At 41.3% G+C, this 230,686-nt stretch carries 222 protein-coding genes, 3 tRNA genes, 6 pseudogenes and 1 other annotated feature (1 of these 232 cut by a window edge); of the genes and pseudogenes, 41 read left to right on the top strand and 190 right to left on the bottom strand.

The features are described from left to right. The 3 genes in view from ACVC7S_RS03540 to ACVC7S_RS03530 are tightly spaced (each overlapping or abutting the next) and all read right to left on the bottom strand, a layout consistent with a single transcriptional unit that may run on beyond the window. Window positions 1-559, bottom strand: partial view of an RluA family pseudouridine synthase gene (locus tag ACVC7S_RS03540; RefSeq protein ID WP_447266202.1) — the 5' portion only. Its footprint begins 338 nt before the window's first position; only the first 559 of its 897 coding nucleotides appear in the window; its start codon is at window positions 557-559; its stop codon lies beyond the left edge, outside the window. Continuing rightward, window positions 556-1,374, bottom strand: coding sequence for an NAD kinase (locus ACVC7S_RS03535; protein WP_061407136.1), 819 nt, complete (start codon window positions 1,372-1,374; stop codon window positions 556-558). Before ACVC7S_RS03535 ends, ACVC7S_RS03540 begins: the two co-directional genes overlap by 4 nt. Further along, window positions 1,358-2,029 carry a GTP pyrophosphokinase gene (locus ACVC7S_RS03530; protein WP_000151560.1) on the bottom strand — a complete coding sequence of 224 codons (672 nt, stop codon included), beginning with the start codon at window positions 2,027-2,029 and terminating at the stop codon, window positions 1,358-1,360. The genes ACVC7S_RS03535 and ACVC7S_RS03530 overlap by 17 nt, the downstream gene beginning before the upstream one ends. Window positions 2,030-2,158: 129 nt before the next feature. Here ACVC7S_RS03530 and ACVC7S_RS03525 point away from each other — a divergent pair, with 129 nt between their 5' ends. The 7 genes from ACVC7S_RS03525 (at window position 2,159) to ACVC7S_RS03495 (ending at window position 6,926) form a co-directional block, all read left to right on the top strand. Beyond that, a complete protein-coding gene (locus tag ACVC7S_RS03525; RefSeq protein WP_447266201.1) occupies window positions 2,159-2,728 on the top strand; it encodes a CYTH domain-containing protein in 570 nt (189 codons plus the stop codon). A gap of 110 nt (window positions 2,729-2,838) precedes the next feature. Beyond that, window positions 2,839-3,798, top strand: coding sequence for a ribose-phosphate diphosphokinase (locus ACVC7S_RS03520; RefSeq protein WP_001283848.1), 960 nt, complete (start codon window positions 2,839-2,841; stop codon window positions 3,796-3,798). 9 nt (window positions 3,799-3,807) lie between these two features. Beyond that, on the top strand, window positions 3,808-4,923 hold the full coding sequence (locus ACVC7S_RS03515) for a cysteine desulfurase family protein (protein ID WP_447266200.1): 1,116 nt from the start codon (window positions 3,808-3,810) through the stop codon (window positions 4,921-4,923). Between the two features lie 4 nt (window positions 4,924-4,927). Beyond that, complete coding sequence (locus tag ACVC7S_RS03510) at window positions 4,928-5,275, top strand: DUF1831 domain-containing protein (RefSeq protein WP_096407060.1); 348 nt, start codon at window positions 4,928-4,930, stop codon at window positions 5,273-5,275. Window positions 5,276-5,281: 6 nt separating this feature from the next. Continuing rightward, a complete protein-coding gene (locus ACVC7S_RS03505; protein WP_447266199.1) occupies window positions 5,282-5,497 on the top strand; it encodes a DUF4649 family protein in 216 nt (71 codons plus the stop codon). Between the two features lie 82 nt (window positions 5,498-5,579). Continuing rightward, on the top strand, window positions 5,580-6,221 hold the full coding sequence (locus ACVC7S_RS03500; RefSeq protein ID WP_000660646.1) for a redox-sensing transcriptional repressor Rex: 642 nt from the start codon (window positions 5,580-5,582) through the stop codon (window positions 6,219-6,221). Between the two features lie 15 nt (window positions 6,222-6,236). Next, the gene (locus ACVC7S_RS03495) at window positions 6,237-6,926 is read left to right on the top strand and encodes a gamma-glutamyl-gamma-aminobutyrate hydrolase family protein (protein ID WP_447266198.1); all 690 of its coding nucleotides are present in this window, start codon (window positions 6,237-6,239) and stop codon (window positions 6,924-6,926) included. On the opposite strand, the gene radC is transcribed toward ACVC7S_RS03495, so the two are convergent. The 3 genes from radC to ACVC7S_RS03480 form a co-directional block, all read right to left on the bottom strand. Next, window positions 6,923-7,603: a RadC family protein gene (radC, locus tag ACVC7S_RS03490; protein ID WP_070838528.1), complete on the bottom strand. Its 681-nt coding sequence runs from the start codon at window positions 7,601-7,603 to the stop codon at window positions 6,923-6,925. The two genes, ACVC7S_RS03495 and radC, sit on opposite strands and share 4 nt — an antisense overlap. 42 nt (window positions 7,604-7,645) lie before the next feature. After that, window positions 7,646-9,937, bottom strand: coding sequence for a DNA helicase PcrA (pcrA, locus tag ACVC7S_RS03485; RefSeq protein ID WP_447266197.1), 2,292 nt, complete (start codon window positions 9,935-9,937; stop codon window positions 7,646-7,648). A gap of 181 nt (window positions 9,938-10,118) precedes the next feature. Then, the gene (locus tag ACVC7S_RS03480; RefSeq protein WP_447266196.1) at window positions 10,119-11,789 is read right to left on the bottom strand and encodes a formate--tetrahydrofolate ligase; all 1,671 of its coding nucleotides are present in this window, start codon (window positions 11,787-11,789) and stop codon (window positions 10,119-10,121) included. 231 nt (window positions 11,790-12,020) lie between these two features. On the opposite strand from ACVC7S_RS03480, the gene coaB reads away from it, so the two are divergent. The 3 genes from coaB to ACVC7S_RS03465 are packed head-to-tail and all read left to right on the top strand — an operon-like array spanning window position 12,021 to window position 13,820. Next, complete coding sequence (gene coaB / locus ACVC7S_RS03475; RefSeq protein WP_096407044.1) at window positions 12,021-12,710, top strand: phosphopantothenate--cysteine ligase; 690 nt, start codon at window positions 12,021-12,023, stop codon at window positions 12,708-12,710. Window positions 12,711-12,721: 11 nt separating this feature from the next. Continuing rightward, window positions 12,722-13,273, top strand: coding sequence for a phosphopantothenoylcysteine decarboxylase (coaC, locus tag ACVC7S_RS03470; RefSeq protein WP_096407041.1), 552 nt, complete (start codon window positions 12,722-12,724; stop codon window positions 13,271-13,273). Then, the gene (locus ACVC7S_RS03465; RefSeq protein WP_096407038.1) at window positions 13,257-13,820 is read left to right on the top strand and encodes an ECF transporter S component; all 564 of its coding nucleotides are present in this window, start codon (window positions 13,257-13,259) and stop codon (window positions 13,818-13,820) included. Before coaC ends, ACVC7S_RS03465 begins: the two co-directional genes overlap by 17 nt. A 39-nt stretch (window positions 13,821-13,859) precedes the next feature. On the opposite strand, the gene ACVC7S_RS03460 is transcribed toward ACVC7S_RS03465, so the two are convergent. Beyond that, window positions 13,860-14,228, bottom strand: a complete 369-nt coding sequence (locus ACVC7S_RS03460; protein ID WP_096407036.1) for a hypothetical protein — start codon at window positions 14,226-14,228, stop codon at window positions 13,860-13,862. 135 nt (window positions 14,229-14,363) lie between these two features. On the opposite strand from ACVC7S_RS03460, the gene ACVC7S_RS03455 reads away from it, so the two are divergent. After that, window positions 14,364-14,891 (top strand): ECF transporter S component, encoded by a 528-nt coding sequence (locus tag ACVC7S_RS03455; RefSeq protein WP_447266195.1) that lies wholly within the window; start codon window positions 14,364-14,366, stop codon window positions 14,889-14,891. 11 nt (window positions 14,892-14,902) lie between these two features. Next, window positions 14,903-15,418, top strand: a complete 516-nt coding sequence (locus tag ACVC7S_RS03450) for a 3H domain-containing protein (protein WP_447266194.1) — start codon at window positions 14,903-14,905, stop codon at window positions 15,416-15,418. Here ACVC7S_RS03450 and ACVC7S_RS03445 read toward each other — a convergent pair. From ACVC7S_RS03445 to uvrB, 8 genes and pseudogenes are all read right to left on the bottom strand, one after another. Further along, window positions 15,415-15,564 (bottom strand): annotated as a pseudogene (locus ACVC7S_RS03445) (8-oxo-dGTP diphosphatase); the annotation flags it as partial. The gene ACVC7S_RS03450 and the pseudogene ACVC7S_RS03445 overlap by 4 nt on opposite strands. A gap of 123 nt (window positions 15,565-15,687) precedes the next feature. Continuing rightward, window positions 15,688-16,455 (bottom strand): class I SAM-dependent methyltransferase, encoded by a 768-nt coding sequence (locus ACVC7S_RS03440; protein ID WP_447266193.1) that lies wholly within the window; start codon window positions 16,453-16,455, stop codon window positions 15,688-15,690. Between the two features lie 206 nt (window positions 16,456-16,661). Further along, on the bottom strand, window positions 16,662-17,129 hold the full coding sequence (locus ACVC7S_RS03435) for an NUDIX domain-containing protein (protein WP_447266192.1): 468 nt from the start codon (window positions 17,127-17,129) through the stop codon (window positions 16,662-16,664). Between the two features lie 23 nt (window positions 17,130-17,152). Beyond that, window positions 17,153-17,593, bottom strand: a complete 441-nt coding sequence (locus ACVC7S_RS03430) for a hypothetical protein (protein ID WP_447266191.1) — start codon at window positions 17,591-17,593, stop codon at window positions 17,153-17,155. Then, the gene (locus tag ACVC7S_RS03425) at window positions 17,571-18,128 is read right to left on the bottom strand and encodes a hypothetical protein (RefSeq protein ID WP_447266190.1); all 558 of its coding nucleotides are present in this window, start codon (window positions 18,126-18,128) and stop codon (window positions 17,571-17,573) included. The genes ACVC7S_RS03430 and ACVC7S_RS03425 overlap by 23 nt, the downstream gene beginning before the upstream one ends. 515 nt (window positions 18,129-18,643) lie before the next feature. Further along, window positions 18,644-19,126 carry a hypothetical protein gene (locus tag ACVC7S_RS03420; RefSeq protein WP_447266189.1) on the bottom strand — a complete coding sequence of 161 codons (483 nt, stop codon included), beginning with the start codon at window positions 19,124-19,126 and terminating at the stop codon, window positions 18,644-18,646. 89 nt (window positions 19,127-19,215) lie between these two features. Further along, window positions 19,216-19,719, bottom strand: a complete 504-nt coding sequence (locus tag ACVC7S_RS03415; protein ID WP_061407106.1) for a GNAT family N-acetyltransferase — start codon at window positions 19,717-19,719, stop codon at window positions 19,216-19,218. 16 nt (window positions 19,720-19,735) lie between these two features. Further along, on the bottom strand, window positions 19,736-21,724 hold the full coding sequence (uvrB, locus tag ACVC7S_RS03410) for an excinuclease ABC subunit UvrB (RefSeq protein WP_447266188.1): 1,989 nt from the start codon (window positions 21,722-21,724) through the stop codon (window positions 19,736-19,738). Between the two features lie 180 nt (window positions 21,725-21,904). Here uvrB and ACVC7S_RS03405 point away from each other — a divergent pair, with 180 nt between their 5' ends. From ACVC7S_RS03405 to zwf, 3 genes are all read left to right on the top strand, one after another. Next, entirely contained in the window at window positions 21,905-23,353 is a 1,449-nt protein-coding gene (locus ACVC7S_RS03405; protein WP_447266187.1) for an amino acid ABC transporter substrate-binding protein/permease, read from the top strand. Next, window positions 23,353-24,093 (top strand): amino acid ABC transporter ATP-binding protein, encoded by a 741-nt coding sequence (locus ACVC7S_RS03400; protein WP_061586999.1) that lies wholly within the window; start codon window positions 23,353-23,355, stop codon window positions 24,091-24,093. The genes ACVC7S_RS03405 and ACVC7S_RS03400 overlap by 1 nt, the downstream gene beginning before the upstream one ends. A 149-nt stretch (window positions 24,094-24,242) precedes the next feature. Then, a complete protein-coding gene (gene zwf / locus ACVC7S_RS03395; RefSeq protein ID WP_447266186.1) occupies window positions 24,243-25,730 on the top strand; it encodes a glucose-6-phosphate dehydrogenase in 1,488 nt (495 codons plus the stop codon). Window positions 25,731-25,775: 45 nt separating this feature from the next. On the opposite strand, the gene ftsY is transcribed toward zwf, so the two are convergent. From ftsY to ACVC7S_RS03380, 3 genes are read right to left on the bottom strand one after another with little or no spacing between them, the layout of a single operon-like run. Beyond that, window positions 25,776-27,083, bottom strand: a complete 1,308-nt coding sequence (gene ftsY, locus ACVC7S_RS03390; protein WP_447266185.1) for a signal recognition particle-docking protein FtsY — start codon at window positions 27,081-27,083, stop codon at window positions 25,776-25,778. A 3-nt stretch (window positions 27,084-27,086) separates the two neighbouring features. Further along, window positions 27,087-27,905, bottom strand: coding sequence for a Cof-type HAD-IIB family hydrolase (locus tag ACVC7S_RS03385; protein ID WP_447266184.1), 819 nt, complete (start codon window positions 27,903-27,905; stop codon window positions 27,087-27,089). Further along, window positions 27,905-28,696, bottom strand: a complete 792-nt coding sequence (locus ACVC7S_RS03380; RefSeq protein WP_447266183.1) for a Cof-type HAD-IIB family hydrolase — start codon at window positions 28,694-28,696, stop codon at window positions 27,905-27,907. The genes ACVC7S_RS03385 and ACVC7S_RS03380 overlap by 1 nt, the downstream gene beginning before the upstream one ends. A 217-nt stretch (window positions 28,697-28,913) precedes the next feature. Here ACVC7S_RS03380 and ACVC7S_RS03375 point away from each other — a divergent pair, with 217 nt between their 5' ends. After that, window positions 28,914-29,609 (top strand): VIT1/CCC1 transporter family protein, encoded by a 696-nt coding sequence (locus ACVC7S_RS03375; RefSeq protein WP_447266182.1) that lies wholly within the window; start codon window positions 28,914-28,916, stop codon window positions 29,607-29,609. A gap of 39 nt (window positions 29,610-29,648) precedes the next feature. Here the strand turns inward: ACVC7S_RS03375 and ACVC7S_RS03370 are convergent, their stop codons facing one another. From ACVC7S_RS03370 to ACVC7S_RS03350, 5 genes are all read right to left on the bottom strand, one after another. Then, window positions 29,649-31,637 carry an FtsX-like permease family protein gene (locus ACVC7S_RS03370; RefSeq protein WP_447266181.1) on the bottom strand — a complete coding sequence of 663 codons (1,989 nt, stop codon included), beginning with the start codon at window positions 31,635-31,637 and terminating at the stop codon, window positions 29,649-29,651. Between the two features lies 1 nt (window position 31,638). Then, on the bottom strand, window positions 31,639-32,397 hold the full coding sequence (locus ACVC7S_RS03365) for an ABC transporter ATP-binding protein (protein ID WP_000173369.1): 759 nt from the start codon (window positions 32,395-32,397) through the stop codon (window positions 31,639-31,641). Window positions 32,398-32,777: 380 nt separating this feature from the next. Continuing rightward, entirely contained in the window at window positions 32,778-33,050 is a 273-nt protein-coding gene (locus ACVC7S_RS03360; RefSeq protein WP_001092797.1) for a PspC domain-containing protein, read from the bottom strand. 59 nt (window positions 33,051-33,109) lie between these two features. Beyond that, window positions 33,110-33,559, bottom strand: coding sequence for a SprT family protein (locus ACVC7S_RS03355; RefSeq protein ID WP_447266180.1), 450 nt, complete (start codon window positions 33,557-33,559; stop codon window positions 33,110-33,112). Further along, complete coding sequence (locus tag ACVC7S_RS03350) at window positions 33,546-35,675, bottom strand: Tex family protein (protein WP_447266179.1); 2,130 nt, start codon at window positions 35,673-35,675, stop codon at window positions 33,546-33,548. Before ACVC7S_RS03350 ends, ACVC7S_RS03355 begins: the two co-directional genes overlap by 14 nt. A gap of 136 nt (window positions 35,676-35,811) precedes the next feature. Between ACVC7S_RS03350 and ACVC7S_RS03345 the strand changes: the two genes are divergently transcribed. The 3 genes from ACVC7S_RS03345 to ACVC7S_RS03335 are packed head-to-tail and all read left to right on the top strand — an operon-like array spanning window position 35,812 to window position 37,661. Further along, the gene (locus ACVC7S_RS03345; protein ID WP_000268697.1) at window positions 35,812-35,943 is read left to right on the top strand and encodes an SPJ_0845 family protein; all 132 of its coding nucleotides are present in this window, start codon (window positions 35,812-35,814) and stop codon (window positions 35,941-35,943) included. Further along, window positions 35,944-36,849: a permease gene (locus tag ACVC7S_RS03340; protein WP_447266178.1), complete on the top strand. Its 906-nt coding sequence runs from the start codon at window positions 35,944-35,946 to the stop codon at window positions 36,847-36,849. It abuts the gene before it with no gap. After that, window positions 36,846-37,661 carry a TIGR03943 family putative permease subunit gene (locus ACVC7S_RS03335; RefSeq protein WP_447266177.1) on the top strand — a complete coding sequence of 272 codons (816 nt, stop codon included), beginning with the start codon at window positions 36,846-36,848 and terminating at the stop codon, window positions 37,659-37,661. The genes ACVC7S_RS03340 and ACVC7S_RS03335 overlap by 4 nt, the downstream gene beginning before the upstream one ends. 93 nt (window positions 37,662-37,754) lie before the next feature. Here the strand turns inward: ACVC7S_RS03335 and ACVC7S_RS03330 are convergent. The 35 genes and pseudogenes from ACVC7S_RS03330 to gyrA form a co-directional block, all read right to left on the bottom strand. Further along, window positions 37,755-37,990: pseudogene (locus ACVC7S_RS03330) on the bottom strand (hypothetical protein). After that, window positions 37,987-38,223, bottom strand: a complete 237-nt coding sequence (locus tag ACVC7S_RS03325) for an AbrB family transcriptional regulator (protein WP_235098556.1) — start codon at window positions 38,221-38,223, stop codon at window positions 37,987-37,989. The pseudogene ACVC7S_RS03330 and the gene ACVC7S_RS03325 overlap by 4 nt, the downstream one beginning before the upstream one ends. Window positions 38,224-38,550: 327 nt before the next feature. Beyond that, entirely contained in the window at window positions 38,551-39,486 is a 936-nt protein-coding gene (locus tag ACVC7S_RS03320; protein ID WP_447266176.1) for a bifunctional riboflavin kinase/FAD synthetase, read from the bottom strand. 143 nt (window positions 39,487-39,629) lie between these two features. After that, window positions 39,630-43,169: a chromosome segregation protein SMC gene (smc, locus tag ACVC7S_RS03315; protein ID WP_447266175.1), complete on the bottom strand. Its 3,540-nt coding sequence runs from the start codon at window positions 43,167-43,169 to the stop codon at window positions 39,630-39,632. Continuing rightward, on the bottom strand, window positions 43,160-43,858 hold the full coding sequence (gene rnc / locus ACVC7S_RS03310; RefSeq protein ID WP_447266174.1) for a ribonuclease III: 699 nt from the start codon (window positions 43,856-43,858) through the stop codon (window positions 43,160-43,162). The genes smc and rnc overlap by 10 nt, the downstream gene beginning before the upstream one ends. 184 nt (window positions 43,859-44,042) lie before the next feature. Then, a tRNA-Arg gene (locus tag ACVC7S_RS03305) sits at window positions 44,043-44,114 on the bottom strand. 67 nt (window positions 44,115-44,181) lie between these two features. After that, window positions 44,182-45,168, bottom strand: coding sequence for a GMP reductase (locus ACVC7S_RS03300; protein WP_447266173.1), 987 nt, complete (start codon window positions 45,166-45,168; stop codon window positions 44,182-44,184). A gap of 167 nt (window positions 45,169-45,335) precedes the next feature. Continuing rightward, a complete protein-coding gene (locus ACVC7S_RS03295; RefSeq protein WP_447266172.1) occupies window positions 45,336-46,652 on the bottom strand; it encodes an McrC family protein in 1,317 nt (438 codons plus the stop codon). Beyond that, the gene (locus ACVC7S_RS03290; RefSeq protein ID WP_447266171.1) at window positions 46,639-48,564 is read right to left on the bottom strand and encodes an McrB family protein; all 1,926 of its coding nucleotides are present in this window, start codon (window positions 48,562-48,564) and stop codon (window positions 46,639-46,641) included. The genes ACVC7S_RS03295 and ACVC7S_RS03290 overlap by 14 nt, the downstream gene beginning before the upstream one ends. A 150-nt stretch (window positions 48,565-48,714) precedes the next feature. Next, complete coding sequence (locus ACVC7S_RS03285; RefSeq protein WP_447266170.1) at window positions 48,715-49,494, bottom strand: L-threonylcarbamoyladenylate synthase; 780 nt, start codon at window positions 49,492-49,494, stop codon at window positions 48,715-48,717. 29 nt (window positions 49,495-49,523) lie between these two features. Continuing rightward, window positions 49,524-50,117 (bottom strand): 3-isopropylmalate dehydratase small subunit, encoded by a 594-nt coding sequence (gene leuD, locus ACVC7S_RS03280; protein WP_447266169.1) that lies wholly within the window; start codon window positions 50,115-50,117, stop codon window positions 49,524-49,526. A gap of 9 nt (window positions 50,118-50,126) precedes the next feature. Further along, entirely contained in the window at window positions 50,127-51,509 is a 1,383-nt protein-coding gene (leuC, locus tag ACVC7S_RS03275) for a 3-isopropylmalate dehydratase large subunit (protein ID WP_447266168.1), read from the bottom strand. A 3-nt stretch (window positions 51,510-51,512) separates the two neighbouring features. Continuing rightward, window positions 51,513-51,782 (bottom strand): DUF1294 domain-containing protein, encoded by a 270-nt coding sequence (locus tag ACVC7S_RS03270; protein ID WP_447266167.1) that lies wholly within the window; start codon window positions 51,780-51,782, stop codon window positions 51,513-51,515. Continuing rightward, entirely contained in the window at window positions 51,779-52,816 is a 1,038-nt protein-coding gene (gene leuB, locus ACVC7S_RS03265) for a 3-isopropylmalate dehydrogenase (protein WP_447266166.1), read from the bottom strand. The genes ACVC7S_RS03270 and leuB overlap by 4 nt, the downstream gene beginning before the upstream one ends. An 11-nt stretch (window positions 52,817-52,827) precedes the next feature. Continuing rightward, window positions 52,828-54,390 (bottom strand): 2-isopropylmalate synthase, encoded by a 1,563-nt coding sequence (locus ACVC7S_RS03260; protein WP_447266165.1) that lies wholly within the window; start codon window positions 54,388-54,390, stop codon window positions 52,828-52,830. Between the two features lie 314 nt (window positions 54,391-54,704). Then, window positions 54,705-55,361 (bottom strand): MmcQ/YjbR family DNA-binding protein, encoded by a 657-nt coding sequence (locus ACVC7S_RS03255; protein WP_447266164.1) that lies wholly within the window; start codon window positions 55,359-55,361, stop codon window positions 54,705-54,707. Window positions 55,362-55,404: 43 nt separating this feature from the next. Then, on the bottom strand, window positions 55,405-56,037 hold the full coding sequence (locus ACVC7S_RS03250) for a copper homeostasis protein CutC (protein WP_447266163.1): 633 nt from the start codon (window positions 56,035-56,037) through the stop codon (window positions 55,405-55,407). A 92-nt stretch (window positions 56,038-56,129) separates the two neighbouring features. Further along, window positions 56,130-56,489 (bottom strand): YbaN family protein, encoded by a 360-nt coding sequence (locus ACVC7S_RS03245; protein WP_001220361.1) that lies wholly within the window; start codon window positions 56,487-56,489, stop codon window positions 56,130-56,132. 106 nt (window positions 56,490-56,595) lie between these two features. After that, window positions 56,596-58,683, bottom strand: coding sequence for a type I DNA topoisomerase (gene topA, locus ACVC7S_RS03240; RefSeq protein ID WP_447266162.1), 2,088 nt, complete (start codon window positions 58,681-58,683; stop codon window positions 56,596-56,598). Window positions 58,684-58,800: 117 nt separating this feature from the next. Beyond that, a complete protein-coding gene (gene dprA / locus ACVC7S_RS03235) occupies window positions 58,801-59,649 on the bottom strand; it encodes a DNA-processing protein DprA (RefSeq protein WP_000705343.1) in 849 nt (282 codons plus the stop codon). A 167-nt stretch (window positions 59,650-59,816) separates the two neighbouring features. Then, window positions 59,817-61,640 carry a translation elongation factor 4 gene (gene lepA, locus ACVC7S_RS03230; RefSeq protein ID WP_336314868.1) on the bottom strand — a complete coding sequence of 608 codons (1,824 nt, stop codon included), beginning with the start codon at window positions 61,638-61,640 and terminating at the stop codon, window positions 59,817-59,819. Window positions 61,641-61,718: 78 nt separating this feature from the next. Beyond that, window positions 61,719-62,447: a metallophosphoesterase family protein gene (locus tag ACVC7S_RS03225; protein WP_447266161.1), complete on the bottom strand. Its 729-nt coding sequence runs from the start codon at window positions 62,445-62,447 to the stop codon at window positions 61,719-61,721. Continuing rightward, the gene (recN, locus tag ACVC7S_RS03220) at window positions 62,448-64,115 is read right to left on the bottom strand and encodes a DNA repair protein RecN (protein ID WP_447266160.1); all 1,668 of its coding nucleotides are present in this window, start codon (window positions 64,113-64,115) and stop codon (window positions 62,448-62,450) included. Between the two features lie 6 nt (window positions 64,116-64,121). Further along, window positions 64,122-64,553: an arginine repressor gene (locus tag ACVC7S_RS03215; RefSeq protein ID WP_001034393.1), complete on the bottom strand. Its 432-nt coding sequence runs from the start codon at window positions 64,551-64,553 to the stop codon at window positions 64,122-64,124. Beyond that, the gene (locus tag ACVC7S_RS03210; protein ID WP_447266159.1) at window positions 64,546-65,361 is read right to left on the bottom strand and encodes a TlyA family RNA methyltransferase; all 816 of its coding nucleotides are present in this window, start codon (window positions 65,359-65,361) and stop codon (window positions 64,546-64,548) included. The genes ACVC7S_RS03215 and ACVC7S_RS03210 overlap by 8 nt, the downstream gene beginning before the upstream one ends. Beyond that, window positions 65,354-66,229 (bottom strand): polyprenyl synthetase family protein, encoded by an 876-nt coding sequence (locus ACVC7S_RS03205; protein WP_447266158.1) that lies wholly within the window; start codon window positions 66,227-66,229, stop codon window positions 65,354-65,356. Before ACVC7S_RS03205 ends, ACVC7S_RS03210 begins: the two co-directional genes overlap by 8 nt. Beyond that, window positions 66,226-66,438 (bottom strand): exodeoxyribonuclease VII small subunit, encoded by a 213-nt coding sequence (locus tag ACVC7S_RS03200; protein ID WP_000043226.1) that lies wholly within the window; start codon window positions 66,436-66,438, stop codon window positions 66,226-66,228. The genes ACVC7S_RS03205 and ACVC7S_RS03200 overlap by 4 nt, the downstream gene beginning before the upstream one ends. Continuing rightward, window positions 66,416-67,756 (bottom strand): exodeoxyribonuclease VII large subunit, encoded by a 1,341-nt coding sequence (gene xseA / locus ACVC7S_RS03195; RefSeq protein ID WP_447266157.1) that lies wholly within the window; start codon window positions 67,754-67,756, stop codon window positions 66,416-66,418. The genes ACVC7S_RS03200 and xseA overlap by 23 nt, the downstream gene beginning before the upstream one ends. Before the next feature lie 128 nt (window positions 67,757-67,884). Continuing rightward, complete coding sequence (gene udk, locus ACVC7S_RS03190) at window positions 67,885-68,523, bottom strand: uridine kinase (RefSeq protein ID WP_001181363.1); 639 nt, start codon at window positions 68,521-68,523, stop codon at window positions 67,885-67,887. A gap of 111 nt (window positions 68,524-68,634) precedes the next feature. Further along, window positions 68,635-69,513 (bottom strand): tRNA pseudouridine(55) synthase TruB, encoded by an 879-nt coding sequence (truB, locus tag ACVC7S_RS03185; protein ID WP_447266156.1) that lies wholly within the window; start codon window positions 69,511-69,513, stop codon window positions 68,635-68,637. Between the two features lie 10 nt (window positions 69,514-69,523). Continuing rightward, on the bottom strand, window positions 69,524-70,798 hold the full coding sequence (locus ACVC7S_RS03180) for a DUF2130 domain-containing protein (RefSeq protein WP_447266155.1): 1,275 nt from the start codon (window positions 70,796-70,798) through the stop codon (window positions 69,524-69,526). Between the two features lie 94 nt (window positions 70,799-70,892). Continuing rightward, on the bottom strand, window positions 70,893-72,173 hold the full coding sequence (locus ACVC7S_RS03175) for an O-acetylhomoserine aminocarboxypropyltransferase/cysteine synthase family protein (RefSeq protein ID WP_447266154.1): 1,281 nt from the start codon (window positions 72,171-72,173) through the stop codon (window positions 70,893-70,895). Window positions 72,174-72,323: 150 nt separating this feature from the next. After that, on the bottom strand, window positions 72,324-73,121 hold the full coding sequence (locus tag ACVC7S_RS03170) for a formate/nitrite transporter family protein (RefSeq protein ID WP_447266153.1): 798 nt from the start codon (window positions 73,119-73,121) through the stop codon (window positions 72,324-72,326). Window positions 73,122-73,319: 198 nt separating this feature from the next. After that, window positions 73,320-74,075, bottom strand: a complete 756-nt coding sequence (locus ACVC7S_RS03165; protein ID WP_447266152.1) for a class A sortase — start codon at window positions 74,073-74,075, stop codon at window positions 73,320-73,322. Then, a complete protein-coding gene (gene gyrA / locus ACVC7S_RS03160; protein WP_242747820.1) occupies window positions 74,075-76,543 on the bottom strand; it encodes a DNA gyrase subunit A in 2,469 nt (822 codons plus the stop codon). The genes ACVC7S_RS03165 and gyrA overlap by 1 nt, the downstream gene beginning before the upstream one ends. Window positions 76,544-76,736: 193 nt before the next feature. Between gyrA and ACVC7S_RS03155 the strand changes: the two genes are divergently transcribed. Then, window positions 76,737-77,723, top strand: a complete 987-nt coding sequence (locus ACVC7S_RS03155; protein WP_000204734.1) for an L-lactate dehydrogenase — start codon at window positions 76,737-76,739, stop codon at window positions 77,721-77,723. Between the two features lie 129 nt (window positions 77,724-77,852). Here the strand turns inward: ACVC7S_RS03155 and ACVC7S_RS03150 are convergent, their stop codons facing one another. Further along, on the bottom strand, window positions 77,853-78,128 hold the full coding sequence (locus tag ACVC7S_RS03150; protein ID WP_001284636.1) for an HU family DNA-binding protein: 276 nt from the start codon (window positions 78,126-78,128) through the stop codon (window positions 77,853-77,855). Window positions 78,129-78,235: 107 nt separating this feature from the next. Further along, a complete protein-coding gene (locus tag ACVC7S_RS03145) occupies window positions 78,236-79,072 on the bottom strand; it encodes a DegV family protein (protein WP_061406999.1) in 837 nt (278 codons plus the stop codon). A 144-nt stretch (window positions 79,073-79,216) separates the two neighbouring features. On the opposite strand from ACVC7S_RS03145, the gene ACVC7S_RS03140 reads away from it, so the two are divergent. Continuing rightward, window positions 79,217-80,065, top strand: a complete 849-nt coding sequence (locus ACVC7S_RS03140; RefSeq protein WP_096406913.1) for a YitT family protein — start codon at window positions 79,217-79,219, stop codon at window positions 80,063-80,065. 27 nt (window positions 80,066-80,092) lie between these two features. Here the strand turns inward: ACVC7S_RS03140 and ACVC7S_RS03135 are convergent, their stop codons facing one another. The 19 genes from ACVC7S_RS03135 to parE all read right to left on the bottom strand — a co-directional run bounded on the left by ACVC7S_RS03135 (window position 80,093) and on the right by parE (window position 99,352). Then, window positions 80,093-81,490 carry an APC family permease gene (locus ACVC7S_RS03135; protein WP_447266151.1) on the bottom strand — a complete coding sequence of 466 codons (1,398 nt, stop codon included), beginning with the start codon at window positions 81,488-81,490 and terminating at the stop codon, window positions 80,093-80,095. A gap of 127 nt (window positions 81,491-81,617) precedes the next feature. Continuing rightward, the gene (gene sufB, locus ACVC7S_RS03130; RefSeq protein ID WP_075229090.1) at window positions 81,618-83,030 is read right to left on the bottom strand and encodes a Fe-S cluster assembly protein SufB; all 1,413 of its coding nucleotides are present in this window, start codon (window positions 83,028-83,030) and stop codon (window positions 81,618-81,620) included. Window positions 83,031-83,065: 35 nt separating this feature from the next. Next, window positions 83,066-83,506: a Fe-S cluster assembly sulfur transfer protein SufU gene (gene sufU, locus ACVC7S_RS03125; protein ID WP_447266150.1), complete on the bottom strand. Its 441-nt coding sequence runs from the start codon at window positions 83,504-83,506 to the stop codon at window positions 83,066-83,068. After that, window positions 83,493-84,719 carry a cysteine desulfurase gene (locus ACVC7S_RS03120; protein ID WP_447266149.1) on the bottom strand — a complete coding sequence of 409 codons (1,227 nt, stop codon included), beginning with the start codon at window positions 84,717-84,719 and terminating at the stop codon, window positions 83,493-83,495. The genes sufU and ACVC7S_RS03120 overlap by 14 nt, the downstream gene beginning before the upstream one ends. A 10-nt stretch (window positions 84,720-84,729) precedes the next feature. Next, a complete protein-coding gene (sufD, locus tag ACVC7S_RS03115) occupies window positions 84,730-85,992 on the bottom strand; it encodes a Fe-S cluster assembly protein SufD (RefSeq protein WP_447266148.1) in 1,263 nt (420 codons plus the stop codon). 27 nt (window positions 85,993-86,019) lie between these two features. Beyond that, on the bottom strand, window positions 86,020-86,790 hold the full coding sequence (gene sufC, locus ACVC7S_RS03110; RefSeq protein ID WP_000114489.1) for a Fe-S cluster assembly ATPase SufC: 771 nt from the start codon (window positions 86,788-86,790) through the stop codon (window positions 86,020-86,022). Between the two features lie 149 nt (window positions 86,791-86,939). Further along, on the bottom strand, window positions 86,940-87,134 hold the full coding sequence (locus ACVC7S_RS03105) for a DUF3272 family protein (RefSeq protein WP_447266147.1): 195 nt from the start codon (window positions 87,132-87,134) through the stop codon (window positions 86,940-86,942). A gap of 27 nt (window positions 87,135-87,161) precedes the next feature. Further along, window positions 87,162-88,820, bottom strand: coding sequence for a DNA polymerase III subunit gamma/tau (gene dnaX / locus ACVC7S_RS03100; protein ID WP_447266146.1), 1,659 nt, complete (start codon window positions 88,818-88,820; stop codon window positions 87,162-87,164). Continuing rightward, a complete protein-coding gene (locus tag ACVC7S_RS03095; protein WP_447266145.1) occupies window positions 88,820-89,317 on the bottom strand; it encodes a GAF domain-containing protein in 498 nt (165 codons plus the stop codon). Before ACVC7S_RS03095 ends, dnaX begins: the two co-directional genes overlap by 1 nt. 82 nt (window positions 89,318-89,399) lie before the next feature. Beyond that, window positions 89,400-90,602, bottom strand: a complete 1,203-nt coding sequence (rpsA, locus tag ACVC7S_RS03090) for a 30S ribosomal protein S1 (protein ID WP_001001616.1) — start codon at window positions 90,600-90,602, stop codon at window positions 89,400-89,402. Window positions 90,603-90,764: 162 nt separating this feature from the next. Further along, window positions 90,765-90,836: transfer RNA gene (locus tag ACVC7S_RS03085), tRNA-Gln, on the bottom strand. An 8-nt stretch (window positions 90,837-90,844) separates the two neighbouring features. Further along, a tRNA-Tyr gene (locus ACVC7S_RS03080) sits at window positions 90,845-90,925 on the bottom strand. A gap of 49 nt (window positions 90,926-90,974) precedes the next feature. Then, a complete protein-coding gene (locus tag ACVC7S_RS03075) occupies window positions 90,975-91,205 on the bottom strand; it encodes a DUF2969 domain-containing protein (protein ID WP_049484231.1) in 231 nt (76 codons plus the stop codon). A gap of 112 nt (window positions 91,206-91,317) precedes the next feature. Then, the gene (locus tag ACVC7S_RS03070; protein WP_447266335.1) at window positions 91,318-92,355 is read right to left on the bottom strand and encodes a branched-chain amino acid aminotransferase; all 1,038 of its coding nucleotides are present in this window, start codon (window positions 92,353-92,355) and stop codon (window positions 91,318-91,320) included. Between the two features lie 115 nt (window positions 92,356-92,470). Next, complete coding sequence (parC, locus tag ACVC7S_RS03065) at window positions 92,471-94,951, bottom strand: DNA topoisomerase IV subunit A (protein ID WP_447266144.1); 2,481 nt, start codon at window positions 94,949-94,951, stop codon at window positions 92,471-92,473. A 233-nt stretch (window positions 94,952-95,184) separates the two neighbouring features. Then, window positions 95,185-96,039, bottom strand: a complete 855-nt coding sequence (locus ACVC7S_RS03060) for an aminoglycoside 6-adenylyltransferase (protein WP_447266143.1) — start codon at window positions 96,037-96,039, stop codon at window positions 95,185-95,187. Next, window positions 96,029-96,541 carry a hypothetical protein gene (locus ACVC7S_RS03055; protein WP_447266334.1) on the bottom strand — a complete coding sequence of 171 codons (513 nt, stop codon included), beginning with the start codon at window positions 96,539-96,541 and terminating at the stop codon, window positions 96,029-96,031. Before ACVC7S_RS03055 ends, ACVC7S_RS03060 begins: the two co-directional genes overlap by 11 nt. 417 nt (window positions 96,542-96,958) lie before the next feature. Then, window positions 96,959-97,366: a YkvA family protein gene (locus tag ACVC7S_RS03050; RefSeq protein WP_447266142.1), complete on the bottom strand. Its 408-nt coding sequence runs from the start codon at window positions 97,364-97,366 to the stop codon at window positions 96,959-96,961. 42 nt (window positions 97,367-97,408) lie between these two features. Then, window positions 97,409-99,352, bottom strand: coding sequence for a DNA topoisomerase IV subunit B (gene parE, locus ACVC7S_RS03045; RefSeq protein WP_447266141.1), 1,944 nt, complete (start codon window positions 99,350-99,352; stop codon window positions 97,409-97,411). A 135-nt stretch (window positions 99,353-99,487) separates the two neighbouring features. On the opposite strand from parE, the gene plsY reads away from it, so the two are divergent. Beyond that, on the top strand, window positions 99,488-100,129 hold the full coding sequence (plsY, locus tag ACVC7S_RS03040; RefSeq protein ID WP_268705117.1) for a glycerol-3-phosphate 1-O-acyltransferase PlsY: 642 nt from the start codon (window positions 99,488-99,490) through the stop codon (window positions 100,127-100,129). Window positions 100,130-100,162: 33 nt separating this feature from the next. Here the strand turns inward: plsY and ACVC7S_RS03035 are convergent, their stop codons facing one another. The 8 genes from ACVC7S_RS03035 to ACVC7S_RS03000 form a co-directional block, all read right to left on the bottom strand. After that, window positions 100,163-101,119 (bottom strand): ABC transporter permease, encoded by a 957-nt coding sequence (locus ACVC7S_RS03035; RefSeq protein ID WP_447266140.1) that lies wholly within the window; start codon window positions 101,117-101,119, stop codon window positions 100,163-100,165. Window positions 101,120-101,121: 2 nt separating this feature from the next. After that, window positions 101,122-102,180, bottom strand: coding sequence for an ABC transporter permease (locus tag ACVC7S_RS03030; RefSeq protein WP_049536349.1), 1,059 nt, complete (start codon window positions 102,178-102,180; stop codon window positions 101,122-101,124). Next, window positions 102,173-103,708, bottom strand: coding sequence for an ABC transporter ATP-binding protein (locus tag ACVC7S_RS03025; protein ID WP_447266139.1), 1,536 nt, complete (start codon window positions 103,706-103,708; stop codon window positions 102,173-102,175). The genes ACVC7S_RS03030 and ACVC7S_RS03025 overlap by 8 nt, the downstream gene beginning before the upstream one ends. A gap of 136 nt (window positions 103,709-103,844) precedes the next feature. Continuing rightward, window positions 103,845-104,900: a BMP family lipoprotein gene (locus tag ACVC7S_RS03020; RefSeq protein ID WP_251935657.1), complete on the bottom strand. Its 1,056-nt coding sequence runs from the start codon at window positions 104,898-104,900 to the stop codon at window positions 103,845-103,847. Window positions 104,901-104,990: 90 nt separating this feature from the next. Next, window positions 104,991-105,380, bottom strand: a complete 390-nt coding sequence (locus tag ACVC7S_RS03015) for a cytidine deaminase (RefSeq protein WP_061406959.1) — start codon at window positions 105,378-105,380, stop codon at window positions 104,991-104,993. Further along, window positions 105,367-106,029, bottom strand: coding sequence for a deoxyribose-phosphate aldolase (deoC, locus tag ACVC7S_RS03010; protein ID WP_447266138.1), 663 nt, complete (start codon window positions 106,027-106,029; stop codon window positions 105,367-105,369). Before deoC ends, ACVC7S_RS03015 begins: the two co-directional genes overlap by 14 nt. A 19-nt stretch (window positions 106,030-106,048) precedes the next feature. Further along, a complete protein-coding gene (locus tag ACVC7S_RS03005; protein WP_447266137.1) occupies window positions 106,049-107,326 on the bottom strand; it encodes a pyrimidine-nucleoside phosphorylase in 1,278 nt (425 codons plus the stop codon). Next, window positions 107,323-107,913 (bottom strand): class I SAM-dependent methyltransferase, encoded by a 591-nt coding sequence (locus ACVC7S_RS03000; protein WP_447266136.1) that lies wholly within the window; start codon window positions 107,911-107,913, stop codon window positions 107,323-107,325. The genes ACVC7S_RS03005 and ACVC7S_RS03000 overlap by 4 nt, the downstream gene beginning before the upstream one ends. A gap of 234 nt (window positions 107,914-108,147) precedes the next feature. Between ACVC7S_RS03000 and coaA the strand changes: the two genes are divergently transcribed. The 3 genes from coaA (at window position 108,148) to ACVC7S_RS02985 (ending at window position 109,958) form a co-directional block, all read left to right on the top strand. Next, complete coding sequence (gene coaA / locus ACVC7S_RS02995) at window positions 108,148-109,068, top strand: type I pantothenate kinase (protein ID WP_447266135.1); 921 nt, start codon at window positions 108,148-108,150, stop codon at window positions 109,066-109,068. 67 nt (window positions 109,069-109,135) lie between these two features. Next, on the top strand, window positions 109,136-109,372 hold the full coding sequence (gene rpsT, locus ACVC7S_RS02990) for a 30S ribosomal protein S20 (protein ID WP_001274000.1): 237 nt from the start codon (window positions 109,136-109,138) through the stop codon (window positions 109,370-109,372). A gap of 52 nt (window positions 109,373-109,424) precedes the next feature. Beyond that, the gene (locus ACVC7S_RS02985) at window positions 109,425-109,958 is read left to right on the top strand and encodes a DNA topology modulation protein (RefSeq protein WP_447266134.1); all 534 of its coding nucleotides are present in this window, start codon (window positions 109,425-109,427) and stop codon (window positions 109,956-109,958) included. 15 nt (window positions 109,959-109,973) lie between these two features. On the opposite strand, the gene metG is transcribed toward ACVC7S_RS02985, so the two are convergent. The 4 genes from metG to ACVC7S_RS02965 all read right to left on the bottom strand — a co-directional run bounded on the left by metG (window position 109,974) and on the right by ACVC7S_RS02965 (window position 115,236). Next, window positions 109,974-111,971, bottom strand: a complete 1,998-nt coding sequence (gene metG, locus ACVC7S_RS02980; protein ID WP_447266133.1) for a methionine--tRNA ligase — start codon at window positions 111,969-111,971, stop codon at window positions 109,974-109,976. A 135-nt stretch (window positions 111,972-112,106) separates the two neighbouring features. Further along, window positions 112,107-113,366 (bottom strand): ABC transporter permease, encoded by a 1,260-nt coding sequence (locus ACVC7S_RS02975; RefSeq protein WP_447266132.1) that lies wholly within the window; start codon window positions 113,364-113,366, stop codon window positions 112,107-112,109. Continuing rightward, complete coding sequence (locus tag ACVC7S_RS02970) at window positions 113,367-114,068, bottom strand: ABC transporter ATP-binding protein (protein WP_000733788.1); 702 nt, start codon at window positions 114,066-114,068, stop codon at window positions 113,367-113,369. After that, window positions 114,052-115,236 carry an efflux RND transporter periplasmic adaptor subunit gene (locus ACVC7S_RS02965; protein WP_447266131.1) on the bottom strand — a complete coding sequence of 395 codons (1,185 nt, stop codon included), beginning with the start codon at window positions 115,234-115,236 and terminating at the stop codon, window positions 114,052-114,054. The genes ACVC7S_RS02970 and ACVC7S_RS02965 overlap by 17 nt, the downstream gene beginning before the upstream one ends. Window positions 115,237-115,504: 268 nt before the next feature. Between ACVC7S_RS02965 and gor the strand changes: the two genes are divergently transcribed. Both gor and ACVC7S_RS02955 read left to right on the top strand, forming a co-directional pair. Beyond that, window positions 115,505-116,851 carry a glutathione-disulfide reductase gene (gor, locus tag ACVC7S_RS02960; RefSeq protein ID WP_447266130.1) on the top strand — a complete coding sequence of 449 codons (1,347 nt, stop codon included), beginning with the start codon at window positions 115,505-115,507 and terminating at the stop codon, window positions 116,849-116,851. Window positions 116,852-116,994: 143 nt separating this feature from the next. Further along, window positions 116,995-117,531: a biotin transporter BioY gene (locus ACVC7S_RS02955; RefSeq protein WP_447266129.1), complete on the top strand. Its 537-nt coding sequence runs from the start codon at window positions 116,995-116,997 to the stop codon at window positions 117,529-117,531. Window positions 117,532-117,690: 159 nt separating this feature from the next. Here the strand turns inward: ACVC7S_RS02955 and ACVC7S_RS02950 are convergent, their stop codons facing one another. From ACVC7S_RS02950 to ACVC7S_RS02940, 3 genes are all read right to left on the bottom strand, one after another. Then, the gene (locus ACVC7S_RS02950; protein WP_447266128.1) at window positions 117,691-122,613 is read right to left on the bottom strand and encodes a putative Ig domain-containing protein; all 4,923 of its coding nucleotides are present in this window, start codon (window positions 122,611-122,613) and stop codon (window positions 117,691-117,693) included. Between the two features lie 297 nt (window positions 122,614-122,910). Then, window positions 122,911-123,330 (bottom strand): hypothetical protein, encoded by a 420-nt coding sequence (locus ACVC7S_RS02945; protein ID WP_447266127.1) that lies wholly within the window; start codon window positions 123,328-123,330, stop codon window positions 122,911-122,913. A gap of 12 nt (window positions 123,331-123,342) precedes the next feature. Continuing rightward, the gene (locus ACVC7S_RS02940) at window positions 123,343-123,942 is read right to left on the bottom strand and encodes a hypothetical protein (RefSeq protein WP_447266126.1); all 600 of its coding nucleotides are present in this window, start codon (window positions 123,940-123,942) and stop codon (window positions 123,343-123,345) included. Between the two features lie 668 nt (window positions 123,943-124,610). Here ACVC7S_RS02940 and ACVC7S_RS02935 point away from each other — a divergent pair. After that, window positions 124,611-125,168 (top strand): TetR/AcrR family transcriptional regulator, encoded by a 558-nt coding sequence (locus ACVC7S_RS02935; protein WP_447266125.1) that lies wholly within the window; start codon window positions 124,611-124,613, stop codon window positions 125,166-125,168. Between the two features lie 33 nt (window positions 125,169-125,201). Here the strand turns inward: ACVC7S_RS02935 and ACVC7S_RS02930 are convergent, their stop codons facing one another. After that, window positions 125,202-125,420 (bottom strand): YdbC family protein, encoded by a 219-nt coding sequence (locus ACVC7S_RS02930; protein ID WP_000807432.1) that lies wholly within the window; start codon window positions 125,418-125,420, stop codon window positions 125,202-125,204. 104 nt (window positions 125,421-125,524) lie between these two features. Here ACVC7S_RS02930 and ACVC7S_RS02925 point away from each other — a divergent pair, with 104 nt between their 5' ends. After that, a complete protein-coding gene (locus ACVC7S_RS02925; RefSeq protein ID WP_447266124.1) occupies window positions 125,525-125,845 on the top strand; it encodes a hypothetical protein in 321 nt (106 codons plus the stop codon). Window positions 125,846-125,872: 27 nt separating this feature from the next. Here the strand turns inward: ACVC7S_RS02925 and ACVC7S_RS02920 are convergent, their stop codons facing one another. The 7 genes from ACVC7S_RS02920 to rpsP form a co-directional block, all read right to left on the bottom strand. Beyond that, window positions 125,873-126,211: an ATP cone domain-containing protein gene (locus ACVC7S_RS02920; RefSeq protein ID WP_001196052.1), complete on the bottom strand. Its 339-nt coding sequence runs from the start codon at window positions 126,209-126,211 to the stop codon at window positions 125,873-125,875. 11 nt (window positions 126,212-126,222) lie between these two features. Continuing rightward, window positions 126,223-126,942 (bottom strand): tRNA (guanosine(37)-N1)-methyltransferase TrmD, encoded by a 720-nt coding sequence (gene trmD, locus ACVC7S_RS02915; protein ID WP_447266123.1) that lies wholly within the window; start codon window positions 126,940-126,942, stop codon window positions 126,223-126,225. Beyond that, window positions 126,932-127,450 (bottom strand): ribosome maturation factor RimM, encoded by a 519-nt coding sequence (rimM, locus tag ACVC7S_RS02910; protein ID WP_447266122.1) that lies wholly within the window; start codon window positions 127,448-127,450, stop codon window positions 126,932-126,934. Before rimM ends, trmD begins: the two co-directional genes overlap by 11 nt. A gap of 75 nt (window positions 127,451-127,525) precedes the next feature. Beyond that, window positions 127,526-128,383: an alpha/beta fold hydrolase gene (locus tag ACVC7S_RS02905; protein WP_447266121.1), complete on the bottom strand. Its 858-nt coding sequence runs from the start codon at window positions 128,381-128,383 to the stop codon at window positions 127,526-127,528. A gap of 91 nt (window positions 128,384-128,474) precedes the next feature. Then, window positions 128,475-129,434, bottom strand: coding sequence for a DMT family transporter (locus ACVC7S_RS02900; RefSeq protein WP_447266120.1), 960 nt, complete (start codon window positions 129,432-129,434; stop codon window positions 128,475-128,477). Window positions 129,435-129,561: 127 nt separating this feature from the next. Then, entirely contained in the window at window positions 129,562-129,801 is a 240-nt protein-coding gene (gene kphA / locus ACVC7S_RS02895) for an RNA-binding protein KphA (RefSeq protein WP_000379617.1), read from the bottom strand. A 19-nt stretch (window positions 129,802-129,820) separates the two neighbouring features. After that, complete coding sequence (rpsP, locus tag ACVC7S_RS02890) at window positions 129,821-130,093, bottom strand: 30S ribosomal protein S16 (RefSeq protein WP_000268760.1); 273 nt, start codon at window positions 130,091-130,093, stop codon at window positions 129,821-129,823. A 215-nt stretch (window positions 130,094-130,308) separates the two neighbouring features. On the opposite strand from rpsP, the gene ACVC7S_RS02885 reads away from it, so the two are divergent. Both ACVC7S_RS02885 and ACVC7S_RS02880 read left to right on the top strand, forming a co-directional pair. Continuing rightward, complete coding sequence (locus ACVC7S_RS02885; protein WP_447266119.1) at window positions 130,309-131,115, top strand: peptidylprolyl isomerase; 807 nt, start codon at window positions 130,309-130,311, stop codon at window positions 131,113-131,115. Between the two features lie 27 nt (window positions 131,116-131,142). Next, the gene (locus tag ACVC7S_RS02880; RefSeq protein WP_000600214.1) at window positions 131,143-131,382 is read left to right on the top strand and encodes a zinc-ribbon domain-containing protein; all 240 of its coding nucleotides are present in this window, start codon (window positions 131,143-131,145) and stop codon (window positions 131,380-131,382) included. Between the two features lie 42 nt (window positions 131,383-131,424). Here ACVC7S_RS02880 and ACVC7S_RS02875 read toward each other — a convergent pair whose 3' ends face one another. From ACVC7S_RS02875 to ACVC7S_RS02845, 7 genes are all read right to left on the bottom strand, one after another. Then, window positions 131,425-132,966, bottom strand: a complete 1,542-nt coding sequence (locus tag ACVC7S_RS02875) for an ABC-F family ATP-binding cassette domain-containing protein (protein WP_447266118.1) — start codon at window positions 132,964-132,966, stop codon at window positions 131,425-131,427. Continuing rightward, entirely contained in the window at window positions 132,963-133,451 is a 489-nt protein-coding gene (locus tag ACVC7S_RS02870; protein WP_447266117.1) for a VanZ family protein, read from the bottom strand. Before ACVC7S_RS02870 ends, ACVC7S_RS02875 begins: the two co-directional genes overlap by 4 nt. 1 nt (window position 133,452) lies before the next feature. Continuing rightward, the gene (gene rlmN / locus ACVC7S_RS02865) at window positions 133,453-134,538 is read right to left on the bottom strand and encodes a 23S rRNA (adenine(2503)-C(2))-methyltransferase RlmN (RefSeq protein WP_061599238.1); all 1,086 of its coding nucleotides are present in this window, start codon (window positions 134,536-134,538) and stop codon (window positions 133,453-133,455) included. A gap of 20 nt (window positions 134,539-134,558) precedes the next feature. After that, window positions 134,559-135,089 (bottom strand): YutD family protein, encoded by a 531-nt coding sequence (locus ACVC7S_RS02860; RefSeq protein ID WP_447266116.1) that lies wholly within the window; start codon window positions 135,087-135,089, stop codon window positions 134,559-134,561. Between the two features lie 155 nt (window positions 135,090-135,244). Beyond that, entirely contained in the window at window positions 135,245-135,850 is a 606-nt protein-coding gene (gene sodA / locus ACVC7S_RS02855) for a superoxide dismutase SodA (protein WP_000974733.1), read from the bottom strand. Between the two features lie 69 nt (window positions 135,851-135,919). Beyond that, window positions 135,920-136,957 (bottom strand): DNA polymerase III subunit delta, encoded by a 1,038-nt coding sequence (holA, locus tag ACVC7S_RS02850; protein WP_447266115.1) that lies wholly within the window; start codon window positions 136,955-136,957, stop codon window positions 135,920-135,922. Window positions 136,958-136,990: 33 nt separating this feature from the next. Continuing rightward, window positions 136,991-137,926 (bottom strand): dihydroorotate oxidase, encoded by a 936-nt coding sequence (locus ACVC7S_RS02845; protein ID WP_447266114.1) that lies wholly within the window; start codon window positions 137,924-137,926, stop codon window positions 136,991-136,993. A 206-nt stretch (window positions 137,927-138,132) separates the two neighbouring features. Here ACVC7S_RS02845 and gdhA point away from each other — a divergent pair, with 206 nt between their 5' ends. Then, complete coding sequence (gene gdhA, locus ACVC7S_RS02840) at window positions 138,133-139,479, top strand: NADP-specific glutamate dehydrogenase (protein WP_447266113.1); 1,347 nt, start codon at window positions 138,133-138,135, stop codon at window positions 139,477-139,479. A gap of 31 nt (window positions 139,480-139,510) precedes the next feature. Then, window positions 139,511-139,996 carry a GNAT family N-acetyltransferase gene (locus ACVC7S_RS02835; RefSeq protein WP_447266333.1) on the top strand — a complete coding sequence of 162 codons (486 nt, stop codon included), beginning with the start codon at window positions 139,511-139,513 and terminating at the stop codon, window positions 139,994-139,996. A gap of 223 nt (window positions 139,997-140,219) precedes the next feature. Here the strand turns inward: ACVC7S_RS02835 and ACVC7S_RS02830 are convergent, their stop codons facing one another. From ACVC7S_RS02830 to mecA, 11 genes are all read right to left on the bottom strand, one after another. Further along, window positions 140,220-140,588 carry an EXLDI protein gene (locus ACVC7S_RS02830; RefSeq protein ID WP_447266112.1) on the bottom strand — a complete coding sequence of 123 codons (369 nt, stop codon included), beginning with the start codon at window positions 140,586-140,588 and terminating at the stop codon, window positions 140,220-140,222. Window positions 140,589-140,650: 62 nt separating this feature from the next. Further along, complete coding sequence (locus ACVC7S_RS02825; RefSeq protein WP_447266111.1) at window positions 140,651-141,553, bottom strand: DUF2268 domain-containing protein; 903 nt, start codon at window positions 141,551-141,553, stop codon at window positions 140,651-140,653. Between the two features lie 413 nt (window positions 141,554-141,966). Next, window positions 141,967-142,332, bottom strand: coding sequence for a 50S ribosomal protein L7/L12 (gene rplL, locus ACVC7S_RS02820; RefSeq protein WP_001196967.1), 366 nt, complete (start codon window positions 142,330-142,332; stop codon window positions 141,967-141,969). Window positions 142,333-142,407: 75 nt separating this feature from the next. Beyond that, on the bottom strand, window positions 142,408-142,908 hold the full coding sequence (gene rplJ, locus ACVC7S_RS02815; RefSeq protein WP_001287274.1) for a 50S ribosomal protein L10: 501 nt from the start codon (window positions 142,906-142,908) through the stop codon (window positions 142,408-142,410). Window positions 142,909-142,946: 38 nt separating this feature from the next. Further along, window positions 142,947-143,082, bottom strand: a sequence feature (ribosomal protein L10 leader region). Window positions 143,083-143,147: 65 nt separating this feature from the next. Further along, a complete protein-coding gene (locus tag ACVC7S_RS02810; RefSeq protein WP_447266110.1) occupies window positions 143,148-144,407 on the bottom strand; it encodes a TRZ/ATZ family protein in 1,260 nt (419 codons plus the stop codon). 106 nt (window positions 144,408-144,513) lie between these two features. Continuing rightward, window positions 144,514-146,262, bottom strand: a complete 1,749-nt coding sequence (locus ACVC7S_RS02805) for an ABC transporter ATP-binding protein (RefSeq protein WP_447266109.1) — start codon at window positions 146,260-146,262, stop codon at window positions 144,514-144,516. A 1-nt stretch (window position 146,263) separates the two neighbouring features. Further along, window positions 146,264-147,988, bottom strand: coding sequence for an ABC transporter ATP-binding protein (locus tag ACVC7S_RS02800; RefSeq protein WP_447266108.1), 1,725 nt, complete (start codon window positions 147,986-147,988; stop codon window positions 146,264-146,266). Between the two features lie 60 nt (window positions 147,989-148,048). Beyond that, window positions 148,049-148,987 (bottom strand): peptide-methionine (R)-S-oxide reductase MsrB, encoded by a 939-nt coding sequence (gene msrB / locus ACVC7S_RS02795; RefSeq protein ID WP_447266107.1) that lies wholly within the window; start codon window positions 148,985-148,987, stop codon window positions 148,049-148,051. Between the two features lie 98 nt (window positions 148,988-149,085). Beyond that, entirely contained in the window at window positions 149,086-149,955 is an 870-nt protein-coding gene (gene thrB / locus ACVC7S_RS02790) for a homoserine kinase (RefSeq protein WP_447266106.1), read from the bottom strand. 1 nt (window position 149,956) lies between these two features. Continuing rightward, a complete protein-coding gene (locus ACVC7S_RS02785) occupies window positions 149,957-151,243 on the bottom strand; it encodes a homoserine dehydrogenase (protein ID WP_447266105.1) in 1,287 nt (428 codons plus the stop codon). A gap of 148 nt (window positions 151,244-151,391) precedes the next feature. After that, window positions 151,392-152,132 (bottom strand): adaptor protein MecA, encoded by a 741-nt coding sequence (gene mecA, locus ACVC7S_RS02780; RefSeq protein WP_447266104.1) that lies wholly within the window; start codon window positions 152,130-152,132, stop codon window positions 151,392-151,394. A gap of 122 nt (window positions 152,133-152,254) precedes the next feature. Here mecA and ACVC7S_RS02775 point away from each other — a divergent pair, with 122 nt between their 5' ends. Beyond that, window positions 152,255-153,733, top strand: a complete 1,479-nt coding sequence (locus tag ACVC7S_RS02775) for an oligosaccharide flippase family protein (protein WP_447266103.1) — start codon at window positions 152,255-152,257, stop codon at window positions 153,731-153,733. Between the two features lie 49 nt (window positions 153,734-153,782). On the opposite strand, the pseudogene ACVC7S_RS02770 reads toward ACVC7S_RS02775, so the two are convergent. The 16 genes and pseudogenes from ACVC7S_RS02770 to ACVC7S_RS02695 form a co-directional block, all read right to left on the bottom strand. Further along, window positions 153,783-154,103, bottom strand: a pseudogene (locus tag ACVC7S_RS02770) (MBL fold metallo-hydrolase); the annotation flags it as partial. 196 nt (window positions 154,104-154,299) lie between these two features. Beyond that, window positions 154,300-155,010, bottom strand: a complete 711-nt coding sequence (locus tag ACVC7S_RS02765) for a LicD family protein (RefSeq protein WP_447266102.1) — start codon at window positions 155,008-155,010, stop codon at window positions 154,300-154,302. Window positions 155,011-155,013: 3 nt separating this feature from the next. Beyond that, entirely contained in the window at window positions 155,014-157,167 is a 2,154-nt protein-coding gene (locus ACVC7S_RS02760; protein ID WP_447266101.1) for a LicD family protein, read from the bottom strand. A gap of 8 nt (window positions 157,168-157,175) precedes the next feature. Further along, on the bottom strand, window positions 157,176-158,144 hold the full coding sequence (locus ACVC7S_RS02755) for a glycosyltransferase family 2 protein (protein ID WP_447266100.1): 969 nt from the start codon (window positions 158,142-158,144) through the stop codon (window positions 157,176-157,178). Then, window positions 158,141-158,977 (bottom strand): LicD family protein, encoded by an 837-nt coding sequence (locus tag ACVC7S_RS02750; RefSeq protein WP_447266099.1) that lies wholly within the window; start codon window positions 158,975-158,977, stop codon window positions 158,141-158,143. Before ACVC7S_RS02750 ends, ACVC7S_RS02755 begins: the two co-directional genes overlap by 4 nt. Window positions 158,978-159,120: 143 nt before the next feature. Continuing rightward, the gene (locus ACVC7S_RS02745; RefSeq protein WP_447266098.1) at window positions 159,121-160,416 is read right to left on the bottom strand and encodes an LCP family protein; all 1,296 of its coding nucleotides are present in this window, start codon (window positions 160,414-160,416) and stop codon (window positions 159,121-159,123) included. Continuing rightward, window positions 160,413-161,261, bottom strand: a complete 849-nt coding sequence (gene pheA, locus ACVC7S_RS02740; protein WP_447266097.1) for a prephenate dehydratase — start codon at window positions 161,259-161,261, stop codon at window positions 160,413-160,415. The genes ACVC7S_RS02745 and pheA overlap by 4 nt, the downstream gene beginning before the upstream one ends. Beyond that, window positions 161,258-161,734, bottom strand: coding sequence for a shikimate kinase (locus tag ACVC7S_RS02735; RefSeq protein WP_447266096.1), 477 nt, complete (start codon window positions 161,732-161,734; stop codon window positions 161,258-161,260). Before ACVC7S_RS02735 ends, pheA begins: the two co-directional genes overlap by 4 nt. Further along, window positions 161,727-163,010, bottom strand: a complete 1,284-nt coding sequence (aroA, locus tag ACVC7S_RS02730) for a 3-phosphoshikimate 1-carboxyvinyltransferase (RefSeq protein WP_447266095.1) — start codon at window positions 163,008-163,010, stop codon at window positions 161,727-161,729. The genes ACVC7S_RS02735 and aroA overlap by 8 nt, the downstream gene beginning before the upstream one ends. An 89-nt stretch (window positions 163,011-163,099) precedes the next feature. Next, the gene (locus ACVC7S_RS02725; protein WP_000065973.1) at window positions 163,100-163,438 is read right to left on the bottom strand and encodes a YlbF/YmcA family competence regulator; all 339 of its coding nucleotides are present in this window, start codon (window positions 163,436-163,438) and stop codon (window positions 163,100-163,102) included. Between the two features lie 10 nt (window positions 163,439-163,448). After that, window positions 163,449-164,552: a prephenate dehydrogenase gene (locus tag ACVC7S_RS02720; protein ID WP_447266094.1), complete on the bottom strand. Its 1,104-nt coding sequence runs from the start codon at window positions 164,550-164,552 to the stop codon at window positions 163,449-163,451. 9 nt (window positions 164,553-164,561) lie between these two features. Then, window positions 164,562-165,728 (bottom strand): chorismate synthase, encoded by a 1,167-nt coding sequence (gene aroC / locus ACVC7S_RS02715; protein WP_447266093.1) that lies wholly within the window; start codon window positions 165,726-165,728, stop codon window positions 164,562-164,564. 9 nt (window positions 165,729-165,737) lie between these two features. After that, entirely contained in the window at window positions 165,738-166,805 is a 1,068-nt protein-coding gene (gene aroB, locus ACVC7S_RS02710; protein WP_447266092.1) for a 3-dehydroquinate synthase, read from the bottom strand. Window positions 166,806-166,823: 18 nt separating this feature from the next. Continuing rightward, window positions 166,824-167,678 carry a shikimate dehydrogenase gene (locus ACVC7S_RS02705; protein ID WP_447266091.1) on the bottom strand — a complete coding sequence of 285 codons (855 nt, stop codon included), beginning with the start codon at window positions 167,676-167,678 and terminating at the stop codon, window positions 166,824-166,826. Beyond that, the gene (aroD, locus tag ACVC7S_RS02700; RefSeq protein WP_195216350.1) at window positions 167,668-168,345 is read right to left on the bottom strand and encodes a type I 3-dehydroquinate dehydratase; all 678 of its coding nucleotides are present in this window, start codon (window positions 168,343-168,345) and stop codon (window positions 167,668-167,670) included. The genes ACVC7S_RS02705 and aroD overlap by 11 nt, the downstream gene beginning before the upstream one ends. After that, window positions 168,342-169,505: a class I SAM-dependent rRNA methyltransferase gene (locus ACVC7S_RS02695; protein ID WP_447266090.1), complete on the bottom strand. Its 1,164-nt coding sequence runs from the start codon at window positions 169,503-169,505 to the stop codon at window positions 168,342-168,344. The genes aroD and ACVC7S_RS02695 overlap by 4 nt, the downstream gene beginning before the upstream one ends. Window positions 169,506-169,775: 270 nt before the next feature. Here ACVC7S_RS02695 and ACVC7S_RS02690 point away from each other — a divergent pair, with 270 nt between their 5' ends. Then, window positions 169,776-171,224 (top strand): alpha-amylase, encoded by a 1,449-nt coding sequence (locus ACVC7S_RS02690; RefSeq protein ID WP_447266089.1) that lies wholly within the window; start codon window positions 169,776-169,778, stop codon window positions 171,222-171,224. Between the two features lie 87 nt (window positions 171,225-171,311). Here ACVC7S_RS02690 and alaS read toward each other — a convergent pair whose 3' ends face one another. The 10 genes from alaS to budA all read right to left on the bottom strand — a co-directional run bounded on the left by alaS (window position 171,312) and on the right by budA (window position 181,543). Beyond that, entirely contained in the window at window positions 171,312-173,930 is a 2,619-nt protein-coding gene (gene alaS, locus ACVC7S_RS02685; RefSeq protein ID WP_447266088.1) for an alanine--tRNA ligase, read from the bottom strand. A 20-nt stretch (window positions 173,931-173,950) separates the two neighbouring features. Further along, the gene (locus tag ACVC7S_RS02680) at window positions 173,951-174,436 is read right to left on the bottom strand and encodes an LURP-one-related/scramblase family protein (protein ID WP_447266087.1); all 486 of its coding nucleotides are present in this window, start codon (window positions 174,434-174,436) and stop codon (window positions 173,951-173,953) included. A gap of 274 nt (window positions 174,437-174,710) precedes the next feature. After that, window positions 174,711-174,962: a hypothetical protein gene (locus ACVC7S_RS02675; RefSeq protein WP_139658777.1), complete on the bottom strand. Its 252-nt coding sequence runs from the start codon at window positions 174,960-174,962 to the stop codon at window positions 174,711-174,713. 149 nt (window positions 174,963-175,111) lie between these two features. After that, window positions 175,112-176,182 (bottom strand): ABC transporter substrate-binding protein, encoded by a 1,071-nt coding sequence (locus ACVC7S_RS02670; protein WP_447266086.1) that lies wholly within the window; start codon window positions 176,180-176,182, stop codon window positions 175,112-175,114. Then, window positions 176,179-176,952 carry an ABC transporter permease gene (locus ACVC7S_RS02665; RefSeq protein WP_447266085.1) on the bottom strand — a complete coding sequence of 258 codons (774 nt, stop codon included), beginning with the start codon at window positions 176,950-176,952 and terminating at the stop codon, window positions 176,179-176,181. Before ACVC7S_RS02665 ends, ACVC7S_RS02670 begins: the two co-directional genes overlap by 4 nt. Continuing rightward, entirely contained in the window at window positions 176,949-177,755 is an 807-nt protein-coding gene (locus tag ACVC7S_RS02660) for an ABC transporter permease (RefSeq protein ID WP_169446275.1), read from the bottom strand. Before ACVC7S_RS02660 ends, ACVC7S_RS02665 begins: the two co-directional genes overlap by 4 nt. Beyond that, window positions 177,736-178,893 carry an ABC transporter ATP-binding protein gene (locus ACVC7S_RS02655; protein WP_000742901.1) on the bottom strand — a complete coding sequence of 386 codons (1,158 nt, stop codon included), beginning with the start codon at window positions 178,891-178,893 and terminating at the stop codon, window positions 177,736-177,738. Before ACVC7S_RS02655 ends, ACVC7S_RS02660 begins: the two co-directional genes overlap by 20 nt. A gap of 139 nt (window positions 178,894-179,032) precedes the next feature. Beyond that, complete coding sequence (murB, locus tag ACVC7S_RS02650) at window positions 179,033-179,938, bottom strand: UDP-N-acetylmuramate dehydrogenase (protein ID WP_447266084.1); 906 nt, start codon at window positions 179,936-179,938, stop codon at window positions 179,033-179,035. A gap of 111 nt (window positions 179,939-180,049) precedes the next feature. After that, a complete protein-coding gene (locus ACVC7S_RS02645; protein ID WP_447266083.1) occupies window positions 180,050-180,802 on the bottom strand; it encodes a YhfC family intramembrane metalloprotease in 753 nt (250 codons plus the stop codon). 9 nt (window positions 180,803-180,811) lie between these two features. After that, window positions 180,812-181,543, bottom strand: a complete 732-nt coding sequence (budA, locus tag ACVC7S_RS02640) for an acetolactate decarboxylase (protein WP_447266082.1) — start codon at window positions 181,541-181,543, stop codon at window positions 180,812-180,814. A 144-nt stretch (window positions 181,544-181,687) separates the two neighbouring features. Here budA and ACVC7S_RS02635 point away from each other — a divergent pair, with 144 nt between their 5' ends. Further along, the gene (locus ACVC7S_RS02635) at window positions 181,688-182,959 is read left to right on the top strand and encodes an aminotransferase-like domain-containing protein (protein ID WP_447266081.1); all 1,272 of its coding nucleotides are present in this window, start codon (window positions 181,688-181,690) and stop codon (window positions 182,957-182,959) included. Window positions 182,960-182,979: 20 nt separating this feature from the next. Here ACVC7S_RS02635 and ACVC7S_RS02630 read toward each other — a convergent pair whose 3' ends face one another. The 23 genes from ACVC7S_RS02630 to ACVC7S_RS02520 all read right to left on the bottom strand — a co-directional run bounded on the left by ACVC7S_RS02630 (window position 182,980) and on the right by ACVC7S_RS02520 (window position 200,119). Next, on the bottom strand, window positions 182,980-183,795 hold the full coding sequence (locus tag ACVC7S_RS02630) for an ABC transporter substrate-binding protein (RefSeq protein ID WP_447266080.1): 816 nt from the start codon (window positions 183,793-183,795) through the stop codon (window positions 182,980-182,982). Window positions 183,796-183,913: 118 nt separating this feature from the next. After that, on the bottom strand, window positions 183,914-184,381 hold the full coding sequence (locus ACVC7S_RS02625) for an NUDIX hydrolase (RefSeq protein ID WP_447266079.1): 468 nt from the start codon (window positions 184,379-184,381) through the stop codon (window positions 183,914-183,916). Between the two features lie 89 nt (window positions 184,382-184,470). Next, on the bottom strand, window positions 184,471-185,124 hold the full coding sequence (gene phoU / locus ACVC7S_RS02620) for a phosphate signaling complex protein PhoU (protein ID WP_447266078.1): 654 nt from the start codon (window positions 185,122-185,124) through the stop codon (window positions 184,471-184,473). A gap of 11 nt (window positions 185,125-185,135) precedes the next feature. Next, the gene (gene pstB / locus ACVC7S_RS02615; RefSeq protein ID WP_447266077.1) at window positions 185,136-185,894 is read right to left on the bottom strand and encodes a phosphate ABC transporter ATP-binding protein PstB; all 759 of its coding nucleotides are present in this window, start codon (window positions 185,892-185,894) and stop codon (window positions 185,136-185,138) included. Window positions 185,895-185,906: 12 nt separating this feature from the next. After that, the gene (gene pstB / locus ACVC7S_RS02610; protein WP_447266076.1) at window positions 185,907-186,710 is read right to left on the bottom strand and encodes a phosphate ABC transporter ATP-binding protein PstB; all 804 of its coding nucleotides are present in this window, start codon (window positions 186,708-186,710) and stop codon (window positions 185,907-185,909) included. A gap of 10 nt (window positions 186,711-186,720) precedes the next feature. Continuing rightward, window positions 186,721-187,605 (bottom strand): phosphate ABC transporter permease PstA, encoded by an 885-nt coding sequence (gene pstA / locus ACVC7S_RS02605; RefSeq protein WP_447266075.1) that lies wholly within the window; start codon window positions 187,603-187,605, stop codon window positions 186,721-186,723. After that, window positions 187,595-188,512, bottom strand: a complete 918-nt coding sequence (gene pstC / locus ACVC7S_RS02600; RefSeq protein WP_001070951.1) for a phosphate ABC transporter permease subunit PstC — start codon at window positions 188,510-188,512, stop codon at window positions 187,595-187,597. The genes pstA and pstC overlap by 11 nt, the downstream gene beginning before the upstream one ends. Continuing rightward, window positions 188,512-189,390, bottom strand: a complete 879-nt coding sequence (locus ACVC7S_RS02595; protein ID WP_447266074.1) for a phosphate ABC transporter substrate-binding protein PstS — start codon at window positions 189,388-189,390, stop codon at window positions 188,512-188,514. The genes pstC and ACVC7S_RS02595 overlap by 1 nt, the downstream gene beginning before the upstream one ends. A gap of 212 nt (window positions 189,391-189,602) precedes the next feature. Beyond that, window positions 189,603-190,907, bottom strand: a complete 1,305-nt coding sequence (locus tag ACVC7S_RS02590; RefSeq protein WP_447266073.1) for an RsmF rRNA methyltransferase first C-terminal domain-containing protein — start codon at window positions 190,905-190,907, stop codon at window positions 189,603-189,605. Further along, complete coding sequence (locus tag ACVC7S_RS02585; RefSeq protein ID WP_447266072.1) at window positions 190,908-191,681, bottom strand: inositol monophosphatase family protein; 774 nt, start codon at window positions 191,679-191,681, stop codon at window positions 190,908-190,910. It lies immediately after the preceding gene. After that, window positions 191,671-191,949: a UPF0223 family protein gene (locus tag ACVC7S_RS02580; protein WP_001041968.1), complete on the bottom strand. Its 279-nt coding sequence runs from the start codon at window positions 191,947-191,949 to the stop codon at window positions 191,671-191,673. The genes ACVC7S_RS02585 and ACVC7S_RS02580 overlap by 11 nt, the downstream gene beginning before the upstream one ends. Further along, window positions 191,950-192,351, bottom strand: a complete 402-nt coding sequence (locus tag ACVC7S_RS02575) for a Spx/MgsR family RNA polymerase-binding regulatory protein (protein ID WP_000631261.1) — start codon at window positions 192,349-192,351, stop codon at window positions 191,950-191,952. It abuts the gene before it with no gap. A 220-nt stretch (window positions 192,352-192,571) separates the two neighbouring features. After that, window positions 192,572-193,189 (bottom strand): TIGR01906 family membrane protein, encoded by a 618-nt coding sequence (locus ACVC7S_RS02570; RefSeq protein ID WP_447266071.1) that lies wholly within the window; start codon window positions 193,187-193,189, stop codon window positions 192,572-192,574. Further along, the gene (locus ACVC7S_RS02565; protein WP_447266070.1) at window positions 193,179-193,952 is read right to left on the bottom strand and encodes a TIGR01457 family HAD-type hydrolase; all 774 of its coding nucleotides are present in this window, start codon (window positions 193,950-193,952) and stop codon (window positions 193,179-193,181) included. The genes ACVC7S_RS02570 and ACVC7S_RS02565 overlap by 11 nt, the downstream gene beginning before the upstream one ends. 6 nt (window positions 193,953-193,958) lie before the next feature. After that, window positions 193,959-194,696, bottom strand: a complete 738-nt coding sequence (locus ACVC7S_RS02560; protein ID WP_447266069.1) for an acyl-ACP thioesterase domain-containing protein — start codon at window positions 194,694-194,696, stop codon at window positions 193,959-193,961. Window positions 194,697-194,700: 4 nt separating this feature from the next. Continuing rightward, window positions 194,701-195,831: a radical SAM family heme chaperone HemW gene (gene hemW, locus ACVC7S_RS02555; RefSeq protein WP_447266068.1), complete on the bottom strand. Its 1,131-nt coding sequence runs from the start codon at window positions 195,829-195,831 to the stop codon at window positions 194,701-194,703. Between the two features lie 72 nt (window positions 195,832-195,903). Next, window positions 195,904-196,302: a YtxH domain-containing protein gene (locus ACVC7S_RS02550; RefSeq protein ID WP_084937595.1), complete on the bottom strand. Its 399-nt coding sequence runs from the start codon at window positions 196,300-196,302 to the stop codon at window positions 195,904-195,906. 15 nt (window positions 196,303-196,317) lie between these two features. After that, entirely contained in the window at window positions 196,318-196,701 is a 384-nt protein-coding gene (locus tag ACVC7S_RS02545) for a DUF948 domain-containing protein (RefSeq protein ID WP_049538298.1), read from the bottom strand. Beyond that, on the bottom strand, window positions 196,702-197,490 hold the full coding sequence (gene lgt / locus ACVC7S_RS02540) for a prolipoprotein diacylglyceryl transferase (RefSeq protein ID WP_447266067.1): 789 nt from the start codon (window positions 197,488-197,490) through the stop codon (window positions 196,702-196,704). Next, a complete protein-coding gene (gene hprK, locus ACVC7S_RS02535) occupies window positions 197,483-198,418 on the bottom strand; it encodes an HPr(Ser) kinase/phosphatase (protein ID WP_447266066.1) in 936 nt (311 codons plus the stop codon). The genes lgt and hprK overlap by 8 nt, the downstream gene beginning before the upstream one ends. 130 nt (window positions 198,419-198,548) lie before the next feature. Continuing rightward, a complete protein-coding gene (rpsU, locus tag ACVC7S_RS02530; RefSeq protein ID WP_000048054.1) occupies window positions 198,549-198,725 on the bottom strand; it encodes a 30S ribosomal protein S21 in 177 nt (58 codons plus the stop codon). Window positions 198,726-198,804: 79 nt separating this feature from the next. Then, the gene (locus ACVC7S_RS02525) at window positions 198,805-199,338 is read right to left on the bottom strand and encodes a hypothetical protein (protein WP_447266065.1); all 534 of its coding nucleotides are present in this window, start codon (window positions 199,336-199,338) and stop codon (window positions 198,805-198,807) included. A 73-nt stretch (window positions 199,339-199,411) separates the two neighbouring features. Then, window positions 199,412-200,119: a glucosamine-6-phosphate deaminase gene (locus ACVC7S_RS02520; RefSeq protein ID WP_447266064.1), complete on the bottom strand. Its 708-nt coding sequence runs from the start codon at window positions 200,117-200,119 to the stop codon at window positions 199,412-199,414. Between the two features lie 149 nt (window positions 200,120-200,268). Here ACVC7S_RS02520 and queA point away from each other — a divergent pair, with 149 nt between their 5' ends. Continuing rightward, window positions 200,269-201,297: a tRNA preQ1(34) S-adenosylmethionine ribosyltransferase-isomerase QueA gene (queA, locus tag ACVC7S_RS02515; protein WP_447266063.1), complete on the top strand. Its 1,029-nt coding sequence runs from the start codon at window positions 200,269-200,271 to the stop codon at window positions 201,295-201,297. Between the two features lie 39 nt (window positions 201,298-201,336). Here queA and ACVC7S_RS02510 read toward each other — a convergent pair whose 3' ends face one another. The 5 genes from ACVC7S_RS02510 to ACVC7S_RS02490 are packed head-to-tail and all read right to left on the bottom strand — an operon-like array spanning window position 201,337 to window position 206,043. Next, a complete protein-coding gene (locus ACVC7S_RS02510; RefSeq protein WP_447266062.1) occupies window positions 201,337-202,197 on the bottom strand; it encodes a YihY/virulence factor BrkB family protein in 861 nt (286 codons plus the stop codon). A 35-nt stretch (window positions 202,198-202,232) separates the two neighbouring features. Beyond that, window positions 202,233-204,287: a cation:proton antiporter gene (locus ACVC7S_RS02505; RefSeq protein WP_447266061.1), complete on the bottom strand. Its 2,055-nt coding sequence runs from the start codon at window positions 204,285-204,287 to the stop codon at window positions 202,233-202,235. Between the two features lie 11 nt (window positions 204,288-204,298). Next, complete coding sequence (locus tag ACVC7S_RS02500; protein WP_000361099.1) at window positions 204,299-204,553, bottom strand: hypothetical protein; 255 nt, start codon at window positions 204,551-204,553, stop codon at window positions 204,299-204,301. Beyond that, on the bottom strand, window positions 204,546-205,103 hold the full coding sequence (locus ACVC7S_RS02495) for a tRNA (mnm(5)s(2)U34)-methyltransferase (protein ID WP_447266060.1): 558 nt from the start codon (window positions 205,101-205,103) through the stop codon (window positions 204,546-204,548). Before ACVC7S_RS02495 ends, ACVC7S_RS02500 begins: the two co-directional genes overlap by 8 nt. Beyond that, on the bottom strand, window positions 205,087-206,043 hold the full coding sequence (locus ACVC7S_RS02490) for a TIGR01212 family radical SAM protein (protein ID WP_038805487.1): 957 nt from the start codon (window positions 206,041-206,043) through the stop codon (window positions 205,087-205,089). The genes ACVC7S_RS02495 and ACVC7S_RS02490 overlap by 17 nt, the downstream gene beginning before the upstream one ends. Window positions 206,044-206,134: 91 nt before the next feature. On the opposite strand from ACVC7S_RS02490, the gene ACVC7S_RS02485 reads away from it, so the two are divergent. After that, window positions 206,135-206,494, top strand: a complete 360-nt coding sequence (locus tag ACVC7S_RS02485; RefSeq protein WP_447266059.1) for a DUF3397 domain-containing protein — start codon at window positions 206,135-206,137, stop codon at window positions 206,492-206,494. Window positions 206,495-206,747: 253 nt separating this feature from the next. On the opposite strand, the gene bgaA is transcribed toward ACVC7S_RS02485, so the two are convergent. The 7 genes and pseudogenes from bgaA to ACVC7S_RS02450 form a co-directional block, all read right to left on the bottom strand. Further along, window positions 206,748-213,986 (bottom strand): LPXTG-anchored adhesin/beta-galactosidase BgaA, encoded by a 7,239-nt coding sequence (gene bgaA / locus ACVC7S_RS02480; RefSeq protein ID WP_447266058.1) that lies wholly within the window; start codon window positions 213,984-213,986, stop codon window positions 206,748-206,750. A 273-nt stretch (window positions 213,987-214,259) separates the two neighbouring features. Continuing rightward, window positions 214,260-214,769, bottom strand: a complete 510-nt coding sequence (locus ACVC7S_RS02475; protein ID WP_447266057.1) for a hypothetical protein — start codon at window positions 214,767-214,769, stop codon at window positions 214,260-214,262. Then, window positions 214,747-215,034 carry an autorepressor SdpR family transcription factor gene (locus ACVC7S_RS02470; RefSeq protein WP_002897962.1) on the bottom strand — a complete coding sequence of 96 codons (288 nt, stop codon included), beginning with the start codon at window positions 215,032-215,034 and terminating at the stop codon, window positions 214,747-214,749. The genes ACVC7S_RS02475 and ACVC7S_RS02470 overlap by 23 nt, the downstream gene beginning before the upstream one ends. Window positions 215,035-215,273: 239 nt before the next feature. Next, window positions 215,274-215,674 (bottom strand): annotated as a pseudogene (locus ACVC7S_RS02465) (serine hydrolase domain-containing protein); the annotation flags it as partial. 217 nt (window positions 215,675-215,891) lie between these two features. After that, a complete protein-coding gene (locus ACVC7S_RS02460) occupies window positions 215,892-216,377 on the bottom strand; it encodes a hypothetical protein (RefSeq protein ID WP_447266056.1) in 486 nt (161 codons plus the stop codon). A gap of 14 nt (window positions 216,378-216,391) precedes the next feature. Further along, on the bottom strand, window positions 216,392-217,972 hold the full coding sequence (locus ACVC7S_RS02455; protein WP_447266055.1) for an ATP-binding cassette domain-containing protein: 1,581 nt from the start codon (window positions 217,970-217,972) through the stop codon (window positions 216,392-216,394). A 259-nt stretch (window positions 217,973-218,231) separates the two neighbouring features. Next, window positions 218,232-218,372 (bottom strand): hypothetical protein, encoded by a 141-nt coding sequence (locus ACVC7S_RS02450; protein ID WP_447266054.1) that lies wholly within the window; start codon window positions 218,370-218,372, stop codon window positions 218,232-218,234. Window positions 218,373-218,761: 389 nt separating this feature from the next. Between ACVC7S_RS02450 and ACVC7S_RS02445 the strand changes: the two genes are divergently transcribed. Then, window positions 218,762-219,436 carry a DUF6796 family protein gene (locus ACVC7S_RS02445; protein ID WP_447266053.1) on the top strand — a complete coding sequence of 225 codons (675 nt, stop codon included), beginning with the start codon at window positions 218,762-218,764 and terminating at the stop codon, window positions 219,434-219,436. A gap of 50 nt (window positions 219,437-219,486) precedes the next feature. Here the strand turns inward: ACVC7S_RS02445 and ACVC7S_RS02440 are convergent, their stop codons facing one another. Genes ACVC7S_RS02440 through miaA form a run of 5 tightly spaced genes read right to left on the bottom strand, consistent with a single transcriptional unit; the run spans window position 219,487 to window position 223,939 of the window. After that, window positions 219,487-220,242 (bottom strand): SDR family NAD(P)-dependent oxidoreductase, encoded by a 756-nt coding sequence (locus ACVC7S_RS02440; protein WP_447266052.1) that lies wholly within the window; start codon window positions 220,240-220,242, stop codon window positions 219,487-219,489. 21 nt (window positions 220,243-220,263) lie between these two features. Further along, window positions 220,264-221,193 (bottom strand): ribonuclease Z, encoded by a 930-nt coding sequence (gene rnz / locus ACVC7S_RS02435; RefSeq protein WP_447266051.1) that lies wholly within the window; start codon window positions 221,191-221,193, stop codon window positions 220,264-220,266. A 14-nt stretch (window positions 221,194-221,207) separates the two neighbouring features. Beyond that, window positions 221,208-221,831, bottom strand: a complete 624-nt coding sequence (locus tag ACVC7S_RS02430) for a cystathionine beta-lyase (protein ID WP_447266050.1) — start codon at window positions 221,829-221,831, stop codon at window positions 221,208-221,210. Next, the gene (gene hflX / locus ACVC7S_RS02425) at window positions 221,824-223,062 is read right to left on the bottom strand and encodes a GTPase HflX (RefSeq protein ID WP_447266049.1); all 1,239 of its coding nucleotides are present in this window, start codon (window positions 223,060-223,062) and stop codon (window positions 221,824-221,826) included. Before hflX ends, ACVC7S_RS02430 begins: the two co-directional genes overlap by 8 nt. After that, a complete protein-coding gene (gene miaA, locus ACVC7S_RS02420; protein WP_447266048.1) occupies window positions 223,055-223,939 on the bottom strand; it encodes a tRNA (adenosine(37)-N6)-dimethylallyltransferase MiaA in 885 nt (294 codons plus the stop codon). Before miaA ends, hflX begins: the two co-directional genes overlap by 8 nt. A 120-nt stretch (window positions 223,940-224,059) precedes the next feature. On the opposite strand from miaA, the gene ACVC7S_RS02415 reads away from it, so the two are divergent. Then, the gene (locus ACVC7S_RS02415) at window positions 224,060-224,230 is read left to right on the top strand and encodes a DUF3042 family protein (protein WP_001051782.1); all 171 of its coding nucleotides are present in this window, start codon (window positions 224,060-224,062) and stop codon (window positions 224,228-224,230) included. Between the two features lie 42 nt (window positions 224,231-224,272). Here ACVC7S_RS02415 and ACVC7S_RS02410 read toward each other — a convergent pair whose 3' ends face one another. From ACVC7S_RS02410 to ACVC7S_RS02400, 3 genes are all read right to left on the bottom strand, one after another. Further along, entirely contained in the window at window positions 224,273-225,112 is an 840-nt protein-coding gene (locus tag ACVC7S_RS02410) for a thymidylate synthase (RefSeq protein ID WP_447266047.1), read from the bottom strand. Between the two features lie 98 nt (window positions 225,113-225,210). Beyond that, window positions 225,211-226,170 carry an ROK family glucokinase gene (locus ACVC7S_RS02405; RefSeq protein ID WP_000078552.1) on the bottom strand — a complete coding sequence of 320 codons (960 nt, stop codon included), beginning with the start codon at window positions 226,168-226,170 and terminating at the stop codon, window positions 225,211-225,213. Window positions 226,171-226,295: 125 nt separating this feature from the next. After that, on the bottom strand, window positions 226,296-228,563 hold the full coding sequence (locus ACVC7S_RS02400) for an Ltp family lipoprotein (protein WP_447266046.1): 2,268 nt from the start codon (window positions 228,561-228,563) through the stop codon (window positions 226,296-226,298). A gap of 167 nt (window positions 228,564-228,730) precedes the next feature. On the opposite strand from ACVC7S_RS02400, the pseudogene ACVC7S_RS02395 reads away from it, so the two are divergent. Continuing rightward, window positions 228,731-229,103, top strand: a pseudogene (locus ACVC7S_RS02395) (helix-turn-helix domain-containing protein); the annotation flags it as partial. A gap of 205 nt (window positions 229,104-229,308) precedes the next feature. On the opposite strand, the pseudogene ACVC7S_RS02390 reads toward ACVC7S_RS02395, so the two are convergent. Beyond that, window positions 229,309-230,686: pseudogene (locus ACVC7S_RS02390) on the bottom strand (Ltp family lipoprotein); the annotation flags it as partial.

The raw sequence follows: 230,686 nt of genomic DNA, 5'->3' as shown, positions 1-230,686 counted from the left end.
CATCACGCGCAATCGGAGCAATAATCTCCCCTTCTGGTTCCAAATCCCCATTGCCCTTAACCAAGGCAAAGTAACGTTTTTCGATAGACTTTCGTTGCAGTTGCTTGTCTAATCGTGCATGAGCATAACCGTGCTTGGCAAAGAGCATCAAACCAGATGTATCCCGATCCAGTCTGGTCACGATATGAACCTGCTGGTTTTCGTATTCCTGCTTAACATAGTAGCCTTTGATAAAATTCGCAATGGTATTGGAATGATTGACACTAGGAATGGAGGCAACTCCATAAGGTTTATTCAAAACCAAAAAGTGGTCATCCTCATACAAGATATCTAAAGGACGGTCAATGGCTTCAAGGGTTTCAAAGCCTTCCTCTGCTGGAATATCTATGGTAACCCTATCTCCAATATCTAAGAGATAAGTCGCATTCTGAGGTCGATCATTGACTAGGATAGCCCCACCTCGAAACTTTATCTTAGCCAACAGTCCTTTAGAAACCTCGTGTTTCTTCAGAAAGGTTTTGACCTTGACATGTTCATCTGCGATAAATTCGAACCTCATTCGTCCACCTCGCCGATAAAGGCATCTTTGACACGATTCCAGAAACTAGTGTGACTTGGTGTTGCTACAAAGTGAATCTTGTGATGGTCGATTTGGTACTCAATCCGTTCTATATTTCGGAAAGAATAGGTACTATTGTCAACAGATAGCGTGTGATAGTCATTACGAGTTGGTAAAAGCTCAATTTTGTCTTTCTTCGGAACAATAATTGACGAACCTAGAGTCCGATAAACTCGATTATTGAGACTTGCAATTTCAGTCAGTTGCAAGGCTTCAATGGTCGGATGCAAGACAGCTCCACCCAAGGACTTGTTGTAGGCAGTACTTCCCGTTGGCGTTGAAACAGTCACTCCATCTCCACGAAATCTCTCAAACGGAACATGGTTAATGATGATATCCGCGACCATGGTGCGATCTGATCGACGGATGCTCGCTTCATTTAGAGCACGGAAGGTTTTTACATCACCGTTTTCAAGTGTCACTTTGACATTCAGGACTGGATAAGAAACCTTGGCTCCAGAATCCAGTTGGAGATTGGTAACCAACTGGTCCAACTCAAAGTCACGGTAATCCGTGTAAAATCCCAAGTGTCCTGTATGTACACCTACAAATCGAACCTTGTCTAACTGGTTCTCGTACTTGTGAAAAGCAGACAAAAGCATCCCATCTCCACCAATCGAAATAACGATATCCGGATTTGTGTCATTAATTATAAAATGCTGTTTTTTGAGTTTTTCCCTCAGTTTATGTAAAACTTTCTGACTCTGCGGCTTTCTATTAGCTATGAGGTCAACTCGCTTACCTGTATTCTTCATCTGTATCGTCACTATTTCCTACACCGTCGTTTAGTTTTCTACTCAAAGGATCAAAGAGTGCCTGAGCTTCCTGAATGTCATCTCGAATCTTGCCCATTTCTTCATCTAGCTGATGAGCTATTTTGGCAGTGATTTCCAGTCTTTCTTTTATTTCCTCTGGAAAGTCCCCCTGGTACTTATAATTGAGCGAATGCTCAATGGTAGCCCAAAAGTTCATAGCCAAAGTCCGTATTTGAATCTCGGCGAGAATGGTCTTAGCCCCATTTATCGTATCTACAGTATATTCGACAACAACATGATAAGAACGATAACCCGACGCCTTACGATGGTTGATATAATCTCGTTCCTGAACGACTCTCATATCGTGACGTTTACGTAGAATTGCAACAACTTCTTCCACGTCATCAACAAACTGAACCATGACACGTAGCCCTGCGATATCTTGCAAGTCATTTTCCAGAGTTGCATAAGTAATTCCTCGACGAGCCATTTTTTCTTTGATACTTTCAATCGGTTTTACCCGACCAGTTACAAACTCAATCGGAGAATGCTTGTTTTGCTTACGGTACTGTTTGCGAATCCCACGAAGTTTAATCTTCAATTCACCAACAGCTTGAATGTAAGGATCTAAAAATTCTTCCCATTCTATGGTCATATTTTCTCCCTTTTAGTATGAGATTGTGCTGTTAAAAATTTTTGATTTTTTCACTACAATCTTATACAATAAATACATTGTACATTATACCATAAATCCGCTTTCAAAGATAAAGAAAAGGTTAGAAAAATGAAACAATTAGAAATTGAACTGAAAACACTACTGAAAAAAGATGACTACAATCATTTAAAAAAACAGTTTGCCCATATAGCTCCTGTTCACCAAAAAAACTACTACATTGACACGCCTGATTTCCAGTTGCGCGAAAAAAAGGTTGCCATGCGCATTCGCGCCCTTTCAGATTGCGCTGAATTAACCTTGAAAGTTCCTCAAACTATTGGAAATATGGAATACAATCAAAAAATGACTCTTTCAGAAGCTGAATATTATTTAGAAAAACAGATCCTACCTCAAGGGATTGTTCTGGAGAAACTTACTGAGATTGGTATTGAAAGCCATAACTGGCTTATTCTAGGTTGTCTTGAAACGATTCGTTACGAAATGGAAAACGATATCGGTTTGATGGCCTTAGATCAAAGCCATTACTTTGGTCAAACCGACTACGAACTGGAACTTGAAGTCAGAGATTTTGAACAAGGAAAAGTCGATTTTCAGCAATTTTTAGATGAAAATCACATAACTTACCAGAAGGCTCCATCAAAATTAATTCGATTCATTAAAAACATGAAAAAAAGCTGAAATAATCTCCTTTTTTTGGTAAAATAGAAAAGATAAAAATAATAGAATCTTCATTAAGAAAAGAAACTTTTCCAAAGAAGATTCACAAAGTTTACAGAGGACGGTCTATAATGTCAGATAGAAACAACATGAAACTTTTCACCCTAAACTCTAACCCAGAAATCGCTCAAAAGATTGCTGATACTGTTGGTGTCCCTCTTGGAAAATTATCTTCACGTCAATTTTCTGATGGTGAAATCCAAGTCAATATCGAAGAGAGTGTTCGGGGGTATGACGTCTATATCATTCAATCAACAAGCTACCCAGTTAGCAACCACTTGATGGAATTATTGATTATGGTTGATGCCTGTGTTCGCGCCAGTGCTCATAGTATCAACGTCGTACTTCCTTACTTTGGCTATGCGCGTCAGGATCGCATCGCTTCTTCCCGTGAACCACTGACAGCTAAATTGGTTTCAAATATGTTAGTAAAAGCTGGGGTTGATCGTGTTCTAACTCTCGATCTCCATGCTGTACAGGTACAAGGTTTCTTCGACATTCCTGTGGACAATCTTTATACAATTCCTCTATTTGCTAAACACTACTGTGACAAAGGTCTTCTTGGTTCTGATGTCGTTGTGGTTAGTCCAAAAAACTCTGGTGTTAAACGTGCTCGTAGCTTAGCTGAATACTTGGATGCTCCAATCGCTATCATTGACTATGCTCAAGATGACTCAGAACGAAGTGAGGGCTATATCATTGGGGATGTTGAAGGTAAGAAAGCCATCCTGATTGACGATATCCTAAATACTGGTCGTACTTTCTCTGAAGCAGCAAAAATCGTTGAACGCGAAGGGGCAACTGAAATCTATGCGGTCTCTAGTCACGGCCTCTTTGTAGAAGGTGCTGCTGAACTTCTAGACGCAACTAACATTAAAGAAATCCTTGTAACGGACTCTGTAGCAACAAAAGAAAGAACTCCTAAAAATGTATGTTACATTACTGCTAGCGAATTGCTCGGTGATGCTATCATCCGTATTCATGAAAGAAAACCAGTCAGCCCACTCTTTGCCTACAACAAAAAGAAATAAGGTGATTCTTTGATTTATTTGGACAATGCTGCAACTACACCTATGTCAGCTGTAGCTATCGCAGAAATGACCAAGGTTATGCAAGAAACCCATGGTAATCCTTCAAGTATTCACAGTCATGGTCGTCATGCTGGTAAACTGCTCCGTGAAGCTCGTCAGGACTTGGCTCACTTACTTGAAACCAAACCTCAACATATCTTTTTCACGTCTGGTGGTACAGAAAGTAACAATACAGCCATTATCGGCTATTGTCTCCGTCATCAGGAACGTGGCAAACATATCATCACTACAGCTATTGAACACCATTCTGTACTTGAAACCGTTGATTATCTGGTTCAACATTTTGGCTTTGAAGCGACAATTATCCAACCAGTAAATCAAGAAATCACTGCCCAACAGATTCAAGAAGCCTTACGTGACGATACCATCCTCGTTTCTACCATGTATGCTAATAATGAAACTGGGAGTCTCTTGCCTATTGCTGAGATTGGACATATTTTAAAAGACCATCCTGTTGCTTATCATGTAGATGCTGTACAAGCCATCGGGAAAATTCCTATCCATCCTGAGGAATTAGGAATTGATTTCCTCAGTGCGTCTGCCCATAAATTCCATGGACCAAAAGGAGTTGGTTTCCTCTACGCTTCATCTATGGACTTTGATTCCTACCTTCACGGTGGGGACCAAGAGCAAAAAAAACGGGCTGGAACAGAAAACCTTGCAGCCATTGTAGGCATGGTTGCTGCTCTCAAAGAAGATCTGGTTTATCAAGTTGATCATTACCAAAAACTAAGCACACTTAAAGCTACTTTTTTAGAAGAGATTGCCGATTTAGACTACTATCTCAATGAAAGTCACAACCAACTGCCTTATGTTTTTAATATCGGTTTTCCTGGTCAGAAAAATGATTTGCTTTTACTTCGCTTAGACCTTGAGGGAATTTCAATTTCAACTGGTTCCGCTTGTACTGCTGGTATTGTGCAAACCAGTCATGTACTCGAAGCTTTCTATGGACCCGATTCGCCTCGTTTAAAAGAATCTGTCCGTATCAGTCTCTCTCCTCTCAACACTGAGGAAGAACTGAAACAACTCGCACAAACCTTAAAAAATATTATTGGAGATTAAACTAATGGCATTCGAAAAAACCATTAAACTACAAAACTGTCGCTACAACTATACACTTAGTCCAACTGTTAAAAAGTTCACACTCAAAGACAATACTTTCTTTGAAACAAAAGTAGGAAACTACGAACTGACTCGTCTACTTGAGAAAGTACCTAATAGTGGTGAAGGTTTCAAACTAAAAATCATCATCAATAAAGACCTTACAGGTGTAAAACTCAACATTACTGACAAATCCGGTCTTCGTTTGGTAGATATCTTTAAATCAGATGATCACCATATCCACCAAGAAAAATTCTACTTCCTCATGGATAGTCTTGTGGAACGTGGGATTTTCACTAAAGAGGAAAGATAAGACCTCATGTATCGTCTCACCTACTTAGATAGTTACCAAATTGAGCGCATGCTTGAATATACCGACTACGATGAACTCATGTTATCCTTATCAGGATGTGTGACTCTACCAGATACATTTCTGGTTACCTCATTAACCCTTAACGGTAAAGTGATCTACCAAGGTTTAGTCGGAGATCTCTATCGATTTCTATCACAAGTTCATTTTTTAGATAAAAACTAAGAATTTTCTTAGTTTTTTCTTATTTTTGTTGATTTTTTCACAATGTTTCTATAAAATAGAAGAATAGAAAGGTTGTGATTTTGTGAAAGAAAAACAGTCTGCTATTCCAAAAGCAACAGCAAAAAGACTCTCACTTTACTATCGAATTTTCAAGAGATTTCATGCAGAAAAAATCGAACGTGCCAATTCTAAACAAATTGCAGAGGCTATCGGCATCGATTCTGCGACTGTCCGTCGTGATTTTTCCTACTTTGGTGAACTAGGAAGACGTGGATTTGGTTATGATGTTAAAAAACTCATGACATTTTTTGCTGACCTCCTAAATGATAACTCCATCACCAATGTTATGTTGGTTGGGATTGGTAATATGGGGCATGCCCTTCTCCACTACCGCTTCCACGAGCGCAACAAAATGAAGATTATCATGGCCTTTGACCTGGATGACCATCCTGAAGTCGGTACTGAGACTGCTGACGGGATTCCCATCTATGGTATATCTCAAATCAAGGAAAAGATTAAGGACGCAGACGTTAAAACTGCTATCCTAACTGTTCCAAGTGTCAAATCCCAAGAAGTAGCCAACCTCTTGGTAGATGCTGGTGTAAAAGGCATTCTCAGTTTTTCTCCTGTCCACCTGCACCTTCCAAAAGATGTGGTTGTTCAGTACGTCGATTTGACAAGTGAACTCCAAACCCTCCTCTATTTTATGCGGAAAGAGGATTAGAAAGCGAAAGCATTTATGAATAAACCAGTTATTGGGATTACAGGAAATGAAAAAGCTCATCCAGACGATGACATCATGATGAGCTATGCTGCAAAAGGCTTTGTTGAAGGAGTCAAGGACGCTGGCGGAATTCCCATTATCCTTCCGATTGGTGACCAAGAAATGGCTAGCCACTATATAGGAATGATTGATAAACTCATCCTAACTGGAGGGCAAAATGTCGATCCAAAATTCTATGGTGAGCCAAAAATAATTGACAGCGATGACTACCATTTACAAAGGGATATCTTTGAACTAGCTCTTATCAAAGAAGCTATCCAGCAGAAAAAACCGATTTTTTCTGTTTGTCGTGGGACCCAGCTTTTTAATGTTGCCATGGGAGGCACACTTCACCAAGATATCGAAGACCACTGGCAGGATTGTTCAGCCGAATACACTACCCAGCGACTTCTTACCGAACCAGATACTGTTCTCAGAGAAATTTACGGAGAAATCTCTCATATTAACTCCTTCCACCATCAGAGTATCAAGGATTTGGCTCCAAATTTAAAGGTTGTGGCCTATGATCCCAAGGATAGGATTATCGAGGCAATCGTAACAACAGATGACATCCCATTTCTCGGCGTCCAATGGCATCCAGAATTTCTATTTGAAAATCGCCCCAAGGATAAAACACTATTTGACTATGTTGTAAATGAACTTTAAATCAAATCCGTCTTTTCACGGTAACTAAAATAATCAGAGTGCGAGACAATCAGATGGTCCAAGAACACAATTCCCATCAGTTCGCAGGCTTCCTTGACTAGTTTAGTGACATGGTTGTCGTTTCGACTAGGAGATACAGCACCAGATGGATGATTGTGAACGAGAATCACTGAGGTAGCCATATGCTTCAATGCATAGTGAAGGATTTCCCTCGGTTCAGCAATGCTACGTGTCGCGGATCCAATAAAGATGGTCTGCTGATGAATGATTTGATTTTGAGTATTGAGATAGAGCGCCACTAGGTGCTCTTGTTTTTTGTCGCCAAGTTCCTGTTGCATTTTCTTGGCTAGCTTTTGACTACTGAGAATACTTTCCATCTCAAGGGTTTCATGTTTGTGAATCCGATGTCCCAGTTCAATCACCGCTTGTAGTTCAATGGCTTTTATTCGCCCTATACCAGACAGACTCTGCAATTCCTGCAGGGTCATTTTTTTCAGATCGGTTAGACTGGTCAAACTATTCAAGACTTTCTGAGCGATTTCAAAAACATTGGCCTGACGCGTTCCCGTTCTGAGCAGAATAGCTAGTAATTCTTGATTGCTCAGAGCCTCTACTCCCTCTTTAACTAGTCTTTCTCTAGGCAAGAGTGAATCTTCTTGGAATGAAATACTGTACATAAAAATCCTCCTCACTTTATTATTCGTGAGAAGGATGGAAAATTAGATTTTTTTCTCAATTGGGGCTACACTTGCTAAGAGTTTTTTCAGCCCTACTTCTGGGAAATTGATTTTCAATTCCTGAGTAGCGCCACTACCCGACACTTCAAGGACTGTTCCTTCACCCCACTTCTTGTGAAGTGCAATATCTCCAATAGACCAGTTGGTATCGCTTGAATCTTTTTTATTTCCGGATGTAAACTGTCCAAACGGAAGACCACTTGACTGGATAGAGCTTGGTGCAGCATTGCGTTTCCGTTCTTGAAGGGCCTGAGCTAAGCTCATACCTTGACCGAAAGCAATCCCACCACTGCTATAAGAGGCTTTAAAGCTAGTATTCGCTGGACGGGCCAAACCTTGATACTCGAGCAAGTCCGAACTGATTTCATTGATGAAACGTGTTGGACGGTTATAATTTGTACGACCGAAAAGCAAGCGAGAGTTGGCATTGGTCAGATAGAGGATCTTTTCTGCTCGTGTGATACCGACATAGGCCAAACGGCGTTCTTCTTCCAGTTCATCTGGATCTTCAGCTGCACGGCTAAGGGGAAAGACATTCTCCTCCATCCCGATAATAAAGACAACTGGGAACTCAAGTCCCTTAGCTGCATGGAGGGTCATCAAGGTCACTTCTGATGTCTCCTGACTGCCTGTATCCGTATCTGCAATCAAAGCCAAGTCATTCAAGAAACGACTGAGTCTATCTAAACCTGTTTCCTCTTCTTGACTATCAGGATTGTCGTCAAAATTCTTGGTAACAGATAGGAACTCTTCGATATTTTCAACCCTTGCCTTGCTTTCTAAGGTCGCTTGGGCATTGAGAATATCGATATAACCAGTTTTTTCTAGAACAGCCTCAACCAGCTCGGTGATAGTTAATTGATCCAGTTTTTCTCGCAAATCCAAGATCATATTGGCAAAGTCCCAAATTGACTGGGCTGCTTTTCCTTTGATGCCAGACAACATGATATTGGCTGAAGCATCCAGCATAGACATGTCTTGCATATTGGCAAAGTCACGAATTTTCTCAACGGTTCCTGGGCCAATTCCGCGTTTAGGCTCGTTGATAATGCGCTCAAAACTGATATTATCACTCAAATTGGCAATGAGGTTAAGATAAGCTATAATGTCACGGATTTCTTTACGGCTGTAGAACTTGGTTCCGCCGACCATAGTATAAGGAATATTGGACTTTAGGAGGGCCTCCTCAATAGTACGAGACTGGGCGTTAGTTCGATAGAGAACTGCAAAGTCTTTGTGGAGGAAGTTTTGACTACGACTAAGTTCGTCGATGGTTTTGGCTACAAAAACAGCCTCATCCTGTTCGTCATTTGCACGATAGTAAATAATCTGTTCCCCATCAGCATTCTGGGTCCAGAGATTCTTAGGACGACGATTTTTATTGTTTTTGATGACGTCGTTAGCAGCTTGGAGAATGGTTTTGGTTGAACGGTAATTTTCCTCTAACAAAACGACCTTGGCGTTAGGGTAATCTTTCTCAAAATCCAAGATATTCTGCATATCAGCCCCACGCCAACCGTAAATAGACTGGTCAGCATCACCGACTACGCAGATATTTTTAAAGCGTGAAGCCAAGAGTTTGACCAGTTGGTACTGGGCATGGTTGGTATCTTGGTACTCATCAACATGAATGTACTGGAACTTCTGCTGATAGTAGGTCAAGACATCAGGATTCTGATCAAAGAGACGCAAAGTCAACATAATTAAATCATCAAAGTCAACGGATTCAGACTGACGAAGCTCTTTCTGATAGGCTGTATAACACTGGGCCACGATTTGTGTGTACATATCGCCAGCTTGGGCAGCATAAGCCACATCATCAATCAGGTCATTCTTAGCATTGGAAATGGTTCCCAAAATAGTCCGTTCATTCCATTTTTTAGGATCCAAGTTCAACTGCTTGAGAATGCGTTTCATGAGAGTTCGCTGTTCTCCTGGATCTACAATGGTGAAGTTCCGATTGTAGCCAATATGATCCGCATCACGACGCAAAATACGAACACACATGGAGTGAAAGGTCGCAATTAGGCAGTCCTGTGTTGCTGGATTGAGGCCATAGGCGCGCTCCTTCATCTCACGCGCCGCCTTATTGGTAAAGGTAATGGCCAAGATATTCCAAGGATTGACCATCTTTTCATCAATCAAGTAGGCGATTTTGTGAGTTAAAACACGAGTCTTCCCAGAACCAGCACCAGCCATGATCAACAAGGGCCCTTCTGTCGTTTGCACCGCCTCAGCTTGACGGTCATTCATTCCATTCAATAATGCGTTCATTTTCTCTTCCTTACTCTTGAAGTCAATGTTTCTATTATATCAGAAATTAGGGAAAATATCTTTAGCTAGACTGATTGCGTCTAGAAAGTAACTCTATTATCAGCTGAAGACAACTCCTTAAATCTAGATAAAAAATGAGCTTGGATATTATTTCCAAACTCATTTTAATTCAATTAAACTATTAGAACAATCCTAGAACGGTTCCATCGCTTTCAACATCCATATTAAGAGCAGCTGGACGTTTTGGAAGACCTGGCATGGTCATGACATCACCAGTTAGGGCAACGATGAAGCCTGCACCCAATTTTGGTACCAATTCACGAATGGTAATTTCAAAGTTTTCTGGTGCTCCAAGTGCATTTGGATTATCAGAGAAACTGTACTGAGTTTTCGCCATACAGATTGGCAATTTGTCCCAACCATTCTGAACGATTTGAGCAATTTGCGTTTGAGCTTTCTTCTCAAAGTTCACTTTGCTACCACGGTAGATTTCAATAACAATCTTTTCAATCTTTTCTTGAACAGAAAGATCGTTGTCATAAAGACGAGTATAGTTGGCTGGATTTTCAGAGATTGTCTTGACAAGTGTATCGGCAAGTGCTACACCACCTTCTGCCCCATCAGCCCAGACACTTGCTAGTTCAACTGGCACATCAATAGAAGCACAAAGTTCTTTCAAGGCTGCAATTTCAGCTTCTGTATCAGTGACAAATTCATTAATCGCAACAACTGCTGGAATACCAAACTTACGAATATTTTCAACGTGGCGTTTCAAGTTAGCAAAACCTGCACGAACCGCTTCAACATTTTCCTCTGTCAAAGCATCTTTAGCCACACCACCATTCATCTTAAGGGCACGGAGGGTTGCAACGATAACTACCGCATCTGGAGAAGTTGGCAAGTTTGGTGTCTTGATATCAAGGAATTTCTCAGCGCCAAGGTCTGCACCAAAACCAGCTTCAGTAACAGTGTAATCAGCCAAGCGAAGGGCTGTGCTTGTTGCCAAAACAGAGTTACATCCATGAGCAATGTTGGCAAATGGACCACCATGTACAAAGGCAGGTGTACCATAAATTGTCTGAACCAAGTTCGGTTTAATGGCATCCTTCAAGATCAAAGCCAAGGCACCTTCAACCTTCAAATCACCTACAGAAACAGGGGTACGGTCGTAACGATATCCGATAACGATATTCGCCAAACGGCGTTTCAAGTCCTCGATGTCCGTCGCCAAGCACAAAATCGCCATGATTTCAGAAGCAACTGTAATATCAAAACCATCCTCACGTGGAATACCATTTAGAGGGCCACCAAGTCCAACGGTCACATGACGAAGTGCGCGGTCATTCAAGTCCACTACACGTTTCCAAAGAATACGACGTTGGTCAATTCCAAGATCATTCCCTTGGTGCAAGTGATTGTCAATTAAAGCAGAAAGGGCGTTGTTGGCAGTTGTAATGGCATGCATATCTCCAGTAAAGTGGAGGTTGATGTCTTCCATTGGCAACACTTGGGCATAACCACCACCAGCAGCACCACCTTTAATCCCCATTACTGGACCAAGTGACGGTTCGCGAATGGCAATCATGGTTTTCTTGCCGATTTTGTTTAAGGCATCTGCAAGACCAATAGTAATGGTTGACTTCCCTTCACCAGCAGGTGTTGGGTTGATGGCAGTAACCAAGATCAATTTCCCAACTGGATTGCTCTCAACTGCTCGAATTTTATCAAAGCTGAGCTTAGCCTTGTACTTTCCATACAACTCCAAATCATCGTAAGAAATCCCAAGTTTCTCCACAACATCCACGATTGGCTTCAACTCAATACTCTGTGCGATTTCAATATCTGTTTTCATAGCAAACTCCTCTAACCTCTAATATGATAACTCATTATAACACAAAAAAAGTTTTTTCACATACAAAAAGCTTAGTAAAGTTTATAAACATCAAGTTTTAAGTCCAATTTTAGTCATCTTTTCTACTTTTTATAAGTTTTTATAGCCAAAAACTATAATCTTGCAGGAAAATTAGATAAAAAAACAAACGCTTTCTTTTGATTCTATTTTATTTTTTGGTACAATAGTCCTATGAAAATTTTAGTTACGTCAGGCGGTACAAGTGAAGCAATCGATAGCGTCCGCTCTATCACGAATCACTCGACTGGTCGCTTGGGGAAAATCATCACCGAAACCCTACTTGCTACTGGTCATGAGGTTTGTCTGATTACGACTCCTAGTGCTCTTAAGCCAGAACCTCATCCCCATCTAACCATTCTAGAAATCAAAAATACGAATGATCTTCTTTTAGAAATGAAAGAGTGTGTTCAAGATTATCAGGTCTTGATTCATTCGATGGCAGTTTCTGACTACACTCCTGTTTATATGACTGGACTAGATGAAGTTAAGACGAGTTCTAATCTGGAAGAATTATTAGATAAGAAAAATAAAGAAGCTAAGATTTCTTCAACTGATGAGGTGCAGGTTTTATTTTTGAAAAAAACACCCAAAATCATCTCTCTAGTCAAAGAGTGGAATCCTTCTATTCATTTGATTGGTTTCAAACTGTTGGTTGATGTTACTGAAGATCATCTTATTGAAGTTGCAAGACAGAGTCTTGTCAAGAACCAGGCTAACATAATCATCGCAAATGACCTGACTCAAATCTCAGCATATCAGCATCGGGCAATCTTTGTTGAGAAAGATCGTCTTCAAACCGTTCAAACCAAAGAAGAAATAGCAGAACTTCTCCTTGAGAAAATTCATGCTTACGATTCATAGAAAGGAAAGCCATGGCAAACATTCTAATCGCAGTGACAGGTTCCATTGCCTCCTATAAAGCAGCTGATTTAGTCAGTTCTTTGAAAAAACAAGGCCATGATGTCACTGTCTTAATGACCGAAGCGGCAAGAGAGTTTATCCAGCCTTTGACACTACAGGTACTCTCACAAAATCCAGTTCACCTTGATGTCATGCAGGAACCCTATCCTGATCAAGTCAATCATATCGAAAGAGGAAAAGAAACAGACCTTTTTATCGTTGTCCCTGCTACTGCTAATACCATTGCCAAACTTGCGCACGGTTTTGCGGATAATATGGTGACCAGTACGGCTCTTGCCCTACCGAGTCACATCCCTAAACTCTTAGCTCCAGCCATGAATACAAAGATGTATGACCATCCGGCAACTCAGACAAACCTTAAAACTTTAGAAACATATGGTTACAAGCTTATCTCTCCAAAAGAATCCTTACTTGCTTGTGGAGACTACGGAAGGGGAGCTTTGGCAGACCTGGATATTATTTTAGAAAGAATAAAGGAAACACTCAATGAAAAAACGCTCTAATATTGCCCCGATTGCTATCTTTTTTGCGACCATGTTGGTCATTCACTTTCTGAGCTCACTCTTATTTAATCTATTCCCATTCCCAATTAAACCAACTATCGTGCATATTCCTGTTATTATTGCAAGTATTATTTACGGCCCACGAGTTGGTGTTACACTCGGTTTCTTGATGGGGCTACTCAGCTTGACGGTTAACACGATTACAATCCTTCCAACCAGCTACCTCTTCTCTCCATTCGTACCGAACGGAAACATCTATTCTGCGATTATCGCTATTGTCCCTCGCGTTTTGATTGGTCTGACACCTTATCTAGTTTATAAACTATTGAAAAACAGAACGGGTCTCATCATTGCCGGAGCTCTTGGTTCACTTACAAATACAGTCTTTGTACTTGGGGGAATCTTCTTCCTTTTTGGAAATGTCTTCGATGGAAATATCCAAAAACTCCTTGCAACTGTTATTTCAACCAACTCAATTGCTGAGCTTGTCATCTCTGCAGTTCTAACAGTAGCAATTGTCCCACGTTTACAAACCTTGAAAAAATAAAACAACTCCACTTTCGTAATGAAAGTGGAGTTTTCATATTTAATGCATGAGAATAATCAAAAGAATGTGAACACCGAGTCTCACTACATGATGCGAAAGAGGAGTTGGTTCTTGGTTTCTCTGACTATCCAAGTATATACTTACCGACAATAAAATCAAACCCAAAGTAATCATCATATTGACAAAATGAACAATTTCTAACATGATTCCTATAACTTCCATATAGTAAAATCCTACTAAGGGATTAAAGACAAGTGAAAGAGCCAAAACACCTGCTAATAGAGAGATTAACGAAAGGACCAATAAACTATAAACTAGGAAGCGAGTCCAACCTGAGACTACTTTCCCTTCTTTTTTCTGCTTTGACATCATCACGATTACCACGATTAGGTAAACAAAAAGTATCATCACAATTTCTCCTCAGTTCCTATTATTCTTTACCACATTTTAACCAAATATGTCTTAAAAATCAATATTGAACCTTGACTTGGCTGACTATTTATTGTACTATACTTATGTATATACAGATAAATGGAGGTTCTTATGGATATACGAAAAAAAACGCAGTTTATGACCATGACTGCCCTACTCACTGCAATAGCGATTTTGATTCCAATCATTATGCCTTTTAAAATCGTTATCCCACCAGCTTCTTACACCTTGGGAAGTCATATCCCCATCTTTATCGCCATGTTTCTTTCGCCTTTGATGGCTGCTTTTGTGATTATTGCTTCTAGTCTTGGCTTCCTGATGGCAGGCTATCCCATGGTTATCGTCCTGCGCGCCTTCTCTCACATCGTTTTTGGTACTTTGGGGGCTTTGTACTTAAAGAAATTCCCTGAAACCTTGGATAAACCGAAGACATCTTGGATTTTTAACTTTGTTTTGGGTGTTGTTCATGCTATCGCTGAAGTAATAGCTTGTATCATCTTCTATGCTACTTCAGGGACAAATATTGAAAATATGTTTTATGTTCTCTTTGTCCTAGTTGGTTTTGGTACAATTATCCATAGTATGGTAGACTATACATTAGCACTAGCTGTCTTTAAAGTGCTTCGAAAACGTCGCTAAAAGGAAAAACTATGACAAAGGATCGCAAACAAGCTCTTCTCAAACTCTTAAAAGAGGCACCAAAAGCACTCAATGGCCAAACCTTGGCTGAACACTTTCATGTTACGCGCCAAGTCATTGTACAGGATATCGCTATTCTCCGAGCTGATGGGGCTCCTATCCTATCCACCAATCGAGGCTATATCTACAAAGAAAATGATGCCAGCCCCTACGTTCACAAACTATTTAAGGTCAAACATGAGATGGAAGAAATCGGTCAAGAACTTCTAGCTATTGTAGATAATGGCGGACGTGTTCAGAATACTTTGATTGACCATCCTGTTTATGGAGAAATTGAGACCCTACTCAAACTCACCTGTCGTCGAGATGTCCAACATTTTTTAGAGCAAGTCGAGAACTCTGACTTTAGACCACTTTCTGAATTGACAGATGGCACCCATTACCACCTTGTTGAAGCCGAAACACAACAAGACCTCCACTATATCGAGGAGGCCTTGGATAAACTTGGTTATTTAGTAAAAGACTAGAAGGTTTTCTTCTCCCAGCCGTCCTCTGTACGGTGGCGATAGAAGAACTCAGACTTGTCAGATGCTTCCATCATTTCCATCAAAGGCAACATATCATAGGCCAGTTCCAAGTTTGGAATCTGGTCTTTTTGTACCCAAGATACTTCTTCAAATCAAAAAAGTTGAGACCTTTTTATATAGAAGCAACTGTATCATGCTCTAAAGACTATCCGCTTGATTTTATATCGAAAAGCTTCTCCGTAATTTTTCACACTTTCGTTCCCTTAATTTTACTTTCGAGCGATAAACATACCATATTCTTTAGGAATGATCAACATACCATTATTAAACTCACTTTCCAATCTTTTACGTATTATTTCCTCTTCTAACGAACCTATTTCTGAAATTCCTTTAAAGGATTGGATGTATTTAACTAGGTCATCTATACTAGTTACCTGTAACTCATCATCATAGAGCAATATATCGACAGAGTTAAAGTACCTACTTAGGTAACTTTTGCCATTTTGTAAAGTAAACGTTTTATTTTCCAAATCTTGATTAACCTCATCTTTAAATAAGCCTGCCAAATAATCTACAACTCCATTTTCACCAAATGTAGCACAGTAAAAAATTCCGCCTGTTTTTAAGACTCTATTCACCTCAGAGAGCGCTTTATGAATATCATTTACGTGATGTAGAAGCATATTTGCAATAACAATATCAAACGTTTCATTCTCAAAAGAAATCTTTTGAATATCCATTATTTCATAGTCGACATTGTCTCTATTTCCAATCACTGACTTCGTTGTTTTCACCATATCTTTAGAAAAATCTGTAATAAACAACTGCTTCATTTTATCTATAGAACCACTGTTACTTTTCCACAGTTCTCCTGTACCACATCCCAATTCTAGAACCTTTACTTCATTAGTGATTTGGTAGTTGGAAAATATCCAATTGTTAAATCCTAATTTATTTTTTGAATACTTCTTATGTATGTTTACTCTAATATCAAGATTATCTTGTTTTGCATATTGTTCAATTACTTTATCATCCATTTTCTGGTACTTCCTTTCACATTTTAAGATTATACCATAAAATAAAACAATCTCCGATTTCAGAATGGAAGGTGGAGATTGTTCAAAATATAGATAGAAAAGAATAATAAGAAACTTAGAAGTATTCAGTTGACTTACACCGCCATACTTAGCCTATATTTCAGTACCTACCTTTAAAGAATAACACCTACCAACTAATCATAGAACTAAAAAATTTCTTTCTCCCAGCCGTCCTCTGTACGATGTCGGTAGAAAAATTCAGACTTGTCAGGTGCTTCCATCATTTCCATCAAAGGCAGCATATCATAGGCCAGTTCCAAGTTTGGAATCTGGTCTTTTTGCACCCAAGATACTTCTCCTTCCTCTGAGGATTGGAGACTTCCAGTAAACTCTGTCGCCTTATAACAAAACACGATGTAGCGCCCACCTGTATCTAAGGGCCAGTTTTTAATGCCGACTAGTTGGGGATTCTGAATCGTTAGACCTGTTTCTTCATAAATCTCACGAATGACAGACTCGGCAAAGGCCTCGCCGTTCTCAACATGACCTCCTGGAAAGGCATAGCCAGACCAGCGATTGTTTTCGGGTGAACGATACTGCATCACCACGCGCTGGGTTTCGAGGTCTTCAATCAGACAGATGTTGGTTAAAATGGTTGCTTGCGCACGGGACATAGATTTGCTCGCTTTCTAAGTTGTTATATGCCTTTTTCGAACTTGATATCAGATTTCATGATGAATGGATTAATCAACTCGTGATGTTCATAAGTAGTACGAGCCAAAAAACCTCTAGAAATGATGATTTCTTTATCTTGTATATGATAGTCTATATTGATAGGGATGACTAAATCCGACATAATAGACAAAGCAAAAAATGCTGCAAACCAAAGATAAAGTGCCAACAATCCACTAAATAATTGAAAAATAAGGTGGTACCATTGAAAATCTCTTGTTCTATAAAAGATTCTCCAGGGATGAATTAAGAAGGTCAAACAAAGAATGAAAAACCAACTATTCCACAAAATTGGAGTAAAGGATAGACCAAAAACTAACAACACCAAATGAAGAACCATAAAAGTCAGCAAAGCCAAATAGAGTGTTTTAAATGAAAATAACTTAATTCGATTTTCTTTTGTCATGATTTTTCCTCTTTTTGTCCTTATATTTCAAAATCACCATCAATATCACTGGAATGATGAAAAAGATTAGATAGGTAGCAATTGGAAGCCAGATGTAGCGATAATCAACAGATAATAGGGAAGGAATTTTTTTAACATTTCTCCCTTTCACCCCAACAAGTAAGTGGAGAAGAAAAATAGGTCCATTTATGTATAGAAAAGGTTGTAAAAATCCTTGTACTGAAGTCTTTTCACTAAAACCATCTCTAAAAATACCTTGATAGAGTGTGTACACCAAAAAGACAAAATTCATAATAATTGGCAAGACATAGGACATTTCCTGATATGGTTTCGGGATAAGTGTTGTCCCAAACAACACATACATAATACCAAAAATAGAAAATAATATTATGCCACCATCCATAAAAGAAGCAAGCTTTGGATGCCTTCCCATCCACAATTGGACGTGAGCTATCAAAGAATCCTTTTTATGGATTTTTCTCATTTTGATCTTCTGCTGTTTGATCTTCTTTGGTTTCTTAATCTTTCGTTCCATTTACGCCTCCTTCTTCTCTTTTCTATCCGTATAACCAAAAGCAGAATGCCCAGCCCTAAGAAAAAGAAAAAGAGATAACTTACAATAGGAGCCCAGACATAGGCCGGATCCATAGAAATTATAGGGGGGAAATTCGTTGACTTACGACGTCCTAGCCAATTCAGACCCACCAAGAGATGAAAGGGAAAAAGAAGACCATTGAACCCAATAAATCCCCATGAAAAGTAACGCCATTTCTGAAGTTTATCACTACTAAAACGAAAGACAAGGAAATAGGTTGATAAGAGCAGAAGGAAAAGATTAAAGCTTAAGGGAGAAAGATAGTTTAAGTTTGGGAATGGAGAACCAATGAAAGAGGCAGCAAGAAATGATACAAACAAAGATCCGAATAACACACTCGTATCCAGGAGTTGACCAATCCTTCGGTGCCTTTCCATCCAAAGATAAATCATCTTAGTCCAAGAAGGCTTTTCTTTTGTCTTGTACTTCATTTGTCTACTCATCTTCATTTTCATCTACTCCTTTTTTGAAGCTTTAGAGAGAAAGAAGATTGCCAAAGTTAACATCAAGACCAGAAGGTAGACGACAATAGGAAACCAGATATAGGAAGACTCCAGTGAAAACAAAGGTGAGAGAACAACTCTTCCTCTTTTTCTCACACCAATCAGTTGAAAAATGAAGCTAAGGACATTGATATAAATAAAGGGTTCACAGAATTTTTTAAGAGTCCTTTCTTTTTCAGTTTTCACTGACAAAAAGAGAGCATAAAGCCTATTACCCAAGATAAAAAGATTCAATTGTAAGGGAAATAAGAGCTCTCTGTACCGAAAATCAGCTGGAATGCTTTTGTTCTGTGATGTTGTGAATTCTATAACTAGGAACAAGATGATATAAAAGACAATATCAAGCATAAATTTGATAAATCGATGCCCTTGTAACCAAAAACGAACAGAATCTAACCCTGATGATTTCTTATAATTCGCCTCTTTTACTTTCATAATAACTTCTCTCTATTTAAAAATATTATCTAAAACGTAATCATTTGTTGATTTTGCAATCTGAAAACAAATCACAACTGTTCTTGCATTTAACTCTCAAATTCTGATGATTTCTTATATACCATTCTAATTTCAGTGAACGGTTTTCCAAGTTCAAGTATTTTTTCTTGACCATCAAGAGTAAAACCCATTTTTTGATAAAAAGCAATGGCTCGCTTATTCTCTTTTAATACCCATAAGAATATTTCAGAGAACTGTTCAAGAGTCGTCAGAGCTTCCTTCATTAACTTCTGAGCAATACCTTTTCCATAATAGTCTTTTAAAACATATAAGGCAATAATTTCGCCAGCTTGAATAGCCACATCACGAAAGTTTCCATAACTGATAAAACCAACTACCTTCATGCCATCCATCGCAATCAATGTATTTTCTGGATATTTTTGACTAAAGAATCGACATCTTTCTAATGTCATTGTCTCCTGAAATTCTGCAGGTAAAAGGTCGTCATAAGCCTCTCTCCACGTCTGCCAATGAACGAGGGACTTACCTTCTATCTCTTCAGGAGTTTCCATCTGCTTGATAGTAAGATCCATTTATTTTTCTCCTTCACTACCCCAACGCCTTGACTTCCAACATCATATCCCGAATTTGTGCTGCCAGTTCAAAGTCAAGCACTTCGACGGCTTCTTGCATTTGTTTTTCGAGTTTTTTGACGAGTTCTTTGCGTTCTTGTTTGTTGAGGCTGTTGATATCGACTTCCTTATCCTCTTCTTTAGCAACTGCCTTGGTCACGGCAATCAAGTCACGGATTTCTTTCTTAATTGTTTGAGGTACGATACCATGCTCTTCATTATAAGCTATCTGGATTTTCCGACGACGGGCCGTCTCATCAATAGCACGTTGCATAGACTGAGTCATTGTGTCCGCATACATGATGACATGGCCCTCACTATTACGGGCAGCACGACCAATAGTCTGGATGAGGCCACGCTCGTTACGAAGGAAACCTTCCTTGTCAGCATCCAGAATGGCTACCAAGCTTACCTCAGGAACGTCAATCCCTTCACGGAGCAGGTTGATTCCGACCAAGACATCAAAAACACCCAAGCGTAGGTCACGGATAATCTCCGTTCGTTCCAAGGTCTTAATATCCGAGTGCATGTACTTGACCTTGATGCCCATTTCTTTGAAGTAGTCGGTCAAGTCTTCTGCCATCTTCTTGGTCAAGGTTGTGATAAAGGTACGTTCATTCTTTTCAACACGGGCATTGATTTCACCTAAGAGGTCATCAATCTGTCCCATAGTTGGACGGACTTCCACTTCGGGGTCTAGAAGCCCTGTTGGACGAATGATTTGCTCAATCACTGTCTCGGTCTGTTCATTTTCATAGTCACCTGGTGTTGCTGAAACGTATACAATCTGATGCACATGGCTTTCAAACTCCTCACGACGAAGAGGACGATTATCCAATGCAGACGGCAAGCGGAAACCATAATTGACCAACATTTCCTTACGCGAACGGTCTCCATTGTACATCCCCTTAATCTGCCCCATGGTCATGTGGCTCTCGTCAATCATGATTAAGAAATCATCTGGGAAGAAGTCCAGTAAGGTATAAGGCGGCTCTCCTTCACTCCGACCATCCATGTGGCGTGAATAGTTCTCAACCCCATTTGTATAACCCATCTCACGTAACATCTCAATATCATACTCTGTCCGCTGTTTCAAACGCTGGGCTTCTAGCAATTTACCTTCCTTTTCAAAGATAGCTAACTGCTCCTCCAACTCCGCCTGAATTTTGGCAATCGCAACTTCCATATGATCGTCATTGGTCACAAAGTGAGTCGCAGGAAAAATCGCCAAATGATCCACTTCTCCCAATACCTGACCTGTCAGCGCCTCAACTTCTCGGATACGGTCAATTTCATCTCCAAAGAACTCTACTCGAAAAGCGTGTTCATCACGGGAAGCTGGGAAAATCTCCACCACATCCCCGCGAACGCGAAATCTCCCCCGTTGAAAATCAATATCATTGCGTTCAAACTGAATATCGACCAAGTCATTCAAGAGTTTATCACGAGAAATCTCCAGACCTGGACGCAAACTCACGACGCTATCAGAATATTCCTTAGGCGAACCCAAACCATAGATACAAGAGACAGAAGCCACAACGATGACATCATTACGCTCCAGAAGGGCTGAAGTCGCTGAGTGACGGAGCTTGTCAATCTCGTCATTGACTGAACTGTCCTTCTCGATATAGGTATCGCTAGAAGGAACATAGGCTTCTGGCTGGTAATAATCATAGTAGGATACGAAGTACTCAACAGCATTTTCAGGGAAAAATTCCTTGAATTCTCCATAGAGCTGGCCTGCAAGAGTCTTGTTATGAGCAATGACCAGAGTTGGTTTATTGACTTTGGAAATGACCTGACTCATGGTATAGGTTTTCCCTGTACCCGTCGCCCCCATCAGAATCTGAGCCTTCTCTCCACCCTCGATATTATCGACCAACTGCTCAATCGCTTGGGGTTGATCTCCTGATGGTTGGTATTTTGATACTAACTTAAATGTATTATCTGTAATTCGATTTATCATAATTGCCTCGTCTGCATTTTTCTATCCTTCTATTTTACCATAAATTCCACTAGATTCTTTATCTCTGAATTTATCAGAGTTATAAATTCATGTTATATCTTCTTACATAAAAAGTCTTAAAATTTGCCTTCTGAAATATTTTCTGTTATAATGGGAAAATATTCGGAAAGGAGACTAAAAATGAAGAAAAAAATCCTAACATTTTTGCTAATTTTATTTCCCATTTTCTCACTAGGAGTAGTAAAAGCTGACACAGTTAAATCTAAGTATGTTATTGCAAGTGATTCATCTTTTGCTCCCTTTGTATTTCAAAATTCAAGCAACGAGTACACTGGTATTGATATGGACTTGATCAAGGCTATTGCCAAGGATCAAGGATTTGAGATTGAAATTACTAATCCTGGATTTGACGCAGCTATTAGCGCTGTTCAAGCAGGACAAGCAGATGGTATTATCGCTGGAATGTCTGTTACGGATGCTCGTAAAGCTACCTTTGACTTCTCAGATTCCTACTACACTGCTAATACCATTCTCGGTGTCAAAGAATCAAGCACTATCGCTTCTTATGAAGACCTCAAGGATAAGACCGTTGGTGTTAAAAATGGTACTGCTTCTCAAACATTCCTTACTGAGAACCAAAGCAAATACGGTTACAAGATTAAAACTTTTGCAGATGGTGCATCCATGTATGACAGCCTCAACACTGGAGCTATTGATGCCGTGATGGATGATGAGCCTGTTCTCAAATATTCTATCAGCCAAGGTCAAAAATTGAAAACGCCGATCGCTGGAACACCAATCGGCGAAACAGCCTTTGCAGTCAAGAAAGGCAGCAATCCAGAGTTGATCCAGATGTTCAATAAAGGACTTGCCAATCTCAAAGCTAATGGAGAATTCCAAAAAATTCTCGACAAGTATCTAGCAAGTGGAGCAACAACTACTTCTACAAATACAGTTGACGAAACCACTATCTGGGGCTTGCTTCAAAACAACTACAAACAACTCCTTAGCGGGCTTGGAATCACTCTCGCTTTAGCACTTATTTCGTTTGCGATTGCCATCGTGATTGGGATTATCTTTGGTATGTTCAGCGTTAGTCCATACAAATCACTCAGAGTCATTTCAGAGATTTTTGTGGATGTCATTCGTGGTATTCCTTTGATGATTCTTGCCGCTTTCATCTTCTGGGGAATTCCAAACTTCATCGAATCTATCACTGGGCAGCAAAGCCCTATCAACGACTTTATAGCTGGTACCATTGCCCTTTCGCTTAATTCAGCTGCTTATATTGCTGAAATTGTTCGTGGTGGTATCCAAGCTGTTCCAGTTGGTCAAATGGAGGCCAGCCGCAGTCTTGGTATCTCTTATGGAAAAACCATGCGTAAGATTATCTTGCCACAAGCAACTAAGCTCATGCTTCCAAACTTCGTCAACCAGTTCGTTATCGCTCTTAAAGATACGACTATCGTGTCAGCTATCGGTCTGGTAGAACTTTTCCAAACTGGTAAGATTATCATTGCCCGTAACTACCAAAGTTTCAAGATGTATGCAATCCTTGCTATCTTCTATCTTATCATCATCACGCTTTTGACTAGACTAGCCAAAGGCTTAGAAAAGAGGATTCGTTAATGGCAAAACTTAAAATCGAAGTCAATGACTTACATAAACAATATGGAAAAAATAAGGTCCTAAAAGGAATTACAACTAAGTTCTATGAAGGGGACGTTGTCTGTATCATTGGGCCTTCTGGTTCTGGTAAATCAACCTTCCTTCGTAGCCTCAACCTGCTAGAGGAGGGAACGAGTGGCCATATCATGGTTAATGGTCACGACTTGACTGAAAAAACGACCAACGTTGACCACGTCCGTGAAAACATCGGAATGGTTTTCCAGCACTTCAACCTCTTCCCTCATATGTCCGTTTTAGATAACATTACCTTTGCTCCAGTTGAACACAAATTGATGACCAAGGTTGAAGCTGAGAAATTGGGAATGGAATTGCTGGAAAAAGTCGGTCTAGCTGATAAGGCACAAGCCAATCCAGATAGTCTCTCAGGTGGTCAAAAACAACGTGTGGCTATCGCACGTGGCCTAGCCATGAATCCTGACATCATGCTCTTTGACGAACCAACTTCCGCTCTCGACCCCGAGATGGTTGGAGATGTTTTGAACGTTATGAAGGAATTGGCAGAGCAAGGTATGACCATGATCATCGTAACCCACGAGATGGGATTTGCTCGTCAGGTTGCCAATCGTGTTATCTTTACGGCTGATGGTGAATTCCTGGAAGATGGAACTCCAGACCAAATCTTCGATAACCCGCAACACCCTCGTCTAAAAGAGTTCTTGGACAAGGTCTTAAATGTATAAAACAAAACTGTAAGGTTCTCCTTACAGTTTTTTAATTGCGTATTGGATTTTTTGTTTTTTTTGAAAATTATGATAAAATAAAAACTATGATAATGAGGAAATCTCATCCCTAGTCCAACTAGGAAAAAATATAGAAATTAGGTAGCTAGATGTCATCAAAGGTTATTGTTACAATTTTCGGTGCGAGTGGAGATTTAGCTAAACGCAAACTCTACCCTTCCCTATTTAGACTCTATAAATCAGGCAATCTTTCTGAGCATTTCGCAGTTATTGGAACAGCTCGTAGACCTTGGAGTAAAGAATATTTCGAATCTGTTGTTGTTGAGTCCATCCTTGATTTGGCAGATAGTACCGAGCAAGCCCAAGAGTTTGCTAGTCATTTCTACTATCAAAGCCATGATGTGAATGATACGGAACATTACATTGCTTTGCGCCAATTACAAGCCGAACTCAATGAAAAATACCAAGCTGAACACAACAAGCTCTTCTTCTTGTCTATGGCACCTCAGTTCTTTGGAACCATTGCCAAGCACCTCAAATCTGAAAACATTGTTGATGGCAAAGGCTTTGAACGTTTGATTGTCGAGAAACCTTTCGGTACAGACTATGAAACAGCTAGCAAACTCAATGAAGATCTCCTTGCAGCCTTTGATGAGGAGCAAATCTACCGTATCGACCATTACCTAGGTAAAGAGATGATTCAGAGTATCTTTGCTGTTCGTTTTGCCAACATGATCTTTGAAAATGTTTGGAACCGTGAGCACATTGATAATGTCCAGATTACCTTTGCAGAGCGTCTAGGTGTTGAAGAACGTGGTGGCTACTATGATGAATCTGGTGCCCTTCGTGACATGGTTCAAAACCACACACTTCAGCTTTTGTCACTCCTTGCTATGGACAAGCCTGCAAGTTTTACAAAGGATGACATTCGCGCAGAGAAAATCAAGGTCTTCAAGAACCTTTACCACCCTACAGATGAGGAACTTAAAGAGCACTTTATCCGAGGTCAATATCGTTCTGGGAAAGTCGATGGCATGAAATACATTTCTTACCGCAGCGAACCAAATGTTAACCCAGAATCCATGACAGAAACCTTTGCTTCAGGTGCCTTCTTTGTTGAAAGTGACCGTTTCCGTGGTGTTCCATTCTTCTTCCGTACAGGTAAACGAATGACTGAAAAGGGAACGCATGTCAATATTGTCTTTAAGCAAATGGATTCAATTTTTGGAGAACCTCTAGCACCAAACATTTTGACCATCTATATCCAACCAACAGAAGGTTTCTCTCTTAGCCTTAACGGTAAGGAAGTCGGTGAAGAGTTCAAACTTGCACCTAATTCGCTTGACTACAGAACTGATGCGACTGCTACAGGTGCTTCACCAGATCCTTATGAAAAGCTAATCTACGATGTATTGAATAACGATTCAACTAACTTTAGCCACTGGGAAGAAGTTAGCGCTTCTTGGGAATTGATTGACCGTATCGAGAAGTTGTGGGCTGACAATGGTGCTCCTCTTTACGATTATAAATCAGGTAGCATGGGACCTCAAGCTAGCTTTGATTTACTTGAAAAATACGGAGCTGAGTGGACTTGGCAACCAGATATCGCCTATCGTGAACAAGGTCGTTTAGAATAACAAAAATATCCTGCAAGTGTATCTTGCAGGATTATTTGCTTTCTATTAAATCAAGCCCTCTAAGAGACCTTTCATAAAGTTTTCAGAGTTAAACTCTCCGATATCATCGATTTTTTCACCGAAACCGATCAATTTTACAGGGATATTAAGTTCCTCTCGAATTGCCAGAACAACACCACCACGAGCAGTTCCATCAATCTTGGTCAATACAATACCAGTAACTGGAGTGATTTTTGAGAATTCTTTGGCTTGTACCAGAGCGTTCTGACCTGTAGAGGCATCAAGTGCCAGGAAGGTTTCATGTGGTGCCTCTGGAACGACACGTTTGATAATGCGACCAATCTTCTCCAACTCTGCCATGAGGTTGTCCTTATTTTGCAGACGACCTGCTGTATCAATCATGAGAATATCCATTCCTTCTGCTACAGCACGTTCCATCCCATCAAAGACTACACTTGCTGGATCAGCCTTTTCAGGCCCCGTCACAACAGGAACATCCACACGGCGGCCCCATTCTGCTAGCTGGGCAACGGCTCCCGCACGGAAGGTATCCGCAGCAACCAACATGACTTTCTTGCCAGCTTGTTTGTAACGATGAGCCAATTTCCCGATAGAAGTTGTTTTCCCAACACCATTCACTCCGACAAAGAGCATAACTGTCAAGCCATCTTGGAAATGGATTTGTTCATCGTAGTTGCCATCCTTTTCGTAGAGCTCAACCAATTTCTCGATAATGACACGGCGAAGTGCGTCAGGCTTCTTAGCGTTTTCGAGTTTGGCTTCATAGCGAAGTTCTTCTGTTAGGTTCGAAGCGACCTGCACACCAACGTCACTCATGATGAGCAGTTCTTCTAATTCTTCGAAAAAGTCTTCATCGACAGAACGGAAGTTGGCAAAGAAGGCATTCAAGCGTGCTCCGAATCCCGTACGCGTTTTCTTGAGACTGCGGTCATATTTTTCCTGAACCGTTTCTTCAACTCGAGGATATTCTTCTACTACTTCAGAAGCTGACTCTTCTCCAGTTTCTAGAGATTCTTGGCTCTCTTCTTCGAAAAATTCTTCAGGCTCTTGGAATTGTTCCAATTCATCAGATTCTAGCTCAAGCTCTTCCTGAGCCATTTCCTCGACTGATTCTGGCTCAATCACTTCTTCTGTCGAGACTTGAGGAAGTTCTTCTTGAGCAAGACTTGCTTCCACTTTGTCCCTTGCTGACTCTTCCTGACTTGTTTCTTCGATAGCCGTTTGGTTTTCTTCAACCTCTTCTGACAAATCAATATTTTCCAGAGCTTCTTTTACAATATCTTCGATTTTCGGCTCTTCTTTTTTCCCGAATAAACGGTCAAATAATCCCATCTTCTAATTCTCCTTTAGCACGTATTCTTCGATAGCCCAGGCAACGGCTTCCTTGTCGTTGGTCATGGGAGTAATCACATTAGCAACTGCCTTAACTGCTGGAACTGCATTTTGCATGGCAACTCCCAAACCTGCCCACTCAATCATGGAAAGATCATTGGCCTCGTCCCCACAAGCCATGACTTGACTTTGGTCGATTCCAAGGTGTTTAGTTAATTTCGCTAACCCTGTTGCCTTGTGGACATTTTTTGGCGACCATTCCAATAAGAGTTCACGCGATTTGAAGATCTCATATTGGTCAAACAATTCTGGAGAAATCTGTTGAATCGCTGCATCCAAAGGTTCTTGGGCAAAGGCAGTCACACATTTATTATATGTCATCTGACTAGATAGATCTTCAAAAGCGACTGGCACGAAAGTCAGAGCTGGATTAAACTTAGCGTAGAAACTTTCTTGGTCTGATTGGATTTGATAGACTGTTCCTTCTGAAATGGCATCTAAGGGAATACCTAGTTTTTCAGTCTCCTCGTACAATCGTGCCACATCGTCGATTGAAAAGACTGTTTTATCGAGAATCTCTCCCGTATTTTTCTGGACAAGCCCTCCATTAAAAGTGATGGTGTACTCATCCTCCTGTCCATCTGTTCCCAACTCCTTGAGAAAGAAATCCATAGCCTTCAAAGGACGCCCTGTTGTCAGTACGATCTTAATGCCACGATCACGCGCAGCTTTGAGGACCGCCTTGGTACGATCTGTCAGCTTTTTATCCGTTGTCAGTAAGGTACCATCCAAATCGAGTGCAATCAATTTAATATCTGCCATTACAAGCCCTCCATATAAGCCATCACTGACTGGTCCTTATGGTGGCCAATCACCGTCTCTGCTAATTCTAAAATCTCTGGTCGCGCATTTTCAGGAGCGATTGGATGTCCCACAACCTGCATCATGTGAAGGTCATTGAGATTGTCGCCAAAAGCCATAACCTGATCCATGCTGAGCCCCAGTTTTTTGGCTAACTCAACAACAGCCACACCCTTATCAACGTAGTCCAAGACAATATCAATGGATTCAAAACCAGTTGTCATGGCTTTCACACCAGGAACATTTTCATTGACCCAGGCCTCCCCAGCTTCTATCGTATCTTCTGTAAAGTTCGTAGTAAATTTAAAAATCTCATCTGTGATATCTTCCAAACTCGCTACTTTTTGAATATTCTCATTGTAGTGACGACTAATCATGAGATAAGTCTCATCCACTGTTTCCAATACATAACAAGCTTTTTTCCCTGTCAGAAGCATTTTTCTTTCATCAAAATAGGGTGATTTCTTTAAAGCTTCAAAAGTAATCAAGTAAAAGTCGCGAGAAATAGTAGCCTCGTACATATTTTCCCCATGAAACTCAACATAGCTCCCATTTTCAGCTATAAAAATCACTTCGTCACGCACATCAGCAAATAGCTTTTTAAGGGATAAGATGCCACGACCCGAGGCCACTGCAAAATAAATTCCCTTTTCCTTGTAGGAAACAAGCAAGTTTTTGAGGCGTTCCATATCAAACCGACCCTCTCCGTCTAGAAAGGTTCCATCCATATCGGTTGCTACAAGTTTAATCATAAAATCCTTCATACTCCAAATGATAAATCTACCTTCTATTATACCATAGATAAGCTAAAAAAGGACTTGTACAGTAGGATACGCTACTGTATTGCCGTGCTTTTTCGGTAAAGTCGAAAAGAGATTAAAAATTAGAATCGTAGAACTTTTTTCAGATAGTTTAAAAAGTTTGTATTCCCCTTCTCTTTTCTCTATAATGGAGAGAAAGGAGATAATTATGACAGAATTGAAACATGAAATTGATGCAAACTTTGCAGGACGACTCAATATCCTGCGAGCTGGCGTTCTCGGTGCCAATGATGGGATTATTTCCATCGCTGGAGTGGTTATCGGGGTTGCTAGTGCGACAAGCAATATCTGGATTATCTTTTTATCTGGACTAGCCGCTATCCTCGCTGGTGCTTTTTCTATGGCAGGTGGCGAATATGTCTCTGTATCCACTCAGAAAGACACGGAAGAAGCCGCTGTTGCTAGAGAACAGTTGCTCTTGGATAAGGACATCGAATCTGCAAAACAATCCCTCTACGCAGCTTACCTACAAAATGGTGAGTGTGAAACGTCCGCCCAACTTTTGACCAACAAGGCCTTTTTAAACAATCCACTCAAAGCCTTGGTTGAGGAAAAATACGGTATCGAGTACGAAGAGTTTACCAATCCTTGGCATGCTGCTATCTCTAGCTTTATTGCCTTTGTACTGGGAAGTCTTCCTCCTATGCTTTCAATCACCGTCTTTCCAAGTGACTATCGTATTCCTGCTACTGTTTTTATCGTGGCCCTTTCCCTTCTCGTCACCGGCTATACCAGTGCCAAGCTAGGCAAGGCTCCAACGAAAACTGCAATGATACGAAACCTCTGTATCGGACTTCTCACTATGGGTGTAACCTTCCTCTTGGGACAACTCTTTAGTATCTAAGATAAAAGAAATACCTCGATATAAATCGAGGTATCTTTTTTACATTTGGACAATCTTGCGATAGCTTCTTGAAGTAATCATAAAAATCAAAACGTAGACGATGAGGAAGATGGCACAAATGGAAAGTGTAACAGTCAACATCATGGTCGCATCTAGCACACCAATAACTTTTAGGATGAGACTAAGCATATGATAGGCAAAGGCAAGGTGTAGAAAGGCGAAGAGCAATGGAAGGAAGAAAACAGTTAGAACCTGTTTGTTAATCGTTTGCTTGATTTGCTTTTGATCGAGTCCAACCTTTTGCAAAATGATAAAACGTTCACGGTCTTCATAGCCTTCAGAAATTTGTTTGTAGTAAATAACTAGGACTGTTCCCACCATAAAGATGATAGAGAGGAAGATACCGATGAAGAAGACACCTCCATAAAGGGCACTTATTTGCGCACTGCTATCAGCTAGATTGCTTCCGAATACATAGCTTCCCTCTTTGTTTAAGTCTCTATTGAAGTTACGAAGGTATTCTGTAAAGTCGTCAGCTAGTTTGAGCTGTTCTTCCTCACTAGCTGTTACATTCATACCACCATAAAGTTGATCAAAGAGAGAGGAATCCGGATATTGATCAATAAAGGCTTGCAGATTAGGGACAACAAGATAATTGTAGTCAGAAGTGAGAATGTTATACTGATTTGGCACATGTTCCAGAATAAAATCATTTTTAATTTCTTCTTTAACAGTGTAGGTCTGGTCATTTAGAGTGAGTTCTTTCTGTCCTTCAAGCACCTTATTCTTGGTAAACAAGCCGACTTCATTTCCTGAAAGGGAGAGCTTTTGACCAGTCATGTTTTCATAGTCTTTTTGGTCAAAGACCATGAAAATGGTTTTCGGTTGAACAAAGTTATTCCCCTTTGTAAAGATACGGAGCTTGGTTCCATCTTGGCTCTCGATGCCAAAACTACTATGACGAAAGACTTCTTTTTTGGTGACAGTTAACCCCTTATCGCTAGCATATTGACTCAAAAGTTTATCTAAATCTTCTTTTTCAACATTTCGTCCAGTAATTCCAAAATCATGTGGATTCATGAATTTCTTGAAAGTTTCAGAAGCCGAGAAGATACTGGTTGCTGCTGACATGGTTACCAAGACCATGGTTGAAAGGATGGCAATCGTTGCCAGACCAACCGCATTTTTCTTCATTCGAAAGATAAGATTGGATACAGAAATCATGTTGTTAGGTTGGTAATAGTAACGCTTGTTTTTCTTCAAGATTTGTAGAAATACTGTAATCCCTGCATTAAACAAGAGATAGGTTCCAAAGATTACCAACAAGACGGCTACAAAGAAAATCAGAACAGCATTAAGTGGATTTTCAACGGTGACTGCTAGGTAGTAGCCAGCTCCCATACTAATCAAACCTAGAATAGTTTGAAGACTTAAGAAACGTCCTTTTTTCTCACCACTGGCCTTCTCACGAGAGAGCTGAAGGGCATTCATGCGTGCAATCCGAAAGGCATTGATAAAAACCAAACCTAGGAAAATAGCTCCAAAAATAAGGGTAACTAGGATAAAGACACTTGGTTGGAAGGTTGCTACGAGCTCCACCTTCATATTCATTAGCTTCAGAAGCAGAGCAAAGATGAGCTTATCAAAGAGAGCTCCTAGGCCAAGTCCAGCTGTCAAGGTTAGGGAGCCAAAAATAAGAAGCTCCTTAAAAACCATGCTGATCAAATGGCGTTTTTCTAATCCAAGCATACCATAAATCCCTAGTTCTTTGGAACGGTTTTTCATGACGAAACTATTGGCATAAAAGACGATGATAGCCGAGGCAATAGTGACAATCACCATACCAAGACCAAGCGTCATGGAGATAGTCTCTCCCCCTCGAATCTTGCCAATATTAGGATTCAGTGTCAATGAGTAAAAGAGATAAGTGATGGTCACAGCTAAGAGAACTGCTAAAGCAAAGGGATAGTAGAGTTTGCGGTTTTTGATTAAGTTCGATACCGCTAACTTATTGGTCAATCGAAACATACTAATTCACCTCGCTTGCCATGACTGTCAAGGTATCAGAGATTTCCTGGAACATTTGACGTTCTGTCTTGTCTCCACGGTAGATTTGGTTATAGAGAATTCCGTCCTTGATAAAGAGAACGCGCTTGGCCCTGCTGGCTGCTGCCGTTGAGTGGGTTACCATAAGAATAGTTTGGCCTCGCTCATTGATTTCATCAAAAACATCTAGAAGAGCTGCAGATGACTTGGAGTCAAGTGCCCCAGTTGGTTCATCGGCAAGGAGAATTTCAGGCTCGGTAATGATGGCGCGTGCTACTGCTACCCGCTGTTTTTGACCACCTGAAATCTCGTAAGGGTACTTCTCTTGCAATTGGTTGATGCCCAAGTTTTCAGCTGTTACCACCAATTTCTTCATCATCTCCGTGATAGGTTTTCGAGATAAAACTAGCGGAAGCAAGATATTGTCCTTAACAGACAGGGTATCTAGTAAGTTAAAGTCTTGGAAGACAAATCCCAACTTCTCACGACGGAAGCTAGAAGCCTGAGAATTTTTAATGGTTGCTGTGTCTGTTCCATTTAGGTAAACCTGACCACGTGTTGGTTTATCCAGCATAGCTAGAATGTTGAGTAGGGTAGACTTCCCTGATCCAGACTCTCCCATGATAGCAACGTAGTCACCCTTTTCTACTGTAAAGTGAATGTCTTTGAGAGCCTCTACTTGGTTGCCTTGGAAACGTGTTTTGTAGATTTTTTGAACGTGTTTTACATCTAAAAGTGTCATGATTTTCTCCTTCTTAATATCCCATCATTTGAAACTGTGCTTGCATCATAGCGCATCCTAGTTGAACACGCTCGATATCTTTTTGACTTGGTTTTCTTCTTTTCTTTTGTAAAATTCTTTTCATGGTTTTGCTCCTTTGTTCTTTATGAGTCTAGTTTATCGCAAAAAAAGACGGCTTGCCATAACCTAACCTTACAAAAGAGACTTTAATCTTACATTTTTGTAAGATTGAAAAAAATTTAGAAATTTCACTAAAAGTATTGTACCATAAATGGAAAACAAGAAGAAAACCCTTGCGGATGCAAGGGTTAAAATTCACTTCTTTTTCTAACGTCTTTGAGAAATAAGGAAAGTGTCTATAAACTATTTTCAAATCTGACTCACCAAAACCAACCATCATTGTCTTCAATGGCTTGGGCTTCTTTACGCTTGCGTGGTCCTGTTCCGTACATTTCGGCTTCGATTTCTTCCTTAGTTGGCAGGATAGAGGCAAGGATGATGTAGATTATCACACCAATTCCAAAATTTGCCACGGTAAAAATGGCAAAGAGAAAGCGGACTAGGGTTACATCAAAATTCCACTTGTCTGATAGACCAGCTAAAACTCCTGACACCATACGATTTCGTCTCATTTTATAAAATTTTGTATTCATGATTGTTTCCTCTTTCGGTATTCTTACAAGTAGTATAGCATGAATCAGAACTATCAACATCAGTCCTTAGGCCGATTTATGATGACGAGTTTACCTCGACAAACTCCACAGCGATAGCGTTTGGTATCAATTCTTCTCTTACGCTGATAACTTTGCTGGCAAGATTGGCACTGATAGACTAGGTAGGCACTTTGAGATTGTGTTTTCAAGGGTGGTACATAGCGCAGTCCATCCACTTCTTTCAAAAGTTCCTTAAAATCTCGGTCCTTATGGCGATAACCCTTTTTCTGAAAATAAAGGTGATAGTGACAGAGTTCATGGCGAACGATTTTGCGAAAGACTTCCAAACCTAGTTCATTATAAACTTTGGGATTAAAATCCAAATGCCCATCCTTGGGGAAAAATCGTCCACCTGTCGTTCGCAGACGAGAATTCCACTGGACTTGGTGCGTGAAAGGTCTACCAAAGTCTTCGAGGGAAACAGACTGAACGTACTCAGTTAGATTCATCTAGAGCTAGGAGCGACAGATTGACTTTTTCACGTTCAGTATCGATTTTTTTAACCCAGACCGTTACCAAATCTCCGACTGACACCACTTGGCTGGGATGTTTGATAAATTTACGACTCATATGGGAAATATGAATCAAGCCGTCCTCGTGAATCCCGATATCAACGAAGGCACCGAAGTCAACGACATTACGCACTACACCTTCCAGCTTCTGTCCGACAATAAGATCCTTGATGTCCAGTACATCTTGACGGAGAACTGGAGCATCAAAAGAATCACGAAAATCACGACCTGGTTTGAGAAGGTCAGCAATAATATCTTTAAGGGTTTCTGGACCGAGGTCTAGTTCTTGCGCCATTTTCTTGACAGAAAGGGACTTAAGCTTATTTTGTGCTTCTTCGTTTAGGTCTTTAATATCTAAACGTTTGAAGAGCTCCTTAACCGCAGCATAGTTTTCTGGGTGAACTCCAGTATTATCAAGGATATTGCTACTTTCAGGGATACGGAGGAAACCAGCTGCCTGCTCAAAGGCTTTGGCACCCAGACGAGGAACCTTCTTGATTTGAGCGCGTGAAGTGATTTTTCCCTCTTCTTCACGGTATTTGACAATATTTTCAGAAATAGTTTTATTTAGTCCAGCTACGTGGGAAAGAAGAGCTGGGCTGGCTGTATTGACATTGACACCGACTTGGTTAACTACGGTTTCAACGACAAAGTCCAGACTCTCAGATAGTTTCTTCTGACTGACATCGTGCTGGTATTGACCGACACCGATTGACTTGGGATCGATTTTGACCAATTCAGCAAGGGGATCTTGCAAACGACGGGCGATTGAGATAGCAGAGCGTTTTTCAACCGTTAATTCTGGAAATTCCTGACGGGCAAGTTCGCTGGCAGAATAGACAGAAGCGCCACTTTCATTGACAATGACATAGCTCACTTCTGGAAAATCTTTCAGAACTTCCGCCACAAAGGCTTCACTTTCACGACTGGCCGTCCCATTTCCGATAGCAATAATTTCTACGCTGTATTGACCAATCAAGTCTGCCAAATCTTTCTTGGCTTCTTCGATTTGACGAGCTGAGGCTGGTTTGACAGGATAGATAACTTGTGTCGTCAGCATTTTCCCCGTTGCATCAACGACAGCCAGCTTGGCACCTGTACGAAAGGCAGGGTCAAAGCCTAGAACCACGCGGCCTTTTAGCGGAGCAACCAATAGGAGATTGCGCAGGTTATCAGAAAAGAGTTGGATAGCCCCTTCTTCCGCTTTCTCAGTCAATTCTGTCCGAATGCGGCGCTCGATAGCAGGCAAGACCTTTTTCTTAACTGACTGTTGAACAACTTCATCAATATAGGCATTTTTCACCTTGAAACGAGCAGCAAAGAAAGCTAGGATACGATCCGTTGCATGTTCAAAGCCGACTTTCAAGATGCCTAATTTTTCCCCACGATTGAGGGCTAAGGTTCGATAGCCCTGCATGTTGCCAACTGTCTCTGAGAAATCGTAATATATCTGAAAAACTTGTTTTTCATCAAGACTTTCATCTTTGACTTGCGAAGTGATTTTAGAGTGTCTCAACACTTCCTGATAGGTCATAGCACGTAGATTGACATCTTCGGATAGGGCTTCTACCAAGATATCAACTGCACCCGCTAAGGTCTCTTGACCAGTCGCAAATCCTTCACAGACAAACTTCTCAGCCTCTTTCTCTAAGTCAGCTACGTTTTGCAAGATCAAGCGAGCAAGAGGGAAGAGTCCAGCCTCACGGGCAATGGTTGCCTTGGTCCGACGCTTTTCCTTGTATGGAAGATACAGTTCTTCTACATCTGCTAGTTTTTCGGCAGCTAAGATAGCTTCTTCCAATTCCTTGGTTAGCTTACCTTGTTCTTGAATCTTAGCCAAGACAGCTTCCTTGCGGTCATTGAGATTAGTCAGGCTTTTATCCAAGTCGATAATGGCCTTAATCGCCACTTCATCCAGACTACCAGTCATGTCCTTCCGGTAACGCGCGATGAAGGGAATCGTCGCCCCTTCAGCTGTCAAACTTAGAACAGTATCGATTTGCTTTAAGGTTACACCCAAATCTTGGGAGATTTTTTCATATTTTTTATCCATAAACCTATTATACCATAAGGAACAAAGCTTGTTTCACCTTACCTGTTTTTACCTCTTTGATTATCAAAATAAAAATAATCCCTTTTCCTCAAAATAATAGTATAATAGAGGTAACATTTAGAAAAGAGGTAGGCCCATGGCTGTTAAATTTACAAAAACGGATGACTTGGACAAGATGTTTGAAGAGTTTGCTAAACTTCCTGATCTCACTCAGGTCACTTTTCCAGATGACAAAAACAAAAAAGAAAAAGTTGAGAAGAAAAAATAGATGACACTTTTCCAATCTCTTCCTCCTAGTGTATTACAAGCGGGAGCCATTTTTCTCTCTATCATCATCGAAGCCCTTCCTTTTGTTCTGATTGGGAGTCTCATTTCAGGCTGGATTGAAGTCTATATCACACCAGATAAAGTCACTGAGTTTCTCCCTCGCAATCGTTGGGGGAGGATTTTTTTTGGTACCTTCATTGGCTTTCTCTTCCCATCCTGCGAGTGTGGAATTGTCCCGATTATCAATCGTTTTTTGGAAAAGAAAGTCCCCAGCTACACGGCCGTTCCCTTTCTGGTGACTGCTCCTATCATCAATCCTATCGTTCTTTTCGCTACTTATTCTGCCTTTGGTAATTCCTTAAAAATTACCTTCTTGCGAGCTCTGGGAGCCATTGTAGTTGCTTTGGTGCTTGGAATTTTCCTAGGATTTTTCTGGAAGGAACCCATTCAAAAAGAAAATCCTATTGCTTGTCATGAACATGACTTTTCACACCTGCTCCCTGCTAGAAAAGTCTTTCAGGTCTTTATACAGGCTATTGAAGAGTTTTTCGATATGGGGCGTTACTTGATATTTGGCTGTCTCTTTGCAGCTATCGTGCAAGTCTATGTCCCGACTTGGATTCTGACCTCTATCAGTGCTAGTCCAGTCCTTGCGATTCTCTTGCTCATGTTTCTTGCCTTTCTCCTTTCCCTCTGTAGTGAGGCGGATGCCTTTATCGGTGCTTCTCTCCTCTCGAGCTTTGGTCTTGCTCCTGTTCTTGCCTTTCTGGTCATCGGACCCATGCTTGATATCAAAAATCTCCTCATGATGAAACACTATCTCAAGGCCAACTTCATCTGGCAATTCATGGGCATTGTGACAGTGCTTGTCTTGCTTTATTCTTACATGATAGGGGTGATGCTATGATTCGATTTTTCATTCTACTGGGCTATTTTGCTCTGACCCTTTATCTACAGCTATCTGGCAAGCTCAGCCACTACATCAACCTCCACTATTCCTATCTAGTCTATATCTCAATGGTCCTTTCTCTTCTGTTGGCTCTGGTCCAATTCTACATTTGGATTAAGAAAATCAACTCTCACAGCCATTTGGAAAGCCGTCGAGCTAGACGAATCAGCATCCTTTTACTGTCACTACCTCTCTTGATTGGAATTGCCTTTCCGACAGTAAGTTTGGACTCGAGAACCGTGTCTGCTAAGGGATACCATTTCCCACTTGCTGAGGGAATCGACACAGCCATTCAGGCAAGCGAAGGTACATCCAGTCAATACCTCAAACCCGATACCAGCATCTATTTTTCCAAATCTGCTTATGAAAAGGAAATGAGGACAACAGCTGACAAATACCTCGCCCAGCCAACCATTCAAGTCACTGATGAAAACTATATGGAAGTTATGGAAGTTCTCTATGACTATCCACAAGAGTTTGAAGGAAAGAAAATCGAGTTTACAGGCTTCGTCTATAACGATCCTAGCCATGAAGATAGCCAATTCCTCTTTCGCTTTGGGATCATCCACTGTATCGCCGATTCTGGTGTATATGGACTCTTGACCAAGGGGAACTCACGCCAGTATCCTGACAATACTTGGATTACCGCTAGGGGAACCCTGACCCTCCACTACCATAAAGAACTCAAACAAAAACTCCCAACACTGGAAGTTGAGAGTTTCACCAAAGTAGACAAACCAGAAAATCCTTATGTCTATCGTGTGTTTTAATAAAAAGAGGCAATATCAGAGTTTCTGCATTACAGAATTCTAATATTGTCTCTTCATTTTTTTCTTATGCTCATTTTAATCCAGCATACTATCTTACTTTTTGACCTTTTCTCTGATAGAATGTTCAGAAACCCATTTAGAGTAGCTTATCATTTTTTCATCAGTTAAAGTTTCTACCGCTATAGTCACGCACATATCAACAGCTTCTTCCTCACAATCATATTTAACGCTGAAGGACTAACTGTTTGAATTTGCCCATTTGGAGAATACCGTTGAATTGCTAAAGCATTGATTTTTTCAATTTGCTTTTCTGTTAAATAGACTGTCATTTTTCCACCAAAGCTTTGAAAACATCATCGTATTCATCAAAAATTGTATCCAATTTCAAGTCAAAGGCATCATCAGAGACATAAGAGACCTGATGGTCCAATTCTTCAGGAGTAAAGATAATTTCGCCACTTGGTAGCAATTTCGCTTCGTAATTAACACCACTTGGAATATTGAATTCGCTTGGAATCGTAATGGTGATTGAATTTCCTTGTTTTCTTGTTTTTACGACCATCTGATTTCCTCCTTTGAAGTATTATGATAAATAACTACGGTAATTACAATGATAGTGTAAAACTGCTATCTCATCCCAAATCTTAACCGAAATACCCCTGCATAAGTGATTTTTTAGGATTTGAATTTCCTTCAGTCCACAGCATTTCCCACAGATGATCGATTTTATTTTTTAATTCGCCTGTAATCATACTAGTCTCTTCTCTTTGGTTTTAAAGTTATGAATATCACTATTTTAACAGATTTTCAATCAAGCTTCAATTAAGTTTCTCTCTATTAAGATTTCTTTTAAAAATAAAAAAGCGAACATAAAATATGGTTCACTTTTTTAACTCTTTTGCTCCTCATCCTTCCAGTTCCGAGCTATCTCTTCGTCTTTCTGAAGTTGATCTACCAGCTCCTCTACGGAGTCAAATTTGACCATATCGCGAACACGGTCCAGCCAGTAGACCATGACTGTCTCACCATAAATATCATCTGAAAAGTCAAAAATGTTGACTTCAAAACGTGGCTCTTCTCCATCGAAAGTAACATTTTTCCCAACACTTGCCATGCCACGATATCTCTGACGTTGTACTTCTACATCGACTACGTAAACACCGTCTGCTGGCATATAAGTTCGATCTCTTAGAACCAGATTGGCTGTTGGATAACCGATAGTACGCCCACGAGCATTTCCATGAACGACCATTCCACGGGTTGGGAGAGGTGTGCCTAGTAGATGGTTGACTTCCTTGACATCTCCATCAAGAATAGCTTGGCGAATCCGTGTGGAGCTGATCTTTCCCTTTTCGTCCTCGACCGGAGGAACAATGATAATCTCTCCATCAAAATAGTCCTTCAGGTCATCCGCAGTTTTCTTATCAGAGCCAAAGGTATAGTCAAATCCTGCTACGATAATGGCTGGTTTTAAAGCTCTAACATAAGTATCAAAGAATTCTTGACCCGTTAAACTAGCAAATTTGCTACTAAAGTCCAGTAAGAAAAGAGCCTCTACTCCGTGCCACTTCATCTTGTGCTCTCGTTCCTCATGATTGACGATATGGAGCATAAGCTCAGGTTGGTAAGGTTGTAAGGCAAGTTTTGGTGACTCCGTAAAGGTCATCACGACAACTGGCAGATAGTCCTTCATCGAAGCCTTACTGGCCACTTCAAAAAGTTTCTGATGTCCCTTGTGGATGCCATCAAAATAACCTAGTACAAGGACTGTTTTACCCGGTACTGCAATATCTTTTTCGTTCTTAATAGGTACTGTTGTAATCATGAAACTATTATATCATAGAGAAAGCCTTTTCGCTAAGAGGAAATCCCAAATGTCGTTTTTTGCGCCTGAACTGACCTTTATAGACAATTCAAGCTATGAGTTTTAAAAAATAGCACCTCCTAAGAGATGCTATCGTTTGGTAACTAGTTTACTGTTTCTTCCAAGTCTTTTAACTTAACCGAAACAATCTTGGACACACCAGATTCTTGCATGGTAACCCCATAGATAGAATCCGCTGCCGCCATCGTCCCTTTACGGTGGGTCACGACGATAAACTGACTATCCTTGTCAAAACGATTGAGATAATCCCCAAAACGTTTGACATTAGCTTCGTCCAGCGCCGCCTCTACCTCATCCAAGATAACAAAAGGAATAGTTTTGACTCGAATGATAGAGAACAACAAGGCCAAGGCCGATAGGGCTTTTTCACCACCACTCATAAGGTTGAGAGATTGGATTTTCTTACCTGGTGGTTGAACAGAAATCTCCACACCAGCTGTTAAAAGGTCACCCTCAGTTAATATCAAGTCTGCCTGACCTCCACCAAACATCTGTCTAAAGGTCACTTTAAAGGACTCACGAATCGCCTCAAAGGTTGATTTAAAGCGTTCCTTAACCTCATCATTCATCTCTGTGATGGTCTCAAGGAGTAGATTTTTCGCAGACAAAATATCGTCTCGTTGGCTATTTAGGAAATCCAAACGATTGTGGACTTCTTCGTACTGTTCAATAGCATCCAAATTGACTGGACCCAGTGAGCGAATAGCCTTCTCAAGATCTTTAACCTCTTGCTCTGCCAGATTGAGATCTTCCAGTTCATGAGCCTTTTCTAGTGCCTCTGTGTAACTGATCTGGTACTGGTCAGTTAATTGAGCTTGTAGATAGCGCAAGCGTTCACTGACCTTTTCTTTCTTAGCTTCAGCACGTGTTTGTTTGCGAATCCACTCTTCATTCTGCTGACGAGCCTGATCCAAATGGCTGGCAATATCATCCAGCTGACCTTCGATATCATCCAACTCAAACTGCTTGCGTATCAAACCTTGTTGGAGGTTTGTTTTCTGAGTTTTGGCTTCTTCCGCCTGCTGACTTAGCAAATCCGTATCAACTTTCTCAAGATTATCAACCTTTTCTTGGAGAAGACGCTGGATTTCCTCTTGTTCGATATCCAGATTATTCAGTTCCTTACCTAGGCGTTCAATATCAGTCACTTCGTACCGCTTTTGTCCTTGCAGTTCGGACTTAAGCAAGCGCGCTTGAGAAATCTGTTCCTGCAAGTTTTGATAGCGTTCTTGAATAGCGTTTTTATTGGACTTAATCTCTTCAATCTCAGCTTCCAGATTTTGCTTTTCACTGGCGATAGTAGCGAGGCGCTCTTGCCATTTTTCCTTATCCGCTTGCCAATCTCCTTCAGTAAGGCGATTTAATTCCTCTTCTTGAAGTTTCCAAAGAGTTTCTAATTCTTCCACTTGCTGGTTGGTTTGTTGATAGGCGAGGTACAAGCCTTGCTCCTGAATACGAGCTTGCTCACCCTGAGATTTGATGGCTTCTAATCTTTCTGTCAATACCGCCATCTCGTCTTGCAAGGTCTTCAAACTTTCTTCTTCTGACCGCAAGTCAGCTTCTTCCTCAGCAATTTCTTTTTGTAATTGCTCTAGTTCTGGCTTAATGAAAATACTGTTATTTTGACGATTGGCACCACCTGCGTAGGAACCACCTGTGCGCAACTCTGTCCCATCCAGTGTCACCATGCGAACCTGATAACGAACTTGGCGAGCTGCGGCACGTGCATGTTCTACAGTATCAAAGATAGCCGTCGTAGCTAGCAAATTCTTGAATATGGCTTCTAGTCTCTTGTCAAACGACACCAACTCATCTGCCATTCCAAGGAAGCCTGGGCTTGCTGCGATAGCGTCTTGATTCTGACTAGAAATCGTACGTGCCTTGATTGTTGTTAATGGAAGAAAGGTCGCACGACCAGCTCTATTGCGCTTGAGGAAATCAATAGCATTAGTTGCTGCTTTCTCATCTTCTACAATGATATGCTGACTGCTGGCTCCAAGCGCAATTTCTAGGGCAGTTTGATAATGTACATCAAAGGTCAAATGTTCACTGACTGCACCAACGATCCCACCAAGACGGTCTTTTTCTTGAAGAACACTCTTAACACCCGCGTAAAAGTTACTGTGATTTCTAAGGATATTCTCTAAACTCTGGGCTCGAGCCTGCTTGTTTTTGAGACTATCCAGACGGTCAAAGAGTTGACTCTGCTGGGCTTGGTAAGAAACTTTCTGCTCCTCTTGTTCCTTGGCACTAGCTTGGTAGTCTGCCAATAATTTCTGAACTTGCTCCTTGGCAGTTTCAAGCTCAGCCTGCTGTTGACTGGCCTTCTCTTTAGCTGTAACCAGCTGTTCTTTCAATTTCTCAAGTTGATCTGCTTGTTTTTGAGATAACTGACGGCTGTTCTCTAGTTCATTCTCGATGCGGGTCAACTGGTTTGAGACATCCGCTTCTTCTTGTAAAAGAGCCACAAAACGTTCACGCAAGAGCTCGATCATCTGGTCAGGATCATCTGAAAATGCCAATAACTCCGCTTCTAGGCGATTGAGTTCCTTGTTGTTTTCAGCTAGACTTTTCTCTAACTGTTCCAAGTTCGCTTCTTTTTCAGCCTTTTCCTTACTTAGAGCCTTTCTCTTATCTTCCAGAGTCGCCAAACGGGCTTGCGCTTCTTGTTGATTAAGGGCTACCTGCTCAGATTCCAGTTTGGATAGGGCTAGTTTTCGCTCTAAGTCACTGATCAAACTAGTCAAATCCATTATGCTTCCTTGGTCTTTAGCCATTTGAGCTTGGAGATCCTGACGTTTCTTTTTAAGAGTTTGATTTTCCTCTTCTAACTCTTGACGCTTTTGGTAATAGCTAGTCAAAAGTTCCTGAACTTGCGTTAGCTCTTCTTCTGTCAGCTCTAGTTCAGCCTTGTTTTCCTTGATTTGAGCAACCAGTACATCCAAGTAAATTGCCTTGCGTTGACTATCCAAGTCGAGAAACTTGCGAGCATTCTCGGCTTGTTTTGCAAGGGGCTTGATTTGATTATCTAACTCATAGATAATGTCTTCTAAGCGGTCTAGGTTGTCCTGAGTTTGTTGCAGTTTGCTCTCTGTTTCTTTTCTACGAGTTTTGTACTTTAAAACTCCAGCAGCTTCCTCAAAAATAGCTCGACGCTCTTCAGGCTTGGAATTGAAAATCTCCTCAACCTTCCCTTGGGAAATAATAGAGAAGGAATCCCGTCCCAGACCTGTATCTAAGAAAAGGTCATGTACATCGCGGAGACGGACTTTTTTGCCATCAATTCGATACTCGCTATCTCCACTACGGTAGATATGGCGTTCTACTTTAATGACTTGCCCTGCATCCTTGATGAAACCATCTTCATTATCCAAGGTCACGACAACAGAGGCATAATTGAGCGGTTTACGACTTTCAGTCCCAGCAAAGATAACGTCAGGCATCTTGCCACCACGAAGGCTCTTGACACTAGACTCCCCTAAGGCCCATCGCAGACTTTCTGTGATATTTGATTTTCCAGATCCATTTGGACCAACGACAGCTGTCACACCTTGGTCAAAGACTACCTTGGTCTTGTCAGCAAAGGACTTGAATCCCTGAATCTCAATTTCCTTTAAATACATGAATCCAGCCCCTTCTCAACTGCATTTTTGGCGGCCTCTTGCTCTGCTAATTTTTTAGAACGACCTTGGCCTTTTCCAATACTCTTGCCCTCAACCAGAACTTCTACATCAAAAACTTTATCATGGGCAGGCCCCGTCTCAGAGGTCACCTGGTAGCGAATATCCACATCGCCATTAACCTGGAGCAACTCTTGCAGGTGCGTCTTGTAATCCTTAATCATTTCAAAGTCACCTGCTTCAACCTTGGGAATCATGACCTGATAGATAAACTCTTTTACCCTAGCAACATCCTTGTCCAAAAGCAAAGCACCCAGAAAGGCTTCAAAGGCATCACCAAGAATGGTGTCACGATGGCGCCCACCAGACTTTTCTTCCCCTTTTCCTAGCTTGATAAACTGATCAAACTGGCAATCACGCGCAAAACCTGCCAAACTTTCCTCACGGACAATCATGGCACGGAGCTTGGACAAATCACCCTCTGGTTTCTTAGGATATTTTTTATACAGGTATTCTGAAATCAATAATTGCAGAACAGCGTCTCCTAAAAATTCCAAGCGCTCATTGTGTGAAATTTTTAAGAGGCGGTGCTCATTGGCATAACTCGTATGAGTAAAGGCAGTTTCTAGTAGCTTTTTATCTGCAAATTCGATTGCAAAACGGTCTTTCAGTACAGTTTGTAATTCTTTCATACCAACCTCTTTCTAACTGATAACAGTCTTTCTTATTATATCAAAAAAAGCCCCCTGAGTCACTTTAAAACGGGAGTGAAGGGGATTTGAACATTTTTTAGAACAAACTTTTCATTTTTAGGGGCAAACTTGGGGCGAGATAAAGAAAAAAGCCTTTAAATAAGGCTTTCATAGGCTATTTACATCCACCCTGAGGGAATCGAACCCCCATCTCAAGAACCGGAATCTTACGTGATATCCATTACACTAAGGGTGGAAACTTGTCTTATTATAACAGAAATTTGCTCTAATAACAAGTTTTTTATGGGTGGACTAAGCGTCTCTTAGTGGGATGCATCACCATTCCAGATAGAGTTTTTCACAATCACATAATCAACGTGCTTGAGGTCGGCAACTTTTCGTCCACCTGCGTAGGAAATGGCACTTTGCAGATCCTGCTCCATCTCAGTAAGGGTGTCTTGCAAGTGTCCTTTGGCAGGAAGTAAGATGCGTTTTCCTTCCACATTTTTATAAGCACCCTTTTGATATTGTGAAGCTGAACCATAGTATTCTTTGAACTGTTCGCCGTCGACTTCAATCGTCTTTCCTGGGCTTTCAATATGACCTGCAAAGAGGGAACCAATCATGACCATGCTAGCACCGAAACGGATAGACTTAGCAATATCACCGTGAGTACGAATCCCACCATCAGCGATGATCGGTTTACGCGCAGCCTTTGTACACCAACGCAGGGCAGCCAACTGCCAACCACCTGTACCAAAACCAGTCTTTACCTTGGTGATACAAACCTTACCAGGACCGATTCCAACCTTTGTAGCATCCGCACCAGCATTTTCCAATTCACGCACAGCTTCTGGTGTTCCCACATTTCCAGCAATGACAAAAGTATCTGGCAATTCTTTCTTGATATGCTGAATCATAGAAATCACGCTATCTGCATGACCATGAGCAATGTCAATCGTGATATACTCAGGAGCATCAGCCTTGAGTTGGCTAACGAAATCATACTCGTAGTCCTTGACACCGACAGAAATGGAAGCAATGAGCCCTTGATCGTGCATGCGCTTGATAAAAGGAATGCGCCCAGCCTCATCAAAACGATGCATAATGTAAAAGTATCCGCCTTTAGCCAATTGCTCTGCTACGTTCTCATCCAAAATCGTCTGCATGTTGGCTGGTACAACAGGTAGTTTGAAAGTGTGATTTCCAAGTGTGACACTTGTGTCTGCTTCTGCACGGCTTTTAATGACACATTTATTTGGGATCAACTGAATATCTTCGTAATCAAAAATTGGAAATTCATTTAACATATCGATGTCTCATTTCTTTTATAATGACCTACCTATGCTTGCGCATCCCTACGTCATTTCCGACGTTTCCTTAATTTATTATAAACAAAAGTACAGTTTTTGTCAAATAATTTCAATTATAAAACAATAATGTTCGGTTTTTATGGTTTAAATATAAAAAGTGGAGATTAGTTTCTCCCCACTTCCTTATCAATATTTCTTTTAAAAATTGCTTCGGATCTTTCCATCATTTCACAAAATTCATTATAAGATGAAGCATTCTGAGGAATTTGGATAGAAAATTTCTTCAACAAAGCTCCATAACCTGCTAGCTTTCCTATCTCATTATCAACAACCTTGTCCTTGCTCGGAAAAACAAGACCACCTTTCTCAGCTTTTAAAATATAAGAATAGGAAATCAGCTGGAATAAGTCCTCACGATTTATTCCTTTTTCAGTGAACTCCAGTTCTTTATATTTAGCATCTAAAACTATTTTTAACTCTTTATGATAAAAATCTGGAAATACTTTTCTTTCACGATTAGAAAATACTGAAATACCGTCTGTCTTATCCTTATTTCTGGGATGTACAAAACCTTTTGGCAACAAGGTATAAACATACTCTTCCCAGAGCCAGGAAACATCGAAAAGAATACCATGAATTTTTTGTTCCTGATACCCTAAACCGTGCTTTTCTTGGTTTAGGATTATCAGACAAAGTTCTTGTAACTTTCTGTACTCGTGAAAGTATGCATGACGTATAGGTTTAGATTGATTTAGTCTGATAATCTTAGCACGATCAGCTAATTTATAAGAGGGCGTTACTCGAACGATTTCTGCCACATTTTCACGGCTAGTTGAGAGATTTTCAAGAACTTCTCTCCCAATACTTTTCTGATTCTTCATGAATTCAATCGTATGCCGAATCAACTGCATAAGTGGATTATCATAGGTGAACTCCCTAGTGGTATAGGCAATATTCCCCGTAAAAGGGAGATTATTTTTCAGATGATTTCCAACATCTAGTACACCCTTTACATGACTATCGTTATGGAAAAATCGCTGGTATTCCTTATACAGACCTTTTCGAATTGCAGCTTGTAGATACTTGGGGAAGAGATACATCAAAAGTTGATAGAGCTTATCTTCACGCGACAAAGCTACATCTAAACTAGTGAGATTGATATGAAGAACCTTTTGTAAAAGATAATGCAAAAAATGGTCGTTACTTTCATCAGAAAAACGAGAGGAAATCGTCAATTTTTCCTGACCACACCCCAGAAAACCAATCACATTTCCAGTCTTAATTTCCTGATTGACAGTTTCAAAAATCTTTTGGTCCTTCTCTAAATCAGGAGTATGAGTCAAATCATTTGGAAAAATAAAGATATTATCCTCTCTAGAAAGGTTATCCAGTGTTCTATCAAGAAGAGCTTGACTTAGTTTGGGATATTCTACGATAAAGTCTTCTTTAGCAATTCTATGCTGATTATCAGTTATCCGCATTATCATCACCAGTATCTTGCTGAACTGTTTGCTCTTTATTTGTCAAATCAAATGCTTTTTTCAATGTTGCCAGAGTTTCAGACTCTTCATAAGAACCCCGCAAGTAGTCTTCTAGGAGGGGTTTAATATAATCAGACCAGAGGAATTCATAGTCAAAATTCACTTCCTTCAATTTAAGGAAATAACTTGGACCGATATGATAATGACTGTTTAATTCCTGAACGTTCTCGATAGCAGCGTTCAAGTTTCTTATACGAGTTTTTGCTTCTTCTGCATGGATACCTAGTTCTTTATCCAACATAGCAACTTGACTTTCAGCAGTAACTTCAACAAAGCGGAAACGACGACGCATAGCAAAATCAAAGGTATCCACTGAACGATCAATATCATTCATGGTTCCGATGATGTAAACATTTTCGGGGATATAAAACTTTTCATCTGTCTCATGTAAATTAGCATACTGGGTAGATACACTTCCCTTCTCACCACGATAGCCAGGGTCGATAGAGAAAAAGAGCTCCCCAAAAATCTTAGAAATCTCACCACGATTGATCTCATCGATGATGAAGACGAATTTCTTATCAGTATCAATTTCTGTTGGGGAAACATAGTCTTTCAAACCAAATCTCTTTCTCAATGTTTCTAGGACAGTTTTTCCACCACTTTTGTAGTATTCTTGCTTATTATAATTTTTATCTTTATACAACTCATAAACATATTTGCGAGGTAGTGACCATCCTGGAACACCACTATCATAATTTACTGACAAATTTTGTCTACTATTAACAGATAAGTAAGATGTTTTTGTTATATATTCTTTTTCTTCAGCAACATTTATATATTCTAAGTAAGAATCCCAAGCCTCATCAAAATTATCTTGTCCTCCAATCAATTGGGCTTCTTTTGCTTTCTGACAAAAATCTTTAAAAATACCATCCTGTAGCTTAAACTCAATAGCTCCATCCCCATTTGATACCGGTCTTAAACCCTCTACAAAATCCGTATAATCATAAGATGGGTGAAACTGTACAAAGCCGATTTGATCTTCGTTGCCATCCGTTAATTCTTTAGCAATTTCTTTAGCAAGATAAGTTTTTCCTGTACCAGGCGCACCACGGAGGATGAGGTTTTTGGATTGTAACAAGATATTACTCAAGGGATGATGAATCTTATTTTGTTCAGACATTTCTTTCTCTCCTTGCTTATTATCACTGTCTATAAAATCTTTTGAATACTCAAATAAAATACTACCCAACATTGAAGATTCTAGTTCAGGATATGTTTTAGAAAACAGTTTACAAATCTCATGATTCTGACGATAGGGCCCTCCTTGATTGCTTTGGGGAATCAACCTATTCCAAAATTCATTTTGACTATTCATATTTACTCCTAAAAAAGAAGGATTCTCAGAATAAATACAAAGTAGTTTTGTTACCACAGCAGAACGCCTAATAAATTCATTCTCTGACTGTTTCATGTCAAAGATAGGATTATTGAAATCCAACATTCTACCAGCTTGGATGATCTCATACAAATCCGATTTTAATTTGTTAAATCGGTCTTCTAGTTCTGATTCTGGAATGATTTTATTAGCTTGATTCTTATAGCTTTTGCTATCCTCATTCCAATAAATACCAAATTTTGAAGAACCTCCTCCACCAATTCCCATAAATAATGATTGGTACTTTCCTATCTCAAGAGCATAGCAAAAAGAATTACTTTTAGCACCTTTCCCAATGACGTATTCATCGATAGACATGGTTAAAATTCTATCAAGTGGCCATTCTTTAAGAAATTCTTCACGTAATTTTTCATTGTGAACACTATATTTAAATGCATCTTCTCTTAATCTTATTTTATTTTCTTGATACCAAGCATAAAAATCTTCCAAGCTAACCTTTCTTTTATCCATCAATCTTACTCCTTTTATAATAATGTTCGAATAAAAAACTATATATTTCATATATAGAATATCATATCCTATAGAAAAAGAAAAGAATTTCTAAAGAAAAAGCCCAGTGTAGAGAGCTTTATTACCTCATAACACTAGACTCTTTTTATCTTAATAATACTCACCCTGACGGTAGTCCCATGAGTTAAAGGTATCTGACAAGTGCATCATGATTTTATCAATGTCAAGCCCTTTACGGATAACGACTGGTGCTGGTGAAGTTGAACGTGCTCCTCCTTGTTCTGGGATTAGTTTGCCGTCTTTATCAACCATAGACACCATCACACCTTGCTCGTAGCGGGTTTCAATCGTTTTGTCAGGTTGGATAGATGCCACATAGTCGTCTGCTTCGATGACAAGGTCCACTGCTCCTTCGATACGTGCTCCGATCCCTTCTACCTTACCGCGGTTTCCTTTTCCAGATGGGTTAGCTGATGAGGCGTATACCATCTTGCCTTCTTCCCAAAGCTTGGCAGCCAATTGTTCACCAGCTTTACCAAACTTGATGACAAAACAGCTAGTGCCACGCACGTCTGTCATGAGTTCTTCACGACCATCACCGTATGCTTTCAATTTCTCAAAGGCTTCTGGTTTCCATGGAAGGATACAACCTAGAAGAATGTCTTCGTCCCAATGTTTTTGGTAGAAGGCTTCAATTTCTGGATTGAGTTGTGCTAAAGCGCGAAGCTCCTCCATACTACCACAAAGTACAACGCCTGGTTTGTTACGGTTACGCTCTTTTGCTTCAAACTTGCGTTCAAGTCCCGCTTTATCGCTTGTCATGATGATGTAACCAACTTTTGTAGGGCAAACAATGCACCCGCCCTCACCTTTTAAAATGTCATAGCCTTCTTGTGAAAGTGTTCCGTTCCATTGAATGTGTTTTGTCATAATTCTATAGTTCCTTTTCTATTTTTATTCTATTCCTGCCAATAGGCTGGGCGTTGTTTTTCATAAGCAGCAATCAAATCTTCATACTGCAAAGTAATACCGATATCATCCAAACCATTTAAGAGTTTGTGTTTCCATTCGCTATCAATTTCAAAAGTGAATTCTCCAACTGGTGAGATGATTTTTTGTTGTTCCAAGTCTACAGTTACCTGGTCGATCGGTTTGAGTTGGGCTAGCTTTTCTCTAACCTCCCTAGGCTGAACAATAGGCAACATACCATTATTGAGTTCATTATTGTAATGAATGTCACCGAAAGATCCTGCAATCACGACTTTAAAACCATAGTCAGCTAGAGCCCAAGCTGCGTGTTCTCTGGACGACCCTGCCCCAAAGTTATCCCCTGAGATGAGAATACTGGCTTTTCGATATTCAGGTCTGTTAAAGACAAAGTCTGGGTCCTCGGTATACTTGTCGTCCAAATATCGCCAAGCATACATGAGGTACTTACCAAAGCCTTTTTTATCAATTAACTTGAGAAACTGCTTGGGAAGGATTTGGTCAGTGTCGATGTTATCATTCATGAGAGGAACGGTCGTTCCCGTATAAACTGTAAATTTCTCCATATCCTCTCCTTACTGGGCTTCTGGCATCTGCCGAACATCTACGAAGCGCCCTGCGATAGCTGCCGCCGCTGCCATCGCTGGACTGCAGAGATGGGTCTTAGCCCCAAATCCCTGTCTGTCTTCAAAGTTGCGGTTACTGGTTGAAGCACAGTGGACACCATCAGGTACCTTGTCTGGATTCATCCCTAGACACATGGAGCAACCTGGGTCTCTCCACTCAAAGCCAGCATCTAAGAAGACCATATCCAAGCCCAACTTCTCAGCGGCTCGTTTCACAGGACGAGAGCCCGGAACTACAATTGCTGTTAGATTGGGAGCTATTTTCTTTCCTTTGACAAATCGCGCGGCCAGTTGCAAGTCGCTGAGACGAGCATTGGTACAAGACCCGATAAAGATATAGCCTAGTTCAATATCTGCTGGCTTCTGACCAGGCTCCAAGTCCATGTAATGATAAGCTCGCTCATCATTCATATCCTTAATTTCTGGAAAACTACTGTCAAAGTCGACGCCCATAGCAGGATTGGTTCCCCAGGTTACCATAGGTGCCAAGTCAGAGACATCCATCTGGATAACCTTATCATAAATAGCATCACTATCACTGACAAGCGTCTTCCAGTCAGCAACCGCCTCTTCGAAAGCTTCTGGAACACATTCCCGTCCCTTGAGATAGTCATAAGTCGTCTGATCTGGATTCATGATGCCCATTTTAGAGCCAAACTCGATGGACATATTGCAGATGGTCATTCTCTCTTCCATGGTTAGAGCATCAATCGCTTGCCCACGATATTCCACCACATAGCCTACACCACAGGCAACACCATACTTGGCAATCAAGGCTAAAATGTAATCCTTAGAATAAACTCCTTTTTGAGGAACACCAGTGAATTCTACCAGCATTTTCTTGGGTTTAACCTGCCAGAGCGTCTGAGTAGCGAAGACATGCTCAACCTCACTAGTCCCAATCCCAAAGGCGATAGCTCCGAAAGCTCCGTGGGTAGCTGTATGGCTATCGCCACAGACGATGAATTTTCCTGGTTGCGTCCGTCCTGTTTCTGGACCTACCATGTGAACGATTCCCTGCTTTTCAGAACCGTGGGCCGCATGTTCAATCCCGAATTCCTCAACATTCTCTGCTAGCTTATCAATTTGAGCCTTAGAAATCACATCTCGAATATCGTAGATATTGACAGTTGGTACATTGTGGTCAAAGGTTCCAAATGTCAAGTCTGGTCGTCTCAATCTGCGGCCTGCATCTCGTAATCCTTGAAAAGCTTGGGGACTGGTCACTTCATGAATATAGTGCTGGTCCACATACATGAGTTGGGGCTGCCCCTCTTCTCCTATGATGACATGGCGGTCCCATAGTTTATCAAAAATCGATTTTCCTGCCATCCATTACCTCCAAATAAAATATAGGGCTACTAGTGTGGTTACCATCCCAAGGAACCAAACCGTTTTAAAATACCATTTTCTAGTCTTATGGTGAAAGGTCATTCCTGCTAACCATGCACCAAAACCACCACAGACAAGTGCTATCGTCAAGAGAATCTTCTCTGGGATGCGCCAAGCACCTTTTCTTGCCTTGGATTTGTCGATTCCATATATAATGAAAATTATGACATTCCAAATCAAGAGGGTAAGCGTGATTCCTTCATTTATCTTCATAGTCTTTCAATGATGGCTTCCGTCATTTCCTTGGTAGAAGCCTTTCCTCCTATATCTCTCGTTAAAATTCCTGCTGCCAAACTGGCTTCAACAGCATGTTCGATACACTCTGCATCCTCAAAACATCCAAAACTATCTCTCAACATCATGGCTACTGATAAAATCATGGAAATAGGATTGGCAATTCCCTGACCAGCAATATCAGGTGCCGAACCGTGAATGGGCTCATAGAGACTTGGGCCATTTTCAGAATGACTAGCTGATGGCATGACTCCAAGTGTACCAGATAGAACACTTGATTCATCAGATAAGATATCTCCGAAAAGATTCTCTGTCACGATGACATCAAACTTGGCAGGATTAGTAATCATAAGCATGGCAGCTGAGTCCACCAACTGGTGCTCCAAGGTCACATCTGGGAAATCCTTGGCAACCTCCTCAGCTACACTGCGCCAGAGTTTTGAGGTTGCTAGAACATTTTGCTTATCAATGCTGGTGAGGATTTTTCTCCGACTCTTTGCTATTTCAAAAGCCTTGCGAAGAATTCGCTCCACTTCCTCATAGCTGTAGTCGTTGATATCACGCGCTTTTCGATCTTTAAGAATATGATCCCCAAAGTAAATACCTCCTGTCAACTCACGCACCACGACAAAGTCTACACCAGCAATTCGTTCAGGTTTGAGAGGCGACAAATGCTTGAGACTGTCAAAGATTTTTACAGGACGAATATTGGCATAAAGATTGAGTTCCTTACGGAGGGCCAGCAGTCCTTGTTCAGGCCGAATCGCTGCCCCATCATACTGGGGACTACCAATAGCCGCTAGGAGAATAGCATCTGCTCCTCTACATGCCTTGAGGGTCTCATCAGGTAAGGGATGCCCCTCAGCATCAATACCTGCCCCTCCAAAAGGTCGCCCATCTATCTCATAGTCAAAGCCTGTTTTTTCAGCTAGGGCCTCCAAAACTTCCAAACCAGCTTCCATGATTTCTGGGCCGATTCCATCTCCTGCTAGAGCTACTATTTTTTTTGTCATAGCCTTCTCCTTTACACACTAGGCATATCGCGGTAGGAAACACTACGCCCCATCTCACCAGCATTCTCCTTTTGAACAAAGGTATTGGCATTGATGTAGGCAATAGCCGAAGCCTTCAGTACATCGAAATCAAGCCCTGCTGCGTTAAAGATGGTCTCTGTATCTCTATTTTCAACAGTGACCAATACCCGAGCCTGGGCATCGATCCCATCTGTCACCGCGTCAATTGTGTAAGACACCAAGCGAACAGATTGGTTAAAGAATTTGTCGATGGCGTTGAAGATAGCCTCAACAGAACCTTGTCCTGTCGCATTAAACTCAACCTTATCACCATCCATATTAGCAAGGCTGACAATTGCTTCAATGTCATTATCCGCATGGGTTTGAAGTTGTAAATCATCAAAGTGGAATCCTTCTGGGTTTTCAACCATGATTCCAGCTACCAGCGCACGAATATCTGCATCTGTGATTTCTTGCTTTTTGTCTGCCAACGCCTTGAATTTAGCAAAGAGTGGTTTGATGTCTTCTTCAGTAAAGTCTAGGGCCAATTCCCTTAGTTTCTCAACAAAGGCATGGCGACCTGACAATTTACCAAGCGGAAGACTGTTACACTTGACACCAACCAATTCAGGTGTAATGATTTCATAGGTAAGAGGATTTTTAAGAACCCCATCTTGGTGAATACCCGATTCATGAGAGAAGGCATTACCACCAACAACCGCCTTGTTTTTAGGAACTGGAATACCTGAGAAGCGAGAAACCATTTCTGACGTATTGATGGTTTCGTTTAGGATAATGCTTGTCTCAGCTTGGTAGTAATCTTGGCGAATATTGAGCGCCACTGCAATTTCTTCCAATGCAGCATTGCCAGCTCGCTCCCCGATACCATTGATGGTTCCTTCGACTCGTCCTGCTCCATTCTTAACAGCAGCAAGGCTATTAGCCACTGCCATTCCGAGGTCATCGTGACAGTGAGGCGAATAGATGATCTGACGATCGGTCTTGACATTCTCAATTAAGTATTTGAAGATGGCACCATATTCCTCTGGCGTAGTAAATCCAACCGTGTCAGGGATATTGATGTAGGTCGCACCTGCATCCACAGCTGTCTGAACAACTTGCAAGAGGAAATCCAATTCTGTTCTGGTCGCATCCTCTGGAGAAAATTCGACAATTTCAAACTTAGAACGAGCATAAGAAACATGTTCACTGATTGCTTCCAAAATCTCTCCCTTGCTCTTATTGAGCTTATACTTACGGTGAATCGGACTAGTCGCGATAAAGACGTGAACCTGAGGATACTTGGCATCCTTGAGCGCCTCATAACAAGCATCTATATCAGACTTGACCGAACGGGCCAAACCTGTCACTGCTGTTTTCTTCAAGACCTTGGCAATCTCCTGAACTGCTGTAAATGAATCTGGACTCGCCGCTGGAAAACCAGCTTCGATAGCCGAAATCCCCCATTTCTCCAGCTGTCTTGCAATGGCGACCTTTTCCTTGATTGAAAAATTAACGCCTGGTGTCTGCTCACCATCACGGAGACTGGTATCTAGAAACTCAACTCTACGCATGAGAATTCCCCCTTCAAAATTTCAGTATAGAAAAAACATCTCGCTCGGAAACCCAAGCGAGATGTTGATTTACTCCCGCTTGGTAAGCCAAACAGGACTAATGCTTCTGCACTAGCCCGAGTACCTCAACAACAAAGCAAATTGATTAAACTTAGCTGTTTTCATGTTTGACTTTCTCCTTCGTTTGATGTCTTGTTAAGTATTTTAGCATAGGAAAAATCTCTTGTCAAGAAAAAATCCAATATTTTCTGAAAATTTCTTCAGTAAAGAATATTTTGCTAATTGAAAGTATTTGAAAACACAAGGGAATTTCCTTACTTTTTCAATGTCAAATTCCAACTGATTTCTAGCAAATCTAGAACTTCGTTATCCGATAAACTATCATCAAGAGCAAGACTAATCCAGTAGCGTTTGTTCATATGAAAGGCTGGATAAATACCCTTTTGTGAGAGTAAGTTAGCAACGCAGTCATGTTTGAGGTTGACGGCTTCCACTAGCCCTTCTCTCCCCTTATCTAGCCTATCCCAAGGAATTCTCATTAAAACAGCATACCATTTTTGATTACCTTCATGGCGTAATACAGCTGTATCAGGCGATTTTTCCCATAGATATTCCAACTGATCACCATACTTTTCTTGAACTTGAGCCATGATTCGCTTAGTCTGAGGGCAGATAAAATCCTGCACATCAAAGCAAGCCTTCCGAATCTGGTAAAGAATCTCCAAACAAGCCTCACGAACACTTCCGACAAAAGACCCTCTCATACTTTCCATATGGACTTGAGGATAAAGGTCACCAGTCTCCTGATCAAAAACTTGAAAGCTCACATTATCCGTTGTGATGGACACATTCATGACAAAGTCTCCATCCAAAATCTGGAAACTGTAGGTCCAGACTCCCTCATTTTCTATAAAACCATAGACACGAGCTTTTTCTTGATTAAACTGATAGGATTTAAAAATTTCAAACATAAGTGAAAACTGCTACCCAAAGCTAGCAGTTCCTTTCTATTTTTTAAAAGACAACCTTGGTACCGTGCAATTGAGTCACACCAAGTTGGTCGATGAAGGTTTGACGGTTGTCTAAGTCAATCCCCCCACCTGGTAAGATTTCAATTTTACCTTTTGCATGTTCCAAAATTCTGTGATAATTAGCGAAACGTTTCTCTAGCGAGTCTCCAGACACACCAGCACGAGTTAAGATACGAGTGACTCCGGCTTGGCTGAGCCAGTCAATGGCTTCCAACTGGTCTTCTTCGCTCAATTCATCAAAGGCCATGTGGAAGACAATTTCCATTCCTTTTGATGCGGCAATCAGCTTCTCTAGATTAACCTTATCCAACTTCTTATCAGCAGTTAAAGCACCAAAGACAACCCCTTGGCTACCTGCTTGAGCAGTCAAACGAATGTCTTCTAGCATGATGGCAATTTCCAGATCCTGATAAACAAAGTCGCCACCACGTGGACGAATCATGGTCATGATGGTGCTATCGTAGTTAGCGGCCAATTCAACAGCTGCCTTGGTTACTCCATAGCTTGGTGTTGTCCCACCAACTGCTAAATTATCACAAAGTTCGATTCGACGAGCTCCAGCCTGCATCGCTTTTTCAAGCAAGGTCACATTTTCAGCACAAAATTCGTAAATCATTTGTTTCTCCTTGAAGATTACTTTTAATTTATTATATCATATTATTTAAATATGATTTCATTTTTATCAAGGCAAATAACTACTATTTTTATCTATTCTTTGTCAGGAATGACTTTAAAGAGGTAGTAGGTGATAAAGATAGTCAAGGCTCCCAGACCAATTTTGACTGGCAAAAGAGGGGCAAAATAAATAGAAATCCCCATCAAGATATAGATGGATACGATGATTTTTTTCTTGCGTTCTCGCGCGATAGACTTGGTCTCGCGAAAGTCAGCTACATAAGTCTGATAGAGCTTGGTGTGATAAAGCCAGTCTTCAAATCTCTTTGAAGACTTGGAAAAGCAAGCAATTGATAGCAAAAGGAAGGGCGTTGTTGGCAAGAGGGGCAAGACAACCCCAACAAGAGCCAAGGCTAAAGAAATAAAACCAATAACTAGGTAAATAATACGCATGTCTTCTCCTAATTGAAATAATCTTCTACTAGTTTCCCACAAAGTGAGGAAATTTGTCAAGCTTCAAGTAAAAAGAGCCTGAAATTTATTTTCAGGACTCTTCGTGTTATTTAATTTTCTCTTCTTCGTAGTCGCCATTACTACACACAATCTGCTTGCCACCACCACGGACTTTCTTCTCCATAAGGAAGTGTCCGCATTTTGGACAATCACGTCCAATTGGTTTGTCCCAGGAAGTAAATTCACATTCTGGGTAACGATTGCAACCATAGAAGATACGATTGCGCTTGGTTTTGCGTTCAATGATTTGTCCTTGATGACAGCTTGGACACTCGACACCAATCTCCTTAACAATCGCTTGTGTGTGACGACAGTCCGGGAAATTGCTACAAGCATAGAATTTACCAAAACGGCCTAGCTTAATCACCATTGGACTTCCACAGACTTCACAGTCAAATCCAGCTGGCTCATCCTTGATCTGAATTTTTTCCATTTCAGCTTCAGCCTTGGCTACATCTTTGGAGAATGGTTTGTAAAATTCGTCAATAACACGTTGCCACTGTTCTTTTCCAACTTCGACATCATCCAGTTTTCCTTCCATTTCAGCTGTAAAGGTCACATTTACGATGTCTGGGAAATATTCAACGATGAGCTTGTTAACAATTTCTCCTAATTCTGTTGGTTCAAAGCGTTTGGCTGCCAGACGAACATAATAGCGTTTCTGGATGGTTTCAATGGTCGGAGCATAAGTTGAAGGACGACCAACACCATTTTCTTCCAAGGTCTTGATAAGAGTCGCTTCCGAATAGCGAGCAGGCGGTTGGGTGAAATGTTGTTCTGGCTTGCTATTAACTTGCTTAACCATATCTCCAACAGCCATATCTGGCAACATCTTGTTCTTGTCAGAGTCGTTGTAAATTGCTAAATAACCATCAAACTTAACTTGACTACCATTTGCTGCGAACTGAACTCCATTTTGAGAGAGCTTGACAGCCATGGTATCAAAGATAGCTCCCGTCATCTGGCTCGCTACAAAACGGTTCCAGATAAGGGTATAGAGCTTGAGCTGGTCTTTGTCCAAGTACTTAGCGATGCTTTCTGGTGTATTAAAGACGCTAGATGGACGAATGGCTTCGTGGGCATCTTGAGCACCTGAGGCATTCTTGACCTTGCTACCATGCTTGGAATACTTGCTACCAAAACGATCGTTGATGTAGCTTGCCGCTTCATTCTGAGCCACAGGACTGATGCGAGTCGAGTCTGTACGCATATAGGTAATCAGACCTTGCACTCCTGTACCGATATTAATCCCTTCATAAAGCTGTTGGGCAACCATCATGGTCTTACGAGTACGGAAATTTATTTTGTTAGCAGCATCCATTTGCATGGTTGAGGTCGTATAAGGTAGGGGCGCATTGCGTTTGCGCTCCTTCTTATCTACCTGATCCACTGTAAAATCTTTACTCGTTAGATGGGACAAGACTTCTTTGACCTCTTCATTGGTGGTCAATTTCATCTTTTTGCCATTCATACCATAAAAAGAAGCTTGAAATTGCTTGGTTCCCTTCTTAAAGACACCATCAATTGTCCAGTATTCTTCCGGTTGGAAGGCATTGATTTCATTTTCACGGTCAATGATGAGCTTAAGGGCAACAGACTGCACGCGCCCTGCTGATAAGCCCTTCTTGACCTTTTTCCACAAAATTGGCGAAATTGAATAGCCTACCAAGCGGTCCAAGACACGACGAGCTTGTTGGGCATCGACCAAGTCCATGTCAATCTTACGAGGTTCTTTAAAAGCATTTTTCACTGCGTCTTTGGTGATTTCATTAAAGACCACACGATTGGCATCATTCTCATCCAAATCAAGGATATGAGCCAAATGCCAGGAAATTGCTTCTCCTTCACGGTCCGGGTCACTCGCCAGAAAGACTTTATTGGCCTTTTTAGCTTCTTTTTTCAAGTCATTAATGAGAGGGCCTTTTCCACGGATATTGATATACTGCGGTTCATAGTTATTTTCAATGTCGACCGACATACTGGATTTTTTCAAATCACGAATATGTCCGACGCTGGCTAGAACCTTATAATTTCTGCCTAAATATTTCTCAATCGTTTTCGCCTTGGCAGGCGACTCCACGATGACTAGATTTTTCTTAACTGTTGATTTTTTCTTCTTTGTTGCCGTAGCCACACTATCACACCTTTTCAAAGTAATAAACTTTATAAAGTGTAAACCATTTTTCTATAGCTGTCAAGACCTAAGTCCTATATATAGAAGAAAAGTTTATCCGAGGGAACAAATTTCTCCTTAAAATTCAAACTCAGCTAGCACATCTTGACCACTTGTGACCAGTTTCGCTCCCTCTTGGATCAGGTGGTGACAGCCATCTGAATGGCCATCTAAAATGTTTCCTGGAATGGCAAAAACATCACGCCCTTCTTCCATTGCTCGCTCACAGGTGATGAGACTACCAGAACGCATCCTTGCCTCTGCTACTATAACTCCACGACACAATCCTGCAATGATACGATTACGGGCTGGAAAGTGAAATTTCAAGGGTTCTTCACCTGGACCGTACTCACTTAGCACTAGATGATGATTTCCAATGTAGTCCTGCAAGCGTTTATTAGCACGTGGATAAAAGACATCCAATCCTGTTCCAATGACAGCAATCGTTCGTCCTCCATTCTGGAGCGCAGCCATATGGGCAGCGGTATCGATTCCTTTTGCTAATCCACTAACCACGATTAACTCGTTTTCTAAACCTTGGATAATTTTCTGGATCGACTTAGCACCTTGACTCGAACAAGAACGACTCCCTACAAGAGCAACCTTTGGAAATTTCAATAAGTCCAGATTCCCTTTGTAAAACAAAAGAGCTGGAGCATCATAAATCTCACTCAGATCCCAAGGATAACAGTCGTCTAGAATCGAGAAGGATGGAAATTTTTGAAACTCCTTCTCCAACTGCGCATCATCAATCTGGAAATAGCGTTCCATAAAGACAGCAGGATTGCGGCAACCAGAGATTTCAGCAATATCCCCTAACAAAAGTTCCTGCTCTACAGTCTCGTCATATTCAAGAACAGTTAAAATCTGTTGATTGGTCAAGCCTGCTTTTCTTAATTTGTAAATCTCATAGTTTGTGATTTTCATATACAACTCCATTTCTTTTGCTACTCATCTATCTATTCGTAAAAAACATAAAAAGAAGACCAAGGATCTTCTTTTTTTTTATTTATTCAGCTTTCATATTTGATAGCTTACGTTTATCAAAAATAGAAAAACTCTTGAAAAATCTTCAAGAGTTTAGTTTTCTATTTCTATTCTTCATCCATGCTCAAGACGCTAAGGAAGGCTTCTTGTGGAACTTCGACAGAACCAATGGCTTTCATACGCTTCTTACCAGCTTTTTGTTTTTCAAGGAGTTTGCGTTTTCGCGAAACGTCACCACCGTAACACTTGGCAAGTACGTTTTTACGAAGGGCCTTGATATCCGTACGAGCCACAATTTTGTGTCCGATAGCTGCCTGAATTGGCACCTCAAACTGTTGACGAGGGATGATTTTCTTGAGTTTATCAACGATGAGTTTCCCACGCTCGTAGGCAAAGTCCTTGTGGACGATAAAGCTAAGAGCATCGACCTTATCACCATTGAGAAGGATATCCATTTTGACCAGCTTAGATGGACGGTACTCTGACAATTCGTAGTCAAAGCTTGCATAACCACGTGTCGAAGACTTGAGCTTATCAAAAAAGTCAAATACGATTTCAGCAAGTGGAATTTGATAGATGACATTGACACGATTGTCATCAATATAATCCATAGTCACAAAGTCCCCACGCTTGCGCTGAGCCAGTTCCATCACCGCTCCAACGAACTCCTGCGGCACCATAATCTGAGCCTTGACATACGGTTCTTCAATGGTCGCAATCTTGGTTGGATCTGGGAATTCTGATGGATTTGACACATCCATAGACTCACCGTCAGTTTGGTTAACCTTGTAGATAACAGAAGGAGCTGTCATAATGAGATCAATGTTAAACTCACGCTCTAAACGCTCTTGGATAACATCCATATGGAGGAGTCCAAGGAATCCACAACGGAAACCAAATCCAAGAGCCTGAGATGTTTCTGGTTCAAACTGCAAGCTAGCATCGTTGAGCTGCAGTTTCTCAAGTGCTTCACGAAGGTCATTGTACTTGTTTGACTCAATTGGGTAAAGACCCGCAAAGACCATAGGGTTCATCTGCTTGTAACCATCAAGTGGCTCTGTCGCAGGATTGCTTGCCAAGGTCACTGTATCTCCGACACGCGTGTCTTGAACCGTCTTGATAGAAGCCGCAATATAACCAACGTCACCTGTGGCTAGGAAATCACGCCCTACTGCTTTCGGTGTGAAAATTCCGACCTCCGTCACATCAAATGTCTTGCCATTGCTCATGAGTTGAATCTTATCGCCAGGTTTAACAACTCCGTCCATGACACGAACTTGGAGGATAACCCCACGATAAGCATCATAAACTGAGTCGAAAATCAAGGCTTTGAGTGGTGCTGTAACATCACCCGTTGGCGCTGGCACTTTCTCTACGATTTGCTCAAGAATCTCTTCAATACCAATACCAGCTTTGGCAGATGCTAAGACTGCTTCACTGGCATCCAGTCCAATGACATCCTCAATCTCCGTACGAACACGCTCAGGATCAGCTGCTGGTAGGTCAATCTTGTTAATAACAGGAAGAATTTCCAAATCATTATCCAAGGCTAGATAAACGTTGGCAAGCGTCTGCGCCTCAATCCCTTGGGCTGCATCGACCACCAAAATAGCTCCCTCACAGGCAGCTAGCGAACGCGACACTTCATAGGTAAAGTCCACATGTCCAGGCGTGTCAATCAAGTGGAAGATATAGGTCTCTCCATCTTTTGCAGTGTAATTGAGCTCAATGGCATTGAGTTTGATGGTAATCCCACGTTCACGCTCAAGATCCATACTATCCAGAAGCTGGGCTTGCATTTCACGACTAGAAACCGTCTCCGTCTTTTCCAGAATGCGGTCTGCCAGCGTTGACTTCCCGTGGTCAATATGGGCGATAATAGAAAAGTTCCGGATCTTCTCCTGTCGTTTTTTTAATTCTTCTAAATTCATGATTCTCTTCCTTTCAGGGTATCTATTTATTATAAATTGTTTTTAATATTTTGACAAGACTATACCCTGTAAGGAGTACTAATCTTCGGCAACAAAGCCATCATTTTCGATAAAGTGGTGTTCTGTCATTCCTTGGTCTGTAAAGACGATTCCATGAAGGACACCTCCGTAAACGGCTCCTCCATCCATCCCAACCTTACCATCTTCTGTCACCCAAAGGTCAGCAGTACCTGGTTTCTGATCTAGTAAACCATAGACTGGTGTATGCCCAAAGACAATGGTTTTCCCAGTATGATTGGCCGCTTCGTGGAATGGTTTTCTGAGCCAGACTTTCTTGTAATCAGTCGTTTCATGCCAATCATCCAAGGTCAAATCAATACCAGCATGCACAAAGATATACTTATCTGTCTCAACGACAAAAGGCATTTGACGAATAAATTCGACTAAATCTGCTGCTTCCGTCTCGACGCGTTTAGCGTCTTCAACTGCATCCACAGGTGCATCCAAGGGACGACCTAGGATAGAGTTAATGGTTGTATCACCACCATTTCGACGATAGTGGTCATAGCTTTCTTCAGGATTGTCCAACCATGTCAGAAACATATACTCGTGGTTTCCTGATAGACAGATAGCCCCTTGATTGTCCACCAAGTCCTTAACCATTTCTAGAACACGGCGACTATCTTCACCTCGGTCAATCAAATCCCCCAGAAAAAGCAACTGAGTTTGACCATCCCAGGTTTTGAGCAGTTCTTCTAGCATACCTGCTTTCCCGTGAACATCTCCAATTACATAATAGTCTATCATTTATTTCTCCCTCGTTTGCAATAATTCTCTCGCTTGGGTAAGAGCTGCTTCTGTTACATTCTCTCCTGCTAACATCTTAGCAACTTCCTCTACTCGCTCTTCTAAAGTCAAGAGACGAACTGTCGAAACAGTTGAGTGCTCATCACTAATCTTTTCAATAAAGAATTGATAATCCGCAATCGCAATCACTTGAGGAAGGTGAGAGATTGCTAAAACCTGACCATGTTGGCCAATCTTGTGAATCTTCTGAGCAATAGCTTGAGCAACACGACCTGAAACTCCCGTATCCACCTCATCAAAGACAATACTGGTCTTACCTTCCTTACGAGAAAAGGCAGACTTGATAGCCAACATCAGACGAGACAATTCTCCTCCAGACGCCACCTTGACTAAGGGTTTAAAGTCCTCACCTGGGTTAGTAGAAATGTAAAACTCAACTGCTTCATTTCCTTCACGGCTGAATTTGCCCTTGCTAAAGCGAACTTGAAATTGAGCCTTCTCCATATAAAGATCTTGCAACTCTTGTTTTATCTCTGCTTCTAGCTGCTGGGCCAAGTCATGGCGAGCTGAGGCAAGCTGCCCTGCCAAATCAACAAGATTGACTTCCAATTTTTTAAGCTCTGCTTCCATGTCTTCGGAGGAAAGGTTATTTCCTGTCAAGAGATTGTACTCATCCGTAATTTTAGTAAAGTAAAGCAAGACCTCATCAACAGTCCCACCATACTTACGGGTAATAGTATTCAGAAGGTCTAAGCGATTTTCAACCTGCATGAGGCGATTGCCATCAAAATCCAAGTCCTCAATAATATCTTCCAAACGCTTGCTAATATCTTCTAAAACATAGTAGGTTTCTGATAGAGAACTTGAAATTTCACGGTATTCAGGATCGTATTCTTCAACACTTTCCATGTCATTCATAGCGGAACGAACATTAGCAAGACTTGAGAATTCCTCATTGTCCAACATACTGTAGGCATTGGTTAGCGTATCCGCAATATTTTTATGGTTGAGGAGTTTATCTCGTTCTTGGTTGAGAGCCAAGTCTTCACCAGCCTGTAAATTTGCCGCCTCAATCTCTGCCATTTGAAATTCCAACATCTCAATACGAGCCTTGTGTTCCTGCTGATTTTTCTTGACTTTAAGAACTTGTTTACGCATTTTGCGATAGGCGTCAAAGCTTGTCTGATAGGCTTGTTTCAACTCAAAAAATGCTGCATCACCAAATTCATCCAACATTTGGATATGGAGTTGCGGACGCATTAACTCTTCTTGGTCATGTTGTCCATGAATATCGACAAGATGCTGGCCGATTGCACGCAGGACAGAAAGATTGACCATCTGTCCATTCACGCGACTAACACTTCGCCCATTTTGAAGAATTTCACGACGAATGATAATCTCATCCCCCAATTCCAAGCCTTGCTCCTCAAAAAGTTCTTGCAAAGAACGACTATTCTCAACAGAGAAAAGCCCTTCAATCTCAGCCTTAGGAGCACCATGACGAATGACATCCGTAGCCGCTCTAGCTCCTAGCATCATGTTCATAGCATCGATGATGATTGATTTACCAGCACCTGTCTCACCAGTTAAGACTGTCATGCCTTTTTCAAAATTAAGCGAAATCGCCTCTATAATGGCAAAATTTTTAATCGAAATTTCAAGTAACATATCGACCTACCATTTTTTAACTTGTTCAGATATTTCCTTAGCTGCTTCCTCTGTTTTTGCCACAATCAAGATTGAATTGTCATCCGCAATGCAGCTAAAAATCTTATCAGAAAATGCTGCAACCAACTGACCTTTCACAAATACTGTGTTTCCAGGAATAACATTGAGGTTAAGCATGTTACCCATTACTTGAGAACCTTCGATGTTATTCTCAGCCAACTGCAAACTCTTCACAATTGATTTTGGCAATTCATAGATATAAGTGTTGTTTTTCAAAGGAATTTTAACAATACCAAGCTCTTTGATGTCTCTTGACACAGTAGCTTGAGTGGCAGAGATACCTGCTTCCTTTAAGTGCTCAACGATTTCTTCCTGTGTTCCGATTTGGTAATCCGTAACAAATCTTCTAATTTTTTCAAGTCTTTCTTTTTTATTCATCTTTAAATTCTCTATGTGCTCTCTCTACAACTTTTTCTATTTCAGGGGCAACTTGGTTACTTGCTCCATCTTCCTTTTTCAAATATGCCAGAAATTCGATGTTTCCATGTCCTCCTTGGATTGGTGAATAGTCTAATCCAAGTACAGAAAAGCCTTGCTCAACCGCCATAGCAGTGACTGATTCAAGGACATGTTGGTGAACCTTAGCATCACGAATGATCCCATTTTTCCCGATTTGCTCCCGACCTGCTTCAAACTGAGGTTTGACAAGTGCTACCACCTGGCCTTGATCAGCCAAAACTCGATGTAGGGCTGGTAAGATCAGACTAAGGGAAATAAAACTCACATCAATACTGGCAAAACTTGGTTCCTGCTCAAAGTCAGTCTTTTCTGCATAGCGGAAATTAAACTGCTCCATGCTGACAACCCGAGGATCTTGGCGCAATTTCCAGGCTAACTGATTGGTCCCAACATCCACCGCGTAGACAAGCTCAGCACCATTTTGCAACATGACATCGGTAAAGCCACCAGTAGAAGCCCCAATATCAATCGTGGTCGCCCCATCCACTGACAAATCAAAGACCTGCAAGGCCTTTTCCAGTTTCAAACCACCACGGCTGACATACTTGAGTTTTTCACCTTTGAGTTTTAGCTCAGTATCGTCTGGGATTTTCTCTCCTGGTTTGTCAAAACGCTCTCCATTAAGAACAGACACAACGAGCCCAGCCATAACACCTCGCTTGGCTTGTTCTCGTGTCTCAAACAAACCCTGTTTATAAGCTAGTACATCCACTCTTTCCTTAGCCATTGATTCTCAAACTTTCTACTACTTTCACAATCGGCTCTGTTTCAAAGCTGACTTGCTGGGAAATTTCTTCTAATTTCGCATTGGCTTGATCCAGAGTTTCGTTACAAAAGGCAACGGCCTCCTCCAAGCCCAACAAGGCTGGATAGGTTGACTTTTCTGCCTGCAAATCCTTTTGTGGTGTCTTGCCGATTTCCTCAAAACTAGCGGTCACATCTAGCACATCATCTCGAACTTGAAAGGCAAGGCCAATCAATTCACCCACAGTTTTCAATTTTGCTTGGATTTCAGGTGCCAATTCTGCTAGGATAGCAGCTGCTTGGAAAGGATAGGCAAGTAACTTACCTGTTTTATTAGCATGAATGGTCTGAAGTTCTTCCAAGGACAAGTGCTGACGTTCACCCTCCATGTCCAGAACCTGCCCTGCCACCATGCCCAAACTACCTGACGCAAGGGATAAGTTGGCTATCAAGTCCACCTTGATCTGACTTGGCAAATCTGCCTGCGCAATCAAGGCATAAGGATCTAGGAACAAAGCATCTCCAGCCAAAATGGCCATCGCTTCGCCAAATTTCTTATGATTGGTCAAGCGTCCCCGACGGTAATCATCATCATCCATAGCAGGAAGATCATCATGAATCAAACTTCCAGTATGAATCATTTCCAAAGCCGCTGCCACTTGAGCATGTGCTGGTTGGATAACTACTTGCAAGGATTCCAGAACTTCTAACAAGAGAAAAGGACGAATACGCTTGCCACCGGCATGAATGGAGTAGAGAACAGACTCTCGTAAACTAGAGGCAAACTGTTGGTCTCCATAAAATTCCTCCAAAGCCGACTCCACAAGAGCTAATTTTTCTTGCTTCTTCATTCAAAATCACTTTCTGTTCCATCTTCTTGCATAACCTTAACCAAGGTCTTTTCAGCCTTGTCCAAGGTCGCTTGGAGCTCTTTTGACAAGACCATGCCCTTTTGAAAGGCAGCAATCGCATCTTCCAGAGCAATTTCACCATTTTCTAAACTTTGGACAATGGTCTCCAGTTCTGCTAGATTTTCCTCAAATTTCTTTTGTTTTGACATCTTTAACCTCTAATTCTACCTGACCGTCTCGCATCAAAAGCGTCACTTGGTCTTTTTTCTTTAAACTCTCAACCGAATCCACAACGGACTCTTCTTTTTTGACAATTGCATAACCACGCGCCACAATTCGGCTAGTATCCAACATCAACAATGCTTCCGAAAGGCGCTTGACCTCAGCAACCTTGGCATCATAAACTAACGCCATTTGGCTAAGGAGCAGCTTGTCCAACTGAGCAAGCCGATCTTGATAGCGTTGGATTTTAGGAACAGGAGATAATTGCACCAATTGGTGTGTCCTTGCTTGGACTAAATGTTTGCTATCAGAAATCCGTGTTCGCAAACTTTGTTTTAAGCGCAGCTGCAGTTGGTCCAAGCGTTGCAAATAACCATCATACAAGCGCTCTGGCTGTCTAAAAATCACAGACTGGCTGCATTTTTTCAGAGCTTCTTTTTTTCTTGACAGGACATTCTGAACTGCTGTCGTCATCCGTTTTTCTTGATTCTGCAAATGCGTCAAGAGATCCAACTTAGTGACAGGTGTTGCCAGTTCAGCTGCAGCCGTTGGGGTCGCCGCTCTGCGATCCGCTACAAAATCTGCCAAGGTCACATCCGTCTCATGCCCCACACTAGAAATGATTGGCAAGCGAGATTCAAAAATAGCCCGTACCACAATCTCTTCGTTAAAGGCCCAGAGATCCTCGATGGAACCCCCACCACGACCAATGATGAGGACATCTAGATCCTCACGCTGATTGGCACGAGCAATATTCCGTGCTATTTCCTCTGCTGCTCCATCTCCTTGCACCTTGGTCGGATAGAGAAGGATATCGACACCAGGAAAACGTCTGCTCACGGTTGTGATAATATCCTGGATGACTGCGCCACTGCGACTGGTTACTACACCAATTCTCTTAGCAAACTGGGGCAGAGGCTGCTTGAACCGTTCTTGAAAGAGACCTTCTTCCGTTAGTTTTTTCTTGAGTTGTTCAAACTGAATCGCAAGCGCACCAACTCCATCAGGTTCAGCCTTCTCAATGATGATAGAATAGCTCCCGCTCGGTTCATAAACCTGAACTCGCCCAATCACATTGATTTTCATCCCTTCTTCGAGGTCGAAACCTAATTTCTGATATATCCCTGACCAGATGGTCGCTTGAATGACTGCGTGGTCATCTTTTAGGGAGAAATATTGGTGAGTAGGTCGTTTACGAAAGTTGGAAACTTGACCAGTTAAATAGACCCGTTCCAAGTAAGGGTCTTTATCGAATTTCATTTTCAGATACTTGGTCAAAGTTGTTACCGATAAATACTTTTCCATCTCCACCTACTATTCATTTTCTTGCTTTTCCATGGGTATTATTATACCAAAAATATGATTAAAAATCTCCTTTTGCATATCGAAACGAAAGGAAAAATAGAAAAAGGAGGCTAGGCCTCCTCATCTGATTATTTGCTATTACGAGCTTCTTCCAAAATCTTAGAAATCTTGGTTGTCAAAAGGTCAATAGCGACTGTATTGCTGGCACCTTCAGGAATAATGATATCCGCATAACGCTTGGTTGGCTCGATGAACTGGTGATACATGGGTTTGACCACACCCAGATATTGGTCAATCACACTATCCAAACTACGGCCACGCTCTTCCATGTCCCGCTTAATCCGACGAATAATGCGCACATCATCATCTGTATCCACAAAAATCTTGATGTCCATCAAATCGCGCAGACGCTTGTCCTCCAAGACCAGAATCCCCTCAACGATAAAGACATCTTGAGGCTCTTGACGATAGGTTTTGTTGCTCCGTGTATGTTCAGTATAGTCATAAGTCGGAATGTCCACCGGACGCCCTGCCAACAACTCCTTAATTTGCTCGATCATCAGATCTGTATCAAAGGCAAATGGATGATCGTAGTTGGTTTTGACACGCTCTTCAAAGGTCAAATGAGATTGGTCCTTGTAGTATGAATCATGCTCAATCATGGCAATCTTCTCATCAAGAAAATGAGATAAAATGGCTTTTGAAACACTAGTCTTACCACCACCAGAACCACCTGTCACTCCGATAATGATTGGTCTATTTTGCATGCTATCCTCCGTTTTTTTATCCGTCGTCTATTCTATCACATTTTTAGACAAATTTATAGTCTGATTTTGATAGACTATGGCTAACAATTCCATCCCCACACTCCAGTTTGACTAGCATAGAACTTTCCTTGGCTTGTAGAGATTGCCCCGTTTTTCTAGAATTGCTAGCAATTTATCATCTTCAAAGGCAGCTAACTCCTTATCCGATTGTTCTAGATCTATAAATCGACCAAAGCGGACTTCTGTAGCCTCTTCTGGAGTTAGGAAAACTTTGACAAGATCCCCTGTTCCAATCTCTAAGGGATAAAGAAAATCCAGTTGACCAGCCTCCACTTTTGCAGCAATTTCGTCCAAGGTAAGAGCATCTTCCAGTTGTAAACCTGCTGCACTCGTCCGAGTCAAATGGGACATATGGGACGCATAACCCAGCTTCTCTCCCAAATCAACTGACAAGGTACGGATATAAGTCCCCTTACTACATTTCACACGAAATGTAAAACGTGCGAGGTGATCCTCATAAGAAATCGGACTCGTCCTCTCAAATTGATAAATAGTGACCTGACGTTCTGGACGCTCCACCTCCTGACCAGCACGCGCATACTCATAGAGCTTGCGACCATTTACCTTGACAGCTGAGTACATGGGAGGAATCTGGGTGATAGCCCCAGTCAGACTAGCGATCGCTTCATCGACAAGCTTTTCATCCAAGGGCGACAAAACAGGAGTCTCTGCGACCACTTCCCCACTAGCATCCTCGGTCGTTGTTGAATATCCTAGGGTGATTTCCCCCTCATAGACCTTGCCCTCATCCTGCATGAACTCGACCATACGGGTTGCCTTGCCCACCGCAATAGGCAAAACACCCACCACATCAGGATCCAGCGTCCCTCCATGACCAATTTTCTTAGTTCCCAAAATCTTACGCAGTTTAAAAACCGCATCATGCGAGGTCATCCCCGCTTCTTTTCTTAAGTTGATAATACCGTTCATGTTTTGCTTTCTATTCCCCCTTCAGCGCTTCAAACTTTGCTTTCATGGTTGGATTTTTACGAGTCAATTTTTTAACAGAAACATCGTCCAACTTATTGTTTGCGAGGCGGAGTTGGTTTTCTGATGTTGTTAGGAATTTCTTGACTTCTTCCATCCTTTTGATGGCCTTGTCGATTTCGTCAATAGCCTTTCCGAAGTTGACTGAAGCTGAATTGTAGTTTTTTGCAAAGGCAACCTTAAAAGCATCCAAGTCTTCTTCAAAATGGGTGATATCGATATTCTGCTCACGAACAAGCGCTAACTCCTGCTTGTATTTTAGGGAATTGAGCGCAGCATTTCGCAAAAGACCGATCAACTGGATAAAGAACTGAGGACGGACCACATACATCTTTTCATACTCATGACTGACATCCACGATACCCGTGTTAAAGTAATCGTTATCTGCTTCTAACATGGTCACCAAAACAGCATACTCACAGTTCTTCTCCCGACGGTCCTTGTCCAATTCCTTGTAAAAATCTGCATTCTTATGCTTCTTCTCTGTTCCGTCCGCTTCATTTTTCATTTCAAACATGATGGAAATGAATTCTAACCCATTTTCATCAAAGTCACGGAAGATAAAGTCGCCTTTAGACCCACGCGCAGAAACCTTGTTATCTTTCTCAAAGTAGGCATTTGGAAAGGCAAAACTGCGGACCTTGTTAAATTCACTCTCTGCGTACTGTTCCAGACTTTCCCCGATAGCTTTTGTAGATTGTTGGGCTTTGAAATTCTTGTAAAATTCGACTTGTTCACTGGCTGCCTTGAGCTGGGCTTCGTAATTCTGCTTAACAGAAGCCAAAGACAACTCATTTTCCTTTTCTTGCAAGAGGAGCTGATTTTTAACTTGATCCCGTTCTTTTTCTAGGTCAGAAAGAGTCTTTTGCAGTTGATTTTCATGCTCCAAACGCAAGGTAGCCAATTGGTTTTCCAAGGTCTGTACTTCCTTATCCTTTGCCAATAAAGCTTCATGACTTGTTTGTTCAACCTTTTTTTTAGCCAGTTCTTTCTCTGTATCAAAGTTTTGAATTTGACTCTGTAATTGCGCAATTTCTTGATCCTTCTGAGCCAGTTTAGACTGTTGCTCATTCATGGCCTTTTGCTCAGCTAAGGCCAGCTCCTGCTTCATTCGATCGTGCAATTCCTTATCAAACTCAGCCGTTCTCACTTGGGATAAAAGTTCGGCATACTGACTTTCATTTACTGTAAAGACTTCCCCACAGTTGGGACATTTGATTTCGTTCATAACTTTCCTCTTTCTAGACTTCTGTAACCATTATATCATGCTTGAGGAAAAATCAAAAACAGTGAGTCGAAACCCACTGTTGATATCTGTTACTCTAAATTTTTTCCAAGGCTAAGCGCAAATCTTCAATCAAATCCTCTACATTTTCAAGACCGATAGACAAGCGGATTTGGTTTGGTGTGACACCTGCCGCTTCTAGGTCTTTTTCTGACAACTGACCGTGAGTGGTTGTCGCAGGATGGACAACAAGCGATTTGGCATCTGCCACGTTTGCAAGGTCAGAGAAGATTTCCAAATTATCAATCACCTTGCGAGCCTCTGTCTCTCCACCTTTAACATGGAAGGTAAAGATTGAACCAACACCTTTTGGCAAATATTTCTCAGCCAAGGCATGGTAAGGACTGTCTGCTAGTTTTGGATAGTTGACTTTTTCAACCTTAGGATGGTTGACAAGGAAATCAACAATTTTCTCTGCATTTTGCACATGACGTTCAACACGAAGAGAGAGAGTTTCAAGCCCTTGGAGCAAGAGAAAGGCATTGAATGGTGACAAGGCAGCACCTGTATCACGAAGCAATTGAACACGGACAGCGATAATAAAGGCTGCTGCCCCAACATCGCGAGTATAGCTCAAGTTATGGTAGCTAGGATCTTCCTCTACAAATTGAGGGAATTTCCCTGAAGCTTCCCAGTCAAAACGACCACTGTCCACGATAACACCACCAATAGTCGTACCATGACCACCGATAAACTTAGTCGCTGAGTGGACTGAAATATCGACACCGTGAGAGAAAACGTTAATCAAATATGGTGTGGCAAAAGTATTGTCCGAAACGAGAGGAATCTGGTGTTTATGCGCAATCTCAGCCAATTTTTCCAAGTCAGGAATGTTAATCAAGGGATTCCCTAAGGTTTCAATCAAGACAAGTTTGGTATTGTCACCGATAGCTGCTTCTACTTCCTCCAAATTATCCACATCGACAAAGGTAGTTGTGATTCCATAACGAGGAAGGGTTTCTTTCAAGAGATTGAAAGTCCCACCGTAAATAGTTGACGCAGCCACCACATGGTCACCCGCATGAGCAAGGGCAAGAATTGTATAAGTAAGTGCAGCCATACCAGATGCTGTCGCTAGCGCTCCAACACCACCTTCAAGAGCAGCGATTCTTTCCTCAAATGCCGCTGTTGTAGGGTTTGTGATACGAGTATAGATATTGCCTGGTTTTCTCAAGGCAAACAGATCTGCACCTTCCTGCGTGTCATCAAAAACGAAGGATGTTGTTTGATAAATCGGTACTGCACGAGACTTGGTCGCTGGATCAACTACTTGCCCAGCATGCAATTGTAGGGTTTCAAATTTAAAATCACGAGTCATAAGACGGCCTCCAAATAGCTTCATTAGGTATATTGTATCATCTTGGGTTAGCCTTTTCCAATACCGTTTTTCTATATTTTGATATAAGTAACAACTATGACTAGTCATACACATCAAACAAAAAAGCACGATTAGCTCGTGCTCATTTCTTTAATCGACATAGGTATCTTCGTTTTTATTGAGGAAGGCGTAAGGTAAGCCCATCAAGAGACCTCCTCCGATAAAGTTCCCGACAAAGGTTACACCCCAGTGACGAAGAATATTAGGTATGTCAAAGTTTGCAATGGAATCAGCTGCAACACTGAACTTAACAATCGCAAAAGAAGCAAAGTTCGCAGCAATGTGTTCGTTTGTTAAGAATACAAACATGTAAATTGCTGACAAAACAAGCCAAAGTTTGGCGCTACCGTCTTTCACCAAAACGAATGAAAGAATGGCAATGTTTACAAAGATATTGGCTAAAATACCTTCAAGCAAGACTAGCTCATTGGAACGACCTAACTTCATCTCTACAACTCCTGAAATGAAGCTATCATGTGTTAGATTTGCATAGGCTGCTGAGTGGGCAAAGCCCCAACCTGCTATCAAAGCTCCGATGAGGTTGAAGAAGGTACAGTAAAGTAGAATCTCAGCTGTTTTTCTCCAAGAAATTTTCTTCAAAAAACTGCCAGCTGTCAAGAACATCATGTTGGAAGTGACCAACTCAGCATTCAAGAAAACAATGTAGGCCAATCCCCAAGCAAAAACAAATGGGAAAAGAAAACGTCCACTACCAGGTGCGATCTTATTAATCAAATCAGCCCCAACTGCGCCCGCAGCCGTACTAAATGTTAGAAAAGCACCTGCAAACATGGAACGAATCGCATACTTAAACTTGCTTTGGCTATAAAGACTTTCTTTCTTCTTGCAAGCAAATTCAATCTTTGAAATAAATTCTGAAGAGACCATAGAAAACTCCTAAATTTTTATTTGTGATAATTATAACATAATTCTTGTTTTCTAGAAAGCGTTTTCTGTAAAATTCTAAAATATTTATCTTAAAAATCTTTATCCTAAGCCTTCTTATCCTTTTTCATAAGAACTATTTTGATTCTATTTGTTCATATAAAAAACCAGTGAAATAGCACTTCACTGGTTCATTCATTCTTAATAACGTTGTCTATACGGTTGATTAAAGGCCTTCAAAATATCCTCAGAAGTCTCAGAATAAGCTTTTGATTCTTTAAAGATTCCTTTGACGATTATACGCTCGGTCGCATTATAATCAACACAAGTAACCAAAGTAATCTCCTGCATACCAATACGATCATCGATTTCATCTACTCGGTCTGGTGTAACACGTTTAACTTCTGTAATCTCATAAGTATAAACTTTATCCTTATCCGTCAGGTAAATTTTCATACCTGCTTTGGCATTGACCAAAGGTGAGAAGAGCATTTGACTGGCATTTTCAGCAGTAAAGATATGGTGACTGGCTAGAGAATAGTTTCCTTCTCCCATTTTTTGATCTGGTTTCATGGTCCCTGCTCCATAGAACAAGTTTACATTGTCCAAACCTTTGAAAATAGGAAGGTTAATCTCTACTTCAGGAATAGCAATACCTCCAATAACGGGAAGTTTCTGAGCATCCCATTGTGAAGCTAATACAGCTTCAGATGAAATAGACTTAACAGAGTCAAAATCAAAATTCCCTTCGGTTTTTAGATTTTCATCTATATTTTCCTTAGTGACTTGATTGACTTGGTATTTATTGGTGTTCCAGACCAAAAAGAGATCACGAATCTTTGAATTAAAAATCAAAGCTAGCGATAAAAGAATTAAGAAACCCGCTAAAATATTGATAAATAGATTTCTGCGCTTATTTTTCTTACTCTTTTTATTTTTCGTTCTTCTATGAGACATTATGCTTCACCTTCTGTTTCAATTTCAGTCCCAACTTCTTCTTTTTCTGCTGCAGCAACCGTTGTAAAGGTCACAATCTTAGCATCCTGATCTAGACGCATTACCTTAACTCCCATAGTTGAGCGTCCAGTTTGTGAAATATTGGCAACATTTGTACGGATCATGACACCTGTATCTGTGATAATCATCAAGTCTTCATCCCCCTTAACAGTGAGGAGACCAGCCAGAGGACCATTCTTCTCAGCAACATTAGCTGTCTTCATCCCTTTACCACCACGGCCTTTAGTAGGATATTCAGTAGCAAGTGTACGTTTACCATATCCTTTTTCAGTGATGATAAGAACTTCGTCTTGATTTGTAATCACGCTAGCACCAACTACTGTGTCACCCTCACGAAGATTGACTCCTCGAACACCAGTCGCGATACGGCTCATGCCACGAACAGCTGATTGATTAAAGCGAACAGCATAGCCAAACTTGGTACCAATGATAATATCCGTATCTTCTTCTGTCAGCAAGACATTGATCAACTCATCCTCATCCTTGAGATTCAAGGCTTTCAGTCCATTTTGACGAATATTAGCGAACTCTTTGACACTGGTTCTCTTCACAATACCGTGACGAGTTGTAAAGAAGAGATAGGCGTCATCACTACGTTCAGACTCAACGTTGATGATGGTCTGAATGCTTTCGCCTTCGTCCAACTTCAAAAGATTGACAACTGGCAAGCCCTTAGCGGTACGACCGTATTCAGGGATTTCATAACCTTTAAGGCGGTAGACACGTCCTTTATTAGTAAAGAAGAGCAGATGATCATGGGTGCTGGTTGAAACCAACTCACGCACAAAGTCATCATCCTTAACTCCCGTACCTTGAACTCCACGGCCACCACGTTTTTGAGCAGTGAACTCACCTTGGTCCAGACGTTTGATGTAACCCTTATTAGATAGGGTAATCAAGACATCCGTTTCTTCAATCAAATCTTCATCTTCAAGAGTTAAGACTTCTCCGATCATCAACTCCGTACGACGCTTGTCACCAAACTTGCGTTTGACTTCGTCCAATTCCTCTTTGATGATTTGAGCCACGCGCTCAGGTTTGGCAAGAATATCAGCCAAATCTGCAATCAAGGCAATCAATTCATCATATTCAGACTGAATCTTATCACGTTCCAATCCTGTCAAACGACGAAGACGCATATCAAGGATAGCTTGACTTTGACGTTCAGAAAGCTTGAACTTGCTCATCAGCTCAGCTTGCGCTTCCGCATCTGTTTCACTGGCACGAATGATACGAATCACTTCATCAATATGGTCTAGCGCGATTAAAAGACCTTCTAAGATGTGCGCACGCGCTTCTGCTTTTTCCTTGTCAAAACGAGTACGGCGAACAACCACTTCTTTTTGGTGCTCGATATAAGCATCCAAAATTTGACGAAGGGACAAGATTTTTGGCACACCATTTTCAATCGCCAACATATTGAAACCAAAGTTGGTTTGCATCTGGGTCATCTTGAAGAGGTTGTTAAGGATAACGTTGGCAGACGCGTCGCGTTTAACTTCGATTACAAAGCGGACGCCTTCACGGTTGGACTCATCACGTACGGCTGTAATGCCCTCAATTCGTTTTTCCTGAACCAAGCGAACAATATGCTCATGTACCTTGGTTTTATTAACCATATAAGGGAATTCTGTTACAACGATGCGCTCACGACCCGTCTTAGTGGTTTCAATCTCTGTACGAGAACGAAGGACAATGGAACCTTTACCAGTCTCATAAGCCTTATGAATACCTGATTTCCCCATAACAAGAGCGCCAGTCGGAAAATCTGGACCAGGCAAGACTTCCATCAAGTCCTTAGTCGTCACTTCAGGATTATCCATAACCAACTTCACTGCATCAATGGTTTCACCTAGGTTGTGAGGAGGAATGTTGGTAGCCATCCCTACGGCAATCCCAGTTGCCCCATTGACCAAAAGGTTTGGAAAACGAGCTGGCAAGACCAAGGGTTCACGCTCATTGGCGTCGTAGTTGTCTACGAAATCAACCGTGTTTTTATTGATATCGCGAAGCATTTCCAGAGCAATCTTGCTCATACGTGCCTCAGTATAACGCTGGGCGGCAGCACCGTCCCCGTCCATAGAACCAAAGTTTCCATGCCCATCAACGAGCATGTAACGATAGCTCCACCACTGGGCCATACGAACCATAGCCTCATAAATAGACGAGTCTCCGTGAGGGTGATATTTACCCATGACATCCCCTGTAATACGGGCTGATTTTTTATGGGGTTTATCTGGAGTAACACCTAGTTCATTCATTCCGTAAAGAATACGACGGTGAACTGGTTTTAAGCCATCTCGAACATCAGGAAGAGCACGCGCTACGATAACACTCATGGCGTAGTCGATAAAGCTGGTCTTCATCTCCTTTGTCAGATTAACATTCACTAAGTTTTTATCCTGCATTAATAAATGCCTCATTTCACAATTAGTAACTAGATATATTATACCATAAAGTGTAGATCATTTCAGTCTTTGGAAATCACTAAAACGTTTACATCAAGAACAAGAAGGCATTTCCGTGACAAAGCTTTTTAAAAGTGATAGAATGAAAATATCTGGGGAATTCCCTAAAAAAATTGAAGGAGATGTTTAGAAAATGACTTCTACTAAACAACACAAAAAAGTGATCCTTGTCGGTGACGGTGCCGTAGGTTCATCTTATGCTTTCGCGCTTGTTACCCAAGGAATTGCACAAGAGCTTGGAATCATTGAAATTCCTCAATTGTTTGAAAAAGCGGTTGGTGACGCAGAAGACCTTAGCCATGCCCTTGCCTTCACTTCACCTAAAAAAATCTACGCTGCAAAATACGAAGACTGTGCTGACGCTGACCTTGTAGTTATCACTGCTGGTGCTCCTCAAAAACCAGGTGAAACTCGTCTTGACCTTGTAGGTAAAAACCTTGCAATCAACAAATCAATCGTTGAGCAAGTTGTTGCTTCTGGTTTCGATGGTATCTTCCTTGTAGCAGCTAACCCAGTTGACGTTTTGACTTACTCAACTTGGAAATTCTCTGGATTCCCTAAAGAACGCGTTATCGGTTCTGGTACTTCTCTTGACTCAGCTCGTTTCCGTCAAGCACTTGCTGAAACAATCGGTGTTGACGCTCGTTCAGTCCATGCCTACATCATGGGTGAACACGGTGACTCAGAATTCGCTGTTTGGTCTCACGCTAACGTTGCCGGTGTTAAATTGGAACACTGGTTGCAAGCTAACCGTGACTTGAATGAAGCTGACCTTGTTGAACTTTTCATCTCAGTTCGTGATGCTGCCTACTCAATCATCAACAAGAAAGGCGCTACATACTACGGTATCGCAGTTGCCCTTGCTCGTATCACTCGTGCTATCCTTGACGATGAAAATGCAGTACTTCCACTTTCAGTATTCCAAGAAGGACAATACGGTGTTGAAAACGTCTTTATCGGTCAACCTGCTATCGTTGGTGCACACGGTATCGTTCGTCCAGTTAACATCCCATTGAACGACGCTGAAACACAAAAAATGCAAGCATCTGCAAAAGAATTGCAAGCAATTATTAATGAAGCATGGAAAAACCCTGAATTCCAAGCAGCTTCTAAAAACTAATGAAAAGAAGGTTCTCATCATGGGAACCTTTTTCTTTTATAATATATACTAAGATCATAGATTTCTAACAAGAAAAAAGCCTATTGACCAAGCTAGAAAGCTTGATACAATAGGCTTTTTAAAGTGTCATTATTTAACAGCGTCTTTAAGAGCTTTACCAGCTTTGAATGCTGGAACTTTAGAAGCTGCGATCTTGATTTCTTTACCAGTTTGTGGGTTGCGACCTTTACGTGCAGCACGCTCACGAACTTCAAAGTTACCAAAACCGATCAATTGAACTTTTTCACCAGCTGCAAGGTATTCAGTTACTGCTGCGAATACAGCATCAACTGCTGCTGCTGAATCTTTCTTAGTCAATTCTGTAGCTTCTGCTACTTTAGCGATCAAATCTTGTTTGTTTGCCATGTTAATAAATCCTCCAAATAATTTCTAATTAACAAATATAATCATATCCTAAAATTGGCTATAGGTCAAGTCAAAAACACTATTTCTAACGATTTTTCTCTATTTTTTTAGGAATTGTAACGAATTAGAATAGCCCAGGCATTTTCTCCCGTATGTGTTTGAATAATAGACCCTGTTTCCAATACAGAGATTGGTTTTTCTACATAAGTTTGCAACAAGTTCTTCATCTCATTTGCCCATTCATTTGTACCTGCATATGAAATTCCAATCTCAGCCACTGATTGATGCGAGAGCGTCTCAGTCAATTCATCAAGCCATTTTTTGAATGTCTTAGCACCTCGTCCCTTAACGATAGGCTGGAGTTCATGATTCTTCATCTGCATCACAACTCGGATGTTCAACAGAGAGCTTAATAATCCTGTCACACGTCCGATACGTCCGCCCTTAACTAGATTTTCTAATGTTGAAACACCGATATAGAGTTCAGTATGATTCTTAACGTCTTCTACATGAGCTAGGATGGTTTCTAAATCTTTCCCTTCTTGGGCAAGCTTAGCTGCTTCAACTACTTGAAACTTCATAGCTTGGTCTGTAAAAGAACTATCAATAACCGTCACATCAGCAGTTGAGAGACTCGCTCCTTGACGAGCAGCTTCAACAGTTCCTGACAAGGCATGGGACATGTGAATTGCGAGAATCTGACTACCGTCTTTACCTAGTTCTTCGAAAACCTCAGCAAACACTCCCACTGGAGGCTGACTGGTTTTCGGCAGATTCTTACTTTGTTGCATAAGATGAAGGAACTCCCCTTCTTTCAAATCTGCGTCTGAATAAAGCACACTATCAATCATAACGGATAGCGGCACAACCGTAATATTTAACTCTTTAACTACTTCTGGTTCGATGGTAACAGAAGAATCTGTTACAATTTTTACTTGTGTCATAATTTCAATCTTTCTATTCTTTTCAATAAGATAGGGATTTATCACTTTTATTATATCAAAATTTTGTTAAAAAATCATAAGAGATCCAATTAAAACGCTTGAAAATTTGGTATAATCTATCTATAGAAAAAGCGAGGGAGAATCATGATTCGAAAAGTTCAGCCTATTATCACTATCATACTAGGGGCAGCTATTTATGCCTTTGGTCTCACCTACTTTGTAGTTCCCTATCATCTATTTGAGGGTGGTGCGACAGGTATTACACTCATTACCTTCTACCTCTTTAAAATTCCAGTCTCACTGATGAACCTCTTGATCAATATTCCTTTATTTATCCTTGCCTGGAAAATATTTGGTCCTAAAACTCTCTACACCAGTCTCTTGGGAACTATCTCCCTTTCTGTCTGGCTTGCTGTCTTTGAAAAAATTCCTTTACAGTTTGACCTACAAGGGGATCTCATTATCGTTTCGCTAGTTTCTGGTGTTTTACTGGGAGTCGGTTTAGGAGTTATTTTTAATGCTGGTGGGACTACTGGTGGTTCAGATATTGTTGCCCGTATCCTCAATAAATACACCAATATCTCAATTGGTAAATTGCTCTTTGGGATTGACTTTTTTATCCTAATGTTAATTTTAATTATCTTCCAAGATCTTCGTCTTGTTACCTATACTCTCTTGTTTGACTTTATCATCGCTCGTGTTATTGACTTGATCGGTGAAGGGGGCTATGCTGGTAAAGGATTTATGATTATCACTCAGTATCCTGAGCAATTAGCTGATAAAATCAATGAAGAACTAGGACGTGGCGTGACCTATATCTCTGGTCAAGGCTACTACAGTAAGAAAGATTTGAAAATCATTTATTGTATCGTCGGTCGAAACGAAATCGTTAAAATGAAGGATATGATTCACCATATAGATCCTCAAGCCTTTATTACCATCACTGAAGCCCATGAAATCCTTGGGGAAGGATTTACCTACATAAAAGAATAAAACAAAAAAGCTGGGAAATCCCAGCTTTTATTTTTGTTTAGAAAGTGTAGAATGACGATAACCATAAGTAAAGTAAATCACTAGTCCAACCAACAAAGCAAGTCCAAAGGCAATCCATGTTTCCTTGGTATACTGAAGCATAAAGGAAAGACAGATAAGAATGGAAAGGATTGGCAAAAGCGGCACTAAAGGAGTTTTGAACTCTCCTTCTTTTGGCATCCCCTTATCTTTTCTAAGTTTGATAATGCCATAGGCAAGTAAGATGAGATAGGCTAGTGTACAGATATTTAGAAAGGCTGCAATGCTTGCCAAGGGGAAAATGCCCGCAGCAATAGCTGAGGCAACTCCTGTTAAGATGGTCGCATTCTTTGGAACTCGACTGCTTTTGCTTAGTTGTTTGAAGCTTTGAGGCAAAAGTCCATCACGTGCTAAGCTGTAAATCATTCGAGAAAGAGCGTAGGTCATGGAAATACACACAGTAATCAAGGTTAAAATAGCTACAAGCGAAACATAGTTAGCTGCCCAGCCAATTCCGATACTACGCAATGAGAAGGCCACTGCATCGTCCACATTGAGTTGGCTATAGTGAACAACCCCAGTCAATACTAAGGTTACCAAAGCATAGAGAATAGTGACGATTGACAGAGAAAGGACAATTCCTCGAGGAACATTCTTTTGCGGACTTTGAATCTCATCAACTGCCATGGAAATAGACTCAAAACCGAGGAAACCAAAGAACATCAAAGAGGCTCCTGCCATTATTCCAGTACTTCCACCATATAGTTGACCAAAGCCAAAGGGAGCAAAATTTGACCAATTTTCAGGTTTAATGTACCAAATACCAACTAGGATAAACAAGGCTAGAGCAGAGAATTTCAAGACCACAAGAAGTGAATTAAAGCGCAAGGCTGCCTTGGAATTCAATAAAACTACTCCTGTTACCAAAGCAAGCACCAAAATAGGTAATAGATCGATATAGGTGCCTTGTTCGGGGTTAAAAGTACCATTTAAGGCTTGGGGCATGGAGAAACCATAATTACTGAGTAAGCCCTTAAAGTAAGCTGCCCAGCCAGATGCCACACCCGATATGGCCGTCATGAATTCCATGATGGTCAACCAACCGGCAATCCAGGCTGGAAATTCTCCTAAGATCGCATAGAGATAACTATAAGCGCCTCCTGTTGCAGGCACACGAGAGGCAAATTCTGCAAAAAAGAGGGCTGATAAAGAAACGCATAGGGCAGAAATCACAATAGAAATCACTAGTGAAGGGCCAGCTAGTGTAGCCGCTGCTGTTCCAGTAATGGTGAAAATTCCCGTCCCCACCATGGCACCAATTCCTAATAGAATCAAGTCCCATAGTTTCAAATGGCGGCGCATTTCCGTTCGTCCCAGACTAACATCCTTGGTTCTAAAAATATTCATACTTCATCTCCACTAAATGTAATTGTTTTATTTTACCACATAAAAGCATTTTTGTGAATATTTATTAGGTTCATTTTTGAAAAAAAATTCTGAACAGGAAGACTTCCTGTTCAGATTCTGCATATTCTTACCCAACTGACCCTTCCATTTCATAGCTAATCAAGCGGTTTAGCTCAACTGCATATTCCATTGGAAGTTCTTTTGTGAAAGGTTCGACAAATCCCATGACAATCATCTCGGTTGCCTCAGTTTCTGACAAACCACGACTCATGAGGTAGTAGAGTTGTTCTTCTGAAATCTTAGATACTTTGGCTTCGTGTTCCAAAGCAACTTGCGAGTTGTGGATTTCATTGAATGGAATGGTATCTGACGCTGATAAGTCATCCATGATAATGGTGTCACACTCAATGTGAGAAACAGATTTCTTAGAGTTCTTGTTAAAGGTTACTTGTCCACGGTAGTCCACCTTTCCTCCACCTTTAGCGATGGATTTAGAAACGATAGACGAGCTTGTGTGTGGAGCGTTGTGGATCATCTTGGCACCCGTATCTTGGTGTTGTCCAGCATTCGCAAAGGCAATCGAAAGCATGGTACCACGCGCTCCTTCTCCATCAAGGTAAACAGATGGGTATTTCATGGTTGTTTTGGCACCCAAGTTACCATCAATCCACTCAACTGTCGCATCTTTCAAGGCTTTTGCACGTTTTGTTACCAAGTTATAGACGTTGTCAGACCAGTTTTGAATAGTCGTATAACGCATATAAGCTCCGTCCAAAGCAAAAATTTCTACAATGGCAGCGTGCAAGCTATTGCTTGAATATGTTGGTGCTGTACATCCTTCTACGTAGTGGACGCTTGCTCCCTCATCAACGATAATCAAGGTACGTTCGAACTGACCTGTATTTTCATTATTGATACGGAAATAGGTTTGAAGTGGAATATCTACCTTGACACCTTTTGGCACGTAGATAAAGGTTCCACCAGACCATACTGCTGAGTTAAGGGCTGCCAACTTATTATCTGTCGGCGGGACCAACTTCGCAAAGTATTGTTTAAACAAGTCTGGGTATTCCTTGAGGGCAGAATCTGTATCTGTAAAGATAATTCCTAACTTCTCAAACTCTTCCTTCATGTTGTGGTATACCACTTCTGACTCGTACTGGGCAGAAGCTCCAGCTAGATAAGCACGCTCAGCTTCTGGAATTCCGATACGTTCAAAGGTTTCTTTGATTTTTTCAGGTACATCATCCCAAGAACGGGCTGGTTTGTCAGATGGTTTTTGGTAGTAGATCAAATCATCAAAGTCAATCTCTGACAAGTCTGCTCCCCAAGTTTGCATGGGCATTTTCTTGAAGGTTTCATAAGACTTCAAACGGAACTCCAACATCCACTCAGGCTCACCCTTGGCAGCAGATAATTCACGAATAACACCTTCGTTGAGTCCTTTTCCTGTCGATAGGACAGGCTCTACATCGTCATGGAAACCAAATTTATATTCACCAAGGTCAATTGGTTTTGGTTCTACTCTTTCTTCAGCCATAATATCCTTTCTTTCATTATATATTTCTATGTTTCTTATTTATCTTCTTGATTTTCAATTGTTTTTTTGAGAGCATTCCAAGCTAAGGTTGCACACTTTATTCTTTGAGGGAATTTGGCAACACCTGATAAGAAAGCCGCGTCTCCAAGTTGGTCTTGACGTTCATCTTTTTGCCCTTGGACCATTTCTGAAAAAATAGTTGCTAATTCTAAAATCTCTTGCTTTGTTTTTCCTAAAACGGCATCTGTCATCATGCTTGCAGAAGCAGTTGAGATGGTGCAGCCTAAATTTAGAAAAGCAATATCTTCCAAACGGTCAGCAGCATCAAACTTAACAGAGAGATTAATAACATCCCCACAGGTTGGATTGTTGAGACTGATTTGCTCAGCGTCTTCTAACTTCCCTTGGTGATGTGGATTTTTCGAATGGTCTGCTACCACTGCCATATAAAGGCTATCTAGTTTAGAAAGTGCCATTGAAAAACTCCTTTGTCTTTTGTAAGGCATCAACTAGCTTGTCGCAATCTGCCTTGGTATTGTAGATATAAAAACTTGCGCGAGCAGTTGCTGGGACTTCCAAATACTGGAGCAAGGGTTGGGCACAGTGATGCCCCGCACGAACTGCCACTCCTTCATAATCCAGAGCAGTCGCGAGGTCGTGAGGATGAAGATCACCTAGGTTAAAGGCAATAACACCCGAACGTTGAGCCAGGTCCTGAGAACCATAAATGGTCAGTCCTTCAATTGCCTGAAGTTTTGGATAGACGTAGGCTATCAATTCTTGTTCATGGACTTCAATGACATCCATGCCAATTTTTTCTAGATAATCCACTGCAGCAGCAAGCCCAATTGCACCAGCCATATTAGGAGTTCCAGCCTCAAATTTCCAAGGCAATTCCTTCCAACTAGCAGATTGCTCATAGACGAAATCAATCATCTCTCCACCAAATTCTACTGGTGACATTTGTTCCAGATACTTTTCTTTGCCGTAAAGAACACCGATACCAGTTGGACCAGCCATCTTGTGACCTGAAAAGGCAAAGAAGTCCACATCCAAATCCTGCACATCAATCTTCATATGAGGCGTAGATTGAGCACCATCCACCACCATGATAGCTCCAACTTGGTGGGCCATTTGAGTGATTTCTTTGATAGGATTGACCACACCAAGAACATTGGAGGCGTGAGCTAACGAAACAAACTTGACCTTATCAGTTAATTTGACCTGCAAGTCAGCCATATCCAGAGATCCGTCCTTGAGATAAACATAGACAAGCTCCGCCCCAGTCTTTCGGCAGGCTTCCTGCCAAGGAATGATATTGGAATGGTGTTCCATGACGGAAATCAAGACCTGGTCTCCCTCAGTCAACACTTCCTCAGCATAACGTGCTACCCAGTTAAGACTGGTCGTCGTTCCTCTGGTAAAGAGAACTTCCTTTGTCGAACCAGCGTTGATAAACTTACCAATGGTTTCACGAGCAGCTTCATAAGATGCTGTTGCCCGTTCTGCCAAGGTATGAACACCACGGTGAACATTGGCATTGTCCTGCTCATAGTAGCGGTTGATTGTTTCAAGAACTGCTAGTGGTTTTTGTGTCGTCGCAGCATTGTCCAGATAGACCAGTGGTTCATCGTTGACAATCTGGTCTAAAATTGGAAAATCCTTGCGAATCGCTTCTACATCTAACATAGGCTTCCCCTTAGCGTTTTGACAATTTTTCTTCGATGGTTGCAATCATTTCATCACGAACTTCCTTGACAGGGATCTCAACGATAACGGATCCAAGGAACCCACGAACAACCAAACGTTCTGCAGTTGCCTTGTCCAAGCCACGGCTCATGAGGTAGTACATGTCTTCAGGATCCACCTGACCGATAGAAGCCGCGTGGCCTGCAGTAACATCATTTTCATCAATCAAAAGAATTGGGTTAGCATCTGAACGTGCTTGGTCTGAAAGCATGAGAACACGACTCTCTTGTTGCGCATCTGCTCCCTTAGCGCCTTTGATGATGTGTCCGATACCGTTGAAGGTCAAGGTTGCTTTTTCAAGGATAACCCCATGTTGGAGAATATTTCCGATTGAGTTGCAGCCGTAGTTAGTCACTCGAGTATCAATCCCTTGAACCTGGCGGCCGCTTGAAAGAGCTACGACTTTAAGGTCAGCATGGCTACCATTTCCAATCAAGTCGCTATCAAAGTCTGCAACGACGTTTCCTTCGTTCATGACACCAATCGCCCAGTCAATGCTTGCATCGTTGCCTAGTTTACCACGACGGCTAATGTAGGCAGTGACATTTTCACCTAAACGGTCAATAGCAGCAAATTTTACTTGCGCACCAGAACGAGCAATCACTTCAACTGTGATATTGGCAGTTGCTTTTGCACTACCTCCACCTCGTGACTCTAGACGTTCAAGATAGCTTATTTTAGAGTTCTTACCAGCAATAATCAGAATATGCTTGTTAAAGGGCACATCGCTATCATTGTCTTGGTAGAAAATTCCTTCAATGGGCTCTGCAATCTCCACATTATCAGGAATGTAGAGAACAGCACCACTATTAAAGTAAGCTGTGTGGTAGGCTGCTAATTTATCATCGTCATATTTAACAGATGACATGAAGAATTCCTCAATAAGCTCTGGAATTTCTTCTAAAGCTGAGTGGAAGTCTGTAAAGACAACCCCTTGTTCAGCCAATTCAAGTGGAATTTGTTCAAAAACAGTTTGAGTCCCTACTTGAACCAATTTCAAGTGATTATCTAGAGCTGTGAAGTCAGGAACATTTGCTGAAGGCTCACTTTCTGTGATGGTTCCATCTCCCAGATTCCAACGGTGAAATTTCACACGCTCGATAACTGGTAATTCCAAACTCTCAATCTTATCAAAAGCTTTTTGACGGAGGTCTGACAACCAGCTTGGTTCAGCGTGCATTTCTGAAAAAAGTTTAATAGTTTCTTTAGTCATTTACTTCTCCTAAAAGATACGAGGGAATTACAATTCTTCCTTGTAGTCGTAGCCAAGTTCTTCAGCTAATTTTGCGTATCCTTCACGTTCCAATCGGGCAGCCAATTCTGGACCACCAGAAAGAACCACACGACCTTCCATCATCACGTGTACCACGTCTGGTGTGATGTAGTTCAAAAGACGTTGGTAGTGAGTGATGATCATAGCACCAAAGCCTTCACCACGCATAGCATTCACACCTTTCGATACAACTTTAAGGGCATCAATATCAAGACCTGAGTCAATCTCATCCAAAAGGGCAAAAGTTGGTTCCAACATCAAGAGTTGAAGAATTTCATTGCGTTTTTTCTCACCACCAGAGAAGCCTTCGTTGAGGTAACGCTCTGCCATTTCTTCTTTCATATTGAGCAATTCCATTTTCTCATCTAGTTTAGTGATAAACTCACGAACTGAAATCTTTTCATCATCTTCTTTTCCAGCATTCATAGCTGCACGCAGAAACTCTGCGTTAGTAATTCCTGGAATTTCAGATGGGTATTGCATGGCAAGGAAAAGTCCCATACGTGCACGCTCGTCCACTTCCAATTCAAGGATATTTACACCATCAAACAAGACCTCACCTTTGGTAACCTCATAGTTAGGGTTTCCCATGATAGCTGCAGAAAGAGTCGATTTACCAGTACCATTTGGTCCCATAATGGCTGCGATTTCTCCTGTTTTCAGAGTCAGATTGACTCCTTTCAAAATTTCTTTTCCTTCAATCTCAACGTGAAGATCTTTGATCTCTAATACTGACATGATAGTTCCTTTCTTTTTCAAACATTTTGCTCAATACTTTAGGAAATTGCTTACAATCCCTAAAAAATAGGGCAAAAGGTCAATAAATATACTCTACTAGTATAACAAAAAAAAGCCTAAAAGGCTTTGATTTTGTCTAGAAGCTGGGGCTAATCCTTGCGGTTTAGGTGCTGATCAATAGCGTCTACAATTTTTCCCATCAGGTAACTTAACCTAAAGTTTCGAAAGAGTAAAATCGCCCAAAAAGCTGCCATAACGTAGCGACCAGTCATCAAGGATTCATTGAAGAAATAAGTCTCAGCTGCCGTGAATAACGTTATTATGATAAATTGTTGTCTATTCATAAGATTATTGTATCATGAAATCCACTTTTAGTCTTCTTCAACCATGACTTTATCAGCTAGAAATTCAAATCCTTCTGGAATCAGACTCTCTTCTTCCACCTCTTGGTCAGCTTGAGGAGACTTGTTTTTAGCTGAAAATGCTGCTCGAACCTCTTTCCATTCCTCTAGGGAAATAGCCAGAATCTCAGGTGAAAATCCAGCAGCTTGGCTAAGAATATTGCCAAACATGGTATTGAGGTTATCCCGTTTCATGGTTTGCCCAGCATTGAAATTAGACTCAAAGGCTAAAATAGCATGGTGTTCATTGGCCGCAACTGGTTGAGAACCTACGAGAAGGGCCTTATCTGGTCCAGCTAAACTTTCAATCACTTCTCCCCACGCATTCTGGAGGCGAATCAAGTTTTGTCGTGCCAAATCAGGATTTTCAACAGCTTCTTGCAGAATAGACTGAACTTTGTTGCGATCCACTCGATAGACTGTCTTGGAAGTGGCTGGACGACTAGGGACTGGGGCAACTTGTTTAGGAGCTGTTCCTACATTAGCAATCTCTTGTTTGAGACGGGCAACTTCCTGTCTCAGTGCAGAAATTTCACTTTCAACAGCTCCCGAAACCGCAGATTCAGGCTTAATTTCTGCTAAACGAATGGTCATCATTTCAGCATAAATCTTAGGTTGCAAACTGGCCTTCATATCTGCTAAACTCACTGTCGCTAGACGAATCATTTCAAAGAGACTTTCCTGAGAAAGAGCTAGATTGTCTATAAAAACTGGACTATGATGAGTATTTTCGCCACCTGTCTGAACAACCAGTAGATCACGCAAATACTGCAAGAGATCCGTCACAAAACGAGTCATGCTCTTGCCATTTTCAAACAATAGATTTAAAGAATCGAGCGCTTTTGGGACATCTTGTTGGGCCAAGGCGGCCACATAGTCATCTAGAGCCGAAAGACTAATAGTGCCTGTAATCTCCTCAGAAATAGCTGTCGTTAAAGCATTCCCTTGCGTCAAACTCAAGGCTTGATCCAGAATAGACAAGGCATCCCGCATTCCACCTTCAGCTCGTCTGGCAATGATTTCCACAGCCTCTGGTTCAGAACTGATATTCTCTTTTGACAAAATAGTTTGGATATGGTCCTTGATATCTTGCGTTCGAATCGATTTAAACTCAAAACGTTGAACACGGGATAAAATGGTTGCTGGAATCTTATGCAATTCAGTGGTTGCCAAAATAAAGACGACATTCTGAGTCGGCTCTTCAAGCGTCTTCAAAAGCGCATTGAAGGCTCCCGTAGACAGCATATGAACCTCGTCGATAATGTAGACCTTATAACGAGCCAAGCTAGGAGCATAGGTCGATTTATCACGAATTTCACGAATTTCATCGACTCCATTATTCGATGCCGCATCCATTTCGATAACATCTTCTAAGCTTCCTTCTGTCACAGCCTGACAGATATAACAGTTATTACATGGTTCTCCGTTCACTTGGTTCGGACAGTTCATAGCCTTGGCAAAAATCTTGGCTACACTGGTCTTCCCAGTCCCACGAGGGCCTGAGAAAAGATAGGCATGACTAATCTTTTCCTGCTCAACCGCTTGTTTTAGGGTTTTAGCCACAACTTCTTGACCTACCAGTTGTGAAAAAGTTTGGCTTCTATATTTTCGATAAAGTGCTTGATACATTAGGCTTTCTCCTCAAACATTGTAAAGTCCCATTCTGTCTTCTCAAGCAAAATAGCGACAAATTGTTCCAAGTAATCACGGTCAATGGCATTGTAATCATCAATCAGAGAAGAGTCTAGATCTAATACACCGACTAATCTACCATTTTTAAGCATAGGAACTACGATTTCACTCTTGGCATGACCATCACAAGCAATGTAGTTTGGATAGGTGCTCACATCGCCAACTAAAACTGTCTCCTGAAACTCAGCAGCTTCTCCACACACGCCTTTTCCAAGCGGGATGCGAATGCAAGAAACACCGCCCTGAAAAGGCCCTAAAACCAACTCGCTACCATCAAACAGGTAAAAACCTGCAAATACAATATTCGGAAAGCGAGATTTTAGGAGGGCACTAGCATTTGAAAGATTGGCAAGAACATTGGTCTCACCTTCTAGTAAGTAAGAGAGTTCCTCATTTAACATTTGATATTGTGATTGTTTTTCTGAATCTAACATAGAACTATTATATCAAAAATGAGAAAGAGACAAAAGAAAAATCCCTTGTTTTAAACAAAGGATTTTGCGATTATCAATTTGATTAAAGTTCGATATCACCGAACAAGTCAGCCATTGAGAATCCTGTTTGTGTTTCTGGAAGTTCGAAATCACGTTTTTCTTGACGTTTTGGACGACGTGGACGAGCAGCGCGTTTCTCTTCTTTTTGTCCTTCTTCTTGAGCTGGACGTTCTTCAAGAGCTTTGATAGAAAGTGATACACGTTCTGCGTCAGCGTTAACATCAAGGACTTTAACAGTAACTTCTTGACCAACAGTAAGAGCTTCTTTTGGATTTTCGATACGTTTGTGTGAAATTTGTGATACGTGAACAAGTCCATCGATACCTGGCAATACTTCAACAAATGCACCGAAGTCAGTCAAACGTTTAACTGTTCCTTCTACTACATCACCTTTAGCCAATTTTTGCTCAACGCCATCCCATGGTCCAGGTGTTGTTGCTTTAAGTGAAAGTGATACACGTCCTTCTTCTTCGTTAAGATCAAGGATTTTCACTTCAATTTCTTCACCAACAGTTACTACTGATTTAGGTGAAACGTTACGTTCGTGTGACAACTCAGTCAAGTGAACCAATCCGTCAACACCACCAAGGTCGATGAAAGCACCGAAGCTTGTGATACGAGCAACTTTACCAGTTACGACATCACCAACAGCCAATTTACCGAATACTTCAGCACGAGCTGCTGCAGTAGCTGCTTCAACAACTTCACGACGTGAAAGGATGAAGCGGTTCTCTTTAGCGTCAACTTCTTTGATTTTAGCATCAAATTCTTGACCTACGAAACGCTCAGTGTTACGTACGAAACGAGTGTCCAACATTGAAGCTGGGATAAATCCACGTACACCTTCAAATTCTACTGAAAGTCCACCTTTAACGGCACGAGTTCCTTTAACAGTAACAACTTCTTCTTCGCGTCCTACAAGTTTGTCCCATGCTTTGCGAGCTTCAAGGCGTTTTTTAGATACAAGGTATGTAACTGTATCAGTATCTTTACCAACTACTTGACGAAGTACAAGAACATCCAATACTTCTCCTACTTTAACAAAGTCATTGATATCTGCATCGCGATCGTTTGTCAATTCGCGAAGAGTCAAGACACCTTCAACACCAGTCCCAGAGATTGCAACGTTAGCTTGAGTCGCATCAACTGTCAATACTTCAGCACTAACAACATCACCAGGCTCAACTTGGCTAACGCTATTTAGCAAATCTTCAAATTCGTTCATCTAAAAAATCCTCCAACAATCAAGTTTTTTCTTAACTTGACATACTTATAATTTTTTTCCTAAGCACCCGCAAGGACATGTTCATATCGTTCACGTCTTTCAATTATAAAAATAAAATACCCTAAGATATTTTCTTTTTATCTTGAATTTATTACCTAAGAACTGGGGTAGCTGGATTCGAACCAACGCATGAGGGAGTCAAAGTCCCTTGCCTTACCGCTTGGCTATACCCCATTGATAAATGGAGAGAGAGGGATTCGAACCCCCGAACCCGAAGGAGCGGATTTACAGTCCGCCGCGTTTAGCCTCTTCGCTATCTCTCCAATGTTTAACGAGAACTATTATATCATGAAAATTTCAATAAAACAAGTATTATTTTGTCAAATTATAGTTTTCAATCAAAATTTCCACAGCTTTTTCAAGTTTTTTATAAAAACTATCGACATTTCCATTCTTTATGATGGCAAATTGGTTATCTAATTCGGCAATTTCCCCAATGACCTTTTTCCCAATTGTCAAAATGTATCCTTCATAGCTGTCTTTTCCAACAGTCACTTTTGCATCGGTTAATTGGATTTCAATTTTCTTATCTTTTTTACTCATACTGTACCTCTTTTCACTTTTTCTATTGTACAAGAAAATACTCAAACTAGCAAGAAAAAACTCCATTTCAGCCATTACAACTGCTATGGAGTTCTTCTTTACTTCGTGTCTTTTAGTCCACTTTGACAATCCATCCCTCTGGTGCTTCCACATCACCAAATTGGATACCAGTCAATTCATCGTAGAGTTTACGTGTAACAGGACCTACTTCTGTTTCACTATAGAAAACATGGAAATCATCGCCATGTTGAATCCCCCCAATTGGAGAAATAACTGCTGCTGTACCACAAGCTCCTGCCTCTACAAAACGATCCAAATTATCAATTGGAACATCACCTTCGATCGGTGTCAAGCCCAAGCGGTGTTCAGCCAAGTAAAGCAGAGAGTACTTGGTAATAGATGGTAAGATAGATGGGCTTAATGGCGTAACAAACTCATTATCAGCCGTAATCCCAAAGAAGTTGGCTGATCCGACTTCCTCAATCTTGGTGTGGGTAGCTGGATCTAGGTAGATAACATCTGAAAAATTACGTGATTTTGCCATTTTACCTGGTAGAAGACTGGCAGCGTAGTTACCGCCTACCTTGGCAGCTCCTGTACCATGTGGGGCTGCTCGGTCAAATTCATCTTGAATCAAGAAATTCGTTGGAACCAAGCCACCTTTGAAGTAGTTGCCAACTGGCATGGCAAAGATAGTGAAAATGTACTCCTCTGCAGGTTTTACCCCGATGATGTCTCCAACACCAATCAAAAGCGGACGAAGATAGAGGGTTCCACCTGTTCCGTATGGTGGTACATAATCTTCATTTGCACGGACAACTGCTTTACAAGCTTCTACAAACATTTCTGTAGATACTTGAGGCATCAAAAGACGGTCGCAGGTACGTTGCAAACGCTTGGCGTTTTCATTAGGACGGAACAGTTGAATACTGCCATCCTTAGTACGATAGGCTTTCAATCCCTCGAATGCTTGCTGTCCATAGTGAAGACTTGGAGAAGATTCAGAAATATGAAGAGTCGAGTCCTCCGTTAATCCCCCTTGATCCCATTGTCCATCTTTGTAATGAGCGATATAACGGTAGGGTAATTTCATATATGCAAAGCCAAGATTTTCCCAATCAATTGCAACTGTCATGTGTTTCTCCTTTATACTATTCAAACTATGTGTTCTATTCTACACTTTTCTAGTAAAATTTCAAGTATTATTTGTAATTTTCTGAAAATTTTTTCAACATAAAGAAATCAGCCCTCTGGACTGATTCTTTTTAAGGATTGGATTTGTCCTCTTTAAAAACTTCTTTGAGGTAAGCATCGAAAACTTCTTCATCTGAAATGGTGTCTGATATAAAGCTTCCATTGCTAGTGCGTTCATACAAGTTCAAATCTTGCAATCGGCTCTCATAGATTGTTCCCTTGTTAGATTGGACAAGCAGTGTTTGGTCGTTCTCTTCCACTTCTGTACTAAAGAGATCACCAACGAAACCTTGCTCTGCAACTGCTCCTGCTAAGAAGACACGATGCGGTTTGTTTTTTAACTCACGCAAGACTTGTAGTCCTCGTTTGGCACGGCTGGTTGCTGGAATTTCGTCAATAGAAACACGTTTTAAACTACCACGTTGGGTCAAGAGGAAGAAGGATGAGGTGTTACAGATAAAGGCGGATTGGAGGACATCATCTTCTTTCAGGTTCATAGCCTTAACACCTGCAGCCTTGGCACCGACAACAGGAACCTCTTCGATATTGAAACGAAGGGCATAACCGTTTTGGCTAATCAAGAGTACATCATCTAGTTTAATTGGAGCCACTGCTACAATCTGATCTGTCTCGTCTTTGAGCTTAGCATACTTGACAGACTTCGACTTGTAGGTTCTCCATGGAGAGAATTCTTTGCGTTCTACGCGTTTGATTTGACCAAGACGAGTTGCAGCAAAGTAGGTTGTCGCATCATCAAACTGATCCACGACTTCTGCATAGAGAATTTCCTCGTTAGTTTCAAAGTTTGTGACAGTTTGGCTCAGATGCTCTCCGATATCCTTCCAACGAATATCTGCCAATTCGTGGATTGGTCGATAGATGACATTCCCAAGAGTCGTGAACATCAAGAGGTGCTGGGTTGTCTTGGCAGATTGAACAAAGATCAGACGATCATCATCACGTTTGCCAATTTCTTCCAGCGTAGAAGCTGCAAAGGAACGTGGGCTGGTACGCTTGATATAGCCAGCCTTGGTCACACTAACGTAGGTATCTTCTTCTGCAATCAAACTAGCTGTATCAATCTCGATGACGTTTGCTGTATCTTCTAAAGTACTCAAACGTGGTGTCGCAAATTTCTTCTTGACCTCACGAAGTTCTTTCTTCATGAGATTGTACATAGTCCGTTCATCACCGATAATCGCCGCCAGCATAGCAATCTTCTCACGAAGCTCTGCTTCTTCTTCCTGCAAGACAACGACGTCGGTATTGGTCAAACGGTAAAGTTGCAAGGTAACGATAGCCTCTGCCTGCTCCTCTGTAAAATCATAGCTGACCTTGAGGTTTTCCTTAGCGTCAGCCTTATTCTCAGAAGCACGGATAAGAGCAATGACTTCATCCAAGATAGAGATGACACGAATCAAACCTTCGACGATATGGAGACGTTTCTCAGCCTTTTCCTTGTCAAAGCGTGAACGCGCCAAGATGACTTCACGACGATGGGCGATATAGCTAGACAGGATTGAGACAATTCCGACCTGACGAGGTGTGAAATTGTCAATCGCCACCATGTTAAAATTGTAGTTGATTTGCAGGTCAGTGTACTTAAAGAGATAGTTAAGAACGAGCTCGGTATTGGCGTCTTTCTTGAGTTCGATCGCGATACGAAGACCATCTCGGTCAGACTCATCACGAACCTCAGCAATCCCTGCTACCTTGTTATTGACACGAACATCATCGATTTTCTTGACCAGATTTGCCTTGTTGATTTCATAAGGAATCTCAGTGATAACGATTTGTTCCTTACCACCTTTTAGCTTTTCAACCTCCGTCTTAGAACGAACAACGACGCGCCCTTTCCCAGTTTCATAGGCTTTCTTGATTTCGTCACGCCCTTGGATGATAGACCCTGTAGGGAAGTCCGGCCCAGGTAAGAATTCCATGAGCTTGTCCACCTTGGCTGTTGGGTGGTCAATCATGTAAACTGTCGCATCGATAACCTCAGCCAAATTATGCGGTGGAATATCTGTGGCATATCCAGCCGAAATCCCAGTCGATCCATTAACCAAGAGGTTTGGAAAAGCTGCTGGCAATACCGTCGGTTCTTTCTCGGTATCGTCAAAGTTCCACGCAAAAGGAACGGTCTTTTTCTCGATGTCCTGAAGGAGATAACCAGCAATCTCAGACAAACGCGCCTCAGTATAACGCATTGCCGCCGGCGGATCTCCGTCCATAGAACCGTTATTACCGTGCATTTCAACTAGAATCTCACGATTTTTCCAATCCTGAGACATACGAACCATGGCATCATAGATAGAAGAATCACCGTGTGGGTGGAAATTCCCCATGATGTTACCGACAGACTTGGCTGACTTACGGTAGCTCTTGTCAAAGGTATTGCCATCCTTATTCATCGAATAAAGAATGCGACGCTGAACCGGCTTCAATCCATCACGAATATCTGGCAAAGCCCGGTCTTGAATAATATACTTGGAGTAGCGACCAAAGCGCTCTCCCATGATGTCCTCTAGGGACATGTTTTGAATGTTAGACATAGGATACTAAGCCCGTAAAATGCAAAGTGAAAATAGGAAATTCTTAAAGCGAGCGATGCTCGTAAGAGAATTTATCTTTTTCACACAGCATTTAGGGCGTGTTCAACTCCTTTCAAAGAATGTAGAGTAGGTTTTGTAGAATAAAGGATATTTTACGGAAATTAGTACCGTGTTCAGTTACGATAAATAACCAAACGACCCTTTCTGTAGTTTAAAAAACATTGCTTAATTATTTAGCGATTAGGAAGTTTCTCCTCAGCATACTGAATCATCTTCTCCGCCACTTCCTTATCGTAATCAAATCCCATCTTTTGAGCAAGAATTTGAGCTTCTCTGTGGAAGAGATTCATTGTGGAGAATAGGGATTGAGTGATTTTCTCTACACTTGAAAAATCAAGCAGATTTGAGAATTCTTTCCCTTTCTCTGTAGGTAAATACTGGAAAAGATACTTGTAGTTCTTGCCGATATCGACTGTTCCATTATCACTTGCTACCTGCCAAGCCAAGACCTTCAAGAGTTCTTGCTGACAAATACCGTAGAGATGGTCAGTCGCATAGATGACTTGCTTGCGACAGATTCCCTTGACCACATAGGCTGATACCCACCAAAATTCATTGCAGGCTTTTTCAAAATCTATCTGACTAGCTGGACTTGTCCAGTAACGTTGAGGACTTGGAGAATAAGGCACAAACAAGCCCTTAGGATCCTCTAGCACCGTGAAATCCGCTTCGCTTTCTACCCACTCCTTGATATGCACTTTAGGACATAGAGTCAAATCAATCCGATTGCCATCCTCAAAGAGCATGAGATAGAGACGACGGTTGCCTAGGATATTATGCTGCTCAATGATACGAGCGTCAAACTGGTCCAACCAAGCAAGATTGCTTGTTAGAGTATCTAAGTCATCCACAACATAAACCACGTCGTAATCCTGAAATTCATCTTTTGGTGCTTTTGGATTTGTCCGTGAACCAGACATAGCGACAGCCTCGACTTGTATATTTTCGGCTACCTGTAAAATTAATCTCAGCATTTGCGCTTCACTTCTATGTTGTCTGCACATATCTTTTATAGAATTATTTTTCATTGCCGTCTTGCTCCTCTTGTTTTTGGATGCCTCGTATTCTTTTCATCTCAAGTTCGCCTACTATCAATTGGATAGTTGAACAAATCCCCGAAACGATTAAAACAAAATAAAACAAATTCATATCGTTTCTATGATATATTTGAAAGCTTCTCCATAATACAAAAGTATTTACTAATGAAAGAAGGAAAAGTAAAATAGCATTGAATAGGAGTATTATAGCAAACTTACTCTTAAAATACCTATAATGTTTTCCAATCCGATAGAGGGTATATGATGAGAAAACAATCATCAAAGGTGTGAAGGCAAGTGCATAAAATAAGATAAACCCTATTCCTGAGTATGGTTTACTTTCCATTGGTAGATCTAATAGACAGATACCAATAGTGAGGATGTTCAATATAAACAAGGATACTGTGCGAGCACACTCTTTTCTACCTTTATTGGTCATTAAGTCATATATAATTCCCAAAATAGCCAAGAGAACGAGGAAAAAAGGCAACATTAATAACGTAATCAATACCTCACCTCCAATAGTTATAGCGATTATTCACATACAAAAGATGATCGTCACCTTTACTTGAACTTCAAAACTCCCCTGTCTGGTAAAGGTTATACCCTTCGTAATAACATGAAGCATCCACACCCTTAAAGAAACTGGCCTGAGTGAGGTCATCCGTCAGATTATTGAGGAGGAGATACTTGAGTTCTTACCAGCGTCAACTTTTAAAGTTTTAACTGTTCCTAAAATCAGTCCAAGCATTTCGGGTTCAGTTCTCATGTTTATCACTTCTTTGTTTATTATAAAAATGAAATAAGGTATCAGATAATAAAATTAAGTATTGTCTATAAGTGATGATTTAAAATGTTTTGATAATTCCTGTTTATACGGAATTGACTGGTAATAATCTAATTTATTGTCTTAAATTAATCCTTGAGAGCGACGCCATTCATCATAGGCTTCGACATCTGTTTTTACCATTGATAAACAAAGTCCAATTACTGCCACATCATCTAAATGTCCTACAAACGGAATAAAATCAGGAATAATATCTACTGGTGATAAAACATAAATAAGTGCACTCATAATTGCCAAAATTGTCCCATAAGGAACAGTAGTGTACTTCCCTTCCACATAATGTTTAATCAAAGAAATCATAATTGGGATAACAGCAAATTCTTCTCCGACTAATGGCATTTCTTTTATTTTTTGCTCCAATCGATATAAATAATCATCTAATTCATCTTTATTATTTAATAAAGCCCCAGATTTTCCATAACCACTTTCAAGAGCTTCTTTTACTTGTTCTTCGTTAATATTGTTAGACATTTTTATTTCTACATTAGATTTTCTATATTAATTTTATATTTTTTAAAACACTGCCGCTTCTTCCAGCGTAAACTTGACATTATCTTCAATCCACTTACGGCGTGGTTCGACTTTATCTCCCATGAGGACATTGACGCGACGTTCGGCGCGTGCTAGGTCTTCAATCGTAACACGAATGAGAGTACGGGTTTCTGGGTTCATGGTTGTTTCCCAGAGTTGATCCGCATTCATCTCACCAAGTCCCTTGTAGCGTTGGAGGGTAGCGCCTTTTCCAAACTGCTTGCGGAGTTCTTCTAGCTCTCCGTCCGTCCAAGCGTAGGCCACTTCTTCTTTCTTGCCTTTTCCTTTAGACATTTTGTAAAGAGGTGGAAGAGCGATATAGACATGTCCTGCTTCAACTAGGGGACGCATGTAACGGTAGAAAAATGTCAAGAGCAAGGTCTGGATATGGGCACCATCGGTATCGGCATCGGTCATGATAATGATCTTGTCATAGTTGGCATCTTCAATAGAGAAGTCTGCTCCAACACCCGCACCGATGGTATAAATCATGGTGTTGATTTCCTCATTTTTTAGGATATCCGCCATCTTAGCCTTGGCTGTATTGATGACCTTACCACGAAGAGGTAGGATAGCTTGGAATTTACGGTCACGACCTTGTTTGGCAGATCCACCGGCAGAGTCTCCCTCGACCAGGTAGAGTTCGTTCTTGGCAGGATTTTTAGACTGGGCTGGGGTCAATTTTCCAGACAGCAAGCCCTTGTCTTTCTTGTTTTTCTTACCATTTCGGCTCTCATCACGCGCCTTACGTGCTGCTTCACGAGCGTCACGAGCCTTGATAGCCTTACGTATGAGGTTAGAAGCCAGTTCACCATTTTCCATAAGGAAGAAGGTCAACTTATCAGCCACAATTCCATCCACAACCGGACGTGCTAGTGGACTTCCAAGCTTGTCCTTGGTCTGGCCTTCAAACTGAAGGTGTTCTTCCGGAACCAAGATAGAAAGAACGGCCGCTAGTCCCTCACGATAATCTGAACCTTCTAGGTTTTTATCTTTTTCCTTGAGAAGTCCCGTCTTACGGGCATAGTCATTCATGACTTTGGTAATGGCAGACTTAAGTCCTGTCTCATGCGTTCCACCATCCTTGGTACGGACGTTATTGACAAAGGACAAGATGTTATCTGAAAATCCATCATTATACTGGAGGGCTACTTCTACTTGGAAACCATTGTCTTCCCCTTCAAAGTATAGAACTGGTGTCAAGGTTTCCTTGTCTTCGTTGAGGTAGGAAACAAAGTCCTGCACCCCATTTTCATAGTGAAACTCGATCGCTTCTTCTGTTCGTTTGTCAGTTAGAGACAAGGTCACATTTTTCAAGAGAAAGGCTGACTCATTGAGGCGTTCTGAGATGGTATTGTACTTGAAGTCTGTCGTGGAAAAGATAGTTGCATCAGGCATGAAGGTAACCTTGGTACCTGTCTTAGACTTAGCTGCTGTCCCAACCTTTTGAAGAGTTGTTACTGGTTTGCCACCATTTTCAAATCGTTGCTTGTAGACTGTACCATCACGGGTGATTTCAACTTCCAGCCAACTTGATAGGGCATTAACGACTGAAGATCCCACTCCGTGGAGACCACCAGATGTTTTATAACCCCCTTGACCGAATTTCCCTCCAGCGTGGAGAATGGTAAAGATAACCTCAACTGTTGGAATGCCCATGGCATGCATCCCAGTAGGCATCCCACGACCATGGTCTTGAACGGTCAAACTCCCGTCCTTATTGATGGTCACATCAATGCGATCACCAAATCCAGACAAGGCTTCATCGACTGCATTGTCCACAATTTCCCAGACTAGGTGATGGAGACCCGCACCGTCAGTCGATCCGATATACATCCCCGGACGTTTACGGACCGCATCCAACCCTTCTAGCACCTGAATGGCGTCATCATTGTAGTTATTAATATTGATTTCCTTTTTTGACACAAGGAACCTCCTATTTGTTCATCTTTACTATTTTACAGGTTTTCTAGGGATTTTGCAAAATTTTTCCCATTCTGCTGTCACAATTTCACAAGATATTCTCTGACTTTCCACAGCATTTCATGGTATAATAGGTCTATGATGACATTTGTATTATTAATTCTAGCTTATTTGCTAGGTTCGATTCCGTCTGGTCTCTGGATTGGACAAGCTTTTTTTCAAACAAATTTGCGTGAACACGGTTCTGGAAATACTGGAACGACCAATACTTTCCGTATTTTAGGTAAGAAGGCAGGTATGGCAACCTTTGTGATTGACTTCTTTAAAGGGACCTTGGCCACTCTCCTTCCTATTCTTTTCTACCAACAAGGTGTATCACCTCTCGTCTTTGGACTTTTGGCCGTAATTGGACATACCTTTCCTATCTTTGCAGGATTTAAGGGGGGCAAGGCTGTCGCAACTAGCGCTGGGGTTGTTTTCGGATTTGCGCCTGTCTTCTGTCTCTATCTAGCAATCGTATTCTTTGGAACCCTCTATCTAGGTAGTATGATTTCACTATCTAGCGTTGTTGCTTCTATTGCTGCTGTAATTGGAGTTCTAATTTTCCCACTATTTGGGTTTATCTTAAGTAGCTATGACCTTCTTTTTATCGTAATTATCTTAGCTCTTGCTAGCCTAATTATCATTCGTCACAAGGATAATATCACACGCATCAAAAACAAAACTGAAAACCTCGTTCCTTGGGGACTAAACTTGACACATCAAAATCCTAAAAAATAAAACGCCAGTTTCAAACTGGCGTTTTTTGTATGATTATTTAGACTTAATGTAGTTAATCCCATCTGCCTTAGGAGCAACTGCTTTTCCGAAGAAGGCTGCCAAGACAAGAATTGTCAAGACATAAGGCGCGATTTGAAGGTATACCGTAGGAACTCCTTGCAAGAAAGGAAGTTGAGATCCGATAACTGCCAAACTTTGAGAGAGTCCAAAGAAGAGACTTGAAAGCATAGCACCGATTGGATTCCATTTCCCAAAGATCATTGCAGCAAGGGCAATAAATCCTGGCCCTACAATGGTTGTTACTGAGAAGTTGACGGAAATGGATTGAGCATAAATCGCTCCCCCAATTCCACCAAGGAATCCTGAAATGATAACTCCAAGATATCGCATCTTGTAGACGTTGATTCCCAAGGTGTCCGCTGCTTGAGGGTGTTCACCAACCGAGCGAAGTCGAAGACCAAAGCGGGTTTTGAAGAGGATAAACCAAGCAAGGAATGAGAAGGCAATGGCTAAGTAGCCAAGAAGACTTGTTGACTTGAAGAAGATTTCTCCAATCACTGGAATATTGGCCAAGACTGGGAAATCAAAACGTCCAAAAGTCTGGGTTAGATTATCCGTTTGTCCTTTGTTATAAAGAACTTTGACCAAAAAGACTGCTAAAGCGGGCGCCATCAAGTTCAATACCGTACCACTGACAACATGGTCCGCACGGAAGTGAACGGTAGCTGCTGCGTGAATGATGGAGAAGATTGCTCCAACAAGTCCCCCAACTAATAAGGAGATCCATGGAGTTACTGCTCCAAGTTGTTCTGCAAATTCAAGGTTAAAGACTACTCCAGAAAAAGCACCCATAACCATAATTCCTTCAAGACCGACATTGACAACACCAGCACGTTCAGAGAAAACGCCTCCGATACTTGTAAATACAAGCGGTGCTGAATAAATCAACATGGATGATACCAAGAGGGTTAGCATTGTTGTAATAGACATACTTACTTACCTCCTTTTACTTGTTTTTTTGGTTTGACAAAGCGTTCGATTAGATAGTGAACGCTGACAAAGAAGATAATTGATGCTGTTACGATACTAACAAGCTCTGATGGTACTTGCGCCGCATTCATACCAGGTGCTCCAACTTGGAGAACACCAAATAGAAAGGCTGCAAATAGAATTCCAATTGGTGAATTTGAAGCTAGTAGACTAACTGCCATACCATTAAACCCGATAGCCAATGAAGATCCTTGTACATATACGTTTTGGAAAGTTCCTAGACCTTCGACTGCTCCACCTAAACCTGCCAAAGCTCCTGAGATAATCATCGAAAGAATGATTGTACGTTTTGCAGAGATACCTGCGTATTCAGAAGCATTTGGGTTAAGACCAACTGCACGAATTTCAAAACCGAGAGTTGTTTTCTTGAGCAAGAACCAGATGACTCCTACAGCAATTATTGCAAAGAAAATCCCGATATTCATACGAGAGTTTCCAGTCAACTCAGACAACCATTGCGTCTGGTAAGTTGCATTTGCACTGACACGAATCGTTGAGTCTGTACTTTGCATGATATCTTTAGGGAAGGCATGAATAAAGGCATTTCCCACATACAGTACAATGTAGTTCATCATGATGGTCACGATAACTTCTGACGTACCCAGATAGGCTCTGAGGATACCTGGAATGGCACCAACAATTCCACCTGCAATCAAAGCGATAATCACTGTTAATGGAATCAAGATGAGACGTGGCATATCAGGATTTGACAAGGCAAACCAACCACTGAGAATCCAACCCGCAAGAGCTTGACCTGGCAAACCGACGTTAAAGAAACCTGCACGACTGGCAACCGCAAAACCAAGACCAATCAAGACTAGAGGCCCCATGGCACGGAAAATTTCACCTACTCCACGAAGACTACCAAAGGCTGTGTAGAATAATTCCTCATAACCCCAAATAGCATCGTAGCCGAAAATCCACATGACAATGGCTCCGAGAAGGATTCCTAAGAATACAGAAATCAAGGGAACCGAAATTTGTTGTAATTTTTTAGACATCACTCTTCTCCTTTCCCAAGCTTCCGCCAGCCATCAAGACACCAAGTTCTTGTTTATTGGTTGTTTCTGGTGTCACAACACCTTGAATCTTCCCATCGTGGATAACAGCGATGCGGTCAGAGACATTCAAAATCTCATCCAATTCAAAGCTGACAACAAGGACAGCCTTGCCATTATCACGGGCTTCAATCAAGCGTTTGTGAATGTACTCAATGGCACCAACGTCCAAACCACGTGTTGGTTGGCTAACAATGAGGAGATCAGGGTCACGGGTAATCTCACGGGCGATAATGGCCTTTTGTTGATTTCCCCCTGAGAGAGCTGCTGCTGGAACAAACTCACTAGCAGCACGAACGTCAAATTCTTCCATCAATTTCTTAGCATGAGAAGTAATATTGGCATAGTTCAAGATACCATTTTTACTGAGCGGTTCTTTGTAATAGGTTTGAAGAGCAATGTTTTCCGAAATCATCATATCCAAAATCAAACCATCACGATGACGGTCTTCTGGAACGTGCCCCACACTCATCTCAGTAATTTGTCGAGGATGCATACCGACAACTGACTTTCCTTTCAAATCAATGCTACCAGACTCAACTTTCCGAAGACCTGTGATAGCTTGAATCAGTTCTGACTGACCATTTCCGTCAATACCCGCAATACCAACAATTTCACCAGCACGAACATCCAAAGAAAGGTTCTTCACAGCTGGAACACCACGGTTTTCATTGACAACTAGGTCTTTGATAGACAAGACCACATCTTTCGGCTGGGCTGCTTGTTTGGCTGTCTTAAAGGATACGGAACGTCCAACCATCATTTCTGCCAAATCTGCATTGGTTGCTCCTGCAATCTCAACAGTCTCAATAGATTTTCCTCGACGGATAACCGTAACACGATCAGAGACTGCACGGATTTCATCCAACTTGTGGGTAATCAAGATGATGGATTTGCCTTCTTTGACAAGGTTTTTCATGATTGCCATCAACTCATCAATTTCCGAAGGAGTTAATACCGCTGTTGGTTCGTCAAAGATAAGGATATCAGCACCACGATAGAGTGTTTTCAAGATTTCTACACGTTGTTGGGCACCAACGGAAATATCCGCTACCTTGGCAGCAGGATCCACTGCCAAACCATAACGTTCAGAAAGAGCCTTGATTTCTTTAGTAGCACCAGCTATATCTAGAACACCATTCTTAGTGATTTCACTCCCTAAAATGATATTCTCAGCTACTGTAAAAGCTTCAACCAACATAAAGTGTTGGTGAACCATTCCGATTCCCAAACTAGCAGCTTTAGATGGTGAGTCTAGTTTTACAACCTGACCATTCACCACAATTTCACCACTCGTTGGCTCAAGAAGTCCTGCCAGCATATTCATCAGAGTGGATTTACCCGCTCCATTTTCTCCTAAAAGTGCATGGATTTCACCTTTACGAAGTTCAAGGTTAATCTTGTCGTTAGCGACAAATTCACCAAAAACCTTGGTAATCTCACGCATCTCAATGACATTTTCGTGTGCCATATGCTCTTCCTTTCAGAGGTTTATTTTATTTCAATAAAACCTGCTAATCACATTAACAAGCTCTATTGAGACAAAAATTGCCTCAATTCTTAAAGAAGCGACCGATGGCCGCTTCCTAAGAAATGACTTTTATCCATTATTTTTCAGGAACTTTAATGCTTCCGTCAAGAATTTTAGCTTTTGCATCTTCAACAGCTTTTTTACCTTCTTCTGAAAGGTTTGTCACTGCCAAGTCAACACCTTTATCCTTCAATGAGTAAACGATAACTTGACCGCCAGGGAATTCACCTTTTTCAGCTTTGTTGGCAAGGTCTTTTACAGCTGTACCAACTTGTTTCAAAGTAGAAGCAAGTACGAAGTTAGCTTCTTTACCATCTTTAGAAGTGTATTTACCTTCATCTACTTGGTCACGGTCTACACCGATAACCCAAACTTTTTCACTTTCATTTTTGCTTTCATTCAAAGATTTAGCTTCTGAGAAAACACCTGCTCCGGTACCACCAGCTGCTTGGTAGATAACATCTGCACCTGCAGCGTATTGAGCTGCAGCAATTGTTTTACCTTTAGCAGCATCACCAAATGAACCAGCGTAGTCTACTTGTACTTTGATAGATGGGTCAACTGACTCAACACCAGCTTTGAAACCAGCTGCGAAGCGAGAAATAACTTCAGATTCCATACCACCTACAAAACCAACTTGTTTTGTTTTAGTAGTTTTAGCTGCAGCCACACCTGCAAGGTATGCTGCTTCGTTATCCGCGAAAGTAGCACTTACAACATTTTTTTGATCTTTGATCACATCGTCAATCAAAACATAGTTTATATCTGTATGTTCTTTTGCAGCATCAGCAACTGCATTTTTAAGTGCAAAACCAATACCATAGATTAAGTTGTAATTTCCAGCTGCTTGTTGCAAGTTGTTTGCATAGTCCGCTTCACTTGTTGATTGGAAGTAAGTATAACCTTTATCTTTTTCAAGGTTGTGTTCTTTACCCCAAGCTTGAAGACCTTCCCAAGCTGATTGGTTGAATGATTTATCATCAACACCACCAGTATCTGTAACGATAGCTGCTTTAGTCTTCACATCAGAAGAAGATGAAGCTGCGTTACGAGAAGAGCGATTACCACATGCAGCAAGTCCAAATGCTGCTACTGCAACTAGACCAAGGCCTAGCCATTGTTTCTTGTTCATTTCTGAACCTCCTAAATAAGATGCGCAACGATGTTGCAAGTATGGATTGATTGGTCACAAGGACCCTTGCCACTCAGAGAGTGACACAGACTATTGCAAGTCTGTAAAAGAATATGGAAGTAATTCCCCGACCGTCATCTCGACCGTCGTTTTATCTTTGGCAACTAGAGTCACCTTTAGATCTGGTTTAAAAAATTCGACCATAACTTGGCGACAAGCACCGCATGGTGATATAGGTTTTTCAGTCTGACCGTAGACAATCAATTCTGAAAACTCCCGTTGTCCTTCAGAAACCGCCTTAAAGATAGCTGTACGCTCCCCACAGTTAGTCAAGGGATAACTAGCATTCTCGATATTGACACCCGTATAAATGCTACCGTCCTTGGCAACTAAGACAGCTCCGATAGGAAAGTGAGAATAGGGCACGTAGGCATTCTTGCTGGTTTCAATGGCTAGTTCAATTAACTCAGTAGTCGCCATCCGCCAATTCTCCTTTTAAGATTGCTACACCAGCGGATGTTCCAATACGAGTAGCGCCTGCCTCCACAAAGGCAAGAGCGTCAGCGTAAGAACGCGCTCCACCAGCAGCTTTAACACCCATATCAGGTCCCACTGTTTGACGCATTAATTTGACATCTGGCAGAGTTGCTCCCCCAGTTGAGAAACCAGTAGATGTTTTAACAAAGTCTGCTCCCGCTTTTTGAGACAGCTGGCAGGCCACAACCTTTTCTTCGTCAGTCAATAAGCATGCTTCAATAATAACTTTCACTAACTTGTCGCCACTTGCTTCTAAGACAGCGCGGATGTCCGATTCAACTAAATCCAGATTGCCTGATTTGAGGGCACCGACATTGATAACCATATCAATCTCATCTGCACCGTTTTGGACAGCTTCTTTTGTTTCAAAAGCTTTGACAGCTGAAGTTGTTGCTCCCAAAGGAAAACCAACTACTGTACAAACCTTTACATCTGAACCTTCAAGCCCCGCCTTTGAATAAGCAACCCAAGTCGGGTTAACACAGACACTGGCGAAATCATACTCACGCGCTTCAGATAGCAAACGATCAATTTGTTCTTGACTTGCATCTTGCTTTAAAAGCGTATGATCAATGTATTTATTTAATTTCATATTCGGATTCTCCCTGGTTTTATGAGATAATTTCTATAATTTCTCGTAAACTTTGCACTCCATCATTTATTTTAACATATTTTTGAAATTCTGTAACTAGTTCAGAAGAAATTTTTCCATTTGTATAAACTTTTGCGACAATTTCACCCTTCTGAACAGGATCTCCAACTTTTTTCTCAAAAACGATTCCAGTTTCATAGTCTAGAGCATCAGTCTTGACTGCGCGACCAGCTCCTAATCTCATGGCATATAGGCCAAAATCCATAGCTGGAAGGGCTGAAATGACACCTGACTCTTGAGCTGGGATATCCACTACATGTGCAACATTTACTGGGCGGTAGAGATCTTCTAGATCACCGCCTTGAGCCGCCACCATTTCTTCAAATTTGGCAAGTGCTTGCCCATTTTCAAGGTGTTGACGTACTTCTTCTACCGTCTTCTCAACATCTGCTAAACTAAGCATAATCTGAGCTAGTTCACAGATAAAGTGACTGATATCTTCTCGACCTTTTCCTTGAAGAATTTCGATTGCTTCTAGAATTTCGAGACGATTGCCAATAGCTCGACCCAAGGGTTGACTCATATCGGTAATAACTGCTACTGTCTTTCTTCCAACAGCCTTTCCGAGATCAACCATAGTTTGAGCCAATTCGCGTGCCTCCTCAACAGTCTTCATAAAGGCACCCTCACCGACAGTCACATCTAGCAAAATGGCATCTGCCCCAGCAGCGATTTTCTTACTCATGACAGAACTAGCAATCAAAGGAATAGTGTCGACTGTCGCTGTCACATCACGAAGAGCATAGAGAAGCTTGTCTGCTTTAACCAGCTGGTCAGACTGACCAATGACAGATACACCAATATCTTGAACCTGTTTGATGAAATCCTCTTGACTACGTTCCACTTGGTAGCCCTTGATTGCTTCTAACTTATCTAAGGTTCCACCAGTGTGTCCTAGTCCCCGACCACTCATCTTGGCTACTGGCACACCAAAACTGGCTACCAAAGGAGCTAAAATCAAGGTCACCTTATCACCAACACCACCTGTCGAGTGTTTATCTACTTTGATGCCCTCTATGGCTGACAAATCAAACTCTTGCCCCGTCTTAACCATGTTCATCGTCAGGTCAGAAATCTCACGTGTGGTCATTCCTTTGAAATAAATCGCCATAGCAAAGGCAGACATTTGATAGTCTGGGACTGTTCCAGCCACATAGCCTTCTACCAACCACTTGATTTCACTTGAAGACAGTTCTTGACCATCTCGTTTCTTTTGGATTAAATCAACGGCTCTCATAATTTCACACTCCTAAGGATATAATAACCCTTGTCCTTCTTTATGATTTCACAATTTCCAAAAACGTCTTCCATCTTGCTTTTGGCACTAGGGGCACCCTGTTTTTTCTGAATAACGATTGTTAAGTCGCCATCGTCTTCCAGAAAATCCTTACTCTTTTCGATAATCTCATGAACAACTTGCTTGCCCGCACGAATCGGAGGATTGGAGATGACATGATCAAATTTCCCTTCAACTTGCTCATAGATGTTGGATTGGAAAATAGTTGCTGAAACTTGATTTCTCTCAGCATTTTTTCGCGCCAAGTCCAAAGCACGATTATTGATATCGACCATGGTTGCTTGGACTCCGTAAGCCTTGACCAAAGTAATACCAAGGGGACCGTACCCACAGCCGACATCTAGCACTCGCTCGCCTTTTTCAACCTCTAGACACTTTAGTAAAAGCTGACTACCAAAGTCAATCATCTTTTTACTAAAGACACCTGCGTCCGTTAAAAAGGTCAATTTATGTCCCAGCAACTCTACTCTCAAGTCATGAATATCGTGAGCTGCATCAGGATTTTCTGCATAATACATTTTACTCATAAAACTATTTTACCATAATTTAAGGAAATATAAAATCGTTTACAAAGCTAAAATTCAACAAACAAATTAAAACTGTTATGATAATAATTAAAGAATTTCAGTATTATTTCCTCTATTTTTGACCTTTTAGAGCAACTTATAGCAACTTTCAAGAATCAGAATGAGAGATATCGAATTTCGTTCTCTCTTTAAATGAAAAATATGATATACTAAGATATCGAACGAGGAAAGAATATGACCAACGAATTTTTACATTTTGAAAAAATCAGCCGTGAAACCTGGCAGTCCTTGCACCGCAAGTCAACTCCTCCCTTGACGGAAGAAGAACTAGACTCAATCAAGAGTTTTAACGATCAAATCAGCCTACAAGATGTGACAGATATTTACTTACCATTAGCTCATCTCATCCAAATTTACAAACGCACCAAAGAGGATTTAGCCTTTTCTAAGGGAATTTTTCTCCAAAGAGAGAGTAAATCTCAACCCTTCATCATCGGAGTTTCGGGAAGTGTTGCCGTTGGCAAATCAACAACTAGCCGACTTCTGCAAATCCTTCTCTCTCGTACAGTGACTGACGCCACTGTGGAGTTAGTGACGACTGATGGTTTTCTCTATCCCAATCAAACGTTAATTGATCAAGGAATCTTAAATCGCAAAGGTTTTCCAGAGAGTTATGACATGGAGGCCTTACTGAATTTCCTTGACCGCCTAAAAAATGGCCAGGATGTCGATATCCCCGTTTATTCTCATGAAGTGTATGATATTGTTCCTGGGGAAAAACAACGAGTCAAGGCTGCAGATTTTGTCATTGTCGAAGGAATCAATGTCTTTCAAAATCCACAAAACGAGCGTCTTTACATCACCGACTTCTTTGATTTTTCCATCTACGTAGACGCCGCTGTCGAAGACATTGAAAGCTGGTATTTAGACCGCTTTTTGAAACTTCTCAGCTTTGCCCAAAATGATCCAGACAGCTACTACCACCACTTTACGCAAATGCCAATAGGGGAAGTAGAGTCTTTTGCCCATCAAGTATGGAGTGATATCAACCTTACAAATCTACAAAACTATATTGAACCAACAAGGAATCGGGCTGAGGTTATTCTCCACAAGGCTAAAAACCATGAAATCGATGAAATTTACCTAAAAAAATAATTTCCCCTTGTCAAAACATAAGTTTTCAGATATAATAGTATAGTTAGTAAATATGGAGGTAAGAACATTGGCAAACATTAAATCAGCTATCAAACGCGCTGAATTGAACGTTAAACAAAACGAAAAAAACTCAGCTCAAAAATCAGCTATGCGTACTGCTATCAAAGCTTTCGAAGCAAACCCTTCTGAAGAACTTTTCCGTGCTGCTAGCTCAGCTATCGACAAAGCAGAAACTAAAGGTTTGATTCATAAAAACAAAGCAAGCCGCGATAAAGCTCGTCTTTCAGCTAAACTTGCTAAATAAGAAACAGTCCACCGAGGCTGTTTTTTTGTCCTCCATTACGAAAAGGAAGAAAATGAAAATCGCAATCATCGGCTATTCTGGAGCTGGGAAATCAACCCTGGCACAAAAGTTATCCCAGTTCTACTCAATTCCCAAACTGCATATAGACACCCTCCAATTTCAACCAGGCTGGCAAGACAGTGATCGTGATTGGATGAAAACCGAGATGAAAAACTTCCTCACAAAGCACGAAGTTTGGGTCATCGACGGCAACTACTCTTGGTGCTATTACGAGGAAAGAATGTTAAAAGCTGACCAAATCATCTTCCTCAATTTTTCACCTTGGACTTGCTTACTGAGGGCCTTTAAGCGTTATCTCAAATACAGAGGTCAAGTTCGAGAAAGCATGGCTGCAGGCTGTAAAGAGCAATTTAACTGGGAATTTATCCGATGGATTCTCTGGGATGGGCGGAGCAAATCCGCTAAGGAACGCTACAAGGGGATTCAAGAAACCTATCCAGAGAAAGTAATTGTCCTCCGGGCTCAAAAGGAGATAGACCACTTCTTAGAAAATCTCGCACATAACAAGAAAAACCAACGTACCTAACGTTGGTTTTTGCTTCTAGCCAATCACACTTCCGTTTGGTACAGCTGGATCAACTGTAAGAAGGGTTAGTTTGCCATCATGTTCAGCTGAGAGAATCATCCCTTGACTGACATATTTTTTCATCATCTTGCGTGGTTTGAGGTTGGCAACGATTTGTACTTTCTTGCCGACCAATTCTTGTTCATTTGGATAGTATTTAGCAATTCCTGAGAGGATTTGACGATCTTGACCATCACCGGCATCTAGGCGGAATTGGAGCAGCTTGTCAGAACCTTCCACTTTAGACACTTCTTTGACTTCTGCCACACGGATCTCAACCTTGTCAAAGTCTTCGAACTTGATTTCTTCCTTGTTTAGCTTGAGTTCGACTTCATCTGGATTCCATTCTTTTTCAACGGCTGGTTTGTTACCTTCCATTTGTTCTTTGATATAGGCGATTTCTTCCTCCATATCCAGACGTGGGAAGATTGGAGTTCCTTTGGCAACTACAGTCACATCTATTGGGAAGTCAGCCAAGCTCAAGTTCTCAAGACTTGCTACTTCTTCCAAACCAAGTTGAGTCAAGACTGCACGACTTGTTTCCATCATAAATGGTTCAATCAAGTGGGCTACGACACGAAGACTGGCTGCCAAGTGGCTCATAACACTTGCTAATTGGTCACGAAGAGCTTCATCCTTGGCCAAGACCCACGGAGCAGTCTCGTCGATGTATTTATTGGTACGTGAGATGATGGTCCAGACTGCTTCAAGAGCACGTGGGTAGTCAACTGCTTCCATGTGTGTATGGTAGTCGGCGATTGATTGTTCTGCAACCTCTGCAAGAGCATTATCAAATTCTGTCACACCTTCTACATAGGCAGGGATTTGTCCATCGAAATACTTGTTGATCATGGAAACCGTACGGTTAAGGAGGTTTCCTAGGTCATTTGCCAATTCATAGTTGATACGGCCTACATAGTCCTCTGGAGTGAAGGTTCCATCTGAACCAACTGGAAGGCTACGCATGAGGTAGTAACGAAGTGGATCGAGGCCATAGCGTTCTACCAGCATTTCAGGGTAAACGACATTCCCTTTAGACTTAGACATCTTGCCGTCTTTCATGACAAACCAACCGTGGGCAATCAAGCGGTCTGGCAATTTGATATCCAACATCATAAGAAGGATTGGCCAGTAGATTGAGTGGAAACGAAGGATGTCTTTTCCGACCATTTGGAAGACTGTTCCGTTCCAGAACTTGTCAAAGTTACCATGCTCATCTTGACCGTAACCAAGAGCTGTCGCATAGTTAAGGAGAGCATCAATCCAAACATAGACAACGTGTTTTGGATTTGATGGGACTGGCACACCCCAGGTAAAGGTTGTACGAGAAACTGCCAAATCTTCTAAACCTGGCTCGATAAAGTTGCGAAGCATTTCATTAAGGCGACCATCAGGAGTGATAAATTCAGGATGAGATTTGAAAAATTCGACCAAACGGTCTTGGTATTTGCTGAGGCGAAGGAAGTATGACTCTTCAGAAACCCACTCCACTTCGTGACCTGATGGAGCGATACCACCAGTTACATTTCCAGCTTCGTCACGGAAAACTTCTGCCAGCTGGCTTTCTGTAAAGAATTCCTCATCTGATACTGAATACCAACCAGAGTATTCACCTAGGTAGATGTCATCTTGAGCAAGCAAGCGTTCAAAGACTTGCGCCACTACTTTTTCATGGTAGTCATCCGTCGTACGGATAAATTTATCGTATGAGATATCGAGCAATTTCCAAAGTTCTTTGACTCCAACTGCCATCCCATCAACATAAGCTTGTGGTGTAATCCCAGCTTCTTCTGCTTTTTGCTGGATTTTTTGACCATGCTCGTCAAGACCTGTCAGATAAAAGACATCGTAGCCCATGAGGCGTTTGTAGCGAGCTAGGACATCACAAGCGATGGTTGTGTAGGCAGAACCGATATGAAGTTTACCAGATGGATAGTAAATCGGTGTTGTAATATAAAAATTCTTTTCAGACATAATTTTTCCTTTCCAGGCTAATGAAACCTGTTTTTCTAACACTTCATTATATCATATTTTTAGTGATTTTCGATAGGAAAATCCATACAAAAACAAGATAGACAAATGTCCATCTTGTTTTTCCTCTTGTTTAGATTACTCATAGCGAAGGGCTTCGATTGGATCAAGCTTAGAGGCTTTATTGGCTGGCAAGACTCCGAAGATCATACCAACGCTAGCTGACACAGCCAAGCTAAAGAGAGCAATTGGGAGGGACACCCCAACTTCGATACCTGCAATCATATTTTGCAATAAGATACCCGCTATCATTGTCAAGCCTGCTGCACTGACTAGACCGATGACACCACCTAGCAAGGTCAAAATCATGGACTCAATCAAAAACTGAACTAAGATATTAGCCCGTGTAGCTCCGAGAGCCTTACGCAAACCAATCTCACGCGTACGTTCTGTCACCGAAACCAGCATGATATTCATAACACCAGTTCCCCCGACAAAGAGAGAGATTCCTGCGATGGCACTGATAACAGTGGTCATAAAACCAAATAGTTGTTGTACCTCTTGGAAGGCGGCAGTGGCGTCCGCAACTTGGTACTCCCCTTGCTGAAGACCTGCAATCTCAGTCAGTTTTCGAGCCAACTCTGGACCCAAGGTCTGCGTTAGACTAGTATCATTGACACGAAAGACGATGTTCGAGATTTCATCAGTATTAAAATTAGCTGCGAGAGAGATATTGGTCGTAATTGGAAGACCACCAATCCCAAAGGCTTTAGCAGTTTTGGCTTCATTGCTTGTATAAACGCCAATCACACGGTAACTAAATTCATTGACAGAGATGACTTGATTAACCGCAGCTTCTGGACTATCAAACAAACTCTTAGCTAGTTCTTCGTCCAGCAAAATCACACTGGCAAATTCCTTGTAGTCTTGCGGTCTTAGACTTCTACCAGCAACGATCTCATTTTCAACTGCGTTCATGTAGGTGCTATTTCCACCAGTCAAAGTCGCCCGTTCAACCTTCTTATCCTTATAAGATAGGGTGACGTTGGTCGAGTTGGTGACATAGTAACTGTCTACTCCTTTAAGTTTAGCAGCCTCCTTGACCCAAGACTCCAGTGGTTTTGGTGGTTCAACATGAACATCCTCTTCTTTCCCACTGACTGTCAAAGCTGACTGGCGCTGAGTAAAGGAGCCGTCCTTGCTTTTGATAGGAGAGAAAAAGACATGGATATCCTTCTGTGATTTGGTCATGTTTTTATTGACCTGACGAGACATGGAGTCTCCCAGAGCCATGATGACGACGACAGAAGAAACTCCGATGATAATCCCAATCATGGTGAGGAAGGAACGCATCTTGTGGGCCATAATGGATGAAAAGGCAAATTTCAGATTCTGCATCTAGTTTTCCTCCTTTTCTACCTGAGCACTGTCTGATGAGATGACCCCATCACGAATGACAATTTGGCGTTTGGCATAGGCAGCTATCTCAGGCTCATGCGTGACCATGATAATGGTCTTCCCTTCCTTGTTTAACTCCACCAACAGTTGCATGATTTGATTTCCTGTCTTGGTATCCAAGGCTCCTGTGGGTTCGTCTGCTAGGATGATAGAGGGATTATTTACCAAGGCACGCGCAATCGCTACACGTTGCTTTTGACCACCTGATAACTCAGAAGGCAAATGATGACTACGTTCCGTTAGCTCAACCTTTTCCAGAAATTCCTCAGCCAATTTCCGTCGTTTTGAAGCCGAAACACCAGCGTAAATCAAGGGCAATTCGACATTTTGAAGAGCATTGAGTTTGGACAAGAGAAAGAACTGCTGAAAGACAAAGCCGATTTGCTGGTTGCGGACCTTGGCCAGTTGTTTCTCTCCAAGACCTGCAACTTCTTGACCTTCAAGATAGTACTCTCCACTGGTTGGTGTATCCAGCATTCCAATGGTATTCATCAAAGTAGATTTACCAGAACCGGACGGTCCCATAATGGCAACAAACTCACCCTCATGAACTTCTAAATTGATATTTTTAAGAACCTGAAGTTCTTGGTCACCATTTCGATAACTCCTACAGATATTTTTTAGACTAATTAGTTTCTTCATCAGCCTTCACCTCTTTTCCTTCTTCCAAGGAAGATGTTGGATTACTGATGACCTTGGCTCCGTCTGTCAAACCTGAAGTAATTTCTTGGTTGTCTGCGTCCGCATTCCCCAAAGTAACTTCTACCTTCTTCGCTTTTTTCTGGTCATCAACGAGCCAGACATAGTTTTTGTCATTTTCGGTAACAACACTTGTCAAAGGAACAAGGATAGCTTTACTTTTGTTCTTAACTTCAACGCTGACTGAGAAGCCTTGTTTCAACTCACCGATATCGCTAGTCACATCAACAGTATAAGGATACTTAGATCCAGTATTCCCTCCAAGGGCAGCATTTGCTGCTTCCCCGTTGTTTTTAGGATAATCAGAAATATAGCTGATTTTACCTGTCCAGCTCTTATCTTGATAAACCTTCGAAGTAAAGGTAACTTCTTGCCCAACAGAAAGATTAGCAAGGTTGTATTCAGACAACTCCCCTTTGACCTGCAAGTTTTCATTACTTACGACATGTACTACCACTTGACTATTACCTGTTGGCGATTTGGAAACATTACGATTAACTTCAACTACAGTCCCTTCTAGTGTACTGAGGACAGTTGCAGCATCTAGCTGAGCTTGAGCCTTGTTGAGCTGAGCCACAGCATCTGCACGGTTATCCTTGGCATCACTGATTTGAGAATCAATAGAAGATACTGAAGAAGTCGCTGCTTGCGCTTGTTCTGGGAGTCCAGTTTCTGTTGGGACCTGTGGAGAAGCTGGTGCAGCTGATGCATTTTCACGAGCTTTTTTTAACTCCTCGATATGACGGTCTGCCTTTGCAACTGCTCGACTGGCTGCATCATAGGCAGCTTGGGCATCGGCACTGCTGTATTTCACCAACGCTTGCCCTTCTTCAACCTTGTCGCCAACTGAAACAAGGATTTCATCCAAATCTCCCTTGCTACCATCAAAATAAACGTATTGTTCATTTTTTGCTGTGACGGTACCTGACAAGAGAACCGATGAGGCAACGGAACCTTCCTTGGCAACAACGATATGAGAGGTTTCAGTCTTGACTACTGACTGGGAAGGCTGTCTAAAAATCAAAATCCCCGCAGCACCGATAACAATAGCACTGGCAACACCAATCGCTGTGTATAATTGCCATTTTTTTACCTTTTTTGTTCTTTTCATAGTTAATCTCCTTTTTCACTTTAAGCTTACAAAAACCATTATATCAAAAATACTAGACCCAAACAATGATCGTTCAGAGAGAAACAATGACAGTTCAGGAGAAATATTTCGTTCGGTATTTGTTTTTTGGATTATTGTACTAGATATATAATACACTATCTTTGAAAAAATGGCAAGTGTTTTTGTAATTTTTTTAAACGTAGCAGATTTTTGCATTCAAAAAATAAAAACGATAGAATATGACTATCAAAGCTATAAGGAGTCTTCTATGAGAGAATATGATATCATCGCCATCGGTGGAGGGAGTGGCGGCATCGCCACTATGAACCGAGCTGGTGAGCACGGCGCCAAAGCAGCTGTTATCGAAGAGAAAAAATTAGGTGGAACTTGTGTCAACGTTGGCTGTGTTCCTAAGAAAATCATGTGGTATGGAGCGCAAATTGCTGAAAGCTTCCACCACTACGGTCCTGACTATGGGTTTACGAGTTCAAATGTTCAGTTTGATTTCGCAAAACTTCGTCAAAACCGTGAAGCCTACATCGACCGCGCTCGCTCATCTTATGATGGAAGTTTCAAACGCAACGGAGTTGATTTGATTGAGGGGCGTGCTCATTTTGTTGATTCCCACACTGTCAGTGTTAATGGTGAATTGATTCGTGCAAAGCATATCGTGATTGCGACTGGCGCTCGTCCAAGCATTCCAACTATTCCTGGAGCTGAACTCGGTGGTAGCTCAGACGATGTCTTTGCTTGGGAGCAACTTCCTGAATCCGTTGCGATTCTTGGAGCTGGCTATATCGCTGTTGAATTAGCAGGTGTTCTCCACGCACTCGGAGTAAAAACTGATTTGTTTGTCCGTCGTGATCGTCCCTTGCGCACGTTTGACAGCTACATCGTTGAAGGTCTTGTCAATGAAATGGAAAAAACAGGCCTTCCTTTGCACACACACAAGGTACCCGTCAAACTCGAAGAAACTGAGCAAGGTATTGCCATTCATTTCGAAGATGGTTCTAATCACACTGCAAGCCAAGTTATCTGGGCTACTGGCCGCCGTCCAAATGTAGACGGGTTGGAGTTAGAAAAGGCTGGAGTTACACTCAATGAACGTGGGTTTATCCAAGTGGATGAGTATCAAAATACTGTTGTAGATGGTATCTATGCCCTTGGAGACGTTACTGGTGAGAAGGAACTAACTCCAGTAGCCATCAAGGCTGGACGTACCCTATCTGAACGTCTCTTTAATGGGAAAACAAGTGCTAAGATGGACTACACAACTATCCCTACTGTTGTCTTCTCCCACCCAGCAATCGGAACCGTGGGATTGACTGAAGATCAAGCTATCAAAGAATACGGCCAAGAGCACATTAAAGTCTACAAGTCAAGCTTTGCATCTATGTACTCTGCCGTTACAAACCATCGTCAAGAATCTCGCTTCAAACTCATCACAGCTGGTGCTGATGAAAAAGTTGTTGGCCTTCACGGACTAGGATACGGAGTGGATGAGATGATTCAAGGATTTGCAGTCGCTATCAAGATGGGAGCGACAAAGGCAGACTTTGACGCTACAGTAGCTATCCACCCAACTGCTTCTGAAGAATTTGTGACCATGCGCTAGTTATCGCAAGAGACCTGAAGAGGTCTCTTTTTACATGTAAAATCGGCTGTTACAAAATTGTTACCTCGTTATAAAAAATAGGTTGACTTTTTCTTCTGAATTAGTATAATAGTTACTATAATTTTGAAAAGAGGTTAACAGTTTTGAAAAAAGCTCATATCTACGCTATCCCTGCTATCGGTGCGGCTCTCATCGCCGTTTTGGCACAAATCAGTCTCCCTATCGGTCCTGTCCCCTTCACTCTACAAAACTTTGCAATCGGTCTGATTGCTACTATTTTTAGACCCAGAGAAGCAGTTCTATCTGTAGCTCTCTATCTCCTGCTGGGTGCCATTGGTTTACCTGTTTTTGCAGGGGGAGGAGCTGGATTTCATGTTTTAGTTGGTCCAAGTGCAGGCTATCTTTGGTTCGACCTTGTCTATGCGGGACTTACATCTTATCTCATCCATCAAAATAGTGGCTACATTCGCATTTTCCTAGCCAACCTCTTGGGTGACTCCCTGGTCTTTGTCGGAGGTATTCTCAGCCTCCACTTCCTTGCTGGGATGCCATTTGATAAGGCGCTTGCAGTAGGTGTCCTTCCCTTTATCCTTCCTGATCTTGGTAAAATCATTGCCATTAGTTTCATTAGCCGTCCCCTCCTAGAACGATTGAAAAGCCTTACTTATTTTTCGAAATAAAAAGCTCAATCATCTTCTAATTTGAAGTTTCCAAACAGTTATGTTGATTGTTTTTCTATTTTGATTAAGAACACATAGTCACATAACCAACTAATCTTATAGAAAAAGAGAGAACAGTGTTCTCTCTTTTTTATCAGTCCAATATAGCTATAGATTTAGTTAAATTTTCTCATCTCTTTTTCTAGACAAAGCATAGCTTGCTGTTGCTAAACCTGTAAGAGCTAACAGGGGTAGAAATGGTAAATCTTCTGAGCCTGTCTTTGGTAGTTCTCTCTTCAAATCAGAATCGTTATTAAATTTTGAAAGAGGTATAAATTTATCTTCAATCGGTTGCGGAACCAATTCCATATCAGGTTTCGGACTTGGTTGTGGATTTGGTTGTGGGATTGGCTGTGGATTTAGTTGCGGATTTGATTGCGGATTTGGTTGTGGACTTGGTTGTGGATTTGGTTGTGGATTTGGTTGCGGATTTGGTTGTGGACTTGGTTGTGGATTTGGTTGCGAATTTGGTTGTGGATTTGGTTGCGGATTTGGTTGCGGATTTGTTTGTGGGGTTGGTTGTGGGTTTTTTTCTTTTAGACAACCACAATCACGTATAAAGAGTCTATTAAGTTCTTTACCATCACCATCTTTAATAATTACCCAATAACCTGTTTGTCCATCTTTGTTTTTTCCAGATTCCGTAAGAACACTTGGAGTTTTTCCATCTTTACCGTCACGGATAAAGGTACGACTAATAATTCTACCTTCGGAGTCACGAACGATAACCCAAACACCTGTATAACCATCTTCATTTTTTCCAATTTCAGTAATAACAGTTGATGACTTACCGTCTTGACCATTTTGACCGTCCTTACCATTTTGAACAAAAGTACGACTTACTTCCTGCCCATCACCATCATAAGTAACAATCCAAACACCAGAATTTCCATCCTTATCTTCCCCTGTTTCTGTCAGAACTTTAGGGGTTTTTCCATCCTTACCATTACTAATAAAGTTTCGACTAGTAATATTGCCATCTGAGCCACGAACAATGAGCCAGACACCTGATTGACCTTCGCTGTCCTGACCAAATTCAGTAACTATTGTTGATGACTTACCATCTTTGCCATTCTGACCGTCCACTCCGTCTCGGCCATCTTTACCGTTCTTGATAAGGGTATTGGCTGTTTGTCCATCTGGATTAACCACTTGGAGAGTATGCGTGCCATCGCCATTATCTACTACCGTTATGGTTGGGCTTTTTCCGTCTTGTCCATTGACACCATCTCGACCATTCTGACCATCCACTCCGTTACGGCCATCTTGTCCGTTTCTAATATCAATGACATCAATTAGAATATCTTTCGACACTGACTTTTCAGCAGTAGTCGCCGTTGCTTTCACTGTATAACTACCTGCTACAGTTGGCAAACCCGAAATAGTCTTTGTGACTGCATTATAAGTTACTCCACTAGGAAGATTCGCTTCGTCTATCGTCAATACTGTTCCAGCTGTATGAGTAATAGTGATATCAGATAGAGATTTTCCTAAAGTTATCAATTGGCGCCCACCTGAAACAGTCAAATCAAGTTCTTTTTCAACTTTAGGAGTTACAGTAAGAGTTAGGGTATCAATTTTTGCAGCCCCTCCTATTTGAGTAGGATTTTGGGCTTGCATTCTAATTTTGATAACTCCAGTTTTTGTTGGACTGCCTGTTATGGTTTTAGTAGCCGCATTATAGGTCAAACCATAATCCGAAAGCACGTTATTAATTTCTTCCTCTTCTACAATCCCATAAGGCGTTTTCATGCCGACAGTAGATAAATTATTATGCGATATCACTGCAGGTGTTATCTCATCTCCAATAGCAACTGTCTGGTCTTTGTTAGAAATAGCAATAGAAACTGGAGATTCTGTAACTTTTATGATAACTTCTGAATTTGCAGTCTTATTCCCCATAATATCTGGATAACTAGCTTGAACATTTATACGATAAGTTCCAACTTCAGTTGGTATTCCAGAGAAAGTTTGTGTTGACGAATCATAAGTGACGCCATTTGGTAGAGAACCGTAATAGCTAATTTTTGCACCCTCTGATGCTTCTAGCTTAATAGGAGGCATTCCAGATAAAACTTGGACTGTTCTCTCACCACCTGTCACTTGAATTGGTTTTGATGCAACAATCACCTTGAACCTTCCTCTAGGAGTATCGCTAGAAATGTTTTCATATCCAACATTATATGAAATAGCGAACTCTCCAACTCTTTTAGGTGTCCCAGAAATCGTATTGGTATTTGGATCAAAACTAAGTCCTTCAGGTAATCCATAGAGATTTTGTTTATAGATCCATCCGGACGTACTTGGCGACCCAACAACTGCTCCCTCACTCGATGAGAGAACAAAATTTTCAATAGGTTTACCAGCTTCAACAGTTTGTTCACCACTATTGACTTCAACTGGTTTAGGCTTAACCTTAATAGTAACACTACCTGTCACTTCTTCTCTTCCGCGACGAAGGTTGTATGTAAACGTTTCAGTTCCAGCAATGTTTGCCACACCAGAAATGACTTTTTTTTCGTAGTCAAGTTTCAGACCCAACCTATTATAAAAATCAATTGAAATTGTTGCATTTTTAGGAAGTGGGAATTCAATTGGGTCAATCGTCTCACCTGCTGTTAGCTCACGTGAGTAATCTTCAGCAACCAAGGCACCTGGAAGAACTTTTAGATTTATGTACTTCTGTACGGCTTGCCCATCTTTTTCAACTAGAACTTTTACACGATAGTTTCCTTCAACAAAAGCTCTACCTGCAACCGTTTTGGTTTCAGGGTCATATTTAGTACCTTTCGGTAGTGCGTTTGTGTCAACTGTTAATCTGGCACCGTCAGTGTGGCTAATGACTATATCTTTAAAAATTTCTCCTTCTTTGACGGTCTGATCCGAGTTGGTCACATCAAGATTCAGGGCTACTCCTTCACGCGGTTTCACCTCAAAGGTGAATGTTGTAAAAGTTGTAGAAATGCCGCCCTCGGTGTTATAGTAATCAACTTCCACACGTGCTGTTTGAGTTACGGGTGTTTCTTTAACACCATATCCTTCTAGTGTTTTTGTGACACTATCACCCGATATGGAGGCATAAGTATCTCCACTTTCCGTTACCACACGAATCGCTGCAATAGCAGAATTTCCTGAGAGAGCCACTGGAACACCAGAGAATTTCTTTTCTTCTTGCCATACCTGATGACTAATCGGCTCTAAGACATCCGTAACTTCAAATTGGAAGATACGATTGGGAGCATTGTCTCCAAAATGTCCATCAATAGCACGGAATTCAAAACTATATTTACCAGGAGCAAGTTTTGCACCTGCTTTTTTCTTTATGGTTTGCGTTGCTGAATCAAATTCGAGTCCATCTGGTAGACGAACTGGTTTGATACTTGCATTCACCTTATTAATCTCGATTTTCCCTAAATTCTGTTCCTCGGTAGACCTTGGAACAGAAACGATACCTTCTCTGTTCAAGACAGTGAGTTCTTTATTAGGAGCAAATCGCACATCAGCATTTGTCAGATAAGAACCATTGTTGTCATCCGATGCTTTCGATCTCTCTTCAGTAGTTAACTGAACATTAAAAATTCTTTCCTGTCCAAGTGCATCAACCGTCTTAAACTTGATAGTGAAGGTCCCTTGAGTAGCTGGTAGTTTTGTAAAACGCAGACGATAGGGAGTTGCTCTGGTATGAACATTCCATCCGGAATCACTACCTCCGTAGACATCACCTACAGTTACCAATTCGTAATCTACATCAGGCGTAGTATCCAAGCGTTCAAGCCTCTTCAATAAAATTGGCTTTTCAGGGAAATCATTTTTACTTGCTGAATCTGCTACATAAAGTCCGAGTTCTGTATAGTAGGTCGGCGTAGTCGGTGTAGCATCTGCAATCGTACCTGTTTTGGTACCAGGATCATCAATGTTTAAATGATAACCAAAAGGTGTTGTAGGTATAATATAAGAATTAATCTGAGTATTATCCTCCCCCATATCATCTGTTTCAGTTAGCCAATTAATTGATTTAGATGCACTTAAATCTCTTCTAGAATCTCCCAAAGTAGTTAAACCATATGACTTAGGTTTTGTAATTTCTAGGGGGAGAGTGGCGCTTACAGCTGGATTTGTCTTAGAGACTAACCCAACCTGGTAGATTCCACTTTGGATGCGACCATCCAGAGTCAGTTCCCCATATACATACTCCCCTTCAGGATCATAGGTCAGACCAAGATCCTTAGCCCCTTGTGATAGTTCGACCTCATCAGAGGTGATACGAGTCAATCCCATTTTATACCTTACTTGAACCTTAGCACCATTTTGGCGTAAAGATTGAATTCCACTATAGTTCTCAATCGTCATATAGGGATTGGTATTTTCCGTCGTCTTACTCTCTTCTGAGAGCATATAGACTACCTGACCCGAATGTCCCGAACGCTTCAACTCAGAGTAACCAAGTTCGATAGCAGCTTGCATACGTACAAGGCTGTACTCAAGTTCTGATTTCGAAGCAAAATCTTTCGCACTCAGCTTTTCTGCTAACTCTATTTCTGTTTTAGAAGTTTGAAGAACATCATTAAGTTTCTTCTTATCGTCTCTATCAACACTATCATTTGTTACTTGTTTTTCAATCTCTTGGTTAACAGCTTTTGCCTCAATAACGCTATTATTTAACTGCTCCTTAAGAGATTGAAGATTTTCTGGAGTTTCTTCTGAAGGTGTAACCTGAGCGTTTTCCTTACTCTCGATTATCTTATCTGATGTTTTTTCATCTGTAGCTGTTACAGTGGCGTTATCTTCTACTTTCTCTTCTGAAACCCCTGCAAGTGTTGCAGGAGCCTGATAGGGTTCAGGAATCGCCACATCTTTACTCGATTGGTCAATCAGAGACTCCTCTAGCTTATTGACCTCAAACTCTTCTGTCTTTTTTACCTCGCTTGCCCGAACTTGAGGAGCATTCATGACTGCCCCAACAAAGAATTGACCAACAAGCACCGAAGCTACACCTACACTAAATTTGCGTATTGCAAATCGTTGACGTTTTTCAAAATTCATTTTTATCTCCTTTTACATATACAAAACATTATTTATAGATAGAAAGGCACTTTCTACCTGAGGTAAAGATTAGAAGTCAGCACACTTTTTGAACCTATTTTCTATCTTGTTCACCTATTGATAAGAAAATAGAGTCTATGTGGGTTCGATAGACTTATCAATACACCTAAGGTGACTCCTAAGATCGATCCATAGATACAGATAACATATCATCAGTAAGTCGTAAAATGTCATCAAATACCTAGAAATTTCTGATAGTTGACCATTTTGTTTCAGTCGTTTCTTCGTTAACATCTACTAATTCCTTCTATTCAGCTCTGAAACAACTTGCTTAACCACCCTAGTTCCTGTTTTAAAAATATCAAAGAGATTTTCTAAATCATTTAGAGTGATTTGGGTCACATGTCGAGCAAAAATCCTATTATCAATATCTAAAACAAGGTAATAGTAGAGACAATGAGTTCGATTCAATTCATTTATCTTTTCTAAAAGATCATCGCGATTTGGCCACTCTTCAACATTGGCTAGATTATTAAAAATAATCTGTACTGTAGCTGAGTTTTCTGAATTCTCCAACCAAAAAGCAAAATCAATGATATGGACATCATCGAGAGACAATCGCCCTTTGTAAATCGTCCCATCTTCTCGTCTAATCTCTTGAAATTGAAGTTGACGATTTCGTAGCAATGTTTGAAAAGCAAGATTGATATTCGTCATAAAATTTCTCTCCTAAAAAGAATCAATAGAAAATAGAGGTGGCTCATCCATGTCTACTACCGCCTGTGTATTGGAATTGATATGGCTGATATTGCTGTGTTCAAACTTACCTGTCTGTACAGGATCTGGAACTTGATTATTAAGAATTTGTCCCGAACGATCAATACGATTTTGCCCTGATACGAGTAAATCATCAATAATATGTCCAACATAGTGAACACCGCCAGTATCAATAGAATCAATCATCATAATTTGATTCTCGAGCAGTTGCTTGAGTTCTTGCTTGATATATTCTGTACAATTCATGATATCTTGCCTAGTCACTTCAAGCTGATGGAGTTCTTCATTTGATTTTTCAATATGATCCAACATTTGACTAAGGAGATGATTAGACTGAGCCTCTGCATCTTCAACAATTTGTCGTGAAACACGTTTTGCTTCAATCATTGTTTCTGAAATAAACAGCTCTTTCTTGGTATATTCCTCAATTTTTTCATGTAACTGTAAGTTACGAATCTCCAAATCACGAATTTCAGATTTTAATTCACTGATTACAGTATGTACCGAATCTTGTGAGTAGCCAAATAATAGAGATTTTTTTAGTTTTCTCATATGAAATCCCTTCAACAATATTTTTCTATGCACAAAAAAAGTAGAACATAGTTTTAAATAAGACCATGTTCTTTTTATAGATTAACATAGTTCCTTGATTTATATTATAAAATATTTATATAATTTGTCAAGGAAATCTATACAATTATTTCTATTTTTTTCGTACTTTAATAATTTAAAAACCACTAAAAAATCCTATAGTTTAAACTTCTGACTCATTTCCCCTCTATTTATATGTTTTATAAAAAATTCTCTTTGTTGAATGTTTTTTTATTACTAGATTCATTCTGTTTTATAGTAAATCTGTTTCGATTACATTTTGTATCAGAACAGACTGATTAAAATTACTTGCCTTTCCTCGAAAATATTGATACATTGATTTTTTTATTCCCATTTATCAGAACAATATTAATACTCATTTTGTCAAAAATTTTATAATTTATTCACAACTGATAAAATAGATATATAGAAAAATATTTTAATTTATTAAAAAGACATCAGCTTACATTGTTTTATGATTATAGCACCGTGTAAAACTTTTCATCATTATTTCTAAAAATAGAACTGTATTCCTTTAAAATTTTGTGATACAATATAACTATACAAAAACAGATAATTCAATATTTAAGTTAAATCAAATAAATAATTATAAATAGAAAGGTGAAATCATGCCAAAGAATACTCGTGACTTAATTATTAATTCACTCATCACACTAGCTAAGAAAAATCCTCAACGTAGTTCCTTTACAATGACTGAAATTGCTGCTGAAGCTGGTATCTCACGACAAGCGATTTATCAAAAGCATTTTAACAACTTTGAAGATATTATTGAGTACATTCACGAAGAGACCAATCAGCACATTTTTAACGTCTTTAATAAGTACAGCCCTAACAATGATGGAGATCCCATTTCTTTTTTAGCAGACTATATACTTCCGCTCATATATGAAAAAAAAGAAATTATTAACACCTTGTATACCACACAAGTCGACCCATGTTGGAAGGAGTTTCTGCGTGAGATATACTCAGAATGGGTACTAAAAAATGTTAATTACCAGCTGAAATATAATTTTAGTAAAGAAGACATTGCTTATATCATTACAACCATGGCAATCTCTTTTATCGAAGTCTGGATTCGTAAAGATAATCCATTACCGCCTGAAGAATTTAGAGAGACTTTCATTCAATTGTCTAAAACTTCTCTGTGTGACTATATTGTTTCATGAAAAAAGAATCTTGAGTTCCACTCAAGATTCTTTTTATTGTCCACCTTTAAAGGCATCGACCATTACCTGAAATTCTTCATTGGAAAGCGTGATTCCTTTGCCCATTTTAGTATGGTCAGGACTCCAAGAACGAATATCAAACTTTGCAGGGGCACCATTAAAGCTAACTCGATTTAGTTCTTTTGTCCAGCCTTTTTCATTTTCGGACAAAGTGAGTAAGTGTTCTTCGATTTCAAATGTAAATTCTGCCATTTTTAACTCCTTTATGTGATATGCTTTCACTAGTCTATTCGTAAAAATCTTGTGGTTTTTAGGAAAATTTTATATAATGTGGATAGATAAGAAGGGAGGATCTTATGAGACAAACATTTAAACTTGTACTAGATAAACTACAGGGTTTTCTCAATGGAAATGCCGAACCTCATCAAACCGAAGACAACTCCCTAACAGCTACAATCGAGCAGGCCATCCAGAAAAAATCTGCTGTTCATGTCATACTTTCTGAAACAAGTTTTACGGGTGATATTGTCAAATATGATGTCAGTCGTCAGCAGATTATTGTCAAAAATTTCACTAGAAATGTGACACGTATCATTCGGATTGGTGACATCAAGAGAATCCGTTTTGTCCCTTCTACGGTAGAAAAAGCACAGAAAAGTCTATTTAAGAAAGAGTGAGATGTTCTTTGCATCCCACTCTTTTTCTTAACGGATTTGTTCAAAATGAAGGTGAACTGCGATATGATCACCATAACCACTTCTCTCCAAATCTCGTTGCAAGCGATAAGAGATATAGTGCTCCGCAATAGTAATGTAGCCTGCACCTAACAGACGATTTTCAACCATTGATTGGATCATACTAATAGTCGCACGTTCTACTTTTGCCTCGTCCAAGTCCAAGACTACTTTTTTAGTAACTTGAGCTAGGTTTTGACGTAGATCATCTGTCAAAACATAAACTGTCTGAGCTGCTTTTAGGACAGCTTGGTAAATTTTATCTGGATCAAAGTCAGCAACTTCTCCGTTACGTTTGATTACTTGCATAAGGTTCTCCTTTATTCTTTGTTTTCTTTGATTTCTGCCAGCATTTTTTCTTCTTCGGATGTTAGTTGATAGTTTTCTAGCAGGTCAGGTCTGCGCTCGTAGGTTTTCTTTAGACTTTCATAAAGCCGCCACTGGCGAATCTTTTCATGGTGCCCACTCATGAGCACATCTGGCACCACCATGCCTCGATAGTCATAAGGGCGAGTGTACTGAGGATATTCGAGAAGTCCTGAAGAAAAGCTATCATCCTGGTGACTAGACTCCTTACCAATCACTTCTGGTATCAAGCGCACGGTCGCATCAATCATGGTCATAGCCGCCAATTCACCACCAGTCAAAACATAGTCTCCTAGGGAAATTTCATCTGTTACCAAGGTCTTGATGCGTTCGTCATACCCTTCATAGTGACCACAGATAAAGATCAGTTCCTCTTCCTGGGCCAAATCCTCAGCGTAAGCTTGATCGAACTGTTTCCCAGCAGGATCAAGGAGAATCACTCGCGGATTTTTCTTTTCAATGGCGTCAAAGGCATCGAAAATAGGTTGGGCACGGAGCAACATTCCTTGCCCACCTCCGTATGGCTCATCGTCAACATGACGAGCTTTTTCAGCATATTCCCTGAAATTATGGTACTGGATATCCAAGAGCCCCTTTTCTCTAGCCTTTCCAACAATCGAGTGCTCCAGCGGAGAAAACATCTCTGGAAAGAGGGTTAAAATATCAATCTTCATCGTCTAACCCTTCTAAGATTTCCACTTGAACCCGTTTGTTTGGAATATCAACATGGAGAACTACTGGCGGGATATAAGGTAAGAGTAGGTCTCGTTTGCCTTTTCGTTTGACTACCCAGACATCATTGGCGCCTGGCTGAAGGATTTCCTTGATAGTTCCAATCAAGTTGTCTCCCTCGTAAACTTCCAAACCAATAATCTCGTGATAGTAAAATTCACCATCATCTAAATCGTTCAAATCTTCCTCAGCGACCTTGAGACTATACCCCTTGTATTTTTCAATCGCATTGATATGGTACATGTCTTTGAATTTGATAATATCAAAGTTCTTATGCTTACGGTGGCTGGCGATGGTCACTGTTTGAACAAACTGATCTTTTTCATCGAATAAAGCTAGCTCTGCCCCTTTTTTAAACCGTTCCTCAGCAAAATCCGTCACAGACAAGACTCGCATCTCACCCTGCAGACCCTGCGTATTGACGATTTTCCCAACATTAAAGTAGTTCATCTTGTCTCCTGTATCTATTTCTATCCTTTATTTTATCACGTTCCAAAGATTTTCACAAGTTGGATAGGTCCTACCTTACAAGGCTACTACTTCTTCAAAAAATTCACCTATAAGCTGATTAAACTCTTCAGGATGGTCATTCATAGGTTGGTGTTTGCTATCTGAAATCGTTACTTGACGCGCATTGGGATTTAGAGCAATGATACCATCATAAATTTTCTTTAGGTGTTTGGGAAAATCGTTTTCACCTCTTACTAATAGCATGGGAGGATTTCCTTTATATCCTTCTATCTCATGGACTGCCAAGAACCCTGTGATCCCAAGGTTCAAGAAAACATCTCGCCCAGTTTCTATAATGGCCGTCTTGACCAATTCTCTTGTGATAGGGTTATCAGTACACATTTTTGAATTTTTATCAGCAATCACCTTCCAAGGAATCGTTTTATACATAAGAGAACTATATTTGATTCGACCTCTTTCTTTATCTGATAGGTAACGATGCTGTCCCCAACTATCTACCATGACCAAGGCTAGGACTCTTTCTGGATGGCGATAGGTGTACTCTTGAAATGGATTTCCTCCCCAAGAATGACCAACCAATATCACCTTATCTAGCTGGAAATAGGACAAAATAGCATCTACATCTTGAACAGCACCTTCTAAGTCAGGTAGACCAACTTTCATAGGTGATTCACCCTGTCCTCTAACATTGACAAAATAGAGGTCAAATCCCTCAAAAGCATCATATTGGTGGGCCCACATCTGACTACGGCCACAAGCTCCATGATAAAAAATAATGTGTCCTTTACTTGAGCTTCCAGGACGATGATAAACAACCAAATCACAATCTAATACTGGTATAATGTGGCGTACCAAAGTCTCGGGTTTTCTGTTATAAAAAGCAATAGCTTCAGCAATATCATTTGGCTTCATTTCTACACTCTCTCCTCTTTATCCTAATATCATTCTTGTTATCTATTTTATCATGCTATATTAAAATCATGGTTTTCTAAACTTGATTTCATTAAAAATTTTGAATTTTCTGCATCATTTGGATAAAGAAAAAGACTGCTAAACAATCTTTACTTTTTTTCCTCAGATTCATGCCTAAAATTCCAGCAATAATCAAAGTTGCTCCGATGACATGGTAACTATAAATTGGTTCGTGGAGGATAAGGGCTCCGGCTAGAATGGTCAAAACGGTTCCAAGATTACCAAAGACACTGACGGTTGATGCCCCGAGGCGAACAATAGCATAGATAGAGAGACTACCAGTCACGATAGAAGCTAGAATTCCCAAATAGAGGATGGAAAGCAGATAGGGCATCTGTCCAAGCGGCTCTACGTAGGCTAGTATGTTGCCATCTAGATAGTGCGAGGTCAGGCTTAGCATATTAAAAGTTATGAAACCAACAAATATCACAACAGCTGTCATATCTATAGCCCGATAGCGACCTCCTTTGGACTTGCTGAGGATATTGTTTATTGCATTGGCGAGAACAGATCCCAACATCAAGAGAAAGCCCAAGCTAGCAGTTTCAGTGCTAAAGTTTGCTCCTTTGCTAAGGAAGATGAAAACTACTCCTGCTACGGATAAAAGTAAAAAGAACTTTTGAAGCAAACTTGTCTTTTCCTTGAGAAAGACTGATGCTAAAAGGAGCGTAAAAATTGGGACAAGAGCCTGTAAAATTCCAGCTTCAGAAGACGATATATACTGTAAAGCAAAGGATTGAAAAATAAAAAAGAGAAGTGGATAGAAAAGACTCATAGGAAGAATAGAAAGAATATCTTTTCTACTTAAACTCACTTTGATAAGTTTGGTTTGATGAAGGATGACCAATACCAAAGCTGCGATTGTATAGCGATGCGCTAAGTTCGTTAGAGGACTGGCATAGCCCAAAGCAATCTTAGTAAATAAAAAAGAAAATCCAATGATTGCTGAAAAGGATAAGGCTGCCAAATAGGCTTTTGTTTTTTTGTTCATAAATTATAACTCCCTTTGCATCTAGATATCATCAAGTAAAAATGTATCAGACTAAGACCTGGTACTTCATGATGATCGCTATTACTATTCTCCTCACAAAAAAACGAGACATCTGTCCCGCTTTTTTTTATTTTTCATCGATAACGATTCTTACTTTCTTGTCTTCAGTTGGGACAGAGTAGACAATCGTTCTTATCGCAGAAATAGTGCGACCCTTACGACCGATAACACGACCGACATCGCTTTGGTCAAGATCCAAGTGATACTCCAAAAACTCTGGTGTGTCTTCGATCTTGATAGTTAAGGCATCAGGTTGTGAAATCAAAGGTTTCACAATCGCAATAATGAGATTTTCAATCGTATCCATCTGTCAACCTACTTTAAACTTATTTTGAGAATTTAGAATCGTGGAATTTTTTCAATACGCCTTCTTTTGAAAGGATGTTGCGAACTGTATCTGAAGGTTGAGCTCCATCAGCCAACCATGCAAGAACGCGGTCTTCTTTCAAAGTCACTTGGTTTTCAGCAACAAGTGGGTTGTAAGTTCCAACTGTTTCGATGAAACGTCCGTCACGTGGTGAACGTGAGTCTGCTACGTTGATACGGTAGAAAGGTTTTTTCTTAGAACCCATACGAGTCAAACGGATTTTAACTGCCATTTTTTAATGTCTCTTTTCTTATTTTTTATTTCGGTGAAATAGCTGAGCTATTTAGCACATGTTCTATTATAGCAGATTTTTGACATCTGTCAAGAAAAAAACTTGACAGAGTTTTGATTTTTTAACTACTAGAAATTTTTAGTAAAATCATTAACATTTGAAATCACCTCCCTTTTAGGGTACAATGGTAGAAATGAATTTTTGAAAGGAAAACAATGAAAAAACTAGCAACCCTTCTTTTACTATCAACTGTAGCCCTTGCTGGATGTACTAGTATCCAACGTGGTCTCCGTGGCGATGAGTATGTCGACTCTAGTATCTCAGCAGAAGAAAGCTCAAAAGCAGCTGCTCAGGCTGCCAAAGATTTGAAAGACGCCTTAACAAATGAAAATGCTAACTTCCCTCAACTTTCTAAGGAAGTAGCTGAAGATGAGGCTGAAGCTATCCTTCACACAAGTCAAGGTGATATTCGTATCAAACTCTTTCCAAAATTAGCTCCTCTAGCAGTTGAAAATTTCCTAACTCACGCTAAAGAAGGTTACTACAATGGCGTTACCTTCCATCGTGTAATAGATGGCTTTATGATTCAAGGTGGAGATCCAAAAGGAAATGGTACGGGAGGCCAATCTATCTGGCATGGTAAGGATAATACCAAGGATACTGGAACTGGTTTTAAAAATGAAATCTCTCCTTACCTATATAATATCCGAGGAGCACTTGCTATGGCTAATACTGGTCAACCAAATACCAACGGTAGCCAATTCTTCATCAACCAAAACTCGACAGATATTTCTGCTAAACTCCCTATCAGCAAGTATCCAAAAAAAATCATCGAAGCCTATAAAGAGGGCGGAAATCCAAGTCTAGACGGCAAACACCCTGTCTTTGGTCAAGTCATCGATGGCATGGATATTGTTGACAAGATTGCCAAGGCTGAAAAAGATGAGAAAGACAAACCAACGTCTGCTATCACCATTGATAGTATCAAAGTGGTGAAAGACTACGATTTCAGCAAAGAATAAGCCATCAACAGATAAGGAGACGATGACATGATTCTATTTTGGGGTTCTAAAGGTTATCAGAAAGATTTGGGACATACGCAAACTGCGATCGAATGTGGTCACTGTAACAATGTCGACACATGGGAAATTGTTGAAACAGGGCGCAAGTTCACCCTTTACTGGATTCCACTTTTTCCTTATGGTAAAAGTTACTTCGTTTCTTGTCCGATTTGCCACTATGGTAAAGAAATTGAGAAATCTGAAGTTGAAAACTATTTAAATTACTAGTTAAAAAGACCAAGTCTAAATGACTTGGCTTTTTTAATGCTTTTAAGTTACCTTGTTAAAGTCCCAGATTTGGTCCATCCAGCCTTCATAGAAGTCTGGCTCGTGGCAAACCATAAGAATACTTCCTTTGTACTCTTTAAGGGCTCGTTTGAGTTCATCCTTGGCATCCACATCCAAGTGATTGGTCGGCTCGTCCAATACTAAAACGTTATTTTCACGATTCATCAAGAGACAGAAACGCACCTTGGCTTGTTCCCCACCTGATAAGACCTGAATCTGACTTTCAATGTGCTTGGTCGTCAAACCACAACGAGCAAGGGCTGCACGAACTTCTGCTTGATTGAGTGCAGGAAAGGCATTCCAGACAGCTTCAAGAGGTGTTTGGCGATTTCCACCTTCTACTTCCTGTTCAAAATAACCAAGTTCTAGGTAATCACCGCGTTCAACTTCCCCAGCAATGGGAGGAATAATTCCCAAGAGAGACTTCAAGAGAGTTGTTTTCCCGATACCATTGGCTCCAATAATGGCAACTTTTTGATTGCGTTCAAAGGTGAGGTTTAATGGTTTGGTAAGTGGACGGTCATAACCAATCTGCAAGTCCTTGGCTTGGAAGATAAAGCGCCCAGGTGTACGAGCTGGTTTGAAATCAAAGGATGGTTTTGGCTTCTCACTTTGAAGTTCGATGATATCCATCTTATCGAGTTTCTTTTGACGAGACATGGCCATGTTACGTGTTGCAACACGGGCTTTGTTTCGAGCGACAAAGTCCTTGAGGTCCGCAATCTCTTTCTGCTGACGTTCATAGGCCGCTTCTAACTGAGATTTCTTCATAGCATAGACTTCTTGGAACTGGTAGTAGTCTCCAGAATAGCGAGTCAATTGTTGATTTTCAACATGATAGACGATATTGATTACGTCGTTGAGGAAAGGAATATCATGCGAAATAAGGACAAAAGCATTTTCATAGTTTTGGAGATAGCGTTTGAGCCAGTCAATGTGTTCAGCATCCAAGTAGTTGGTTGGCTCGTCAAGCAACAAAATATCTGGTTTTTCAAGGAGGAGTTTAGCCAAAAGTACCTTGGTTCTTTGTCCACCTGACAAGGCTGTTACGTCTGTATCCATACCATAGTCCATGACACCGAGGGCACGCGCCACTTCGTCAATCTTGGCATCTAAAGTATAAAAATCACGACTCTCCAAACGGTCTTGGAGTTCGCCAACTTCTTCCATCAGCGCATCGATATCTGCGCCCTCTTCTGCCATCTCCATATAGAGTTCATTGATACGAACTTCTGCTTTAAAAAGCTCATCAAAGGCTGTCCGCAAAACATCGCGCACAGTTTGGCCTTCTTTTAGCACAGCGTGCTGGTCTAGATAGCCAGCAGTCACATACTTAGACCACTCCACCTTTCCATCATCTGGCAGCATTTTACCAGTCACGATGCTCATAAAGGTTGATTTTCCTTCACCGTTGGCACCGACTAAACCGATGTGTTCTCCCTTGAGGAGACGGAAGGAGACATCTTCAAAAATTGCACGGTCACCAAAATCGTGACTTAAATTTTTAACTTCTAAAATACTCATTTTAATTCCTTTGTAAGTTTAGTTACATTTAATTTTCTGTAGAGAATCCAAGCTAGATAGCCACCCAAGGTATTGGTCCACAAATCATCAATCTCAAAGACCCGATTAAAATCAAAGAAAAAGTCTAAGACTAGTTGCGTACACTCAATTCCTAGACTCAGTAAAAAACTGAGAAGGATGATTTTTTTCGTTTGCCGCAAGTTTGGATAGAGGTAGAGCAGTTGAAATACCAGCGGGAAGAGCAGGAGGATATTTAAGGCATTTTGCAAAAATATCCAGAATAGCTGCAGAAGGCTAGTCACTTCACCCAGATTCCAAAGGGAGTTTAAGGGAGTTAAAAGAAAAACCAGGCGTCCAAAAGTTTGAATACCTGGAGTTTCCACTCCTGTAGGAAGTTGAGGCTGGGGAGTAAAGCAAAAACAAATAATGCATAGACTATAAACAGCCACTCCCAATCTTAAAATTAATTCGCTTTTTCTAGTCATTTTATGGATTTACCGCTGCGACTGCCTTCTGGCGATCACGTTTCATTGTATTGGAGCGTAATTGTCCACAAGCTGCATCAATATCTGTACCATGCTCCTGACGGACAACACAATTGATCCCTTTTTTCTTGAGGGTATCGTAGAAGGCCATCACGCGCTCTTTAGGACTACGGCTATATTGGTCATGCTCACTAACAGGGTTATAGGGAATCAAGTTGACATAAGACAATTTCTTGATGTTCTTGAGCAATTCAGCCAACTCCAAGGCTTGTTCAACACCATCGTTGACTTCATTGAGCATGATGTATTCAAAGGTCACACGGCGATTAGTTGTTTCGATATAGTACTCAATAGCTGCAAAGAGCTTTTCAATCGGAAAGGCACGGTTAATCTTCATGATGCTTGAACGCAATTCATTGTTTGGTGCGTGAAGAGACACAGCCAGATTGACCTGTACGCCTTCATTAGCAAAGTCACGAATTTTATGGGCCAAACCTGAGGTTGAAACAGTGATGTGACGAGCACCGATAGCCATCCCCTTGTCATCATTGATGGTACGAACAAAATTCAAAACATTATTGTAGTTATCAAATGGTTCACCAATTCCCATAACAACGATATGGCTGACACGTTCATCCTGACCACGTTCATCAAAGTATTTCTGAACTAGCATGATCTGCGCTACGATTTCTCCGTTATTGAGGTCACGTTGCTTCTTGATCAAGCCTGATGCACAGAAGGTACAACCAATATTACAGCCAACCTGAGTGGTCACACAGACTGACAAACCGTAGTGTTGACGCATGAGTACTGTCTCAATCAACATGCCATCTGGCAACTCGAAAAGATACTTAACAGTACCGTCAGCTGACTCTTGTACGATTCGCTGTTTCAAAGGATTGACCACAAACTGGTCATTGAGCTTGGCAATCAAATCCTTAGAAAGGTTGGTCATTTCTTCAAATGACTGGACACGTTTACGGTAGAGCCATTCCCAGATTTGATCTGCACGGAATTTCTTTTCTCCTTGTTCTAATACCCATTCTTGCATGGTTTGACGTGTTAAACTATAAATAGACGGTTTCATCTCTTCTCCTTATTCTCTATCTATTTCTGACGAATGACAAAATGGCGCTGTCCCTTGTCCTCTTTCTGAGACTTTTGGTCCTTATGACGACGTCTATTTCGCTTATCCGCATTTGGTTTTCTCTTGTTTTGCGAAGGTTTCTTTCCTCTTCTAGGAAGATTCTCCTCTTCCTTTTTACGCATTTTCTTGTCAAACGACGCACGCTTAGGTGCTTGGTTTTCTAGGACAAAATAAGCACACCCATAACTACAGTACTCCAAAAGATAATCCTGTAAGCGACTGATTTTTTCAATTTTTTCCTCTGTTCGATCGTCTTTGTAAAAACCGCGTAGGCGAAGCTGTTCATTGCTCCAGTCCCCCACGACATAATCAAACTTGGTCAACACTTCTGAAAAGCGCTGATTAAAGACGTTCACATCGAAAGCCTCCTTGATATTTTCAACCAAGGTAAAAGCAATCCCTTCAGTCTCAACCCTATCCCCATTTACCTGAAATTCTGGGCCAGGAAACTTGTTATAGTTGTATAATTCAGGTGCAATTTCTTTACGCATAGTCTTCCTTTTCCACGATTACTTAACACTCTATTTTACCATAATTTCTACAAGTTGGCACGAATATCCTGAAAATGAAAAAAGTCTGACGATTCTGTCAGACTTCTGCTTTATAACCTTAAAAAGAGAAGAACAATTCTTCCCTCCATATTTTATTATTTAGCTGCTGCGTAAAGCTCGTCTACTTTGTTCCAGTTAATCACTGAGAAGAAAGCTTTGATGTAGTCAGGACGCACGTTGCGGTATTTCACGTAGTAAGCATGTTCCCAAACGTCCAAGCCCAAGATTGGTTTTTTGCCTTCTGAGATTGGTGTGTCTTGGTTTGCTGTTGAAGTCACTTCAAGCTTCCCTTCTTTGTTGACAACCAACCATGCCCAGCCAGAACCAAAGCGAGTTGTAGCTGCTGCTGTAAAGGCTGCTTGGAACTCTTCAAATGAACCAAATGTTGCATCGATTGCTGCTGCAAGTTCTGCTGAAGGAGCAGTCTTTTCAGGAGTCATCAATTCCCAGAAAAGAGCGTGGTTCAAGTGTCCACCACCGTTGTTGATAAGCGCTTGGCGGATATCAGCTGGGATAGATTCTACATCAGCAAGCAAAGCTTCAAGGTCTTCACCGATTTCAGGGTGTTTTTCAAGAGCTGCATTTGCATTGTTGACATAAGTTTGATGGTGCTTGTCATGGTGCAAGTGCATTGTTTCAGCATCGATGTATGGTTCCAAAGCGTCGTAAGCGTATGGAAGATCTGGTAAGATAATAGCCATCTGTAATACCTCTTTTTCTTTCTATAAGAAAATGATAACGCAATCATCCTCTTTTTTCAAGTTTTTTGCTCAATTTGCCTCTGTCGCAATCTGCAAGAGTGCCTTTTCAAACAAGTAACTTTTTTCATAGACACCTGTCTTAATCTGGTAGTCTGTTTCAATCAAATAAGAAATCGCTTGCTTGAGAAAAGTCAAGGAAATCCCTCTCGAATCTCTTAATGCGAACTTGATTTGATAAGGATTAGGATTGCGTCCCAAATAAGTACCTAGACTGCTTATAATCTGCGATTCAGTTTGACCAGCCTCTGATAAAATCTTCACTTGGGTAAAGGTTCGAAACTGTCCTAACATGACAGCTATGAGCTTGATTTCGTCTTCCCCTTGCAGGGTCAAGTCTCTGACCAAGTCACGGGCCTGATCAATCTTCTTAGCTAAAATAAACTGAGTTAAATCAAAAATATTGTCTTGCAAAGTCTTTGGAATGGCTTCGATAATATCCTTTTCCTCAATCACATCGCCTGACTTATAAGACTGTAAAAAGAGGAGATTTTTCTGGATTTCGCTAAACTGAAAACCAGACTTGATGAGTAGATTTTCAAAAGACTTTTCCGCAAACTGCAGACCTTGTTTCTGACTCCATTTTTGGAAATATTGGCGAAGTTCTTGTTCCTTAGCCTCCATAGCATCAAATACTGTCGCGTCACGTTTGAGCAGTTTAACCAATCGTCTTTTGCTATCCAGCTTTCCTTCTGCAAAAATTAATAACTTGGTTGTCGGTGAAGGATTGTCAAGGTATTCCTCAAATGACTTGAGTTCATCATCCGTTAAAAACCGTTTCTTGGCTGTTGTAATATCGACAAAATGGTCTAATATCACGATTTTCTCATCCGCAAAGAAAGGGAGACTGACCAACTCCAACTCTAAGTCTTTATAAGCTACTTCTTTCATATCAAAATAAGCAAAATTGAGGTCAGCTGGATCATAACCAATCTGCTTCAACACTTGACTCTTCATAACTTCAAACTGACCTTGGTCCGAACCTGTAAATAAGGTCAGGCTAGATAAGTTTGATAAAGACAAATTTTGACTCTCTTCTATGGCTAGCATCTTCTCTCCTTTCTTCTTGTTTTTCTATTTCATTTAATCAATATAGCGCAATTTCCCACGGAAATCTTCTAGGTTCTCGTACCCTTTTTCCGCCATGATTGCTTTCAACTCATTGGTAATGCGCTCAAAAGCTCCAACGCCTTCCTTGTGGAGTGTCGTTCCTACTTGCACCATACTAGCACCGCAGAGGATGTGTTCAAAGGCATCACGACCCGTCAGAACGCCACCCGTTCCGATGATTTGGATTTGCGGATTTAAACGTTGGTAGAAGGCGTGCACATTAGCAAGAGCAGTCGGTTTGATGTATTCTCCACCAATTCCACCAAAACCATTTTTAGGGCGAATAACGACCGACTCATCTTCAATATAAAGGCCGTTTCCGATAGAGTTAACACAGTTGACAAACTTGAGCGGATATTTGTTGAAAATAGCAGCCGCTTGGTCAAAGTGGACAATATCAAAATAAGGTGGCAATTTGATCCCAAGAGGTTTGGTAAAGTAGGCAAATACCTCTGACAAGATACGGTCTGTTGTCTCGAAATCATAAGCAATCTGAGGTTTTCCTGGAACATTTGGACAAGAGAGATTAAGCTCTGTCAGTCCTTTGAACTCACTCTCTTGGACTTTTTTCAAGATGGTATGTGTTTCCTCTGGAGACATGCCGACTAGAGAAAGGAAGAAAGTTCGGTTTGGCTCTTTTTCCTGCAAGTCCAAAAGATAGTCCAGATAGTAGTCTAAACCATTATTTGGCAAGCCCATAGAGTTGATGGAACCAAGTGGAACATCTTGGTAACGAGGTTCAGGATTTCCCTGACGGAAGTCCAAGGTTGCTGTCTTAGTGACAAAGGTTCCTGCTGCTGAGTCTTTGACACCCTCCAACTCAGCTATCGTCATACAAGCTACACCTGCTGCGTTCATCAAGCAATTGTCAAACTCAAAACCAGCAATTTGAGTTTTTGTTGATACCATGATTCTAATCCTCCAGATTCCTTTTATTTCTAATATTATACCATACTTTCAGATTTTCTCTTTGAGAAACTAATTTCAATATAAAACGTTCGGTTTTGTAAATTGAGAGAATTTTTAGAAAATTTCCGTTTTTTTCTTTACACTGAAAAAAAATTCTGCTATAATGTCTCACGTAATAAAATAGGACAAGAATAAAGGAGAACGATATGACATCTGCTAAAGACTATATCCAAAGCGTGTTTGCAACTGTGAAAGCTCGTAACGGGCATGAGGCTGAATTTCTCCAGGCGGTTGAAGAATTCTTCAGCACTTTGGAACCTGTATTTGAAAAACACCCTGAGTATATCGAAGAAAACATCTTGGCACGCATCACTGAGCCTGAGCGCGTGATTTCTTTCCGTGTTCCTTGGGTTGACCGTCATGGAAAAGTTCAAGTCAACCGTGGTTACCGTGTTCAATTTAACTCAGCTGTTGGACCATATAAAGGCGGACTTCGTTTCCACCCAACTGTAAACCAAGGAATCTTAAAATTCCTCGGCTTTGAACAAATCTTTAAAAACGTCTTGACTGGACTTCCAATCGGTGGAGGTAAAGGGGGGTCAGACTTCGATCCTAAAGGAAAGACTGACGCCGAAGTGATGCGCTTCTGTCAAAGCTTCATGACTGAATTGCAAAAATACATCGGACCATCTCTTGACGTACCTGCTGGTGATATCGGTGTTGGAGGACGCGAAATTGGTTACCTTTACGGACAATACAAACGTCTTAACCAATTTGATGCGGGTGTCTTGACTGGTAAACCTCTTGGATTTGGTGGTAGCTTGATTCGTCCAGAAGCAACTGGTTATGGTTTGGTTTACTATACTGAAGAAATGCTCAAAGCTAATGGTAACAGTTTTGCTGGTAAGAAAGTGGTTATTTCAGGTTCTGGTAACGTAGCTCAATACGCTCTTCAAAAAGCGACTGAACTTGGTGCAACTGTCATCTCTGTATCTGACTCAAACGGTTATGTCATCGACGAAAATGGTATTGACTTCGATCTTTTGGTTGATGTTAAAGAAAAACGCCGTGCTCGTTTGACTGAGTATGCAGCTGAGAAAGCAACTGCTACTTACCATGAAGGTTCTGTATGGACTTACGCTGGTAACTACGACATCGCTCTTCCATGTGCGACTCAAAACGAAATCAACGGTGAAGCAGCTAAACGTTTGGTTACTCAAGGCGTTATCTGTGTATCTGAAGGTGCTAACATGCCTAGTGACCTTGATGCGATTAAAGTCTACAAAGAAAACGGAATCCTTTACGGACCTGCCAAAGCTGCCAACGCTGGTGGTGTAGCTGTATCAGCGCTTGAAATGAGCCAAAACAGCCTTCGCCTCTCATGGACACGTGAAGAAGTTGATGGACGCCTCAAAGACATCATGACAAACATCTTCAACACAGCTAAAACAACTGCTGAAACATACGGACTTGGTACTGACTACCTTGCAGGAGCAAATATCGCTGCCTTCGAAAACGTAGCAAACGCTATGATTGCCCAAGGTATTGTTTAATTAGTCAATACATCCTTTCGGAGGACAAATGATGAACTTACGGCCAATGGAAGTAAGAGACAATCCAGCTGTAGCGCAGCTCATTCGAGCCAGCCTAGAAGAATTCGGGCTTGACAAACCAGGAACTGTCTACTTTGATTCTCATCTAGAGCATTTGGCCGACTATTATCAACAGCAAGAGAGAGCAGCTTACTTTGTTCTGGAAGATGAAGGACAGCTAGTTGGCTGTGGTGGCTTTGCACCTGTGTCCGATAAGATGGCTGAATTACAAAAACTGTATGTCACTAAAAATAGCCGTGGCAAAGGTTATTCCAGCAGGTTGATAAAGCGGATATTCCAGGAAGCCCACTTAGCAGGTTATGAACAGCTTTATCTAGAAACCTCTACTGAACTGGCTACGGCTGTGGCCATCTATCAGCACTATGGTTTCACATCACTGCAAGAACCACTTTCTAACGCTGCCGGCCATCCAGCTATGAATATCTGGATGATAAAATCTCTCTTATCAGATGAATAGATATTAGTAACTCTGATTGTCTGTCTCAAGACATCATGACCAAGAACCACAACACAGCTAAAACAACCGTTGAAGCTTACGTAGTTGGAAAAGACTACCTAACTGGTGCTAACATTGCTGCTTTCTAAAACGTAGCCAACGCTATGATTGCCCAAGGTATTGTTTAAGCACTATCAAACTAGAACTCAAAGAAATCCTACTGCTTTTAAAAGCAGTAGGATTTTTATATATCTAATTTTTCAAAAAATTTGCCTGTTGACTGCTTTTCTTTTAGCTTCTCCAGTAGCTCATTCTCCAGAAAAGGACTTAGTTCGTCAAAGTCTTGACAAACCTTAAAAACAGTCTCTCTGTCCAACTGGTCATAAGCTAGTTCGTAATAGTCCTTATGATGTTGCCAATTCTGCTCATAATTGATATCTGTTCGTTGATAGTAAACAATATTTTGCTTCGGTGTTAGGAAAAGCTTCTGTGTTAGAATGCTTTTCTGATCTTTGGATAACTTGCTTCGACTGAAAATCTTAACCCCTTGAAAAATCTTGCGCTCGTGGATACCTTGATTTGTGACTTTTAATTCAACTCTTTTATAGTGCATATAGTTACCTCCAAAAATTACTTTCATTATATCAGACTCTGGCAGATTTGCAAGCAAAAGTATCATTTCCAAAAATCTTTACTAGCCTCTAAAATTTCTTCTGTCGGTGTTACTGTGGCCTCAATAATGCTCTTGCCAGTCTTTTTCAGATAGGCTTGTATCAGATGATAGCCATAAGCATAGCCTGCAGCATAGGGCATTCCAACTGGTATTTGACCTTGAATCTCAGCGATTTCATCACCGTAGAGATAAGGAGCCATTTCCGCCATCCCTGTTAGCTGAAGCTGACTTGAGATGGTGGGCTTAATCTCTTTTAACTGCTCGAAACTAGTTGAAGTGACCCAGGGTCCGATGAGCTCTTTGCCATAGAGCTCAGCTGCAAAAGACTCTGCTAATCCCTCACTGACTATCCAGTCTGCTAGTGTCGTCTGCTGGTTCCATTTGATAAATTGGAAGCGGACATTATGGTTGAACTCGTGGGCCAGAGCTGCCTGCACACGTGGCAAAGTATAGTCATTTGGTAGCAGACTAAGCATGAGGTAGCCTGGAATTCCACCATCTCCGCTGTAACCCTTATTGAGCTGTAGCATAGGTTTTTCTGGATTGCCTAACAAAATAGTAAAATAGTAATCCTCAACCTCTAAATCATAGCCAGCTTGCTCAAAAAGACCGATACTCCTCTTGATGGTATCTTGACAATTTTGCCAGAGTTGATCAGAGCTCAGAGCATCAATAGCCGGTCTATCCTTTTCTGACAGAGTGCTGGGTAGCTGATTCATAAAGCCAAGTAGGAAAAGAGCATCAAATCCTCCGGGATACTTTGCTTTCAGAGGAATGTGCTGAGTTTGGTATTTAGGAGCGAATGGAGCGAGTATTTTCGCTCGAAAACAGCCCTCCCTTTTATCAAATGGAAGTTCAAGCAACTCCTGATAAACTTTATCTGAACGAATCATATTAATTTTCATAGTAATCTCCTTTTCTAATTTTCACCAGTATACACCCTCCCCTAAGGTCAGAGTCAAGAAGAAAATTGAAATATCTATTAAAATTTTATTGAAATTACCTCAAACCGTTCGAAAATTACCTTCAATAAAGTTCTTTAATACTGAGATTATAATATCCGGAGTATCAATAAATTAAAAACTTACTTCTCTACTGTTAATAGGAATGATGATACTAGAAAGAAAATAAATCCTGAAGGGTAAAAACTTGGATCATTTTTTATAGAAAGCCTATTATTCAAAAGTTGTTTGTCTCCTAGATAAACTATATAATTAGTTTGCCCCTTTTTTACCCCTTCTTGAACAAAAAGAAAAAACCGCTACTCCTAAGAATAGCGATTTAATCATGTTTTTAAGCTACAAAAGTAGTTGCTCTATTATTTAAGAGTAACTGAAGCTCCAGCTTCTTCCAATTTAGCTTTGATTTCTTCAGCTTCTGCTGCTGCAACTCCTTCTTTAACAAGAGCTGGTGCACCATCAACAAGTTCTTTAGCTTCTTTAAGTCCAAGACCAGTGATTTCACGTACAACTTTGATAACGCCGACTTTCTTGTCGCCTGCAGCTGTCAATTCAACGTCAAATGAATCTTTAGCAGCTTCTTCAGCACCACCAGCAGCAGCTACAGCTACAGGAGCAGCTGCAGTTACACCAAATTCTTCTTCGATAGCTTTTACAAGGTCGTTCAATTCAAGGATTGAAGCTTCTTTAATTTCAGCAATAATGTTTTCAATGTTCAATGCCATTGTTATTTCCTCCAAATAAGTTTTAAATTTTATAATAGTTTTTTTCGTAGCTAGGCTACGCTGCGTAGCTTAAGATTAAGCTGCGTCTTCTTTGTTGTCTGCAACCGCTTTGACTGCAAGAGCAACGTTGCGCACTGGCGCTTGAAGTACAGAAAGGAGCATAGAAAGAAGTCCTTCGCGGTTTGGAAGAGTTGCAAGAGCAACGATTTCTTCTTTAGATGCGACAGCGCCTTCGATTGCACCACCTTTGATTTCAAGTGCTTCAGCGTTTTTAGCAAAATCGTTCAAGATTTTCGCTGGTGCGATAACATCTTCGTTAGAAAATGCTACTGCAGATGGTCCAACAAATACTGATGCAAGATCTTCAAGACCAGCTTTTTCAGCTGCACGACGCAAGATTGAGTTTTTAATGACTTTGTACTCAACTTCGCTTCCACGAAGCTCACGACGAAGAACTGTATCTTGCTCAACTGTCAAACCACGAGCGTCTACAACGACGATAGATGCAGCAGCTTTCATTTTTTCAGCTACTACGTCAACTAGTTCCGCTTTTTTAGCAATAATTGCTTCACTCATTAGTGTGTTCACCTCCGTAATTATTTTGCTTGGGGAATTTTTCCAAAAGAAAAACGCGCCCAAACCTAGACACGAAAGTACAATACGCTTCTTTTTACATGATACGTTTTGTCCTCGGTAGGATACTTATGAGTCGAGCTCCCCTACTGTCTTAGGCAGTTTTTTCAAACCGTATATAAGTATAGCATAGACAAAAAAAGAATGCAAGATTTTTGCAGACTTTTTTTTGAAATATTTTTTTAAATCTCCACTGTCAAAACTTGTCCTTGCTTGACAACCTGTTCTCCAGCAATGTAGACATCATCAACATCACTGGATTTGACTGCATAAATGAGGTGAGAGAGCATATTTTCCTGAGGTTGGAGATGGATTTTCCCTTGTGGTTGAACGACCAGAAAATCCGCTTGCTTGCCAACTTCAAGACTTCCAATCAAGTTTTCCATTCCAAGAACCTTAGCACCTTCTATCGTCAGAGCTTTGAGGGCTGTTTCAATTGGAAACTGGCTGGCATCTCCACTCTTCATTTTCTGTAAGAGAGCTGCGGTACGACCTTCCTCAAACATATCAAGGTTGTTGTTGGAAGCGACCGAATCTGTCGCAATACCTACTGCCACTCCAGCTTTTTGAAGTTGGATGATTGGAGCAATTCCTGAGGCTAGTTTGAGATTACTGATAGGATTATGGGCGATAGCCACATGAGAAGTTACCAAGCGTTCAATTTCTCGTTCGTTTAACTCGACCCCATGTGCAAAGACAGACGGATGATCTAAGTAACCTAGTTCGTCTAGAAAGGCGAGGGGGCGTTTGCCATAGCGTTTGAGGATAATTCCTGATTCCTCCTTGGTCTCCGCCACATGGATATGGATAGGAATATTCAGCTCTTTTGCCATATCTAAGCTCTCTTCCAGCAAATCTTTACTACAGCTGTAGGGAGAATGTGGGGCTACCATAACCTTGAAATTTGGATTTTCATATCCTAAGATTTCCTCTATGATGGCTCGTGTTCTGCTTATAGTTTCAGCAGTTGTCTCTGCCTCTGAAGAAAAGAGGGTCGGTGAGAAATAACAACGCATCTTAGACGCCTTGACTGCCTGATAAATTTGCTCAATATCCACACCATTGGGATTATACATATCGTTGAAGCTTGTTGTTCCTGACTGGAGCATCTCTGTCAGAGCTTCTTTGACCGCCTTGGTAGTCATGTCGGGAGTAAATTCTGCTTCTGCTGGCCAGATATAGTCATTGAGCCATTCATGGAGGTTACTGTCATCTCGGATCCCTCTCAATCCTGTCATAGCTGAATGGGTATGGCAATTGATCAAACCAGGCATAATCCAAGCCCCTTGATAGTCTATAATCTGCTCAGCTTGATCTAAAATCTCTTGCTTCTCTTGACCGACATAGATGATTTGAGAATCCTTAACAGCCAAGATACCATCCAGATAGACATGGAAATCTTGGTCACAAGTCACAATATTTACATGCTGATAGACTTTCATTGGTTTTCTCCTTCTAAGGCCTTGATTTTTTCTAGCTATTGTAACAAAAAAGTCACCCGAAGGCAACTTTTAGTATCATTAAGATTTTAAAATGGATAGGAATGGCTTATTCTGAGCTAAAAGCCGCAACCTTTTGCATTTGGTAATACTTGCCCTTTCTAGCCATGAGGTCCTGATGATTGCCATGCTCCACGATGTCACCATCCACCAAGACAAGAATCAAATCCGCATCCTGAATAGTTGACAAACGGTGAGCAATGATAAAGCTTGTGCGCCCCTTCATCAGTTTGGCAAAGGCATCCTGTACTAGCACCTCTGTCCGTGTATCGATGGAGGAAGTCGCCTCGTCTAAGATAAGAATCTTTGGAATAGCTAGAAAAACTCGGGCGATGGTCAAGAGCTGGGCTTGGCCGACAGATAGAGATTCTCCTGCATTTTCCAACTTAGTATCGTATCCCTGTGGCAACTGTTGGATGAAAAAGTCTGCATTGGCTGCTTTGGCAGCAGCAATCACCTGCTCCCGACTGGCTTCAGGATTGCCAAAGGCAATATTGGCATGAATGGTTCCTTGCTTGAGCCAAGTTTCCTGTAACACCATGCCAAACTGCTGTCTCAATGATGCTCGGGTATAGTCATAAATGGAACGACCATCTAGCAAGATATCTCCCGATTTAATGGGATAAAAACGCATGAGGAGATTGATGAGGGTTGATTTTCCAGCACCCGTAGGACCAACAATAGCAACCTTGCTACCAGCTGGAATGTCAATCGATAAATCCTTAATCAAAACCTTCTCAGGATGATAGCCAAAAGAAACATGTTTAAAGGAAATAGCTCCCTTGACTTGGTCACTGGTCAATACTTCCTTACCTGTTTCAACCACCTCAGGGCTCTCTAAGACAGCATAAACACGCTCTGCACAAGCGAGAGCACTTTGCAACTCGGCTAAAACAGAAGAAATATCATTAAAGGGCTTGGTGTACTGTTGGACATAGTTCAAAAAAGTCACTAAACGCCCAATGGTCAAGGTGGATCCCATCATGATACGATAGGCTCCTACTCCAGCTAGAAGAGCATAAATCAGCGCATTAACAAATCGAGTCGAAGGATTGACCGTTGAAGAATAAAAGATAGCTGACTGAGAATAGTCTGCGTAGTTATCATTAGCTTCATGCAATCTTTGGATAAACTCTCCTTGAGAATTAAAGGACTGGATAATAGTCTGTTGGCTAAGCGATTCTTCAATCAACTGGGTCTGAATCCCTCTTGTCTCCGTTTGCTTTTGGAAGAGATGATAGGATCTCTTGGCAATAAAGCGTGAAATCACCATGGATAGGGGCGTCAACAGCAAGACCAAGAGGGTCATGAGGAGATGAATTTGGAGCATGGCTAGAATACTAACCAAAATCATCAAGACACCAATGAAAAATTGGTTAAAAATCATGGTCAAGCCAGCTGCCAACTGTTCGATGTCCGTGGTTACACGACTAACCATCTCTCCACTACCTTGCCTATCCACAAAAGCAATTGGTAACCGATGGAGCTTATGAATGATTCGCTCTCGTAAATCTCTGGTATAAGAGAAGATTAGGCGATTATAGAGGAGAGGATTGGCCCATTGAACGAGGGTATTTCCTATGACCACCAAGATCATCTGAATGAAAATCTGCCAAAAAACTAGCGAAGAACCAGCCAATAGGACCTGGTCAATGACCTGCCCAATCAGAATAGGTAGATAGATTGATAAGCCAACTTGGGCAATAGTTCCCAGAAAGGCAAGGAAAAGGAGGAAGGGATGGCTTGCTAAATCCACGGCTAAACGTATGAGCGTCTGGTTTGCAGTTTGTCGTCTCATGCTAGTCCTCCTTTCCATGTTGGGATGCATTGATTTCACGATAGACTTGGCTGGATTTCATCAAGTCATCGTGCTTGCCAACAGCTAGGAGCTCACCTTTTTCCAAGAGGAGAATCTGGTCAGCCATCTGAAGTGTCGAAGTCCGTTGAGAAATCAAGATTAAGCTTGTATTTGGCAGATTTTCTCGGATAGCTCTCAAGAGCTTGGACTCGGTAATGGTATCGAGGGCCGAGGTTGCATCATCTAGGATGAGAAACGGAGCTTGGCGCAAGACTGCTCGGGCGATAGACAACCTTTGTTTTTGTCCACCTGAGAAATTTCGTCCTCCGGCCTCAACTAGGGCGTCTAAGAGTCCTTCCTTATCATTGACAAAATCCTTAGCTTGGGCAATTTCCAAGGCCTTCCAGAGTTCTTGGTCAGTTACTTCTTGATTGAAACCCAGCGTCAAGTTGGAACGAATAGTTCCCTTAAAGAGTTCGACTTTTTGAGGCACATAGGCAATCCAAGACCGCCACTGCTCAAGATTACGAGAACTACGTCTATTTCGATAAAGGTCAATGCTCCCCTTGTCTGCTGGATAAAGACCAAGTAAGACTTGCACCAAGCTTGACTTACCAGAACCTGTTCCTCCAATGATACCAAGGATTTGTCCTTGAGTCATATCAAAGGAAATGCCTCTCAGAGAAGGCTGGGCCGCATCAGGATAGGTAAAGGTCAATTCTTGGACTTGTAAAACCTGATTACTGGTAGCTTGCTTTTGTTCTAACTCTGAATAGATGTCTTCTGGAACCTCAGCAAAGACTTCCTCGATTCGCTTAGCTGAGATATAGGACTGGTTGAGAGAATTGATCAGCATAGCTAGTTTGACCAATTCCACCAAAATCTGCAAGAGGTAGTTGATAAGAGCAATCAGGGCACCTTGACTGAGTAAACCTCCTTGAATTGAAATATAGCCCTGCCAGATGATGACAAGCAGAGTTCCATTGACAATCAGATAGGTCAGGGGTGTTAATAAAGTAGACCAGAAACCAGTCTTTTCTTGCAATCTAGCATAAACTTGATTAAGGGTTTGAAAAATCTGTAACTCTCGTTTTTCTTGCCCAAAAGCACGAATCACCCGCATCCCTTGTAATTGCTGACGCGTTTCCTGAACCAGTTGGTCCGTTTTCTTTCTCAGACTACTGTAGAGAGGATTGACCAGTCGAGAGAGACCGACAATAACGATTGTCAAAAAACCAACCATGACCAAAAACCAGAAAGTCAGCTCAGCTGAGATGCGATAGGCCATAAAGATTGCCCCAAAAACGATAATAGGCGCTCGCAAAAAGAGACGCAGAAATTGATTAATACCAGTCTGAATCTGGTAGGTGTCCGAAGTCAAGCGAGTGACCAAGCTAGAAGTTGTCAAACGGTCTCTGCTGTCCTTAGGTAAAGAAAGAATATGACGATAGAGGTCGTTTGTCAATTCCTTGGCAAAACCTACCGCTGCCTTGGCTGAATAGAATTGAGCAATCAAGGCTACTAAAACGCCAATCACTGCAAAGATAAGGAGTAGGCCAATCTGCATCCAGAGGTGCCCTTGATCTGCCTGAGGCAAGGATTGGTCAACAATCCCAGCAATCACCATGGGAACCAAGAGCTCAAAAACAGCTTCTAGCAGCTTGAACAAGGGAGCTAGAATCGACTCTTTGATATAGGGTTTGAAGTAAGATAGTAAGTGTTTCATAGATCCTTTCTATTCTTATTCTGGAAATGAAGAAAATGGGAAGCGCCCACCCTCTCTGTTTTATTTGTTTAAATAAGGCAATAAATAGCCATATCCTGCTTCTTCCATCTCATCCTTTGCTACAAAACGCAAGGAAGCCGAATTGATACAGTAACGGAGGCCACCTAACTCACGAGGTCCATCTGTGAAAACATGACCCAAGTGAGCATTGCCTGACCGAGAACGAACCTCGATTCGCTCCATTCCATGACTCAGGTCCTTGTAATAATGAATCAACTCTTTGGAAATCGGACGACTAAAACTTGGCCAACCACAACCTGAAGCAAACTTATCCTTGGCAAAAAAGAGTGGCTCACCCGTCGTGATGTCTACATAAATCCCCTCTTCAAAGATTTGGTCATAAGCATTGCTAAATGGAGCCTCTGTAGCAGCTTCTTGGGTGACGCGATAAGACTCTGCTGACAAACTTTCCCTTAACACTTCTTGACTAGGCTTTTCATAATTTGAGGCGTCAATCAATGGCTTCTCAGCATCTGTCACATCGATATGACAGTAACCTGAAGGATTTTTCTTGAGATAGTCTTGATGGTAGTCTTCTGCTAAAATGTAGTGACGAAGTTTCTCCACTTCTACTGCAATCTTTCGACCCAGCATACGCTCCTGCTCCTGCACCACTGTGTAGATAGCAGGCAAGCCCGCTTCATCCTGATAATAGATCCCCGTTCGATATTGGCGACCACGGTCATTCCCTTGTTGGTTAATAGACAAGGGATCAATAACACGGAAATAATAAAGCAAAATCTCTCTGAGTGACACTGCTTTCTCATCATAAATCACTTGAACAGTCTCTGCATGGTCTGTTTCCTTGAGTAGCTGGTAATTGGTCGTTTCGACTTCCCCATTAGCGTAGCCAACACTGGTCGCTAGCACTCCAGAAATTCGTGAAAAATACTCCTCTAGGCCCCAAAAACAACCACCTGCTAGATAAATTTCTGCCATCTTTATTTCTCCTTTATCAAGTTCTTTGACTAGACTTCTTTTCAAAAAAAGGATAGGAAGCCCCTAGTCGAGACTTTCCCCATCCTATCTTCTATTCTTTATTTTGATTCGACACGGACACCTTGGGTATCAACTTTTAGGTCATGCAATTTCCCTTTGAAAGATTTCTTTCCCAATTCAGCCTTAATCGTTGGCATCTTGTCATGAGAAGCCAAGACCATAACTGTTGGGCCGGCACCAGAGAGGTAGGTTGCATAGGCACCATTCTCTTTGGCTACTTGCTTAATCGTCGCAAATTCTCTCACCAAGTCCTGACGATAGCGCTCGTGGAAGAGGTCTCCCTCGATTGCTTGCCCAGCGGTCACCATATCTCCTGCCAACAAGGCCGCAACCGCCACATTGGCGATGGAACTAGCTGCAACAGCTTCCTTGTAGGACAATTTCTTAGGAAGGACACCACGGCTATCGCGAGTGCGTAATTCATAGTTGGGAATATAAGCTAGAAAATCACACTCGGGGAAGTCAGCCACAATTGCTGAAACGTGACCTTCAACGGAACTCGCAACAACAAGATTTCCATAGATAGCTGGTGCCACATTGTCAGGATGCCCTTCAATCTTAGTCGCCAACTGCAACTTTTCATGGTTAGATAAGTTGAGATTGCCCAGTTGGTTAGCCAGTTCAATTCCAGCAACGATAACCGAGCTAGAAGAACCCAAACCACGCGCCAAGGGAACATCACTGGTCATTTTCAAGCGTCTCGGTTGCAAGTCAGGCGCAATTTGCAAGGCAATCTTAAGCAAAAGATTACGCTCGTCATGTGGAATCCATTTGCCAATCTGGTGTTCAATCAACCACTCTTCCCGTTCTTCACAGACCTCAATTTGAAGATACTTGGTTACAGCTACACCGACCGAATCAAAACCTGGCCCAATATTGGCACTGGTTGCAGGTACAATAATCTTCATCCTATTCTCCTAACACCTTGAAGGTATTCAAGAGGTCAAATTCTGAAGCTTTGGCCAACTCAGCTGAAACATTCTCAAGTTGTGCTTTATTAATCTTATGAGTGATAATCACTACACGCGCCTTGTCACCCTCTTTGCCATCTTGGAGGATTTGCTTGAAGGAAATATCTTGAGCGTTGAAAATCTCAGCCAATTTCAAGACCTGACCTTTTGAGTCTGGTGCCAAGATTGAGAAGTAGTAATTAGCTTTGACATCTTCTGGATTAGCCAAGACCAAGTCACGGCTGTATTCGTTGAAGTCTTTACCAATGGTACCATCATTCAAGCGACGAACGATACGGACAATGTCCGCTACAACACTTGTTGCAGTTGGTTTTTGACCCGCACCTGGTCCGTAGTACATCGATTCACCGATGCCGATAGACTCCACAAAGACTGCGTTCATTACCCCATTCACACTGGCAAGTGGATGTGCTTTAGGAAGGAAGGTTGGAGTCACTTCTGCAGCAACACCTGAAGGAGTTTCCTCGATAGAACCAACCAATTTCACAACATAACCAAGCTCTTGAGCCACAGCTACATCTTCTGGTGTGATGTTGCGGATCCCCTTGTGGGCTACATCGTCAAAGGCAACCTTCATCCCAAAGGCAAACTGGCTCAAAATGACCATCTTGTAGGCCGCATCAATCCCATCTACGTCATTTGTCGGGTCGCTTTCTGCAAATCCTAGTCTTTGAGCTTCGGCCAGAGCGTCATCATAAGACCAGCCTTCTTCGACCATTTTGGTCATCATAAAATTAGAAGTTCCGTTTACGACACCAAGAACTCGCGTGATTTTATCAGAAGCCAACGAATTTGCTAAAGTACGAAGAATTGGAATCCCACCAGCTACTGCTGCTTCGTAGTAAAGTGCTACATTATGATTTTTAGCGATTTCTAACAATTCTGCTCCATGGACAGCCAAAAGGTCCTTGTTAGCAGTAACAACGTGTTTCCCAGCTTCCAAGGCACGAGTGATAAAGGTCTTAGCAGGTTCGATACGTCCCATCAATTCCACTACAATGGTAACATCTTTGTCTGATAAAATATCCTCTACATTGGTTACAAAGTTAAAGTCATTCCCTGCTGCCAGCAAGCGATTCTTTTCATCTTCATCCTTGACCAATACCTTGGCTACTTCAATCTCTGAATGAGCTGACTGGATAATTTTTTCTCCGTTTTCCTTTAGGAGGAAAGGTACGCCACTTGCAACGGTACCAAATCCAAGTAAAGCAATTTTAACTGTCATGTTTGTCTCCTAGAAATTTTCTGATATAGCCATTATAACAGAATTTTGTGAAAATTCCTATCCAAGAAAACCACTATTTATAGATAGAAAAGAAAAAACGAATCATCTGATTCGCCTTTTCTGATAAGTAAAAATTGATTTCTAAAAACTATGAATTAATTTTTTGAAGACCGAACACAGCGTCGTGATTGATTAAGATGTGACCATACTCTTGTAAAACCGAACGACTGATATCACTGTCGTCAGCAAATTCACGCATACGAGCCAAGAGCCAGGCTGGATATGGACTAGGATGGTTTTCCACATCGACTAAGATTGTCAAATAATAGTGGTCATTCATCTTATAGAGTTCAGATGTTTCCATCTGGTAGTTAACAGTCTTGGCAAAAGCAACTAGGTCAGCAAGATTAGTGAAACGCAAGATATAGTAGATATAAGGTTCCTTCATGCTCTCAGTCTCCTTGTTCGCTTGCTCCAGCTCTTCTTCCTTAGCCTCGACTTGCTCTAGGGATTGAATAGCCTCTATATCATCCTTGGTTTTCTCTGCGATACTCTTTTCTAGTGTCTTGAGAAATTCATCTGGCGACATTTGGGCCAATTCTTCCATGTCAGGTAGGTCCGCCAAATCTTCAAAATCAAGGTTTTGGTCAATCTTGGACTTGGTCACAAAGACATCCACCTTATCTGGTTTTGGTGTTACACGAAAACTCAACATGCCACTATCCAAGAAATTGTCTGGCATCTCTAACTCATCTAAAATAGCATAGAAGAACTCTTCGGTTTTTTCCTGAGGAACGAGAAAGTCTGCAATCTCCATTCCCCGATCCATCAAATCATCTAATGTCATCGTGATTTTCAGTGTTGTATCACTAATTTGTTTCATCTTCATATCTAGTAACCTCATACTTTCAGTCTATCTATTATACTAGATTTTTACGATTTTATCAAAAGAATGAAGCGAGAATGTGATATAATACTAGATATGATTTTAGATTTAAGAAAGAAAGTTCAATGAAAAATATAAAAGTCAATGCATTGGCCAGCTTGCTGGTCAATATTCTCAATATCGTTTTTCCTCTGATAACCAATCCTTATCTGACGCGGATTCTCAGCAAATCCAACTACGGTTACTTCAATACCGCCAATACCTGGGCCAGCTTTGTCATTCCACTAGCAGCCTTTGGAATCTACAACTACGGGATTCGTGCTATCAGTAAGGTTAAGGACGACAAGAATAAAATCAACTATGTCTTTTCTAAGTTGTTTTATATTTCGGTTTTCACTTCTCTACTGACGACTGGTATCTACTTCCTCTTTATCTTCTTTGATACCAGCATTGTGAACCTGAAAGTCCTTTACTATATCCTAGGAGCTCAGGCACTCTTCCAATTCCTCAATATCGAATGGATGAATGAGGCTTATGAAAACTATGCCTTCATCCTCTACAAGACATTGATTATTCGAATTGCCATGCTGGTTGCTATCTTTACCTTTGTTAAAACTGCAGATGATATCGTTCCTTATGCCATCGTCATGAGTGCAACCACCATCCTCAACTACCTGCTCAGTTTTCTTTGGATCAAGAGAGAAGTTTCCTTTGTCCAAATTGGTCTTGTGGAATTAATCAAAGCATCTAAACCGCTCTTGACTATGCTTCTCTTAGCGAACGCCAACATGCTCTATACCTTGCTTGATAGAATGTTTATCACCAAGGGACCCGATGAAAACTACATTTCTTATTACACTATTGCTTCTAGCATTGTCATGCTTATAGCCAGTGTCTTGAGTGGAGCTCTCAATGTGAGCATCCCACGTCTCGGCTACTATCTCGGTAAGAAAGACTACACCTCTTATAAAAGTCTTCTGAATCAAGGGGCTGCCCTCTTTTACTTCCTCATCGTTCCAACCAGTATTGGGATTATGGTATTAGGGAACTACGCTGCAGTTATCTACTCTTCTGAAAAATACCTCGAAGCGGGTATTGTGACTAGTGTCTTCGCCTTTCGTACCATCATCTGGGCCATCGAGTTGATCCTTGGTAAACAAATTATCTTTATCAATGACCACGAAAATCGCTTGACTGCCTTTTACTTCCTTGGTGGCGGAGCCAATATCCTCTTCAACTGCCTCTTGTATTTCAATAATATTTTCGCACCAGAGTACTATATCGCTACGACCATTCTTGCGGAGACTATCGTCGTTCTCTTGGAAATTCGCTTTATCCAGAAACACCAACTGATTGATTTGAAAGAAATCTTTGCTACTCTAACACGCTATACTATCGTATCCCTTGGATTCATCCCAATTTACTTTGTGTTTAAATTCCTTTTCCAAGTCAACTCTTATACAGTCAACTTCAACATGATCCTCATGGTTCTCTCGACTGTTGCGGCTTGTGGTATCTATTATCTCTTGACACTCTTTATCGCCAAAGATAAAACACTCCACTATGCTCTAGACTTAGTACTTGCTAAGCTTAAAAGAAATTAAAAGAACACCCTACTGATAGATAATGTCTATCAGCAGGGTGTTTTCTTCTTTATTCTTTCTTGTCAGAAGCATTGGCTTCTGGATTTGAATCTTGTTTTTCTTGCTCAACAAGATTAGAGTTTGCTTCTTGGTTCTGTTCTTGCTTGTCTACTTCCCTATTGTCAATAGCATCAGCTGTCTTCCAAATTCCTTCTTCGTTTACCTTGTAGCCATCAGGTGTGGTGGCATTTTTCAGTAAAGCTCCGTCTGTTTGGAAATAGTACCAGTTACCATCAAGTTGTTTCCAACCTGTTTGCATAGCTCCGTTCGGACCAAAATAGTAGGTCTGAGCATTCACCGTATGAAGACCGACCAACATAGTTCCACTTTCTTTTTCATATAAACCACTTCTTTCTTTGATAGCGGAAGCTAGGATGGAAGATTCATCCTGGTAGTAACTTTTCTAGCTTCTTTCCGTCAATATAAGACAAAAAGAGGGAAGGAGAAGCCTGATTGTCACACTAGAATAGGGACTAGAGTTAACAAGGAAGAACTTCACCATCCCCTCTTTTCTTGTATTTCCAAGTTTACTTTTTCAAAAGTACTTTAGCCAAATTAGCATCTCTTTGTTTGTAAATCGGATTTTCTTTCCAGTTGTAATGAGTATTAGGAATTTCAAAATCCTCCCCATACAAGTGACTAATGTATTCTCTTGTATTTTCTGGAACTTTTACTAGAATCTCTTTAAAACTGCATTCACTTAGTGCTGTAAAAGGCAATTCATAGTGGTAGACTTCATATCTTGTAGGATTTCCCAAGGCATTTGTCATATAGAAAATAGTATCTGAGGAGATGGCATTCTCCTTTTTATCATAGACAATAAAATCCACATTGAGGCCCTTGTAACTATAGGATAGTTCTACAAGTTTATCATTGTAATAGAACTCTTTGCTTCTGACAAAGCCTTTCTCCAAAAGAACTTTCTCATCCTTTAAAAAGGCTTCATAGTCTGGGATAATAATTCCAAAGTCCATATCTAAATCATGCGGAATCAAATCATTTTCTCTGTAGAAACCAAGTAAAGTCCCAAAGTCTAACCAGATATCATAGGATTTCAGATTCGATTGATAGATTGCCTTTAGAATATCTTCAAAGTTTTCTTTGAGCAAATTGCTTCTCTTTGAGTCCAAGTCGATATTGGCTTTTTTATTTAAACTTTTGATAATAGGTAGGTTTTTAACCAGGTCTTTCTTATCTCCTAAGAGACTGGCTAAACTTCTTTTTAACCATTGTAACACGTCCTATCCCTCCTTTATGTACGCCAGGAAGTCATCATGCTTCACTCGTTTTTCTAGGGGAGGAATTTCCATAAAGTCATCTCCGTAGATGGCAGAAAGGATTTGCTGATAGGCCGCAGGAATTTTGTAAACTCTATCTTCAAATGGACTGTCAATCGTTGTATCCAAGAAGGACTTGTCAAACTTGGTAGAAACTCTTTTGTTCTCCATGAGGTAGTCAATGAAGTCTCCATCTTTTTCTTGCATAGATAGGTTGTTCATCTTTTGATTCCATGTTTTGACACGAGTCAGACGAAATACAAGGACAAGTAGATATCGGACGATATTCTTGAGTTTTGCATTCTTATTATGGATGCCATAAAGAGTATAGACTGATAAACGACGGTAAGTATCGAGTTTTACCATGTCTTTGTTAACATCAGCATAATAGTCAAATGGGAAAACATCCACACAAATTCCTAAATCAATATCATTTTCGATATAGTTGTTATCATAGACTGTTCGCGCGTCATAAACTCGGTAAAATGGGTAAGGGTATCGAGCGTCATTTTCCCAAGAAACCACTTTGTAGACTGGGTCATTGTCTTGCAAAATTGCTTGATACAATTTATCGTATTCATCGCGTTTCAAGGAGATATCAATATCGTCATCCCAAGGAATGTAGCCCTTGTGTCTTACTGCTCCCAGCAAGGTTCCATAAGCCAGTGAATAGTTGATGTTCTCTTTTTGACAGAGATTGTGGATATAATCCATGACACCTAGTTCAACTTCTTTGATCTCTGCTTCGTCTAGCTTTCTGTAGCCATCTCTTTTTTTATAGAGAACAGAGAAATAGTAACCTGAAATCACAAACAAGATACAACCCTGTAGTGAAATTCCATAGAAGGTTGAACTCAAGAACAAGTTAGAAATGAGAACAACAACAGTCATCAACAGAATGGTGATCAATTCATGATTGTGGCGACCCTCTTGAAGGTCTTTCTTATATTTCTTGAGACTTGAAATGATGAAGGAAAGCATAAAGATAGCCAGCGGGATAAAACCTGTCAGACCATCATAGAATAACAACTCAAGGTAGCCGTTGTGAGTAAGATAATGTTGTTTGATGATATAGGCTGAAGCATCATATTCTTTACCTAACTCATACCAATTTCCACCTGAATATCCAAATAAGGGACGTTTAGGGATAAAGGAAGCTGTTGACTGCCAAATAGCAAAACGGTTATTAGAGATATTTTCTTCGCTGGTGTCTGTTCTCTCAAGGGAAAGATTGTTGTCCCCATTTTGTCCATTTTCTTGGTTCTTTTGGATTTGAGCTGAGTGAGCTTTCAAGTAAATATCGCTACTATATTTGATACCATTATAGCCGACAAATACCAATCCTACTGTCACTAGAACAGTAAGAAGTGACTTAGTTTTTTTAGTCCAGTTAGCCGTCATTAAAGCATATAAGAAAGCAACGACTACCAAACAGATATAGGTTGTCCTTGAACCTGACAGTACAATATAAGCAAAATTTAGCAGAATTGATGAGATAGCCAGAGTTTTAAGGACGGTATTGTAGAGTGACAAGCGCATCCACAAATAAATAATCACCATCAAAGAAATAATAGAGAGATAGTTTGGACTGGCTAGGATCCCAAATAGACGAGATTCTACAAATCCTTGGCGGATCAATAAGCCCTTGTAATCAAATACGCGGTAACCTTGCAACATGAAGAATTGCCAAATTGAGACAAGAACACCTAGGGTATTTGCGACAGTGATGACTGAAAAGAAGACATCAAAGAGGGCACGCGCTTTTTTCACTGTGAAAGACTGAAAGACAGGGTAGAGTGCAAAGAAATAGATGAAAAAGACAACTAAGTTCTTTATGTTTGTTGAAAATCCATACTTTACAACTAAGACCGCGGTCAGGATATTCATTATAAAAAAGAGAATCAAATACTCAATTTTTCTGACAGTCAGATAGGCTTTTTTGATAAAGAAATTATAAAGTCCCAACAAAACGCCCATGAGGGTCATGCCAAGAGTGACAAATTTATTGGCCGAAATCGGCTGAAGTGGGACAATCAAGCCTGCCATACAGTAAAAAGATATAACTGATAAAAACAGCAGATTGATTTTAAAATAGTTTTTTTCAATAAATGAAATCATTGTTTCTCCTAACGCTTAGTTTGTGCAAGCAAGATTTTCGTATACAATTTTCGACTCAGGCACAAAGCTAAAAAGCTCACTTTTCTTGCTCTTGTAAAACGACTATCTAAAAGAATGTTCTTTGTGTTTTTCTTTAGATAGGCAATCAAACGGTCTTCTAAGACTCTATCCTTGAAATCTGCATCAACCAAGAGCCTATCCAATACATAGAAGTAAGCCCAGTTTAAACGCATGGTTGCAACAGCTGCCAGTTCAGGATAATTCTCTCTGATAATATCGGCGTTTTGCTCATAAGCCTCAATAACGTTTAAGAATTTCAAGGAGAATTTTTGAGTCGTGATACTATTTTCACGGTGAACATAGTAGTATTTCTTCTCATTTGTTGCGACAACCTTGCGACAGTGATGAATCAAGGCAATCATGATGAAGGCATCTTCTGCTATTTTGCCAATTTCAAATCGTAGGTGTTCAAAGAGTTCTTTTTTATAAAGTTTGTTGACAGCTGTGACCGAGAGGATTTTAGCTTCCATAACCATTTTAATGGCTTCTTGGGGAGTTAATTCCCAAGTCTGAATCGCTGCAACTTGCTTTTCTGAAATTTGGTGGTAGACATCATAATGTCCACACATAGAAAGATCAGCATTGGTTTCAAGCATTTGACGGTAAAGGGTCTCATACATATCTTCGTCAATGTAGTCATCACTATCGATAAAACCAATCAAATCAGAACTTGCCTCTTCAATCCCTCTATTTCGAGCGTCAGACAAGCCACCGTTTTCCTTGTGAATGACACGAATCCGTTGATCTCTTTGAGCTAATTGGTCACACAGTTCTCCACTAGTATCCGTTGAGCCGTCATTGACAAGAAGAATTTCCAAGTTGGTATAGGTCTGTTTTAAAATGGATTCGACACACTTCTCCAGATAGGCTTCTACATTGTAGACTGGAACGATAACGCTTATTTTTTCTCCCATCATGCTCCGTATTCTCCCTTGTACTCTGTGTAACTCTTGTCCATGTCTGCTATAATGGCATCATGATGTGGTACTTGCTTGTCTGCTGGTGGTGGCGTCATATAATCCCCAAAAGCAGTGCTGAGATAGGCATCATAGCCGACTGGGATGGGCATCTCAGTACCTTCAAATGGCAAGAAGAGATTATCTTCAAAAGATGCGATTGGATACTTGTTTCTCATGTAGCCAGGTCCTGAGCATAATTCCGTGATTCCACCACTCTCTGATAAAGTGTACTTGGTCATTTCTTTTTCAGCTTTTTTCCAAATGCGATAACGTAAAGATTTTGGAGTCAGGCCGAGTAAGATGCGACTTCCCCATTTCATGATGGCACCATGCTTTTCTGGGATAGTTTGGGCGCAAAAGAGTGAATAAATCAAGGCCCAACGAACCTGTTTCTTACGCTCAGCTGGATTTTTAGGATAATAATCCAAAGGCAACACATCCAAGGCCAAACCGTGTGGCAAATCCAAATCCTTCTGATAAGGCTTGATACAAGTGGTTTCCTTGTCACGAATGGTAATAAAAAGGTTACGGTCTACAAAATCTTTGTTACTCTTTGACAAGAAATAACGCTCATCTGCATAACGAGGCCATAGTTCTGCCAATTTTTCATAGTCCTCGCGAGGCATGAAAAAGTCTAGGTCATCATCCCAAGGAATGAAGCCCTTGTTGCGAAGGGCACCAATAGCCCCTCCACCACAGAGATAGCACAACAAGTCATGTTCTTTACAAAATGCGACGAAATATTCAGCCATTTCCAGACTACGAGCCTGAATCGCTTTCAAATCACTCATGTCTCTCCTCTTCTTTTCAAAAACGAGTTATATCGTTTTATTATACCATAAAAAAGCCTTAAAAAACCATCAGAGAGTAAGAAAAATCAAAGCCTAAACCACTTTTTCACTAGTGATTCAAACTTTGACTTTTTTATAGTATTCTATCTCATTCCCATTTGGGCAAGTTTTGTCTTGTATTTATTTTGGTCGACAAGGAGAGCCTGCCCTCCATAAACATCGTAGTCATCTACCCAGTCACCAAGTTCGGGAACAGTTAATCTTTCGATACCATTCTGAGCGCCTTCTATGACAGATAAACCATTGGTCAACAAGAAGCTATACGGTAAATTGGTCGAAGTCATCGCAAAGACTTTTCCAAGTGCCTCAGATCCTGTAAAGAGTTTGGTTGGATCTTTGATCTGCTCAAGAACGGCTGACATCACTTGTTGCTGACGTTTTGTGCGTCCGTAGTCCCCTTCATCATCATCACGGAAGCGAGCATAGTTCAGCAAGGTAGAACCATTCATCTGCTGTTTTCCAACTTTGATGGTTTGGGTTGGAGACTCTGTTTCTGTTGCATGAAGATCATCTCCGACTGTGGCTTCTGTCAGAGGTTGACCATTCAGAGTTGAAAATTGAGCATCGATAGTCACTCCTTCAGGGAAAAGGGTGTCAATAGCTGTTGCAAATGCCTGAAAGTCAACTAGGGCATAGTACTTGATATCTAAGTCAAAGTTATCTTTTAGAACCTTGCGGACCATTTCCGCTCCTTTTTGACCTTCTTGTTCCCCAAGTTCGTAGGCAACATTTAGTTTGTTATCCGTTTGTTTCTGGCCATTTACAATCTTACTGTACCCGTCGATATAAACCAAGTTGTCACGCATAAAGCTGACTAGTTTGATCTTCTTATCCGAACCACTGACATTTAACACCATGATTGTGTCTGTACGGGTCTCCGCACTATTTTGACCAATACGGCCATCTGTCCCCATGATTAGGATATTCACACCATCTTTGGTATCCTGACCGTTAAAGACTTCTACTTGGGCTGCCTTGGCATCAGCTGGCTTATTGCTTGGATTGGCTGCCGACTGGAATCCTCGAAGAAACATGAAAATCATCCCTGCAGCCACACATGTAATCAACAGCAAGAACCAAGTCAGTATTCGTTTGAAGTGAATTCTTCTTTTTTTCTTTTTAACTTTAGGCAGAGGAGCTACCTTTTCACGTTTCTTAGCCCGACTTCTATTTCCATAAGTCGGAAGATCAATATCGCTACTCCAAGTCTCTTCTTTTTCTTCTTGGTAGGAAGGGTGAACTTCTTGCTTGGGTCCTGTCATCTTTTGCTGCAGGTAATCAAACTCCTTTCGCTCCCGATCATTGAGGTAGTGAAAATTCTTAAAGAGATAGTCATAACGTAACTGCTCATGATGACTTAACGGGCTTTCTTTGCTCATAGGTTCTCCTTTCCTAAATCCCTAATGGTGAAAATAGGGTAGGTTCCCAGTATCTTGTACTGGATCCCAATTGTTTCTAGTTCTTGTCTGGCAAAATGAACCAGCTCTTTGGCACTATAATCCACATCGATAATGAAAAAGTACTCACCTAGTGCCGTTTTGAGGGGACGACTTTCTATCTTGGTTAAGTCAATACCTCGCCAAGCGAAGGTTGACAGAGCCTTGTAAAGTGCACCAGGAAGGTTATCCGGTAAGGTTAAGGCCAAACTCATTTTTTCAGTTTGTGATTGCAAATGGATAGTGGGAATCTCAGACCCTAAAACCCAAAAACGAGTGAAATTGGCTTCCATTTCTTGGATGTCTTCTGCTATTAATTCCAAACCATACTCTCTAGCTGAGTTTCTAGGCGCAATAGCCGCAAAAGGCTGGTCTGGATGTTCAGCGATAAAGCGGGCTGCATAGGCTGTGCTTGCCGTCACTTCCAGCTGGGCTTCTGGATAGTGCTCATCGATAAACTTTTTCCCTTGGGCCAAAGCCTGAGGATGAGAAAAAATCTTTTCAATCTTAGTATGACCAGGAACTGCCATCAGCTGCTGATGAATGGGTTGTACTATTTCTGAAACAGCCTGAATGTCCGCCTGATGAAAAAGATAGTCCAAGCTTTCATGCACACTGCCTTCGATAGAGTTTTCAACTGGAACCACCGAATAGTCCACCAAGCCTTGTTCATAGGCCTTGATAACATCTGTGATATTGGCAAAGGCTTGTAATTCCTCATTAGGAAAAGCTGTCTGCACAACATGATGCGAAAAAGATCCCTTGGGACCTAGATAGGCAATTTTCATCTCAGTTCCTCTATAATTTCCTCTGGGCTTAGCTTAGTCACATCTAGAACACGACTGGCTACTTCCTCATACCAAGCCTGTCTTTCTTGAAAAATCTCTCGCAACTCTTCCTTACTGTTGTTGAGAAAAAGTGGCCGTTGATTGTCCTTATCAGCTGAAATACGTTGGTAAAGGGTTTCAAAATTTGCTTTCAGATAAATGTTATCAGGATTTTGTTTGAGCAAGTCACGATTTCTCTGAGAAACGACTACTCCTCCACCAGTTGACACAACTTGGTCTGTTTTTAGTAAGTCCGCTAAAACTTCAGACTCCACCTGACGAAATGCCGCTTCTCCTTTTTCAGCGAAAAATTCCGCAATAGACATACCCAAACGTTCCTCAATTAAGGTATCCATATCAAGGTAATCCGGGTCCAAGCCTCTTGCGATTGTGGATTTGCCAGCCCCCATAAATCCGAGTAATACCTTAGCCATGAATCAGATTCTCCAAATCATCAAAGAAGCTAGGATAACTGGTATTGATGGCTTCTGCACGGTCAAGTTCCACATCTCCATCAGCAACCAAGAGGGCTGCGATGGCCGTCATCATTCCGATACGGTGGTCACCAAAGGTATTGACTCTAGCACCATGAAGGGATGATTTCCCTTTGATAATCATTCCATCTGCTGTAGGTGTTATTTCCGCGCCCATGCTATTCAAGGCGTCAGCCACAACTTGAATGCGGTCTGTTTCTTTGACTTTAAGTTCCTCTGCATCCTTGATAACCGTCACTCCTTCTGCTTGGGTAGCAAGCAGGGCGATAATTGGTAATTCATCAATCAAACGTGGAATCAAGGCTCCACTAATTTCTGTCCCTTTCAGATTTGAAGTTTCAACCGTCAGAGTTGCGGATTTAGCGACTGGATCGATTTCAGTTATTTCTAGTTTTCCACCCATGGCGCGAATGACATCAAGAATCCCTGTGCGTGTTTCATTGATACCAACGTTCTTAAGTTCCACACGAGAATCTGGAACAATTAAACCAGCGACTAGCCAAAAGGCTGCACTGGAAATATCTCCTGGGACAACTACCTTTTGTCCGGTCAGTTTTTGCGGCCCTTGGACTGTGATTTTCTTTCCGTCCACACTTAATTGTCCACCAAATTGTTGTAGCATATCTTCGGTGTGGTTTCGAGTACACTCTTTTTCAATAATGACTGACTCCCCCTGAGCCTGCAAAGCCGCAAACATCAAGGCAGACTTGACTTGGGCAGAGGCGATTGGCAACTCATAGTGAATTGGTGTTAGGTTTTTAGTACCTTTCAAGTGCAGAGGGGGCAGGTCTCGCTCAGTTTGCCCTGAAATGCTGACACCCATTTTTTTCAGAGGAATCGTAACACGGTCCATAGGGCGTTTAGAAAGACTATCATCTCCAAACATCTCTGCTTCGAAGTCTGCACCAGCAAGGACACCTGAAATCAGGCGAATCGAGGTGCCAGAATTCCCCATATCCAAGGCGTTCTGCGGAGCTTTTAAGCCATCCATGCCTACACCTTGAATGGTAATAACCCCATCTTTGTCCTCAATTTCAACACCAAGATCACGAAAAACCTGCATGGTTGAGAGCACATCCTCGCCACGCAGAATATCATAAACCTTAGTCTCGCCCTCAGCCAAACTTCCAAAAATAATCGAACGGTGGCTGATAGACTTGTCACCTGGAACTCGGATACTGCCATGTAAGTGGCGAATGTTTGTTTTTAGTTTCATAGTTGACCTCATACTTGCAATACTTTTCTTATTTTATCACAAAAAAGCCAGAAATTCCTGAAATTTCTGGCTTTTATACAGATAAAATACTATTTCAACAATTCTGAAACAGGTTCAAAGACAATTTTTTCAATGTCCGAAAGGTAAATGGACAATTGTTGCTGTTTGGCAAAGAAATCTGACAAAAGAGCGTTCTCTTGGATTTGTTTGCTGAAAGACTGCATCTTTTCTTGGAAAGAGGCGTCTGGCATTTGTCCCGTTTGCGCCATGACTTGGATTTCTTGCTGGAAGGCAAGGTAATCAGCAAAAATCTTGCTAGCTTGTTCATCTGCTTGGATGGCATCTTTGGCTGCCTTGACAGCCTTGTATTCTGGTAATTCGCGTAGACCTCGACTGAGTTCATTTGCACTATCATAAATATTTGACATGATTTTCTCCTTATTTGATGACGACTGTGTAGTCCGTATTTTCTGAAATTAAGCGCTCAGCTCGTTCCAGATCCTGAGCATTTTTAAAGGAAATTTGGAGAATCCCGTGAACATCCTCACGGTTTTCCTCATTGATGTGGATATTAACCAAAGAAGTCCCACGTAGCAATTCCAAAATCCGCAAGATAACATCTTCTTCATCGGGAACATCGACATAGAGGTCATAAGAACTGTCCACGCCTCCACGTTTATGGATTTCCATGGCCTGACGTTGCTCACGCGCTTGGTTGAAAAAGTTCCAAATCTGCTCTTCTTCCCCCTTGCTAATAGCCTGACCAATCTCATCTAAGCGGTTCTTGAAATCCTCAATCCTCTCTAGGATGGTCTCGCGATTGGACAAGAGAATGGAAGTCCACATACCTGGTTCACTCTCTGCAATCCGGGTCATATCTCGAAAACCACCCGCCGCAAAGCGCCTTGTCATCTCATGTTCTTGAGCATAAACAGCTGTTTGCTCCATGAGACCTGATGCCAAGATATGGGGAAAATGGCTAATCTGTGAAGTTACACGATCGTGCTCCTTGGCATCAATCTCGATAAAACGAGCATGGAGACCAGAAAATAGGTCCTTCATTTCCTCAAGCGTGTCTGAACTAGTCAAACTAGATGGAGTAAAGATATAGTAGGCATTTTCAAAGAGATTAACATCGGCAGAGGCAGCTCCTGTCTTGTGGCTACCAGCCATGGGATGGGCACCGACAAAACGAATTGACTTGCCAGCCAAGTATTCCTCAGCAACTTCCACAATGGCAGCCTTGGTCGAGCCAGCATCTGAAATAATGACGCCTTCTTTCAAGTTCAAACCTGCCAACTCCTGAATAAAAGCAATGGTCTGCTTGATCGGCAAGGTCAGAATGATGACATCTGCCAGAGGAGCAAAACTGGCAAAATCATCCGTTGCTCGGTCAATTATCCCCCGCTCCAAGGCAATATCTCTCGAAGCCTGACTGCGATTGTAACCTAGAATTTCGTAATCGGGATGATCGCGCTTGATACCAAGCGCCATCGAGGCACCAATCAAACCGAGACCTGCGATATAGATGGTTTTTGCCATAGAGACTCCTTAATAGTTCTTTGTATACTCACGGTGTTTGGCTACCGCTTCTTTTAATTCCTCTAGGTTGTCCGATGAGAATTTTTCAAGAATTTCCTGCGCTAGAACTGTTGCCACAACAGCCTCCATGACCACACCTGCTGCTGGAAGAGCGGTGGGATCACTTCTCTCCACAGTTGCCTTGTAAGGTTCGTGGGTTTCGATATCCACACTCATCAATGGTTTATAAAGAGTGGGAATGGGTTTCATAACACCTCGAACAACAATGGGTTGCCCATTGGTCATACCACCTTCAAACCCACCTAGATTATTGGTACGACGAGTATATCCGTCTTCTTTAGACCAGAGAATTTCATCCATGACTTGGCTGCCTTTTCGGTAACCAGCTTCAAAGCCGAGACCAAATTCCACTCCTTTAAAGGCATTGATAGAGACAACTGCTTGGGCCAATCGCGCATCTAATTTTCTATCCCATTGAACATAGGAACCAAGGCCAACTGGTACACCTCCAACGACTGTCTCCACAACCCCACCGATGGTATCACCGTCACGTTTGATTTGGTCAATATAGTCCTTGATTTCTTGTTCTCGTTCTTGGTTGACAATAGAAACTTCAGACTGGGCAGCTCTTTGCTTAATCTCAGCAACTGTTAGATTTTCAGGAACATCGATTTCCTTACCACCAAAGACCACAACGTGATTGGCAATCTCCATATCTAGCTCAGCTAAAAGACGTTTGGCTACTGCTCCAACTGCCACCCGCATGGTGGTTTCACGGGCGGATGAGCGCTCCAAGGAATTACGCAAATCATCAAAATGGTACTTGATGCCCCCTACCAAGTCGGCATGCCCTGGCCGAGGATGAGTGATTTTCCGTTTGCTTTTAAGGCGGTCTTCAATGTCCTCAGCAGACATGATATCCAGCCATTTTTGGTGGTCTTTATTGACGACATCCATGGTAATAGGAGCCCCAGTCGTCTTCCCATGGCGGACACCCGAAGTAAAGACAACCTGGTCACTCTCAATCTTCATACGACCACCACGTCCGTATCCGCCCTGACGACGTTTAAGGTCCTCATTAATATCCTCTGCTGTCAAAGGAAGTCCAGCTGGAATTCCCTCGATGATAGCTGTCAGACGGGGACCGTGTGATTCTCCTGCAGTTAAATATCTCATACGTTCTCCTTATTTTACCAAGTAGTCTTTCATCTCTTCCAGAGAAACTGGGTGAATGGTCGCTGAACCAAGCTCTGGTACCAAGACCAATTTCAAGGTGTTCCCACGCGCTTTCTTATCATGAGTCAAAGCTTGATAAAGTTTATCAACATCCCAGTTTTCATAGTCAACAGGCAAACCAAATTTCTGACACATAGCTGTGATGGACTGGGTTATTCCAATCGGCATAAGGCCTTTTTCCTCAGCAACCTTGGAAATCTGAACCATGCCCATGGCCACAGCCTCACCATGCATAACCTTGCCATAACCGGCCGTTGCTTCAATGGCATGGCCAATAGTGTGGCCAAAATTGAGGTAAAGGCGGATACCATTGTCCAATTCATCCTCAACTACCATCTTGCGCTTCACCTGACAAGAATGTTCAATCAAAGTCTCTGCATGTTCCAGAATACTCTCAACAGAACCATCCAGCTCCGTTAAGAGAGCCCATAGTTCTGGATCCTCAATCAAGCCGTACTTGATAACCTCACCCATTCCTTCAATCAACTCTCTTTTCCCGAGTGTTTCAAGGACAAGCGGATCAATCAGAACTCCATCTGGTTGGGCAAAGGTCCCCACCATATTTTTAGCAAATGGAGTATTGACACCTGTCTTTCCACCGATAGAAGAATCAACTTGGGCTGTCAAGCTAGTCGGAATCTGAACAAAGTGAATGCCCCGCATATAGGTAGAGGCTACGAAACCAGCCAAGTCCCCAACGACACCACCACCAAGAGCCACAATCCCATCGCTACGAGTCAAACCCTGCTTGACTAAAAATTCATAGACCTTCTGAACAGTTGTTAAATTTTTTCGTTCTTCGCCTTCTAAGAAATCAAAAACAGCTACCTGAAAACCAGCATCTTCTAGGCTGAGTTTAACCTTCTCTGCATAGAGAGAAGCTACATGGTTATCTGTTACGATAACCACTTTTTGAGGTTGCCAGAGTTCTCGCAACCATTGACCTGCTTGCGATAGACAACCTTTTTCAATCTGAATATCATAAGGATGATGCGGAATATCAATTCTGATTTTCATAGTAGGTTCTCCTTTTCATTATTGGTATTTTTCTGTCAAGGACTGCCAAATCTCTTCTGTTGGCATTTCTTTACCTGTCCACAGTTGAAAAGCTTCAGCAGCTTGATAGAGCAACATTCCCAGACCATTGACGGCTGAATTGCCCTGGCTTCTAGCCCATTTCAAAAATGACGTCTCAAAGGGTTGGTAAATGATATCTGCCACCAAGAGAGTTTTTGGTAAGACTATACTTTCAGGAACTGGGGATGATTTGCCATCCATGCCCACACTGGTGGCATTGACTAGTAAGTGCGAATCGGCAATCCTTGATTGCAATTCAGAGAGATCTTCTAAAGCATACAAGTCCACTTTAAAGCCCGTTTGCTCCTGCAACTTGTCTAGATAAGGTCTTGTTTTTTCCATAGAAGCTGAACGCACAAAGACTGAAATCTGACTGACACCATCCAAAATAGCCTGTGCTAAAATGGACTTGGCCGCACCACCTGCTCCTAGTATGGACATTTTTTTACCTGAAATTGTAAAAGAAGGCAAGCTCTTAAAGAATCCCTTGCCATCTGTATTATATCCAATTAAATTGCCATTATCATTGACAACGGTGTTGACTGCCCCAATCAAACGAGCCTCATCACTCAACTCATCCAGATAAGGAATCACTTGCTCCTTGTAAGGCATAGAGAGATTAATCCCAAACATCTGGTATCGGCGAATATTAGCGACTGTTTCCGCCAAGTCACTCGCTTCAATCTCCCAAGCCACATAGACACCATTGGTAGCAGTCGCCTCAAAGGCTCTATTGTGGATAAAAGGTGAGATGGAGTGTTTAATGGGATTGGCAACAACTGCAGCTAAACGTGTGTAGCCATCAAGCTTCATCCAAAATCTCCCTGATTTTTTTCATGTTTGATAGAGAAATCTGACCTGGAGCACTCGCTTCATCTAGACTAGCAAATGACCAACTTGAACCCGTCACATCTGAAGTGATACGAGATACCTTGCCCATTTTCCCCATGGAAATGGTCACGTACTCTTGTTCAGGATTGAGTGTTTTAAATCCTCGTGTGTAGTTCATCAAGTCTAAAACATCCTGCTCCGTATGGGCCATGACAGATACCTTGACCACTTTGGGAGAAAGACTGGTCAACTCAGACAGAATCTCCATCATATTTTCAGGTGTCTCTTGGAAATTATGATAACTCAAAACGAGATTTGGAAAATCCAACATTTCCTCAAAAACGTCTTTGTAGCTGAAATACTCAAAATCTACATAATCCGGCTGATAGAGCTGAGTGACTTCCTTGATGATTTGAACATACTCCTCAGAAGACAGTTCGATTTCTCCTCCCTCAGAGCGAGTCCGAAGGGTAAAGACCAGTTCGCGGCCTGCGAATTTCTCAAAGATTGCAGGCGCTACCTGTAAAATAGCTTCCTTAGCGAGGAAGTCTGCACGCCACTCGATGATATCGGCATCTTCATACCGTGTGGCATCCAGTTCTTGCGCTTCTTCTAAACTTCTTGGCATTACTGAAACGATTAATTTCATCTACTAACCTTCATACTAATCACCTTGAGGTAATTACTGCTTTCATCTTTTTTATTATAGGCAAAGTCTGCTGGAAGACCATATTGGTTTAAGATCTGATATTTTCTTCCTGCAAAACCTTTATCAATTTGTTCTGTAAATTTCTGGCGGGAAACATTGGCAGCATTGGTACTAGCAATGATAATGCCTCCCGGATTTAAAATCTCTAGACTTTGGGAAATCAGCTTGTGATAGTCCTTAGCTACAGAAAAAGTTTGTTTTTTATTGCGAGCAAAGCTCGGCGGATCAAGAACAATCACATCATAGGTCAAGCCTTTTCGCTTGGCATACCTGAAATACTCAAAGACATCCATGACGATAAAACGATGGTTGTCTGTGTTGAGTCCATTTGCCTGAAAATGAGCTTCTGACAACTCTCTCGACCGTTTTGCCAAGTCAACAGAAGTCGTCTCACTCGCGCCTCCCATAGCTGCAGCAACTGAAAAGGCAGCCGTATAGGAAAACATATTGAGCAAGGATTTACCCATGGCTAAACCGTCTACCAGACTCCCACGAACCTCATGCTGATCCAGAAAAATACCTGTCATCAAGCCATCATTCATAAAGACCTGATAGAGTACGCCATTCTCAAGAACAGTAAAGTAGTCTGGCGCTTTCTCACCATAGACATAAGCAGACTCGTAATCTAGACCTTTAAAACGAATCTTTTCATATGCTCCCAAGACCTCAGGAAAAACTTCCTTAAAAGCCTTTACGATCAGCTCACGAATCTGGTAAACAAAGGAGTTGTACCAAGAAAAAACAGCATAATCTCCATAGAGATCAATCGTCAGCCCACCAAAACCATCCCCCTCTTGGTTAAAAAGGCGAAAGGCAGTGGTCAAGTCATCTTGATAATAAGGCTTTCTAGCTTCCTTGGCCTTACGAAACAGAGTTTCAAAGAAGGATTGGTTGAAACCAACCTTTTCCTTGCTGACCAACCAGCCAATGCCCTTGTTCTGCTGAGAAAGATAGGCACTCCCTAAAAACTTCCCGTCTTGACTAAGAACTTCTACTGCCTGATCCGTCAGTTCAATATCTGTTAAATCACTTGCTTCCAAAAGAACTAGACCCTTAGCTAGCTTTTTTTCAACACGTCTGCTGACCCTAATTCTATTCATAGCTACTATTATAGCAAATTTTATGACAATTCTCAAAATAGAAAGCGTTTGTCCATTTTTACTTTAGTTTACTAAGTGTCATTTTTGTTAAAAAAAGTTTAGTCAATTCATTTTTTCTAATCCTTCTTTCATGTCCAATGAAAAATTAATGGGAAATTTCAAAAAATAGACATTTCTAGAAATGAGTATATAATTTTTGCGCAAACGTTTGGCTAGTTCTAAACTTTATGGTAGAATAAAACACAACATTGATAAGCAAGAGGAAAAACAATGCAAAATCAGACACTTATGCAATACTTTGAGTGGTATCTGCCCCACGACGGCCAACACTGGACGCGACTGACAAATGATGCAGAGCACCTAGCAAACCTTGGCATCAGCCATGTCTGGATGCCACCTGCCTTCAAGGCAACCAACGAAAAAGATGTAGGCTATGGTGTTTACGATCTTTTTGACCTAGGTGAATTTCACCAAAAAGGGACTGTCCGTACCAAGTATGGGTTTAAAGAAGACTATCTTCAAGCCATTCAAGCCCTAAAGGCACAGGGAATTCAACCTATGGCCGATGTGGTGCTCAATCACAAGGCTGCTGCCGATCACATGGAAGCCTTTCAAGTTATCGAAGTCGATCCCGAGGACCGTACAGTTCAACTAAGTGAGCCCTTTACTATCAACGGATGGACCCACTTCACTTTTGATGGACGTCAAGACACCTACAATGACTTCCACTGGCACTGGTACCACTTCACAGGTACGGACTACGATGCCAAGCGCCGTAAGTCTGGCATTTACCTGATCCAGGGGGACAATAAAGGTTGGGCAAACGAGGAATTGGTCGATAACGAAAACGGTAACTACGACTACCTCATGTATGCTGACCTAGACTTTAAGCATCCTGAAGTCATCCAAAACCTCTATGACTGGGCTGACTGGTTCATGGAAACGACTGGTGTAGCTGGTTTCCGTTTGGATGCCGTTAAGCACATCGACTCCTTCTTTATGGGCAATTTCATCCGTGATATGAAGGAAAAATACGGCGAAGATTTCTATGTTTTTGGTGAATTTTGGAATCCAGACAAGGAAGCCAATCTAGACTATCTTGAGAAAACAGAAGAACGTTTTGACCTTGTCGATGTTCGTCTCCACCAGAATCTCTTTGAAGCCAGTCAAGCTGGCGCAAACTATGACCTTCGTGGCATTTTCACAGATAGCTTAGTTGAACTCAAACCTGACAAGGCGGTAACCTTTGTCGATAACCACGATACTCAACGTGGTCAAGCGCTTGAGTCCACTGTTGAAGAATGGTTCAAGCCAGCAGCCTATGCCCTTATTCTATTACGCCAAGATGGGCTTCCATGTGTCTTTTACGGAGATTATTACGGTATTTCAGGGCAATTTGCTCAACAAGATTTCAGAGAAGTTCTTGACCGTCTCCTAGCCATCCGAAAAGACTTGGCCTATGGAGAGCAAACAGACTACTTTGACGATGCTAACTGTATTGGATGGGTCCGTGCAGGTGCTGAAAACCAAACACCGCTCGCGGTCCTTATCTCAAACGACCAAGAAAACAGCAAGTCTATGTTTGTCGGTACAGAATGGGCTGATCAAACCTTTGTTGACCTCCTTGAAAATCACCCAGCACAAGTTACAATCAATGCTGAAGGTTATGGAGAATTTCCAGTAGTAGCGGGTTCAGTCAGTGTCTGGGCAGTTAAATAAACCTATCAGTTACAAGCCAAATCCAACCAGATTTGGCTTTTTTATATTCACAAAAAGACCTACCCAAATGGATAGATCTTTGTTGTCTTACAATTTACCTGCTACGGCATCCAGCAATTCCTGAATCTTAGCTTGGTTGCTTCCTCCTGCCATGGCCATGTCTGGTTTACCACCACCACGTCCATCAACGATTGGAGCCAATTCTTTGACAAGGTTTCCTGCATGCACATCTTTTGTCTTGCTTGCTACAAGGACATTGACTTTGTCACCAATAGCGGCAACTAGGACAAGCACGTCAGAGTAGTCTTTTTGTTTCCAGTTATCCGCAAAGGTACGAAGGGCACCTGCGTCTGATACAGAAACTTGGCTTGCAATGTAACGGTGTCCGTTTGCTTCTTGAACATTCTTGAAGACATCACCTGCGGCTGCGGCTGCGGCTTTTTCCTTCAATTCTGCATTTTCTTTTTGTAATTGACGGAGTTGCTCTTGAAGACCTTCAACCTTGTGAGGCACTTCCTTGAGTTGAGGTGCTTTCAAGGTTGCTGCAACAGCTTTAAGAGCGTCTTCTTGTTCACGGTAGGCTTCAAAGGCTTCCTTACCAGTCACTGCCAAGATACGACGAGTTCCTGATCCGATTCCTTCTTCTTTGACAATCTTGAAGAGACCAATCTCAGAAGTGTTGCCAACGTGGGTACCACCACAAAGCTCGATAGAATAGTCACCGATGGTCACAACACGGACTTCTTTACCGTATTTCTCACCAAAGAGGGCCATAGCTCCCATTTCCTTGGCAGTGTCAATATCTGTCTCAACAGTCTTAACTGCAATTGCTTCCCAAATTTTCTCATTGACTTGTTGCTCAATGGCGCGCAACTCTTCAGGAGTTACGGCTTGGAAGTGGGTAAAGTCAAAGCGAAGGAATTCTACTTCGTTCAGAGATCCTGCTTGTGTCGCATGGTGACCAAGGATATTGTGAAGCGCTGCATGGAGCAAGTGAGTTGCTGTGTGGTTTTTCATAACACGGTGACGACGATTGGTATCAATTGCCAAGGTGTATTCTTGGTTCAAAGCAAGCGGTGCAAGAACTTCAACAGTATGAAGAGCTTGTCCGTTTGGTGCTTTTTGAACATCGGTCACAGTAGCAACAAGATTTCCAGCAGCATCCAAGATTTGACCGTGGTCAGCTACCTGTCCACCCATTTCCGCGTAGAATGGTGTTTCCGCAAAGATCAGAGAGGCTGTTCCTTCAGATACAGCTTCAACTTCAGCATTATCCGCTACGATAGCCACCAACTTAGAAGGCAATTGACTAGCATTGTAGTTGAAGACACTTTCCACTGTAATGTTTTGGAGGGTTTCATTTTGCATACCCATTGAGCCACCCTTGACAGCTGAAGCACGCGCACGTTCTTGCTGTTCTTTCATGGCTGCTTCGAAGCCTTCACGGTCTACCGTCATACCGGCTTCTTCAGCGATTTCTTCTGTCAATTCAACTGGGAATCCGTATGTGTCGTAGAGTTTAAAGACATCTGAACCAGCGATAACGCTTTGTCCTTTCGCTTGCAAGTCAGCTACGATGGTTTCCGCAAAGTGTTGACCTGAGTGAAGAGTACGAGCAAATGACTCTTCCTCGCTCTTCACGATTTTCTCGATAAAGTCACGTTTTTCAAGGACTTCTGGGTAGTAGCTTTCCATGATTTTTCCAACAGTTGGAACGAGTTTGTAAAGGAAAGGCTCATTGATGCCTAATTTTTGACCGTGCATAGAAGCACGACGGAGCAAACGACGAAGGACATAACCACGACCCTCATTTCCAGGAAGAGCACCATCACCAATGGCAAATGAAAGTGAACGGATGTGGTCTGCAATAACCTTGAAGCTCATGTTGTCACCATCTTGGTCGTAGACCTTACCAGACAATTTCTCAACTTCACGAATAATCGGCATGAAGAGGTCTGTTTCAAAGTTTGTCTTAGCCCCTTGGATAACGGCTACCAAACGCTCCAAACCAGCGCCCGTATCAATGTTCTTGTGTGGCAATTCCTTGTACTCGCTACGAGGAACAGCAGGATCTGCGTTAAATTGTGACAAAACGATATTCCAGATTTCGATGTAACGGTCGTTTTCGATATCTTCTGCAAGAAGGCGAATACCGATATTTTCTGGGTCAAATGCTTCTCCACGGTCAAAGAAGATCTCTGTATCCGGTCCAGAAGGTCCCGCACCGATTTCCCAGAAGTTGTCCTCAATTGGAATCAAGTGACTTGGGTCCACTCCTACTTCAATCCAGCGGTTGTATGAATCCTTATCTTCAGGATAGTAGGTCATATAGAGTTTTTCAGCTGGGAAATCAAACCATTCTGGACTTGTCAAAAGCTCGTAAGCCCAAGTGATGGCTTCATCACGGAAGTAATCTCCGATAGAGAAGTTCCCCAACATTTCAAACATAGTATGGTGACGCGCAGTTTTCCCTACGTTTTCGATGTCATTAGTACGGATGGCTTTCTGCGCATTGGTAATACGTGGATTTTCAGGAATGATGGTTCCGTCAAAGTATTTCTTAAGAGTTGCTACCCCAGAGTTGATCCACAAAAGAGTTGGATCATTTACTGGAACCAAACTGACTGATGGTTCTACAGAGTGACCTTTGCTTGCCCAGAAATCAAGCCACATTTGGCGAACTTGAGCACTAGATAGTTGTTTCATAATATCTCCTTATTACTTGTTTAATTTGATTGGCTTTCCAGCATTTCCACATAGTCAATCGCGACACAGAGGGAAATGACTAGGTCTGCATAAGAGTCTTCATAGACGGTTACGTTGTAAGTTGAGGTCAAATGGAAAATCTCTTTCCGAATCTCGGCGACAAGCTGATCACGATCATCTAGCAATTGGAAATTCAAATCCCAGATATTTCCCTCGATACGAAGCCCTAGATTATCAAACTCATACTTATCTCGAAAGAAAGTCAACTTCTTACGAATGACAAAATTGGAACCGTTTCGTAACTGGATAGTAAAGCGAGGAAGCAAAGTGAAAAATTCTTTACTAATCTCACTGACTTGCTCACCGTAAGCATCATAGATGGTAAAGGTTTTAGGAATTTGGAAAAATGATCCCTCCACCTGATAGTTCACTACTCCTCTATCATCCTTGATATCAAAGCGTTCGCCTCCAAGACGAAACTTTTGTTTCACGAGAAATGTCTTCATAAACACCTCCAAAAATCAAAAGACAAGCTCACATCACGAAGGGCGAAAAACCGCGGTACCACCTTCATTCAATGAACTTGTCATTCTCATAATCTTATGCAATTGTCTGATCGAGTAGCATGATTTCCTAGCTTAGATGGCTCGCAGCACCGCCATTTCTCTGAACTAAGACAACTGAAAATCAATTCTCAACTCTAGTATTATACCGTTTTTTTGAGTCTGCGTCAACTGGGAATCATCTCCATTGAATCAGACCAATTCCCTACATCCCTGATTACTTTTTGAGGATATATTTTTTCTTACTGCCATTTTTCTTTTTATCCCAACTTTTATTCCAAGTTTTTGAATTGCTAAAGATAGCTATGAAAACATTTGCAAATATAAAGTAACCTATCACCAAATATATGGAATCCGTTGTTAGATATTGCCGATCCAAGCCATCCTTTAAATGAAATAGTATAATTGTTTCGTTAACAATTAAAAAGGTTGGCCAGTAACTTTTTTTGAAAAAAGTAGACATTTTCATGATTTGTTACCGCTTTCTATTCGTATAAACTTAGTATACTACTAGACAAGCAAATAAGCAACTAGATTAGAAAAAGATAAGGCTGTAAAAGTTAACTTCTATTAAGAAAACGAACCAGCTTAACTGATTCGTTTCGTGACTGCTAACTCCTACTTCCGATACATTTTAAACTGTAGGAAGAGGTCGCTGTATTTGCCTGTCCATTTATGGTCAAATTTCTCATAAACTTCCAAGTGTTTCATGGTATCAGCGTCTGGATAGAAGGATTTGTCTTCCTTGGTCTCCTCTGGGAGCATTTCCTTAGCTGGTAGGTTTGGTGTTGAGTAGCCTACATACTCCGCATTTTTCAGAGCATTTTCGGGCTTCAACATAAAGTTGATAAAGGCATATGCTGCATCTTGGTTTTTCACAGTTTTTGGAATGACCATGTTATCAAACCAGAGATTGCTGGCCTCAGTCGGAACGACATACTTGAGGTTAGGATTTTTCTCCAACATCTGGCTGGCTTCCCCAGAGAAAGTCACACCGATAGCAGCGTTGTTCTGAATCATGTAACCCTTCATCTCGTCTGCCACAATGGCCTTGATATTTGGAGTCAATTTGTAGAGCTTATCCACAGTCTCTTCCAACTGCTGAGGATCCTTGGAGTTGAGACTGTAACCAAGTGAGTTAAGCCCGAGTCCCAGCACCTCACGCGCCCCATCAAAGAGCATGATGGAATCCTTGTATTCTGGTTTCCAGAGGTCATCCCAATGCTCAGGCGCCTCATCTATCATGGTTTCATTGTAAACAATTCCCAAGGTCCCCCAGAAGTATGGGATGGAGAATTTGTTGCCCGGATCAAAAGACTGGTTGAGGAACTCAGGTCCGATATTTTCGATGCCTTCAATTTTTGAATAATCAAGAGGAACTAAGAGGTCTTCGTCCTTCATCTTGTTGATCATGTATTCACTTGGGATGGCAATGTCGTAGGTCGTTCCACCCTGCTTGATCTTGGTATACATGGCCTCGTTGGAGTCAAAGGTCTCGTACTGAACTTGGATTCCTGTTTCTTCTGTGAATTTCTCCAAGAGTTCTGGATCGATATAGTCCCCCCAGTTGTAGATAACCAATTTCTGACTGTCTCGGCTATTGATTTTACTATCTAGATGCGTCGCAATTCCCCACAAGACAAGGATAATTGCTGTAATTCCAGCTAAAAATGAATAGAGTTTTTTCATGCTTGCTCCTCCTTCTCACGTGAGATAAAGTAATAACCTACAACTAGGATAATACTAAAGAGAAAGACAAGTGCAGACAGGGCATTGATTTCCAGTGAAATCCCCTTCCGAGCACGGGAGTAGATCTCAACTGACAGGGTCGAAAAGCCATTTCCTGTTACAAAGAAGGTCACGGCAAAGTCATCCAGCGAGTAAGTAAAGGCCATGAAATAACCTGCAATGATAGACGGTGTCAGGTAAGGAAGCATGATTTCCTTAAACATTTGAAACTGGCTGGCACCAAGGTCATAGGCCGCGTGAATCATATCATCATTCATTTCCTTGAGACGAGGCAAGACCATCAAGACCACGATAGGGATGGAAAAGGCCACGTGACTAGATAGAACCGTCAAAAATCCAAGTGAAAACTTAAGCTGGGTAAAAAGAATCAAGAAGCTGGCACCAATCATAACGTCAGGCGCAACCATGAGGATATTATTGAGTGATAGAAAGGCTTCTTGGTATTTCTTACGAGACTGGTAGATGTAAATGGCTCCGAAAGTCCCGATAATGGTCGCAATCAAGGCTGATAGAAAGGCCAAGAAAAAGGTTTGGGTGAGGATCAACATGAGGCGGCCATCACCAAACATGGTTTTAAAATGGCTCAAGCTAAAATCAGTAAAACTATTCATATCATCCCCTGCATTAAAGGCATAGCCAATCAAGTAAAAAATTGGCAAATAAAGGATGATAAAGACAAAGGCTAGGTAGAGATTGGCAAATTTTTTCATCGTTCTCTCCTTTCCTTGGTCACCCACATGGTGATGAACATGGTTAGGATGAGGATCACACCAATGGTTGAACCCATACCGTAGTTGTCATTGGTTAGAAAGTTCTGCTCAATAGCCGTTCCCAGCGTGATAACGCGGTTCCCACCAATCAAACGTGTCAGCATGAAGAGACTCAAACTTGGGATAAAGACAGACTGAACACCACTTCTCACTCCATTCATCGATAGAGGGAAGATGACATGGCGGAAAGTTTCCCACTTGGTCGCACCGAGGTCATAGCTGGCATTGATGAGATTGTTATCCATATCATCCAAGACATTGAAAATCGGCAAAATCATAAAGGGAAGCTCGATGTAGCTTGCGACAAAGATGAAGGAGAAATCAGTAAAGAGCAACTGCTGCGAACCGATTCCGATGAATTCCAAAAATTGATTAATAGAGCCATTTTGACCAAAAATCCCGATAAAGGCATAGGCCTTGAGGAGCAAATTGATCCAGGTTGGCAGAATGATCAGCATGAGCCAGAGTTGACGGTGCTTGAGACGGGTCAAAAAGAGAGCTGTTGGATAGCTGATGAAAAGCGTTACTATGGTCACAATCCCCGCATAGAGCACAGAGTTGAAGCTCATTTTAAGGTAGGTCAAGTTTTGTGACGCAAAGTAAGACTTATAGTTTTCTAAACTAAACTGCCCTTCAATGTTGAAAAAAGATTGTCCAAAAATCAAGACCAAAGGTGCGAGGACAAAAAGGGCAATCCAAAGCATGTAAGGCACTACAAAGAGTTTAGAGGTTGTTTTCTTCATCTCTTTCCTCCTCGATCGCGTTAATCAGACCTGCTTCTTGCTCTTCGATTTCAACGTACTCCTCGATACGAGCATCGAACTCTTCTTCGGTTTCGTTGAGACGCATGATGTGGATGTCTTCTGGTTCAAAGTCCAGACCGATTTCCTCGCCCACAATAGCCTTACGAGTCGAGTGGATCATCCATTCATTTCCGAGCTCATCGTAGGCGATAATCTCGTAGTGAACCCCACGGAAAAGCTGAGTATCCACCTTAACTTGGAGCTTGCCTTCTTCAGGAAGAGTGATGCGCAAGTCCTCTGGACGAATGACAACTTCCACAGGTTCATTTGGTTTCATCCCGCCATCGACCGCTTCAAAGCGTTTGCCGTTAAACTCAACCAAGTAATCCTCAATCATGGTTCCAGGCAAGATATTTGACTCACCGATAAAGGTGGCAACAAAGTGGTTGATCGGCTCATCATAGATATCCACAGGTGTTCCAGATTGGACAATCTCGCCATCATTCATAACGAAAATCCAGTCACTCATAGCCAGGGCTTCCTCCTGATCGTGAGTGACAAAGACAAAGGTAATTCCCAATCGTTGTTGCAGTTCACGCAGTTCGTACTGCATGTCTGTTCGCAATTTCAAGTCCAGCGCTGACAAAGGCTCGTCTAGCAAAACCACACGAGGTTGGTTGATGATGGCACGGGCAATGGCTACACGCTGACGTTGTCCTCCAGATAGTTTACGGATGGAACGTTTTTCATAACCTTCCAACTGAACCATCTTGAGAACTTCTGCTACGCGTTGCTCGATTTCTTTCTTGTCGATTTTACGCAAGCGGAGTGGAAAGGCAACATTTTCAAACACATTCATATGTGGAAACAAGGCATAGGATTGGAAGACCGTGTGGACGTCTCGCTTGTTGGTTGGGATGTCGTTGATCCGTACCCCATCCAGCAAAATATCTCCTGTTGTCGCATCCAGTAAACCTGCAATGATGTTTAAGATGGTTGATTTCCCTGAACCTGATGCACCTAGTAGGGTATAGAATTTCCCCTCTTCCAACTCAAAGTTAATGTCTTTGAGAACCTTGGTGTTGCTGTCTTCAAAAACTTTAGAGACGTTTTTGAATTCAATGATTGGTTTTTTCAATTCCTCTAAATTCCTTCTTCTTCGTAAATTAACAGATTGGGACCTTGTTAGAATGCTAGACACAAGCGTAGGAAATAAAATGACCTAAACCTCATTTAGCGATAAAATCCCAATCTTTGAATGCTATGTAAAAATAATGTTATTCGTGTTCACCTAAGATACGAACTTCTCGCTCTAAGGTAACGCCTGAATGTTCTTTAACTTTTTCAATGACAGACTCAATTAAGTCTTCATAATCTCTTGCAGTCCCATCGGCTACATTAATCATAAAACCGGCATGCTTTTCAGATACTTCAACACCACCGATACGATAGCCCTTCAAACCAGCCTCTGAAATCAACTGACCTGCAAAATGCCCCACTGGACGCTTAAAGACTGAACCACAAGATGGGTATTCTAGAGGTTGTTTGAGTTCGCGAAGGTGAGTCAGGCGATCCATCTCTTGCTTGATAACCTGATGATTCCCTGGAGCTAGGGCAAATTTAGCTGACAAGACAATAGCCCCAGAATCCTGAATAGCTGAATGGCGGTAACCAAAAGCCAAGTCCTTGACTGACAAGGTCTCGATTGCCCCTTCCTTGGTCAAAATTTGACAAGACTGCAAAATATGAGCAATCTCTCCTCCGTAAGCACCCGCATTCATAAAGACAGCTCCTCCGATGCTTCCCGGAATGCCACAAGCAAACTCAAAACCAGTCAAACTATGACGAAGGGCAATTCGTGTCGTCTCTATCAAATTAGCTCCAGCTTCTGCTTCAATAGTGTAACCATCAACTGAAACGTTATTGAGCTTATCGCACAAGATGACAAAACCACGGATTCCACCTTCACGAACGATGATATTGCTGGCATTGCCTAGCACCATCCAAGGAATATTCTCTTGATTGGCAAATTGGACGACACGGGCCATCTCATAGCGATTACGTGGCAAAACTAGATAATCCGCTCGACCTCCAACCTTGGTATAGGTATAGGTCTTCAAGGGTTCCTTGAAACGAATATCAATTCCTTCTAATTGTTCTTGTATTTTAGTTACTAATGTCATATCTCTCATCCTTTTGTAAATTCATTCCATTATACCATTTTTAGAGACATTTGACGACCCATAAAAAGAGCTTGTTTTATTTTTACATAAAAAAAGAGGTCACCCCTCTTTTTATGATTTTTTCCAAAATGTAGATTTTGTTAGCCAGATAAAGACTAGAAGTTCTACGAAAAGAATGAACTCAACTAGAAGCGGATTTGTAATCCATCCTACCTGAGATAAGGCTGGAGCCAAGTCAAACAAGGCATGCAAACCATAGGCAGCAAGGAGGTAGATCCATTTCTTTTGACGAACACTTTGATAGACCCAGATAGAGAGACCAATTTGCAGAATCAGAGCAAGCGCACGCTCAACTCCTAGTAAATAAACCTGCCAAACCGATAGAGACTGGACCGTTTCGAGTGTAGACTTTGGAAGGAGATTGGCTACATCAGTATTTGAGGACTGGATGAGTGAAAAGAGGATCAACAAACTGATCAAGCTTCCCATCCCAAGATAGAGCAACTCCAAACCTCCATGTCCCAAGCCATAAGCCAAAGCATCTCGATCTTCTAGCTTTCTCTTTTTCTCCAACCATTTAAAAAAGACAAGGCGGGCAGTTTCCTCAAAGAGGGCAGCCATGGCTATCCCGTAAAGAACATATAGGAAGGGTTGCTCTTGCATGAGCGAAATCGTTCCGTCTTTTTTCGGTTGAAGAACTAGAAAGTGGACCATCTTCTCTAACACTTGAGAAGAAACAAAAAATGCGATTGCCCCCAAGCCCATCACTGCAAGAGAGATTTTAAACCGTTTTTTGGCATACCAAGTCCCACTTACCAGAATGAGAACCAAAGCAATCATGGTGAGGATAATATGTACTGTCATCTTTTTCTCCTATTCTGACTTATCAATGTCTTTCTTCATCTCGTCAACGTTAAATTTAGCAAATAAATACTGGCGATCTTGGACTGGAAAACGTTGGTCCAACTGGTCGACTGCCCCAACCTCGATCATTCCTTCTTTGATAACAAAGTCCATCACATGCCCGCCAAAGGTCAAATCATCCGAGATAAAGTGCAAATGGTAACCCGCCACGCTGACCCCATGGAAAATCTCTGGCGTCCAAAAACCAACGATGGTTCCCGAAATATTTTCACGACTATATTCAGGTTGGTGAGTCGCGACATCAGCAAACTTGGTATCAGGTGTGGATTTGGGAATCATCCGCACATGCATTTGTGAAAATTCTCCATGAATCTTGATGGAGCGAAAAAGATTTTCCCCATCATAGTAGGACTCAATTCGCTTTTCCAATTCCTTGTCTGTCATCTCAAAGCGCTGACGAAAAATCACTTCTGCCTGATGAGGAACCACTGCTGCATAGGGAATAAGAGCATCCGCTGCCACCTCGACGATTTCAGGTTGTTCCCCTGAACCCTTAGCTTGATAAGCCTTGCCATCAAGGACAATCAACTCCCCGTCAATCGAATCCAATGTCCCCAAACCAAGGTCACCATGCTCCAGCAATTCTCCCACTGTCATGGTTCCACCATAGAGACCAGCCATTAGGGCACCTAGAGTATTGTATTGAAATAATTTAACCGGTTCCTGCACTTTACTATCCATTCTCTTTCTTATCTTCTGTTCAATGAATCATCATACTTTCTAAGTATACCACATTTGTTCCTAGTTGTGAAAGGGGGAATGCTTTTCCCATTGCCAAGCAGGCAAAAAAAAGGTACAATGTAACAAAATCAACGGAGGTCTGGAATGAAGAAAGAAAGCAAATACCAAGCAGTCGTTTCCTTTCTAAAAAAGGGGATCGAATCAGGAAAATTTCCAACAGGTAGCAGACTTCCCTCTATCCGTCAACTGAGCCAAGACTTCCACTGTAGCAAGGACACTATCCAACGAGCCCTACTGGAATTACGCCATGAACAATACCTCTATGCCAAACCCCAAAGTGGCTACTATGTTCTAGAACAAGGACAGCACCAAGACTTGGAAATCGAAGTCACTGACGAACATGCCAGTGCCTATGATGACTTCCGACTCTGTGTCAATGAAACTCTAATAGGCCGAGAAAACTACCTCTTCAACTACTATGACAACCAAGAGGGCCTTGAGGAACTCAGACAATCTGTCCATCAACTCCTCTTTGACCAAGCCCTCTACTGCAAACCCGACCAACTGGTTCTAACATCTGGCACCCAGCAAGCTCTCTTTATCCTTTCTCAGATTAACTTTCCTAGCGAGGGAGAGGAGATTTTGGTCGAACAGCCGACCTACCACCGAATGAACCGCCTCTTGGTCGCTCAGGGATTGGCCTACAGGACCATCGAACGTCGAATCGATGGGATTGACCTTGACGAACTAGAAGAACAGTTCAAATCTGGAAAAATCAAGTTCTTCTATACCATACCTCGCTTCCACTATCCCCTAGGTCATTCCTATTCTGATCAGGAAAAAAGGGCTATTCTGAATCTAGCAAACCAGTATGGTGTTTACATCGTAGAGGATGACTATTTAGGGGACCTAGATCCTAGAAAGGGCCAAACCTTCCACTATCTGGATACTGAAGATCGGGTTATTTATATCAAGTCCTTCTCAACCAGTCTCTTTCCAGCCCTTCGTATTACCGCTCTCATTCTCCCAAATGCCCTAAAAGAGGCCTTTGTTTCCTACAAAAATATCCTGGACTATGACAGCAATCTCATCATGCAAAAGGCTCTCTCTCTTTACATCGATAGTCAGTTATTTGAAAAAAATCGACTGGCTCGACTAACCCTTCAAGAGAACTATCAAACTCGGATAAAGGAAGTACTTGAAAAAAACACCTGTCCTTTACCCCACTATCCTCTACATGATGGCCTTCTCCTTGATTTAAGGACCTATCCTAAAATTGCCAGTTTGAAACATAGCTCACTCAAACTAGACTTCTTTGAGAAGGCTTATTTGGACGCCTGTCCTTATCAGTTCGCCAAAGTCACTCTTGAAAATCTAGAAGAACTATTAGAATACATAAAAGCAGAATTGGATTAAAGTCCAACTCTGCTTTCTTTTTATTGTTCAACTTCTGTTAGTTTCGCTGCTTTTTCTAGATAGGTTTGATAAGTTCCGTCATCTTTCAGTTTTTGGATAACCTTATCCACTACTGCTTTCAAGTCTGATTGATTCTTCTTGATGGCAACGGCATTGGCTTCGCCATCTTTCATCGTCAAAGTAGCTGTCGCAACGACAAGGTCTGAGTTTTTACCTGCGTAGCTAAGAGCAACTGGTTCATCCATATGAACAGCATCCACTTTTCCAGCCTGCAATTCATTGACTGCTTCACCCATATTGGTCAAGGATGTCAATTGAGCATTTGGCAATTGTTCCTTGACCATGGTTTCTGGAACAGTTCCCTTTTGAGCTGCGATATTGGCACTTGCTAGGTTTGAAAGATCCTTGTACTTGTCTAAATCAGCTTTTCTAACTAAGAAGCTCATTTTGTTTTCATAGTAAGGAATTGAAAAGTCAAAGACTTCCTTTCTCTCATCAGTGGCACTAATTCCTGCAATGGCTAAGTCAGCCTTTCCAGTTTGAAGACTGGTCAAGACATTGTCAAAACTCATGCTGGAAATCTCAAGTTTAACCCCGAGCTCATCCGCAATCGCTTGAGCCATATCAATATCTGCACCAACCACTTGGTTTTTACCATCTACCAAGGCTTGGAATTCAAATGGCGCATAGTCTGGGCTAGTCGCCACAACTAGCTTCCCTTTTTGTTTGATAGCATCCACAGCAGACTGGGAACTATCCGTACTGGATTGACAAGCTACTAAAATCATGCTGGCTAGCATGCTACACACAACTAATATCCATTTCTTAAGTTTCATAAATAAACATCCTTTCTGTTATTTCTGAATAATTATAACTCATTTGAAACTGCTTGTCAACGTTTTTCTTGCATTTTCATAAAATATAGTTACAAAAAATAGAAATTCAGAGATTAGTTTATCTATCTATTGGGAACTTATTTTCAAAAAAATCATTTATCATATCTTGATGTTTCTGGTTTACAATTTCAATGTTTTGTATATCTATATGATCAAAAAATCCTAATTCTAAAGTTTCATCACTTGAAAAAAAGTTTGTAGAAATAGAATTTTTAGATGAAACTAAATACAAAATCGTTAGCACTTGAGCCTCATCGCCATTCGGATAACTATCTGAATATTTAGTATAAACATTTAAGAGTTTTTCCGCTCTCACTTCGATTCCCGTTTCTTCATAAAACTCTCGCACTAAAGCTTCTAAAGCCGATTCACCTAATTCAATAGCACCACCTGGTAAGCCCCACGTTCCTTTATCTGCTCGTTTTTGTAATAAAATTTTTCCTGATTGATTTAATATTCCACAGGTAAAATTTAAAATTATTTTATCTTTTCCTACTTTTTTTCTTATATTCTGTATGTAGTCCATTACTCACCTCTGATAAAAGAAACCATCAATACAACGAAAGCTTACTATTAAAAAGTAAGCTTTCACAATAATTTTATCATTTGAATACTTTATAATTCTACAATCTTACCTGTTTCAAAGTAAACAACCCATTCACAGATATTTTTTGCGTAGTCTCCGATACGTTCCAAGAAGGAAATAACCTGGAAGTAATCGCGTCCTGTAACTATAGCTTCAGGATTTTTCTTGATTTCTTCTGTAGCCAATTCACGAATGCTGTCAAAGTAATGGTTGATTTTTTCATCCATAGTCGCTACTTCGTAGGCTTGATCCACAGTGCCGTTCAGGTAGAGATCCAGAGCTGCTTCGACGAAGTTCTTCACATCGCGACCCATCTGTTTGATTTCTTCTTCAACGGCAGGGATACGTTGCTCCCCCTTCATACGAATAGTCGCCTCAGCGATAGAGACTGCATGATCTCCCATGCGTTCCACGTCTGACACTGCCTTGAGAACGGTCAAGACGGTACGAAGGTCTTGCGAAACAGGTTGTTGGAGGGCAATCATTTCAAATGATTTCTTTTCCAACTTCACTTCATATTCATTTACTTCTGCATCGTCTTCGATGACTTCTTTTGCCAAATCACGGTCATGAGTGACAAAGGCACGCACTGTACGATTGATCTGCGAAAGCACTTCTTGTCCCATTGCGTAGAACTGGTTGTGCAATTTCTCTAAATCTTCTTCAAATTGAGATCGTAACATCTTTCAACTCCTTATCCAAATTTTCCTGTAATATAGTCTTCTGTTTCCTTGTTTTGTGGGTCTAGGAACATCTTCTTCGTATCGTTAAACTCGATTAAATCCCCATCTAGGAAAAATCCTGTTTTATCAGAGATACGAGAAGCCTGCTGCATGGAACGCGTTACCAAGAGCATGGTGTATTTATCTTTCAGACCATACAAGGTTTCCTCAATCTTTCCAGCCGAGATAGGGTCCAAGGCCGAGGTTGGTTCGTCCAAAAGGATGATTTTAGGGCTAGTCGCTAAAACACGGGCAACACAGACACGTTGCTGTTGACCTCCTGAGAGACCAATAGCCGAATCATGCAAACGATCCTTGACTTCATCCCAGATAGAAGCACGTTGCAAGGCCTTTTCTACTGCTTCATCTAGAACTTGCTTGTCCTTAACCCCATTGATACGTAGTCCGTAAACAACATTTTCGTAGATAGACATAGGGAATGGATTGGGCTGTTGGAAAACCATGCCGATTTCCTTACGCAATTCAACTGTATCTGTACGTGGACTATAGATATTGTGACCATTATAAATCACTGTCCCCGTTGTTGTCACCTCAGGGTTTAAATCTCCCATCCGGTTGATGGCCTTGAGAAGAGTTGACTTCCCTGATCCAGAAGGACCAATCAAAGCCGTTATTTCCTTGGGTTGAAAAGAAAGGGAAACACTATTCAAGGTCTTCTTTTTGTTGTAATAAACGGACAGGTCTTTAACCTGCAAAATCAGTTCTGTCATGCTGTTTCCTTTCTAACCAAAGTGTCCCGTTACATAGTCATTGGTTGACTGTAGCTTGGCATTTTGGAAAATATTGGACGTCTTATCATACTCAATCAAATCACCCAGGTAGAAAAATCCTGTGTAGTCACTCGCACGGGCAGCCTGCTGCATATTGTGGGTAACAATGATGATGGTAAAATCCTTCTTCAATTCCAACATGGTTTCTTCCAGCTGGGCTGTCGCAATCGGATCCAAAGCTGACGCTGGCTCATCCATCAAGAGAATATCTGGTTTAACAGAGATAGCTCGCGCGATACAAAGCCGTTGCTGCTGACCACCAGAAAGCATCAAGGCTGATTTGTGCAAATCATCCTTGACCTGGTCCCAAAGGGCAGCTTGACGGAGAGAAGTTTCCACAATTTCATCCAAGACCTTCTTATCCTTGACTCCTGCACGTTCATGAGCAAAAGTAATATTGCGGTAGATAGACTTGGCAAATGGATTTGGCCGTTGAAAGACCATTCCAATATGCTTGCGCATCTCATAGACATTGATTTCTGGACGATTAACGTCAATCCCTCGGTAGAGAATTTGACCTGTGACCTTGGCAATATCAATAGTATCATTCATCCGATTGAGACTACGAAGATAGGTAGATTTCCCAGATCCAGACGGACCAATCAAGGCCGTTATTTTATTTTTTTCAAATTGCATATCGATGCCCTTGATGGATTCATTTTTACCATAGTAAACATGTAAATCCTTGGTAGAGAGGGCCACTTTTTCTTTAGGGAAGGTGATGATATGCTTTTCATCCCAGTTATATTTTGACATAGCTTCTCCTTTAGGCAGCGGTTAATTTCTTGTGTAAATAGCTTCCGAGTTTGCGTGCTCCAAAGTTAAAGATTAAGATGAAGATGAGGAGCACAGCTGCAGAACCAGCTGACACGATGGCACCATCTGGGATGGTTCCCTCGCTATTGACTTTCCAGATGTGGACAGCCAAGGTTTCTGCTTGTCGGAAGATTGAGATAGGACTGCTAACACTGAGGATATTCCAGTTAGACCAGTCAAGGGCTGGAGCGGATTGTCCTGCTGTATAAATCAGAGCGGCGGCCTCACCAAAGATACGGCCAGATGCCAAGACAACACCTGTTACGATACCTGGTAGTGCTTCTGGAATAACAACATGAACAACCGTCTCCCAACGAGAAATACCAAGAGCTAAGCCAGCTTCACGCTGCGTATGGTGAACGTGTCTCAAACTGTCCTCAACATTTCGAGTCATCTGAGGCAGGTTAAAGACCGTCAAGGCCAAGGCACCAGAAATAATGGAAAATCCATACTCAAACTGGACTACAAAGATCAAGTAACCAAAGAGCCCCACAACGACCGACGGTAGAGAAGACAAAATTTCGATACAGGTACGGATAAAATTGGTCACAGGACCCTTTTTGGCATATTCAGCTAGGAAAATCCCCGCTCCCATGGATAAAGGAACAGAAATAACCAAGGTAATGACTAAAAGGAAGAAGGAATTATAAAGCTGGATCCCGATACCTCCGCCTGCTTGATAGGAAGAAGATTTCCCAGTTAAGAAGGACCAAGAGATGTGGGGCAAACCACGAACCAGGATATAGAGAATCAAGGACGCCAGAATGGCAACGATGATACCCGCGATGGTATAGAGGACAGCTGTTGCAAGTTTATCTAATTTCTTAGCGTGCATAGTTTTTCTTTCCTCTTTCTTTCGTAATCAATTTAATCACACTGTTAAAGGCCAAACTCATCAAGAGCAAGACTAAGGCCAGTGACCAGAGAACGTTATTATCAACCGTTCCCATGACGGTATTTCCGATACCCATAGTCAATACAGATGTCAAGGTCGCAGCTGGTGTTGTTAGCGAGGTTGGGATAACTGCTGAGTTTCCGACAACCATCTGAATAGCAAGGGCTTCACCAAAGGCACGTGCCATCCCAAAGACCACTGCTGTAAAAATACCTGAACGCGCTGCTTTCAAGGTCACACGCCAGATGGTTTGCCAGCGAGTCGCTCCCATTGCCAAACTGGCTTCACGGTAGTGACGGGGAACAGCACGCAAGCTGTCTGTTGTCATAAAGGTTACAGTTGGTAGAATCATGACAAAGAGAACGAAAATCCCTGACAAGATTCCAAAACCAGTTCCACCAAAGACACTACGAACAAATGGAACCACAACCTGCAAACCGATAAATCCATAGACAACTGATGGAATCCCAACGAGAAGTTCAATGGCTGGTTGCAAAATCTTAGCACCTTTTGGTGATACTTCTGTCATAAAGACTGCAGCACCAATAGCAAAGGGAGTTGCAATCAGGGCTGACAAAATTGTTACAATAAAGGAACCTAAAATCATTGGCAAGGCACCAAATTGTTTGCCTGAAGGATTCCAAGTCTGTCCAAAGAGGAAATCAAAGATGTTCACTCCATTGACAAAGAAGGTCGACAAGCCTTTCTGCGCTACAAAAATCAAAATCATCGCCACAATGATGACAATCAACGAAAGGCAAGTAAAGGTCAAACCTTTACCAAACTTCTCAAGGCGAGAGTTCTTTGAAGGAGAGAGTAATTTTTTAGATAGTTCTTCTTGATTCATTATTGACCTCCTTCTACTGCTGTAACGGTACCTGAAGCATCCTTTTGGACTTTCATTTCATTGATAGAGATATAGCCCATGCCCTTAACAATTCCATTTTGGGCTTCATCTGAGAGGACGAAGTTCAGGAATTCAGCAGCTAACTCATTTGGCTGACCTAGGGTATACATGTGCTCATAAGACCACAAAGGCCAGTTGTTGGTTGTTACATTTTCAGTTGTCGGCTCATAGCCATTGAGCTTCATGGTCTTGACCGAGTCATCTACATAGGCAAAGGCAAGATAAGAAATGGCTCCTGGAGTTTGGGAGACAATCGACTTGACCATTCCATTAGAATCCTGTTCTTGGCTCTGCATAGCCGCCTGACCATTCATTACGACATTGTCAAAGGTTGCTCGCGAACCAGAACTTGCTGCACGGTTAATAATCGAAATTGCAAGGTCTTTGCCCCCAACCTCTTTCCAGTTGGTCACTTCACCTGTAAAGATTTTGCGAAGTTGATCGGTTGTGAGATTTTCAACATCCACTTCCTTGTTTACAATTACTGCAAGACCAGCCACTGCAACCTTGTGGTCCACTAAAGCCGAAGCATCGATTCCATCTTTTTCCTCTGCAAAGACGTCAGAGTTCCCGATATCTACTGCTCCAGACTGAACTTGGGAAAGTCCTGTACCCGATCCACCACCTTGAACGTTGACTGTTTTTCCGATGTTTCTAGAACCAAATTCGTCAGCTGCTGCTTCGACCAAAGGCTGAAGGGCAGTTGAACCGACGGCTGTCATGGTTTCTCCACGATCAATCCAGCTTGCACATCCCGCTAGAGAACCTGCAAGTAAAAATGTCGCAAGAGATAGAACGAGCTTTTTTCTTTTTTTCACTATTTTTCTCCTTGAACATAATGATGAATGTTCTGATTTCTTTCAGTTCCTATCATGACAATCAGTGATGATAAGATTTGGTTTACGATTTATAGACTGGAAGTCCCTTGAGGACCAGTCGGTTCATCACATAATATAAGTAAAAATGAAAGACTATCAGAAAAAACTCATACTTCCAATATAACATAGAATAGATTCTTTGACTAGCTTTTTCACTTGAATCTGAGGCCTTTTGGATAATAATTTTTTAAAACATTTCCAGTAACTTTTGCAAAGCCCAGACCATTTCCTTGAACCACAACTTGATACCAGCCATTTGGTAGACTTTCAGCTAGCTGAACTGTTTCCCCAGCCACATATTTTACAAAGTCCTCACCCTTGATTTCGACCCTTTGTTTCACCTGACTTGGTTTTAAGGCTAGTCCCAGAGCAAAGCTTGGTTCGAAGCGTTTCTTCTTAAAAGTCCCCAAATGAAGTCCATTTCGGGCAATTTTGAGTTTCCCTAGATCAGGTAGCATCTCTGGCAAAAGATAGAGTTGGTCTCCAAAAGTTTGTAGAAGGCCAGTTAGTGATATTTTTAGATGTTTTTGTGCAAAATCTTGCCACAAGTTCTGCTGTTCGCGACTGAGATTGGTCTTGCAGGGTTTGAATTTGGGTGCAGGATTTTCTCCCTTAAACTGCAAATGGGCAACAAACTGACCTTCTCCCTTAAAATGGTGTGGGTACATCCGAGCCGTTTCAGGAAGATCAATTCCTGCTACCATACCATTCACTTGCTCGACTGGAAGTAATTCAAAATCATAAGTATCTAGTAACCAGTGGACAATCTCTTCGTTTTCCTCTGGCGACCAGGTACAGGTCGAATAGATCAAACGGCCACCTTCTGCCAACATGGTCACTGCATCTTCTAAAATCTCTCTTTGGAGACTGGCACATTGATTCGGATAGTCGATGTTCCAATAGTCCATGGCATCTGGTTGTTTACGGAACATCCCTTCACCCGAGCAAGGAGCATCAAGGACAATCACATCAAAGTATCCTTTAAAGACCTTGGATAAGCGATCCGCAGATTCATTGGTCACGACTACGTTTGTAGCTCCAAACCGCTCCATATTTTCCACTAAAATCTTAGCCCGCTTGCTTGAAATTTCATTGGAAACAAGGATACCCTGATTAGCCAGATAAGCTGCCAATTGAGTGGATTTCCCACCTGGTGCTGCCGCCAAGTCCAAGACCTTCATACCAGGAAGGGGCTGAGCTACCTGGGCCACCATTTGGGCTGCAGGCTCTTGCGAATAAACGAAACCTGTCACGTGCTCTGGAGACTTTCCAGAGACCTTACCATAATGCCCCCAAGGTGTATGAGGAATGGCGTCAGCAAACGATAGCTGACTTTCTTTTAAGGGATTAACCCGAAAAGCCGATACTGCTTCCTGTTTAAAAGAGGCAAGAAAATCTCTTGCCTCATCTTCTAGTATCGCTTCATATTTTTCAACAAATCCTTCTGGAAATTGCATTTAATTTTCTTTCCTTTCATAAATGTAGGACTGAATCTCTTCTTGCATTTCGATTGGCACCAACATGACCGGCTGGCGTGTTTGAAAATCAACAGGCTCACCAGAAACTGTAAGAAGACGATAGCCCAGACTTTCCCCTAAGATACTGGCCGCAGCGTAATCCCAAGGTTGCAAATAGGTAATATAAGTCAGCAGACGACCAGACAAAACCTTGGCAAAACTAATGGCTGCACTACCATAGACACGGACTCCCAACGCTGCTCTACCCAAATCCGCCAAGCCCCATTCATTGGTTTCAAACATGCCTGAGTTACCAGCCACTAAAAAATCTTGAAGAGGTTTCTTTATAAAAGTTGGTAAGGTCTCATTATTACGACATGGAGGAAAGGCACCTCCACCATGGTAACAATCCCCTTTCATGACATCATAAATGATACCGAATTTCCCAACCCCATTCTCAAAGTAGGCCAACATCACGGCAAAATCTTCCTTCTGAGCGACAAAGTTATTGGTACCGTCAATGGGATCAATCACCCAAACGCAACCTTGACCGACTGCAGCACGTAAACAGCCCTCTTCCGCGCAAATCAAGTCCTCAGGATAGGAGGACTTGATCCGTTCAACCAAGAGTTCCTGGACCTCCTTGTCCAAACGCGTCACCAAGTCGGTAGGTGAAGATTTTCGCTCGACCTTCAAATCTTCTTGCATGTGGGCCAAAATGTAATCTGCAGCTTCTTGCACAATCTGTTTGGCAAATTCAAATTTAGTTTCCAAGAGAAATCTTCCCTTCTCTTTTTTCTTTTGCTAATTGAACTGCATGATAGAAGGAATAACCGCTAGCCGTCTCAAATTCGCGACCTAAGCGCTTTTCTTCACTTTTGCTCGGAACGACTGACTTAAATTCCTTGTAAGACTCTAGCAGTTTTTTAGCTTCTACCTTATCTTCATAGGCGGCTTCAACATCATTAAAAAAAGAAAGCACTGAAGCAAGTTCTTCAGTGCTCCACGACAAATCTAGTGGGTAACTATACTGTTTGTTCATCTATCCTATACCAGCTCTCAATGTTGCTTCTTTCAATTCTTGTTTACGGTAACTACGAGGGAGAAAAGCACGAATCTCATCTTCATTAAAACCGATCTGCATGCGTTTGGTATCTATAATAATTGGGCGACGCAAAAGACTAGGATATTGCTCAATCAACTGAAGCAACTCCGATACCGAGATACTCTCTACATCAATATCTAATTTTTGGAAGATTTTTGAACGAGTTGAAATGATGTCATCAGTACCATTTTCGGTCAAGGAAAGAATATGTTGTAATTCTTTTCTTGTTAAAGGACTAGTCATAATATTATGCTCTTGAAAGGGCACTTTATGCGTCTCTAACCAAGCCTTTGCCTTACGACATGATGTACAACTCGGTGATAAAAATAGTGTAATCATGCTTTTCTCTTCTTTAATCTATACTTGCTATTTCTATTATACAAAAAAATAAAGCGCTTGACTAGATATTTTTAGAAAAAAAGCCTATTTTTTCATAGAAAATAGACTGTTTTCTGCAAAAATCTCCTGCTTTACAAGTTTATCTTTAGGATAACCTAACAATATATAGGGAGCAGAGTAACTTCTCTCGTTTTTTATTAAAAATACAGAATGTTATCTACTATTTCCTTAAAGATTTGACAAGAAGGAAACCAAACATTCCTTCATAAAAAGCAAAGAAAAGTACAAAGGCATGGAGAAAGAAAATCTCTGGCAAAATCCAAATAACGGGATCCTTTGCTGGATCAAAAAGCCAGGTATCGTCTCCCACAAAGAGAATCTGATGGAAAAGAGTAAAGAATTGCTCAAAACCAATCAACACTCCTACAAGCCCAATGATCAGAGGCAATAGCACTAGGGTCAGGATACTTTTACGATATAGTGCTAAAAAGCCTTTTTTGACAATCTTTTTAACAAAGAAATAGAAACTTGGAAGTGTCACCAAAGTGACCAGCTGAACCAAGTGGAAGAGATTCTTCACCACCGCAAAGTGGTGTAAACCAGCCACTGACGAACGAAAATCCGGCATCTCTAAGACCTGACTAAAGGGATTGGTCAGGTAATTCATCAAGATATGAAAATTGTACTGAATGGTTTCGGGCTTTAGATAGACTCGATCCGCTAAGTTCAGCCACTGAATCTCCATGGGATAGAAAATCCATGCCAGATAAATGGTTAAGAGAATAGAAATGGAAAGGAGAAAGAGCATACTTCCCCAAAAAGTCAGTTTAGTTCTCATCAAAATTCCACTCCGCAAGGCTAGACACCACATGAGTTGGTGCGATTGGCAGGTCCGCTACTTCTTCTGCCTTGGTAAAACCTGTCATCACCAAGAGCGTTGGAATACCATTGTCAATCCCTGCTCGGATATCTGTCAGGTAGTTGTCCCCAACCATAAGCAATTCTTCTCTTTTCAAACCTAAGTGCTCAACCGCCTTGCCCATGATGATAGCATTTGGTTTCCCAATATAAACTGGTTTCACTCGTGTTGCCACTTCAAGCAGGGTTACCAGTGAACCAGCTCCTGGCAAGAGACCACGTTCCGTCGGGATATTGAGGTCTGGATTGGTTCCGATAAAGTGGGCACCCTTTTGGATTGCTAGGGTCGCTGTAGCAAATTTTTCATAATCGACTTGCCAGTCCAGTCCAACTACCACATAGGCAGGATTTTCCTTGTCTTCGACATAACCAGCTGCCTGAATGGCATCCTTGAGTCCTGCTTCTCCGATGACATAGACTGTCTTTTCCAGTCCCAAGTCATTCATATAGTCGATGGTTGCCAAAGTCGCTGTGTAAACCGTTGATAGAGGCGTGTTGATATTAAAATTCTGAGCCAACATCTCTTGAACACTCTCTGGAGTGCGTGTTGTATTGTTGGTTACAAAGAGATAAGGAATTTCTCGCTTTTGCAATTCATGCACAAAAGCCTCCCCCGCTGGAATCCGGTCTTTTCCCTTATAAATGGTTCCGTCTAAATCAATTAAATAACCTTTATATGTCATCTCTCTTTAGTCCTTTTTTATTTCTTGCCAAGTAATCATGGCTTGGGCATTGATCTCACCATCACTGATAATCTGATGCTTGCTTTCTAGTCCCTTGAGTTCATAAGCTGAGGCAATCATGCCACCTGGCCGCACTTCTTTGACATACTTGAGATTGATTTTCTTTGGAATGTACTTGGTTAGAAAATCGGCTCCCATGACCTCAAAAATCCAGTCTAGGTATTTACTATTATTGACATGACCATTCATATCCAAATCGTAAAAACGAACATGGTAGTCTTTACTGATTGGATCTTCTATATTTGCATACTTCGGCCCACGGATCAGTTTTTTATCAAATTCTGACTGGTAAGGCGCAACAATCTCAGGCTCGACTCCATGAACTTTCCGACTATTGCGGTCCATGAGAACAAAGGTTGCCATCATTCGAATCATTTCTTGACCTGCTTCATCGTAGAGAGTGAAGCGACGATAGCAAAAGAGACGATTGTAACTCAAGGCTTCCGTTTCAATCGTAATCTCCTCAGCAAAGCGAGGCAATCGAACCACATCAATCTCATAATCCGTGATAATCCAGACCAGATTGTAGCGTTCCAAGACGTCCTTGTCACTGACTCCCAGCTCAATCGATTGCATACCTGATACTTGCAGGGACAGTAAAATTACATCTGGAAGTTTGATATGACCGTTCATGTCCGCCATATCAAAAGGAATTTTCATTTTCATCTGATAAGTTAAGCCCATCGTTCTACTCCAAAATAAATCGTTCTGCTACAGTGTCTCCTAAAAAGAGACCCCTCTTTGTCATTCGGACGCGATCACCATCAGTCTGCATAAGACCTTGTTGAACCAAGTCTCTGATGATTTCGCCATAAAGTTCATCAAAGGACAGTCCGAATTTTTCCTCAAATCGCGCCATGGAAACCCCAGATTTCTTGCGGAGTCCCAAAAACATTTCTTCTTCCATCTGCTCCTTTTGAGTCAGGTGTTCTTCAGTTATCCGAGCATTTCCTGCCTCTACTGCGCCTAGATAATGGCGGATAGGTCCGTGATTTTTATAACGAACTCCGTTCACATAACCTGACGCTCCTGCACCGATACCATAGTACTCAGCATTGTCCCAGTACATGAGATTATGGCGACTTTCAAAGCCAGGCTTAGAGAAATTGGAAATCTCATAATGCTCAAAACCAGCTCGCTCCAGTTCTGCAATGATGTACTCAAACATCTCTGCTTCTAACTCTTCCTTGGGCAGGGGCAATTTCCCACGTCGCATACGGTTCATAAAGACCGTATGATTCTCCAAAATCAAGCTATAAAGGCTCATATGAGGAATATCAAGCGAAATGGCCTTAGCCACATTTCCCTTGACCTGATCCATGGTCTGACCAGGAAGAGCGTAGATTAGATCAATGGAGATATTGTCAAAACCAGCCAATTTAAGACGGTCGATATTTTCATAAATATCCTTCTCCAAATGACTACGCCCAATCTTTTTCAGCATTTTGTCATCAAAGGTCTGCACACCTAGAGAGACACGATTGACTGGCGACTGTTTCAAAACCGCAATCTTATCCGCGTCCAGATCTCCTGGGTTAGCTTCAATGGTTAATTCTTCTAAGACCGACAAGTCCAAGTTTTTAGTCAAGCCATCCAAGAGCACCTCTAATTGCGGAGCTGACAAAGCCGTTGGCGTCCCACCTCCAATGTAGAGAGTTCGCAATTTTTGGATATCATAAGAACGAAACTCTTCTAGCAGATGCTCCAAATAACTATCTACTGGTTGATTCTTGATAAAAACTTTTGAAAAGTCACAATAATAACAAATCTGTGTGCAAAAGGGAATATGCACATAGGCTGACGTTGGTTTTTTCTGCATAGTATTTATTATACCACAAAGACTGCTTTCCAGATAAAAATCACCATCTCCAGAACCAGAGATGGTGATGTTTTATTCTTCTGTAATATCAATAATAATCTCTTCTTCGTCTTCTACGATATCTGGAGTTGCTGACTGTTCTTGCCATTGCTCCTTGAGATTGTTAAAGGTTTCTTTTGATGCTTCTGTCGCTTGTCGTGCACATGTTTTGGCTTGATCAAGGACACTGTCAAAAGTGATTTCACCAGATTCTACTTGTTCCTTTGTTTTAAGCACAAAGTCCGTTGCTTGTTCCTTCACTTCTGTCAATTTCTCACAGACTTGCTCTTTGGCATATTCTGGATCTTCTCTCAGGTCATCTAGAAAATCTTGAGCTTGACTGCAAACTTGCTTGCCCTTGTCACTGGTTAAGAACAAGGCCAGAGCTGCACCTGAAACGGTTCCTAAAAGGATAGAGGATAGTTTTCCCATGAGATTTCTCCTTTTTTATTTTTTGAAAAATTTACTTGCGACACGGAGTGCAGATAATCCCGCACCCGTCTTAAGTGTTTTTGATCCGGCTGATGAAGCTTTTTTGCTCAAGACACGCGCTTGGCTATTGAGGTCAGATACTGACTCAGATAAGTCTGCTACAGCCGTAAAGAGTGGATCAATCGTCGCAACCTTAACATTGATATCGTCAACCAAGACATTAACTTTTACCAACAATTCATTGGTATGATGTAAAGTAACATCTACATCTGAAGACAAGGTTTTGATGGTTTTCTCCGTCTCATCAATCATTCGACCTGCTTTTTGAATGGTAATCGTCAGATAGACTAAACAAACAATCAAAGCAATGGCAACAAGAATATAAGCAACTTCTAACATTTAGTTTTCCTCCTCAGTATGATAGAAAGGGGCTTTCTTTCGATTTTGATAAAGTATGATAAAAATACCGAGTCCGATGAGGACAACTGATAACCATTGGGACACCCGCAGTCCAAAAAACATAAGACTATCTGTTCGCATTCCTTCTATGATCATACGACCAAAACCATACCAAATCAAGTAGAAAGCAGTGATATGACCACGTCTGATTCCCTTCAATTTTCTTCTAAAAATCAGAATCAAAGCAAATCCAACCAGATTCCAAACCGACTCGTAAAGGAAGGTCGGCTGACGGTAGCTACCGTCAATGTACATCTGATCACGAATGAAGCCTGGCAAATAATCCAGACTATCTACTGCCGCACCATAGGCTTCTTGGTTAAAGAAATTCCCCCAGCGGCCTAAACTTTGGGCAATCAGAACGCTCGGCGCCGCAATATCTAAGAAATCCCAAGTATTAATCAACTTTCTATCTGCGAAGATATAGAGTACAATAGCTCCTGCTATCAAACCACCATAAATGGCCAAACCGCCATTCCAGATGGCAATCACATCACCTGGATTTTGAAGATAGTAATCTAAGCGGAAAAGCACATAGTAAAGTCTGGCACCTATAATTGCAATAGGAAAGGCAATTAAGATAAAATCTAGAATATCATCTGACAAAATCTTCTTTTTAGGAGCTTCTTTCATGGCAAGATAGACTGCCAAGACCAAGCCTGCCACAATACATAGGGCATACCAACGAATGGAAAAAGGTCCGATTTCAAATGCAACTGGATTAATCATGTTTCACCTCATTTTGAGCGATCAGATTTGTCAAACGTTCTTCAAATAAACGTGTCGCATCAAAGCCCATTTCCTTAGCACGATAGTTCATTGCTGCCGCCTCAATAACAACAGAGATATTGCGTCCTGTTTTTACCGGGATGCGGATACGTGGAATAGCTACACCAGAAACTTCTAATTCTTCGGCATTGTTTCCTAGACCGTCAAAAGTCTTATGGGTATCGTAATTTTCCAAATAGACAGCCAGCTGAACTTGTGAAGAATCTTTTACAGCGCTTGCTCCATAGAGACTCATAACATCGATAATCCCAACTCCACGAATCTCAAGTAGATGCCTTAAGATTTCAGCTGGCTCTCCCCAAAGAGTCATCTCATCCTTGGAATAAATATCGACACGGTCATCCGCTACTAGACGGTGACCACGCTTCACGAGTTCAAGACCTGTCTCACTCTTACCGATACCACTATCCCCTTGGATCAAGACTCCCATGCCATAGATATCCATCAAGACACCATGTACACTCGTACGTTTAGCTAAACGGGAATCAAGATAACTAGATAACTCTCCAGACAAACGGCTGGTTGCTGTCCGACTGGTTAAAATCGCAATCTTGCATTCTCTAGCAGCCTTCAACATTTCTTCTGGAACTACCAAGCCACGGGCTACGATGACCGCTGGTGTTTCTGGCAGAAACATTTTTTTCAAAACTTGATAACGGTTTTGAGAAGGCATACTAACCAAATAGGACCACTCCTTCATCCCCAAAAGCTGGATCCGTTCTGGAGTGTAGTAATCAAAATAGCCCGTCATTTCAAGACCAGGTCTCGTAATGTCCGCTGTGTTGATTTCTTTTTCAAGCAATTCGCCTTCGCCATATACAATATCTAGTCTGAGCTTTTCAATTACTTCTCTTACTAAAACCGACATAATTTCCTCCTTCAATCGAGTTCTCCTTACTATTATATCAAATTGTAGTTGGAAGTTTCCTTTTTTTGCAGGATTTACAGTATTTATTTAAAAATAAAAAGACTAGACAAGTCTAGCCTTTCATTTCAAATTAGAATTTTTTACGTTTACGAGCTGCTTCTGATTTACGTTTACGTTTTACAGAAGGTTTTTCATAGAATTCACGTTTGCGTGTTTCTTGAAGAGTACCAGCTTTAGTAACCGCACGTTTGAAACGACGAAGTGCATCGTCAAGAGATTCATTCTTACGTACTACTGTTTTAGACATTTTTTTCACTCCCTTCAAGTTCAAGATCTATTCCATTTTACACGCAAAATGAATATTTGTCAAGAGGAAACTAAGTTTTTTATTCTTCATAATGATTAATAATATAGTCCACCATCTCCTCCATATCTGCTTCAGATAAAGGTAATTCCCAGTTTGTTGTTTCCATTTTAAGAAAATCATCACTGACTTTCAGTTCATTATCTGGTTTTCCATCTTTATCATCTGATTCCTCATCTTTATCATCTGATTCCTCATCTTTTTCAAATATGATACCTATTCTATCATATAAGACATGAAGATTATGACTATTTGGATCAATATCAAAAGACTGTAAAGAGATTAGTATATCATTTCCTTTATAACACAAATCAATCCACATATGATTTGATAAATCATATGGTCTAGATAATCTACTACCCGAGGTGTACTTTTTATCTCCTCTACCTCCTAAATATTGATTTCTTGTGTTAAATGGTTTATCTTTCGACTTAGTAAAAAGATAATTCCCTTCCTTATCTTTCTTCTTTGTAATAAACTCTATTATTTTTTTTCTTTCTTCCGTTCTAGCGCTCTTATACGCTTCTTTTACTTTTAGAAATTCTTCTTTATTCATGTGGTCCCCTAACGTAATGTTGAAGTTTTATACGTCTAAAACCACTCACTCCAAAGAGCAAGTGGTTCTGAATTTATTTTTCAAGTAAGCTTAACGCTTCTGCATCTGCAATGATGGTCACGTCAGGGTGGTTTTGTAGACTACTTGCTGGTAGACTTTCAGTTACTGGGCCTGACACTGTTCCAGCGATAGCTTCTGCTTTTGACTCACCATAAGCAAAGAGAAGAATAGACTTGGCATCCAAGATGTTTTTAATTCCCATTGAAATGGCTTGGGTTGGGACGTCTTCAATCTTGTCAAAGAAGCGAGCATTAGCTTCGATGGTAGACTGGTCAAGTTCGACTAGATGTGTTTGGCTATCAAATGGAGTTCCTGGCTCGTTAAAGCCGATATGTCCATTGCGACCGATTCCCAAGATTTGCAAATCAACTGGATGGTCAGCCAAAATTTGGTTGTAGCGTTCAACTTCAGCTTTAGCATTATCCTTAACCCCACGAGGCAAGAAACTTTCTTTAAATGGTTTTTGGTTGAACAAGTTTTCTTGCATAAAGTAACGGTAAGATTGTGGATTGTCCCCATCAAGTCCCACATACTCATCAAGGTTGACACTTGTTAGATTTGAAAAATCAAGGTCACTTTCAACGATTTCTTTGTAAAACTCAAGTGGACTACTTCCTGTCGCAAGTCCCAAAGTTTGAGCGCCATTGGCCAACTTTTCCTTCAAAATTTCAAAAGCTACTTTTCCACCTTCGATTTGGTTTTCAACTTTAATAACTTTCATCTTTTCATCCTCCATTTTAATCTATATTTATTATATGGTATAGACCAATTTTTGTCAAGTGAAAACGATTTAATTTCTAAAAAAAGAGCGCCCAAACTTGAAACATGTTATAATGGATAAGATTAGAAGTTAGAAAGAATGATGAAAAAATGAATACAGCTGATTTTGATTTCCACTTACCTGAGGAATTGATTGCTCAAACACCCCTTGAAAAACGTGATGCCTCTAAACTCCTCATCGTCAATCGTGAGACGGGAGAATTTCAGGATAAACACTTCCACTCTATTATTGATATGTTGGAACCAGGTGACGCCCTTGTCATGAACGACACCCGTGTTCTCCCAGCCCGCCTCTATGGTCAAAAGGAAGAAACAGGTGGCCACGTGGAGCTTCTCCTTCTTAAAAATACTGCTGGTGATGAGTGGGAGGTCCTAGCTAAACCTGCCAAACGCCTCAAGGTCGGTACTCGCGTCAGCTTTGGAGATGGTCGTCTCAGTGCTATCGTTACAGAAGAATTGACCCACGGAGGCCGTATTGTCCGCTTTGAATACCAAGGAATTTTCCTAGAAGTCTTGGAAAGTCTGGGTGAAATGCCACTGCCGCCTTATATCCATGAAAAACTAGATGATCGCGAACGTTATCAAACGGTCTACGCTAAAGAAAGTGGCTCTGCTGCTGCACCGACTGCTGGCCTCCACTTCACCAAAGAACTGCTAGCAGAAATCCAAGCCAAGGGTGTCCATTTGGTTTATTTGACCCTCCATGTCGGACTCGGAACCTTTAGACCTGTCTCTGTTGACAATCTGGACGAACATGAAATGCACTCAGAGTTCTACCAGCTTTCTGAGGAAGCAGCTGCCACCCTTCGCTCTGTTAAGGAAAATGGAGGTCGCGTCATCGCTGTAGGAACCACTTCTATCCGCACACTGGAAACTATCGGCTCCAAGTTTGACGGACAAATCCAAGCAGATTCTGGCTGGACCAATATCTTTATCAAACCCGGTTACGAGTGGAAGGTTGTAGACGCCTTCTCAACCAACTTCCACCTTCCAAAATCAACTCTAGTCATGCTAGTTTCAGCCTTTGCTGGTCGGGACTTAGTCCTAGATGCTTACCACCATGCCATCCAAGAACACTACCGCTTCTTTAGCTTTGGTGATGCTATGTTTATCTATTAAGAAAATCCCTATTAGGAAACCTAATAGGGATTTTTCTAATTATTCCATACTAAACTTTGGATCCTTCAAACTCTGCACACTGGCATTGATAACTGCTCCGATAATTAAAATCTTTGCGATGAGAATAAACCAGAACATCATGACCACCACAATAATGGAACTGAAGAATCGAACATCGACCAGATGATTGACATAGTTATTGAAATAGACAGAAAAGATATTCAACAGAAAGACAAGGGTCAGTAAGACAAAGACACTACCAGGAAAAACGTAGCGAATACGAGGGACTCTAACGTTTGGAAGGAAATAGTAGAGCATGACCAAGATGGCAAAGAGCAAGGCATAAATCAAAGGCCCTGTAAAGTCCTGTAGATAATCAAAGAAAGGACTGTCTGATTGCCAGTAAGTTTTGAGGAGGTTGAGCAACATACGTCCAAACATACTCAAAAATAAGGCTAAGGCAAAAAGAATTTGCAATCCAAAGCTAACAAGTAAACTCATGAGTTGATGGGAGATAATTCCTCGGCTCTTGGCCACTCCATAAGCCTTATTAAAGGCTTTTTGGAGAAAATCCATCGATTTCGAGAAGGTCCAAAGTGCAGACAAGACTGCAAAACTCAGCAAACCAGTCGATGGTTGAGTCAGGACTTCTCGGACAATCTTTGCAACCACATCATAGACTGTATCTGGTACAAATTCCTTGATGGTGAGCAAAAAATTTGAAATCGGAATTTGAAAATAGGGCAAAATATTGACCACTATCATCAGCAAGGGGAAGATTGAAATCAACCAATAGTAGGCAACCGCAACACTGGTCAGTTCACTATCGGAAGCTTGATAAAAATGTAAAAAAGCTTTCAACAAGGGCCGTTCCATCAGCTCTTTCCACCACTTTTTCATGTTGCGATCCTCCTAATACACTTTGATTTTCTAAACTAATTTCTTCTGACTAATTCCATCATATCATAGGGTAGGGTATTTGCGGCTTCTTTTAGAGAATAATTTTCAAGATTGTTGACATTTTGCCGTAATTTCTTGGCATACTTGGTCGTAATCAATTTCTTCTCTTCGTATTCAAAGATTAACTTACGTTCTAGGTAGTAACCTCTTAGCATTTCATCGATATTGTTTGGTTTGATACGAGTGATAACACGTTCGACAAAGGCCCCACTACCGATAATAGCTGTTTCACGCAAGCGAGACTCCTGCATAAAGCTAATCAGACTACTCTTGTAGATTCCTTTTAGGTTTTCCAAACTTTCGATAATCAACTCCGTGTTCTCCAGATAGAGTTCGGATATTTGATCATAATCAATGGCTCGAAGGCGACGTTGCTCCTTGTCATTCCAACTACGGAAAGTCTGGCCAAAGGTCAGCAATTCATGCAGGACAAAACGCAAGATACGGAGGGATACAAGGAAGTAATATGTTAGGCGGGAAGCCACCTTGCGATTGATGCTCTGTTCCATATTTTTCAAATAGCGTTGGTAAACTTGATAGCCACGCTCACCGATTTTTCCTTCCTCGTAAGCCTGCTCTAAACCATCGCTTTCGATACTCAAGATGAGGAGTTTTAAAGCCTCCCAGTCCTCTTGGGCGCTTTTATTTTCTTGACTAAGGATTAGGTTTTCAATTCGGCCGTGATAATTATCAATAGCCGCATAAAGGGGTAGTTTGTTCTTATGCCCTTCCAGTTCTTTTTCTAACTCTCCTGTGACCTCATTTAAAATTGCAATGTGCATGAGGTAATCCTTGGTTTCTTCTTGCTCCTCGGAAAGGTGGGGAAGAACTAAAAGACCTGTTAGAAAGCTTAATAGCGTGACACCCGCTACAAGGAAAAGTAAGAGGGGATACTCCTGCTCTAGATTACTAGGTATGAGAAGAATAGTTGCAATAGAGACTGTTCCTTTTACACCAGAGAAGGTCAAAAGAAGCATATCCTTCATGTAATTACGAAGATTTTTCTTGAGCCGTCGAGTTCTCCAAATATAGAAGCCATAAATCATGACAAAGCGAATGGCAAAAAGTAAGAATGTCAGTAAAACAACCGATACCAATAAGAGTAGGGGATTATAAAGGGGATTGGTCAGGATAGGTTCTGCTATCATTTCCAATTCCATTCCCAAGATGACAAAGACAGAACCATTGAGCATGAAGGTCACGGTATGCCAAACAGTATCAGTAACAGTATCAACTTGGGCTTCGAGGAGTGTGATTTTCTTGAAACGACTGGCCTTCAAAATCCCTGCAACTACAACTGCGATAATCCCTGAAACATGGATTTCTTCGGCGATAAAGAAGGTCATAAGAGGCAAACTCAGTTCAAGCAAAAGTTCACTCGCTATATCCGTCACTCGCAGACTCAGTAAAAATGTATGTAGGAAACGATTGATCATTGCCGTCACAAAGCCGATCGCAAAACCACCAAGGATAGAAAGAGCTAGGGAAGTTCCAGCCTGACTGAGGGAAAAAGCGCCTGTTGTCCATGCAGTCAGAGCCACCCTAAAGGCAACCAAACCAGAAGCATCATTTAAAAGTCCTTCTCCTTTGAGGATATTGGAAACCCGCTTTGGGAAACTAAAACGCTCAGACAGAGAAGCAAAAGCTACCAAATCCGTCGGACCAAGCGCTGCCCCAACAGCCACGCAGGCGGCTAAGGGAAGGCTGAGCCAAAGGAAATAAGCCAAGGATCCCAAACTCAGGGTAGAGATGAAAATCACTGGAAAAATTAAATAAACAATGATACGCCAGTGTTTTAAAACAGATGTAATATCTGCTTCTTGAGCTTCACGAAAGAGTAGGGGACCAATAACAACTGCCAAAAACAGCTCGGTATTGAGATGAAAGTCAGTATTTGGCAAAAAGAGACCAATGCCAATTCCCAAAAGAATTTGTACTAGGGGGAGGGGCAAAAAAGGCAAGAGTTTATTTGTCGTACTGGAAACAATTAAGACAAATAAAAATAGAAGCAGGTAAATGAGTAATTCCACGCAATTCCTCCTTAGTCTTTTTTACAGCAAGATTCAAATATCTCCTTCTGCTCTTGGATTTTCTGATCAATCTTGGAACAATCTTTGTGCTCAATTTTTTTCTGGCACCGTTCCATTTCAAGAGCCACTAACTTTTTCTTGATTTTGAGCATTTTCTTACTCATATGCTCTTCGTCGAGTACTCCAACCGCTCGCTCATGCTGCGTTGACTCAACAAAATTTTGGCGCATAGCCTCTAATTTCTCACGTAGGTACTGCTTATCCATGTCTATATCTTTCTAATTTCTCAATCATAACTAAAAACGGGGGATTGTTGACTTGGTTGAGAGTCCGATAAATGGCAGCTGTATACTCTTGTTGGTTCAACTGGCTAACAAAGTCCAAAACAGCATCCCTCTCAATATCTCCTCCCTCATGACCATAATAAATCATAATGGCAATCCGTCCACCCTTGACAAGCAAATGACAGAGCTTTTTAAGTGCTTCCATGGTAGTCTGAGGTTTGGTGATGACGGATTTGTCAGCAGAAGGCAAATAACCCAGATTAAAAATCCCTACCTTAGCTTCTGTCACAAACTGGTCAAGTGTCTCATGACCTTGCAAGATTAACTGGGTATTTGTCATTCCAGCCTGATCCAAACGCTCTTGCGTCTTCTCCAAAGCCTGCTCCTGGATATCAAAGGCATAGACTTGCTTGGCTAGCTTGGCTAAAAATAGCGTATCGTGGCCATTCCCCATGGTCGCATCCACTACGATATCCTCTTTTGTCACAACTTCCGCTAAAAAATCATGTGCCATCTCAAGTGGTCTTTTCATTTTTAAACTCCTGTTTTACAGCCTTGCATCCTTGCACACTTCCGCGACGTCGCATCTCAGTTTCAATAGCATTCAGCACTTCCCATTTATTGAGACTCCACATGGGACCAATCAGCATATCTCTAGGTGCATCTCCTGTGATTCGATGAATGACAATATGCTTGGGAATGATTTCCAACTGGTCACAAATGACCTTGACATACTCATCCTGACTCATCAGTTGCAAGCGTCCTTCGTGGTAATCTCGCTGCATCCGTGTATTGGTCATGAGGTGAAGCAAGTGCAGTTTAATTCCTTGAATATCATTATCCGTGACACAGCGACGGACATTTTCAATCATCATCTCATGAGTCTCACCGGGCAAGCCATTGATCAAATGGGAAACAATCTCAATCTTGGGATATTTCCTCAAGCGTTTGACTGTTTCAACATACAATTCATAAGAATGAGCACGGTTAATCAGGTCAGAGGTTGCTTCAAAGGTGGTCTGTAATCCCAATTCTACCGTCACATGCATGCGCTCCGATAACTCAGCCAAATATTCAATGGTTTCATCGGGTAAACAGTCTGGCCGTGTTCCGATATTGATTCCTACTACACCTGGCTCGTTGATAGCCTGCTCATATCGCTCCCGAATCACTTCCACCTTTTCATGGGTGTTGGTAAAGTTTTGGAAATAAACTAGATACTTTTTAACATCTGGCCACTTGCGGTGCATAAAGTCGATTTCCTTATAAAATTGCTCACGGATAGGGGCATCTGGTGCTACAATGGCATCTCCAGAACCCGAAACCGTACAAAAGGTACAACCCCCATGTGCCACAGTTCCATCGCGATTAGGACAGTCAAACCCCGCATCAATAGGAACTTTAAAGGTCTTTTCTCCAAAGAGTTTTCGATAATAATCATTCAAGGTATTATAAGATTTCATAACTTTCATTATAACAAAAAACACCTACAATCTCAAAAGCCTGACTTTCCAACAAATTCCCTTGTTTCTCATTTCCTTTAGCGTTTTTTTATGATACAATATGGGTATGATTTTAATGAAAATAGCATCTATTTTATTATTGATATTAACCTTGGTGGTTTGCTTTATTGTCACCAAGCTTTTCGGACTAAAAAAACTAAGAATTAATTTCGCGGATTTAGCTTTTCCACTTTTGGTATTCGAGTACTACCTTATCACTGCTAAAGCCTTTACCCACAACTTTCTACCGCGACTTGGTGTTGCCCTTTCTCTCCTAGCAATCCTCTTAGTTATCTTTTTTCTCCTCAAAAAAAGAAGTTTTTACTACCCTAAATTTATCAAATTCTTCTGGAGAGCAGGTTTTCTCCTTACCCTGATTATCTACATAGCTATGATTGTCGAATTGATGATGGTAAAATGATCACTGACCCTGTATTTAATTACCGGGTTTTTCTTTTACTCCTATACTTAAAAAGAGACTGAGACAAAAGTCTAATCTTAAATACAAAAAGCGAACAAAATCAGTTATCTGACACTCAGAGTGCTGTATTGTTCGCTTTTTTGTCTAATCTATCGATTTAAAAATTTATAATAAAGAATTCCTAAAATCAAAATCTTTTTGTCTCAGCCTCTTTTAAGCTATAAGGCATTCTACAGCCTAAAAATACTAAACTCTAATCTTCTTTTTTGCCTTTAGTGGCGACTAATCCTGCCCCCAAACCGAGAAGAGCTAGGCCTGCTGCTACTGCTGCTTGGCTTGCTGCACTTCCTGTATTTGGCAACTGCTCTTTTTGAGCTTGATTAGCTTTACTTGAAGCAATTTCTTTTGTATCTGCTTTTTCTGATACTTGTGGTTTTGTAATTTCTTGAGGTACTGGTTTGGTCATTTCACCAGCTGTACCGACTTCGACGATGCGATCTTGAGCCATGACTTTATCATAGCTTTCTTTTTCAGTTCGCTTGCCATTTTCAACTTCGATCAAGTGAACACGGATACCCTTTTGACCTTCTTTGAGAACACGAGTTTGACCCGCTGGAAGCTGATCATTCTTTTGTTCCTGAACTTTGAAATCAATGATTTCTTCTTCTGAGATAAGCTCTGGAAGATTAAGAACGAGGTTCTTAACTTCGTCTTCTGGAAGAGAAGTTCCTGGTTTAGTACCAACTTCTACTATACGATCTTGAACAGCGACTTTATCGTAAGTTTCTTTAAGCTGACGTTTTCCATTTTCCACTTCAATCAAGTGAAGACGGATACCTTTTTGACCTTCTTGGACAACACGAGTTTCTCCTAGGTACAACTTATCAGACTTACGCTCCTGAACCTTGAAGTCGATGGTTTCTTCTTCAACTACAAGTTCTGGTCTGTTAAGGACTAGGTTCTTCACTTCGTCTTCTGGAAGAGAGGTTCCTGGTTTTGTTCCGACCAAGACGATGCGGTCTGTCGGAGCCTCTACCACTTCACGGAGTTTTTCTTCCTTACTTCCACTAGGATTAACCGCTGTGAAGATCCGTTCCTTACCAACTTTTCCTTCTTGTTCTACACGAGTTTCACCTAGATACAATGTTGAATCCTTTTTCTCAACTGTCTTATAGGCCAAATCGTTTTCAACAAATTCGAGTTTTGGAAGTTCTTCTTGTACAGCAGCAACAGTCTTCTCAGAAACTGGTTTTTCCTTAGTCAACTGGATACGGTATTCCTTGACTTGTTTTCCACTTTCTGAAACAAGGCGAACAAGTACTGGAAGGCTATCGTCTCCGCTATCTACAACTGTTGAAGCTACTTGATTACTTTCTTCGACTGAGACTTTTGGACGTTGACCTTTATAGGTGATTTGATAGTCTTGACGATCTTCAGCGAAGTCAGGAAGTTCTTTTCCATCCACAAGAATCTTCGATTGCGTACTTTCTTGAGGCAATTCACTCGGTGCAAGGAAGGTCATCTCAATCATCGCAACACCGCTCTTGTCTGCTTTACGCTCCATACGCCATCTCATGGCTTTGGCTTTGACAGCTTTAAATGTTACGTTGATTTCATCACCAGCTGCGATGTCTTTATCTGCACGATAAGGTACAGCTTCCCAATTTTCTGGATTATTAAATGGATGAGCTGCATCGTAGGCTTGGTAGTTAGAATAGTAGGTAGGCACTTCAAAATCTGGGCCAATATAGCGTTCCAAAACGAGTTTAGATGGGGCATCCGTACCACTATCTGCAAAGAAATGAAGTTTGGCTTGCGCTACAGTCCGTTCTACAATCTTACCATTTTCACGGAAGATTACACCTGCTGATACTTCTGGATTAGAAGATGGTGTTGGAGACCAGTTTGTCCAACGACGATTTTCTGAATGATTTCCGTCATTGAGATAGTCCACACGGTCATGGGAGTTTCTATCAATGTCGTTAGTGGCTGAAGCAAAGGCGCGGTTACTATTTTCATCATACTCTGGGTTATTTGAAAGAGCTTCACCAAGTTTGTCTGTCACTCGTACAGTGAACTCAGCAACAAGATCGCTACCAAGGACACGACCTCGAACGGTAAATTGACCTGCTTTTGTCAGATTTTCTGCTGGAACTTCTTCCCATTCAACTGCCAAGTCTTTTGTTTCATAACCGTCTTTACCTGTGAAGTAAACAGGAACCTTAGTTGGCAATTCAAGCGGTTGCCCTACTTGTACCAAACGAGCTTGTTTGACCGCGGCAACTGGTTTACGAGAGAGCAAGTCTTTATTGCTTGTAAAGTGTAGACGGTATTCTCCTAGGATATCACCATTTTCAGCTTTCGCGATAACACGAACTGGCTCACCTTCACGAACACTTGGAACGACGGTAGCGAGACCATTGTTGCTAACACTTGCTGTTACTGCAGGAACTTTTCCATCTACAGACTCAAGGTAGTAGTCTGTCAAATCAGGGTTGAAGTTTGCTAAGTCTTTACCGTCAACTTGGATTCTCGTTTGTCCTTGTTTGGCTGCTGCGACTTGTTTTGCAAAGATTTGTACTTCTGTGATAGAAGTTCCTTTCTTGCTATCAAGTCGAACCATACGAATGCGAACCGCATAGGTCTCAACTTTATCAAAGCTGAAATGATTCATTTCTCCAGCTTTTAATTGAGCTGGTGCTTTGAGATTGCTTACCTCTTTCCAGTTTGCAGGATCGTTAAAGACATGGTTTTCCTCACCTACAAAGCTAGGATTTTTAGGAGCTGTTGGAACAGTCTTACCAACATAATACTCAATCACATAAGACTTAGGTACACCAACTCCGTGGTCTTCGTGGAATCCGACACTTAGATTATCAACAGAACGTTTGCTCAAGATACCTGAATCTCCGAATAGGACACCGACTGAAGCTTCTGGATTAGTACGATTCCAGTTTGTCCAACGGTTGGCTGGTCGGTCATTAAAGGAAATCAATTTATCGTTGACATTTGAAACAGGATCGGTTGGATTTGAGTCTGAAGCAAAGGCAAGTGGCAATTCTGAACCTGTCCATTGGTCAGAAATATTTGCTCCTTGCTCAGTTTGAGCAGACACACGAACATGAAGTTTGGTAGTTAATTGCGTACCTTCTAGGCGACCATTAACTGTAAAGACACCTTCCTTGGCGTATTGCTCTGAACGAATCGCGTCCCAAGTAACCTTAGCTGATGAAACGTGACCATTTGAATCGTAGGTACGAACACTTTCTGGTAATTGTGGTGCTTCAGCGATTGGTGTTGTCACACTGACTTCTTCAACCGAAACGATACCTTCTACAGAGACTTTAGCACGCGCTTCAAGGTCAATTCCTTCAACTTTACCTAGAACTTCGAAGGTTTGATAGTGGTCTAGTTTTTCTTTCGGAATAGCTTGCCAAATGACTTTATGAGTTTTAGGGAAACCTTTGTCATACTCAACAGTTACTGTTGTTGGAAGAGTAGGTTCTTGATGCAAGTCTGTCACTACATTTACCGGACGGATAGATTGCGCAACCTTCGTCTCAGTATTGGCTTGGATAGTGAGTTCAACTTGGCCTTTAGCTCCCTCATATTCCGCTTTCAGAGTGACTGCTCCTGGCTTATGTAACTCAAGCATTCCTTTACGAACTGCGACTTCCCCTTCACCACTTGTAGAGAAGGTTACTTTATCAGCTGGTAAAACTGCTTGGGTTCCGTCTTGATAGTGAGCGAGTACAGACAATTTCACTGTTTGATCTTCTTTGAGATCGTCAGCTTGCTCCACTTGTAGGCTCAAATGGTCAATTTTTGGTGCTTCTTCAAGGAATTGAATTGCATAGGTTTGAAGAGGGCCACCATCTTTTGGTTGAACATAGATGCTTGCACGCATGCCGTTTGCTGCACTTGCTTGGACTACAGTAACATCCGCATTTTCAGCACTTGCTTCAACTTCTGGCAAGGATGCACCGTAAGCAAGAGTTCGATATTGCATTGGATTTTGAGTAGTAAGACCAGTGACAGATTCGCCACCTACAGTTACATTTGGTGTTACAGGTGCTGCAACATCACCGTCTTCTACTACAAGGGTAGCGTGAATAGTCTCACCACCTAGTTGGCCAGTCATTGGAATACGTGATCCTGCAACTGACAGTTTAGCTTTATCTGCTTCCGCAATCTCCCACTTATCAACTTCGTATTCTTGAACGCTTCCATCCGTAACAGCAATAGAAACGTATTTGTCAACAGCGCTCAAGTCTGTTCCTGGAGCAACACGCTTAACAGTTGGAAGCTCATTTGCAATTGCTAGAATTTCGACACGGGCCTCAACTTCGCGTCCATCTGCCATACCTTTAACAGTCACAACTCCTGCTTGGCTCACATCAACTGAAGACCAAGTTACTGGACGTTTTTCACGACTGCCATCACTGTAGATAAAACCGACTGTCTTCGGCATTTTTGGCTCTTTCTCAATAACAGTACGTACTTTTGGTACTTCTGTCCCGAGAACAGTCTTTTCTTGGTCTTCTTTTTTACCAGTAAAGACCGTTATTTGACTAGATTTCAAGAGATCTGAATGGGCAGTAAGGGTGAATTTACCTGCTTGCTCAGTTGATTTAACAATGGCAACCCCTTTACCGTTAAAGGCTCTGCGAATCCAAGAACCATCTGGTTGTGCCTTATAACGTTCACGGCTGGCTTGTTCCCCATTATCTACACCGACAAGTTGACCTTGACCATGCAATTGGAAGCGAACCAGATTATTAGCAGTTGGGACTACATTCCCTTGGCTGTCAACAATTTCGTAGTAGATGTAGGTCAAGTCTTTTCCATCTGCAGCGATTGCGTGTTCTTCCTTGATGAGACGAACACCTGCTGGTTGGCCTGCAGTGGTAATCTTGTCACGTGCAATTTCTTTACCAGCTTCATCACGAGCTACTGCTTCTAAAGTACCTGGTTGGTAAGCAACCTTCCACTCAAGATAGAGTTCCTTGGCATTGGCACCTTCTTGGTAAGTGCGTCCATCGCTAGTTTGTTTCTTGTTAAACTTCTTAACCCCAAGAGATTGACCATTCAAGAACAATTCTACGCTTGCAGCGTTTGAGTAAGCACGAACTGGAATTTTTCCTTGTGCATCTTCTACTTTAGAGGCCAAGTCTCTATTTTCCCAGTTCCAGTGAGGAAGGAGGTGAACCATTGGTTTCTTCTTAACAGAAACCCATTGGCTTTGGTAGAGGTAGAAATCATGTTTTGGAATACCAGCTGTATCAACAATACCAAAGTAAGAACTCTTAACTGGTGTATGGTTTTGGTTGTGCCATGGTGTAGGCTCCCCGATATAGTCTGTACCAGTCCAGATAAATTGTCCTGCGTAACCAGCATTGTCACGGTCAAAAGTCCATGAAGCGGTTGCAGTTTTACCCCAACCAACACGGTCATTTCCATAATCAGACTGTTCGTAATGACGCTCAGGTCCGTTACTATGTTTCAATTCCTGTTCAGGGCGATAGTAACTTCCACGTGTACGGGTAGCTGAAGATGTCTCAGAACCGTAAATCAACCAGTTAGGATGTTTCGTACGAAGCGCTTTGTAGTTGTCTTCAGAATAGTTGAATCCAACTGCATCCAGTTCATCAGCAATTTTCTCATGTCCACCACTACCATTACCGAAACGGAACTTATCTGCACCCATGGTAACGTAACGAGTCTTATCAACATCCTTGATAACTTTGACCAGACGTTTTACAGTTGCTAGAGAGTGGGCATCACCATTAGCTTCACCGATTTCATTACCAATTGACCACATGAAGATAGCAGGGTTGTTTTTGCCTCTTTCGACCATGGTACGAAGATCGTAGTCAGACCATTTTTCACCTTTTCTTGCTTCTAGGTGAGTGGCATCTTTTTCAAAGAAACGACCATAGTCATAAGGTTTCTTTCCACCATACCACGTATCAAAGGCCTCTTCCTGAACGAGCAAACCAAGTTCTGCAGCGATTTGCAAAGTTTGCTCACTAGCAGGGTTGTGGGTTGTACGGATGGAGTTGACCCCCATCTCCTTCATTTGTTTGAGACGACGGTATTCTGCCTTATAGTTTTCTTCTGCTCCAAGAGCTCCGTGGTCATGGTGCAAGGAAACACCATGGAATTTAATGCGTTCACCATTCAAAGAGAAGCCTTCATTTGGAGTCCAATGATAGTAACGGTAACCAAACAGATCCTTCTTAGCATCCACCAATTGACCATCACGGTAAACACGCGTAATCAATTCGTACAAGGCTGGTTTGTCATTTAAAACTGTCCAGAGTTTTGGTTGTTCAACTTCTAAAATAGCATCAAGACTTGTTGATTCATGTGCTTTCAAGGTACGACTCGCTGTACGAACCAAGCCTGTTACAGCCTGACCACCACGTTCAACGATTTGATACTCTGCTACAAGTTCATGGTCTTTATCGTCTGTATTAACGATTTTGCTGGTCACATGTGTTTCAACCTTGCCATGTTGCTGTTGTTCTAGTTTTGGTGTTAAGATGGTTGTACCATTTTTCTCAACATGAACCTTATCTGTCATTTGCAAGGTCACATCACGGTAGATACCGCTACCTGAGTACCAACGGCTACTTGGTTGTTTGTTGACTGCATGAACAGCAATCACATTCTCACGACCATCTTTGTGGAGGTATTTGGTAATATCGTATGAGAACTGGTTATAACCATTTGGATAATGTCCCACTAACTGACCATTGACATAGACTTGAGAATCCATGTAGACACCATCAAAGGTTACACGAACATTTTTCTTAAGGTCTTTTTCATCAAGTTTAAAGGTCTTACGATACCAAGCTTCACCACCATTGAGCTGTCCACCTTCGTTTTGGGCAGGCGATTGATGGTCAAAATCGTTAAAGATACTCCAGTCGTGTGGGAGATCCAATTTTTGCCATGTTGATACATCAGCATCTGATTTCACAGCTTCTTTAGGATTCGCATTGAGTTTAAAGTGCCAATTTTGATTAAAATTCACTTTTCTATCTTCAATCATTTGATTTACTTCTTCATTTGTTGCAGCTTTCAACTCTTCCTTGACAGGCTTTTCTTGACTTGAAGCTTGAGATTCTACCTTTGGAGCTGTTTCTTCAGGTTTTACTGACGCTTTCTCCTCTTTTGGAGCTACAGGTTCCTCTTCTTTCTTCTCTGGTTTGCTTGCTTCAATTTGAGCAGCTTGACTTTGATCGACACTTACAGCCTCGTTATTCTCTACTACTGCTTGATCCTGTTTTTCCTCCTCTGCTGGACTTTCCTCTTTTGCTTGTTCTACAGTGTGCGCAATAGGAGTTTCATCCGCAAAAACTGGTGATTCTCCAACAACACTTCCTCCAAATAGAACAGCACAGGTTCCAATCATGACAGAGCAAGCTCCTACAGCAAACTTACGAATACTGTAGACTCTTTTACGATTCCAAAAGCCTTTTTCCATAAAATCCTCCTTTAGTAACCGCTTCCATTTCTTTGTAAGCGCATTACTTTTTCATAGCCTTTTATCCTTATTTTATAAAATAATATAGGAAATTTCAATACCCTAAACACAAAAAATCATATTTTTGATTGTTTTTTCTAAAATTTGTAGAAGATTCAAAAAATGTGAATGTAGATTTAGAACAAGAACAAACATTTCTTGTCACTCAGTAAAATGTTATAAAAAAGAGACTAAACAAAAGCGCACAATCTGTGCACTTTGTTTTCACTTGATTTACAAAAGAAAGAGTCCCACTAGTACGGCTGTCAGTCCTGCCAGGATAAAGAAGTAGGCTAGCCAACGCGGCGCTGGTTTTTCTTCCACCACCACTTTCTTAGGCATATAATTTCCAGAAATTAGAAACATCACCCCCGAAAAAATCACTGCAATTTTATTAACGTTGAAGTGGGAATCAAGAGCATAGAACAGAATGGAAAGATAGACAACAATATGGGTCAAAGGAACAATCCAAAGGACGAAGCGGGCAAAAGCTGGCTTGGTGATTTCTCGGTAAGCCATTGCCCCATAAACAATCAGCTGTATCAAAGTCATAAAGATTGGCAGACCCCAGATAAAGAGCAATTTAGGTGCATACTTAAATGTCGGGCTAATCGGCGACATGAAATTGATCCTAATATTCTCTGGCAAACTAGGATAAATCCATAAGGCATAAGCAAGTGACAGCAAAATAACCAAGAAAGGCAGTGGCAATTCTCTAAGGTTATTTCTCAGTTTCGTTTTCATTATTTTTCCCTCCTAGCGCGGCAATCCAGACCAAAATTTCCTCAAAAACCGTGGCATCTAAATGGTAGTAAATGTAATTTTTCTGCCGTTCTTCATAGATAAGCCCTGCTTTTTTCAGCTGGGACAAATGATAAGACACCGTCGCTCCCGTCAAATCAAAGACTTGAGCGATCTCGCCAGCCGACTTGGGACCTTTTTTTAGTATTTCTAATATTTCCCGCCGAACTGGATCGGCTAGGGCTTTCATGGTTTCACTAATTCCCAATTTTGATACCTCTTAAAAATGGATTGATGACATATTTCCGGCTGAGGAAAAATAAAGTTCCTCGTTTTACATAAATCAAGACCCCAATGTAGACAAGCAAAGTGCCATGAAGTGCCCCACCCAAATGACCAAGATTTTCTGCCAGCAATCCTCCTAAAACTATTTAGAAAACTTTCAAATTCTTTTTTCCATTATACTGTTTTTGAGGATAAAAGACAAGGAGGGCTTAGCTAAACACTAAAACCCGCTTGGTAGTCCATGAGGTCAAGCATGGTGATGGGCTTGTCGTACTTGAGATTTGTCAAAAAATCCTTGGGCAGATACTCTTTTATGTCTGTTTTCAGGTCGATTTTTCCTTCTTCCCAAAACTGCATGATACTGACCCAAACCGTGATTTTGGTCGTTGAGCCCCACTCGAAAGCCGAGCTATCGTCTACAGCTAGCTTTTTCTCCTTGTTCATATAGCCAAAATTATTTTGGTAAAGAGTGTTGCCGTCCTTGTCAAAGACCGTCGTTTACAGTCCAGCACCGGTTCTTTCGAGTTCTTTCTAATAGTCTTCAATCTTTTGACCAATTTGGTCATAATGCGTCCCGGTAACTTTTGCTGGTCGCTAGCGTGGTCCGCTCCAAAAGCGAGCAAGCCTCACGTTACTAGCGCCACAGCGCTTTTCAAAAATGGTGATTTCATGATGATCACCAATCATTATTTTCTATATTTCCTTCACTTAAAAAGGAAAAAGAAAGAGCAAACTGAGTAGACCGAGAAGCAGCCACAACCAGCCAAAGATAAAGAATAACAGGATTTTAACAAAACCGAAAATATGAAACATGATTTTCTCCTTTCGTGTCAGACATTTTTAAAAGAGAAAGAGGCTCACAAGAAAAAGGATTGAGCTGATGCCACTGAAGACATAAGCTAAGACGCGTGGTGCAGGCTCTTGATCTGCCACTAACTTTCTTGTGAGAAAGTAGCTGACAGCATTAAGGATAATTGCCGACATAATCCCATTGACCTTAAATACCGGAAAAGCTGGATTGAGCCCATAAAGAAGAACACTGATATAAACTACGGTATTGATAAAGGGAACCAGCCAGTAAAGGAAATGGACAAATTGCTTGTCGATAATCTCTTTAATAGTCGTCGTGTAGCAAACAATCAGTTGAATTACACTCAAGAGAACTGGCAAAAACCAGATAAAGATTTGCTTGGGCATGCCTAGACCGCTATAGGGCAAATGCCCTCTGATTAGCTGAGGTAGGTCTGCATAGATTGACAAAGCGTAGATAAGTGGTAGCCAAATAGCGATAAGGCTTGCGATGAGTTCTTTCCATTTTAATTTCATTTTTTTCCTCCAATTTATAATTCCAGACAGTCATCAAAGCGGTCTAAAAGAGCCCGACCTTGATTGTGGGTAATAACGATAACAATGCGGTCTTTAATCGACAAGATATAGTCCATGACTTCCGCTGCCAAGTTGGGATCAAGATTGCTAGTCGGCTCATCAAAAATCAGCACATCATAATCCTTGACCAAGAAGCGCGCCAAATCAATCCGCTGCTTTTCGCCATAGGAAACTTCCTGCCGCTCCAAGTCCAGCTTCTTGCTCAAGAAAGCCTCATTAAAATGCAGACTTTGGTACAAGGAAGTTTGGTCAGGTGCATTTATATCTCTGTATAGCGCGATATTGTCCGCCACACTTCCCTCGATAAAAAAGTCATTCTTTTGGATAAAGGCGATTTTCTGATAAAGGCTGTCGCTTGCTAGCTGGCTGACCGCTTGACCATTGACCATGATTTGACCAGCGTAGTTCTTCTTATCAAAATAATTAAGCAAGAGCTTCATCAAGGTCGACTTGCCCCGACCAGACTCGCCGATAATGGCATAGTGCTTGTCCTTGGCAAACTGATAAGAAAAATCCTGAAAGAGAGCCTTGTCGCCCAACTCCAGACCGAGATGTTCAAAATCAATCCGCTCAATCGTTTCTGTCAGATTTTGAGCGGGCTCCGCTTCTTTCTTAGCCAACTTAGCATCAAAATCATTCTCAATATCCTTAACAGTGCTCATGAGATTTTTGTTATTGATAAAAAGCTGCAAAGGAGTGAAGACAAAGTTCAAAAGCTGAAGACTGGCAATCAAAGCCCCAATCGTCAGTGAGCCTTGACTGACAAACCAAATCCCCAGAGACATACAAAATATCTGAGACAGAAAGCTAAAGAACATCATCAGATTCACAGAGCCTTCTTTTGCCACATTGTAACTTTTTCTGGCTTGCTCAAAATCGCTGTTACTGCTAGACAAGTGCTCAACCACCCTTTTTTGGATTTGCAAAAGTTTGATTTGCTCAAACCCTTCCAAAAAATTGGTGACTTGCTTCAAGAAATGATTGCTTTTCTGGGTAAAATTCGCCGTCGCTTTTCTCATCAAGAACCCCGGAATTTGCGACGTCGCCATAGTCAAGATAGAGATGAGGATAAAGCCCAGAGCCATTCGCCACTCAATCCAGAAGATAGCCAGCGTACTGATAAAAACCGAGAAAAAGGCAGCCACAATATCACAGCGTGGGGTCAAGTAATTCTCTTGGTAAATATCCATATTCTTGGTCATTGTGTTGAGATAGCTGTTTTCCTGCTCGGAAGCCTTGTCATGCAAATCCTTGTCATAAAAAGAATGGAAAAGCCTCGTTTTCACTTCTTCCAAGACTTGCTTATTATGATTGTTCTTGAACCAAATAGCCAGCAAGCTGCAAAAAGACCAAGCACAGGTGCAAAAAAGGCAGATAAAGAATTGTCCAAGCAAGTTAGAATGAGCCTTCTGCGCACTGTCCACAACGACTCCCAGCTGCAAAGAAAACAAAGTGATAAAAATCGTTGCTCCAATGCTAAAGATAGTCGCACCCAGATAAGAAGCGCGGTATTTCCGTAAAATTTCTTTCAACATTTAACTTTTCCTTCCAATTTTCGTCTAATTTTGAAAACGATCCAATACGGGATTGCCCAGCAGACATATAAAATAGCCAGCAAGCCCACAAGCACCATGAGTAGTCCTCTTTTCATCTTTCCTCCTTTACCTATTTAGAAATTTTTCTAAACAATGACCGCAAAAAACAAGCAACAAGCTTCACTTAACCAGCCTATAGTATTTAGATTTTTTTCTAAATACTCTGGTTTAAAAAATCCAGCCTAGAAAAACTAGATTTTTAAACATGTTTTTGATTGGATATTTTTTCTAGCTCGTCTCTATTTTTATAGAGCACCCATGAAAAAACAGCCAGCCAAATGGACAAACCCGTCACCAAACCTGAGACTGTCAGTAGAATGGAACTTCTTGCTTTCATCATTTTCTCCTCCTTCTTGCTGCCTTATGAAGGCAAGCATCTAGTCGGTAGATAGCGTTTAGAATTTTTTCTAAATACTTCTCAAAAATTATCTGGTCAATCATCGAAAGACCAAAAGCAAAGTAATTAGATTTCTTTCTAAATAGATTGTAACATGTCTTTTGGAAAATAGCAAGTAGTATTTTGATTTTTTTCTAAATAGCTAGCAAAATTCTAGCCTGTCTAGACTAGATTACTTTAATTCAATCAAACATTTCTCACACTTTCTGAAATCATTTCATCCCCTTACATAGAAAGCAGACACCATTTTATAGCCTCTAGGCATTTCGAGCCTTGTTTCCGTAACAAACCTTTGGTATAATATTAGCAACACAAGTCTAAAGGAGGCGCTTATGACTCAAAAAACGATCCGTCGCTGGGCTCCCTGGTCTATTTTAGGAAGCTGGCTGATTTATGTTGCAGATATATTGATTGCTATCTCTGATGGTTTTGGGAAGGGATTTTGGCAGCACATGCCTGATTTATCAGCTTGGAAAGTTGATTTTGCAGGCTATGCCTTACTTCTTTTCCCGCTTTTAGGAATGGGCGTCTATATCCTCTCTATCGGCCTGAGACAAAAATGGCTAGGAATAGTAGGAGCTTGGATTCTCATGACTGTCTGTGTTTTCCTCCACACCAGCTATTTCTATTTTGCTGCCACTTCGCGGCTGTATGCCCAAAATCCCTCTGCCGATATTGCAAAATTACTAGAAAGCTTTTCAATAGTGAAAAATAACTTTCTGCTTATTTATTTCGTACTTATGGCTGTACTTCTCCTATTTATTGTTATCCTCGTTTTGAGTAAGAAAACGGCTTACCCGAGCTGGTTTGCCCTAACAACTCCCTTAACAGGTATTCTCCTTAGTCGGATACTCAGCGCTATTGCACCAACCCTTCGTGAAATGCTTTCTCCTATTCTCATTCCTGCCTTTTGGTTTGCTTTAATGATAACAATAGCCATGATTTTTGCCCTAAAAGACAAAAACTTTACCAACAAGGAAGCAAGTAGCGCCAATAGACAACCTTAAATGCTAACATTAAAAGACAAGTCATAAAGTTCCTTTTATAAGGAACTTTTTTACTTATAATTAAAAGTCTCCCCTGCCAACTTATCAGCTAGCTTGGGAAAGATAGTATAAAATATGTGAGCTAAATTGAGTAAAAAAGGAAGATTGAGTTCTCGTTTATTTTTCCCTGTGGTTTTGACAATCTTTTTAGCAACCGCATCTGGTTCTAAGAGGAATCGGTCAACCGACTTGAGGTAGCTCCCATCTGGGTCTGCTTGGTCAAAAAATCTTGTTCGGATTGGTCCTGGATTAACAGTCGTCACATAGACACCATAGGGCATCAGTTCAAGGCGTAGAGCATTGGAAAAACCAATATCCGCAAACTTAGTCGCTGAGTAGAGACTGGATTTCCCTGTAGCCATCAAGCCTGCCATGCTAACGATATTGATGATATGCCCTTTTCGGCTCTTCTTCATATGACGAGCAATAAGACGAGACAGGTTCATCAAGGCAAAGGTATTGACCTCGAACATCTGGTGAATGTCTTTGTCAGAAATCTTGTCAAATTCTTCAAAAATTCCGTAACCAGCATTGTTAATCAAGACATCAATCTTTCCATAGCGAAGATAGACGTCTGCTACCAGAGTTTCTAGGGCTGAAGCATCAGTAATATCAATCTCAACTAATTCTGTGTGAGAATGATTTCCGTAGAGCTGAGCTAATTTTTCCTTATTTCTACCTAGTAAGATGAGTTGGTCATCTGGCAAAAGTTTGACCATTTCTTGGGCTAGACCCCCGCTAGCACCTGTAATGAGAATGGTTCGCATGTTTCTTCCTTTCTGTGGCACTTAAATTTCCACTTCTTCCAAGTCTTTAACCACATGGACATTCTCAAAAATACTAGCTGCATCTTTCTTAAGCTGGCTGATATCTTTTGAAAGGAAACGGGCACTGATATGGTTGAGCAAGAGGCGTTTGACTCCTGCTTCTTCCGCTACTTGTGCAGCCTGCATGTTGGTTGAGTGACCGTGATTGCGAGCAATTTTTTCATCTCCCTTGCCATAAGTCGACTCATGGACAAGGACATCGGCATTGACAGCTAAACGCACACTAGCATTGGTTTTACGGGTGTCACCCAGAATGGTGATAATCTTACCTGGACGGGGAGCTGAGATATAGTCTGCTGCCTTGATTTCAGTTCCATCTTCGAGAACAACGTCCTGGCCGTTTTTGATCTTTCCAAAAAGCGGACCAAATGGGACACCAGCAGCCTTGAGCTTCTCAGCATCCAAGGTACCTTCTAAGTCCTTTTGCATGACACGATAGCCAACACAGAAAATAGTGTGATCCAGCTCCTCTGCATACACAGTGAATTTATCGGTTTCAAGGATTTTCCCTAGAGAATCTTGATCAAACTCATGGAAATGAATGCGGTAAGGCAGACGAGAACCTGACACACGTAAACTAGTTAAGACAAAGGACTTGATCCCTTGCGGTCCATAGATTTCCAAATCCGTCTGCTCTTCATTGGCTTGAAAGGCACGACTAGAGAGAAATCCTGGCAAACCAAAGATATGGTCTCCATGCAAGTGTGTGATAAAGATTTTGCTGACCTTCCGTGGTCGAATCGTGGTTTCCAGAATGCGATTTTGCGTTCCTTCTCCACAGTCAAAGAGCCAAACTTCGTTAATCTCGTCCAAGAGTTTCAGGGCGAGACTTGAAACGTTGCGGGCTTTAGAGGGCTGACCAGCCCCCGTTCCTAAAAATTGAATATCCATTCGATACTTTCTAATTAATCAATATATAACATGGCTGTGCGATTTTCCGATCGGAAATAGCGCTTGCTAGAAAAAGCAACAGCTTCTTGCAGTAAATCCTCTTGGCTGTAGCCTTTGAGACGTTTACGACCATCCGCTAAGCTTTCCAAATCAGTCAAAGCTGTGAGACTCTCCACACTAACAACTTCCTCTTCTCCGGCATCCTTCATGTAAATCTTTCCAGATTCTTCAAAGACGAGTTGATGAGGGAAAATTTGCGCAATCTCAAAAAGCAAGTCATCCGAGATTTCCTCTTCATTTTCAGAGAAGATCCGCCCCAGACCATCACTCTCATAGCAAAACCCAAAAGATTTACCCGACAGGTTCAGACGAATAAAAGGCTTATTTTCAAAGGTGAAACTTGGTTCAACATTGTAGAGATTTAGTTCCTGACTGACTTTTGAAAAATAATCCGTCGCAGCTTCAGGACTCTTTTTCTGGTAGAGTTCAGCAAAGTAGGCATTGACTACACTCGGAGGAGGTGTGATGAGAGCTAACTGCTCCTGCTCTGCTTTGCCAGCTAGAAGCTGATCCAGATAGATCTTATCCAGACTTGTATAGCCTCCATATTTTAGAGCCAAGGTTTTAATATCAGTCATAAAATTCCTCTAACCTCCATTTATTTTTCTCAGAAATGTAGCCTGTAATCACTTCCCCGTCATCTTGATAATCGCGCTCTTCCAGAATCGCTACACTTTCTAAATCATGAATTTTGTAAGACTTAGAAAAAGGCACGCGCAGGGTAAAGACTTCAAAAATCTCCTTGATCTTCTCCAAAAACAATGCTTGCAACTGCTCACGACTATCCTCAGACTTGGCAGAAATGAGGGCATAAGGCGTTTGAGTAGGCGTGAAATCCTCCACCAAATCCGCTTTGTTATAAAGAGTCAAGCGAGGAATATCCTCCATGTCCAAGTCTTTCATGATGGACAGGACTGTTTTCTCATGCTCCTCGTGGTAAGGATTGCTGGCATCGATGACATGAACTAGTAGATCCACATGCTTGCTTTCTTCCAAGGTTGACTTAAAACTGGACACCAATTCTGTTGGCAAATCTTGGATAAACCCAACCGTATCAGTCAAGGTAACCTGAAGATTGCCCCCAAGATGGATACTCTTTGTCGTCGCATCCAGGGTCGCAAACAGCTCGTCTGCTTCATACTGGGTCTTGCTGGTCAAGGTGTTCATGATAGTTGATTTACCAGCATTGGTGTAGCCAATCAAACCAATCTTAAAGGTGCTTGACTCCAAGCGTTTTTCTCTGACTGTCGCCCGATTTTTCTCAACCACCTTGAGCTGGCGTTCGATATCCGTGATTTGATTGCGAACACTACGACGGTTCAGTTCCAGCTGGCTTTCACCAGGTCCACGGGAACCAATTCCCCCTGCCTGACGGCTGAGCATTATCCCCTGACCAACCAAGCGAGGCAAGAGATACTTGAGCTGGGCTAGGTGGACTTGGAGTTTCCCTTCATGGCTTCGAGCCCGCATGGCAAAGATATCTAAAATCAACTGCATACGGTCAATGACCTTGACACCCAGAACTTCCTCTAGATTGACATTTTGCCGTGGAGTCAAGCGATTATTGACAATGACAGTAGTAATTTCTTCCGCATCTACCAACAGTGCAATTTCTTCCAACTTACCAGAGCCAACAAAAGTCTTGGAATCATATTTTTCACGTTTTTGTCTGTAACTATCTACTACGACTGCTCCAGCAGTCTTAGCCAGACTAGCCAACTCTTCCATGGAGAGGTCAAAATTGTCCATGCCCTGCAGCTCAACACCAATCAGCAGGACCCGTTCCTCTTTTTTCTCCGTTTCAATCATCTAAAAACTCCTCTATCTGGCTAAAAATGCGGTCTTGCACACCAGACTCTCCAATCTGATAAAAGGTGACCTGCATGCGATTACGGAACCAGGTCAGCTGGCGCTTGGCAAAACGACGGGTAGCCTGCTTAAGATTCTCACTTGCTTCCTCAAGAGTTTGCTCTCCTCGAAAATAAGGGAAGAGTTCCTTGTAGCCAATGCCTTTAGCAGCCTGCACATCTGGATAATGGTCAAAAAGCCACTTAGCTTCATCCAAAAGACCAGCCTCAAACATCAGATCTACTCGGCGATTGATACGATCATAAAGCTGACTGCGTTCATCATCCAAGCAGATGATCAGAGGTTCATACAAGGTTTCCTGATTTTTCAAATCCTGACCAAAATGGGCAATCTCCAAGGCACGCATAGCACGACGACGGTTAAACTGGGGAATCTCAAGGCCTACTTGCTTCACCAGATGAGCTAATTCCTCATCTGAATAAGACTCTAAACTAGCTCGATAAGCTAATATCTCCTCATGAGGTGTCTCCCCACCTAGATGGTAGCCTTCCAGCAAGCTCTGGACATAAAGCCCGGTTCCACCCGCGATAATCGCTAGCTTACCACGGCTTTGAATATCCTCAATAGCCTTCTTAGCTTCTGAAACAAAATCAAAAGCCGAGTAAGACTCGGTCACCTCTCTGACATCAATCAAATGATGAGGAACTTCAGCTTGTTCCTCTGGGCTAGCCTTGGCCGTCCCAATATCTAGCCTTCTGTATACTTGCTGACTGTCACCACTGACCACCTCTCCACCAAAGCGCTTGGCCACTTCAATAGCAAGGGCTGTCTTCCCAACAGCAGTCGGTCCAACAATCACAATTATTTTTGTTTTCATCTTTTTTCCTTGAAAAATTCCCATTTTTTCGTTACTATTATTATATCACAAAAAGGTCGGTCAGAAAAATGCTACCACTTAAGGAGTTTGGCTGATCGGGAAGATAAAGGAGGAAGACTCATGGCTAAAGGATTCGCTAAAGGTCTTGTAACAGGTGTCGCAGGGACTGTCGCTGCCGTTGCAGGTGCAGTATATGCAATTAAAAAGAAAGTGATTGAGCCAGAAGAGCAAAAAGCAGCTTTCATCGAAGAAAACCGCAAAAAAGCAGCTCGCCGTCGCGTATCACATTAATCAACAAAAGAAGTTGAGATTTCTCAACTTCTTTTTATTTTCTTAAATAGCCAAATCAAACTTCAGCTGTGGCTTGACTGGATCATAGTCAACCAACTCAAAGTCCTCCGCTTTGATGTCAAAGAAATTGGTCCCATCTGGAACATTTAAAACCAAGCGAGGTTGGCAGTTTGACGGCTCACGACGGAGCAATTCCTCTGCTTGTTCAAACTGATTATCATAGATATGGAGGTTGTTGATGAAGTAGAAGAACTTCCCAACCTTCCAGCCAAAATGCTTGGCAATCATCATTTGAAGAGCTACGTACTGCATAGCGTTAATGTGGTGGGCCACCAACATATCGTTAGAACGCTGGGTCAAGGTCGCATCCAGATAGATGTCCCCATCAACGCGACGGACATCAAACATAGTCTGAAAGGCGCATGGAAGAAGACCATCTGTTGTCTCAAAAGCCTCATAATCCCAGAGCGAGATGATATTGCGACGGTTCCAAGGATTAGCTTCCAATTGCTTGAGAATCTTATTGATGATATCATGTTTCTTAACGACCGCCCCATAGCGTTCACCGATAGTTCCCGTATCTCCCACTTCCCAGTCATTCCAGTAGTGAACATCGTACTTGTTATTGAGAACATCTAAGCTATTAGACTGATCTTGGTAGATCCAGAGTACTTCCTTGATAGCGGATTTGATTGCAATGGGACGCAAGGTTGTGATGGGAAATTCCCATTTGGCCAAATCATACTCCGCAAAGGCACCCGTTACGTACTTAGAATTGGCAACTGTCCCATCCTTATACTTAGGACGTGCCTGCTCAGAAAAGACACCTTCCTTAAGAATTCGTTCTATATTTTCTTTAAAAATCGTATCAGCTTTTGTCATTTACTCTCACCTCATTTATTGTCCTAACTAGTATAGCATAAAAAAAGAAAGGAGGAAAATCACTGGCTTTAAAGTAGTGTTTTTCTCCTTTTATGATCTTATTGCAATACAAGCGATGCTGCTCCGATAACTCCAGCGTCATTTCCTAGAGTTGCAAGAGCTAGTTTAGTTGTTGTGCGTACTTGTGGGAAGGTATTTTCGTCATAGACTTTTTGAACACCTTGTAGAAGGAATTCTCCCGCAGCTGACACCCCACCACCGATTACGATTGTTGAAGGGTTGAGGATGGAGCCGATGTTGGCACACGCGATTCCCAAGTAACGTGAGAAGTTACGGTAAACGATCAAGGCAAGGTCGTCCCCTTCTTTAGCCAAGTCAAAAACAGTTTTTGCTGTTACTTCTTCACCGTCGTCGATCAAGCGTTTCAAGGTCGCATCGCCTTCGTATTCATCTGCATAGCGACGAGTCAAGTTGACAATCCCTGTTGCAGAAGCAACTGTCTCAAGACAGCCTTTTTTACCACAAGTACATGCGATTGGTTGGTCAAAGTCAACAGTGATGTGGCCAAGCTCACCTGCTGCACCAGCAACACCGTGAAGCAATTTGCCTTCTGCCACGATACCGCCACCAACACCTGTACCAAGTGTCATAAAGACAACGTCTGGTTGGTTTTCACCAGCCCCCATCCAGCGCTCACCAAGAGCAGCTACGTTGGCATCATTATCGATGAAGAATGGAATCCCCAAGGCTTTTTCAATCTTTTCTTTAATTGGTTGAAGGGTTTTCCAGTTGAGGTTGTAGGCACCGATAACAGTCCCTTTTTCACGGTCAACCACACCAGGTGATCCCATTCCAATGCCTCGGAAATCCGTCGCTGACAATCCAAGCAAGTCCAAACGATGCTGAATAGACTCAATCATATCATCTACAATATGGCTTCCTTCATCCAAAATGTTGGTCTTAATAGACCATTTTTCTTGGATTTCTCCCTCTTGAGTTAAAATTGCAAACTTGATAGAAGTTCCACCAAGGTCAATCCCAATAATCTTTTGACTCATCGTCTTCTCCTTTTTAATTGAAAATGCTTACAGATATAGTATAACAAAATCGTCTCTTTTGTGCAAAGGTTTGCAGGCTACAAGCCAAAATTAAAACATCTCATTTGCTTCACTATTTGTAAAAATTAGTCACCTAAATGTTGAATGGCATAGTTTGCTTCTTCTTTTGTAAATTTTCTAAAATAAGGAGAAGTTAGCCTCTCATAAATTTCTGTCTTTGACAAATGGGCATTCTTTCGGTATTCTCTTGCTTGAATTAAGGCATTTGCCTTATAGTCTGCTTGCAAATGATTGATAGCATATTGTGCAGTGTCACTATTAAAACCTTCAAAAATTAACATCTCATAAATTCTTTTTTTTGACAAATGAATCCTATTATAATCTTGTGCTGTCTTTAAAGCTGCTGAGTATGGATTCCCGGCTGCTGGTTTTGGTTGTCGTACACCATCGTTTCCTACATAGTAACGACCACCATCTACCCATTTACCCCTTACCATTTTGCCTTCAGAATTAACATAGTAACGGCCACCATCTACCCATTCATTCTTGGCCAACTTTCCATCTGATTTATAATAATAGTCCCCTACCCATTTATTGCGGGCAATGCTTCCTTCTGGTGTTAAATCTAGTTTTTGAATGGCATAGTCTGCTTCTTCTTTTGTAAATTTTCTAAAATAAGGAGAAGTTAGCCTCTCATAAATTTCTGTCTTTGATAAATTGGCATTCTTTCGGTATTCTCTTGCTTGAGCTAAGGCATTCGCCTTATAGTCTGCTTGCAAATGATTGATAGCATATTGTGCAGTGTCACTATTAAAACCTTCATAAATTAACATCTCATAAATTCTTTTTTTTGACAAATGAATCCTATTATAATCTTGTGCTGTCTTTAAAGCTGCTGAGTATGGATTCCCGGCTGCTGGTTTTGGTTGTCGCACACCATCGTTTCCTACATAGTAACGACCACCATCTACCCATTTACCCCTTACCATTTTGCCTTCAGAATTAACATAGTAACGGCCACCATCTACCCATTCATTCTTGGCCATCTTACCATCTGATTTGAGATAATAATTTCCTACCCATTTGTTGCGAGCGTAGCTGCCTTCTGCTGTGAGATAATAATAGGATCCATAGTTTTTATCATAAATCCAGTCACTTTTAACCTTTTTTCCATCAGAATCAACATAATAACGACCACCATCTACCCATTCATTTTTAGCTCTCTTTCCATCTGATTTGAGGTAGTAATTTCCTACCCAGCCAGACTGAACTTTAGATTGTGATTTATCCTGTTTAGGAGTTGTTTCTTTAGCTTTTTCAGTCGGTTTTGATGCTGGTGTTTTTGGTTTCTCAGCAGGTTTTTGTGCTGGTGTTTTTGGTTTCTCAGCAGGTTTTTGTGCTGGCGTTTTCGGTTTCTCAGCGGGTTTTGGTGCTGGTTTTGGTTGCCACACACCATCGTATCCTACATAATAACGACCACCATCTACCCATTCATTTTTGGCCATCTTACCATCTGATTTTAGATAGTAATTACCTACCCATTTGTTGCGAGCGTAGCTGCCTTCTCCTGTTAAATAATAGTATGACCCATAGTTATTGTCATAAATCCACTCAGCTTTAGCCATCTTACCATCTGATTTAAGATAGTAATTGCCTACCCATGTGTTGCGAGCGTAGCTGCCTTCTCCTGTTAAATAATAGTATGACCCATAGTTATTGTCATAAATCCATTCATTTTTAGCTCTCTTCCCATTTGATTTGAGATAGTAATTACCTACCCATGTATTACGAGCGTAGCTGCCTTCTCCTGTTAGATAATAGTATGACCCATAGTTTTTATCATAAATCCATTCATTCTTGGCCATCTTTCCATCTGATTTGAGATAGTAATTGCCTACCCAAGCATTTTGGACATAGTTTCCCGAAGAGTTTAGATAGAAATAAGAATTAGCTTTTTTATCAAAAATCCACTTATTAGTAACTTTAGCACCATTTTCATAGTACGATGAGCCTACCCAACCAGACTGAGCTGTAGATTTGGACTTATCCTCTTTAGGACTTGTATTTTTAGGTTTCTCAGCTGGTTTTTGAGCTGGCGTTTTCGGTTTCTCAGCGGGTTTCGGCGCTGACGTTTTCGGTTTCTCAGCGGGTTTTGGTGCTGACGTTTTCGGTTTCTCAGCGGGCTTTGGCGCTGGTGTTTTTGATTTCTCAGCTTGATTTGACGCCGAAGTTGTATTCTCTTTTACAACCTTACCATTTTTAGATGCATCCTTTTCTTGAGCAGAAACATGCTGAGCCGAAAAAGGAAAGTCTCCAGTTGTATCTGTAAGTGAAATGAGTCCCAGTGTTGCAGTTGCTAAGCTGGTTACTAAAATTTTTTTTGATTTTTTCATAAAAATCTCCGTTGTTTTTAATGATTTATACCTATAGTATACCATATACTTAATTTTTTTACACTCAAATAATAACTATTTATGAAAGCCCTATTTTAAAATGAAGTGCAACACAAAAGACATGTTCATCTGATATACTAGAGTTGCGAAAAACAGTATAAAGGAAGATGAACATGTCCACTAATTATTCTCATACAAGCACTTATCTGAAGCTGAGCGACTAGAAATTGAAGCTTATTTAAACGTAGGACTCAAACCTGCTGAGTTTGCTCGTAGACTGGGGGAAACTGCTCTACTATTACTCGTAAAATGAATCGTGGTTCCATAACACAAGTGAAATAGGTCAATGGGCAGAATATCTATTACCTACACCATTATGCAGATGCTACCCATAACCGTTATCAGTATGCTAGAGAAGCCAGCTATTATTTGAAACTAGATCGTTTATCGGACGACTTTCTGAAAGAATTTACAGAAGTAATGGGAGAGAAACCAACGGGACATAGCATAGATGCCTTTGTTCACACCTATAAACTCCAACCCCTTTTTGAAATTGGAAAATCCATTCTGTTCTGAGTGGAAAGACAATAGGAGAACCTTCTATTTTGAACTTGGCTATAGTCCGCAAAAAAAGCTGTTTGAGCTCACTCAAACAGCTTTAAAGATACTCTCTTAATTAGAGGAACAACTTTGTTACACTTGACTTGTCAATCAGTGTTAAAATAGTTATTCTAAATAATTAGTCGTCAAGATGTTGAATTGCATAATTAGCTTCTTCTTCTGTAAAGCCATCTATATAAGAGGTCAATTGATTGAAAAGACCAGATTTAGACATATTAAATAATTTTCTATAGTTCTTAGCATTAAACAATGCATTATATTTATAATCAGCTTTTAGATGATCAATAGCATATTGAGCTGCATCATTTGAAAATTTATCAAATTGAGAAGTTAATTGTCTATACATACGTTTTTTTGACATATGGAATAGCGAGTTATAACTCTTTGCCTTTTCTAAAGCAGCAGAATATTCACTATTGGTTGATGATTTGGTTTCCCATAATCCATTAGCTCCTACATAGTAACGACCACCATCTACCCATTCACTTTTAGCCATCTTACCGTTTGATTTAAGATAGTAATTTCCTACCCAAGTACTACGAGCGTAACTTCCCTCTGAAGTCAAGTAGTAGTACGAACCATAGTTCTTATCATAAACCCACTCACTCTTAGCCATCTTACCATTTGACTTCAAATAGTAATTGCCTGACCAAGCATTGCGAGCATAGCTACCTTCTGATGTTAGATAGTAATATGAACCATAGTTCTTATCATAAATCCACTCACCTTTAGCCATCTTACCATTTGATTTCAAATAGTAGTTGCCTGACCAAGCATTACGAGCATAACTACCTTCTGCCGTTAGGTAGTAGTATGAACCATAGTTCTTATCATAAACCCACTCACCTTTAGCCATCTTACCATCTGATTTAAGATAATAATTGCCTACCCATGTATTACGAGCGTAGTTACCTTCTGCTGTTAGATAATAATAGGATCCATAATTTTTATCATAAATCCATTCACTCTTAGCCATTTTACCATCTGATTTAAGATAGTAATTGCCTACCCAAGCATTTTGGACATAGTTTCCCGAAGCATTTAGATAGAAATAAGAATTAGCTTTTTTATCAAAAATCCACTTATTAGTAACTTTAGTACCATTTTCATAGTACGATGAGCCTACCCAACCAGACTGAGCTGTAGATTTGGACTTATCCTCTTTAGGACTTGTATTTTTAGGTTTCTCAGCAGGTTTTTGAGCTGGTGTTTTCGGTTTCTCAGCGGGTTTCGGCGCTGGTTTTGGTGCTGGCTTTGACTCTGGTTTCGGCGCTGGTGTTTTTGGTTTCTCAGCAGGGTTTTGAGCTGGTGTTTTCGGTTTCTCAGCTTGATTTGGCGCCGAAGTTGTATTCTCTTTTACAACCTTACCGTTTTTAGAAACATCCTTTTCTTGAGCAGAAACATGCTGAGCCGAAAAAGGAAAGGCTCCAGTTGTATCTGTAAGTGAAATGAGTCCCAGTGTTGCAGTTGCTAAGCTGGTTACTAAAATTTTTTTTGATTTT

Source organism: Streptococcus sp. Z556 (assembly GCF_053010225.1).
Note: the sequence above shows the minus strand (reverse complement) of the source record. Positions and strands in the feature narration are given on the sequence as shown.

Bases quoted from the DNA above. Each gene is read 5' to 3' on its own strand.
- ACVC7S_RS02430 (WP_447266050.1), bottom strand. From the start codon at position 221,831: ATGACTGATATTAAAACCTTGGCTCTAAAATATGGAGGCTATACAAGT.
- ACVC7S_RS03420 (WP_447266189.1), bottom strand. From the start codon at position 19,126: ATGAAAGTAAAAGAGGCGAATTATAAGAAATCATCAGGGTTAGATTCT.
- ACVC7S_RS02680 (WP_447266087.1), bottom strand. From the start codon at position 174,436: ATGAAGACATTTCTCGTGAAACAAAAGTTTCGTCTTGGAGGCGAACGC.
- leuB (WP_447266166.1), bottom strand. From the start codon at position 52,816: ATGACAAAAAAAATAGTAGCTCTAGCAGGAGATGGAATCGGCCCAGAA.
- ftsY (WP_447266185.1), bottom strand. From the start codon at position 27,083: ATGGGATTATTTGACCGTTTATTCGGGAAAAAAGAAGAGCCGAAAATC.
- ACVC7S_RS03120 (WP_447266149.1), bottom strand. From the start codon at position 84,719: ATGTTAGATGTAGAAGCGATTCGCAAGGATTTTCCAATTTTAGACCAG.
- ACVC7S_RS03505 (WP_447266199.1), top strand. From the start codon at position 5,282: ATGTATCGTCTCACCTACTTAGATAGTTACCAAATTGAGCGCATGCTT.
- ACVC7S_RS03450 (WP_447266194.1), top strand. From the start codon at position 14,903: ATGACAAAGGATCGCAAACAAGCTCTTCTCAAACTCTTAAAAGAGGCA.
- radC (WP_070838528.1), bottom strand. From the start codon at position 7,603: ATGTACAGTATTTCATTCCAAGAAGATTCACTCTTGCCTAGAGAAAGA.
- rpsP (WP_000268760.1), bottom strand. From the start codon at position 130,093: ATGGCAGTTAAAATCCGTTTGACTCGTATGGGTTCTAAGAAAAAACCT.
- phoU (WP_447266078.1), bottom strand. From the start codon at position 185,124: ATGTTACGATCTCAATTTGAAGAAGATTTAGAGAAATTGCACAACCAG.
- ACVC7S_RS02510 (WP_447266062.1), bottom strand. From the start codon at position 202,197: ATGAAAAAGTGGTGGAAAGAGCTGATGGAACGGCCCTTGTTGAAAGCT.
- ACVC7S_RS03405 (WP_447266187.1), top strand. From the start codon at position 21,905: ATGAAGAAAAAAATCCTAACATTTTTGCTAATTTTATTTCCCATTTTC.
- ACVC7S_RS03510 (WP_096407060.1), top strand. From the start codon at position 4,928: ATGGCATTCGAAAAAACCATTAAACTACAAAACTGTCGCTACAACTAT.
- ACVC7S_RS03005 (WP_447266137.1), bottom strand. From the start codon at position 107,326: ATGAGAGCCGTTGATTTAATCCAAAAGAAACGAGATGGTCAAGAACTG.
- ACVC7S_RS02630 (WP_447266080.1), bottom strand. From the start codon at position 183,795: ATGAAACTTAAGAAATGGATATTAGTTGTGTGTAGCATGCTAGCCAGC.
- ACVC7S_RS03440 (WP_447266193.1), bottom strand. From the start codon at position 16,455: ATGGATGATAAAGTAATTGAACAATATGCAAAACAAGATAATCTTGAT.
- ACVC7S_RS03370 (WP_447266181.1), bottom strand. From the start codon at position 31,637: ATGTTTCGATTGACCAATAAGTTAGCGGTATCGAACTTAATCAAAAAC.
- ACVC7S_RS02755 (WP_447266100.1), bottom strand. From the start codon at position 158,144: ATGATGGGAGAAAAAATAAGCGTTATCGTTCCAGTCTACAATGTAGAA.
- ACVC7S_RS02760 (WP_447266101.1), bottom strand. From the start codon at position 157,167: ATGATTTCATTTATTGAAAAAAACTATTTTAAAATCAATCTGCTGTTT.
- ACVC7S_RS02450 (WP_447266054.1), bottom strand. From the start codon at position 218,372: ATGATGAAAGCAAGAAGTTCCATTCTACTGACAGTCTCAGGTTTGGTG.
- ACVC7S_RS03215 (WP_001034393.1), bottom strand. From the start codon at position 64,553: ATGAATAAAAAAGAAAGACTTGAAAAAATTAGAAGATTTGTTACGGAT.
- ACVC7S_RS02880 (WP_000600214.1), top strand. From the start codon at position 131,143: ATGATTCTATTTTGGGGTTCTAAAGGTTATCAGAAAGATTTGGGACAT.
- rimM (WP_447266122.1), bottom strand. From the start codon at position 127,450: ATGAACTACTTTAATGTTGGGAAAATCGTCAATACGCAGGGTCTGCAG.
- msrB (WP_447266107.1), bottom strand. From the start codon at position 148,987: ATGGCAGAAATTTATCTAGCAGGTGGTTGTTTTTGGGGCCTAGAGGAG.
- ACVC7S_RS02645 (WP_447266083.1), bottom strand. From the start codon at position 180,802: ATGACAGTACATATTATCCTCACCATGATTGCTTTGGTTCTCATTCTG.
- ACVC7S_RS02800 (WP_447266108.1), bottom strand. From the start codon at position 147,988: ATGAAACACTTACTATCTTACTTCAAACCCTATATCAAAGAGTCGATT.
- ACVC7S_RS02885 (WP_447266119.1), top strand. From the start codon at position 130,309: ATGAAAAAACTAGCAACCCTTCTTTTACTATCAACTGTAGCCCTTGCT.
- pheA (WP_447266097.1), bottom strand. From the start codon at position 161,261: ATGAAAATTGCCTATCTAGGTCCCAAGGGATCTTTTTCGCATCATGTT.
- ACVC7S_RS03200 (WP_000043226.1), bottom strand. From the start codon at position 66,438: ATGTCAAAACAAAAGAAATTTGAGGAAAATCTAGCAGAACTGGAGACC.
- metG (WP_447266133.1), bottom strand. From the start codon at position 111,971: ATGTCTGAAAAGAATTTTTATATTACAACACCGATTTACTATCCATCT.
- udk (WP_001181363.1), bottom strand. From the start codon at position 68,523: ATGCAAAATAGACCAATCATTATCGGAGTGACAGGTGGTTCTGGTGGT.
- ACVC7S_RS03375 (WP_447266182.1), top strand. From the start codon at position 28,914: ATGACAGAATTGAAACATGAAATTGATGCAAACTTTGCAGGACGACTC.
- dprA (WP_000705343.1), bottom strand. From the start codon at position 59,649: ATGAAAATCACAAACTATGAGATTTACAAATTAAGAAAAGCAGGCTTG.
- ACVC7S_RS03150 (WP_001284636.1), bottom strand. From the start codon at position 78,128: ATGGCAAACAAACAAGATTTGATCGCTAAAGTAGCAGAAGCTACAGAA.
- ACVC7S_RS03165 (WP_447266152.1), bottom strand. From the start codon at position 74,075: ATGTCTCATAGAAGAACGAAAAATAAAAAGAGTAAGAAAAATAAGCGC.
- ACVC7S_RS02550 (WP_084937595.1), bottom strand. From the start codon at position 196,302: ATGGGAAAACTATCCTCTATCCTTTTAGGAACCGTTTCAGGTGCAGCT.
- ACVC7S_RS02625 (WP_447266079.1), bottom strand. From the start codon at position 184,381: ATGGACTACATACAGAATATAAGAAAAAAAGTAGGAAAAGATAAAATA.
- ACVC7S_RS03520 (WP_001283848.1), top strand. From the start codon at position 2,839: ATGTCAGATAGAAACAACATGAAACTTTTCACCCTAAACTCTAACCCA.
- ACVC7S_RS03345 (WP_000268697.1), top strand. From the start codon at position 35,812: ATGGCTGTTAAATTTACAAAAACGGATGACTTGGACAAGATGTTTGAA.
- ACVC7S_RS02870 (WP_447266117.1), bottom strand. From the start codon at position 133,451: ATGACTAGAAAAAGCGAATTAATTTTAAGATTGGGAGTGGCTGTTTAT.
- ACVC7S_RS03360 (WP_001092797.1), bottom strand. From the start codon at position 33,050: ATGAATACAAAATTTTATAAAATGAGACGAAATCGTATGGTGTCAGGA.
- ACVC7S_RS03245 (WP_001220361.1), bottom strand. From the start codon at position 56,489: ATGCGTATTATTTACCTAGTTATTGGTTTTATTTCTTTAGCCTTGGCT.
- ACVC7S_RS03335 (WP_447266177.1), top strand. From the start codon at position 36,846: ATGATTCGATTTTTCATTCTACTGGGCTATTTTGCTCTGACCCTTTAT.
- ACVC7S_RS02775 (WP_447266103.1), top strand. From the start codon at position 152,255: ATGAAAAATATAAAAGTCAATGCATTGGCCAGCTTGCTGGTCAATATT.
- ACVC7S_RS03430 (WP_447266191.1), bottom strand. From the start codon at position 17,593: ATGACAAAAGAAAATCGAATTAAGTTATTTTCATTTAAAACACTCTAT.
- deoC (WP_447266138.1), bottom strand. From the start codon at position 106,029: ATGAAATTAAATAAATACATTGATCATACGCTTTTAAAGCAAGATGCA.
- ACVC7S_RS02695 (WP_447266090.1), bottom strand. From the start codon at position 169,505: ATGAATAGAATTAGGGTCAGCAGACGTGTTGAAAAAAAGCTAGCTAAG.
- ACVC7S_RS03380 (WP_447266183.1), bottom strand. From the start codon at position 28,696: ATGATTAAACTTGTAGCAACCGATATGGATGGAACCTTTCTAGACGGA.
- ACVC7S_RS02405 (WP_000078552.1), bottom strand. From the start codon at position 226,170: ATGAGTCAAAAGATTATTGGGATTGACCTTGGTGGAACTTCTATCAAG.
- sufB (WP_075229090.1), bottom strand. From the start codon at position 83,030: ATGGCTGAAGAAAGAGTAGAACCAAAACCAATTGACCTTGGTGAATAT.
- ACVC7S_RS03260 (WP_447266165.1), bottom strand. From the start codon at position 54,390: ATGCGTAGAGTTGAGTTTCTAGATACCAGTCTCCGTGATGGTGAGCAG.
- ACVC7S_RS03035 (WP_447266140.1), bottom strand. From the start codon at position 101,119: ATGTCTATTACAACAATGCTAACCCTCTTGGTATCATCCATGTTGATT.
- ACVC7S_RS02875 (WP_447266118.1), bottom strand. From the start codon at position 132,966: ATGAGTATTTTAGAAGTTAAAAATTTAAGTCACGATTTTGGTGACCGT.
- ACVC7S_RS03290 (WP_447266171.1), bottom strand. From the start codon at position 48,564: ATGGATAAAAGAAAGGTTAGCTTGGAAGATTTTTATGCTTGGTATCAA.
- miaA (WP_447266048.1), bottom strand. From the start codon at position 223,939: ATGAAAACAAAAATAATTGTGATTGTTGGACCGACTGCTGTTGGGAAG.
- smc (WP_447266175.1), bottom strand. From the start codon at position 43,169: ATGTATTTAAAGGAAATTGAGATTCAGGGATTCAAGTCCTTTGCTGAC.
- ACVC7S_RS03140 (WP_096406913.1), top strand. From the start codon at position 79,217: ATGATTCGAAAAGTTCAGCCTATTATCACTATCATACTAGGGGCAGCT.
- aroA (WP_447266095.1), bottom strand. From the start codon at position 163,010: ATGAAACTAAAAACAAACATTCGCCACTTACATGGCAGTATCCGAGTT.
- aroD (WP_195216350.1), bottom strand. From the start codon at position 168,345: ATGAAATTAATCGTTTCAGTAATGCCAAGAAGTTTAGAAGAAGCGCAA.
- dnaX (WP_447266146.1), bottom strand. From the start codon at position 88,820: ATGTATCAAGCACTTTATCGAAAATATAGAAGCCAAACTTTTTCACAA.
- uvrB (WP_447266188.1), bottom strand. From the start codon at position 21,724: ATGATAAATCGAATTACAGATAATACATTTAAGTTAGTATCAAAATAC.
- ACVC7S_RS03285 (WP_447266170.1), bottom strand. From the start codon at position 49,494: ATGACAAAACACATTCAATGGAACGGAACACTTTCACAAGAAGGCTAT.
- ACVC7S_RS02460 (WP_447266056.1), bottom strand. From the start codon at position 216,377: ATGAAATTAAAATGGAAAGAACTCATCGCAAGCCTTATCGCTATTTGG.
- ACVC7S_RS03535 (WP_061407136.1), bottom strand. From the start codon at position 1,374: ATGAAGAATACAGGTAAGCGAGTTGACCTCATAGCTAATAGAAAGCCG.
- ACVC7S_RS02810 (WP_447266110.1), bottom strand. From the start codon at position 144,407: ATGAAAGTCTATCAGCATGTAAATATTGTGACTTGTGACCAAGATTTC.
- ACVC7S_RS02935 (WP_447266125.1), top strand. From the start codon at position 124,611: ATGCCAAAGAATACTCGTGACTTAATTATTAATTCACTCATCACACTA.
- budA (WP_447266082.1), bottom strand. From the start codon at position 181,543: ATGGATAGTAAAGTGCAGGAACCGGTTAAATTATTTCAATACAATACT.
- ACVC7S_RS02575 (WP_000631261.1), bottom strand. From the start codon at position 192,351: ATGATTACACTATTTTTATCACCGAGTTGTACATCATGTCGTAAGGCA.
- ACVC7S_RS03025 (WP_447266139.1), bottom strand. From the start codon at position 103,708: ATGGCACACGAAAATGTCATTGAGATGCGTGAGATTACCAAGGTTTTT.
- ACVC7S_RS02570 (WP_447266071.1), bottom strand. From the start codon at position 193,189: ATGAGAACTAAACTGACTTTTTGGGGAAGTATGCTCTTTCTCCTTTCC.
- ACVC7S_RS02900 (WP_447266120.1), bottom strand. From the start codon at position 129,434: ATGAACAAAAAAACAAAAGCCTATTTGGCAGCCTTATCCTTTTCAGCA.
- pstB (WP_447266076.1), bottom strand. From the start codon at position 186,710: ATGTCAAAATATAACTGGGATGAAAAGCATATCATCACCTTCCCTAAA.
- rpsU (WP_000048054.1), bottom strand. From the start codon at position 198,725: ATGTCTAAAACAGTAGTACGTAAGAATGAATCTCTTGACGATGCACTT.
- ACVC7S_RS03480 (WP_447266196.1), bottom strand. From the start codon at position 11,789: ATGAAAACAGATATTGAAATCGCACAGAGTATTGAGTTGAAGCCAATC.
- ACVC7S_RS02965 (WP_447266131.1), bottom strand. From the start codon at position 115,236: ATGAAAAGAACAAAAAAGGTAAAAAAATGGCAATTATACACAGCGATT.
- gdhA (WP_447266113.1), top strand. From the start codon at position 138,133: ATGACATCTGCTAAAGACTATATCCAAAGCGTGTTTGCAACTGTGAAA.
- sufC (WP_000114489.1), bottom strand. From the start codon at position 86,790: ATGTCAGTATTAGAGATCAAAGATCTTCACGTTGAGATTGAAGGAAAA.
- ACVC7S_RS03000 (WP_447266136.1), bottom strand. From the start codon at position 107,913: ATGAGTAAAATGTATTATGCAGAAAATCCTGATGCAGCTCACGATATT.
- rplL (WP_001196967.1), bottom strand. From the start codon at position 142,332: ATGGCATTGAACATTGAAAACATTATTGCTGAAATTAAAGAAGCTTCA.
- ACVC7S_RS03425 (WP_447266190.1), bottom strand. From the start codon at position 18,128: ATGGAACGAAAGATTAAGAAACCAAAGAAGATCAAACAGCAGAAGATC.
- ACVC7S_RS03170 (WP_447266153.1), bottom strand. From the start codon at position 73,121: ATGGTCTCTTCAGAATTTATTTCAAAGATTGAATTTGCTTGCAAGAAG.
- ACVC7S_RS03435 (WP_447266192.1), bottom strand. From the start codon at position 17,129: ATGTCCCGTGCGCAAGCAACCATTTTAACCAACATCTGTCTGATTGAA.
- ACVC7S_RS03465 (WP_096407038.1), top strand. From the start codon at position 13,257: ATGAAAAAACGCTCTAATATTGCCCCGATTGCTATCTTTTTTGCGACC.
- ACVC7S_RS02785 (WP_447266105.1), bottom strand. From the start codon at position 151,243: ATGACAGTTAAAATTGCTTTACTTGGATTTGGTACCGTTGCAAGTGGC.
- ACVC7S_RS02745 (WP_447266098.1), bottom strand. From the start codon at position 160,416: ATGAGCAAAGAAAGCCCGTTAAGTCATCATGAGCAGTTACGTTATGAC.
- hflX (WP_447266049.1), bottom strand. From the start codon at position 223,062: ATGATTGAAACGGAGAAAAAAGAGGAACGGGTCCTGCTGATTGGTGTT.
- ACVC7S_RS02970 (WP_000733788.1), bottom strand. From the start codon at position 114,068: ATGAAGAAACTAATTAGTCTAAAAAATATCTGTAGGAGTTATCGAAAT.
- alaS (WP_447266088.1), bottom strand. From the start codon at position 173,930: ATGAAACAACTATCTAGTGCTCAAGTTCGCCAAATGTGGCTTGATTTC.
- queA (WP_447266063.1), top strand. From the start codon at position 200,269: ATGAATACAGCTGATTTTGATTTCCACTTACCTGAGGAATTGATTGCT.
- xseA (WP_447266157.1), bottom strand. From the start codon at position 67,756: ATGGAAAAGTATTTATCGGTAACAACTTTGACCAAGTATCTGAAAATG.
- rnc (WP_447266174.1), bottom strand. From the start codon at position 43,858: ATGAAAGAATTACAAACTGTACTGAAAGACCGTTTTGCAATCGAATTT.
- ACVC7S_RS03350 (WP_447266179.1), bottom strand. From the start codon at position 35,675: ATGGATAAAAAATATGAAAAAATCTCCCAAGATTTGGGTGTAACCTTA.
- ACVC7S_RS02725 (WP_000065973.1), bottom strand. From the start codon at position 163,438: ATGTCAAATATTTATGATAGTGCAAATGAACTCAGTCGAGGTCTACGC.
- ACVC7S_RS02735 (WP_447266096.1), bottom strand. From the start codon at position 161,734: ATGGCTAAGGTATTACTCGGATTTATGGGGGCTGGCAAATCCACAATC.
- ACVC7S_RS02845 (WP_447266114.1), bottom strand. From the start codon at position 137,926: ATGGTATCAACAAAAACTCAAATTGCTGGTTTTGAGTTTGACAATTGC.
- ACVC7S_RS02590 (WP_447266073.1), bottom strand. From the start codon at position 190,907: ATGCAATTTCCAGAAGGATTTGTTGAAAAATATGAAGCGATACTAGAA.
- parC (WP_447266144.1), bottom strand. From the start codon at position 94,951: ATGTCTAACATTCAAAACATGTCCCTAGAGGACATCATGGGAGAGCGC.
- ACVC7S_RS02925 (WP_447266124.1), top strand. From the start codon at position 125,525: ATGAGACAAACATTTAAACTTGTACTAGATAAACTACAGGGTTTTCTC.
- ACVC7S_RS03530 (WP_000151560.1), bottom strand. From the start codon at position 2,029: ATGACCATAGAATGGGAAGAATTTTTAGATCCTTACATTCAAGCTGTT.
- ACVC7S_RS03145 (WP_061406999.1), bottom strand. From the start codon at position 79,072: ATGACACAAGTAAAAATTGTAACAGATTCTTCTGTTACCATCGAACCA.
- sodA (WP_000974733.1), bottom strand. From the start codon at position 135,850: ATGGCTATTATCTTACCAGATCTTCCATACGCTTACGACGCTTTGGAA.
- ACVC7S_RS02940 (WP_447266126.1), bottom strand. From the start codon at position 123,942: ATGAGAAAACTAAAAAAATCTCTATTATTTGGCTACTCACAAGATTCG.
- ACVC7S_RS03210 (WP_447266159.1), bottom strand. From the start codon at position 65,361: ATGGCTAAGGAAAGAGTGGATGTACTAGCTTATAAACAGGGTTTGTTT.
- plsY (WP_268705117.1), top strand. From the start codon at position 99,488: ATGATGACATTTGTATTATTAATTCTAGCTTATTTGCTAGGTTCGATT.
- lepA (WP_336314868.1), bottom strand. From the start codon at position 61,640: ATGAATTTAGAAGAATTAAAAAAACGACAGGAGAAGATCCGGAACTTT.
- pstC (WP_001070951.1), bottom strand. From the start codon at position 188,512: ATGAATCAAGAAGAACTATCTAAAAAATTACTCTCTCCTTCAAAGAAC.
- gor (WP_447266130.1), top strand. From the start codon at position 115,505: ATGAGAGAATATGATATCATCGCCATCGGTGGAGGGAGTGGCGGCATC.
- ACVC7S_RS03295 (WP_447266172.1), bottom strand. From the start codon at position 46,652: ATGCGGATAACTGATAATCAGCATAGAATTGCTAAAGAAGACTTTATC.
- ACVC7S_RS02705 (WP_447266091.1), bottom strand. From the start codon at position 167,678: ATGAAGCTTGATGGCTACACACGTTTAGCTGCAGTTGTTGCCAATCCC.
- ACVC7S_RS02720 (WP_447266094.1), bottom strand. From the start codon at position 164,552: ATGGCAAAAACCATCTATATCGCAGGTCTCGGTTTGATTGGTGCCTCG.
- ACVC7S_RS02825 (WP_447266111.1), bottom strand. From the start codon at position 141,553: ATGAAAATTAATATGATTCGTTCAGATAAAGTTTATCAGGAGTTGCTT.
- zwf (WP_447266186.1), top strand. From the start codon at position 24,243: ATGTCATCAAAGGTTATTGTTACAATTTTCGGTGCGAGTGGAGATTTA.
- ACVC7S_RS02945 (WP_447266127.1), bottom strand. From the start codon at position 123,330: ATGACGAATATCAATCTTGCTTTTCAAACATTGCTACGAAATCGTCAA.
- gyrA (WP_242747820.1), bottom strand. From the start codon at position 76,543: ATGCAGGATAAAAACTTAGTGAATGTTAATCTGACAAAGGAGATGAAG.
- ACVC7S_RS02975 (WP_447266132.1), bottom strand. From the start codon at position 113,366: ATGCAGAATCTGAAATTTGCCTTTTCATCCATTATGGCCCACAAGATG.
- bgaA (WP_447266058.1), bottom strand. From the start codon at position 213,986: ATGGAAAAAGGCTTTTGGAATCGTAAAAGAGTCTACAGTATTCGTAAG.
- mecA (WP_447266104.1), bottom strand. From the start codon at position 152,132: ATGAAGATGAAACAAATTAGTGATACAACACTGAAAATCACGATGACA.
- sufD (WP_447266148.1), bottom strand. From the start codon at position 85,992: ATGACTAAAGAAACTATTAAACTTTTTTCAGAAATGCACGCTGAACCA.
- ACVC7S_RS03015 (WP_061406959.1), bottom strand. From the start codon at position 105,380: ATGGCGACTACTGAGTTAATTGAACTAGCCATTGAAACCAGCAAGAAT.
- pstB (WP_447266077.1), bottom strand. From the start codon at position 185,894: ATGACAGAACTGATTTTGCAGGTTAAAGACCTGTCCGTTTATTACAAC.
- rpsA (WP_001001616.1), bottom strand. From the start codon at position 90,602: ATGAACGAATTTGAAGATTTGCTAAATAGCGTTAGCCAAGTTGAGCCT.
- ACVC7S_RS02475 (WP_447266057.1), bottom strand. From the start codon at position 214,769: ATGAAAACGAAACTGAGAAATAACCTTAGAGAATTGCCACTGCCTTTC.
- ACVC7S_RS03205 (WP_447266158.1), bottom strand. From the start codon at position 66,229: ATGAAGAAGCAAGAAAAATTAGCTCTTGTGGAGTCGGCTTTGGAGGAA.
- ACVC7S_RS03415 (WP_061407106.1), bottom strand. From the start codon at position 19,719: ATGGATCTTACTATCAAGCAGATGGAAACTCCTGAAGAGATAGAAGGT.
- ACVC7S_RS03155 (WP_000204734.1), top strand. From the start codon at position 76,737: ATGACTTCTACTAAACAACACAAAAAAGTGATCCTTGTCGGTGACGGT.
- murB (WP_447266084.1), bottom strand. From the start codon at position 179,938: ATGACATTAGTAACTAAAATACAAGAACAATTAGAAGGAATTGATATT.
- ACVC7S_RS02660 (WP_169446275.1), bottom strand. From the start codon at position 177,755: ATGAAGAAAACAACCTCTAAACTCTTTGTAGTGCCTTACATGCTTTGG.
- ACVC7S_RS02525 (WP_447266065.1), bottom strand. From the start codon at position 199,338: ATGAATAAAGAAGAATTTCTAAAAGTAAAAGAAGCGTATAAGAGCGCT.
- ACVC7S_RS03250 (WP_447266163.1), bottom strand. From the start codon at position 56,037: ATGATTTACGAATTTTGTGCTGAAAATGTGACCTTGCTTGAAAAAGCG.
- ACVC7S_RS02485 (WP_447266059.1), top strand. From the start codon at position 206,135: ATGGGTATGATTTTAATGAAAATAGCATCTATTTTATTATTGATATTA.
- rplJ (WP_001287274.1), bottom strand. From the start codon at position 142,908: ATGAGTGAAGCAATTATTGCTAAAAAAGCGGAACTAGTTGACGTAGTA.
- ACVC7S_RS03050 (WP_447266142.1), bottom strand. From the start codon at position 97,366: ATGTCTAACAATATTAACGAAGAACAAGTAAAAGAAGCTCTTGAAAGT.
- leuD (WP_447266169.1), bottom strand. From the start codon at position 50,117: ATGGAGAAATTTACAGTTTATACGGGAACGACCGTTCCTCTCATGAAT.
- ACVC7S_RS02500 (WP_000361099.1), bottom strand. From the start codon at position 204,553: ATGGATAAGCAGTACCTACGTGAGAAATTAGAGGCTATGCGCCAAAAT.
- ACVC7S_RS02415 (WP_001051782.1), top strand. From the start codon at position 224,060: ATGGCTAAAGGATTCGCTAAAGGTCTTGTAACAGGTGTCGCAGGGACT.
- ACVC7S_RS03400 (WP_061586999.1), top strand. From the start codon at position 23,353: ATGGCAAAACTTAAAATCGAAGTCAATGACTTACATAAACAATATGGA.
- ACVC7S_RS03225 (WP_447266161.1), bottom strand. From the start codon at position 62,447: ATGATAGACTATTATGTAATTGGAGATGTTCACGGGAAAGCAGGTATG.
- ACVC7S_RS03365 (WP_000173369.1), bottom strand. From the start codon at position 32,397: ATGACACTTTTAGATGTAAAACACGTTCAAAAAATCTACAAAACACGT.
- ACVC7S_RS03075 (WP_049484231.1), bottom strand. From the start codon at position 91,205: ATGAGTAAAAAAGATAAGAAAATTGAAATCCAATTAACCGATGCAAAA.
- ACVC7S_RS02830 (WP_447266112.1), bottom strand. From the start codon at position 140,588: ATGCACTATAAAAGAGTTGAATTAAAAGTCACAAATCAAGGTATCCAC.
- rnz (WP_447266051.1), bottom strand. From the start codon at position 221,193: ATGGATATTCAATTTTTAGGAACGGGGGCTGGTCAGCCCTCTAAAGCC.
- ACVC7S_RS02750 (WP_447266099.1), bottom strand. From the start codon at position 158,977: ATGAGTGATTTGAAAGCGATTCAGGCTCGTAGTCTGGAAATGGCTGAA.
- ACVC7S_RS03020 (WP_251935657.1), bottom strand. From the start codon at position 104,900: ATGAACAAGAAACAATGGCTAGGCCTTGGTCTAGTTGCAGTAGCAGCA.
- hemW (WP_447266068.1), bottom strand. From the start codon at position 195,831: ATGCAGAAAAAACCAACGTCAGCCTATGTGCATATTCCCTTTTGCACA.
- ACVC7S_RS03455 (WP_447266195.1), top strand. From the start codon at position 14,364: ATGGATATACGAAAAAAAACGCAGTTTATGACCATGACTGCCCTACTC.
- holA (WP_447266115.1), bottom strand. From the start codon at position 136,957: ATGCTAGCCATAGAAGAGAGTCAAAATTTGTCTTTATCAAACTTATCT.
- coaC (WP_096407041.1), top strand. From the start codon at position 12,722: ATGGCAAACATTCTAATCGCAGTGACAGGTTCCATTGCCTCCTATAAA.
- ACVC7S_RS03325 (WP_235098556.1), bottom strand. From the start codon at position 38,223: ATGGTCGTAAAAACAAGAAAACAAGGAAATTCAATCACCATTACGATT.
- ACVC7S_RS02665 (WP_447266085.1), bottom strand. From the start codon at position 176,952: ATGAAAAAATTTGCCAATCTCTACCTAGCCTTTGTCTTTATCATCCTT.
- ACVC7S_RS02580 (WP_001041968.1), bottom strand. From the start codon at position 191,949: ATGAACAAACAGTATAGTTACCCACTAGATTTGTCGTGGAGCACTGAA.
- ACVC7S_RS02670 (WP_447266086.1), bottom strand. From the start codon at position 176,182: ATGAAAAAACTCTATTCATTTTTAGCTGGAATTACAGCAATTATCCTT.
- thrB (WP_447266106.1), bottom strand. From the start codon at position 149,955: ATGAAGATTATTGTACCTGCAACCAGTGCCAATATTGGGCCAGGTTTT.
- aroB (WP_447266092.1), bottom strand. From the start codon at position 166,805: ATGAAAATCAGAATTGATATTCCGCATCATCCTTATGATATTCAGATT.
- sufU (WP_447266150.1), bottom strand. From the start codon at position 83,506: ATGGCACTTTCTAAACTAGATAGCCTTTATATGGCAGTGGTAGCAGAC.
- coaB (WP_096407044.1), top strand. From the start codon at position 12,021: ATGAAAATTTTAGTTACGTCAGGCGGTACAAGTGAAGCAATCGATAGC.
- ACVC7S_RS02445 (WP_447266053.1), top strand. From the start codon at position 218,762: ATGACTCAAAAAACGATCCGTCGCTGGGCTCCCTGGTCTATTTTAGGA.
- ACVC7S_RS03135 (WP_447266151.1), bottom strand. From the start codon at position 81,490: ATGAATATTTTTAGAACCAAGGATGTTAGTCTGGGACGAACGGAAATG.
- ACVC7S_RS03105 (WP_447266147.1), bottom strand. From the start codon at position 87,134: ATGAATAGACAACAATTTATCATAATAACGTTATTCACGGCAGCTGAG.
- kphA (WP_000379617.1), bottom strand. From the start codon at position 129,801: ATGGATACGATTGAAAATCTCATTATTGCGATTGTGAAACCTTTGATT.
- ACVC7S_RS02490 (WP_038805487.1), bottom strand. From the start codon at position 206,043: ATGAAAGTTATGAAATCTTATAATACCTTGAATGATTATTATCGAAAA.
- ACVC7S_RS03385 (WP_447266184.1), bottom strand. From the start codon at position 27,905: ATGGCAGATATTAAATTGATTGCACTCGATTTGGATGGTACCTTACTG.
- ACVC7S_RS02805 (WP_447266109.1), bottom strand. From the start codon at position 146,262: ATGAGACGACAAACTGCAAACCAGACGCTCATACGTTTAGCCGTGGAT.
- ACVC7S_RS02560 (WP_447266069.1), bottom strand. From the start codon at position 194,696: ATGGGCTTAACTTATCAGATGAAAATGAAAATTCCTTTTGATATGGCG.
- ACVC7S_RS03355 (WP_447266180.1), bottom strand. From the start codon at position 33,559: ATGAATCTAACTGAGTACGTTCAGTCTGTTTCCCTCGAAGACTTTGGT.
- ACVC7S_RS02565 (WP_447266070.1), bottom strand. From the start codon at position 193,952: ATGACATATAAAGGTTATTTAATTGATTTAGACGGAACCATTTATAAG.
- ACVC7S_RS02690 (WP_447266089.1), top strand. From the start codon at position 169,776: ATGCAAAATCAGACACTTATGCAATACTTTGAGTGGTATCTGCCCCAC.
- ACVC7S_RS02635 (WP_447266081.1), top strand. From the start codon at position 181,688: ATGAAGAAAGAAAGCAAATACCAAGCAGTCGTTTCCTTTCTAAAAAAG.
- ACVC7S_RS03525 (WP_447266201.1), top strand. From the start codon at position 2,159: ATGAAACAATTAGAAATTGAACTGAAAACACTACTGAAAAAAGATGAC.
- ACVC7S_RS02860 (WP_447266116.1), bottom strand. From the start codon at position 135,089: ATGCGTAAAGAAATTGCACCTGAATTATACAACTATAACAAGTTTCCT.
- coaA (WP_447266135.1), top strand. From the start codon at position 108,148: ATGACCAACGAATTTTTACATTTTGAAAAAATCAGCCGTGAAACCTGG.
- ACVC7S_RS02410 (WP_447266047.1), bottom strand. From the start codon at position 225,112: ATGACAAAAGCTGATACGATTTTTAAAGAAAATATAGAACGAATTCTT.
- ACVC7S_RS03255 (WP_447266164.1), bottom strand. From the start codon at position 55,361: ATGTTTGAAATTTTTAAATCCTATCAGTTTAATCAAGAAAAAGCTCGT.
- ACVC7S_RS02985 (WP_447266134.1), top strand. From the start codon at position 109,425: ATGAAAATCGCAATCATCGGCTATTCTGGAGCTGGGAAATCAACCCTG.
- ACVC7S_RS03460 (WP_096407036.1), bottom strand. From the start codon at position 14,228: ATGATACTTTTTGTTTACCTAATCGTGGTAATCGTGATGATGTCAAAG.
- ACVC7S_RS03180 (WP_447266155.1), bottom strand. From the start codon at position 70,798: ATGAACGAAATCAAATGTCCCAACTGTGGGGAAGTCTTTACAGTAAAT.
- ACVC7S_RS02545 (WP_049538298.1), bottom strand. From the start codon at position 196,701: ATGTTAGAAGTTGCTTATATTCTTGTTGCCATTGCTTTGATTGTTTGT.
- leuC (WP_447266168.1), bottom strand. From the start codon at position 51,509: ATGGCAGGAAAATCGATTTTTGATAAACTATGGGACCGCCATGTCATC.
- rlmN (WP_061599238.1), bottom strand. From the start codon at position 134,538: ATGAAACCGTCTATTTATAGTTTAACACGTCAAACCATGCAAGAATGG.
- ACVC7S_RS02455 (WP_447266055.1), bottom strand. From the start codon at position 217,972: ATGTTGAAAGAAATTTTACGGAAATACCGCGCTTCTTATCTGGGTGCG.
- aroC (WP_447266093.1), bottom strand. From the start codon at position 165,728: ATGAGATATTTAACTGCAGGAGAATCACACGGTCCCCGTCTGACAGCT.
- ACVC7S_RS02495 (WP_447266060.1), bottom strand. From the start codon at position 205,103: ATGAAAAGACCACTTGAGATGGCACATGATTTTTTAGCGGAAGTTGTG.
- pstA (WP_447266075.1), bottom strand. From the start codon at position 187,605: ATGCACGCTAAGAAATTAGATAAACTTGCAACAGCTGTCCTCTATACC.
- ACVC7S_RS03300 (WP_447266173.1), bottom strand. From the start codon at position 45,168: ATGTTAAATGAATTTCCAATTTTTGATTACGAAGATATTCAGTTGATC.
- pcrA (WP_447266197.1), bottom strand. From the start codon at position 9,937: ATGAACGCATTATTGAATGGAATGAATGACCGTCAAGCTGAGGCGGTG.
- recN (WP_447266160.1), bottom strand. From the start codon at position 64,115: ATGTTACTTGAAATTTCGATTAAAAATTTTGCCATTATAGAGGCGATT.
- ACVC7S_RS02835 (WP_447266333.1), top strand. From the start codon at position 139,511: ATGAACTTACGGCCAATGGAAGTAAGAGACAATCCAGCTGTAGCGCAG.
- ACVC7S_RS03320 (WP_447266176.1), bottom strand. From the start codon at position 39,486: ATGATTACAACAGTACCTATTAAGAACGAAAAAGATATTGCAGTACCG.
- ACVC7S_RS03060 (WP_447266143.1), bottom strand. From the start codon at position 96,039: ATGAAAAATAATTCTATAAAAGATATGTGCAGACAACATAGAAGTGAA.
- ACVC7S_RS03055 (WP_447266334.1), bottom strand. From the start codon at position 96,541: ATGTTGCCTTTTTTCCTCGTTCTCTTGGCTATTTTGGGAATTATATAT.
- ACVC7S_RS02930 (WP_000807432.1), bottom strand. From the start codon at position 125,420: ATGGCAGAATTTACATTTGAAATCGAAGAACACTTACTCACTTTGTCC.
- ACVC7S_RS02520 (WP_447266064.1), bottom strand. From the start codon at position 200,119: ATGAAAGTTATTAAAGTTGAAAACCAAATCGAAGGTGGAAAAGTAGCT.
- ACVC7S_RS03270 (WP_447266167.1), bottom strand. From the start codon at position 51,782: ATGAAGATAAATGAAGGAATCACGCTTACCCTCTTGATTTGGAATGTC.
- ACVC7S_RS03175 (WP_447266154.1), bottom strand. From the start codon at position 72,173: ATGACTCGTGATTTTAAATTTGAAACCCTACAATTGCATGCTGGGCAA.
- trmD (WP_447266123.1), bottom strand. From the start codon at position 126,942: ATGAAGATTGATATTTTAACCCTCTTTCCAGAGATGTTTTCTCCGCTG.
- hprK (WP_447266066.1), bottom strand. From the start codon at position 198,418: ATGTCGGTTTTAGTAAGAGAAGTAATTGAAAAGCTCAGACTAGATATT.
- truB (WP_447266156.1), bottom strand. From the start codon at position 69,513: ATGAACGGTATTATCAACTTAAGAAAAGAAGCGGGGATGACCTCGCAT.
- ACVC7S_RS02950 (WP_447266128.1), bottom strand. From the start codon at position 122,613: ATGAATTTTGAAAAACGTCAACGATTTGCAATACGCAAATTTAGTGTA.
- ACVC7S_RS03095 (WP_447266145.1), bottom strand. From the start codon at position 89,317: ATGTTAGATTCAGAAAAACAATCACAATATCAAATGTTAAATGAGGAA.
- ACVC7S_RS02675 (WP_139658777.1), bottom strand. From the start codon at position 174,962: ATGAAAATGTCTACTTTTTTCAAAAAAAGTTACTGGCCAACCTTTTTA.
- ACVC7S_RS03340 (WP_447266178.1), top strand. From the start codon at position 35,944: ATGACACTTTTCCAATCTCTTCCTCCTAGTGTATTACAAGCGGGAGCC.
- ACVC7S_RS02440 (WP_447266052.1), bottom strand. From the start codon at position 220,242: ATGCGAACCATTCTCATTACAGGTGCTAGCGGGGGTCTAGCCCAAGAA.
- ACVC7S_RS03495 (WP_447266198.1), top strand. From the start codon at position 6,237: ATGAATAAACCAGTTATTGGGATTACAGGAAATGAAAAAGCTCATCCA.
- ACVC7S_RS02905 (WP_447266121.1), bottom strand. From the start codon at position 128,383: ATGAAGCCAAATGATATTGCTGAAGCTATTGCTTTTTATAACAGAAAA.
- ACVC7S_RS02400 (WP_447266046.1), bottom strand. From the start codon at position 228,563: ATGAAAAAATCAAAAAAAATTTTAGTAACCAGCTTAGCAACTGCAACA.
- ACVC7S_RS02920 (WP_001196052.1), bottom strand. From the start codon at position 126,211: ATGCAAGTAATCAAACGTAACGGAGAAGTTGCTGACTTTGATCCAGAT.
- lgt (WP_447266067.1), bottom strand. From the start codon at position 197,490: ATGATTAATCCAGTTGCATTTGAAATCGGACCTTTTTCCATTCGTTGG.
- ACVC7S_RS03030 (WP_049536349.1), bottom strand. From the start codon at position 102,180: ATGTCTAAAAAATTACAACAAATTTCGGTTCCCTTGATTTCTGTATTC.